We start from the raw sequence: 200136 nt of genomic DNA, 5'->3' as shown, positions 1-200136 counted from the left end.
TTGGTGGCGTAACTGGTGGTGTTGATGGCAACCCACTTGAAGTAATTACTGACATTATTGGCGGTGTAACTGGCGGTGTTGATGGTAATCCACTTGAAGTAATTACTGACATTATTGGTGGCGTAACTGGTGGTGTTGATGGCAACCCACTTGAAGTAATTACTGACATTATTGGCGGTGTAACTGGCGGTATCGGTGGTGGAACTTCTCCAATCTCTCCAGTGATTGATGTCGTTCAAGGCGGTATTGATATTCTACAAGGTGTAGAAAGCTTAAAAACTGAAATCATCAACACTGGCATTGATACAGTTGCAGATACAATTATCAGCATTCTTCCACAAGCAGAACATCCTGTTTCTGAAATTGCAGACCTCGGAACATTAACTTTTGAAACTTCTCGCGACACAGTAAACGGTGCACTTGAAGTTGTTTCTGATTTAGTCGGTGGTGATATCCAAGGTGCTACTGAATCGGCTACTGGTATCCTTGATACGCTGATTACAAATGGCACAACTGCTACTGGCCTAGTAACAGAAATCGTTGGTGGATTGACAGGAACTATTGGTGGTGTAACTGGTGGAGATAGCTCACTAGACTTAGTCACTGATTTACTTGGCGGTTTAACTGGTGGCGTTACTGGCGGTACAGACAACCCTATTGGCATCGTAACAGATATCGTGGGTAGCTTAACAGGCGGTGTGTCTGGTGAAGGCGGATTAGATGTTATTTCTAATTTACTAGGTGGATTAACTGGTGGTAGCTTACTCGGTGGTGTAACGTCTACAGTATCTAGCGTAACCAATACAACGCATACTATCGTACCTACATCATTGCTTACCGATAACTTCTTAGAAAACTCTTTCAATACTGTTTAATAAGTCATTAAAAGAAAGCCACTTATTACAAGTGGCTTTCTTTATTAATATATCTTTAAATATTAATTCATTTCTTCCCATCTATAATATTTCTTATGCGCCAGCTCTAACATTGCATAATCATTAGGTGTATCACCATAAGCATAAATTGTAGAATACTGCGTTAAATCATATTTGTTTTTTATTCTATTTACTTTTTCTAAATAACCACAATCACCATTAATAAAATCACCTGTCAAAATACCATCACGTATTTCAAGTTGATTACATATAACGTCTAAATCTAAAGATTGGCACCAGCTTTCTAAATAAACACCTAATGATGCAGATACAACAACAACCTGATCACCTTGTTGTTTATGCCAAAGAATACGCTCCAAAGCATTTTGACGCACACAGGTAGGAAGGACATTTTTAGCAAACTCTTGCCCCATATATTTTAGGGAATCCGCATCATAGCCCACGTATCCCACTTGGCAGAGTTTAGTTCGAATGGTTTTATCGGTTACCCATCCAAGCTTATAACCCGCTATATAAGGTGCAAGTCGAATACCACCCAGTATTTGAGTTTTTTTATTTAAAGAAAATTTAAGGAATAGACTAAATGTATCGCTGTGCGTGATCGTACCATCAAAGTCAAATAAAGCTAAGTTCATTTATGATTATCTCTAATATAATTAAAAAGTTATAAATTTAAATTTTTTAAAATTACTAAAAAACAGGCACAAAAAAACCGCTATAAAAGCGGTTAATTCTTCAAGTTGGTGCGCTCAGAGAGATTCGAACTCCCGACCCCTTAGTTCGTAGCCAAGTGCTCTATCCAGCTGAGCTATGAGCGCATTAAGTAAATGGCGGTGAGAGAGGGATTCGAACCCTCGATACCAGTAATAGGTATGCTTCCTTAGCAGGGAAGTGATTTCAGCCACTCATCCACCTCACCGGAACGAGCCGCCATAATACAAACTAAAACCCTATTGTTCAAGTCATCATAGTGAAATTTTCTTGTTTTTTAGTTCAATGAATTATTTTTTAAGCAATTTTCTCATTATTTTCGTCTTTTTAGATCAAACGCTTGTTAAGATAGATATTATTTCTTCATCAAAATACTGTAGTGCATAACACATTATTGCAAACCTAAACGTGCAGTTCGGGTCTGCATGACTTATGCTAAACTTATCTGCCAAGCGTGAAACCAAACGACATGACAAAAAACTGGGCTGACCCCGAAGCGAAAGCTGAAGCTGAACGTTATGACAATCCTATTCCGAGCCGTACTCTTATTTTAGATACATTGGAACAATTGCAGACACCGCAATCTCATGCAGAACTTGTAGATCATTTTAATATTCATGACCAAAAAAGTATTGAAGCTCTAAGTCACCGCTTAAGTGCCATGGTTCGTGATGGTCAAATCATGAAAGACGGGTTTAAATTTCAGTTGGTGGCAGATCAACCAACCTATGAAGCAACTGTTTATATCAATAGTAAAGGTTTAGGTACGGCACATATTGATGGTCAAACTGATCTTTTACTTCCTGAACGTGAATTACGTTTAGTATTTAATGGTGACCGAGTTAGAGTACGTCAGACTTCGGTTGACCGTAAAGGTAAACCTTGGGGCTTTATCACAGAAGTTTTACAACATCGTGTTAAACAATTAATTGGTAAATTGTCGGTTCACGATGGCGAATATTTTATTCAACCCAACAATCCAAATCAGCACCAACCTATTCCTTTAGAAAAAGAACTCGTAACACACGCTAAAGCAAATGTTGGCGATATGCTACGTGTCGCAATAGACAGCTATCCAACTCGTGAAGAGTTTGCAACGGCGCATATTATTCAATCTATGGCCGACAAAGCCGATACAGAAATTATCATTCCACAAACCATTCTTGAATTTGGTTTGCCATATGAGTTTCCAGATCAGGTCTTAAAAGAAGCTGAAAGTTTTAAAGAACCATCCGCTCAAGATCGTGAAGGCCGCATTGATTTACGAGATTTAGCATTAGTTACGATCGATGGTGAAGATGCTCGAGATTTTGACGATGCTGTTTATGCAGAAAAACGTCCAGGGGGCGGTTATCGTGTAGTTGTCGCAATTGCTGATGTTAGCCATTATGTACGCTTAGACTCAGCCCTCAATGAAGAAGCTGAGGAACGTGGTACTTCGGTATACTTCCCGCACTTTGTATTACCAATGCTACCAGAGGCTTTGTCAAACGGCTTGTGTTCTCTGAACCCTCATGTAGACCGCTTATGTATGGTCTGCGACTTGAAACTCTCTCGTACGGGCCGTGTAACTGGTTACGATTTTTATCCGTCGGTTATGCATTCAAAAGCACGTTTGACCTATACACAGGTAGCACAATATTTTGACGGCGCAACAGATGCGATTCCAAAAGACCGTGATGTTCATAAATCTTTAAATACGCTTTTCCAGCTTTATCAGATTTTGAAAAATTTACGTGCCGACCGTCATGCAATGGAATTTGAAACCATTGAAACCTACATGACTTTTGATGAGCTAGGCGGGATTAAAGAAATTTTGCCACGTACACGTAATGAAGCCCATAAGCTCATTGAAGAATGCATGTTACTTGCTAACGTTGCTGCGGCTGAATATGCATTAGAACATGATGTTCCAATGTTATATCGCGTGCATGAAGCTCCTGAATTCTCACGTATTCAAAAAGTAAAAGACTTTGTGAAATTACTGGGTCTACCCTTCCCCGACCAACCAACTCAAGCAGACTATCAAAGAGTAATTGAAGCAACTAAAGATCGTATTGATGCACCAAGCATTCATGCCGTCTTATTACGCTCAATGATGCAAGCTTATTATGGTGCAAAAAATGCAGGGCACTATGGTTTGGCCTATGAAGCTTATACGCATTTCACTTCACCAATCCGTCGTTACCCAGACTTATTGTTACACCGCGCCATTAAAGCACATTTGAAACAAAAGCCTTATCCACTCTCTGGTGCGGCACTAGATGATGCAGGTGAACATTTCTCTCAAACCGAGCGCCGTGCTGATGAAGCATCTCGCAGCGTAACGACTTGGTTGAAATGTCACTACATGCAACAGCATCTAGGTGATGAATTTATTGGTATTGTAAGTGCGGTGACCGAATTTGGTTTATTCGTGACACTGAAAGATCTATATGTCGATGGCATGATTCATATTAGCCAACTCGGGGATGACTTCTTTATTTATGACCAAGCGAGCCAAAATCTAGTAGGTCAAAATCGTGGTCAAGTCTTTGGTTTGGGCGATGAAGTTAAAATTCAGGTTGCTGGCGTCAATCTGGAAGAACGTAAAATTGACTTCCAGCTCATTAAGCAAGTTACCCATGCAGGCCGAGTAGTTCGTAGCCGTGCGCCGCGTACGACTAAAACTACTACGCAGGCGACTGAAGAAGTTTTCAGTAAACCAACTGTCAGTAGTGATGGTGAGCGACCTGTTCACAAAAAGAAAGAAAAAAGTAAGCCAAGTTCTTACACCAAAAAATCCGGTAAGAAAACCTCAGCAAAAGCCGAGACTAAATCAGAAAAGGTGAAGAAAAAATCTAAGCCTAAAAAGAAAAAGTCGAATGCAAAATCAAAGGCTGAATAATGAGTAAATAATTATCACAATTAAGAAATAAGTCTCCAATAGGAGGCTTATTTCTTTTTAAAAGGGTTATTTTACACATTAAGCTTGATTTCCGACTTGAGAGGACCTACATCTAATACCATGTTTAAAAAATAATGTGGCTATTAGCAATGACTTTACAGCAAGCGACTTTACCAACTCCGCGTTTTGAGCAAATTGAATTAGAAAATTTAAAACAAGACATCCAGCAAGCGATCCAAGCAGGCCAGGAATTTTTAAATACTCTTACGGCTGCACCTACAGATGCAGCTCAGCAACTTGCCGTACTTGAGCAAGTCGATACGCTTGAAAATAATCTAAGTGAATCATGGGGCGTTTTATCGCATTTAAACGCGGTAATGAGCAATGCAGAAACGAGAGAAGTCTATCAATCTTTATTACCAGTATTAAGTGAATATTACACTCAGCTTGGTCAACACACGGCGCTTTATCAAACTTATCAACACATCCATGATAGTCAAAGTTATACGTCTCTTAGCCCAGCTCAACAAAGTGCTATTCGTCTAGCTTTGCGTGACTTTAAACTTTCTGGCGTCGCTTTAGAAGGCGAAGAGAAAAAACGTTATGCAGAGATTTCTGCGCGTCTTTCACAGCTTTCTTCTGATTTTTCAAACCACGTTCTTGATGCAACACAAGCTTACTTTAAGCCACTTACCGAAGATCAGTTAAAAGGTCTTCCAGAAAGTAATATTGAGTTATTAAAACAGTATGGTAAACAACGCGAACTTGACCAAGCTGTCGCAACTCTAGATTTCCCAGCATATTTTGCAATCATGACTTATGCAGATGACCGTGAATTGCGTGAAGAGCTTTATAGAGCTTATGTAACTCGTGCATCTGATCAGTCTGAACAAACTGAGTTTGATAACAGCAAAATTATGGAAGAAATTTTGAGCCTTCGTCAGGAAATGGCAAAACTACTTGGTTTCAATAACTATGCTGAATATTCTCTTGCAAGCAAAATGGCACCAGACGTAAAAACAGTACATGAGTTTTTGGTTGACCTAGCAGAGCATGCGCGTGCTCCTGCGCTTCAAGAAGTTGCAGAACTTCAAGAAATTGCCAAACAAGATGGTGTTGATGATCTTAAACCTTGGGATACAACTTACTATTCTGAAAAGCTGAAACAGCAACAATTTAATTTATCTCAAGAAGCATTAAAGCCTTATTTCCCTGCTCCTAAAGTTATTCAGGGATTATTCCAGATTGTGCAGCGCCTATATGGCATTAACATTATTGAAAGACAAGCACCTGTCTGGCATCCAGATGCACGTTATTTTGAATTAGAAGACCAAGGCCAAGTGATTGGTGGCTTCTTCTTTGACATCTATGCACGTACAGGTAAACGTGGTGGCGCATGGATGAACGGCTTCCGCTCGCGCATGCAGACTCTTCATGGTTTACAAAAACCAATTTGCTATATGGTGTGTAATTTTACTCCTCCTGTAGGTGACCAACCTGCTTTATTGACTCATGACGAAGTGATTACTTTGTTCCATGAATTCGGACATGGTTTACATCATATGTTGACCGAAGTAGATAATATTTCGGTTGCAGGAACGCATGGGGTTGCTTGGGATGCAGTAGAACTACCGAGCCAATTTATGGAATTCTGGTCATGGGATAAAGAAAGTCTAGATGTATTAAGTGAACACATCGATAGTAAACAGACTTTGCCACAAGAATTACTAGATGCTTTATTAAATGCTCGATTCTTCCAATCTGGTATGCAAACTTTACGTCAGCTTGAATTTGCATTGTTTGACTTAACCATTCACACCAAAACGCCTGCCCTGAACAGTGAGCAAATTCAGCAAACGTTAAACGACATTCGTAAGCAGTATGCAGTCGTTCCTACTGTCGACTACAACCGTTTCCAACATAGTTTTAGTCATATTTTTGCTGGTGGTTATGCTGCAGGTTATTACTCTTACAAATGGGCAGAAGTCTTAGCAAGTGATGCATTTGATCGTTTTGAAAATGAAGGTATTTTTAATACTCAAACGGGTAAAGAATTCCGTCAGGCAATTCTAGCTGTGGGAGGAAAAGACACTGCACTTGAGGCATTTGTTAATTTCCGTGGACGCGAGCCTAAAATTGACGCGTTGTTACGTCATCAAGGTTGGACGAATGACAACAAAACCGCTTAAACTATGGGCCTAAATTGATCGTGTGGTTAGGGTGATAAAGATGAAAAAACGTTTCATTGCTGGGGCAAAATGTCCAAAATGTGAAGCCATGGATCGAATTGTCATGCTAACCACCGCAGAAGACGAATGGATTGAATGTATCGAATGTGGTTATAGCGAAAATCGTCCGACTCATGTTGATGAGCCTGAAACGCCTGCTGAACCAGATGAAATTGGGGTAATACAGTTCAAGCCACGTCGTCCCGACTAAAGGTCTTAAACATGCCACTACAAAGAAAACAAAACTCAAAATTATTATGGATTTTAATTGGGGGCTTAAGCATTCTCGTAGTGCTTTTTTTTGCAGCGCAATGGTTTTTTAAAAAAACCGAGTCGTCAGCACCACTGGTTGATCCACAACCTGTCTCGACATCCGCTCCTGCTAAACCAGTTGACCCATTACCAAGTTCTGAACCCTTAGCTGAAAATGCAAGCTCTCAGCAACTTGTCAGTGAAAATGTGCTTAAAGAGCCTGTCCCTGCACAAGAGTCTTTAGCAAAAGAAGAAGTATCTAAACTTGAAGATATTCATCGCCAGCTAAAAGATCAGGAAGCAACCTTAAAAGCTCAGCATTCAGATGCTGATCAATTAACTAAACTCAAAGAAGAACAAGTTAAATTGCTGGAAGCTCAGCTTAAACAGCAATAGTTTTTCAATAGAATCTAAAAAAGCTAAAGCTATCAATCTTTAGCTTTTTTGTTAGGATTTAAATAATTCTAATCATCTTGTTTTAAATTTAATTAATCCTTTTATTTAAAAAGCCCTCCATTTTGGAAGGCTTTTTTGTATAACCAATACTTTGATTTAAGTTATTTATACCAATCGAATAACTTAAATACGTATGGCACATAAGTCACTAATACCAATGATGAGAATAAGACAATAATTGGTAGCAACCAGCGCTCATAACGGAAGTAGAAGCTTGTATATTTCTCTTTCGCTTCTGCATCCGCAGCATTCACCTCATCATCTCCGACAGATAATCTTGTTAAGAGATGGTTCAAGGCAACTGGCGGTGTCACATAGCCAAACTCGAATGCAACCAATACAATCATCCAGAAGTGAATTGGATGAATACCATTTTCGTATGCCACAGGTGCAATGGTTGCAGCAACTAAAATTACAGCACCAAATGGATCTGTACACATACCAATAATGGCAAGTAATAGCGCAATACATGCAAGTGATATATAAATACTGCCCAAATGAGTCGGTAATAATTCAACCACTTCAGAGCGTTCAATTAAACCGCCTACACTTGCAGACAATGCCATCAAGATAATTAGAGCACCAATATGACCTACAGTTTCTGAGGTCGCAAAACGAAGTGCTCCACCAAAACCAAGACGGTATTGAGAGCTATGCGGATCATGTGCACGAAGAAATGGTGATTTTTGTTCGTGTTCGCGAACAATCGCTTCATGAATATTGATTGCAGGCGCTTCTTTGGTCGCAACCAATTTGTCATACAAGATCATTGCAATCAGGACTAATGGCAAAATTACTGGTGCAGTAAATTCGTTCATTCCTGTATCTAGTGCATATTTATAGATCGCAAGAACAACAGCAGTGATCAGAATATATGGAATTACAGGCACAAAGGCACGCATCATGCCTGGAATCGCAACTTTTGGTGAATTCACACGGAATTTTTCTTCAGCTAAGAGTAGTGAAACACCCAAGAAAATAAATGCAGTTAACCAAAATACATAAATACCATGCCCAAATAGCTCATCAGACGTTACATGACGACTATCAAGCATCGCAATTAAAACGACCAGTAGACATGGGCGTACAACTACCCCTAAAGAACCTGACATGGCAGACACAGCCAAAGCATATTGACGGCGAGCACCCGCATTCCAGACTTCTTTATAAATAATTGCACCTGCTGCGATAACGAAGATACCAGATGCACCTGTATAGGCTGTTGGTACAGCAGCAGCAATTAGAATTAACCAAGTTAAGGTTTCTGGCGCCAAGTTCCATGGACGAAGCACATTAAGGAACAAGTCCATAACGCGTGTTTGAGTTAAAAGCATACCTGCCCAAATGAACAAGGCAAGGTTTAAGAAGATGCCTGAGAATTCAACCAGTAAACCAAGGTAAATACCTTGCCCCATTGGGTAATCCATAAAGAACGTAAATACGATGCCTGTAATTAACGCCATATAAGCATATAAAGGCACCGATAATAAGGCTAAGCCTATATTTCCGCCTTCACGCTTTGGTGGAGGTGAAACAAATAATTGATACAAACTAATTAAAGTCAGAACAACAAATAGAATCATCCACATCCAGTAAATCGTTACTGTTTCATAGGTAAGTGTTACCCCAGAATTTATGACTGAACGATACTGACTAATGACAGAGGTACTAAGTAGTGCATTACCAATCAACATAAACAGGGAATACACTTTGTAATCTATTTTTGTTGCCGGATTACGCAAACCAATATGGTGATATTTCAACGATGCAGTAATCGCAGAAATCAAAACCATAAAGACCAGTAAAATGGCACGGTTCTCTGTACCAAATTTAAAAATACCGAAGAAACCGGTCTCGATAGCACGGTAAGTACGTACCCCTGGGTTAGCTTCGATATATTTGATAGTTTTATCATACGCCTGATATTTTTCATCACATTGTTGCTTTGCTGCGAGTAGTGATGCACGGACATCACTTTCAGATGCCGCACCAAAGAAACTCGCGAAATCATCAGACGCGTTCGCTTTCATTTGTTCTTTTACTTGAGCCTCGATATTTGGATGTCGATCACAAGTTGGCTTTTCAGGCTCAGCACGCAAAAAAGAATATTGCATACCTGTAGCAGGGTCGCCATAAAGACGTTCCCCGATACGTAATAATTGTCCGTGGATCATTTCCCCGGTACCAATAATTAGCGTCATTAATAGCAAAATGAGGATGACGAATGTTGAGATCCATTCGTTCCAGATATAACCCAGCAGACCTAATCCAGATCTTTTTTCTTGATGTTCTTGCATAAATATTCCAATTTTGTTCTCTCAAATCCCTAAAAAATAAGGACTTGAGTCATGCAATTTTTCTTGGTCAGGGGTTAAATCCATCCCCCTTCTACCAATCCCTTTATTCAATGATCAAATTTGCATCAAACTTTGTTAATAAAGAATGACTAAAATCTCTTTTTTAACAGTTTGTATTGTCAATGTTTCTTTTTTAATCTCTGGAAAATCCAATAACATCCTCCAAAGATTGCTCCGCCAATTGCCCCATATAGATGAGCTTCAGTTAAAACTGGACTCCCTATTAGTTGAGCAGTTCCTGTTTGCCCAAAAGTGTTTTCCCATATGAGTTTGGCAATAATTAACCCTAAAACCAGCAAAGCAAAATTTCGCTCTTTACGATATTGCAGATAGACCAAAGCAACCGCTGTATATAGTCCATGTAAGACACCAGACAGACCTGCGTAAGCTTCGATATAAGGTAAATAAAAGTAGAACACCAAACTAATAAAGGGTGGCAACAGCAAAAGTAGACTTAGAAGATGCCATGCTTTTGTATGTGGAAAAATAAAGGGTAAACAAGCGAATGCCATCATATTTAAAAGGAAATGAACCCATCCAACGTGTACCCAATGTGCAGTCCACAAACGCCAGAATTCGCCAAGTAAACTTTCGCGCCAATAAATAAAAGTATCAGGAAACACCTGTAGACATGCAGATATGGAAATGCACACTGCGACCAAAAGCACTTTACTATTCAGTACATGATCCTTCATGGCACACTCCTTGAAATTAAACTTCTTACAATTATTGTAGAACTTAACAATAGACTCGCAAGAAGTTAGTCTTTCAAATATTCGTTACTGCGCTGCTGGTGGAGCAGATGAATCCGTAGGAACCTCAGAAGCGGCTCCCCCATCAAACAACTCATCTAGCTCTGCTGCACCTTCATTTTTATCATCCCAGAAATGAGACATACCATCATCTCCGGTACGTACACCAGTATGCTCAGTCCAGTAACGGTCAGAGATACCACGTACAATAAGACCAGCCATACTATCGATTAACTTAAAGTTCGGATTGACAGGTTTGTCATCAGCTTGAGATGCTGCATAGGTTCTTAATGCATCACGGATTTTTGCATCATCACCGCTTGCTTGAGCAGCTACAGCATATAAGGCATGAGATAGGCGAACACCTTTTTTCTCACCAATCTGAATTGACTGTTTTAAAGTTTGGTACGGATCAGGTTTCCCTTCATCAGCACCTGGCAATAAAGTCCAGATAACAGCACGCGTTGCGTTAGGTGCGCCCCAGAATTTTTCATTATCTAGACAAACCATGCCACGCTCTACAATAGCAGCGATATCTTTAGGAACATTGACTGCACCGCCTGAGTTAATATCGTTGGTCACAGCCTGAAGACCACTGATCATGCCAAGTAAATAAACAGTTTGATCAGTATCATTACGCATCGTTGGGCAAGAATCACCTAAGTGATATTTATATTTAGATTCCCAACGATCAGCAAATAACTTATAACCCGTATATTGACGTTCAGCAGCAATTGCTGCCCAACGCTTTTGTGCAATACGTGCATCTTGGGCTTCTGTCACTTGACCAGCTTTTGATGCGCGCAAATAACGTAATTCTGCTTCTAAAGCCTGATTTTCCGCACATACACCTGATGCTGCATACATTAATACAGCAACACGTGTCGGATCTGCACCCATCCCTTTAGTAGACATGATTGCAGGTGTTAAAGCACTACCGGTATTACATACCATTTCAGCATCTTGCATTGCCAAAATAGGTGGAACGACGTGCTTTTCCGTAAAACCTAGAGCAACATTTGCTCCGGTTTTCACAACGTATGAACAACCTGATAAAACTGAAGCTGCAAGAAAACTCACCGCCAAACCTTGGCTTATTTTTTGGACTTTAGACATCTTCCTGTCCTCTATGTAATTTGTTTTTTCCTTTTCAGATGTACATTAGCAGATGCATATCTTGAATAAAAGAGTAATTACTCTAATTGTAGCGCTTATACTTTGACACACTTCACAGCAGATAAAATTGACAGTTTTTCGAGGAAACAGAAATTTTAGGCAAAAAAAAGTAGCATTGCGACGGTTCAGCACATGCTACTTATTAACTGGAATAAGCTTTTAACGGCTTATATTATTTTTGTTCTATATAATCCTTAAGTAAAGTTCCTGCTCTTCCTACTACTACAGCCATAACGACTGCAATTAACAGAAACATCCACATTGAAATCTCCATGAGAGACCTCCTTACTACAATCGCACCCAGTTATAAACTGGACACTTGATGAAATTAATCGATTAACCAATTTTAATAATTGACTGATCGACGACCTTGCATCCTCTGTCTCTTAACCTTGTTAAAATTAACTTTGTTAAGATGTTCCCTGAGTAAAGTTCCTGCTCTTCCTATCACCACTGCCAGAATTATGGCAATGACCAAGAACGACCATGTTGGCATCTCCATTTTGAGACCTCCGACACACTTTACGTTGGTGTTTGTACTTTAACCGATCAAATAGTTACCCATAGGTAAAATTGTCAGACAATTGTCTTTCCTTGGCTTTTTTCTATATTTTAATTAGACAATTCGAAGTTTAATGAAGAAAATAATTATTAAGCTTTTGTTTTTTATAATTTTTAAATAAATATACAATTGTAGAATTGTCTAACAATTAATAGAGTTTTTCTAGAACTTTTAATCTTTTCCACTGCTGAATGGGAAGCTGATCGAACCATACAATAGCTATATTCTTAGGAGTCTCTTCAAGATAAATAACTACAAATAACTGATAATCAATTATTTTAATAATTTCTGCACGGTAAATTTCTTTTTTTGAGAAATATGCAACCGACCATAATTTTTGATCTAAATATTCAATTTGAGATATTTGTGCTTGCTTTAAAAAGAAAATAAAACCAATAAATAGAAGAATAACAGCACATAGCCACCATATCGGTGTTAATAATTGATAAAGCAGGATTGCTAAACCTAAACCAACAAAAAGCTGAAATATTACCGAGACACGGCTATATTTCAGCTCAAAATTTAATTCTTTTATCAAAACAGTTTAGCCATGTACATACTGTTTTAGTTTATAAATAAATTCACGTAACTCAGTACGTGGAGGTTCAGAAACTTCCATGAACCAATCTAATAAATCCGGATCTTCTTGATCGACTAACTCTGCAAATAATGCTTTTTCTGCTGGATCAGCTTTTAAATAATAGTTTTTTACATACGGGTCAAAATAGACGTCAATTTCTTTTAAGCCGCGGCGTGCTCGATAAATTACTTTACGTTCTTCCAAGGTCATTTCGTCAGACATTTACGTCCCCATCTGTGTTGATAGTGCGCCTAGTTTACCTGATCACATCCTAAAGATCGCTAAAAATATCAAATTGACCAAATTTATCATCTTATCCGCATAATTGAGCATTCATCACATTGTTAGGCATGAAATGCTTACGTATGTTTAGGGCATAACATCACACCTGAACCAAGGAAGAAATACAAATGCAATCTGGTGCCATCCGTCCTATTCCAAATATGTTACCAAGACAATTATTCAATGAAGAACACGAAGCCTTCCGTGAGACAGTGCGTAAATTCTATGAAAAGGAAGTCGTTCCCAATATAGAAAAATATGAAAAACAGCAACATGTTGACCGAGATCTTTGGAATAAAGCTGGAGAACTAGGTCTTCTTTGTACCACAATGCCAGAGGAATATGGTGGCTCTGGGGTAGATCGCCTATACAGTATGATTCTTATTGAAGAACAAGCGTATGCGATGGACTCAAGTACTGGCTTCTCTCTACATTCCGATATTGTTGCTAATTACGTTAATAATTTTGGTAATGAAGAGCAAAAACAAAAATGGTTACCCAAAATGGCAACTGGAGAAGTTGTTACTGCTATTGCAATGACGGAACCAGGCACTGGTTCAGATTTACAAGCGGTAAGAACCACCGCCGTACTTGAGGGTGATGAATATGTCATTAATGGTTCTAAAATTTTTATTACAAATGGCTACTTATGCGACATGGCCGTAGTTGTTTGTAAGACTGGTAATAGTGAGAAAGGTTCGGCGAACTTATCCTTAATTATTGTAGAAGCAGACAGAGCTGGTTTTAGTAAAGGTAAACCACTAAACAAAATTGGTATGAAAGGCCAAGATACCTGCGAATTATTCTTTGATAACGTTCGCGTTCCTAAAGAAAACCTTTTAGGCATGGAAGGTATGGGCTTTATCATGCTCATGAAAGAATTAGCATGGGAACGAATGTTAGTTGCTATTATTTGTCAGGCAGGTGCTGAAGCAGCATTTGCACATACCGTCCAATATACAAAAGATCGTAAGGCATTTGGTAAACCTATTGGTGCATTTCAAAATACGCGCTTTAAACTTGCTGAACTCAGAACTGAAATCGATTTCTGTCGTACTTATTTAGATCGTTGTATGGAATTACAACTTGAAGAAAAATTGAGTGTCGAAGCTGCAGCTGCTGCTAAATATAAAATTTCTGATATGTTCTCAAAGATTGTAGATGAATGTCTTCAGTTACATGGTGGTTATGGCTATATGCTTGAATATCCAATTGCACGTGCATACATTGATCATCGAGCAAATCGAATTTATGCAGGTACAAATGAAATCATGAAAGAATTAATTTCAAGAACACTTTAATACCTTCACAAGAAAAGGGGCATTACGCCCCTTTTTTTATTTAACAGGACTTAAGATACTAATTTTGGTTTACGCTCATTCGCTTCAGAACGCTTATGAAAATGAAGAATGCCATCTTCAAATTTTGCATTTTTCAAAGACTTTCTATCTTCTAAATAGTTATTAGTCACCTGCCATGGAGCACGCTTACCTTGTTTAGGAAGTTCATGTGCTGCACGATTAATATAACCTGATGATAGTTTACCCATTACAGTATCTTCTTCCATCACAGTCTTATCACCCGATGGAATCACTTCATCATAACTATTTTTGTCCATATAGTTTAATAAGCGACAAATATATTCGGCAGCGATATCTACTTTGAGTGTCCATGAGGCATTTACATAGCCAATAATCATAGCCATATTCGGTACATCACTTAGCATTATGCCGTTATAAAGCATATGTTCAGATGAGTTGATTGGTTTCCCATCAAGAGTCGCCTGAACTCCGCCCATAATCTGAACTTGTAATCCTGTTGCAGAAACAACGATATCAGCATCAAGATGTTTGCCAGATTTAAGTAAAATACCTTTTTCAGTAAATTTCTCGATTTGATCAGTTTCTACGCTCGCTTTGCCTTCACGTAAAATCTTAAACAAGTCCCCATCTGGCACTACACATAAACGCTGATCCCAAGGATTGTATGAAGGTGTAAAATGCTTCATATCAACCTTACCTTTAAGCTGCACTTCAATTGCTTTTAAAAGTAAACGACGTACAGTTTTAGGATGTTTCTGAGACAGCGCATAAATAGCGCGCTGCATACCAATGTTGCGAGCTCGAGTAAATTTATAAGCTGCCTCTTCAGACATAAATTTACGCGTTTTTTCATAGATAAAATCGATAGAAGGAACGCTAGCAATATATGTTGGTGAACGCTGCAACATGGTCACATGACCTGCCCCACCTTTAGCCATTGCTGGTACTAAAGTAATCGCTGTTGCACCACTACCAATAATAACCACCTTTTTACCTGTGTAATCTAAGTTTTCAGGCCAATGCTGTGGGTGAATGAGTTGCCCTTTAAATGCTTCTTGATTTGGGAAAGAAGGCGCATAACCCTGATCATAATTATAGTAACCTGTACAACCGACCACAAAGTTAGCAATCCAAGTCTGCTGTTTTTTATTGCTATCTTCGACTACAACCTGCCATTTTTTTGAAGCCGAATCATAATTAGCAGAAAGTACGCGATGACCAAAATGAATTTTTTCTTTTAATTTAAATTCATTAATTACTTCACCTAAATATCCTTTAATAGAAGCACCATCAGCTAATACATTCGCTTTACACCATGGTTTAAAGTTAAAACCAAAGGTAGACATATCTGAATCTGAACGGATACCAGGATAACGGAAAAGATCCCATGTTCCACCAAAAGACTCACGACGTTCTAAAATCTCGAATTGTCGTTGTGGTGAATTTTTTGACAAATGGGCAGCAATTCCGATTCCTGAAATACCTGCGCCAATGATTAAAATATCAACTTGCTTTTCCATTTTATTTTTATACCCATTGTTGAGAATATAAGTTTATTAAAACACAATTTTGACAATACACAATGTCAAGTTTGACCGTTTATCTACTTTTTTATATCACTTGAGGACATTTTTATAATTTATTTTGTGAGTAGAAATAAAAAAGACCGGCATAAAACCGGTCTTTTTTGAATAAAATCAATTATTCAGCTGAAGTGTTTACTTCACGATCTACAAGCTCAACGTAAGCCATCGGTGCTGCATCACCAGCACGGAAGCCCGCTTTAAGAACACGTAGATAACCGCCGTTACGTTCTTTGTAACGAGGGCCGAGTACGGTAAATAATTTACCAACAGTTGCAGCATTACGAGTACGAGCAAATGCTAAACGACGATTTGCTACAGTATCGTTTTTTGCTAGAGTGATTAAAGGCTCAGCAACACGACGTAATTCTTTAGCTTTAGGCACAGTTGTTTTGATCAACTCGTGTTCAAATAAAGAATTAGCCAAGTTTTGGAACATCGCTTTACGATGGCTGCTTGTACGGCCTAATTTCACACCACTATTACGATGACGCATGGTGATAGTCCTACTTAATTAACGGCTACGATAGGCAAAACGGTCGTCCATACGAAGACTAGCTGGTGGCCAGTTTTCAAGACGCATACCGAGTTGTAAGCCTTTCGATGCCAAAACATCTTTGATCTCTGTTAACGATTTTTTACCAAGGTTAGGAGTTTTTAACAACTCAACTTCAGTACGTTGAACAAGATCACCAATGTAGTAAATATTTTCTGCTTTCAAACAGTTAGCAGAACGAACAGTAAGCTCTAGATCATCTACTGGGCGAAGCAAGATTGGGTCAACTTCTTCACGAGGCTCTTGAGCAACTGGAGTTTGGTCTTTCTGAAGATCAACAAAAATTGCAATTTGTTGTTGCAAGATTGTTGCCGCTTTACGGATTGCTTCTTCAGGATCAACCGTTCCATTTGTTTCGAGGTCGATTACCAGTTTATCTAAATCGGTACGTTGTTCTACACGCGCATTTTCAACGGTGTAAGAAACACGTTTAATCGGGCTATAAGAAGCATCTAATTGCAAACGACCAACAGGACGTGTTTCGCCTTCAGGGAAACGAGAATCAGATGTTTCATAACCACGACCTTGAGCAACTTTCAAGCGCATTTTTAATGAGCCTGAAGCACTTAAAGTACCGATTAAATGTTCTGGGTTAACCACTTCAACATTATGAGGTAAACGAAGGTCAGCAGCAGTAATATCGCCAGGACCTTGTTTCTCTAATGTTAAATATGCTTCATTTTGATCGAACAGCTTAATAGACAATCCTTTTAGGTTCAGCAAGAGCTCGACGATGTCCTGCTGCAAGCCTTCTAAAGTACTGTACTCGTGCTCGACACCTTCTATCTCAACTTCAACCACAGCAGCGCCAGGTAAAGAAGACAATAGAATGCGACGTAAAGCATTACCTAGAGTGTGGCCAAAACCACGCTCTAAAGGTTCTAGAATCACTTTTGCCGAGGTCCCGCTTACCGCTTCGACCTTGATCGCTTGCGGAGTTAGAAACTCGTTTGCAGTACGCGTCATTATTGCTACCTCAAGGATTATTTAGAATACAATTCTACAATCAAGCTTTCGTTGATTTCAGCAGGTAAATCAGAACGATCTGGTGCAGCTTTAAACGTACCTTCAAGCTTAGAATGATCAACTTCGATCCAAGCTGGAATACCACGTTGTGCAGCTAACTCAATCGCGTTTTTAATACGCAATTGTTGTTTAGCACCTTCGTGAACCGCAATTACATCACCAGCTTTAACTTGAATAGATGCGATGTTTACACGACGACCATTCAAAGTAATGCTACGGTGACTTACTAACTGACGAGCTTCTGCACGTGTAGAACCAAAACCCATGCGATAAACAACGTTATCAAGACGGCTTTCAAGCAATTTCAACAAGTTCTCACCTGTTGCGCCTTTAACACGAGCTGCTTCTTTATAGTAGTTACTAAATTGACGTTCTAACACACCGTAAATACGACGGACTTTTTGTTTTTCACGTAATTGTAGTGAATACTCAGATTGCTTACCACCGCGTGCCTGACCATGTTGACCAGGTGCTTTGTTAGCTTTTTTAGTTTTGACGTCAAATGGTTTAACGCCAGATTTAAGTTGCAGGTCTGTCCCTTCGCGGCGAGAGAGTTTGCATTTTGGACCAATATAACGAGCCATGAATGTTTCTCCTTACACGCGACGTTTTTTAGGTGGACGGCAACCGTTGTGAGGAATTGGAGTCACATCGGTAATGCTGTTAATCTTATAACCCACTGCGCCTAATGCACGAACCGCAGACTCACGACCTGGACCAGGACCTTTTACAAGGACATCCAGATTTTTCAAACCGTAATCTAAAGCTGCTTTACCAGCAACTTCAGCAGCTACCTGAGCAGCAAACGGAGTTGATTTACGTGAACCACGGAAGCCTTGTCCACCTGAGGTGGCCCAAGCCAATGCATTACCTTGACGATCAGTAATCGTAACAATGGTGTTATTAAAAGACGCGTGAATGTGTGCAACACCTTCAGAGACGGTACGAGTGACCTTCTTGCGTGTGCGAGTATCTTTAGCCATCTTTTAGCTTCCAGAAATCTTACTTTTTAATCGGTTTGCGCGGACCTTTACGGGTACGTGCGTTAGTTTTGGTGCGTTGACCACGGACAGGCAAGCTGCGACGATGGCGAAGGCCGCGGTAGCAACCCAAATCCATTAAACGTTTAATGTTCATGGAAATTTCGCGACGTAAGTCACCTTCGGTAGGAACCTTAGCAACTTCTGCACGAATCGCATCAAGCTGAGCATCGTCCAACTCACGGATCTTAGTAGTTTCAGTAATACCAACTGTAGCTAAGATATTCTTAGCAGTGTGGCGACCGATACCAAAGATGTAAGTGAGGGAGATAACAGCATGCTTGTTATCCGGAATGTTTACACCGGCAATACGAGCCATTCACTTTCTCCAAAAAGGCAGTAGAGATAATCAACCGCCCCACAAAAATCTTGAGGGGCGGATATTAACCCAATTCGCCTACTGAAATCAACAGGTCTTGATTAGATTAACCTTGACGCTGCTTATGACGAGGTTCTGCGCTACAAATTACGCGAATAACCCCATTACGACGGATAACTTTACAGCTACCACAAATTTTCTTTACAGAAGCTTGTACTTTCATGATGAAACCTCTAAGTGCGCTTATCCCTTAGGATGAGCAGTCGTTTTTCTCATTAATGTTTGATTATCATATTGATGAGATGTTAAATGCGCTTGTAGCTGAGCCATAAAGTCCATAACCACGACAACTACGATCAATAGTGAGGTACCACCCAAATAGAATGGAATCCCAAAAGAACTTTGTAGAATCATTGGCATTAAACAAATGACCGTAATATAAATCGCACCAATAAACGTCAAACGATTAAGAATATGATCTAAGTAACGAGCAGTTTGCTCACCTGGGCGAATACCAGGCACATAAGCTCCGCTGCGTTTTAGATTTTCTGATACTTCCTTAGGGCTAAATACTAAAGCCGTATAAAAGTAACAGAAAAAGATAATTAACGCACCAAAGAGCACCAAATACAAAGGCTGTCCAGGCGACAATACTAAAGCTAAATCTTGTAAGCTGCTTTTAATAAAACCAGCATTTGGATCTGCACTTCCCACCCATTGACCAAGACTTGCTGGGAACAAGAGTAGAGAACTTGCAAAAATCGCAGGAATAACACCAGCCATATTAATTTTTAATGGCAAATGCGTCTGCTGTGCTGTAAATATACGACGCCCTTGTTGCTTTTGCGCATAGTTTACTGGAATGCGACGTTGTGCTTTTTCAATAAACACAATAGCTGCCAATACACCTAGAGACAAAAGACCAAAGATTACAAGACCAATCAAACTTGTCTGACCATTATCTACAGAAGAGATAGATTGCATAATTAAATTAGGCAAACCAGCAACAATACCTGCAAAAATAATCATTGAGATACCATTACCGATACCTCTTTCTGTGATCTGTTCACCTAGCCACATTAGGAACATTGTTCCCGCAACTAAAGAAGTAACAGCAGGTACGTAAAATGCAAGGCCATTTGTCAAAGTAATACCTTGACCAATTAAGCCAGCACACATACCAACAGCCTGAACCACAGCAAGTAGTAATGTACCCTGACGCGTATATTGATTAATTTTACGCTTACCTTGCTCACCTTCCTTTTTCAAGGCTTCAAGTGATGGAATTACAGTAGACATTAACTGCACAATAATTGATGCAGAAATGTAAGGCATAATTCCTAAAGCAAGAATAGACATTCGCTCTAAAGCACCGCCAGAAAACATATTGAATAGCCCAAGAATAGTTCCTTGGTTCGCATGAAATAAATTTTCTAACGCAGCATTATTAATGCCTGGTACTGGAATATGCGCTCCTAGTCGAAAGACCAGCAATGCACCGATTAGAAAACTCATCCGGCGAATAATTTCACGGTATTTCACATGAAATGGCTGACCTTTCATCATGTTGACATGACCTGAAGAACTAGGAGACATAGACACTCGAGATTACTCCTCGACTTTACCGCCAGCTGCTTCAATCGCAGCTTTAGCGCCTTTAGTCAATGCAACACCTTGAACAGTGAATGCACGAGTGATTTCACCAGAAAGTACGATACGAGCACGAATTTGGTCACGACGAACAACATTCGCAGCTTTCAAAGTTTCTAGGCTAACGATGTCGCCTTCAACTTTGCTTAACTCAGATAAACGTACTTCAGCAGTTTTTAAAGCGATTTGGCTAGTGAAACCGAATTTAGGTAAACGACGATAAATCGCTGTTTGACCGCCTTCAAAGCCTGGACGAACGCCACCACTTTTACGTGATTTTTGACCTTTGACACCACGGCCACCAGTCTTACCAACGCCAGAACCGATACCACGGCCTAAACGACGGTGTTCACGTTTTGCACCTTCTGCAGGCGCAAGTTCATTTAAACGCAGAGTCATGGCTTATTCCTCTACACTAACCATATAGTAGACTTTGTTGATCATACCGCGGTTAGAAGGCGTATCTTGCACTTCTACAGTATGACCAATACGACGCAGACCTAAACCTTGTAAGCAAAGCTTGTGATTTTTCAAGCGATGTGAAGAAGATTTAGTCTGGGTAACTTTAATCGTTTTCATGATTGATTACCCTTGAATTTCTTCTACTGATTTACCACGTTTCGCAGCGACTTTCTCAGGAGAAGTCATATCACGCAAACCTTTGAAAGTTGCGTTTACTACGTTTGCAGCATTAGTAGAACCATAACATTTAGCAAGTACGTTATGTACACCTGCAGCTTCTAGAACGGCACGCATAGCGCCACCAGCGATTACGCCAGTACCTTCAGAAGCAGGTTGCATATATACACGGCTTGCACCATGACGAGCATTCACAGGGTGTTGTAAAGTAGTACCTGCAAGGTCTACAGTAATCATGTTGCGACGTGCAGCTTCAAGTGCTTTAGAAATAGCAGCTGGAACTTCACGAGCTTTACCACGACCAAAACCAACACGACCATTACCATCACCCACAACAGTTAATGCTGTGAAAGAGAAGATACGACCACCCTTAACAACTTTGGCTACACGATCAACGGCAACCAGCTTTTCAACAAGACCTTCGTTTTGTTCAACTTTAGCCATGATTAGAACTCCAAGCCGTTTTCACGAGCAGCATCAGCCAAGGCTTTGATACGACCATGATATTTAAAACCAGAACGGTCAAATGCAACTTTAGTTACACCAGCTGCTTTCGCACGCTCTGCGATTAAAGCGCCTACTTTAGTAGCCGCATCTACATTACCTGTAGTACCGCTACGTAAAGATGCATCCAAAGTTGAAGCTTGTGCTAAAACTTTGCCACCATCTGCTGAAATAACTTGAGCATAGATGTGACGCGGAGTGCGGTTTACACACAAACGAGTCGCACCCAATGCACGAATGTGCAAGCGTGTGCTTTTCGCACGACGCAAACGGGATTGTTTCTTTTCGTTCATAAGAACCTCGCGCCTTATTTCTTCTTAGCTTCTTTACGAAGAATGACTTCATCCGAATAACGAACACCTTTACCTTTATATGGTTCAGGAGAACGATATGCACGGATTTCTGCCGCTACTTGACCTAACAACTGCTTGTTTGCTGATTTCAAAATGATTTCAGTAGCAGTTGGAGTTTCCGCTGTTACACCTTCAGGTAAAGCGTAGTCAATTGGGTGTGAAAAACCAAGGTTAAGGTTTACAACAGTACCTTTAACCGCAGCTTTATAACCAACACCAACTAGCTGCAACTTACGTTCGAAGCCTTCACTAACCCCTTTAACAAGGTTATTCAATACAGCGCGAGCAGTACCAGCTTGCATCCAAGCATCTTTCGATTCTTTAACTGGAGCAAGTTGAAGTTTACCTTCTTCCTGTTTTAGCTCGACCAGCGCATGCAGGTTGAAAGACAATGTACCTTTGCTGCCTTTCACTTCGACCTGCCGGCCGTTCTGAGTAACTGCTACACCATTAGGTACAGTTACTGGGGCTTTAGCCACACGAGACATGAGGAATCACCTATTAAGAAACAAAAGCAATAACTTCACCACCAACGCCCGCAGCACGTGCAGCGCGATCAGTCATGATGCCTTTGCTTGTAGAAACAATTGCAATACCTAAACCTTGCTTAACGCTTGGAAGTTTATCTTTACCACGGTATTGGCGAAGACCTGGACGGCTTACGCGTTTAACCATTTCGATAACTGGTTTGCCTTCGAAATATTTTAAAGTAATTGTCAAAGTAGATTTTGTCTCTTCTTGAGCAACTTCTACATTTGAAATATAACCTTCTTGTTGAAGTACGTTTGCAATTGCAACTTTCAACTTAGAAGAAGGCATAGAAACAGTTTGTTTCTTAGCCATTTGTGCGTTACGAACACGTGTTAGCATGTCGGCAACGGTATCTTGCATACTCATTTAGTCGCTCCTTACCAGCTTGCCTTAACAACGCCTGGTACATCACCCTGCATTACTGTGTCACGTAATTTGTTACGGCTTAAACCGAACTTACGGAAGTAACCATGAGGACGACCAGTTAAACCACAACGGTTACGAAGACGTACCGGAGATGCATTACGTGGCAATGCTTGTAACTTTAACATCGCTTCGAAACGCTCTTCTTCACTTGCATTTACGTTTGCAATCGTAGCTTTTAATTCAGCACGTTTTGCAGCGTATTTAGCAACTGTTTTTTCGCGTTTCAATTCGCGATTAATCATACCTTTCTTAGCCATATCGACCTCTTATTTGAACGGGAAGCCGAATGCACGCATAAGCGCACGGCCTTCGTCATCGGTGCGAGCAGTCGTAGTAATAGTAATATCCATACCACGAATACGATCAATCTTATCGAAATCGATTTCAGGGAAAACGATTTGCTCTTTCAAACCCATTGAGTAGTTACCACGACCATCAAATGATTTCGAAGAGAAACCACGGAAGTCACGGATACGAGGGATTGCGATTGAGATCAAACGGTCCAAGAATTCGTACATTTGGTCGCCACGTAAAGTAACTTTACAACCAATCGGCCAACCATCACGGATTTTGAAACCAGCGATAGATTTACGAGCAAGTGTAATTACTGGTTTTTGACCAGCAATTAATTGCATGTCGACTACAGCGCCATCTAATAATTTCTTATCAGTTGCAGCTGCGCCTACACCCATGTTTAGGGTAATTTTTGTGATGCGTGGAATTTCCATCACGTTCTTAATGCTAAGTTCTTCTTGTAACTTTGCTTTAAGTTCATCATTGTAACGCGCTTTAAGTCTGGCCATTGCCTTTTCAACCTATTACTTCGCTACCGCCACTGATTCACCATTTGATTTATAAACGCGAGTTTTCACGCCATCAATCACTTGGTAACCAACACGGTCAGCCTTCTGGGTTGTAGCATTTAAAATTGCCACGTTTGAAATATGAAGCGAAGCTTCTTGAGTAACGATACCGCCTTCAGCGCCAGTTACACGATTCGGCTTTTGATGCTTCTTCACTAAGTTAAGGCCTTCAACCTTAACGCGGTCTTCAGAAACAGACAATACAGTACCCTGTTTGCCTTTTTCTTTACCTGCGATCACGATAACTTGATCGCCTTTTTTAATCTTAGCCATGATTGCCTCTTATAGAACTTCAGGAGCCAATGAAATGATTTTCATGAACTGTTCAGTACGAAGTTCACGAGTCACTGGTCCGAAGATACGAGTAGCAATCGGAGCTTTGTTGTTGTTCAGGATAACTGCAGCATTATCATCAAAACGGATCACAGAACCATCTGGACGACGAATGCCGAATTTAGTACGAACTACAACCGCATTCATCACGTCACCTTTTTTAACACGTGCGCGTGGGATTGCTTCTTTTACAGTAACTTTAATAATGTCGCCAACAGAAGCATAACGACGATGTGAACCACCAAGTACTTTAATACATTGTACGCGGCGAGCACCACTGTTGTCTGCTACGTCGAGCATAGTTTCGGTTTGAATCATTGCCCTACTCCAAAACCGAGCATCACCGGTCACAATTTCGAAAGGCTCAAAGAGTACTCGAAATTGACCGATGATGCAACAAGAACGTCGAATTACTCAGCAGCTGCTTCAACTACTTCCACTAAAGTCCAAGCTTTAGTTTTAGAAATTGGGCGGCTTTCTTTAATGGTCACAACATCGCCAAGCTTAGCAACATTGTTTTCATCATGAGCGTGTAACTTAGTTGAACGGCGAATTGACTTGCCATACAACGGGTGTTGAACGCGGCGTTCGATAAGAACAACAATAGACTTGTCCATTTTGTCGCTTACTACTTTGCCGGTTAACGTGCGGACTGTTTTTTCACTCATTGTCCGTTCCCCTGTTTTTCGGTAAGGAGTGTCTTAATACGAGCAATTGTCTTACGAGCAACTTGCACTTCATGCGATTTACCCAACTGACCAGTTGCTTTCGCCATACGAAGACGGAATTGGTTAAGCTGTTGCTCATCAAGCAAAGCTTTCAACTCTTCTACCGATTTTTCACGTAGATCTTTAGTTTTCATTACATTACCGTCCGAGTCACGATAGTGGTTTTAAACGGAAGTTTAGCAGCAGCTAAAGCAAATGCTTCACGCGCTAACTCTTCGTTCACACCTTCAATTTCGTACAGGATCTTACCTGGTTGGATCTGGCAAACCCAGTACTCCACGCTACCCTTACCTTTACCCATACGCACTTCAAGAGGCTTTTGAGTGATTGGCTTATCCGGGAATACGCGAATAAAGATTTTACCACCACGCTTAATACGGCGGCTAATAGTACGACGTGCAGCTTCAATCTGACGAGCAGTCATACGACCACGTTCAGTTGCTTTAATTGCAATCGAACCAAATGATACTGTACTACCACGATGCGCTAGACCAGTATTACGGCCTTTGTGCACCTTACGGAATTTGGTACGTTTAGGTTGCAACATGGATTATTCTCCCTTGTCAGCAGCACGGTCACCGCGACGACCACGACGCTCTTGACCTTCACCACGACCACGACCACGTTTAGCTGGACGATCTTCAGCAGGAGCAGGGTTCATGACTTGTTTCATGCCACCTAAAATCTCGCCACGGAAAATCCAAACTTTAACACCAATCGTACCGTAAGTTGTTTCTGCACGCATAGTTGCATAGTCAATGTCTGCACGCAATGTATGCAAAGGTACACGACCTTCACGATACCATTCTGTACGAGCAATCTCTGCACCACCTAAACGGCCAGACACTTCAACTTTGATACCTTTAGCACCAGCACGCATAGTGTTTTGAACCGCACGCTTCATAGCACGACGGAACATTACACGCTTTTCTAATTGAGAAGCGATTGCTTCAGCAACTAAACGCGCATCTAAGTCTGGGCGATCAATTTCGTTGATACTTACTTGCGCTGGAACACCCATAATGCTGGTAAGTTCGCGCTGTAATTTTTCAATATCTTCGCCTTTTTTACCGATTACGATACCAGGACGAGCTGTGCTAATAGTTACTTTAGCAGCGCCTGATGGACGTTCGATAAGAATGTTGCTTACCATCGCATTCTTAAGTTTTTTAGTTAAAAACTCACGAACTTGAAGATCTTTAAGCAAGTATTCAGCGTATTGTTTCGGATTCGCATACCAGTTAGCGTTATGACGTTTCACAACACCTAGGCGGATACCGATTGGATGAACCTTCTGACCCATATCAAACCCCTACCTTAACGGTGATGTGACAAGTACGCTTAGTAATACGATCTGCACGGCCTTTAGCACGTGGCATAATACGTTTAAGGCTCATGCCTTCGTCAACGTAAATCGTAGAAACTTTAAGATCGTCAACATCTAAACTGTTATTGTGTTCAGCGTTTGCAATCGCAGATTCCAATGCTTTTTTTACTAAAACAGCAGCTTTTTTATTGCTGAAGTTTAAGATATTTAAAGCATGCGCAACAGATTTGCCGCGAATAAGATCTGCAACCAAACGTGCTTTCTGTGCCGAGATAGCGGCACCGCGTAATTTAGCAGTTACTTCCATCATGACACCTATTAACGTTTAGATTTCTTGTCAACACCGTGACCACGATAGGTACGAGTTGGCGCGAATTCACCGAGTTTATGACCAACCATATGCTCAGTAACAATTACTGGAACGTGGTTACGACCATTATGAACAGAAATTGTTAAACCAACAAAATCCGGAAGGATCATCGAACGACGAGACCAAGTTTTAATCGGCTTGCGAGAGTTACTAGCAACAGCCGCTTCAACCTTAGCGAACAAGTGCGCATCGACGAATGGGCCTTTTTTCAGAGAACGAGGCATTAGTCAGATTCCTTTACTTGACGCGACGGTCGCGAATAATCATCTTAGTCGTACGCTTATTGGTACGTGTCTTGTACCCTTTAGCTTTTTGACCCCATGGGCTTACAGGTTGAATACCTTTGTTACGCCCTTCACCACCACCGTGCGGGTGATCAATCGGGTTCATCGCCATACCACGTACGGTAGGACGAACACCACGCCAGCGCGAAGCACCAGCTTTACCCAATGAACGAAGGTTGTTTTCTTGGTTAGAAACTTCACCAATTACAGCGCGGCATTCAACATGTACTTTACGCATTTCGCCTGAACGAAGACGAATGATTGCGTAAGAACCATCACGACCCAACAACTGAACAGATGCACCAGCAGAACGTGCTAATTGCGCGCCCTTACCAATTTTAAGTTCAACGTTATGAAGTGTAGAACCAATCGGCATATTACGAAGTGGCAAGCAGTTACCTGGACGAATTGGAGCATCGTTACCAGATTGTACTTTATCGCCAGCACGTAAGCCTTTAGGTGCGATGATATAACGACGCTCACCATCAGCATATTTCAACAAAGCAATATGTGCTGTACGGTTTGGATCGTATTCAATACGCTCTACAACAGCTGGGATGCTGTCTTTGTTACGTTTGAAGTCAACGATACGGTAGTGTTGTTTATGACCACCACCAACGTGACGAGTAGTAATGTGACCGTTGTTATTACGACCACCAGTACGTTTTTTAGCTTCAACCAACGGTGCGTAAGGAGCGCCTTTGTGAAGATGGTCATGAACCACTTTCTCTACAAAGCGACGTCCTGGAGACGTTGGCTTACATTTTTGAATCGGCATAATTTTCGTCCTTATTCCGCTGCGCTTTCAGCGGTATCGCCCAAGTCAGCCATTTCAACATCTTGGCCAGCTTTCAGGGTGACGTATGCTTTTTTAACATCAGAACGGCGTCCCAATGTACGACCAAAGCGCTTAGTCTTACCTTTAGTAATAGTTGTGTTAACTTTAACAACTTCTACACCAAAAAGTTTTTCAACTGCTTTTTTGATTTCAAGCTTAGTAGCATTGATGTCTACTTTAAATACTTGAACACCAACAGTATCACCTAATACTTGTGCCTTTTCTGAGAAGACTGGTCCTTTTAGGACTTGATAGATACGTTCGTTGTTCATCCGAGTTCTACCTCAATTTTCTTAGCAGCAGCTACAGACATCACAACTTTATCAAACGCGATCAAGCTTACAGGATCGATTGCAGTTGCATCTACCACATCTACATGCGGAAGGTTGCGTGCTGCAAGATATAAGTTCTCATCTACAGCGTCAGTAACGATTAATGCACGAGCAGCATTTAAGTCGTTAAGCTTTGCAAGCAATTCTTTAGTTTTTGGAGCTGCAACAGCAAACTCTTCAACTAATACAAGACGATCTTGGCGAACAAGTTCAGCTAAGATACATTGCATTGCACCGCGGTACATCTTACGGTTTACTTTTTGAGACCAATCTTGTGGACGAGCAGCAAAAGTTTTACCACCGCCAACCCAGATAGGGCTACGAATAGAACCCGCACGAGCACGACCAGTACCTTTTTGACGGAATGGCTTTTTACCACCGCCAGAAACGTCTGCACGTGATTTCTGAGCACGAGTACCTTGACGACCACCTGCTAAGTAAGCAGTAACAACTTGGTGTACAAGAGCTTCGTTAAATTCACGTCCGAAAGCAACTTCAGACAATTCAACAGCAGAGCCGGAAACAGTTTTCAAATTCACGGTATTTCCCCTCAGGCCTTGATGGTAGGACGTACAATCACGTCGCCGCCAGTTGCACCAGGAATTGCACCTTTAACAACTAAAACAGAACGTTCAGCGTCAATAGATACGATTTCAAGACCTTGTACTGTTACGCGTTCATCACCTAAGTGACCAGCCATTTTTTTGCCTTTGAACACGCGTCCAGGAGTCTGGTTTTGACCTGTAGAACCTAATACACGGTGAGAAACTGAGTTACCGTGAGTAGCGTCTTGGGTACGGAAGTTCCAACGTTTAACACCACCTTGGAAACCTTTACCTTTTGATTGACCAGTTACGTCAACTACTTGACCAACTGTGAACAAATCAACGCCAATAGTACCGCCAACTTCACGGCCTTCAAGCTCAGCTTCAGTAACACGGAACTCTTTAACCAAACGACCAGCAGCAACACCAGCTTTCGCGAAGTGACCTTTCTGAGCGTTAGTTACGCGAGATTCGCGACGTTCACCAGTAGTTACTTGAACAGCTTGATAACCATCAGTTTCAAGTGTTTTGATTTGCGTAATGCGGTTTGGATCGACTTCGATGACTGTAACAGGTACAGAAACACCTGCATCTGTAAAGATGCGAGTCATACCACATTTGCGACCGACTAAACCAATAGCCATGTGCATAAACCTCTAAAAAAGCGGCCTAATTAACTTAGAAGTTAATCAACCGAAAGCCTTAACCCAAAGCGATCTGAACATCAACACCAGCCGCAAGATCTAATTTCATCAATGCATCAACAGTTTTATCTGTAGGTTGAACGATATCGATCAAACGTTTATAGGTGCGGATTTCGTACTGGTCACGCGCATCTTTGTTAACGTGCGGTGAAGTAAGAACGTTGAAGCGTTCGATGCGAGTAGGCATCGGAATTGGACCACAAACTTGTGCGCCAGTACGCTTAGCGGTTTCTACGATCTCTTGAGCAGATTGATCAATCAGACGATGATCAAAAGACTTCAAACGGATACGAATTCTCTGGTTAGACATACCAGTAAACTCCAAGCCAAACATATAAAGAATCACCCTTGACGCATCTCACCCATTGGTAAGTGTCAAAGGCAGTGAAAATCACTAAGGTCATGATCGATGCCACGACTGTAATGCACATTTACTACTTTCTTCGCAGTAAATGCCCCTCCTTTTGAGGGTCGCCCATTATAACGATTGTTTAAGTCTTATGCAATTCTCTTTTTCTATTTTTTGTTCAAAACACACTTTAACCTAGTATTCTCAACTCACTCTAGGCGTTTATGACAAATTCAATCGCTTTATTTAAGAGTTGATTACCTTGTTCAAATTTTTGTGCTTCTGAATATTGTAGTTCACTCACAGGCTGCACATATTCTCCATTAAAAATAGATAGCTCTTCTTCATTTTCAAGTAAGAGTTCTAAAGCTGCCGGTGTCATTTCTGGATGAAATTGAAAACCCAGCACATTTTTTCCAATTTGATACATCTGATTACGACAAGCTATATTCTCGGCTAAGTGTATGGCACCCTTGGGTATTTCAAATGTTTCGCTATGCCACTGCATCACCTTTATCTTTTCAGGCAATGGAAAACTGTCTTGAGGTAAATTTGCCACCCTCTGAACTGTTGACCAGCCAAGTTCCTGATAGCGGTTTCGACTGACTGCGGCGCCTAGTGCATTAGCAATTAGCTGCCCACCCAAACAGAGACCTATAGCAGGCTTTCCTGCTGCTAAATAACGACGCAACCATCTTTTCTCTATCTTAAGCCATGGATAATTCGCTTCATCATTTACACTCATGGTGCCACCCATGACTAATAATAAGTCAACCTCATCAATTTGTGGTAAAGCTTCTATTTCAAGTGACCGATCAACCGGAAGTGCAAAAAACTCCGTAGAACTAATAGTCGCGTGGTGAGCTTTTAAAAATGAATAACAACTCCCAAAACCCTCACCCGCGATATGTTGAAAATAATGAACTCTTAAATGCGACTTCATGCGCTTAAACCTATTGTTGTTAGAATGTTGTAGTGGTCTTTGCAAAAATAAAGCCAAGTTTTTGTTTTATAGGTCTACTGTAACGAAACCTCTTACAAAACTTTATAAATCTAGCGAAGAATCTAAATTTCTCTTAATCTAACTTTATTATTTGAAATGCAAAGCACTATGAAAAAGCATAACGACTTCCAGACTCGCCTCATTCATGCACAAAGAAAGGCCCCGCAATTTATTGAAACAATACAACCACCCTTATTTCGTGCATCTACTATTATTTTTAAATCAACTTCGCACCTTTTTGATCGCCACTGGACGGATGATTACGATTATAGCTATGGGACACACGGCACCCCCACTACCTTCACCTTAGGCGACAATATTGCGCAAATTGAAGGTGGATTGCATTGTTTGCTTGCACCAAGTGGCTTATCAGCAATTAATGTTGTGAACTCAGCATTTTTAAGTACTCATGATGAAGTATGGGTACCAGACAACATTTATGGACCAAACCTTGAGCATTTAAATCATCTGCAAAATCAATATGGCGTTATTGTCAAAGTGTACAACCCTATTGATGCCTCAAGCTTTCAACCAACTGAAAGAAGCAAACTGTTGTGGTTAGAGGCAGCAGGCTCAGTTACTCTAGAATTTCCTGATCTTAAGAATCTAGTCAAAAAAGCCAAAAAACACGGTGTATTAACAGCCCTAGATAACACTTGGGGAGCTGGGCTTGCGTTTAATGCTTTTAATTTTTCTGATGAACATCTATCAGTCGATTTAACAGTGCATGCACTCACCAAATATCCGAGTGGCGGCGGTGACATCTTAATGGGCAGCATTGTAACTCGTGATGAGAAACTTCATCACCGCCTATTCCGTACGCATGCCATTTTAGGTATTGCAGTTTCAGGAGATGATGCGGCTCAAGTTCAGCGCAGTCTTGCTCATATGTCTTTGAGATATCAAAAACAATCAGCCAATGCTCAAACTTTACTTAAGTGGTTAAAGGACCAATGCCAATTTGCACAAGTTCTACACCCAAGTGATGAATCCTCACCAGGCCATCAATACTGGCAAGAAATATGCACAACTGGTCAAAGTGCAGGCTTAGTGAGTGTTATTTTTAAACCTGAATATGACATTACAGCAGTACGTCGTTTCTGCGATGCATTAGAGTTATTTAAGCTCGGCTTTAGCTGGGGTGGCCCCGTTAGCCTGATTATGCTTTATGATTTAAAAATGATGAGAAAACTTGAGAATACACATTTACAACAAGGATTATTAGTTCGATTCTGTATAGGACTAGAAGATCCGCAAGATTTGATACAAGATATCGAAAATGCACTGAAACAAATGTAAAACGACAACATTATAGTGACTCAAACCATAGGATAAAAATATATGGGTACACCGATTGTTATTGCTAAAAATATTAATGACACATCAAAAGAAATTGTTTTACTTCCCCAGTTTGCTAACCGTCATGGACTTATTGCAGGCGCCACAGGTACAGGTAAAACAGTTACGTTAAAAGTTCTAGCAGAGAGTTTCTCTCGAATCGGTGTGCCGGTATTTCTTGCCGATGCTAAAGGCGATGTTTCGAGTCTCGCAAAAGCTGGTGAAGCTTCCGATAAATTTAATGAACGCTTAAAACTTTTACAAATTGATAGTATTCCATTCGCAGCTAACCCAGTTGTTTTTTGGGATTTATTTGGTCAGCAAGGTCATCCTATCCGAACCACCATTTCAGAAATAGGGCCAATTTTATTAGCACGCATACTCAACTTAAATGATACCCAAGAAGGTGTTTTATCCGCTGTATTCCGTATTGCAGATGACCAAGGGTTACTTTTAGTCGACTTTAAAGATTTAAAAGCCATGATCACTTTTGTGAGTGAACATGCAGCTGAGTTTAAAGCCGAGTATGGCAATTTATCTCCAGCCAGCCTAGGTGCCATTCAGCGCAACTTACTCGCTCTTGCCGACCAAGGTGGAGAACAGTTCTTTGGGGAACCAGCTTTAAATATTCTGGATTTTATCCAAACCGATGCAAACGGACACGGCTATATCAATATTCTTGCTGCCGACAAGCTCATGAATACGCCCAAGTTATACGCCACTTTCCTCTTATGGATGCTTTCAGAGCTATTTGAACAGCTACCAGAAGTCGGTGATATGGATAAGCCTAAACTCGTATTTTTCTTTGATGAAGCTCACTTGTTATTTGATAATGCTAGCCAAGCACTCCAAGACAAGATTGAACAAGTGGTACGTTTAATTCGTTCTAAAGGGGTGGGTATCTACTTTATTACTCAAAACCCACTCGACTTACCCGAAAGCGTTCTTGGTCAACTTGGTAATCGCGTTCAACATGCATTACGTGCATTCACCCCTAAAGATCAAAAAGCTGTAAAAACCGCAGCAGACACTTTCCGTGCTAATCCAGATTTTAAAGTTGATGAAGCTATTACCCAACTTGGTGTTGGTGAGGCATTAATTAGCTGTCTAGATGAACAAGGAACCCCACAGATTGTAGAACGTGGCTGGGTCATGCCGCCCTACTCTTCATTTACACCGATCACTCCCGAAGAGCGTCAGACTTTAATCTCGCAAAGTATTATTGCTGGCGTTTATGAACAAGCTGTAGATCGTGATAGTGCCTATGAAATGCTACAGAATAAAGTTGCTGAACGAGAACAGCAGCAGCAAGACGCCGAACTTGCAAAACAACAAGCTAAAGAACAAGAAACTTTAGCAAAACAGCAAGCTAAAGAGCAGGAACGTTTGGCACGTGAGCAATTAAAAGAGGAAGAAAGAGCAGCCCGTGAACGAGCTAAACTCACACAAGACATTGTTGGAACTTTTGCCAAAAGTGCTGCACGCAGCTTAGGAGGAAGTACGGGACAAAAACTCGTAAGAGGCTTGCTCGGCTCTTTATTTGGTAAATAAAAATATTAAAAAATTGTGTTAATTTTAGGGGATTTTATATCCCCTATTTTTTTTATGGTTTTTTTATAAAGAAAGTTATTGCCATTAATTTTTTAAAGATGTATTTTAAATACATCTTATATAGCCAGATAAATAAGGTCTAGTCATGACTCCACAACAAATTGAACTTGTTAAATCTACTGTACCAGTTTTACGTGAACACGGCGTTACGCTGACTACATACTTTTATAAGCGCATGCTTAATAACAATCCCGAATTAAAAAATGTTTTTAATTTAGATGACCAAACCAGCTTACGTCAGCCACGTGCTCTTGCAGCTGCTGTGCTTGCTTATGCAGAAAATATTGAGAACCCTACTGTTTTAGCTAAAGCTGTTGAACGTATCACCACTAAACACGTGAGCTTAGATATCCAACCAGATCAATATGCAATTGTTGGAGACAACTTGCTTCATTCAATTAGTGAAGTACTCAACGTGCCATTCGAATCAGAGCTTATCGAAGCTTGGAAGCAAGCATACTTACAGTTGGCTGATATCTTGATTGGTGTTGAAAAACAAAAATATGAGCAACTTGAAAGCTTAAAAGGTGGATGGGCTGGCTGGCGTTCATTTGAAATTACTCAAATTGATCCTCTGGGATCTGGCAAACGCTTCACTTTAAAAGCAACTGACCATGAAGACGTACTGACTAGCCCAGCAAATGCCTTTATTTCAGTTAAAGTACAAGTTCCCGAACAACAACTTGAACAACCGAAAGCGTTTAAATTTACTGAAGCTCAAGAAGATAACTCGTATCACTTTGAAGTGCAGCCTGAAGAAAATCATACTGAGTTTTCGGTTGCTAATATTTTACTTGAGCATTATAGAGTGGGTGATCAAGTACAGGTTTCAGCCCCTTTAACGCTGTAATGTAAAAACCTCTTGCCTGAAAGTTTTCTTATTTAGACTTTCAGGCTAAGATGATCATCCTTTTAATCTCTTCCATTTTTGGTGATCATGCAGCTTAATAAATTTACCGATTATGCATTACGAATCTTAATGTATGTTGCACGCCCAAGTGATGCACCTTACACGATTGCAGAAATCGCGAAAGATTTGCATGTTTCACAAAACCATCTAGTTAAAGTTGTTCACTTCATGGGCAAGCAAGAATGGATTATTACCATTCGAGGAAAAGGCGGAGGAATTCGCTTAAATCCAAATGCACTTAACTCAAATTTAGGTTCAATCGTTCGAATATTACAGGGCGACAATCAAATCGTTGAATGTAATACGCCACCTTGCGTATTACGCAGTCACTGTGGTTTAAAAGGTATTTTAGATCAGGCTTTAGAGAGTTTTTATCAAAGCCTAGATCAATACACACTCGGAGAAGTTTTGCAGCAATCAAAATCCGCTCCTGCCAACTCCCCTATTGCATTTTTACAAATCTAACCTCTATTACTTTTAATAACTAGATTTATTGAAAATTAGCAAGAATACCCAAGCTCCTTTATACTAGGCGCGAGCCCTCTCATTTAAAAAGTTATTTTTTATGCGTCGTAGTGAAAAATCGAAAGACACCAAAGCCAGACTCGCACCCAAGCAAAAGATCAGCTATGAAAAGAAACCAGATCCAGCGATCACAGCATATGCTGTGCAATCACTCAACTGGTTACGCCAAGCTGAGTTTCTAATGAGTGCACCTAAATTGGCACTTTGTGTTGAAGATAGTGGCTACGAGATCGCTTTTGCAGGACGCTCAAATGCCGGTAAGTCTAGTGCTATCAATGCACTAACCAACAAAAAACAGTTAGCGCGCGCCTCTAAAAAACCTGGCCGTACTCAAATGATTAACTTCTTTAGTCTAGGCAACCCCGATCAACGTTTAGTCGATCTTCCTGGCTATGGCTATGCAGCCGTACCTGAAGATATGAAACGAGTATGGCAAAAAGAATTAGAGAACTATTTAATCCATCGTAAAAGCTTACAAGGCTTAGTATTACTTATGGATATTCGCCATCCTCTACAGCATTTCGACATGATGATGCTAGAGTGGGCTTATTCACGTCATCTCTTTGTTCATATTCTCTTAACGAAAGCAGATAAACTTAATCGTGGTCCTGCAAATAAAGTGCTATTAGAAGTTAAGCAACAACTGAAAAAAATGAAGCTTGATTTCTCGATTCAACTTTTCTCATCACTTAACAAATTAGGTTTAGAAGAGCTAGCAAGCGTTATGGCTGGACGCCTGCATTTTACACTTGATCAAGAACCAGAATTTGACGTTGACGCGATCCCTGAAGCAAGCGATGAGGATGCTGAAGAGTAAATCGTCAAAACAGATACAATTTCTTTATTAAATTTATTTTCAAATTGGCCCCTATTGCTAAACACAAATGTAGGGGCTTTTTTTATACTCGTTATAACTTCATCGAGTTAAAAATCAGGACTAAATGATGAAATTGTTATCTTTTTTGAAGAACAAAGCTTTAGGTTCTTCTATTGACTATAAAATTCTTCCACGTAAAGTAAAATTTGACTGGAAAGATACCCCTGTTGACTGGATTCCAAATCAGCCTTTCGCAAGTTATTTTATTAATGAAATTAATAATATCTTGCCTGCCGGAGAATTCTGGTTCTGCCGTTTGTACAATAAGGTTTTACCTCAAATTAAAGACGAAAAACTTAAACAGGATGTCCAAGCATTTATCCGTCAGGAAGCTATGCACGCCAATGCGCATACGTCAGCTAATAAAGAATATTTAAGTGCACGTAATATTGATATCCAGCGAAATCTGGACATTATGAATTATCTATTTACTACTGCCTTAGCAGATAAACCTTTCGACAAAGAAGTTCCTCAATTTCTACAAGAGCAATGGGATCTTTTCCGTTTAGGCGTTATTGCAACTGTTGAACATATGACCTGTGTGTTGGGTAAATATGCACTCTATAACAAGCGCTGGGAAGAATTAGGTGCCGACCCTGAAATGGTTGACTTGGTAAAATGGCATGGTTCAGAGGAAATTGAACACCGTACAGTTGCTTTTGATTTATACCGCCATTTGGGTGGTGGTTATATTCCACGCTACTATTTAAGCCTCGCAGTAATTGTACTAGTGCTTGGATTATGGGTAGATGGCGCTGCACATATTATGAAACAAGATCCACGTTTTGCAGATGCGGCTAAATCTAGATTTTTCCCAGTATGGGTTGCAGTAGAATGGTATAAAATTAGCCGAAAAGATAATCAGGTTTTACCAAATCCAATCTGGCTTATTGCCCAACAAATTGATTACCTCATGCCTTGGTATGATCCAGTAAAAGAAGGTAGCACTGAAGATGCGGTAAATTATTTATCACAATCTCCAGCAGCAAAAAGAGCTGAATTACAAGCGGCTTAAAAATAAAAAAGCAGGATTTAAAATCCTGCTTTTTTATTTAGGAGATTAGACACTGATATCTTTATCTTTTGTATAACGGTCAACAACCACGCTAATCATCATATCACCCTGCACATTTACCACTGTTCTTACTGTATCCAATAGGCGGTCAATCGGAAGTAAAATTGCAATTGCTTCAGCCGGTAAACCTACAGACTGTAAAACCATAATCATGGTAACCATACCAGCACTGGGAATTCCAGGTGCTCCTAGTGATGCAATCATTGCTGTTAAGCACACAATAATTTGTTGTGTCAGATTTAAGTCTAGCCCCACCAAATTTGCGACAAACAATGCAGCGGCTGCTTCATATAAAGCCGTACCATCCATATTAAGCTGTGTGCCTAAAGGAATCACAAAACCAGCTGTTTGCGGACGAACACCTAAGTTTTCCTGTGCGCATTTCATACTAAGTGGCATCGTGGCAGAACTAGAGCTGGTTGCGAATGCTGTAATTAGCGCTGTACGTGTTCCTTTGAAAAAAGTCCAAGGACTCATGCGGCCAAAAATCCAAAGTAGTAATGGTAAAACAACAGCACCATGAAAAATGGTAGTCCCTGTCACTACAACAGCAAACTCAGCCAAACGACTTAGTACCGAAATATCTTCCGTTGCCATTAACTTTGCTAATAAAGCAAAAATACCCAAAGGTGCTAGCTTCATTACCCAGCCGACTAGCATCATCATCATTTCAAAAAATTGATGACTCAATACGCGAATACTTTTAAAACGCTCACCGCCATGGACTAAAGCAACACCAACAAATAGTGCAAACACCACAACAGCTAAAACATTACCATCGCTAAATGCTTTAAATGGGTTAATTAATGTATTTTGAATAAAATTAGTGAAAAAACTTGCAGGATTTAAACTATCTGGTGCCTGATAGTTTTGCATAGACGTTTGGAAAATAGAGATATCTATACCACGCCCTACTTCAAATAGATGAGCACAACTTATACCTAAAATTAAAGCCAATGTTGTTGTGGTCAAACAACATAAAAAGGTAATTTTCCAGACTGGACCTAACTGCCCTCCCGCCTGCAAATTAGAGACCCCCACAACAATCGAGCTAAAAATTAAAGGCACCAACAACATTTTAAGCAGCCCAATAAAGACACTACTTAATATGCCTAACCCATATAAACTATGTTTTACAAACGCAGTATCGGGATACAACGTTAATATAAAACCAAAGGCTAAGCCTAAAATGGCCGCAATAAGAATTTGTGTGTTTAAGTTCATATCAGCATTATTTTTTTCAGTTGGCAATCCTTTTGCAAATATGACATGAGCTCGCTATTCATACGAGCAATTTTTTGTCACATCGTTTCAATTAAAAATAAAAAAGCCATCTGATGAGATGGCTTTATAAATAAGTTTATTGCGTTTCAATTTCCCGCAAACGAATTAAACCCTCTTGTACGGTACTGCATACCAACTGACCATTTTGCCACATACGTCCAAAGTTTAAACCGCGAGAAGCTGCGCTGACTGTTGCTTCCATATCGTAAAGCATCCATTCGTCAGCACGCAGCGGGCGATGGAAATAAATTGCATGATCAATACTTGCACACTGCAAACTTGGAGAAATATAGCTTAAACCATGCGGTCTTAAAGCGGTTGTCATTAAGGTAAAGTCTGAATAAAACGCAACAATCGCTTGATGTAGAGCAATATCATCTAATTGTTTTGGAATACGGTCATGTGTGCGGATATAGTGCGCATTATACGGCGCTTCAGGTTGAGGCTGAAACGGATTTACTGGATCAATTGGGCGGATTTCTACATGGCGCTCACGCATGAAACTAGCACGAACATTTTCAGGTACGAAGTTTAAAATACCTTCTTTGAGCTCATTTTCAGATTTAAGAGTCTCTGGTGCTGGATATTCTGGTTCTTGATGTTGATAGTTCAAGCCTTCTTCGGGGTTAGCAAAAGAAACCATCGCCGAAAAGATAACTCGTCCATGCTGAATTGCACGAACCTGACGACTTACGAAACTCTTCCCATCACGTAAACGGTCTACTTCATAAATAATTGGGGCATTAATATCGCCGCCATATAAAAAATATGCATGCAAAGAATGCGCTGGACGATCGGTTGTATAAGATGCCGCACGTAAAGCCTGACCCAAAACCTGCCCACCAAAGACACGTTTACCGACAAGATTACGACTTATGCCACGGTAAATATTTTCTTCCAACTTTTCTAAAGTAAGAAGATCTACTAGTTCTTGGGTTAACGCATTCATGAGAGATACCTTCATATTTCAGGTAAAAAATCGTATTAAAGTACAGATGTGTAGAATCTATTGTGCCATAAAAAACTATTTGAACATGGAACAATCAGTCAACTTCTGATGAAGATTGCTCATATAACAGCTAAAAATACGATTTTTAACGATAAAATATGCCAAAAGCATTATAATTTATAAGAAAGTAGCATATTGTTTTTTTTAATAAATGCCGCAAAATAATTACCCTCTGCATTTGGTGCTGGGATTTGTCTTTAAGAAGTAGGAGTTCTTATGTCCAAGAGTGGGTTTGGTCAAATGTATCGTCGGCTTTCGAGTAAACTACTTGACCTCGTGGTAACACCACATGTTCTTGGGGAAGTTCCTACTGAACCAGTATCAGAAACAACAGAAACAGAAGCAAAAACTGACCGCCAAAAAGTGGTTTGTTACGTCTTACAAAACCACTCTCGAAGCAATGCTCTGGTGGTTGACGGAGAAACGCGTCGTTTAAATTTAAAACCTGCGTTAGACCCACTCATTGTGGGTACTCATCAGGAAAAAGCATCAGTTTTATTTTTACAGCACAATGATGAAAATAATTTACTGAATCCGCCTCCTCATGCTTTTCCACCGCGTTTAATAAAACTGATTGAAGTTTTACAAGAAAATCCTGAACTTGATATAGAGCTTGTTCCAGTTACAGTTTTATGGGGCCGTTCGCCAGATAAAGAAGATTCTTGGTTTAAATTATTATTTTCAGACACATGGGCAACGCCAAGCACAGTTAAGCAGTTGGTAAATATTGGTTTGCATGGTCGTCAGTCTTATTTAGAGTTTCATGAACCGCAATCGCTACGTGAATTGGTTGAATATGCACAGCAGCATTATCCAAATCTTTCACCAGCAACTTATATTGTAAGTACGTTAAATGATTATTTAGACCGTCAGCGTGAAGTCGTGTTAGGCCCCGATTTGTCGGATCGCCGCAATGTCATGCAATCGGTTGTTAAATCTCGTGATGTGCAAGAAGCAATCCGCCGTGAAAGTATTCGCGGAAAAGTGAGCATGCTTGAAGCTGAACGCCGTGCGATTGGCTATGTGAATGAAATCGTATCGGATTATTCACACTCAGCAGTGCGCTTTGCCGATCTTGCCTTAACACGCCTATGGACCCAGCTTTATGACGGCGTAGAAGTGCATAACTTTAGTACCGTTCGTGAACTGGCTAAAGACTATGAAGTTGTCTATACGCCTTGTCATCGCAGTCATATTGACTATTTACTATTGTCATATGTGATCTATAAGCGTGGCTTAATGGTTCCGTATATTGCTGCGGGTGACAACTTAAACTTACCTTTTGTTGGACAGCTTCTACGTGGTGGCGGTGCATTCTTCATTCGCCGCTCTTTCCGTGGAAATGGTCTATACACCACTGTATTTAAAGAATATCTATATAGTATTTTGTCACGCAACACGCCACTTGAATACTTTATTGAAGGTGGACGCTCACGTACTGGACGCTTATTACCGCCTAAAACCGGTATGCTTGCCATGACAGTTCACAGCCATTTACGTGGCCGTGCTAAACCGATCGTTTTCTTACCAACTTATATTGGTTATGAACGACTCATGGAAGGCTCAACTTACGTAGGCGAAATGCAAGGCAAGCCAAAAGAAGCCGAATCTATTTTTGGTATTGTGAAAACCTTACGAAAAATTGAACGTATTTTTGGTAAAGTCCACGTGAACTTTGGTGAACCTGTTTTCCTTGATGATCTGCTTAAGCAACATAATGCAGAAAATGTTTACATCGAGAAAAATGACGACCCAATTCCTCAAGCTGTTTCAGATGCAGTAAATAGCTCTGCACATGCAATTTTAGAAAATATTAACCGAGCTGTGGTGATTAACCCTGTTTCTTTACTTTCTATTATTTTGCTTGCAACTCCAAAGCATACGCTTGATGAAGAAATTTGTATTAAGCAGCTAGAAGCTTATCGTAACTTGGCATCGAACTTCCCATATGACCAACGTATGGAAGTAACGCCACTTTCTGGTAAAGAAATTATTGCGTATGGTTTAAAGCTTAAACTCATTAAACGCGTTCAGCATGCGCTTGGCGATATTATTGCGATTGAAGATAACCAAGCTGTTCTTCTGACTTACTTCCGTAATAACATCTTGCACGCCTTTGTTTTACCTTCTCTAGTAGCATCGCTTGTTGAGCATAATGGAAAAATCAGTCGTTCAGATTTAACTAATGTCATCTATACGCTCTATCCATTCTTGAAAGCTGAGTTATTCCTTAAATGGAAGAGCAGCGAGCTTAAAGCACAAGTTGAGCAATATGCAGATGCTCTAGTTCAATCTAACCTTATTCAACAAGACGATGAAGGTAACTTGATTAGCTCTGCGCCAAATACAGAAGAGCATAATCAGCTTGTTGTTTTAGCAACGCCAGTTAAGCAAAGTCTTGAGCGTTACTACATGACACTTGCGCTCATTACTCAACGTGGTTCAGGTAATATCTCTGCTAAACAAGTTGAAGAATTAAGTCATTTATTAGGACAACGTTTATCAGTTCTATATGAATTTAATTCGCCAGAGTTCTTCGATAAAGCTTTATTCCAAAGCTTCTTAAAAGTACTTACGCAGCAAAATTACATTCGCACTAACGATCAAGGCCAAATTGAGTTTGATGATAACTTCCGTCAAATGGCTGCTGGCGCACAGTTGGTGCTTGATGAAGTAACCTTGCAAATGTTGCAGCACATCACCACCTTTACTGACGAAGAGTTGAAAGATGCTCTTGAAGCAATGGCATCTCAACAAGCTAAACGCCGTTTAAAACGCAAAAAAGCTTAAAGTCTTTAGTCAAAATAAAAGGCAACTTCGGTTGCCTTTTATTTTATTAGCGAATTGGACATTCAAAATAACGTGGATCATCCATACAACGTAAGCGCTTCATGAGTTGAACAAAATAAGCATCATAGTATCCCGAAAGAACATACTGATTACGTATTTTGGCAACCATCACGTCATAACTTTGCTTTTCATAAAAAGAGACATCTACCCAATAATAAGCAGGTAAATGATTTTCCCATTGTGTCGCACGGTTCGTCAGCAATTGGCTATTTTGGACAAACCATCCTCGTATTTTTCGGCCAAAATTAGCAGGATAAGCTTGCGGCTTAATAATTAAATTGACACCGAAATATGCCAAAGGAAAATTGATGACTTGAGTATCCGGCCCAAATTCTTTTTGTAAGTTATACGGCAATAATCCATATACTGGGGCAGCAATAATATCGATTTTATTTTGCTTAAACTGCGCAAGCGCGTTAGATAAATCAACATAGACTGGCTGAGCACCCACACTTCGTACCAGTGCTTGTTGTGGTGGATTGTTGGGTAGCACCCCAATACGCTGATTTCTTAATTGAGCCACTCTAGAAAGGTTCTTATTTTTTAGAACCATGTAAGCAGTTCCAATTGGAATCATTCCTATAGCTTCATAATTCTTAGAAACTAACCTTTTCTCGATTGTAGGATGATTTAAAAGCTGCAAAAAGCTTTTTGCCGTACGGTTATTAGGAATAAGCCCTATACCCGCGGTACTTCCCATAAATTGGTTATAACGATAAGTATTGAAATTGGATGCAGCTAAACCTGAACATTTTCCATCATCAAAAGCTTGTATGGCCTGCTGTTCTTTTTGATAGGTAACCACTTTAAATTTGACTTGATATTGCTGGGCATAAAGCCGAATGTCATTTAAACGGCGAGTAATATCCCCTTGGGACCCGATAGGATCATAGGCACACCACACCTGATCCTCAGCCCAACTCGCAACAGCTGTTACGCTCAAGATAAGAGCTAAACAAATTTTTTTCACTTTCAACCTTTTTATCTTTATCGGCAATTTGACTGCCTCATCAGGTATTTATGTTCTTATTTAAAGTTTAATCAAAATTTCATTTAGTGCTATGAACATTTAAACATAATAAATAGTCATTAAAGCAAATTGGATGCTCTAATTGAAAACCCGTTGCTGGCAAATGTTTTGCATAAATTCTTTTACCTGAAATTTGGTTTGATTCTAAAGTTAACTCTGGTAAACCCAATTGTTTTTGAAACCACACAATAACTTCATGCAAAGGTAATGGTTGATTATTAGTCACAATATAGCTTGCTTGATGACTTTCGTAATCAGCCATAAAAGCCAAAAATCTCGCTAAATCATCAATATGTATTCGATTGCTATAATGTATATTTGGATAAATTTGATTATTTTCAGCCATTTTCTTTAAGCGGGCAATGGAAGTTCCATAAATACCTGTAGGACGAACAATTACAGATTGAGTTGGATAATATTTTTGCCAGAGTAACTCCATATTACGCAATATATAGCCTTGTGCATCATTTGGATGAATTTCACTAAAATCATCAATGATCTCCCCTGCATTTTCACCATACACCCGCGTAGAAGAGACAACAATTATTTTTTTTACTGGATGTATTTTTAATGCTTCTCGAATCGGTTCAATACTATCTACATAAGTATGTTGATAGCCCTCAACCGTACTCTCATTTGGAGAAAGTAAAATATATACGACATCCACAGGTTCAATTTTACTTAAATCAAGTTTAAAGATATCTTGAACAAGATGTGTTGCGTAACTATCCGTTTTTACACTACGGCTGATTGTGGTAATTTGATGTTCTTTCTCAAATAGTTGTTTAGCAACACGCTGAGATGTTTTACCATAACCGATAAATAATATATGCATAGAAAACTCGTTGAGGGGACATGACTTCAGTCCATCAGTTACAAGGCGTTGGATCGGCTTCAGCAGCCCTACTCGAAAAACTAAATATTTTTACCACAGATGATTTATTGTTTCATCTGCCACGTGATTATGAAGACCGCAGTACGATTATTCCAATGAATCAACTTGTGGTTGGGCGGAGCTATTTACTCGAAGGTGAAGTCAAATCAATTGATTTCCCTCCGGGAAAACGAAAATCTATGGCAGCCTTGGTGCAAGATGAATTCGGTAAAGTCACCTTACGCTTTTATCATATTTATAAAAACCTGACTGATAAAATAAAACCCGGTCATCGCTTACGTATTTTTGGTGAAGTCCGTGTAGGTGCTCGCGGCCTTGAGATGTATCATCCTGAAATTCAACTCATTCATGAACATACACCTCTACCAAAAACTCAGCTGACAGCAATTTATCCAAGTACCGATGGGTTAACTCAACCCAAATTACGCGAATATGTAAAACAAGCTTTAAAGCATCATAGTGATGCCTTACCAGAGCTACTCCCAAAGCAATATACCAATGGCTATGCGCTTAAAGAGGCTTTGTATTACATTCATGAGCCTCCCGTGGATGCCAACATGCTGCAATTGGCTCAAGGCTCGCACCCCGCACAGCAAAGGCTTATTTTTGAAGAGCTAGTTGCACACCAAATTAGTTTACTTAATCGACGTGCTTATATTCGTCAAATTGCGTCACCTGCATTTTCAAGCAGTAAAGTATTAGCTAAAAAACTATTAGAAGCTTTACCATTTCAAATGACCAATGCACAAAAACGTGTATCTAAAGAAATTTTAAATGACTTAAAACAACACCAACCTATGCTACGCCTAGTACAAGGTGACGTTGGTGCTGGAAAGACCTTGGTTGCCGCTGTAGCCGCTTGCCATGCTTTAGAAGCAGATTGGCAGGTTGCATTAATGGCTCCGACTGAAATTCTTGCAGAACAGCATTATTTAAACTTTAAACGTTGGTTTGAACCATTAGGTGTAACCGTGGCATGGTTATCTGGCAAACAAAAAGGTAAAGCGCGTGCTCAAGCAGAGCAGCAAATTAAAGAAGGCCATGCAGAACTTATTGTTGGTACACATGCCCTATTTCAAGATAACGTCGGGTTTGCCAAATTAGGATTAGTGATTATTGATGAACAACATCGTTTTGGTGTAGATCAACGTTTAGCTTTACGTAATAAAGGTGCTGAGCAATTCACCCCACATCAACTCGTGATGACAGCTACTCCGATTCCGAGAACACTGGCAATGAGTGCGTATGGTGATTTAGACACATCCATAATTGATGAGTTACCACCGGGCCGTACACCTATTCAAACCGTTACGATTCCACTTGATCGTCGTGAGGAAGTACTGCAACGAATTGCTTCGAATTGTAGAGATGGGAAACAGGCCTATTGGGTATGCACATTAGTTGAACAGTCTGAGACTTTAGATGCTCAAGCAGCAGAAGCAACTTACCAAGAGATGAAAGAACGTTTTCCTGAACTCAATATTGGTTTGGTGCATGGCAAAATGAAAGCCGATGAAAAGCAAGCCGTCATGCAAGCACTTAAAAATAATGAATTACAGCTTCTTATCGCAACAACAGTGATTGAAGTTGGAGTAGACGTTCCTAACTCTTCCATTATGGTGATTGAAAATGCCGAGCGTTTAGGGCTTTCTCAACTACACCAATTACGTGGCCGCGTAGGTCGAGGTGCTCAAGCCAGTTTTTGCGTACTTTTATATAAAACGCCTCTCTCTCAAAATGGACAAGAAAGACTTTCTATTTTAAGAGAAAGTAATGATGGCTTTGTGATTGCCGAAAAAGATCTGGAATTACGTGGACCGGGTGAATTACTAGGAACTAAACAAACTGGGGATATGGGATTTAGGGTGGCCCGATTAGAACGAGATGATCACTTACTGAGTCAGGCTCACTATGTAGCACAGCAAGTTTTAAAAGATTATCCAGAACAGGCAGATGCTCTATTAAAACGTTGGCTTCCTGAGGCACCTCGCTACGCGTATGTTTAATTTTTTAAACTTCCAACCTCTTATTCAGTTATTTTCACCTTGCTCATTGTGCGAGTTAGGCACGCGAGAAAAATCCTCGCTCTGTAAAGACTGTTGGGAACAGCTACCTTGGCTTAAACAAACCATTCAACGTAATAATCAATCTGTTCTTGTGGCCTGTAATTATGCTTATCCGGTTAACCGGATCATTCAGCAGTTTAAATATGAACAAAAGTTACATTATCAGATCTTATTAGGTGAAATTTTAAAACAATTAAAATTTCCCAAGGTACAAGCGATCGTACCCATGCCTATTTCCAATCAACGTTTAATTGAGCGTGGTTTCAATCAGTCTTTGCTACTTGCCAATATCTTAAGCAAACACTTAAAAATACCTGTTTGGCAACCAATTCAACGCTTAAATGAACACGCTCAAAAAGGACTTTCTCGACTAGAACGCTTTGAAAATATCGAACAACAATTTTTACCCCATCATCAAGAGAAACGACGTTATCGCCGTGTTCTCATTATTGATGACGTGATAACCACGGGAAGCTCTGTAAATGCGCTCAGTCAAGCACTTAAACAATTAGGCTGCACATCCATTCATACGGCGTGCCTAGCAGCAACGCCGAAGAGTTAAGCTATTGCAGTGTAGATAAATACTCTTCACACCAAGGAATGACAATTTCTCGGGTCAATGGTGCAAGTTGAGTTTCAGAATCATTTAAATCTATCCACTTCATTTCTGCAATTTCGGCTGCAATTTTAGGAGCCTGATCGAGCTGAACAAGATATAAATGACTCATCAAAATATGATCTGGCTCATTGGCAGCGGCTGTTTCGAAATGACCAATAAATTGCTCAATCACACAAGAGCTACCGACTTCTTCCAAAATTTCTCGCTGCATGGTGATCTCTGGTGCCTCATTAGGTTCAAGCTTGCCACCCACTTGCATAAAAGCATGTGTATTATGTTTTCTTACAAGCAACAACTGATTTTGCTCATTTAAGATCACTGCGGCAGCGACCGTAATTGTTTTCACCTATTTAACCTCGTTTATGGTTGAACATCTGCATTTGTCCATTTTGGAGCAGGAGCCTGATATTGCTCAAACTGTCGAAGAATATCTTCAATTTTGTCTGAGGCGATCAATTTATCAACGAACCGTGCTTGGCTGAATCCATTATCCACTGTTCCTTGAATCATTTTAAGTAAATCTTCATAAAAGCCCGCTACATTTAAGAAAGCACATGGCTTTTGATGAATACCTAATTGCGCCCAGGTCCATTGTTCAAAGATTTCTTCCAATGTACCAGCGCCACCCGGCAAAGCAATAAAGCCATCTGAAAGATCCGCCATCTTGGTTTTACGCTCATGCATATTTTCAACCACATATAATCTGGTTAAACCCGGATGAGCTAACTCACGATCAACTAAAGCACGAGGGATCACACCAATGACTTGTCCACCTGCTTGTAAGGCGCTATCGGCAACTACACCCATTAGGCCTGAGCGACTACCACCATAAACTAAGGTTTTACCTTGTTTTGCAATAGCCTCGCCTGTAGCTTGGGCAATTTTTTGGAAAATTGGGTCTGAACCAAGAGATGAACCACAGAAAATACAAATTGATTTCATAGTGTAAAAAACCGTTTTATTGAACTGTCATGCTGACAAACTAAACTATCGATAGAGTTTTTTTTTGCAAAATAGCGTATTGGCAAGTGTTTTTCGGCAAATCCTTGTCTAAAATACACCCATCCATTTCCATCAGACTGCGTGAGGAAAAAAGACACATGCTTGAAGCCTTTTATGCCACAGAACGCGGAAGTCTGGAAGATGCCACCATCAATGGTGGATTTGATCTACATCCCGAATTAGTCTGGGTTGATCTTATTGCACCCTCGCAAGAAGAGCAACAATGGGTATTAGATGCCTATGACCAAAATTTACCAACACTAAAGTCGCTTGAAGACATTTCATCTTCTGCACGATTTTACCGTGATGATGACGGTATTTTGCACATCAGTACTTATTTTTTAACGAAAAATAAAAATTATCAGGTGGACGGTGACGCAGAAGACTCATCACATATTTTAGCAATGGTGCAAACGGTCGCTTTCATTTTGCATAAAGACCGCCTCTTTACGATGCGCGGAGAAAAATTAGTTGCGTTTCGCGCCTTTCGGGCACGCGCTCGTCGAAATGACTATGACATGGACTATAAAGATCCAACGTGGATTTTATTAGGTCTTCTTGAAGCAAAACTCGATGAGCTTGCGGATATCTTAGAAGATATCCACAAAGATTTAGAAAAATACTCCACAGAGGTTCTTAATAACCACCAACGTGAAAAAATTCTAGATCTCGATGACATGATTACGCGCCTAGCTCAACAAGAAGATATGCTAGGAAAAGCACAGCTTTGTCTGATTGATTTACGACGAGTACTTACTTTTTTATCGCGTCCGCGAGCATTAGGCAGTCATATCTATGATGCTGACATTCGAGAGCTCAGTGAAGATGTGCGTTCACTGGTAGAACATGATGCGTTCTTATTCCAAAAAGTACGATTCTTACTTGATACGACGTCCGGATTCATTAACACCGAACAGAATGACACGATTCGTCGATTCTCGATCTTACCAAGCATGTTAGCTCCTCCGATGCTTATCGCCAGTATTTACGGCATGAACACTGATGTATTACCTTTTGCACATGGTACGACCAGTTTCTTCGTTGTTTTACTCATTATTATGGGTTTCTTTATTGGGCCGATCATTTATTTCCGCTGGAAAAAATGGATCTAAGCTTTGTAATAAAATGCTAATTTCGAGCATAAAAAAGCACCTAAATATAGGTGCTTTTTTACATCTAAAACATCAGATCATTTGCAGGTCGTCCTGCAAATGACAGGCTTGAATGATCTTCAGCATTTTTTCAGGGACATTTTTAAAATGCAAACCAGTATTTTTGGGAGTCTCTCGTAACCATTGAACTAAAACAGCCAAGGCCAAGGTACTACCATGCTCAAGCTCAGTTAAATCCACCACAAGTGGGAAGCTTTGCTGCTTCTTTATGATAGCCAAACCTGCTTGATACTGTTGTTCCGCATTTTCAAAATCAATTTTTCCCGAAACAACCAATTGTTGGTTGAGATACTGAACCACACGTCACCTACTTATTTCTTTTTGTTTTGATTAACAGCCGCGTCTGCATCAGGTTGGAAAGTTGCAATTGCTTTATTTAAATCACCGCCATTGCGTTTCACTGTTGCAGCAAACTGATTACGGAACTGTAATCCTAGATCAATACCAGAGACATTGATATTACGGATTTTCCATTGAGTACCTTTGTCAGCTAACTGGAAAGAAACAGGAATTTTTTCACCATTGTGATTAAAGTCCAATGTCACTACAGGGTTCTTACCCGCAGTTGCCTTGTAAGGACGCATGGTATAGCTTTGATTTGTATATTTAGCAAATGCGCTACCGTAATTTTCAATTAATGTATTACGGAAGTTTGTTTCAAACTGAGCACGCTGTGCAGCTGTACTATACTGATTCGTCGCATAAGTACCCATCACAATACGAGTGAACGCTTGTGAATCAACATACGGGTCTAAGTTCTGACGTACAATTGATTTTACTAAAGCAGGATTGTTCTGCAACTTAGCATGATCTGCTTTTAAACGAGCGATCAAGCCATCAGCAACACGCTTGATAAAATCAGGTGGTGCTTCCGAAGGTGCAGCAAAAGCTGTACCTGCAATCATAGTAGACAAAAGACTTGCTGTCAGGGTTTGTTTAAACAACGTATTCACCTGGAACCACTCCTTCAAATAAACTCTTACTCAACAAATGACGGCTGTGCACTGCTGTCGGTACTTGCAGGAGCTTTTTCTTCTGCTGAGGATGAACCAGCGGCAACTTTACCTGCGCCACCACCAGTAATAAATTTACTAATTAAATCTTCTAAATCCATGGTTCCCTGGGTATTTGAAATTGTATCGCCACGTTTAAGATAGTTTAAACCACCACCTGGAACGACTTTCAAATATTTCTCACCCAATAAACCATTGGTTGCAACCATTATATAAGCATCCTCATCAATACTGGTGATGGAGGACATGTTACTGATCAGTTGCTGTTCCATTGCTTTTTGTTGCTCTGGGGAAGCCTGCGTATAATCAGAACTATAACGTAGTTCATCTAAAGCATTTTTTTGAACTTCTTTTAGCTGCTCAGCATTAAAACTTGTCAATTTTCCATCTAAACCAAACGTTACGGTAGCCAAACGCGTAACTGGATCAAGGGTAATTGAATCAACACGACCAATTGTGACACCGCTCATCGTTACTTTAGCACGAGGCTTTAAACCATTGACGTTATCAAACTGAGCCTTCATGGTATAACTATCATTTAAGTTAGTACCAACAAGGCCACTAACTTTCATGGCTAAAAAGAACAAGGCAATACCGAAGATAATAACAAAGATACCTACGGCCAGCTCACTACTACGTGATTTCATTAAATCCCTCCGAACATGACCGCAGTCAACACGAAATCAAAACCTAAAACACATAATGAAGAATATACAACTGTTCTCGTCATTGCAGTTGCGATTCCTTCTGGAGTTGGATCACACGCATATCCTTGATATACCGCAATCCATGTACACAACAAAGCAAACACAATACTTTTGATAATGCCATTTACGACATCATGCCCAAATTGCACATTGTTTTGCATTCCGCTCCAGAATGAGCCTTCATCGACGCCAAGAAAATCGACACCTACCATTTTACCGCCCACAATACCAATCGCAGCAAAAATGACAGTTAGCATCGGTAAACTGACCACTCCCGCCCAAAGACGCGGTGATACGATTTGTTTTAATGGGTCAACCCCGATCATTTCCATGCTGGCAAGTTGTTCACTTTGCTTCATTGAACCAATTTCTGCTGTTAATGCAGAACCTGCTCGGCCAGCAAATAATAAAGCAGCAACCACAGGTGCCAATTCACGCAGCAATGTTAAAGACACCATTGTGCCTAGCATTGATTCACTGCCGACGTTCACTAAAATTGAGTATCCTTGTAAACCCAGTACCAAACCAATAAATAGGCCCGACACAGTGATAATTAACAAAGACATCACTCCTACCCGATGCATTTGGTAAATAAATCGTCCAAAACCACCAGATGAAGGAAAAGAAAAAACAATTTGTAAGAGCATTAGTGCCGCAACACCAATCCCTCGAATCCGCTCAATAACGAGTCTACCTAACCAGGCAATCGTATTCATGGACGAACCTCGTTATCTAAATAGGCTTGATGACTAAATTGGTATTCAACTGGTCCTTCTGCCGAACCTGTTAAGAATTGGCGCACAAATGGAGAAGCATATGCCTGTAATTCTTCTGGTGTTCCTTCCCCCTGAATTTTTCCTTCTGCTACAACATAAATGTAGTCAGCAATAGAAAGGGTTTCGGGAACGTCATGCGAAACAATAATTGTGGTTAAATCTAAAGCTTCTCGCAATGAACGGATTAAACGTGTCAAAACACCTTTTACAATAGGGTCTTGCCCTGCAAACGGTTCATCGTACATGATTAAATCGGGGTCAAGCGCGATCGCACGTGCCAAAGCGACACGACGGTTCATACCACCTGAGAGTTCTGTAGGCATTAATTGTTCAGAACCACGTAAGCCTACTGATTCAAGTTTTAATGCAACCAGTTCAGCAATTAGATTTTCAGGAAGCTTGGTATGTGCTCGAATTGGGAATGCTACATTTTCATAGACAGACATATCCGTAAATAAAGCACCGCTCTGAAATAACATTCCCATACGTGCACGGGCTGAAAAAAGTTCCTGACGAGACATTTTTGCAATATCTTTACCGTCGAGCAAAACTTCACCCTGATCAGGAACTAACTGTCCACCGATCAGACGTAATAATGTTGTTTTACCTGTACCAGAAGGTCCCATAATAGCCGTAATCTGGCCACGACGTATATTTAAACTAATATTGTCATAAATGACGCGTTCCCCTCGATTAAAACTCAAATTTTTCACTTCAATAAGTGGTTGAGTCGAGAGAGGAGTTTTATTATTCATAATGGCAATCGTTCCTGCACTTTTATGCACGCATACTATAACACTGAAAATTGGCAAACTTGTTGTTATTTTGACAAAAGCAAAGCTAACTTAGTTGGTAGAAATAGAAGAGGTATGTTCGTAAAAAGAGGTTAATTCAGAAATTTGAAACTGCTCAATAGAACTTCCAGTTATAAAAGCATAGGCAAAATAAACCCCATTACACAAAACAAGTGCAATAAAAAGATAAGGCAAGCCATGCTGAACTAATAAGTTCTTCAACTGTGCCATTATTGTTTCTTTTCGTTTACTTTTACTCATTATTTAATAAAAAATTGAACCAATTCACACTTTGTTATTTTATAACAAAACTGAAAAATAAGAAAGGCCAGTATTTCTACTGGCCTTTCTTTAAACAAACTATTGATTAACGGTCGAATTTACGACGCGGTTTATCATCAAAACTACGACGTGGACGATCTTCACCACCGAAGCTACGTTTTGGGCGATCTTCGCCACCAAACGCTGGACGCTCACCACGTGGTTTATCATCAAAGCTACGACGCGGTTTATCGTTAAAGCCACCTTCGCGGCGTGGACGATCTGAGTTGAACTCACGACGTGGACGATCTTCGCCACCAAATGATGGACGTTCACCACGTGGTTTGTCATCAAAGCTACGACGCGGACGATCTTCACCACCGAAAGTACGTTTTGGACGGTCACCAAAACCATTTTCACGACGTGGTTTGTAATCTACACGGTTACCACGGTTGTCATCATTTGAGTCAAAACGCGGTTTATCGTTGAAGCCACCTTCGCGACGCGGACGATCTGAGTTGAACTCACGACGTGGACGATCTTCAAAACCACCTTCACGGCGTGGGCGATCTGAATTGAACTCGCGACGTGGACGATCTTCGCCACCAAATGATGGACGTTCACCACGTGGTTTGTCATCAAAGCTACGACGTGGACGGTCATCACGACCACCTTCACGGCGTTTGAAGTTGCTTTCGCCTTCAAAACGACGACCACCGCCAAAACCGCCACCACGACGACCATCACGACCACCGTTGCCGCCACGACCACGACCACCGCCATCACGACCTGAACGAGCAGGAGGTGGAGATGGCTCTAAGCCTTCAATTTCAGAAACACTTAAACGTGCATCTAAATAGTCTTCAAGCGCACGGATTTTACCGCGTTCACGATAAGTCGCTAAAGTAATTGCTTGACCTGTACGACCAGCACGACCTGTACGACCAATACGGTGTACATAGTCTTCATGTTTCATTGGTAAACCGAAGTTAATTACGTGAGAAATTGTCGGTACATCAAGACCACGTGCAGCAACATCTGTCGCTACCAAGATTTTTGCACGGCCTTCACGAATACTACGTAAACGACGGTTACGAACTGTTTGTGGCATTGCACCGTGAAGTGCAACTACAGAATGACCTGCTTCTGCAAGTTCTTCAGCCAACATATCTGTATCTTCTTGAGTGCTCGCGAATACAACCGCTTGATCAAGAGTTTCATCAGCCAACCAGTGAGTCAGAAGTTTCTTCTTGTGTTCGAAACCATCTGTCCAGTGTAAAGTTTGGGTGATGTCAGTGTTTGTACTGTGACCTGTTTCAATAGCAATACGCTCAGGTTCATTCATCATGCGCTCAGCAAGACGAATAATACGGTCAGCGAAAGTTGCAGAGAACATTAATGTTTGACGACGGTTACCAGCTAAATCGCTGATTGCTTCTAAATCTTCAGAGAAGCCGAGGTCTAACATACGGTCAGCTTCGTCAACGATTAAAGCTTCAACTTTATCTAACTTTAATTGACGACGGTTTACTAAATCTAATAAACGACCTGGAGTCGCAACAATAACTTGCGCGCCTTTAAGTTGTTGGATTTGCTTACCAAAAGGCATACCACCCATGATTGCAGCAATACGAACACCTTTCATGTGACGTACGAAAGCAATCGCATCTTGGCTAACTTGTTGAGCCAATTCACGTGTTGGGCATAAAACTAAAATATTAGGTTGGGTCACAGCTTTCATACGTTCTTTGAACGGAACAAAAGTTTCTTGACCAGCTAAATTATGTAATGTCGGTAATAAAAATGCCGCAGTTTTACCAGAACCAGTCTGGCTAGATACTAGAAGGTCTTTTCCTTCTAAAGCTGCAGGAATAGATTGTTCTTGCACAGGAGTCGGGGTAGTAAAACCTAAACCTTCAAGCGCTTGTTGTAAGGTTTCATGCAAAGAAAATTCGGCAAAAGTTTTGCTCATAGAGAGTTTCACCCTAGTGGGTGCTCCATTTTTAATAAATACAAAATAGACATCGGCACAAAGCGGCAAAGCAAAGTTAGCTGAAACGTTTTTTCAGCAGCAATCCGAGTAACGACGATGTGGACTAAACGCACGCTTGATTACGGCCGAACCTGAAGAATCGCTGAGCGATCGGGGCGCAAGAAATGGTCCTCTCTATGGACAGCGTGCGCTTACAATGAATAGAACAGAATGTTCAGGTAATGAACGGAAATTTAAGTGCGTGGGCGGATTATAGCAGAAAGAAATTAAAAGTCATGTGTTTTAATCAACTTTCTTCATATTTATTGAACTCAGTAACATTTACCCATGGCTAAAAAAATAAAACCCTCTGATAATAGAGGGTTTTATTTATAAATAATTAAATTATTTTGCGGCTTGAGCCCAAGCTGGAACTACAGTTTGCATTAAAGGTTTTAGCATTTTTAGTGAACTTGCAAGCACTTGACCATTTTCAAGAGATTCATTACCACCGCGTGCATCAACCACTACACCGCCTGCTTCTTTAATAATAAGCTCACCAGCAGCGATATCCCATGGTTTTAAACCAAGCTCAAAGAAACCATCAAAACGACCAGCAGCAACATATGCTAAATCTAGGGCAGCTGAACCACCACGACGAATTTGTGCGCCTGCTTGAGTAACCGCTAATAATGAAGCAAAGTGTTGTTCTGCATAAGATACGATCTCACCAGCACGTTTAGCACGGTAAGGATGGCCCACTGCCAAGAATGTATTTTCTAAAGTATCTTTTACATTTACACGAATACGGCGTTGGTTCATAACCGCACCGCGACCGCGACTTGCAGAGAATAATTCGTCACGTACTGGGTCGTAGATTACGCCGTGCTGAGTAACGCCTTTATGCTGAACTGCAATAGAGATACAGAAATGAGGGAAACCATTAATAAAGTTTTGCGTGCCATCAAGTGGGTCGATTACCCAGCACCAGTCTGCATCGTGGCCTTTGCCTTCTTGCAAACCAAACTCTTCACCTAAGAAGCTATGGTTTTTATAACTTTTACGTAATGTATCAATCGTCAATTGTTCCAAATAACGATCTACACGTGTTACTGGGCCATCAATGCCTTTCTCTTCAACTTGCAAATCGAGTTTATGACGATTTTGATGCGCTTTTAAAAGCTCTTGACCAACTGTTTGAGCCGCACGCGCAGCCATAACCACCATAGGTTCCATTGAACACCCACTACAATACAAATTTGAAGATTTTGACAAAGAATAATGCATAAAAGCGCATACATTTTAGCAAATGAATGCGCTTTAGGGGAAAAAATGTTTCAAAAATTTTATTAAAGGCTTAAACCACCTGATTTAGCTTAAGCCAAGCTCGTTCAATTGAGTTCAAAATACCTTTAGCATCTAGGCCACAATCTTGTAGCATTTGGCCATGTGACGCTTGCTGCAAGAACAAATCTGGCAGACCTAAATTAATGATAGGTTTAACAATTTGTTCTTGTGCCATGAACTCATTTACTGCACTGCCTGCACCACCCATAATCGCGTGTTCTTCAACAGTTACAAATAATTGTGTATGTTCAGCCAAATCACGAATAATTTTTTCATCAAGTGGTTTCACAAAACGCATATTTACAACACGCACACCAACATCATGTTTTTGTGAAAATTGCTCAGCAGCTTCTATGGCAACCATAACGCGACTACCAAACGCTAAAATCGTAATCTGCTCATCACAAGCAGGTTTAATTTCAGCAATGACTTCTGCCTTGCCTAATTCAATAGCAGTTAGCTCTTGCTGAATTTCAACACCTACCCCAGCACCACGAGGGTAACGTACTGCTGCTGGCCCATTATAAGCATAGGCAGTATGCAACATCTGGCGGCATTCATTTTCATCTTTTGGTGCCATGATGACCATGTTCGGAACTGTACGCATATATGCATAGTCATATGCACCAGCATGAGTTGGACCATCTTCACCAACCAAACCAGCACGGTCAATACCGAAAGTTACATCAAGATTTTGTAATGCAACATCATGAATAAGTTGGTCGTAACCACGTTGCAAGAATGTTGAATAGATTGCAACAACAGGTTTTAACCCTTCACACGCCATTCCTGCTGCAAGTGTTAATGCATGCTGTTCAGCAATTGCAACATCGAAGAAACGTTTTGGAAATTCTTTAGCAAACTTAACCATGCCCGAGCCTTCACACATGGCTGGAGTAATCGCTAATAAACGTTCATCCTGTGCAGCTTCATCACACAACCATTGACCAAATACATCAGAATATTTTGGTGGCGTTTTACCTGCTGAAGTCGCATTAATTTTGCCAATTGCATGATAGGTAATTGGGTCAGCTTCTGCCGGAGTAAAGCCTTTACCTTTTTTAGTATAGACGTGGACTAAGCGTGGACCTTTACGCTTTTTCAATGCATTAAATACTTGAACGAGTTGATTTACATCATGTCCATCAAAAGGACCGAAGTAGTCAAAACCAATTGCTTTAAATAAATTATCGGCCGCATCTGTTGCCGATTGATGTAAACGAGAGTTGTACGTCCATTTCGGATGCGGCTGTACATAAGCCTCACCATGTTCATCGACATTAACTAAATGACCTTTTTCCCAAATTGCAGCTAAATGCTTAGCAAAACCACCTGTACTGCAAGAAATCGACATGTCATTGTCATTAAGTACAACAATTAAATCAGCATCGTGTGCCACAGCATCGTTCATGGCTTCAAATGCCATACCTGCTGTCATTGCGCCATCACCCACAATACAAACAACTTCACATGGGTCATTTTGATATCGACGTGCTAAAGACATTCCCAAACCTGCCGAAATTGCAGTTGATGAATGCCCTACTCCAAAAGTATCAAAAACTGATTCTTCTCTAGCTGGAAATGCTGCTAAACCATTCTTAGCACGGATTGTTGTCATTTGCTCACGGCGACCAGTCAAGACTTTATGGGGGTACGCCTGATGACCTACATCCCAAACTAATCGGTCATTTGGAGTATTAAAGCAATAATGCAGCGCAACCGTCAGCTCAACCACGCCGAGGTTAGCACCGAAATGGCCACCACTCTGGCCTGCTGCATATAAAATATATTGACGCAACTCATCAGCCACTTGAACCAATTGGCTATGCTCGAGCTGACGTAATTGTTGAGGATGATCAATTGCATCTAACAATGGCGTAACAGGGCGTTGAGTTGGAATTTCGGTATACAACATATGTGGCAAAGCCTTTATAAGCCTGGCAAATCCTAAGCTGGGTCAAAATGGGTCGATCATACAATCGAATGAAGTCACCTTCAATCAGCCACATTTGCGAACGAGGTCATGCAAAGCAGTCTCTCATACAGTATGGGTATGGTTGGCAGATTATCCTGAATAATCTGACTATTTATCAACTATTATCGTCTTCTTTATACAAAAAAGAAAACCTTAGTGCTCAAAATGATTATGACAATTCGACCAATCTCCCAGCATTACGCTATACTTTAAACCGTTTTCGGTTAAAAGATGAGTTAATCTGTGCCTATAGAGTTCATTGCAACATCAAAACTCCCGACTGCTTTTGGTGAATTCAATATTTCTGTGTTTCAAGATCCAGTATCAGGTGAAGAACATGTGGCACTGTCTAAAGGGTTAGAAAATCCACCCACAGGCCCTGTTTTAGTACGTGTTCATTCAGAATGCTTAACAGGTGATGCTTTTGCGTCATTAAAATGTGACTGCGGCCCTCAATTACAGGCAACTCAAAAGCTCATTAACGAAGCAGGTCAAGGCGTTATTTTATATTTACGCCAAGAAGGCCGTGGTATTGGGCTTACGAATAAAATTCGTGCGTATGCCTTACAAGATCAAGGTCATGACACGGTAGATGCAAATTTACTTTTAAATTTGCCAGCTGATGCGCGCCGTTATGACATGTGTAGCATTATGCTCGATCACTTAAAAGTAAAAGAAGTTAAGTTAATTACTAACAATCCTTTGAAAATTCAGGCACTCAAGGATCAAGGTATTAATGTGGTTGGTCGTGTTCCTTTAACGGTTGGACGTAATCCTTTTAATGAACAATATTTAAAAACTAAACGTGAACGCATGGATCACCTTTATCAAAAAGATGATTTCTAAAACAAAATTATAAACTTAAAAATAATTGGAAGGGATTTTTAAGACATTTCTTAAAAATCCCTTACTTTTTTTATGGTTTTGTGTTTTGATGTATCTATCTCCTATCTCAATCATCTTTGAGGGTCACTATGCAACATCCGACTTCAACAGATATTCAACGTGTCCGCGAATTTCTCCTCGATTTACAAGCCCGTATTTGTGCTGGTTTAGAACAACAAGAAAAAGCTGGCGGTGGTACGGGTGAATTCATTATTGATGATTGGGAACGTCCAGAAGGTGGTGGTGGTCGTTCACGAGTTTTACAAAATGGCACCGTGATTGAAAAAGGTGGTGTGATGTTTTCTCACATCAACATTAGTAAACTGCCCACTTCTGCTACAGAAAGACATCCTCAAATTGCTGGTGCTAAAGCACAAGCGCTTGGTGTGTCATTAGTCATTCACCCTAAAAACCCGAATATTCCAACCTCCCATGCCAATGTACGTTTATTCGTTGCAGAGCCTGAAGGACAAGATCCAATTTGGTGGTTTGGCGGTGGTTTTGACTTAACACCGTTCTATCCAGATGAACAGGATGTTATCGACTGGCATCAAGCCGCATATGACCTATGCCAGCCTTTTGGTGACAATGTCTACGCTGAACATAAAAAATGGTGTGATGACTATTTCTATCTAAAACATCGAGATGAACAGCGTGGTGTCGGTGGTTTATTCTTTGATGATTTAAATTGCTGGGATTTCGAAACCTGCTTTAAATATATCCAAGCTGTAGGCAATGGTTATTTAAATGCCATTCTGCCAATTTTTGAAAAACATCGTGAACAGCCTTATACCGAAGCTCAACGAGAGTTCCAGCTTTACCGTCGTGGTCGTTATGTCGAATATAATTTAGTCTATGACCGCGGAACATTGTTTGGCTTACAAACAGGTGGACGTATTGAGTCTATTTTAGTCAGCCTGCCTAATCTTGCAGCTTGGTCATATCGTCCACAATGGGATGAAGACTCACCAGAGAAATGTTTAACCGACTATTACTTAAAACCACGTGATTGGTTAAACCTAAAAGAAAAAGTTGCTTAATTTTTTGCTTTTCGGAGATTCTTTGGCTTCCACCCTAAAGAATCTCCTTTTTTATTTCCAATTTTCCAAAACTCATTCAAATATTTTTTCTTATTAAAATTTGGCTTATAGTGAGGCCTGCTGAAAATTCAGTACAGACTTTATCTGCCTCATGCCATTTTAAAATTTTGGATATAAGAATGACCAAACAGTTTGCAGTAATTGGCAACCCCATCGAACAATCACGCTCTCCTGAATTGCATCATGCTTTCGCTCAAAAAACAGGTGTTGACCTAGACTACCAAAAACGTCTCGCACCTCTTGATGGTTTTGAGCCGAGTATGCGTAGTTTCTTTGAAAATGGCGGGAGTGGCATGAACGTTACCGTACCGTTCAAAGAACAGGCGTTTGCTTTGTGTGATGTGCTGACTGAACGTGCTCAAATTGCCAAAGCTGTAAATACACTTTGGATGGAAAATGGCAAATTGCATGGTGACAATACAGATGGCCAAGGCTTAGTTGCCGCAATTCAAGCTTTAGATTGGAACCTAGAAAATACAACTATTTTAATTTTAGGTGCTGGTGGTGCAACTCGTGGTGTTATTTACCCGCTTGTGCAGGCTGGCGCTAAAAAGATTGTGATTGCAAACCGGACTATTGCTCGTGCTGATCAACTTGTAGATGACTTAAAAGCAGCAGTCCCACAAGCTCAATTACAAGCAATTTCTCTAAATGAGCTAGAAGGGAAATTTGATATTGTAATTAATGCAACTTCTGCAAGCCTATCTGGTGATGCATTACAACTACCAGAAAGTCTAGAGTTCAAATATGCCTATGAGATGGCCTATGGCAAGTCATCTAGCTTCCTTGATCAAGCAAAACAACGCAATGTGCCTTATGCAGAAGGTTTTGGCATGCTCGTTGGTCAAGCGATTGAAGCCTTCTATATCTGGAATGGCGTAAAGCCAGAATTAAAAGATTTTCTATAAGTCAAAAAAAGAACCTACTTAAGTAGGTTCTTTTTATCTCAGCTATTATTTTTTAGCTGCAACCATCTGCTTATAAACATCTCGGAAAATCTCATAATCAATAAATTCATTATGTTCAGGTTTTAAATTCTGAATTGTTTTTTCCGTAAGTTGCTGTTTGCGAGCAGCGATATAAACTTTACCTAAAATATCAGCTGTTTCTGACAACAAGTGTTTTTCTTCGTCAGAACTACCATTTTGTTTTTCAAACTCTAATTGATACTGTTTTGAGAAAAGCTCTGCAGGTTGCTTATATTGTTTCTGTAGTTTTTGCCATACTTCACGCCCAGCTTCACCTTGTATTGTTGTGATCACAATATGGTCCACAGCTCGGCCTAAGTCATTATCAAATTGGTCTTCTTGCTCAAGATGATGCTTTTTCTGCAACGCCTCAATACGTTCTAAAGCTTTACCTTGTGGGTTATAGGTTTCCTCTTCAGAGAACCAGTAAGCATAAACCTCGGCAATTTCTTGCAACTGTTGAACTGAATAATAATGAATATATGACGGTTTTTCGGCAGTTAATTTTGCAATAAACACAGCCTTATAAGTTTTGTCATAAGTATGCGTTGCATCATAAGTTTTATCTGCAAGCACAGCCAGATTTGCATCTAAATCTTGCACATCGCTATGGATGCCCACAGGATGCTCTAAAACATCACTTTGCCCAAGCTTTTCGCCAAAACCTTTAATAAAGTTTTCAAGCATAGAACCTTTACTTGCTTCAGCTACAGACTTAGCTTGTTTAAGCTGCTGCTGATCAATTGAAGTCGCTTTCCCATAATTGAGAATTTGCATATCTGCTTTAATATTAAAGCGGTGCTTAAACTCAGCTGGCGTATAATCGACATCGTAGTCCATATTAACTGCACGGCCTTTGTCATCTAAAGCTACATCAATTGTGATAGGGTTTCTTTGCTTCGGTAAAGCTTGTTCAATTTCGTCCTTATGTTTTAACCAAAGAGTTTTAAATGCTTCATCATTAATAAACTGGTTTTGGTTATAAGCTTCAAAAGTTTGCTTTAAAGCGTCCTGACGAGACTTGATTTGCGCTTTTTGGATACTTGTATCGCTCTGATCTAGCACATCAACACCGTAGATCTGACAATAATTAATATCACCTAAAGCGACTGGTCTTTTAAGTGATTTTAATTCAATACATTGATCTTCAGTCAGTGCAACTACTTCTTCATTTTCTGAAGTTTGTTCAGCCTCTGCTACAGCCACATCACCCGCCTCTTCACTAGAAGCAGATTCTACTTCTTCATCTTCAGAAGTAGAGGTATTACCTAAATGAGCATTAACAAGTGAGTACAACTGTTGACTAACAGCAGCGGCATCATCAGAAGAAACTTTTTGTTCTTCTTTACCAGCAATGCCTTTTTTCGCATCAGAAGACGCAATCTCTGCGGCAAGCGTTTCAGCAAGTTTTTCGTCATCAACACCTAAAACACTTTTTTGAAGATATTTTTCATTGACTTGCCCGTACAAATCTACTTCTAAAAGCAATTGCTCAACCGTCGTTTTTAAACGAATTTTTTCAACCGCACCCGCTTTACGATCAGCCTCAGTCAACGATACACGTTGTAAGTTTTGCGGTTCAGCTAATCGGTATGAAACAGCACTTGAAGCTTTAAGATATTCAATAAACTTTTTCATATCGACATTTTTAAAGAAGGCTTTATATTTTGAGAAATCAATATAGGCCAAATTATTTTGATTATCTTTATTGACCAGATATGGCATCAAACCAAAATAATTTATGTAAAACTTATAATTCTCAAGGTCAAGCACCATTGGCAATTTTGCCTGAACTAAAAGTGTCGGTTTTTCATATTTGGCAGTTAAATTAAATGAACCCATTTTTTGACGATAATGTATTGAGCCGTCATAACTAAACTGCAAATCATTTAACAAATTAAATAATACGGCATTAATTTTTTCAGAACGTGCTGATGAAGTCAGTCCCAAATCACCTTGTTCATTTGCAATCGCTGCATATAAGGTTTGTTTCTGTGCCCGACTTAAGGCAACTTTTTGCTCACGTAAATATTGATCAACTTTCTTTTGTAATTCAGCATCTAACTTAGAAGTATTCTCAGCTTTTACATTTTGTTTTATTTGTGAGGGATCAACGGTAATTTTAAAGTTTCCGCGATAATCATAACTCGGGTATTCATACATCGCATTAACACTTTGAATAGCTTTTTGCTCTAAACTCGCAGATGCCACCTGTGGACGCACGGTGTGTTGTGTACATGCGGTCAAGCCCAAACTAAATAAACATAAACTGAGATATTTTAAATGCATAACCTTTTTTAAAACCTTATCGCTTTATCTTTTTAACAAAACTTGCTAAAAATAAGAAAATTAGTTGTTTTTTCACATAAAAGTATAAGTCCCGACTTTAGCAGAAATTATAATTTCAGGTGTATTTATTTTCGACAAAATTCGCTTTTCTGACATTTCTTTCGGGTGCGATTAACATTGTATTTTTATCATGCGAGTGAATAATCAAATCATCGATTCAGATAATCCCACAATGATTCAAAATTAGGATTAAAGCCATGCCAGCATATAAAGCTCCGCTACACGATATCCGCTTCTTAATGAATGAAGTACTAGACTATCCTGCCCACTACAAAACTTTATCGAACGGTGAAAATGCAGATCCTGATACAGTAGATATGATTCTTGAAGGTGCGGCAGATTATTGTGAAAACGTATTGTCGCCACTTAACCAATCTGGTGATGAAGAAGGTTGCCATTTTGACAACGGCGAAGTAACTACTCCCAAAGGCTTTAAAGAAGCTTATGACCAATTCGTAATGGGCGGTTGGCAAGGTCTTTCTTACCCAGAAGAATTTGGTGGTCAAGGCCTTCCAATGTCTTTAAATCTGATTAAATCAGAGATGATGGGTACTGCAAACTGGTCATTTACCATGTACCCAGGTTTAAGCTCTGGTTGTATGAATACTATTTTGCAATTCGGTACTGATGAGCAAAAACAAACTTATATGCCTAAGCTTGTTGAAGGTACTTGGAGCGGCACAATGTGCTTAACCGAACCTCAATGTGGTACAGACTTAGGACAGGTAAAAACTAAAGCTGAACCTCAAGCAGATGGTACTTATAAAATCACTGGTACAAAAATCTTCATTTCTGCTGGTGAACATGATTTAACTGAAAACATCATTCATATCGTACTCGCACGTCTTCCAGATGCACCTGCTGGTACTCGTGGTATCTCATTATTCATCGTACCAAAATTCATGCCTACAGCTGATGGTGGTGTTGGTGAGCGTAATACAGTCGCTTGTGGTTCAATCGAACACAAAATGGGAATCCGTGCATCTGCAACTGCGGTACTCAACTTTGATAATGCAACTGGTTATTTAATCGGCGAAGTGAACAAAGGCCTACATGCAATGTTTACCTTCATGAATACAGCACGTATTGGTACTGCTGTTCAAGGTATTGCACACGCTGAGTTATCGTTCCAAGGCGCATTACCATATGCCAAAGATCGTATGTCAATGCGTGCGCTTTCTGGTAAAAAAGATCCAGATAAAGTTGCTGATGCAATTATTCACCACGCAGACGTACGTCGTATGCTGTTAACTCAAAAAGCAATCGCTGAAGGCGGTCGCTCAATGATTTACTACGCTGCTCAAATCGCTGACAAAATGACAGACGCTTTAGCACGTGGTGATCAAGCTGCTTTTGAAGACTACGATGATAAACTTGGTTTCTATACACCAATTTTAAAAGGTTTCTTAACTGAACTTGGTTTAGAAGCTGCTAACCACGGTATGCAAGTTTACGGTGGCCATGGCTACATTAAAGAATGGGGTATGGAGCAAATCGCACGTGATGCACGTATTGCAACGTTGTATGAAGGAACAACTGGTGTTCAAGCACTCGACTTAATTGGTCGTAAAGTGTTGTTAAGTTCAAAAGGTAAAGTAGTTCGTGAATACACTGCTGAAATCTTAAAATTCTGTGCTGCACATGCACGTAATAAATATTTACGTCGTTTTGCTTGGGACTTAACTAAACTTTGTGCTCAGTGGAACACTTTAACAGTTCGTATCATGCTTGCTGCACGTAAAGACCGTGACATCGTATCTTCTGCTTCTGTAGATTTCTTGATGTTCTCAGGCTACGTGATGATGGCTTATTTCTGGGCTCAACAAGCTGTGGTTGCTTCTGAGAAATTAGAAGCAGGTAACGGCCAAGAAACTGCTGAATTCTATAAAGCAAAAATCAAAGTTGCTGATTTCTACTTCGACCGTTTATTACCGCGTGCTCAAGGTCATGCAGAATCAATGGTGACTACATCTCGCACATTAACATCATTACCAGTGGAACACTTTAGCTTCGATTACTAATCATTGTTAAATAGTGAAACGAAAAAGAGCGCAATATAAATTGCGCTCTTTTCATATAAAGAGGTATCTATTCTTTAGTTAAAACATAAGCCTGATTTGGAACAAAATAGTTTTGCTCTAAAAATTCACGATTTTTTCCATAGTCGCTATAAAGTAATTTTTCTAAATTCGTGACCAATTTTTTATTTGAATCAAGATTAAAATAAAAATTAACTTTAGATAATGGACATTGAATTGTTAGCTCGCGCTCTTTTTCATCTACTTTCCAATTTAGAGTAGGACATAACTGATTTACAGCGGCACTTTTAGCACCGTCCTTACTTCCCACACGACCAAAATGGACAACATTCCAATAAGCTGACCCATTTGGTAATAAATTTAAAATGTATTCTGCTTCGCCTGATTCACAATCAGCAAAAGCATCCTCGCATGAAATACGAGTGTGATATCGTCCTACATATTGCAATGAAGCTGCATTTAATTTTTGGGTTTGATCTGAGGTATCTTCAGGTAAAAAAGTTCGTCCAGCGACATAATCCAATGTTTTTATAGACGTACTACTTTTTATTAAGTTTTCTTCATGATTAGAACTAGAACTTGTAGTTGAGTGATCTTTTGAATTGGTATGGTTTATATCGCAAGCACTGAGTGTCATGCACATCGCAGCCACTACAACCACATGCTTAACTGAAAAACGAGACCACTTCAAAGACATATACATTATTCACAGATAACAGCAACAGCTACATTTACGATTCAAATCAAGTATTAGCTGATTGCCGCTTTAAACTCTTAAGCCCTGAAAGGGTGCATTTTAGTAGATGTTAGTTTCGTTCATTTCAATCCTTTACATATTTTAACTATTTTACTTTTTAAAGGACTTTAAACCCGTTATTTTGTCTCCATATTTTTATTAAGCAAGAGCAATAGCTTCTTGTAACTTTTATCTTTAAGGAGAATTAGATGGCCAGTTCTGGTTTATATCGCTCGAACCGACACAGCATGATCGCCGGTGTAATGGGTGGTATTGCTGAACGTTTTGGTTGGAACGTAACTTTACTACGTGTCATTTTTGTTTTGATCTCAATTATGAGTGCTGCCTTTCCAGGAATTTTAGTTTATCTGGTTTTATGGTTAGTGATTCCTAAAAAACAGCCAGAACATATTGAAGGCTATCGACAATCCGTCCGAACAGTAAATGAAGAACAAGTACGTTAATTAATAACTTTGGTCGCTACGGTTGCATCCCCTAATCAACCGTAGCTTTTTTTATGTTTAAAATTACAATTTACGATTTAACTGCTGTTGTAAAGCCGCAATCATATCTGCACGGCTAATGATTCCAATCAGTTTTCGTTCCTCAACCACCGGAATATAGTTAAAAGACTTCTCAACAAAGTAAGGTACAAGGTCTTGAATCGGCTGAGTTGGCAGTACAGTAACTACTCGACGACTCATAATTTGTCTTACGTAATGCTGCCATGAGTTTCTTGGATCTGTTGCCCCTTTAAACCATTCCACAACTTCATATAGCGCCAAAGTACCCACTAAATGGTTGTCTGCATTAACTACAGGCAAACTCATGAGATTTTCTTGTTTAAATTTATCTAATGCCTGATGAATATCATCATTTTCATGCAATTTAATCACATCACGGCTCATAATATCCTGACAGGTATATTGGTTCACCATGCGTTCATTGGCATGTTCTTGCGCTTCTAAAATGATTTTTTCTAAGTCGTACTGGCTGATATCTAACAATTCAGTATGATGTTCTAATGCGTACTCAATATCTTTTGGCTGAATTGATACTTTTTGAGTAGGTGTTGGATCTTTGCTTCGCTCATTTAAATGTGCAGTAACCGGATAATGTCGCCCAATCAATCGATTAAAAAATACAGCAAAACCGAGTAGAAGTAATGAGTTGAGCAGAACCGGATAAAAAACGAAATAAAAGCCTAATTTATGAATGGCAGCACCGCCCAACACAGCCGTAATCGCAACCGCTCCACTCGGCGGGTGCAAAGAGTCGGTGGTCATCATTAAAAATATAGCAAAACCCACAGCCACACTAAAAGCCGTGGTTAAATCCGGAATCCACTGTGCACAGGCAACGCCAATTATGCCGGCTAAGGTATTACCAACAATTACATTCCATGGTTGAGCTAAGGGACTAGTCGGCACAGCAAAAAGAAGAACAGATGAGGCACCCATTGGGGCGATATACCATGCATTAATTCCACCGAGAACATACCAGCTAATTAAGGAGGAAATTGCTAAACCACACAACGCTCCAATACCGCAAAGTAACCGTTCTTTTAAGGGTAAAACTTTAAAATTTGGCTTTAAAATCTGTAACCATTCTCGCTGTATAACACTCACAGTACACCTTTGGGGATATGCCGTTATTTATAACGGGCAAAAGTATACGCCCAAAGCCACTTAAAGTGCATTTAAATTATACCTTTTAACTATCAGAAAACTTATTAAACCTATTCTTACTATTCTAATACTTTAATATTCCATCAATTTTTCATTTAAATAACGCCAATAACGCTTCGGCAAATATTGCACATGAAGTTTTATATTTTGCCGTTCAGTAATATTTACGCTCTTAAAATAATCCTTCCAAAGCTGATCATATAAAACTTCCTGCTCATCAAGCTCAAGCTGAAAGCTTTGGCTCATTCCATTTTTTAAATTACGATCAACATCCGAGGCTTCTAATGAAACTTCATGTATTTCACGTAAATCATAATAGATTCCAAACTTGCGTTGTTCGTCATAAATAAGCCAACGTTGATCTTGATAACGCCGTTTAAAATGAGGCTGAATAAGCGGTAAAACATTAAAATCGGGACGTACTAAACTTAAAAAAAGCTCATCTTTAGTTTTCTTAAACCGAATAAAAGCTTCCATCCGATGTTTCTCTCGCCCGACTTTTTTCGTCCACTGCGCAATCGCTAAAACACTAGGATTTGAATAATCTTTTTCAATGGAAACATGGCTAGTAAACACATAGATACAATAATCAAATAAGTGCTGATAGGCGTCTAAAGATTCAGATAAAGAGGCAAAATAAAATTGTTTTAACGAAGAAGATGAAAGCTTTTTTTGTAGCGCTGACCAAACACGTTCAGCATGCCATTCGTTATTTTCAACCTCAATTTTATCGGCAAATAAGCCATGTTGAGCTACATTATTCAAACAGAGCCTGACCTGTAATTCTTTAAATTGAAATGCACGAAAAACACAGCTCAGCAGCCCAACCATCGAACCATCAAAATAGTAAGCCACTTCATCATTAAACATTGCTAAAACCCAAGGCTTAATTGTGGCGAGAGTTGCTGCACATATTTCGAAGATCCCTGCGTTAAAATCTGCTGCCGAATAAAACTTGATGATAGTTCTTTTTGGAATTTTGGACTGTCTTCGCAGCGAATAAAGAATTTTGCACGCTGATAGGCTACGCCGAGTTTTTTTAATAAATCGATATGGATTTTTCCAAAACGACGAGCCTGTACAATTTTCTTGGCCGATTTCACCCCAATGCCCGGCACACGCAAAATCATTTGATAATCGGCACGATTTAAATCTACTGGAAACTTTTCAGGATGCCTTAAAGCCCAGCTTAATTTCGGGTCTACATCAAGGTCTAAGTTTGGGTGTTTTTCATTGACAATTTCATTAACTTCAAAACCGTAAAAACGCATTAGCCAATCGCTTTGATAGAGTCGGTTTTCCCGTAGTAATGGCGGTGCAGAACCCACTGCTGGCAAGTAATTATTTTCGGTATTAATTGGGATATAACCAGAAAAATAGACGCGTTTGAGTTTAAATTCTTTGTAATGCTTGTCTGCCATAAACAAGACATCTTGGTCTGACTCTTGATGGGCCCCCACTACCATTTGTGTGGTCTGCCCTGCTGGTACATATTTCGGCACATGCTTAATGATTTGTCGCTCATCTTTAAGCTGAATGAGCCTGTCACGGACCAAACCTAAATCTTTTTGCACTTCCTGATGTGATTTTTCGGGTGCAAAAGTTTTTAGCCCAACCTCGGTCGGCATCTCTAAATTAATACTCATCCGGTCAGCATATAAACCTGCTTCATGAATCAGTTCAGGCGATGCTCCCGGAATCGTTTTTAGATGAATATAACCATTAAAGTTTTCTTCAAGGCGCAACTTCTTTACGACTTGAAGCATACGCTCCATCGTATGATCTGCCGATTTAAAAATGCCAGAGCTTAAAAATAAGCCTTCGATATAATTACGACGGTAAAAATTAATGGTTAAGTCTACAACCTCTTGCACCGTAAATGCTGCACGCTGGACATCATTAGAACGGCGTGAAACACAGTAGGCGCAGTCAAAAATACATACATTACTAAATAGAATTTTTAAGAGAGATACACAGCGGCCATCTTCGGTATAGCTATGGCAAATTCCTGAATGGCTGGCATCTCCTAAACCTTTATCTTTATTTTTACGGTCACTGCCACTTGATGAACAAGACACATCATATTTAGCAGCATCAGCAAGAATCTGTAGTTTTTCCCGAATGCGATCAGACATATCAAACGACTCATTTATGGCATCGTTTAAAAAATATCATTTTGCATTCTTAAATTTAATCCAGTGAAGTATGCTAAGCGTCATGAGGTGACGTTTAAAATAATTCGTCTTAATTAATGTATTCTTCAAGCTGTTTTACACGCGCTGCATACTCTTGCATTGGGCAATACGAATACATCGGTGAGCCAATGTATGAGCCTGCATTACTACATTCCTGATCTACATAAGCTTTCCAAAGTCGCTGAGATTTTAAAATATCTTGATAACGCTCTGGCTGTTTATATTCTTCGCTTTGTGTGCGAATTTGATCAATGAGAGCAACAATTTTTTCTTCATAAGTCTTTTTAGCTTGTTCAGAACAGCTATGCACGACCATGTTGTTAATACTCTCAAGCTGTATTTCTTTAATGGTCTGTTCTACACATTGGTTGTATTCATCTTGCTCATCAGTTTCCGTCTGCGCGTAAAGCCATGGACTACAAAAAAGGCTGGATAAAACAATGAGTTTTCAGCAAAATTTCAGCAAAATTTATTCTCGATTCTATAATTTTTAATATGCATCAATATAACAAAAAAATGATTATTCGCGCACTTGCGCTAGCTCCCATACCTTTTTTGAGTATATCTGCCTTAGGAATAATCATCTTCAATGCGGAATTTAATCTTTATTCGGTTGCAGTTATTTTTCTAGCCCATTTCTTATTTTATTTACTTTTTTATGGCCTTCTAGTTATTCCTTTCGCATATATCACTTCATATTTTCTCGTGCGTAAAAATCGTTTAAATCTGATGAGTATTTTTATCTGCGCAACTGTCATCTGGATTTTGATTAGCCCTATTACACGCTTAATTTTTGTCGGTTCATTCCCTTCTCCTTGGTGGCATATTTATAAGATCTATAGTTTTTATCTTATGATTTTATTTACTAGCTTTTGCTACTGGCTAGGCTTGGAATGGCTGAGGCGAAAACAAATAGGCTAAACACATATTCCTGTGATTAAGCCTTTGCCACTCCCCCACAAAATCCTTATACTTAGGGGCAATTTTTCTCATAAATTCGTGGATGCTACATGAGTCGCGCCATCTCGCACATTGATACATTTCAGGGCTTAATTCTTGCCCTACAAAACTATTGGGCCGAACAAGGCTGCGTCGTATTACAACCTTACGACATGGAAATGGGCGCTGGAACATTCCACACCGCAACATTCTTACGTGCTTTAGGGCCTGAAACTTGGAATGCTGCATATGTTCAACCTTCACGTCGTCCAAAAGATGGCCGCTATGGTGAAAACCCGAACCGTTTGCAACACTACTACCAGTTCCAAGTGGTACTTAAGCCAAACCCAGACAACATTCAACAGCTTTATCTTGATTCTTTAAAAGCAATCGGGATTGATACGCTTACTCACGACATCCGTTTCGTAGAAGACAACTGGGAATCTCCAACGCTAGGTGCTTGGGGCTTAGGCTGGGAAGTTTGGCTTAACGGTATGGAAGTAACTCAGTTCACTTACTTCCAACAAGTTGGTGGTGTTGAATGTTACCCAGTAACAGGCGAAATCACTTACGGTTTAGAACGTCTTGCAATGTACCTTCAAGGTGTTGACTCGGTTTATGACCTTGTTTGGACCAAAGGCCAATTTGGTACTGTGACTTACGGCGACGTATTCCATCAAAATGAAGTTGAGCAATCGACTTATAACTTTGAATACGCTCCAGTTGAGAAACTATTTGAACTGTTTGATTTTTACGAATCAGAAGCAAACCGTTTAATTGAAGCAAAACTTTCTCTTCCTGCTTATGAGCAAGTTGTTAAAGCATCTCATACCTTTAACTTGCTAGATGCACGTGGCGCAATTTCTGTGACTGAGCGTCAACGTTACATTTTACGTGTACGTACTTTAGCGCGTGCTATTGCACAAAGTTATGTACAAGCACGTGCAGAGCTTGGCTTCCCAATGGCAGAACCACACTTGCGTGATGAAGTATTGGCACAGCTAAAAGCACAAGCTGAAAGTGAAGCAGCAAAGGCGGAGAAAAACTAATGAGCAAACATACTGTTTTATTCGAACTTGGCTGTGAAGAACTTCCACCAAAAAGCTTAAAAACTTTACGTGATGCATTACAGGCAGAAACGGTAAAAGGCTTAAAAGATGCGGGCTTAAACTTCGCCTCAATCGAAGCTTATGCAGCTCCACGTCGTTTAGCGCTTAAAATTGTTGATATCGATGCTGCTCAAGCGGACACTCAAAAACGTTTTGACGGCCCTGCTGTTCAAGCGGCTTACGATGCAGAAGGTAAACCGACTAAAGCACTTGAAGGCTTTATGCGTGGTCAAGGCATTACAGTTGATCAGCTTTCTACTTTCCAAGCAGGTAAAGTTGAAAAAGTTTGCTATTTAAAAGATGTGAAAGGTCAAAGCCTTGATGCTTTACTTCCACAGATTTTACAAACTGCATTAGACAATTTACCAATTGCTAAGCGTATGCGTTCTGCTGCAAGCCGTACCGAATTTGTACGTCCAGTGAAATGGGTTCTCTTACTTAAAGATGACCAAATTGTTGACGCCACTATTCAAGATCACAAAGCTGGCAATGTGACTTATGGTCACCGTTTCCATGCACCTGAAGCTGTGACTTTAGCGCATGCAAATGACTATTTAGCTGCTTTAGAGAAAGCTTACGTTGTTGCGAACTTTGAAAAACGTCAAGCAACCATTCAAGAACAAGTTAAAAAGTTAGCTGATGAAGTTAACGCAACCGCTATTGTTCCAAGTGACTTACTTGATGAAGTCACAAGTTTGGTTGAATGGCCTGTGGCTTTACGTGCAACTTTTGAAGAACGCTACTTAGCTGTTCCTCAAGAAGCTCTTATTACGACAATGCAAGACAACCAGAAGTATTTCTGTTTGATCAATAGCGAAGGTAAATTACAGCCTTACTTCATTACTGTTTCAAATATTGAGTCTAAAGATCCGACTCAAATTATTGAAGGTAACGAAAAAGTTGTTCGTCCTCGTTTGTCTGATGCTGAATTCTTCTTCTTACAAGATCAAAAGCAACCGCTTGCATCTCGTAAAGAAAAATTAGCAAACATGGTATTCCAAGCACAGCTTGGTACGCTTTGGGACAAATCAACACGTATTGCAAAACTTGCAGTTGCATTATCTTCAATCACTGGTGCAAACCCAGCAGATGCTGAAAAAGCTGCATTACTTGCTAAATGCGACTTAACCTCCGAGCTTGTTGGTGAATTCCCAGAACTTCAAGGTATTGCGGGTACTTACTACGCACGTATTGAAGGTGAAAACACTGAAGTTTCAGAAGCTTTAGGTGAGCAATATTTACCAAAATTTGCGGGTGATGTTTTACCTAAAACTAAAACAGGTACAACGATTGCTCTTGCTGACCGTTTAGATACACTTGTTGGTATTTTTGGTATTGGACAAGCACCTACAGGTTCTAAAGACCCGTTTGCTCTTCGCCGTTCAGCAATTGGTATCTTACGTTTAATCATTGAAAATGAATTAGATGTAACGATTGAAGAATTAGTTAATCTTGCCCTGCAAGGTTATGGCGATATCGTTAAAGACCACGACAAAACCCGTGCTGATGCTGTTACGTTCTTGGAAGGTCGTTACCGTGCTAAGTACGAAGACCAAGGCGTTGCTGTTGACGTACTTCAAGCCGTTCAAGCACTCGCACCGAAATCTCCACTTGATTTTGATAAGCGTGTAAATGCTGTTAACCACTTCCGCACATTACCTGAAGCTGCTGCGCTTGCTGCTGCAAACAAACGTGTTGCGAACATTCTTGCCAAAGAAGCAACACCTGAAGGTTCTGTAGTTGAAGCAAACTTGGTTGAAGCTGCTGAAAAAGCATTATTTGCTGAGCTTCAAGCAGTGACACCTGTGGTTGAGCCATTACTTGCAGCAAAAGATTACACTGCTGCCCTTTCTAAGCTTGCAGCACTTCGCGCGCCAATTGATGCATTCTTTGATGGCGTAATGGTAATGGCAGATGATGCTGACCTAAAAGCAAACCGTTTACGTTTATTAGCTCAGTTGCGTAACTTGTTTACTGCTGTAGCTGATGTGAGTGTCTTGCAGGGTTAAAATTATATAAAAATTAATTTTTGTATAATTAGACTTTAATAAAAACCATGTTTTCACTCTAGTTGGAAACATGGTTTTTTATTGAAGAATTTCATTCAATATAATTATAAATGATTATTTTACATTCAATTAATAAATAAGAATTATTTACTTCCTTCACTTTTTATCCACAATTCAATAAACTAAAACAAATAATTACCAAACTTAACAAAGTATCATTGCAATGAAAAACTTAAATTTATTACTCATATCAACATTACTATTTACTGGATGTGCAACGACCAAATCGATTCAATATCCAGCAGCGGGAAAACAAACCTCTCTTTCTGTTTCTTCAGAACAACTTTCTTCAATGACTGAATCAGGTGCAGGTGATTACTTTGTAAAGGAAAGCCAAATATTAGTTGGTGATGCAAGTAGTGCTTCAGCCAGTCCAGTTTCTGGAATGTTTGGCCTTATCGGAGTAGGTGTTGCAATGGCAATTGATAAAAATGCAAATAGTTCAGCCATTGAAAAAAGCTCTCTCAATCAACCTATTAAATTTGACCAGTTAATACATCAAAAAATTACTGACTCTCTCACCCAAAATAAAACAGATCCTACTCTCAAACTTCTAAGTTTAAATCAGGCATCTGAAATTAAAATTGTGCCTTATTCACGTCTCTCTTTCCGTGAAAAACCAATTGTAAAAGTAAATTTTGGATTAAAAACACAATTTAAAAATGCAGCGGACAATAATGCAGATACAAAACGCTTATATCACTATGTAAGTAAGGATCGTATTTCTTTATCTGAATGGGAAGCTCAAAATAATTTATTATTTATGAAAAAAGCAGATCAAGCATTTAGCGCTCTTAGCCAAGTATTCACTTTAGATTTACAACATCAATTAAATTTAAAAGCATTTGATGAGAATAAGCAAAAAAACTGTAAAACTAATGCAGATACATCCTTAGTTTCTTTTATCCAAACTTCTGACAATTTATGTGTTGGTGTAGTTAAAACAAGTAAAGGAGATGTATTCGAAAATAGTATTTATATTGTTGAGCAATAATAAATATTAACCAAAAAGATTAGAGAACTACTTAAATTTAAGTAGTTCTCTAATGTAATCAAACAAAATCTTTAATTTCTTCTAAACTTTTCGATGGCTCAAACCACATAAAGTCATAATCAGCCACATCATGAATATAAAATGGATCATTTTTCATGATTTCTTCAGCTTCTTGAATCGAAGAGCTTAGAACTAAAATTACCCCACCTACTCTATTTTCTCGGCGCCCCGATGCCAGAAATTTCTTTTGCTCATAGTAATGATCTAAAAATGCAATATGTTCTTTCAATACAGCATCAACTTCGGCTAACGGTTTTTTATAGGTCAAGGTAACAACAATCATTTCATTCTCTTAAAGCAAGTAGCGCATGACATAGCTTATTCGATAGTACGCCTATTCCCCCAATTCATCCATACCAAACTCCCCACAATAATCACCCCACCTAACAGCACCATTATTGACGGTTTTTCATTTAAGAAAAGCACAGCCAAACTCATTGCGACAATAGGCGAGCAATACAAAAAATTCGATGCAATCGTTAACGGCATATTTTTAAGTACATATCCCCAAAGTACATAAGCCATCGCACTTGGGAAAATACCCAATAAGACAACCGACATATTGGCTTGCCAAGTGGCATGTAAAATCTCATCAGGCAAATGAGCACTATAAAAAAGTAAAGGAATGGTTCCGAACCAAATGATGTAGCACATCATGCTCAAGGCATCATAATTTAAAGCAAATTTCTTATATAAATTAAAGTACAGCCCCCATGCAATTGCAGCTAAAACAATTAATAAACTATAAGGGCTCGGTACACCAAAACCATGATCTCCACTAACCACCAACACGGCGCCGCAAAGCCCCAATAAAATACATAGCCACTGTTTGAACCGAATTTGCTCTTTAAAAACTAAAGCTGAAATAATAAAGGTAAATAACGGAATAGACTGACTTAAAATGCTGGAGGCAACCGCAGTCACATATTGTTGCCCTGTATTTATCAGCAAATGATGCAGTGTTACAGAGAAAAATCCTAACACCCCAAGCGCAGGAGCATCTTTCCACTTTAAAGGCTGAATGCCTCTTTTTATAACCAAAAGCAGCAAAAAAAATGATGCAATCAAAAAGCGAAGTAAGGCAATGTGCTGCGGGGTATATGAATGCAAAGCGCTATGCACACCAATAGGTGAATAGCCCCAGCAAAAGACGGTCACAGCAATACACAAATAGAGCTTAAATGCGGGAGGCTGGGTTTCGGCAGCAAGAGAAATCGCCATGTTAAATCTGCACTAATGAAATGGAACTCTTTCATCATATGCGCATGGATAGTTGAATAAAATTAACTTATATTGAGTTAACTATTCATTAAAAGTGAATGATAAAACATGGATATCGCTCAGTTAAAAATGTTCCAAACCGTGGTTGAGTGCGGAACAATGGCTAAGGCATCAATGCAACTGCATTGCGTACCATCCAACATTACAACACGAATCAAACAACTCGAAGAAGAGCTTGGTGCACCTTTGTTTTATCGGGAAGGAAAAAGTTTAAAACTCACTCCATCAGGAGAAATCTTTCTCGATTATTGTCATAAAATTTTAGCGTTATGCGATGAGGCAAAACGAAGTATTCATCCAGATGCACCACCTTCTGGCCCATTAAAAATTGGAGCAATTGAATCTTCTGCCACAACACGTTTACCCAATTTACTTGCGAAATATCATCAACGTTTTCCAGAAGTTTCCATTCAAATTATTACCGGCACATGGAAACAGCTATTAGTCGATATTTCTCAGCACAAACTTGATGGGGCAATTGTCGCAGGTAATATTGAGTTTCCGATGCTCAATAAGCTCAATATTTACCAAGAAGACATGGTCTTAATTGCATCTGAATCTTTGGGAGAAATTCATTGCCAAGAAGATTTGATTGGCAAAGAAATTTTTATGTGGACTGAAGGCTGTCCTTACCGCGCAGCTCTCGAAGAATGGCTTAAGCTTAAAAACATCTCTCTTCCCATCACCAGCATTACCAGCTATGCCACGATTATTGGCTGTGTCAGTGCAGGCTCAGGGGTAGCTTTAGTGCCTAAAAGTATTTATGAGCAATATAAGAATTTGGCTCATATCCAAAGTTATAAATTTGAATATCTTGCTTTTATGCAAAATCACTTTTTCTGGCACAAAAATGTGAGCAACCATAAAGCCAGAGACATGTTTATAGAATTGATTAAGACTGAATTTAGTTTATGAATTATTGCAATGATTGGTTTAGCGCTATTAAATGATGATTTATCGTAATCAAATCGTATGGGTTTTATCTCATTGCAGTACAAGCTTTATTTTTAACAGTAAGATCACCACTTCATCTTTTGATTCTGGTTGGGGAGATTGATCCATATGAAAACCTTACAAGTGTTATGCGTTGCAAGTTCTATATTGGCTTCATCAACCTTATTTGCAGAAACAACACAGCCACAACAAGTTGTTGAAACGACATCTCAAACACAACCTTATGGTGACAATCCTAGCTTAGGGCGCGTACTGTTGTATAAAACAGGTAAAGGCATACAAAATTTAGGCAACTCTATTCAAGGTGCTTCTGAAAAAACATCGAATAAAATTAGTGAGAAATGGCAAAATACCAAAGAATTCACTGCTGAAAAAGCAGAAGTGGTTCAACAAAAAGCAGATACCGCCAAAGTATTTACCGAACAGAAAATAGAGCAAGCCAAACAAAATATTACCAGTAGCCGAAATGGTGAAAATATTCCGATCGAGCAAGGTGAATTAAGTAAATCGAGCACAACAGCTAACTAATTTTTTGGATAGCGCGATAACTTCGCGCTCTTATAAACACAGATATTCATCTAGAAATAATGTCATTAACTATAAGAAAGCTAGGAATCTGCCTTATGAATAGTCAAAAACTCCTCTTTACAACACTATGCTGCTTAGCATTAACTGCATGTGCGACCTCTACACCTCCTTCTTCATCTTATTCTCAGGCACAAGTTTTAGAACAAGATACAAATATCGAGGCTTATCCCTCTACCACAGGTAATGTAGCCAAACTCATTAAACAAGATAAACAGGCTTGTATGATTGAATTTACTGGCTATTTAGGGGGCGGACATGTAACTGAGCACTGGACTTTTAATAATAATGGTCTGATTTCAGCGACCTCATCGACTATGCAGTATCCTGATGAATCAGGCATATTAAATCAGGCAACCAACTCTACAACCAAAAGTTCAACGACATTTAATATTCAAGATCCAGAAATTCAGAATAATTTCAAGAAACTCCAAAACAACTTTAGTCCAGCAAATCTAGCAAAGTGTAATTAATACTTTTACATAAAAAGCCCGTTGCAGAAGTTACCCTTTGCAACGGGTTATAGCCATTTATAGATTTCTTGGACCTAATTTAAAAAATTATAAATAAGCTATTTAATTAATAGTCAAACCATTTGTTGCTGCCAGTAAATCAATACGAGGGAAAACCAATCCCGTTCTTGGGTCAGTAATTGGTTTACCTGTCGTTTTTAAACGACTAATCGTTTGATCAATACTTTCTGTCGGACTCACACTATTCGCTCGTAATAAAGCAATCGCGCCAGCTACATGCGGTGTCGCTTGAGATGTACCACCCATGGTGTAACCACCCGCCGTGATCATTGCTCCCGGTGCCAATAAGGTCACAAGACTACCACCATTACTAAAGCACGCTACCTTATCTGCCGCTGTGGTTGGGTCCGAACATTTCACAGGGTTCCCCCATGACACACCACCAATATTACTATCATAAACAGCACCTACTCTTACTGCACCAGCTACACAAGCAGGAGATGAGATGCCATCTGAAAATGCATCATTACCTGAAGCGACTACAGGCACCACACCAGCAGCTCGTGCATTGGCAAATGCCGTTCCATAACTGCTATCACTACACTCAGAGGTATATTTAACACCCGGTACGCCAAGGCTCAAGTTAACTGCTTTAATATTATAGGTTTGTGCATTATTTACAGCCCAGTTAATCCCTGCGAGGATATCACTATCATAAGCTGTGCTTACCCATTTACCTTGGGATCTCACTTTTCTAAAGACATCAATGCCTATAATTTTGGTCTTGGTAGCAACCTTAGATACGATCCCTGAAACATTACTACCATGCCCATCATCATCTAAAGCGCCATCATCTGGTGCACTATCAAATGAATAAACCACTCGACATGTGTTTGATGGTGTATTTACTGCCGTACAGCCAAAATCAGAGTGAAGATAATTCACACCTGTATCAATCACCGCCACACTAGAGCCTTCGCCCGTAAAACCATTGGTATTGGCTTGTGGTTGATTAATTAAAGGTAAACTTTCATTGGTCGTAGTCTGGTTAATACGGTTCGGATAAACCGCTTTAACATTTGGATCATTTAATAAAGTCACCAAAGCTTCGCGATTACTAATTCGATAGAAAGCTAAAGGCAAATTATTGTAGTCCCGAAGTACTTGTACACCACCAGCACGGTTAAACCTTGCCTGTATATTCTTTTTATTTGTTGCAATATAACTCCGCCGTTCTAAACCGGAAGGCACACTCACCGAAGGAATATTGTATTCGACGATTAAATCATTCGAATCATTATTAACCAAGGCATCCAAATCGATTTTGCCCTGAAATACTTTTTGTTTTGCTGCTTGATTTAACCGCTGTTTAGCACCTTTAGAATCCAAAGGAAGAGCGGATGCAGTTGTACTTAATATTGTACATAGACCTAATAGAAATAACGTTTTACTTTGCATTATTTTTCTCCGTAGTTTTTCAACTAACAATTTGCTTATTTCGCTTTTATTTCATTTGCTGGATCTTTTTCCGGATCAATCGGTTGAATAGAAAGATCACTTTTTGTGTCATAAAAAGGGACGGTATCAGCTGATACCGATTGAGGATGAGTTGAATGTTGAGATAGATTTTTAGGTTGAGTAGGCTCCTTAAGTTTAGAAAGAAAGGACGAGGTGTCTGGTTGTGGCGAATTCGACTCATGTAAAGCGGAATTGAACACATCAGATGCACCACTTGTTGGCTTAAGATAGAGAACAACGGCGACCAAGCCGACCAATACAAGAAGGGAAGCAATAATTTTCATCTGTCATATCTCTGTTTTTTTGTTTATAGATATCTATTTTTATTTTTGATTATTCGAAATAAAGTGCCATTTCTTTCAATACATTTCATGTGAAATTTCTATTTCATGAAATATACAAACCTGAGAAAAGCCAAAGTACCTTTTCCCGAATAAACAAAAATACAGTTCTGCCCTGTACATTTATATTTCTGGCAGAAGATGGTTCAAAAAAGTGCTAAAAAAGCACTCCATTCTCATAATAAGCAATAATTATGCCGTTTCCTCTAATAAATAATTAGATTCACATCACATTTAAAGATATAAAGAACAAGTCAGGAAAAAACGAAAGAGAAAAAATTAAAGGATATTTTTAAAAAAGGAAAGATAAGCGAGCTTAATTAGAATATCTAACAAATAAATGTTCTTTTTCACTTTATTATTAATTTTTATTAATCTTCACAATTTATCCCTAGTCTGTTTACTCAACGTAACACTGTTGTAACATTTTGATGAAGACAGTTCACAAGACTATATTCCCTTGGCTATGATTCGTTTGCGTTTATGAAATACCTCACTAAAAGGGTATATTCTTTGAAGGATATCGCAATGAAAATGATGAAAACAGCTATCGTTACTGCAAGTGTTCTTGCTTCTGCCTCTATTTTTGCACAAAGTGCGGGTGTTAATGCAGGTGCTTCTGCTCAAGTAAATGTACAACCGGGTGGTCTTGTTAGTGGCGTAGCCAACACAGTCAAAAATACTGCTCATAATGTAGGTAGCTCAGCGAAGCATGCTGGTCATGTAGCGGCTGACACTACAGTTAAAGCAACAAAAAAAACAACAGGAAAAGTGACTGAACTTTCTTCTAAAGCTGCAAATGGTACAAAACATTTTGCTGCCGAAGCTGCGACAGGTACTAAAAATGTAGCAACTAAAGCCGCAACTGGTACAAAACATTTTGCTACCGAAGCAGTAACAGGAACTAAAAATGTAGCGACTAAAGCTGCAAACGGCACTAAAAACCTAGCAGTTGAAGCGAAAGCTGATACAAAAGCAGGTGTTGATGCTGTAAAAGCTAAAGTTGCAGAAAAACAAGCAGATCAAAAAGAATTTACTGCTGAAAAACAAGCTAATGCTCAAGCGCATGTAGATGCTGTAAAAACTCGTGTAGCTCAAAACCAAGCTGAGCAAAAAGAGTTTGTAGCTGACACAAAAGCAGATGCTCAAGCAAAGTTAAATGCAGCTCAACCAGTACATGCAATTAATGCTCAAACTGGTGTAAATGTTGGTGTTAATGTTGGTCCTGTTGGAGTTAACACAAACGCAAATGTAAATGCTGGCGCTCAAGCGTCTACACAAAAAGCTGAAAAGAAATCTTTTATTAAAGGTCTTTTCGGTAATAACTAATCCGTTATAAATAAAAAAGGGCAATTAATTGCCCTTTTTTATTTCTCAAAATCAAGTATTCAACTCGTTTCAGTTAAAACTAAGCCTGCACGCAAACCAAGCTTCACATTTGGGTTTGGAAATAAAATCCAGACCTGATCTTGCTCAACCACATAATTACCAGAAGGTTGAGTTGCAATGATTTCACCTTTGGTAAAAGTCGAAAAATTCGGAGCTTCAGCAGATAAATTCATCTGGAAGTCTTCATCTTTTTTAATTAAAGAATCAGACACTTTAAAGACTCGAATTTTTGTTTTATTGCGTAGCGGTAAGGCTTGCTCAGAAACTACATTACGAATAACTTCATCAATTGCAGCAAATTGGCTCAAGTCATTTTGTCCAAATGGCAAGGCTTTGCCTAACTCTAAAGTTGCGCTCGCCGCTTTAAAATTCTCACTCGTAAAATGTGTAAACGTTTTACCTACCGCATTGTGATAAACCAAAGCATCTAAATCGGCTGCTTCAAGACTTGCTGTTAAATCAGCATCATAGCCATGCGTTTGATATGGAAATAAAGCAAACGTTGGTAACAATGAAGCACGAATTGCTGTGTGTAAATCATAGTGATAGCGTTTAGCATCACTTGCACTTTCTTGAAAGAAATTTGTGACAACTTGCTCTAAAACTTCAGCACGCTTTGATTCTTCAGACACGCCTAGAGTTTTATATCCACCACAAAACATTCGATTTACATCGTCATGCACATAGCGTTTGCCTTGACGCATTGCATAAGGGTTACCCAATACAAGCAGCAACCTCACAGCAAGGTTTAAACGCCCTGCAAATAAATCCGTGCAAAGATGAGATAATAATTCAATTGGTGCTGTTTCATTACCATGCACTCCAGCTGACAGTACGACAGCTTTGTCGTACTGTGCGTTTGGCGTACATTCAAGAAGTCCTTCACCCAACCAGCGCCAAGAAAAATTATTTTGTTTTCCTTCGCGAGTTGTAGGCTGCTCACCTTGTAAGGTTAGTGCTAGAAAATCTTGCATGTCACCTCCTCATTATTTTTGGAAAGGATAAACTGAACCTAAACCTAAAATTTTGGTCAGTTCGTCAAGTGCCATACGGCTTTCCATTAACAAATGCGGATCAGCCAAATCTTCTTGTGCTAAACGATCACGATAATGTTTATCAACCCATTGATTGAGTGTGCCAAACAACTGATCATTCATCAGAACTTTTGGATTTACGGCATTTAACTCAGTTTCGTTTAAAGCTACACGTAAACGTAGACAAGCTGGACCACCACCGTTACGCATACTTTCACGTAAGTCATATACCTGAATAGCATCAATTGGTGTGCCCATTTGAATCATGTCATTTAAATAGCCCCACACTGCTGTATTTTGACGAGACTCTTCTGGTACAACAATAGTCATTCCACCATCTGGACGAGTCAAAATTTGGCTATTAAATAAATAGGTTGCTACGGCATCGTCAACGGTAACACGGTTTTCAGGGACTTCAATTGAAATAAAGTCTTCACCGATGCTTGCCATTTTTTGACGAATTTCAGCAAAAGCCTGATCCTGATTTAAAAAGGCATGTTGATGATGGAATAAAACCTGTTGGTTACTTACCGCGATCACATCATTATGGAAAACGCCCTGATCAATTACATCCGGATTTTGCTGAACAAAAACGGTATGTGCATCATCTAAACGGTGCAAACGTGCAATTGCTTCACTTGCCTCACGCGTTTGACGAGCTGGATAGCGTTTTGGTCCCGGTAAGCCATTATTTAAATGTTGTTGACCATAAACAAAAACCTGAATACCGCGCTTAGCATAATCACCACCTAAACGATTGTGATTGGCTGCACCTTCGTCACCAAACAACGCCACTTGTGGTAAAGCTTCGTGGTGTACAAAGTGGCGTTCATTTTTAAAGATTGCTTGTAAAACTTGGCTTGTAGTTTCAGCTTCAATTGAACGGTGAAACTTATTGTTCAAGTTCGCTGCTGTGAAATGCACACGCTCATCTTGACTATCTGCCGAAGGTGAAACGGTAGCCGCATTGGCAGTCCACATTGGAGAAGCTGAACTTAAAGATGATAATAGTTCAGGTGAATGACGCATTGCTTGAGCAACAACGCTAATGTCATCACCTGTAAAACCTAAACGGCGTAACATTGGAACATGTGGACGCTCATGCGGAGCAAGTACACCTTGTTTCATTCCCATGTCAGCCAAAGCTTTCATCTTTAGCAAACCTTGTTTAGCTGCTAATTTTGGATTCGAGGTATTATTACGGTTTTTTGTCGATGCTTCATTACCAAACGACAAACCCGCGTAGTGATGTGTTGGTCCCACTAAACCATCGAAATTTACTTCATATCCTTTCATTTTTTTCTTTCCCTAGTGTTTAAGGCAACACAATCCCTGGAGATAATTTTTCTGGTAAGGTTAAGCTGCCACTTTCAAGTGATGCCATTGGCCAAGCACAATAGTCGGCAGCGTAAAAAGCACTCGCGCGGTGATTACCTGATGCCCCTACACCACCAAACGGTGCGGCACTTGAAGCACCAGTTAATGGCTTATTCCAATTCACAATACCTGCACGTGCTTCAATGAGTAAGTCATCAAACAGTTCACGTTTTGGTGAAACCAAACCAACTGACAAGCCAAAACGAGTTGCGTTAGCAATTTTTAATGCTTCATCAAAACTGTCATAACGTTGAATGGTGGTAAGTGGACCGAAATATTCTTCATCTGGAATATCTTTCACGCCTGTGACATCAACAATACCCGGAGTAAGTAATGAGCTGTCTTCTTGAGGACGTGTCATGGCTAATAAACTTTTTGCACCCAACTCAAGTAATTTTTGCTGAGCATGCATCATGTTTGTTGCAGCAACCGACGAGATAACGCCACCCATAAATGGTTGTTGTTCATCATTCCAACGACCAACTTTTAGGTTTTTAGCAACTTCAACAAAACGTTGAATAAATGCATCACCTTCAGCACCATTTTTTACCAAGATGCGGCGCGCACATGTACAACGCTGACCTGCCGAAACAAAAGCAGATTGAATAGCAAGATTAACTACTGCATCGACATCAACAATTTCATCAATAATCAATGCATTATTGCCACCCATTTCAAGCGCAAGAATTTTTTCAGGTGCACCCGCCATTTGCTTATGCAAGTGATAACCAGTGTTTGCACTTCCGGTAAACAATAAACCATCAATTTCATGTGAAGCAGCTAGCGCTTCACCCGTGGTACGACCACCTTGCACCAAGTTCATCACACCATTTGGCAGACCAGCTTGCTGCCAAAGTTTTACAGTTTCTTCAGCAGTCCAAGGCGTTAATTCACTTGGTTTAAATACAACTGTGTTGCCAGCAAGCAATGCAGGAACAATATGCCCATTTGGTAGATGGCCCGGGAAGTTATATGGACCGAAAACTGCAAGCACACCATGCGGACGATGACGTAAAGATGCTACACCATCGGCCATTTCAGTTGAGCTTTCGCCTGTACGCTGGTGGTAAGCGCGAATCGAAATCGCAACTTTGCCAATCATTGATTGAACTTCAGTTAACGTTTCCCAAAATGGCTTACTGGTTTCTTGGCTAATGACTTCTGCTAAATACTTTTTATTTTCTTCAAGCAAAGCGGCAAATTTTTCAACAATCGCTACACGCTCTGCAAGTGGTAACCGCGCCCAAGCTGGAAATGCAGTACGCGCTGCCTGACAAGCTTGCTCTACATCAGTAGCAGTAGCCTCGGCACCTGACCATACAGTTTGGTTATCAACCGGATTTGTTTTCTCAAATGTTGCGCCGCTGCCTTGTAACCAGACACCGTTTATAAATAAAGAGTTTGACATCAGGATACTTCCATTGGATTTAGTGATAACACACGAACAACGTGACCTTCTTGTACACCGAGTTTTTCAGCTTGTTCATGTGTTAAATTTATTGTGTTATCAATAAGATCAAGCTTTAACAGCATTGCCTTATAGTCATGATAATTATCATTGGCAATGAGATATTGGGTCTTACCGACCGCAGCTTCACTTGTAATTTTGACGTTTAGTAACTGACTTTCTTTTACTGCTCGCAATTCATCAATATTGGCTTCAATGGTTGGGCCAGCATCAAAAATATCGACATATCCTTGATAGCGTAAGCCTTCCGACTCAAGCACATGATAAGCAGGTAAAGTTTGTGGATGCATTTTTCCAATTACCTCTTGCGCATCTTTTGGCAAGAGATCTACATAGACTGGGAAACGTGGCATAAGCTCTGCAATAAACACTTTTTGCCCAATTCCACTTAAATAGTCTGCTGTTGAAAAATCCATATTAAAGAAATGGTGACCAATCGCATCCCAAAATGGAGAACATCCATTTTCATCTGAGAAACCACGCATTTCAGCAATTAACTTTTTCTCGAAATATTGCTTAAAGGCAGCGATAAACATAAAACGGATTTTCGATAAGAATTTACCGTTTTGGTTTTCACGACGCTCTGGATCTAAAAATAGTGTACAGAGTTCGCTACTACCTGTTCTGTCATTACTTAAAAATAAAGTAGGTAATGACTTATAGACATTTAATGCTTTTGAAGCGTGTACTTGAGTACCAACATGAAAGTTGTACCAAGGTTCAATGAGCCCTACAGCAACTTCAATTGCACTTAACCCAATAACACGTTGAGCTTCTGTATCTTCAAGAACAAATAAATAGCCTTGTTCACTTTTATGGACATTGCCATTTAAAGTATTGCGAGTACGTGAAATTCGAGCCGAAAGTGTATCCATATTTTGTGGCAAGGAAGTCAGGCCTACACCCGACTTACCAGCTAATTTATAAATATCTTCAAGGTCTCGAAACTCGGCATGACGGACGATCATCATGGCTAGCTTTCCTTTTTTTTATTTAGCCAACTTTGCCAATGCGCGTTTTAAACGAGCAATTCCTTCATCAATATCTTGTTCAGGAATAATCAGAGACGGTGTAAAACGAACCACGTTTGGCCCCGCGATTAAAGCAAGCAAACCTTCTTCGCCCGCCCAAGTCGTAATGTCTTTCGCTTTCCCTGCATACTCAGCTTTTAATACACAACCAATGAGTAAGCCTTGACCACGAATTTCTTCAAAAATCGGGTACTCAGTATTTAATTTATTTAATGCGTCTAGGAAATATTGATGACGATGTTTTACACCTTCAAGTACTTCAGGCGTATTAATAAACTCAAATACGGCCCCTGCTACCGCACTCGCTAACGGGTTACCACCATAAGTCGTACCATGTGTACCCACTGAAAAATGCGGAGCAAACTTATCGGTTGTTAGCATTGCGCCAACTGGGAAACCACCACCTAGTGCTTTTGCAGTCGTTAACACATCTGGAATAACGCCAGAGTTCATGTAAGCATACAGTGCACCTGTACGACCAACACCAGTTTGTACTTCATCAAAAATCAGTAAGGCACCGAACTCATCACACAGTGCACGTAATCCCTTTAAAAATTCGATGTCAGCAGGAATAACGCCGCCTTCACCTTGGATTGGCTCAACAATCACGGCACAAGTTTGCTCATTAATGACCGCTTTTGCAGCTTCTAAATCATTAAAGGCAACATGGTTGATACCATTTGGAAGAGGTGCAAAGTCTTGTGAATATTTAGGTTGACCACCCGCTGAAACGGTAAATAAGGTACGGCCGTGGAACGCATTGTTAAATGCCACAATGCCACTTTTGCCAGCAACGCCGCTGTCGAGTCCAACTTTACGCGCCAGTTTTAATGCCGCTTCATTCGCTTCTGCACCTGAGTTACAGAAGAAAACCTTGTCTGCAAATGTATTTTCGGTGAGTTGTTTTGCAAGGCGCAGAACGGGTTCATTTGTATAACCGTTGCCTACATGCCAAAGTTTTGTTGCTTGTTCTGTTAAAGCATTCACTGCCACTGGATGCGCATGACCTAATGCGTTTACTGCAATCCCGCCTGCAAAATCGATATATTCTTTATTTTCTTGATCCCAAATACGTGAACCTTCGCCACGTACCGGAATGAAATTTGCCGGTGCAAAAACTGGAACCATCCAGTCGTTAAAGTTGCTTCGAGTTACAGAAATTGGCTGTTCCATGCTTACCTCAGTATTTATTTAATATATTCGATAACACTTAAATTTGAATAATTCAGAAAAAAGGAATGAGCAAATAAACCCTATAACATCCTTTATATTTGCTCAATCCACTTTTTCTAAAGTAATTTCCGCAGATTAGCCTGGGAAAATACCGCGTTCTTTACGAGCTTTTAAGATACGCTCACATGCCAAGATGTAAGCTGCTGTACGTAAAGTACAAGCGTTGCTGTTCGCTGTATTCCAAACGTCATCCATAGCTTGAACCATCAACTTGTCTAACCGCTCGTTGATTTCTTCTTCGCTCCAGAAGTAGCTCGCCATGTCTTGAACCCATTCGAAGTAACTTACAGTTACACCGCCGGCGTTACATACCACGTCAGGAACTACAACAATGCCTCGCTCAACTAATACGTCTTCAGCTTTAGGATATGTCGGGCCGTTTGCGCCCTCTAAAATCAACTTAGCTTTAAGTTTTTGAGCACGTTCAACAGTGATTTGGCCTTCTAGTGCAGCTGGAACAATAATGTCAACTTCAGCTGTCCAGAAATCTTCGTCAGCAATTGATTGGGCGCCAGCAAAGCCACCAACACCTTGGTTTGCATTTACGTGATCACGTAATGCTTCAAGATCAATACCATCAGCATTGAAAATTGTGCCAGTGTGGTCTTGAACGTGTGTAACTTTCGCTTTTGATTCAACAAATAAGAAAGCTGCTTCACTACCTACGTTACCAAAACCTTGAATAGCAACTTTCGCGCCTTCAATTGGTAAATTAATTTTTGCTGCTACTTCACGACCTGTAACGAATACGCCACGACCAGTTGCTTTCACACGACCTAAAGAACCGCCTAAGTGAACTGGTTTACCAGTTACAACACCAGTTACAGTGTGACCTTGGCTAGTAGAATAAGTATCCATCATCCAACCCATGATATTGGCATTAGTACCAACGTCTGGAGCAGGGATATCTTTTTGAGGCCCAATAATATGACCAATTTCAGTCGTATAACGACGAGTCAAACGCTCTAATTCACGAGTTGATAATTTACGTGGATCAACACGGATACCACCTTTTGCACCGCCAAATGGCAAGTTCAAAACAGCAGTTTTAATTGTCATCCATGCAGACAACGCCATTACTTCATTCAAATCAACATTTGGATGGTAACGAACACCGCCTTTACCCGGACCACGAGACAAGTTGTGTTGTACACGGTAGCCTTCAAAGTGCTGGATCGAACCATCATCCATCACGATTGGCACGTCAACAATAAGCGCACGCTTAGGACGTTTTAAAGTATCAATATAATCAGCTAAGTGTTCTAAATATGGCGCTACACGGTCAATTTGTGCCAAGTAAGTTTGCCATGCATCGCTATGTTCGTTTACGTATGAAAGATCTGACATCTTTTTTCCTATATACCTTCATAGACTCAGATTTGATAAATCCGTAGTCTTTATTATTCAGCAACCAAAACCTTGCAATAACAAAGTCTTAGTTTATTTACTAAACCTTCTGCTCTTCTAAAGCATTAGATTTTTTAAATTCCATTTGTTGATACTAAAAGTATGATCTACTTTTATATATCGATATCTTTTACAAGCCTTCTTTCATGTAACTTACTGTTTATAAAGCTATCTTTATAAAAGCAAAGTTTAACCACAACCCACTTAATCCAGTCGGCTGAAATATAAATACAAAAGAAATGGCATAACCGTTTGGGAGTTAAAAAGAACGATGATTTATAAAAAAATCATATGTCCATAAAAATTATTTTGACTAATCGATAGATCCCTCCATTAGTCTTTTTAAAAATAAACATTGTTCAATAATGCTACAGATTAATTATCTCTACACATACCGCTTAAAATTAAGCCGGAACATAGCTATAAAATCTTCCAATAAATATAGCATAGAGCACACTCATTTAGAACATTTTAAAATAAATAAGCAGAGAAAAAATAATCAAATCGTACTAATCCTTATAATAAAAAAACAACAAATATTAAAAAAAGCTTAACTTTAATAAAAAAAATTTATAGAAAACATAAAATCATAATTTTAAAAAATACACCAAATTTAAACCATAAATAACAATAACTTAAAAATTAATTATCTTCATAAAATTGTCAAAAAATTATACCTTCTCTACATTAAATCTATAATAAGTCCATTTCTAATTCATATTTCATAAAATCCCAAAAACCTCTTTATCAAATAACCAAGCTAAACATAGACTTAATCAAATATTAATAATAAATAAATATTAATAAGAATCCGATAAATGGTAATTTTACAAAACAATATTTGTTTTCATGATTAAAAATAAAACATCATTTTTAAAAAAAATATATAAATTCCTTCTTTTTTAGCTTCCAGTAAGACACAAAAAAGGCCCCTTACGGGACCTTTAAAAAGACATTCTTTAGACTCTAGAAAGCTCAGCTCTGCACCAGATCTTTCTTTCGATAAAAAATGAAATAGCTTGCATAGCATAGAAGTATAAAAACAATACAACAGATAAAACCAACTTGCATGGATGGGTCAAAGACCATACTGATGCAGGTAACGAGACAGAACAACCCACCCACAATTGGGGTAAGAGGGAAAAGAGGTGCCGCGAAACGCAAATCTTTTGCTGTTTTTCCTGACTTATACCACTGTCTACGGAAGTTAAACTGCGAAATACAAATCGCAATCCAAACCACAACCATCGTAAAAGCTGCAACCCCCAATAGATTCTTAAAAATTGTTTCTGGTGCGAATTGTTCTGAAAGCAATCCAGGAATTGCACCAAACATAGTTACAGTAATGGCAACAATCGGTGTTCCAGAAGGAGTTAATTTAGAAAATATTTTTGGTAACTGATTTTTCGCCGAAAGCGACCACATCATACGTGAAGCAGCAAACAAACCAGAATTTGCAGCAGAAAGTAAAGCCGTAATAATTACAAAGCGGATAATATCTTCTGCATATGGAATACCAATATAGTTAAATACCGTCACAAAAGGACTATTACTTACTTCATTTGCACTAAGACCTGCAAGTTGGAACGGCAGTAATGAACTAATCACCACAATTGTACCAACAAAGAAAATTAGTAACCGCCAAATAGCCGCATTGATTGCTTTAGGAACTGTCTGTGCTGGATTCTCAGCTTCCCCCGCCGCTACCCCAATTAATTCTGTGCCCGAAAAAGCAAAGTTAACGATAAGCATAGTGGCAAAAATTGGGAAGAGACCGTTTGGGAACCAACCGTGGGCAGTCAGGTTACTAAATAATGGCGCTGTTTCATGTCCGTGGTAAGGAATAAAACCAAAAATTGCCAGTAGACCCAAACCAATAAAACAGATGATTGTAATAACTTTAACGAGTGCCAACCAGAATTCAGATTCAGCAAATAATCGAGTTGAACTGATATTAAGGAAAAAAACTAAGGCACCAAAAAAAAGAGTCCAAGCCCATACCGAGGTAGATGGAAACCACTCCTGCACCAATAAAGCCGCTGCAGTAAACTCAGTCCCTAAAGTTGCAGTCCAAGTTAACCAATAAAGCCAAGTAATCATATAGCCCGTACCCGGACCAATATAACGACGTGCGTATTCACCAAAAGAACCTGATTCCGGCACATGAACCGCAAGTTCACCAAGGCATAACATCACGGTATAGGCAATTAAACCGCCCAAAAAATAAGAAATAATTGCGCCAATTGGGCCTGCTTGGGAAATTACATCACCAGACCCTAAAAAAAGACCTGTACCTATGGCACCGCCAAGGGAGATCATCACCAAATGTCGAGTACTCATTGCTCGTTTCAAAGGTGCAGAACTTCCATGTTGCGATGCATCATTATTCCGATAATTTAATGATTGCATATAAAAAACTGTAACGACAATTTAGTAAAAAATCATTTTAGGAGAAAAAAATAAATATGCAATTATCTTTGAATAGTGAACTTATTTTAACCAAGCTCTTTATGTAAAAATAAAATATATAGAAAAAACATTTATTTATATTTTTTTATAGCTATATCTGTATTTTAATTAATCTTATATTATTTCTATAATTTATGTAGTAGAAAAACCCATTTATCTTTAAATATAGTATTTATATATATTACTGGTTATGCCTACTTTAAATACAGCAGATCACTATATAATAAACCTACTATTTATTTAAATAATGAGCTTTAAAATAATATACAAATAAGTTTATAAAAAAATATTTTTTAAGCAAAAAATAAAGCCCAAACCTAAAGGTCTGAGCTTTATTTAGACACTATAAAGTTTTAATAGCTGATGGTGCTCAACTGTTCGGTAGATTGAATTGAACCTTCCGTAAACTCACACAGCCCTTGTTCATCACAAGATAAATTTAATTGCTTATAGCTAATCGCTAAAGAATCCGAATATTTTTTGATTACAAACGGACTCATATCCGATGTTAAGGGCTCTTCACGCTTGAACAATTTAATAATCTTACGATCATTCATCGCTAACAAATAAATTTCATTATTTAATTCAATGTGCACTACACCAGTTTGCTCAGCCACAATTGGAACCAAATAAGATTTATTCGCCAGTAGAGTATCTACTGTATAACTTTCAAACTTTGAATTGATGAGGTTAAATACCAAAATTAAACCAAAGCTAGTCTGCAAGCCTTCTTTATAATTTGCATCTTCTTGAATTCGCTGTACTTTAATACCGAGCTTTTGAAAGTCCAACTCAGTTGCTTGATTTGTTTTTATCAGACTATGTGTAATAGCCTGTTTAAGTGGGTTATCAAAATAACGTTCATCTAACTGAAAATCATTTTGACGCAATATTTTTAACAACATTTCATCATGTTGAGTAAGAACATGCGCAAGTACATTACGGAAGTAAAACTTACTTTGTTTTTTGACCTTACGAACTTGCTGATAAAAATAGATTTCATCGAAATCATGTTCAATAAAATCATGTAATAAACTTGAACTAGCCAATACAGACAATGCTTCATGACCAGTAAATGGCAAATGAATCGTATGTAAGCTTGGTAACAGCTCTTTTATTTTTAAGTAATGTTCACGGTCAATTGAAAAGTAAGGGTCATAAACAATAATGTATTCACGCGCTGCATCGACATCTTGCGGCTGAATCTGCATGTCTTTATTTGCTATAGCATCAAAAAACTCAGCGTAGCGTCGGTCTTCAACATGCTCTGGATCAATTGAATATTGAGGCACAAATGCAATCACACGGTTCATATTCAATAAATTAGAATACTTGATTGCGGCATAGCCGCCCATTGAACCGCCATAACCCACAATATTTTTAAAGCCTTCTAGAATAGGCGAAATTGCTTGTGCCAGCTCAATCATGCTTGCTTGAGGAAACCATGATTTTTGTTTTGGCATAACCCCAATAACATTATATTGGTATTTAATTAGAGACTTTTCAGCATTGATAGATAAGCCACTCGCTCGGGTAATCAAATCGCCAAAAGAGAGAACTAATGTATTAGAATCGCCTGGTAAAAAAATGGCTCTAATGTGTTCGTCTTCAAAAATAATTTGCTTATCCATGCTCACACCGAAAGAAAATTTACTCCCACATACAACGTCAAAAATGAAACAAAATAGGTGTTTTGCCAATTTATGATTGCGGAGTATCTTATTTTATAGATGCCAGTCAGATTAAAAAGCGCAAAATATGACACAATCCTTACATCCTGCCGCTCAAAAAGGCTTCAGTTCAGCTGCTGAACTATATCAGCAAGTTAGACCCAATTATCCCGCAGAAATAGTAAGTTGGCTGCAAAATTGCCTACAAATACAGGAAAACTCTACTGTTATTGATCTTGGATCGGGTACTGGCAAATTCTTACCCTACTTAAAACAAACGCATGCAGATGTTATTGCAGTTGAGCCAATTGGCGAGATGTTACAGCAGCTTCAACAAGTTTATCCTGATATCAAAACATTACAGGCTTTTAGCCATTCAATTCCTGTAGAAGATCATAAAATTGATGCCATTATTTGTGCGCAATCTTTTCACTGGTTTGACAACCTTGATACCCTAACAGAAATGCATAGAGTATTAAAACCACAAGGACATTTAGGGCTAGTTTGGAATCAACGAGACGAACGTACAGATTGGGTCAAGGCTTTAGCTGACTTCCTACTTCCACTTGAAGGTGACACACCTCGTTATCATAGTGAAAAGTGGAAACGCGTATTTGAACAACAAGATTTATTCGTATTTGATAGCCTACAAACATTCACGCAGTCACAACACGGTTCTGTCGAACAAGTCGTAAGTAAACGTTTACTCTCTACGAGCTTTATTGCTGCAATGACTGAAAAAGATCAATTACAACTCAAAGCACAGTTTGAAAAAATTGTTTATGATTTTACAGGATTAGGTCCTCAAGATCAGATTGATTTTCCATATTTCACATATGCATATCACTTTCAGAAAAGTACGTTACCCGTTAAATAATTAGTGAATAGGTTTGGTTGAAAGTTATGAAGAAAACACCTCAAATCATATTAATGTCTTTGCTTTGCTCTAGCCTATTTCTGACTGCTTGTAAAAAAGCGGATGAGCCTGCTAAGACGGAGCAACCTTCTGCCACCTCATCTACCGATCAGGTTTTAGAAAAACTAAATGAAAGACCTGTTAAGACCTTCCCAGTCACTGCTGATGATGCACACGATATTGCGCTCTTAGAGGATTATGACCGCCGCTTTACAGAAATGAGTGACGAGATGGAAAGTGAATTAGCAAAAATGCATGAAGCTGGAACCCTCACTACAGAGTTTGAGCAACAGCGTACTCTCGATAACGTGCGTTCTTCTCTGACAATGTTAAAAGATTTAGATTTAAAAACTGAGCAAGGTCGGTACATTCAGGGTCTACTTTATCAATATTGGGAAAACCAAGAAAAACACTTGAGTGATAAGCAAGCCACTAAAGATGAACAGATCAATGATCTTGCCGACTATTTACAAGCGCAAAATCAATTAAAATATTGGAAAGCATCGCAACAGAAATAAGCAATGTCTTGGTTATAAAAAAGCCTTCGAACTTATGAAGGCTTTTTTTTAAATTATATATTTTGCTTTTCAACCCAATGAATTGCCTGAACGCGGAATAACTCACATGCACCATCACCCGTATCAGTCGGCGTAAGTGAGGATTTCCAAACTAAGTTTTTGTCCTTAATCTCGACAAGATCACCTTTTAGATAAACTAAATCACCACGTTTAACCTGTTTAATCTGCTGAGCAATTTCAGGATTTGCAGGAATGATGTGCATGTTAGATACCATTTGCATCGCTTGCTCTGCTGGAACAGGTAATTTAGGAATTTTCCAGTTTAAATAACGGTCATATTGTTTCACTGAAATATGACGTGCGATTTCAGGCTGTGCAAACAATCCCCAACTTACTGCATAGTCGATAGGAGAAAACTTAGCTTGTTCATCATTTTGATAAACTTTTGAACCCAAGATTCTGAAATTTCCTTGAAAAGGTTGCAATACAGAAATAGATTGATCTTTTTCTATCGGGCTCAAACCATTGGCAATATTATATTCACTTGAGGTCGATGCAAATGTTGAACTCATGCCAATCACGGCGAGTAAGCCCATCATCAAACTTTGTTTTTTCATCGTGTTACACCTCAAATATTGCTAGATCAAAGTGAATAGATCTTCAATTTATAATAGCTTTAAGCGATGAAAAAAATATCGAAATTTAGTAACAATACAGATCAATTTCGTCTATTTTTGTGCTGAATTAAACAGCTTGTTAATCTTCGAAATCTATTCTCAACGTTTCGAAACGAACCTTACCTTGTTGAACAGCTTGGGCAATTGCTTGTTGACCTTTCGTAAGTCTAGCTCCACCACTTTTTACATCAAGCAAAATAATATTGATGTCTTCTGCCGTACCATCGCCATCGCGGAAATCGGTATATCCATCAAAAATAATATAGTCCACCGGATCGCCCATGAATTTTGCATCACTTGGTAAATACTGAAATTCAGGTAAAACGGGAGCAAATTGTTCTGCCATTTTTCCTTTCAACACCGCACGACTTGTATTTACACTTCTCTTTTGTGCTTGAGTAAGCGCCTGTTGATGCTCTAGTTCAAGTTCAGCAATATATTGCTCATATTCAGCCTTAATTCGTCCATTACGTGTATTTGATAAAATAATAGTAGTGATGATAATACCAATGCCAGCACCAATAAGCATGGCAAGCCATACAGACATAAATTTTCCTTAAAAAGCGCGAATTAAGATTACAGCTCTAATCATATCTAAAATAACGAAACAGCTTAAACTTTTGTCAAATGCAGTCATCTACTTCTCACAAAAAGATGCTAAGGTATAAAACATAAACAAATGTGCTGCTGAAAATAATTGGATTTATGAAAACGATACTTATTGCAAATCAAAAGGGCGGATGCGGAAAAACCATGACAGCCATTACGTTAGCAACGGCATTGGCACAAAAAGGATATAAAGTAGCATTAGCAGATTCGGACAATCAAAAATCGGCTTTACAATGGTTAAAACAGCGCCCTGATACTGTTGCAACGATTCAAAGCCTAGACTGGCGTCATGAAAAATCAATTGGTGATGCACCCAAAAATCTGGACTATTTAATTATTGATGCGCCTGGTGCTCTGTCAGGTGAGCATGCTGAACAGCTTATTAGTGAAGCGCATGCCATTATTACTCCACTTCAACCTTCATTTTTTGATATAGACAGTACTCGTCGTTTTTTAAAGCATTTACAAGACATTAAACGTATTCGTAAAGGTAAAGTTCAGATTTTACTTCTTGCAAATCGTGTAAAACCAAACAGTGCAAGTTCAAAAGATATCCAACAGTTCTTTGAAAAAATTGAACAGGAACCTGTTGCATGGATTGCTGAACGCACTGCGTATGGCAGCTTAGCAATGCAGGGTTTAAGCATTTTTGATAAACCGCAAAAGAACTTTATTAGTATCCAAAATCAATGGCAACCTGTTCTAAACAAGTTAATTGAAGATAAAGCTGAATGGTTTTAAAGGAATTTTAGCCTCTAAAAAGAGTTGTATAAGGTTTTTTACATTGTGACCTTAAAATTTGCCTCAGGTTATTTTTCAGTTAATATGACTTTATTCTACGTAGAAAATTAGAGAAATATTGTTCGTGCATCCATACGCTCCTAATTTACAGCGCGTTTTATTGTTTGGGCTGTTTTTTATTTTGATTTTTTTAGGATTTAATATCCTGAAATACTTTATTGTTCCTGTACTTTGGGCTGCCATCATTGCATATATGACTTGGCCTATTTATTTAAGAATTCAGCGCTTTTTTGGAGAAACCCGTAATACTTTAAATGCAACTCTAATGATTAGTCTGGTCATTTTGGTTGTTGGTGTACCGTTTACATGTGCTATTTTCATTTTGCAGCATGAAGGACGCAACTTATATTTTGACTTACAACGTCAGGTTTTTTCGGGCCATTTAAGCGTTCCAGATTTTATACGCGAGCTTCCTTTTGTAGGAAAAGAGATTTCTCGTACACTCAATGAGTTAAACAACGATCCTAATAGCACCATTCAAAATATCGCAGCTTGGGTACAAAGTCATTTAAGTTATGGCCGTGTACTGCTCGGTGAGATTAGCAAAAATATTGTCAAACTTGGCTTTGCCGTATTTAGCCTATTTTTCTTCTACCGTGATGGTCAAATGATTTTGTCTCAAGTGAGTAAAGCTTTAGAAATGGTCATTGGCCCTCGTATTCATCACTATCTTGATACGATTTCCGAGACAACTCGTGCAGTAGTCTATGGCGTAGGTTTAACTGCAATTGCTCAAGCCGTTTTAGCTGGATTAAGTTACTTCGTAGCAGGTGTACCAAACCCTATGGTACTCACTATTGCTACGTTCTTATTGGCTTTAATTCCATTTGGTACCCCAATTTCCTATTTAGGCGTAGGTTTATGGTTGTTCTCTCAGGGACAAACCATGGAAGCTATTGGCGTTGTCGTTTGGGGCGTGGTGATTGTCAGTAGCTCAGATAATGTGATTAGACCACTCGTCATTTCTGGCGCCACCAAAATTCCGTTCTTATTAATTATGTTTGGTGTATTAGGCGGTATTGCGAGTTTCGGCTTGGTCGGTTTATTTATTGGTCCTGTAATTTTGGCTATTTTACTGGCAATTTGGCGTGAATGGTTACATGAAACGATTGAACCCGAACCTATGCCAAAAACGACCATGATTTATGATTCTGAGAGTGAATCGTCTAGTGATGAAAAGTGACATAGCGATTTAATTTAAAAATGTTTCTAGATACAAATTAACTATTTAAATTAACTTGTAGGTCAGACCTCTGTTTGTTTGAATCAAACAATTATATATATTTATAAGGACATCCAATCATGCAGATGTTTAATAAAATTGGCGCAGTCTGTGCGCTTACAGCCCTTTTTACCGTTGGCTGTAGTTCGGTAACTAAAACTGTATCTGACACAGCCCAAGCATTAACCTCAATGCATACAAAAAAAGTGGTCGATGTAAATGAAGTGACAGCTAACGGTATTGGCAAAAAAATAGGTACGATTAGCTTTCAAGATAGTGACAAAGGTTTAATTATTACCCCTGCTCTTGCTGATTTACCAAGTGGTACTCGTGGTTTCCATATTCATGAAAACGCTTCTTGTGCACCTGCTGTAAAAGATGGAAAACCTGGCGCTGCTTTAGCTGCGGGTAGCCACTATAACCCGAACCAAGCCCCTCATCACGGTACTCCAACGACTGGCCATTTAGGCGATCTACCTGTTTTAGTTGTCGATAATACAGGTGTTGCAACAACTGCCGTAATCGCACCTCGATTAAAACTTGCTGATATTCAGGGTCGAGCGATTATGATCCATGCGGGTGGTGACAATTATTCAGACTCACCTCAACCTCTTGGCGGTGGCGGAGCACGAATTGCATGTGGTGTGATTAAATAATTTATATATTTTTCAAATTGTGGGTATCTAAAAAGATATCCACAATTTTGTTAATTTATTGATCGTTACAACTTGGTTTAAGTCTAATAAAATCTTAAAAAATGACTGACTTTTGTAGATAAAAAGAATAATATTTTTGAAGTAATAAAAATTTAAAGTTACATACTGCTTTCTCACGTATTCTCTAATTTAGAACAAAAGCCGTGAATTATCTGACCCAAATATTTAATAGCTTTAAGACAAACTCTATTTTAATTTATTGCCTGCAAATTCTGATTGTACTGACTGGCACAACTTTAGGTTTGCTGTGGCTGGGCTATAATCAACTTATTGTTCCCGTAACCTTAGGCGCAATTGCAGCAGCATTAACAGACTTTGATGATCGCTTAAGTATTCGATTACGCAATTTGGTCTATGTCTGCCTGCTGTTTTTTACAGTCAGTAGTATTCTTGGCTTTTTAGCTCCTTACAAAATTTTCTTTATTTTATATCTCTCTATCTCAAGCGCTTTTTTCATATTACTAGGCGCCTTAGGGCAACGTTATGCCACGATTTCTTTTGGTACTATTTTGCTCTCTATTTATAGTATGTTCGGTTTAGGCGAATATGCACATTGGTATCAACAACCTACTTATTTTGTTTATGGCGCTCTCTGGTACGGTTTAACTTCTATTTTATTTTTTATTATTAAACCGACACTTCCCTTACAAGATAAGCTCTCGCAAATTTTTAAAGAAATTTCTGTTCTACTACAAGCAAAAGCTCGTTTGTTTGATCCTGACAATAAAGAGAATGTTGAACAGCTTTTATATGAATTATCTCTACAAAATACGCAAGTTGCCCAAAGCCTCAATCAAATACGCAGCTCCCTACTTACTCGATTGAAAGCTTCCAGAGTCAGTAATAAAAGTATCTATTGGCTAAACCTATATTTTTTCGCACGAGATATTCACGAGCAAGCCACTTCAAATTATTTACATTACGAACATATTCAACAGAATTTTAGCCGTAGTGATCTTATTTTCCGTTTCCAAAAAAACCTGCGTCTACAAGCACAAGCATGCCAAGACTTAGCTCAATGTATTTTATATAACCAACCATATCAGCCTTCGCAAGAAAGTCAGAAAGTACTAGGACATTTGGAAAGTTCTTTAAAAGACTGGATACAACAACATCCGCAAAATTTTGAAGTTAAAAATTTAAAACTCATTTTTGATAATTTAAAAGGAATGCATGAACAGTTTGAACAACTGCAATATGCCCAACCTGCTCCTGAAAATAGCACTCAAACAAGACAAGAACACTTAAATTTACTTGATGATGATATTCAAGGATTTTCAGATCTTATCTTAAAACTTCGGCAACAACTTACGCCACAGTCAGCGCTGTTTAGGCATGCCATACGAATTGCTGTGGTTTTCGCCGCAGGTTATGCAATTTCACTGTTACCCTTTGCGCAGCATGGTTACTGGATTTTACTCACCAGTTTGTTTGTCTGTCAGATTACTTATTTTGCGACTAAAAGCCGTCTTAAATTAAGAACGATTGGTACCTTACTCGGTGTTTTATTAGGAATACCTATTTTATATTTTGTACCGAGTATTGAAGGCCAGCTCATCATTACAATTATTTGTGGAGTCTGCTTTTTTTACTTACGTCAAAAAAAATATGCTTTGGCTACGCTCATGGCTACCCTTATGGTGCTATTAATTTTCAACTTAAAAGGCGCTGGCTACAGTATTATTTTGCCTCGACTGATAGATACTTTATTAGGCTGCTTTATTGCATGGCTTGCCGTAAACTTTATTTGGCCCGACTGGAACTTTCGAAACATCCCCAACAATATTAATAAAAGCAGCAAAGCGACCTTAGATTATTTCAATGTGATTGTTGAGCAATATCAATATGGCAAAAATCAGGATATAGAGTACCGCCGAATTCGTCGTGCTGCGCATAACGCTCAAATTGAGCTATCCAACATGATTTCGAGCCTAAGCGCTGAACCCAACCCGAACCCTCAACTCATCCATTATGCTTTCCGTTATTTGGTTTATAGTCACAGTCAACTGAGTTACGTAGCAGCGTTAGGAAGTCAACGACAGAAAATTGATGATCAACAAGTATTACAACTCTTACTGGATTGTCAGCAAATTCTTAAACAGAGCTTATTTGATCCGGCTTATATTGATTTCAATTTCCTTGAGCAGACTTTAGCGCAAATTCAAAGCCTAACTACTCATGAGCACTTTTCAGAGAATTACACACTCGTGTTAAAACAAATCAGTTTATTGCTAGAAACCTTGCCAGAACTATTAACACTTAAAGACAAACTTTTAGAACAAGAGATTAAGTAGAATAAAAAAATACCGGAATCTCACTTCCGGTATTTTTTATTTAATTGTTGCCTTGTTGCAGTCTTTCTTGCATTTCCTGCTTCAAAGCACTTCGCGGTTGGCTAAACCAAAGAGCAATAAAGGTAAATGCAGACAATGCAAAAGCCCATAAATGAAATTGTGTATAGAGATAACGTACAAGCTCAATCATTGCAAAGAAGCTCATCATCAGTAACATTGAAACTGCTGCTGCAACAGTTCCTTTTGAGACCTCAGATGACATGAGTGCAAAACGATACAAGACCGAGAAACTAATCCCCTCACCAAAACAAATCAATGTCATGCCTGTAAGCAAACAAGGTATGAGATAGGTTTGCCACACCACACCTAATATTAAAATAAGTGTACCAGTGAGCATAATCGGTAAACCCATCATGACGGTTTTACCTAAGGACAAACGATCAATAATTTTGATTAAGACAATGTTGCCTAAAATCAAACCCAAAAACACAGGGAATTGAGCTAAGCCATATTGCACACTAGTGAGCTTTAACTCATCTACTAAAATGATTGGAGACAAAGCAATCCATAGCATTAAAGGCATACCCACTAAAGGTAATGCAAGGCTTAAACCTAAAAAACGGCGGTTGGTAAACACCTTTTTAAAATCATCAAAAAGATAACTAAAAGGTTGCTTGGTTATACTGACTTGCTGGCTCGGCATCTGTTTTTTCAACCCGATCCAACTGAGTAATGCCAATACAGCGATAGCGACAAAGCCCCAGTGCCATGACACATAATCAATTAAGAAAGCGCCAAGTACAGGTCCTAGCAAGGGTGCAAGTAATGAGATATTGGCCATGAGTGCCATGACTTTAATCGCATCACGTTCAGCAAAACTTTCTTGTATAGCCGCATATCCAACTGCTGAAATTACGGTTAAGCCAATTCCCTGCAAAAATCTTAAAGCTAGAAATTGCTCGATTTGCGTTGTAAGTAAAATTAAAAAACAGCATAGAGCAAAGAATAAAACTCCTGCTAATAGTACTTTTTTACGTCCGAGACGGTCCGACAAAGGACCAAGTAACCATGCGACAGATGCGCCACCTAACAAATAAAATGACATCGAAGACGGTGCCCAAGTTGCACTTACACCAAAGTCCTCAGTAATTGCCAACATGGCGGGCTGAATCAGGTCATTACCAATATAAACCGCAAATTCAAATAGCACTAAGGCCAAAGGAAACATCAACGTTGTACGGTTCAACGTTGTCGTTTGAATATTTTTCATGAGTTGTACACTTCAAAATAGCGGCCATATGTCTGTACGACTATCTATAAAATAAGATGTAGTCATGACGATGACATGTATGGTCAATCAATCTTTAGTTAAGTTGTTATATGCCGTGAGAGTGCATGTTTAGAGTGTGAAACACCGTATTCACAAGGTGTCTAAAACGAGAAAAAATATATGACGTGAGATTCGGTAATTTTTACCAATTGGCACAATTGCCGAGCGCAACAATAGCACTTTTTAAATTGATCAGCAATCATGCAATTTCAAGAAGCTTAAATTTCAGATTTTTACACAAAAAGGCATGCAAATTATAGTTGTGTACAAACTCAAAGTTATCCACATATTCGATAAAAAATTAAGCATCATGGGCAAGGATTAACTTGAAAATCTGTAGTTTCCTCTCCTTTTGTACATTGATAGCTTTGCTTTTTATTCACAATTTTCCAAATTTGCTGATCCCGTTTTAATAAATATTCAGTACGAGTCTTCGACACCGCATCTGGACTAGGTTCTGTTTGCAAAATAGTAACTTGAGCATTGGAAGGATCATCCGAAGCATTCATTTGCTGTGAAATATCTAAATTGCTTGCATTATTTAAAAGATCAGGTTGATCGAGCAATACAGCCTGTATAGGACTATCAGCGAGTTGAGCAGAAGAATTTTGAGGTGGAGCACAAGCTGTTAATATGCTTAAGCTGAAAATAATCAACAAACCTTTCTTTTTCATCACTCTTCCCCCTCTATTTACTCAAAATTAATGCTAAAGATAATAGGCCACTTTTTCCTTTTGAGCTTTGTAAATAGGCATAAATTTATTGATATTAATGAGATAGATTAATTTTAAATAGAAATCCAATAATAATTATTGATTTTTTATCAACAATATTTTTCCTATTCATGCATTTTTCTACAACAGTAAATCTCATAGAGTATGCGTCAAATACAGGAATTTAATGAGAGCAACCTCCATGAGTAAGATTTTAGTGATTAATGGTGCGAAACAATTTGCCCACTCAAACGGTGAATTAAATGACACATTAACCACCCTAGCAACCACACACCTCACGGAACTCGGCCATGAAGTCCAAGTGACCCGTGCAGACAGCAATTATGATGCTGAAAGTGAAGTTGAAAAATACTTATGGGCAGATGTTGTTATCTATCAAATGCCAGGCTGGTGGATGGGCGCACCTTGGACAGTCAAAAAATACATTGATGATGTCTTTACCACTGGTCATGGTTCACTTTATGCAAGTGATGGCCGTAGCCGTTCTGATGCCTCAAAAAAATATGGTTCAGGTGGTTTAATTCATGACAAAAAATATATGCTGTCTTTGACTTGGAATGCTCCAATGGAAGCATTTGAAGATGCAGATCAATTCTTCCACGGCGTAGGTGTAGATGGCGTTTATTTACCATTTCATAAAGCCAATCAGTTCTTAGGCATGAGCACCCTTCCGACATTTATTGTAAATGACGTGATTAAAATGCCTGACGTTGATAGTTATGTTGAAGAATATAAAGCACACTTAAATACTGTATTTGCAGCAGCCTAATAAGGAGAAATCCATGCTAACCATTATTGCGGAAATTCGTACTAAATCGAGTGGACAGCATCGCCAGAACGTATTGGATGCCTTTCAAAAAATCATTCCAACTGTTTTAGCAGAAGATGGTTGTCATGGTTATGAACCTTTAGTTGACCACATCTCAAATGCAAGCTTCCAAAACAAAGACCCAGACATTATTGTGATGTTGGAAAAATGGGAAAGTGTTGCCCATCTTGAAGCGCATTTAGCGACGCCTCATATGCAAGCGCATCATGAAGCAGTCAAAGATGATGTCGTTGACGTCAAAATTAAAATTTTAGAAAGCGGCGTATAATTTAGACTATAAAAAAAGACGATATATTTATCGTCTTTTTTATTTTTAAGAGCAAAGCTGGGTTTGAAAACCTCTAGACCCTTTCCCTCTCGCGCATTGATAGCTCTTTTGCTTATTTTGCAATTGCCACTTTTCATCAACTAGCTTAAATGAATATTCTGTTCGGATTGCAGAAACAGAATCATCCATTAAACCTGTTTGGATAACGGTAATACGGGAAACTGTTGGAGATTCTACTCGGTTAAATACTTGCTGAACTGAGGTATTATTGTGCTCTTTTACAATCTCAGGCTGGGCTTTAAGTACTTGTTGCATCGGGGTTTCAGAACCCACAAAAGGGATTAATTTACTGGTCGTCGCACACCCAGTGAAAAGTCCAGCACAGAGCGCTGAAATTAAAAATAAACGTTGCATTTTTATCACCAAAAACAAAAGCCATAGCTTTATGATGCTATGACTTTGTCGGTTACTCTGTAGAAACTATGTAGTCCTAAGGATGGCTACTCTTTTACAGACTAAATAATTATCTATTTAGGCTATTTGACTATATAACTTTTTTCTCTTAGTCTTTTACCGTTGATTTATCATATTTTGATGGGTTGGAATGCTTATAAAAATCCATAGTCACTTCCTAGATAGAAGGTGGTTATTTCATTCTCTTTAATTTTTTTCTAGTCTTTTTATTATTTCTAATTCTAAGTCTCTATATGACAAAATATTCAGCGGCATTCTTAAAGTTGCAGTTTTTGAATCCCATTCCATCACTTTACCACTACCATTTTTTCTTTTGATTTTTCTACCTATACCTAAAGTCATTGAAAATAAGTTTACAAAACTACGAGCACCTACTCCGACAAATGGCTCAAATACAAGTTTTTTATTATATTCATTTTCATGTCCTTCCCATTTTTTTGCTATTGAATCACTATGCAAATGCAGTGCCTTACTTTTAGGGTAGGGTTCAACAAAGATTACTTTTTCTATACCCGCAGCAATTATATGCTTTGCACAGTTATGACAAGGAAAAGTAGTAACAAATAATGAAGCACCTACAGTAGAAATATTACTTCTACTACAAGTTAACAATGCATCCATTTCTGCATGCACGGCTCTGCTATATTCAGTAATATCTTTTATTTTACTCTCTTGAAGAATATTTTTAATTTCTTGCTTTATATTTTTTGTTCTATCCTGATCAATAGATCTATCAATTACTACCTCAAGTTTATTAAACAAATCTGTGATTATCTCATTTTTCTCAATAGCATTCGCATCTTCTTGGCATGTAAAATCTCGCCCATTTTCGTAATCTTTAATTTCACCTGTAGTTTCATCAAAATATGGCCAATAAGTTCCTCCTTTAAATTTAGGAACATCATTTGAACCTAAAGCTAAAATTGTCTGTTCCCTTGTGATTACTGCACCAACTTGGCGAGATAAATCTGCAGAACGAAGACTCGCTGTAAATGACATATATGTTGCGAACTCATTAAATGTTGGAGTTACATAAGGGTGTGCAAAAACTATTTTTAAAAATCGAAAGCATGATTCTCTTAACTCATTATGACTCTTGTCGAATTTTAAAAAATAGTCCGCCAAATGAAATGCTTCACTTGTATGTTGCCCATATGAATTATTTTCTCCCTCATCTCTTTCTATTAACTTATTAGCACTTTCTTCACTAATCCCATATTCATGAACTAATGCATTCGTTCTAGCAGTCTTCGACTCATATAAAGAGAGTTGGAAAAAACTATTAGAGTAGATTTGTCTTAATGCATGAATTTCAGCTTCATGCTTCAATGAATTAATAATATATGCAACTCTGCGTTTAGAACTATCAGCTCCGTGATTATTTTGGCACCATTGTTTTCTTTTATTTGCTATAAGTTTAGCTACTTCTAAAGCTAAATAATCACTTCCATGTTGCTGGCGAAGATAGTTACCTTTATCCATATAATCACTAATACGATTAAAAGTATTACTGGCCTCATAATCGGAAGAAAAATATTTTGTTAAAATATCCTTTGAAACTTTTATTATTTCAACTTCATATGCAAATTTTTCTTCTAATAAATTTTTAGTAATATTTGTTAAAGAAGCCAAACTACAACCAACAGCACCCACAAGACCGATAACTAACTCATTACTCGTTATTTGTATTTCTTCTAACAACATTATATATGTAACCTTTAGAACGTATATTTATTATACGTTCTAAAGGATTATCTTTTACTTTACAAGTATTAAAGATCAAATAATTTACCTGGGTTCATTAAACCGTTTGGATCAAATACTTTCTTCAAAGCTTTCATATATTCAATTTCTTCAGGCGAACGTGAATACTCCAAATATGGCTTTTTCGTCATACCTACGCCATGTTCAGCAGAGATTGAACCGTCGTATTTTTTAACAGTATCAAACACATATTTATTAACCACCTGACATTTCGCAAAGAACTCATCTTTGGTTAAGTTTTCAGGTTTTAAAATATTTAAGTGCAAGTTACCGTCACCAATATGGCCGAACCAGCAAATTTCAAAATCTGGATAGTTTTCTTGAACAATCGCATCAATTTCACGAATAAATGCAGGTACGTGAGTAATTAATACTGAGATATCATTTTTATATGGAATAAACGGCGCGATTGATTCAGAAATATCTTCGCGTAAACGCCATAAGCTTTCTACTTGGTCAAGGCTCTGGCTCATTACACCATCAAGTACCCAACCCTGCTCCATACAATGCTCGAAAATTTCCATTGCTTTATCGAGAATCGGCTCATATGGTGCTTCAAACTCAAGTAATACATAGAACGGGCATTGTGTTTCAAATGGGCGTTGTACATGTCCATGATCTAAAACTTTTTGCATTGCAAGTTCACCAAAGAACTCAAATGCAGTTAAGTCGATGTCTTTTTGGAATGCATGTAATACAGGCATTACCGCATCAAAATCAGGAACACCTAAAACTAAAACTTGTAAGTTTTGTGGTTGACGCTCAAGTTTAATTTCAGCTTCGGTCACTAAACCTAATGTACCCTCACCACCAATAAACAAATGCTGTAATGCATAACCAGTTGCATTTTTAACCATGCCTTTGTTTAAACGCAGGATGTCACCTTTACCAGTCACTACGGTTAAGCCAAGTACCCAGTTACGTGTCATGCCATATTTAATGACTTTAATACCGCCGGCATTTGTTCCGATATTACCGCCAATCTGACTAGAACCCGCTGATGCAAAGTCCACCGGATAATACATGCCTTGTTCTTCTGCATAATTCTGCAATTGCTCAGTCACAACACCAGCTTGCACTCGAACCATGCGGTCTGCTGGGAAGAACTCAAGAATTTGGTTCATTTTGTCCATGCTAATGACAATTTCACCATTGGTTGCTACCGCACCAGCAGAGAGACCAGTACGACCACCTGACGGTGTAATCGCAACATTAAACTGGTTCGCAAGCTTAACAACCGCCTGAACTTGTTCAGTCGTTGAAGGAAAAACGATGACCGATGGGTTCGGATTAAAATGCTTGGTATGATCTTTACCCCAGTTTTCGAGACTATCAGCATCAGTTTTAATACGGTTTTCACCGACAATTGCTGTTAATTGGGTGAGTAACTCAGGTGTTAAAGCGACTGGAGCATTCATCGTTTGCAGACCTAGCAAGAAGTAAACTGTGGTGGGACTATGACCTTATAATTCTCAAGATTCTCACCTGAGCAAAGCCATAATGTTCAAGGAACTCCTATATTCTACATGTATCCGCGCAAGCGATAAAGTTCAGAATAGAGATACTGTCACTACAAAACATGTTTAACGTAAATAAATGCTTTCTATGGGGCTTTCAGAGAAAAATCACATTTATCCCCCCCTACCAAGCATATTTTAAAATGCTCGACAAGCCATAAACAGAAGTGATTAGACATAGATAAAATTGCCATAAGGCGATGGTATAAACGAAATATCTATAGCGCTGCCCAGTATGTTATTATACCGCCACCAAATTTGGCCTTTGTAGCGGAGCCGTAATGAGCCAACATCTTTCACTACCTAAAGATAAAATCCGTTTCCTTTTGTTAGAAGGCGTTCACCAAAACGCAGTCGATACTTTAAACGCTGCGGGTTACACCAATATTGACTATCGTAAAACTGCTCTTGAAGGCGAAGCGCTTAAAGAAGCAATTAAAGATGCTCACTTTATTGGTATTCGTTCGCGTACCCAATTGACTGAAGAAGTTTTCGAAGCTGCAAACAAATTGATCGCAGTAGGTTGTTTCTGTATCGGAACAAACCAAGTTGATCTTAAAGCAGCAATGGCACGTGGTATTCCTGTATTCAACGCACCGTATTCAAATACACGTTCGGTTGCAGAGCTTGTACTTGCTGAAACGATTCTTCTTCTTCGCCGTGTTCCTGAAAAGTCAGCGGCTTGTCATCGTGGTGGTTGGGACAAGTCTGCTGTCGGTTCTTTTGAAACTCGTGGCAAAACTTTAGGTATTGTGGGTTACGGTTCCATCGGTTCTCAACTTTCAGTTCTTGCTGAAAGCATGGGCATGCATGTTATTTATTATGATGCAGTAACCAAATTACCAATGGGTAATGCTCGCCAAGTTGGTTCTCTAGATGAACTTTTAGCAACTGCTGATGTTGTAACGTTGCATGTGCCAGATGTTCCCTCTACACGCAACTTCTTCACTAAAGAACAATTTGCGAAAATGAAAGAAGGCGCGATCTTCTTAAATGCTGCACGTGGTACATGTGTAGTGATTGAAGATTTAGCTGATGCAATCAAGTCTGGTCATATTGCTGGTGCAGCGGTTGACGTATTCCCGAAAGAACCAAAAGCAAATGGTGAAGAATTCCAGTCTCCACTTCGCGGCTTAGACAACGTGATTTTAACTCCTCACGTTGGTGGTTCAACCATGGAAGCGCAAGCAAACATTGGTTTAGAAGTTGCAGAGAAATTTGTTGCTTACTCTGACAAAGGTATGACACTTTCTGCGGTGAACTTCCCGGAAATCGCATTACCATTGACAGCTGGTCAACACCGTTTATTGCACATCCACAAAAACGTGCCAGGTGTATTGTCTAAAATCAACAACTTGTTTGCTGAACAAGGCATCAACATTTCTGGTCAGTCACTTATGACTAAAGGTGACATCGGTTACCTCGTCATGGATGTTGACGCTTCTGCTTCTCAAGAAGCTTTAGATATGTTACATGAAGTTGAAGGTACAATTCGCGTGCGCGTATTATTCTAATACGAACTGTAAATTCAAAAGCCACAGCATTGTCTGTGGCTTTTTTATGGGCATTTACATTATCATGTGAAAAGTATACCAATTGATCAAATAATAAAATGTCCACTTTAAACCAGAAATCTCAGCTACATGCTTTGGGTTTTCTTATTCTTGCTATGTTAAGCGTTCAAAGTAGCGCATCTTTAGCTAAAATTTTATTTCAGAACTTTCCTGTACTCACTGTTTCTGCAATGCGGCTATGTTTAGGTGCAATTATTCTTGCCATTATTTTTCAAATTTGGCGAATTAATTTTAGTCAGGTCCGCTGGAAAGCAATTTTAGCTTATGGATTTGCGCTTGCAGGCATGAACGCTTTATTTTATCTGTCGATCGAACGCTTACCGATTGGGATCGCGGTTGCTTTTGAATTTATTGGCCCTTTAAGTGTAGCGTTATACCACGCACGCCAAAAATATGATTTTGTTTGGGTGAGCTTCGCAATTATTGGGCTGATTTTACTTTTCCCTTTCAATCAGGCTCATAGCCTAGATTGGATCGGCGTTTTATTTGCAATTAGTGCAGGATCTTGTTGGGCACTTTACATTATTGCCGGGCAGAAACCTTCTGGTATTTCTGGTAATCATACGGTGTGTTTAGGAATGAGTGTAGGTGCATGCATCTTATTACCCATTACCTTTTTTTCAGGCTCAATTGCACAAGTTATAGAACTTCCCTATCTTTTTTATTTTATTGGTTTGGCCATTTTAGCCAGTGCTCTTCCATTCTCTTTAGAAATGTTAGCACTGCGCAATTTGACACCTCTAAGCTTTGGAACATTGATGAGCCTAGAGCCCGCAGTTGCAGCACTATCTGGGTTTATCTTCTTGGGTGAATATCTTTTATGGAATCAATGGCTAGCACTTGCAACCATTATCACTGCCTCTGTTGGTTGTACCGTAACCACCCAAAAAGCTCGCCAAGAACGTGAAAAAGCCGCAAGTTAATTTAATGAAATCTGCCAGCTAAAACATAGTATTCGTTATAATTGTCCACCATTATTTTTAGACATCAGATGAAGCGCTAGAGTATTTTCCATGCAAAATCTTCCAATTATTGCTGTGCTGTATATGATTTTGTCGATGGTCTCATATCAAATCAGCGCTTCATTTGCCAAACAGCTCATTGCAACATTAGACCCTCTCACCGTTACAGTTTTAAGGCTGAGTTTTGCAACGGTTATTGTCGCAATTATGTTCCGATCTTGGAAAATCTGGTCACGCTTACCCTATTTAAAATGGCTTGATTTATTGATGTACTGCGCTTCTTTAGGCTTAATGAATATCCTATTTTATACCTCACTTGGAAAACTACCCCAAGGTATTGCTGTTGGATTAGAGTTTATTGGTCCATTGGGTCTTGCGCTTCTTTCTATTAAACAAAAGAGCGACTACATTTGGGTAGCACTGGCCATGTTAGGCATTGCACTCATGGTACCTTGGCAAAACCCTATTCAACACCATTTCTCGTATGTAGGTGCAGCATGTGCGCTAGGTGCTGGTCTTTGCTGGGCTTTCTATATCTATTTCGGTCATAAAGTTGTGACCCAAAATATCGGGATGCATGCATTAACGATTGGGATCAGTGTATCTGCACTTGCCTTATTGCCAATTGGAATCTGGCACAATGCTCCTGCATTACTTGAAACACAGTACTGGGGCAAAGCCTTACTTATTGCGGTGTTAGCGACTGCAATTCCATATGCACTCGATTTAATGGCTCTCAAACAACTCAATAAATTAACTTACGGGACTCTAACGAGTTTAGCACCAGCATTGGCAGCATTAACGGGTTTCTTATTGCTTCACGAAGAAATCAGCATGCTGCAATGGGTGGCTTTGGCTTGCGTAATGCTGGCCTCTATTGGTGTTACTTTAAGAAGTACTAAAAAAGCTGCGTAGGTTTAATCTACTGCTGCTTTTTATACTTTTTATATTCCTTTAAATATTTATTACCCAGCGTTTCTTTTTCGCTGTCTTTAAGAATTTTTCCAGCTTGCTGGAAAAATTTATGTTCTTCTTCTTTTAAATGATGATGGACTTTTTCACTCAACTGTTTGGCAGTTGCTAACCAGCTTGGGCTACTCATATCGGTTTTTTCGAGCTGCTCAACCAACTCATCCATTTCGTGATGCTCAGATAAAGCATGTCTCGTAATATCTAAACCGACATCGTCAAACATTAAAGGAATATATAAATAACGATCTTCGGCAACTGAATGGGCATAAAGTTCATTTTTTAATGCATCAAATAGTTCTTTTCTTTCTTCAGTTAAACCATGTGTCTGAATAAGTTGTTCAGAAAGGTTACGTTGATTTTCATGGCTTTCTCTTAATGCTTCGAAAATATTCATTCTCTTCCTCATTTTTTAGCTAAAAAATCTTTTTTATTTCAAGGTTTATCATACGTTGAAATTTATAAAGTTTAAGTAGCTTAAAATGAGACTATTTTTTACACAGTTTTCTTTCTAGTAAATTTCTGTAATGATTTTTATATTTCTAGCTTTAAATGATACATAAAAGTATGAACTGCATTTTAGGGACAGCTCATACTTTCAATCTTATTTAACCCGTAACAAACATTTGATAGCCCAAACGGCAAATCAGAATACTCACCAAGATTAAAAAGATAATACGCACAAAACCACTACCGTACTTAAGCGCGGTACGTACCCCAACAATAGAACCAAGTACGTTAGCCGCTGCCATCATTAAACCAATATGTAAAATAGCGTGACCAGTTGGGATGAGAAAACTCAGCGCAGCTAAGTTAGTCATAAAATTACCGATTTTTGACAAAGCTGAAGCATGCAAGAAATCAACTTGTAAAAAACGGATAAAGAAGAAAATAAAGAAACTGCCAGTACCCGGCCCAAAAATACCGTCGTAAAAACCAATCGCCAAACTACCGATACCAGCTAAAATTAACATTTTCGTGGTAATTTTTTGCTCGGTATGAACTTGACCGAAGTTCTTTTTAACTAGGGTATAAATCGCAATCACAATCAACATTACGAAAACGAAAGGACGCAATACCGATTGAGGAATAAGTGATAAGCATGCCGCGCCGGCAAAAGAACTAATCAAGGCACAAATGGCAATAACTGCTAGAAGCTTCCATTGCAACTTTACTTTTTTAGCAAATGTATAAGCCGCCGATGCAGTACCAAAAATGGATGAGACTTTATTGGTACCAATCACCGTAGCAGTCGACATGTTAGGAAAAGTGCTCATGATCCCAGGAATCTGGATGAGTCCACCGCCGCCTACAGCAGCATCAATTGCTCCTGCAGTAAACGCAAAAAAGATCAAACTAAGGATAACATCCCATTCCATGCCCATGCTCTATACTCTACATCTACTACAAATTTAAGATACGCTTAGGTACCAACCGTTTTTTATCGGTAATCTCGGCCAAACCTAAACAGCGCTCACCCGAAAACACCAAAACTTCTGCTTCTGCAGAATGCTCAATATTGCTTTCTAAACCGTTGCAAAAATATTTTTCACGCCCTTCCGGAACTTGAATTTTTAGGAAATGGTCAACTGGTGCATAAACTGGAAGTAGCAAAGCTTCTCTTTGCTCTTCTGTTAAACTTTCCAGATATTCAACGGTATAACTCGGTATAAGCTCAAAATGTCCTGTTTGAGTCCGGTTTAGCATCGTTAAATGCCCACCACAACCAAGTGCTTCACCAATATCTTCACCTAATACACGGATGTATGTACCTTTAGAGCAGGTTACATCCAGAGTGATAGTATTTTCGGTAAATTCAATAAGCTCTAAAGCATAAATCGTGACTGGACGCGCTTCACGCTCAATCTCTATACCTTTTCTCGCCAACTCATATAACGGCTTACCTTCTTTTTTCAAAGCCGAATACATGGGTGGAACTTGTTGAATATCTCCTCTAAATTTCTCTAAGGTTTGTTCAATAAGTTCTTGGCTAAGCACCGGAATAGGACGCTCTTGTAAAATCTCCCCTTCCACATCACCTGTTGTAGTGGTCTGTCCCAATCGAACAGTGGTTTGATAACGCTTTGTTGAGTCCAGCAAATAATGTGAGAACTTGGTTGCTTCTCCCAAACAAATCGGGAGCAAACCTGTCGCCAAGGGATCTAACGCTCCAGTATGGCCCGCTTTTTGGGCGCGATATAACCAACGCACTTTTTGCAAAGCCGCATTTGAACTTAAGCCTAATGGTTTATTTAATAGAAATACACCACTAATATGGCGACGAGAAATTTTTTGATTTTTTGTCGTCATTTTTACTGGAACACAAAGCTAGAAAAAAGTGCCGACATGTTAGCAAATTCGGCAAGATATTTTCACAATATTTAGGTGCCTTTTCACTTATTTTATGGCACATTAATGATCGAGTAAAAAAACAACAAATTAAAACTTAAGGAAGATATCTTTATGCAAGGGATGCAGAAGAAGGTATTGTGGTGCGTGCTCGGATTTTTTATTTTGAGCCTCATTGCATGTGTATATTGGCTAAGCCCAGAATCAAAAAATACATCGACTCAACTAAATCAGAACGAAGCTAAAAGCTTAGCATCTATTCCACCTACAAATCATTCATCGCTAAATGCAGATGCTTACCATAGTAAAAGTCAGCAAGATACTGAAGTTAACTGTCAGTTAAAAATTGATAGTTCCCAACATTTGGTTGTTAACAGTCAAACTCGTGACTGCTTTGAATATTTTATTACCCAATATGGAGAAAATGATTTAGAGCAAATTAAAAATCACTTTGGACAATTTATTCAGGGAAAATATTTAGAGCCAGCTCGCTCACAGATTCTGGATTTATGGGGTCGCTACTTAAAATATCGTGAACAGCTTGCTCAAATCCAAACGCCCTCGTCAAAACAACAAGATAAAAATTACTTTCAAAAAATCTTTAATTCAATTCAAGATCTAAGAAAACGTTTCTTTTCGGCCGCTGAAATTGAAGGACTCTTCTCAAATGAAGATATCTATCAGAACTACACGCTAGATCGTATGCAAATACTTGAGGACTCTTCTTCAAGCGAAATTGAAAAGGCTCAAAAGCTTAAAGAACGCTTTGAACAGCTACCAGAAGACTGGCAACAAAACCTACAAGAACTTTCTAAACTCGATGACTTACATACACTGACCAAACAAATTAAAGCTCGTCATGGTTCAGCAGAAGAGCTTAGACAAATGCGTACAGCACTCGTCGGAGCTGAAGCAACTCAAAGGCTAGAAACTTTAGATACGCAGCGTAGTGCTTGGCAGCAGAGGGTCACAAGCTACCTAAGTGGACGAGATGAAATTATTAAAAGCAATATGAGTGATAGTGCTAAAAATCAAGCCATACAACAATTACGGCAACAACAATTTAATTCAGCACAAGAACAATTAAGACTTCGAACTTTTGAAACGGTCTATGATCAGGGAGGTGAACTGCCATTTAATTATTAAGTCTTTCCTATTAGGGACTGGCTAAACAAGCACTAGCAGTAAGAAGCTGCTTTTCATACAAAATAAAAATAGTGAGTAAAAAATGAAAAGGAAGTTAACGTTTTTTTGCGCTGCAATGCTCTCAGGATTGAGTATTTCAGCGGCCCATGCCACCAATGCTGAACAAGTTAAAAACTCGTTCGTCTATTCATCTTACGCACAAACCAAATATCCACTGGTTTTTAACCACGGTATGGCAGGTTTTAACCGAGTTGGGACAGATACACTTGGTCTCGATTACTGGTACCAAATTCTTCCGGATCTTGCTCGTAATGGAGGAAATGTCTGGGCAACCAGAGTGTCACCTTTTAACTCAACAGAAGTGCGTGGTGAACAACTTGCCCAGCAAGTAGAAGAGATCATTGCTATTACCGGTAAGCCTAAAGTCAACTTGATCGGTCATAGCCATGGGGGCCCGACAATTCGTTATGTGGCCGGCATCATGCCAGAGAAAGTTGCCTCACTCACCACGATAGGTGCACCTCATAAGGGATCACCAATGGCAGATGTTATACTGAAAGTTGAGGGTACTCCTCTGTCTGGAATAGCAACGTTAGTAAACTGGTTTTCAGCAGCAATTACTTGGGCAGGAGGACTAGACCCAACAAGCTATCCTCACGACTCTTTAGCAGGTGCTCATAGCTTATCAACTCAAGGTTCAGCTCAATTTAATGCTCAGTTCCCTATGGGTGTACCAACTACTTCTTGTGGTGAAGGGACATATCAAGAGAAAGGCATTTATATGTATTCTTTCTCGGGGAATAAAGCGCTGACCAATCCATTAGATCCATTTGATATTGCTCTTACAGGCAGTAGTTTAGTAGTCGATCCATTTGGTGATAATGATGGACTTGTTTCCCGATGCAGTGCCAAATTTGGTAAAACAATTCGTGATGATTACAACTGGAATCATTTAGATGAAGTGAACCAAGTACTTGGTATACGTTCTATTTTTGCTTCCGATCCTGTCTCGGTTTATCGTCAACATGCAAATCGTCTGAAACTTCAAGGACTATAGTTTTTAAACAAAAAATGCGCCAAAAGGCGCATTTTTTTACTCGCTATAAGCTTACGCTTTACGAGCTGGTAATTTTTCACGAATACGTGCAGCTTTACCAGACAAGTCACGAAGGTAGTAAAGTTTAGCACGACGAACGTCACCACGACGTTTCACTTCGATTTTAGCAACAACTGGCGAGTGAGTTTGGAATACACGCTCTACACCAACACCGCTAGAAATTTTACGTACTGTGAACGCAGAGTTCAAACCACGGTTTTTCTTAGCGATTACAACACCTTCAAATGCTTGAAGACGTTCACGATCACCCTCTTTTACTTTTACTTGAACGATGACAGTATCACCAGGAGCAAAAGCAGGGATATCAGATTTTAACTGTGCATTTTCAACAGCTTGAACTAAAGGATGTTTACCACTCATTGTGGGAATCTCCAATATGTGCGGAGTCAGAAGAGGTCTGAATTTCCGCTGGGGATAGAGGCTAAAGCGCATATCAACCCGTTTATCTTTCCCTTTACGACAATATGTCTATAAAGAGCCTTTAAATTTACATAAAACTATTCATTAAATAGAATTATGCTTTAACTCGAAGCATTGCTTCTCGTCTTGTTGCAGAACTTTCGTTCTTGAGAATAACGATTAAGAGTTACCGTTATTCACTTGCGTATCTTTTAGCCATTTTTTTTGCTGCTTAGTCAACTCTACGTTTTCAACCAACTCTGGTCGGCGCTCTAGAGTTCTTTGATATCGCTGCAAAAAACGCCATTTTTCAATATTGCCATGATGTCCAGATTTTAATACCTCTGGCACATCCAGCCCTTCAAAATGGTCAGGCTTTGTATATTGCGGACAATCTAAAAGACCGTCAACAAAAGAATCTTGTACTGCTGATTGTTCATCTGACATTACATTCGGCAAACGGCGAATAATACTGTCAAGTAACACCATAGCGGGCAGTTCACCACCAGATAAAACATAATCACCAATTGACCATTCTTGGTCAACATAATGCTGGATCAAACGTTCATCTACTCCCTCATAACGTCCACACAGTACGATTAAGCCGTCATAATCGACAAACTGCTTTACTGCCTGTTCATTTAAGGTTTTGCCTTGTGGGGACATATACACCACAGGGACATTAACATGTCCTGCTTGTGAGGCAAGCTGTTTGGCATATGAAATTGCTTTCGCCAAAGGCTCAGCCATCATCACCATACCGGGGCCACCACCAAATGGACGTTCATCCACTCTTCTGTAGTTTCCCTCAGCAAAATCACGAGGATTAATACAAGTGACTTGTACAATATCTCGTTTTGCCGCACGTCCGCTGATGCCGTAGGCTGTAATCGCTTCAAACATTTCAGGAAAAAGCGTAATGACTGCAAAAAACATTACAGACTCCTCTATTTTCCTGCTGTATTAATCCTAAAGGGATTAATAATCTACGCCCCAATTGACGTAAATACGACCAGCTTCAAGATCAACACGTTGTACTACATCTTTATGCCAAGGAATCATGCGCTCTTCTGAATCAATGCTGTCAGGGGTAGCATGCACCACCATCACATCATTAGCTCCAGTTTCAAACAACTCATGAATTTTCCCTAAGTTGACTTCCTGTTCTTCTTCATCAAGACCTAACACGGTTAAGCCTTTTAAATCTGACCAGTAGTACTCATCTACATCTGCTTTTGGCAGTTGAGACTTAGCAATCCAGATATTAGCGCCAACCAAGCTTTCCGCTCCAGTGCGATCACTCACACCTTTCAACGCAACAACTAGGCCTTTGCCATGTGGTTTCCAACGTTTTACATCTATTGTTTGCCAACCGGCCTTGGTCTCAATGTACCAAGGCAGGTAGTCAAACATGTTGCTCATAGGTTCTGTATTTGAATACACCCAGAGCCACCCATTCAATCCATAAGCTGAACGTAACTGTCCAATCTGAATACGATCTTCGGGAACATTCTGTGTTGATGTCATGGGCTACCTACTACAAAAATTATGCAGTAGCTTTTTTAGCTTGAGCAGCTAAAGAAGCAACACGTTCAGAAGGTTGAGCACCTTGAGAAACCCAGTGAGCAAAACGGTCTGCATCTAAACGAAGTTTTTCTGCTTGACCTTGTGCAGTCGGGTTAAAGAAACCGATACGCTCGATGAAACGACCATCACGTGCATTGCGGCTGTCAGTCACAACGATTTGATAGAATGGACGTTTTTTTGCGCCGCCACGTGCTAAACGAATAACAACCATGATAAAAGCCTTATAATTCTTACGGATTATCCCTGCGCCGACCATCGGCAACACTTCAAACCCCTTTCATAGAGGGCGACATTCTACGTGATTTTCGCCCTGAAAGAAAGATTATTTTTTGAGTTATCCGCAGTTTTGAATTTAAAATTACTGTAGCCAATTTGATGCGGCAGATAACGCACAATTCGTTGCACCTTTTGCCCAAAATTTTTGCCCTTGATCATTAAGACAAATGATCCCATCACCAGCTTGAGAACTAGTAGCAATAGGTGTAGCAGTTAACACCCAGCTTGAATCAGTTATGCTAGCAAAAGCTAAGTTATATAAGGCTTGGCCTTGTTGAGGGCTGACACTAGACCCATAAATCAAAGTAATCGTCGCATTCGACGGATAACGATTGTGAACTACTTTTTCTGATTCTAATGTTTGGGCAATATTCATCATTTCAGATTGAACAGCTGTACGATGTCCTTTGCGTAAATACTGCAAATACGAAGGTGTCGCTATAGCTGCTAAAATTGCAATTATTGCTACTACAATCATGAGTTCTATTAAGGTAAAACCATTTTTCATTGCCAATTCTCACTATTTGTTTCACATACATTGCAAGTGACTGTTCCACCACAGTCATTATCAACAGCCGTAGGTGTTAAACTTTGGCAACGCAAACCTGAATTCTTAGCAATAAAATTAAAGTTTCTTGAATCTGTAGTTGTCGCTTTAATGACCCATGTTTGCCCATTTGCAGCAGCATTCGTCAATAAATTTCCTGTCGTCGTATCATCACTAATTTCAATTGTATAACCACCCCGTGGTAACGTTACAGATGTGGTCGTAAATCCTCTATAGGTAAAGTTCTTGGATTTATGTCGTTCCAACTGTTCTGCCAATTTTAGAATTTCACCTTTAGCAGCAGAGGCAGTCGCTCTGCGGCTATAACTTTGATATGAAGGGATAGCAATCGAAGCAAAAATAGCGACAATCATGATGACAACCATGAGTTCAATCAAGGTAACACCCTGATTAAACCGCTGGATATAGTATTTATTCATAAATAATCCCTTAGCGATAACGCTCATACCAACGCGTAGGAACTAAATGACTTGTACACTGCCACTCGCCTGTCCCACTCTCGTTTCCAGCCAGTTGTAATTTTCCACAACTATTAGTCACTGGAGGTTCATCTCTTTTTGGCACAAATGCTACGCCACGGATACCTGAGCCAATAACGTTTTTATTACATTCAGAAACTCCTGCTGGGCAGTTACTACCCGTTTGTGTTTGAAACCCGCTATCCTCTTCTTTATCACGATTAATCGTTCCATCAGAATTAAGACAGGCACCAAATGGTAAACAGTAAGTCTGTTGATCGGTTTCACCTACTACACGCGGTAAACATGGGTCTGCCGCTACAATACCTGTTCCCTGCGGGTCATAAACAGGCACAATTAAAGTCCCTGTAATTGCCATAGGCTCTTCAAAAGCTTTTAGCCCACCTTTAATACGGAAACTATTATTAGCTTTCTCTGTACCATCGCTCATACTAGAAAGTGAGCGATACCAACCATTTTGTCCCGCCCCAGTGTTGGGAAAGAAAATCTGTGCTACTCGTGTTTCTCCAGATCGTAAAATTTGTGGATTTTTTCGAAGCGTCGATCGAGTAATATCTTTTGTTTCAAGTTGGCTATCAGTCAAAGACATTAAATTCTTTTTAATAAAGTCTTTATCGATAATTCCATAAACGTTGTTTACAGGTCTTCCGCTTAATGCCGTGCTCGGTGACATCCCCTCACGACCTGTAAGAGGATAAACATCTAAAGGTGTACTACGGTCACCTGAAGCAATACCTACAGTAATAAAAGTGCGGATTCCGTAATCGTGAATTGTCACTGTTGGCGGTTCATAAAAACGCGGCGCATGCCCAGCGGTATAGTCGTTCGAAGCATCGTAAGTTGAATCATTCGTTGCCAAATTAGCTAATCGAACAACTCGAATACCGAAACTGCTATAAGTTGAATTTGTTTTTGTCTGGTTATTATTAAGATCGATACGGAAAATTTGCCCACCTAAATCGCCAAAATATAAATGATCTACCAAACCATCAGCATCTCGATCTAAGGTACTAATGCGACTAACAATACTGTGCTTCATATTAGAGTTATCTATATTAGAGCCTGTATCACTAGTCCACCATAAGCGCTGCCCAGTTTTAGCATCAATAATATAAACAGCGTTTCCTTTTGCTTTTCCATTCGTAAAGCAAGAGTTACTCAAAGTAATATTCGGGTTTTCATAACATTGGTCGTAGCCACCAGCAACAATCATAACCCGTTTAATAACCCCGTTATAACGTATATTTGCAAGTACAGGTTTAGACCAACTCTGCCCCATACGACTATAATCAGTTTGATCTGCTCCTACTCTAAACAGGAGCTTAGGTGAAGCAGGATTTAAGACATTTAAGCCATAATAGCTGCTGCCCCCCATTCGCATACCACCATAAATATTCATTTGCTTTGCAGTTACTTTTGATACTGCTGAGCTACCGCTTCCCGTTGTAGTAATACTATATGCAGGGTCAGATACCCAAGCCCCATCCATACCGTGAGCAGGAGCTGAGGCATCACTTTGGCCAACCACTAAAGCTTTTGATGCAACTGGATCATTTAATATATCAGCGGGAACGAAAGCCATTTGTTCTACGCCAGTTGAGGCATCCACAATATGCAGACCACCTTCCATCGTTCCATAGAGAATGGATTGTTCACGCGCAGATGTTAAATTCCCATTTTCATCTAATGTTCCATTATAGGTAAGCTGTACCGGTAAAGAGTGAATACTACCGCCCATCGATAAATATGGTTCATTCGATGTAACTAATGACGAAGGTAAAGTCGTAGCGCTAATATCAGTTGAGTAACCTAGATAATTTAATATTTTTAATTTCAAGCTAATCGGGAAAGCTTTTAAAATATCTTGTCCCGTTGATGCATTAAATTTTCCTAAAACATAACTTGCTGTATTAGCCACACTATCAAAAGGATTAGTTCCTTCTGGTGGAGTAGCTGGAATTTTTAGCAAATTAGTTCCAGAAGTTGATAGCTTCGTTAAGCTACCATCTGATGCGACGGCGGAAACATCAGTAAATAAGTTGCGGATTTTAGTTTGTACTGCGTAATAATATTTTGTGATATTTCCTTCTTCATCACGTGTTTCATTTTGTCCCGCAATTGGTAAAGGAACTTTTGCATATGAACCACCAAAAAAGACTTTACCTCCATCATTATAAGTAGAGCTATTCCAATAATCTTTTGTACCCGTTCTAAATGCCCCAGTTGCGTTGTAAACCAACCCACCAGTATTAGCTTCAAAAGCGCCAGCATTTGTTCCCGATAAAACAACATGATATTTCTTTAAATTTCCTCGCCATGTTAAGTAGGTGTTAGCCGGGTTTGGCTCAAAAGCACGTAAGTAACCATATTCCTGTAAATTTTTAGGATTTAGTGCATCATAAGGAACAGAGATAGCACCTGTGGTTAAGGGTTCTAAAGGAACTTTATCTAAGTTATTAATAAATGCGATAACACTATCTGTTACACCTTGCGCACTTTGGGTAGGGAAAAATCCTCCATTTCCATAACCAGGTGCAGCGACCGCATTTGTGGTCTGATTCGGCGAACAATTATCATCACTTTTACGATCAGATTGGGTTCTCGAACTTAAACGACAGGCATTTTTTACATCAGAAGAACTTAAACTAGAAAAGTCACTACCAAAACCGACAAATGCTGTTTGAATAGAAACTCCAGCTGGATTTTTTGTTTTATCAAATAATCTTTTTGCAAATTCCCCCATACAGGCCCAACCAGAGTCTGCTGTCGTGTTAGATAAACCTCCAGAACAAGTAAAATTTGCTCCCAAAGTGCTGCCTAGGGCTGTCGACATGACAGTTGCCGAACGTGTATTTGTTGTATTGTTCGGTTCCCCATCTGATAAAAAGTAAATGCCCTGCCCATCACAACTCTGGCGATTGGCCACCGCAGGCAAAGGAGATTGGTAAATAGCATTTAAATTAGAAGCATTTCTATCTACAACAATATTCGGATTGCTGGCTGTATCGTTTGATTTTGATTTTGGGATACCACTATCTGCATTTGCTACAGCATAATTAAAAGTGGTGTAGTAATAAGTATAAGAATAGGTCCAATCCGACGAAGTATCATAAGCAGTTGCCGTATCCACACCCGGATTAGAAGTTGACCAGTTACTCCAATAGTTATTAGAACGACAAGGTTGCCATAGATTTGTAGTATCGATTTGTGAATCGCGATAATTCGTACAATATGAGTATTCCGTTCTATTATCAGATTTTCGCACACGCTTTATATAGCTATCTTTTCGAATAGCATAATTTGCCTCTGAATAGGTCGTTGTACCCATCAAATAAGCAGCAGCTTCCGCATAAGCATGTGCTGAAGGCGTTGACCCGCCAGCAGTTAAATTTGCAACAGCCTGTTTTAATTTATAACGTTGAGAACCCACTGTATTTAAAGTACTCGCATCACCTAAAGGAGCGGCAGCCACTAGAACCTGCCCACTTCGGCTATCACCATTTGCAGAGAAATTTCCCAACCCCACACGAGTGTCATTTAAAACAGGATTATTACTTGCTAAAAAAGCATTCATACCATTTTTAAGCATAGCCAGACGGTTTTCGCCATAACTATTGTTGGTCATACTTCCTGATGTATCCAACATCATCACAATGGTTTTTTTACCCGCTGTAGGTGAAGCATAAATTTGTAAATCACTCGCCTGCACAACGGAGCTTGTCATTAGCCATGTAAAAGCAACCGAACTCGAACAGATGGCATACCATAAATTATTTGGCTTAAAATTCTTCAATTTTAGTTTCACGATATTCCCCATTATGAACCTGGTGCCGTAATTTGAGTGAGTTTATTGGTATAGTTAAATTCTTGAACTTGAGTACTAAAAGGCACGTTATGATTTGCCAAACATTCCGCCAATGTTTGTTTAGCCGTTAATGCGGTATCAAAATTGTCGCTAATTTTTGCCGAACTCGTGCTTAAGCAATCTCTTTGTAAAGTTTCAATAGAGGTAGAAGCATAGGCTGGCAAAAACGCAGTTGTGATCACTCGAATACGTTGCGTAGACAACATGCTTTTAGGAAGTTGCGTACCTTCCGAGGTGTTTGTTCCTCGTGGTAAATTTGAACCTGGGATATCGCTAGCAGCATCTGTTGGAACACTTACAGCAACTTGGGTAACCACTGCTTGACGATTACTTCCATAGTCAGTTGTTAAATTGCAGAAACCCGCCACTCCGCCATCTTCGACAACCGCATTATTGGCACTTCCTGCTCGAAGTAAACTTGCACCTCTGGTTTGAGCAAAATTTGTTGCTGTAGAAACAGGCTTATAACAAAAGTTGTATTCTGCGCCTGGGTTACTTTCATGCTCTTTGAGCGCGGCGCCAATCACATTGGTAATATTAGTTAGGGTGGTAGGATTCATCTGCACAATGAGTTCTAAAGGTGTGTCAGATGACTGAAAATTTAATTGGCTCACTTGGCTATTGGTAGCAACTTTTAAAGAAACAATAGCCACTCTTATTGCTAAAACACCTACAGAAATAACAATTAATAAAATAATAAGTACAACAATAAGGGTTGCCCCTTTTTCTTTAGATCGACTTTTATGAATTAAATGGGTCATAGACTTTCCCCCATCGCGTTGCGTAGAGCAATTGTTAAGTTATAAGTGCGGCGTAAGAATCGAGTTGTATTATCAGAAGCATGCACGGTTTGATCTAACATAAAAAAAGATTGCTCAGGATCTATTGCTTTGCTTTGGGCATTATTAGTAGAGCGCGCTAATACAGATATTTGTATTGAAAGAATTCGTGGCGGCATCACAGATGGTGTAGCATCTCGAGCAGCCTGTGCAGCAGCGCGATATTGGGGAATGGTATAATAAGCAAAATTGCCAGCCGCATTTTTTGCACCAAACAGCACATGGAAATGATCAATACGCGGCAATACAATTTGACCAGCGTCGCCCAACCCAGCAATAGTAGTCGGTTGAGCTGTGGCTACAGCTGAGGGAGTATTTGCATCACATGCAAGAGCATAATCTTGCTGGGAACTACCATTACTATCCAGACGTAAAAAATAACGCTCTACAATTAAATCACCTGCAAGTACATTCACACCTTCACAATTGGTCATATTCGTAGGCGCAATAAATTGGATAGTCAATTGATCACTTTGCACAACTGCATTTGAACTATTCTGTATATTTGAAAGACCTTTCCAATGATTACTCACGGTACTCACCGTATCGCCGGCACCACGACTGAGTAATGTGTCAGCAATATAGGTATTTGTTCCAACGTTAGGGACAAAATTAACATTGTTATTATTGGTTGCAGTTGAGCCAGTTAATACAACACCACCCCAAGGGGTTGTATCAGTTAATATTGGATTGGTTACATTCCCATAATTTAGAAGGCGTATATCTCGGGCAATATATTCCAATCCAAAAATACCGCTATCTTGTATTTCAGCATTTGCTTTTTGTAGACGACTTGATAGAAGTCCACCAATAAATAATTGAGTCGCCGCGGCCACCAAAATTAGACCTAAAGCCAATGCCACCATCAGCTCAATTAATGTAAAGCCTCGTTGTTTCCACGATACAAATGAGTGAGCCATTAATATGCCTCCATCATTAAACAGTTCGAATTATTGACATAAACGCCATTTGTACTCATACAACTCGACACATCCGCGCTAGTGACTCCCTCATTTGTTGTAATTACTGGAGCGGTTTTTCCCCAAAAAACAAACAAACATTGCCTCTGCTGGGCCATTGTGCTTGTAACCCCTGGGCAATTCGTCATTGTGATTTTCATGCCAAGTTGATCAGCATTTCTTGCTGCTTGATATGCATCAAATTGGGCAAGCTGAGAAGGTGTACAAGCTGCATTGAAACACAAAGTAGGAGCAGTGGTGGCAGATGAATAGTTGCTATAACTACGGACAAATGCAGGATACTGACTAGCTTGAGAACTATTTACGCGAATGTTTTCTGCTAATCCTCTCATGATCATAATCGCTTGAGATTTACTTAATGCCTCTGAAGAAGCATCCATAGCCCGGACTTGCAAGGCAATATATCCTAAAACCCCTATCGCAATTAAAATTAGGGCAACCAACACTTCTAATAAACCCACCCCAACTTGAGCTTTTTGTTTAGAGCCCTGCATTAACATGTCTCCTCAGCTTTAAAAATTAATGTGCCAAGCTTTGTTAGAATAAGAATTTTCTTTTTATTTATTTTTGAATTACAGATAGATAAAAGTGTGTCTTGGGCGATATTGGTTATCACCCCATTCGCATTAAAAGTTAAAGTCGTCGCTGTTAACGAACTCTGCGTACCATCAGCAGCGATATTTTTAAGCTCAAGACTGTTATTGGAATCAGCTTTCCAATTCAAGGAAGTGGGAGTATTTAAAGCTGTTGAATTCAGATTAATAGAAACGTCTTGTCGACCAAGTATGGCTTGGCTCTTTGCTTCCGATAAAGTATTGATTAGATCTCGTTGGTTTCCATCTAGTCGTTTGCTTTCTAATAAATTCGACATAGATGGTGCAGCCATCATCGCGATAATAGCCATGACCGCAATCGTCACCATAAGCTCAACCAAGGTGAACCCGTCTTGTGGAATAATTCCCCTCATCCCCACACCCCAAATAAACTTTAAAATTTTTTATTTATTAATTAAATTTTACGTCTTATGTTTACAAAACAAATACAAAGCAGATAAAGGGTATAAAAAAACAGATAACTGTCATATCAACAATTACCTGTTTAACTTTTTAAAATCAGTATATTAAATACATCACACTTTACGCTTGAGTCACATGAATACGTAATTCCTTAGGAAGACTAAAGGTTATGTTCTCTTCACGCCCATCTAATTCTTTCGGTGCTTGAGCACCCCAATCTTGTAAACGTTGAATCACTTGTTTAATCAAAATTTCTGGCGCAGAAGCACCAGCGGTAACACCAATTTTGCAAGTTTCATTGAACCATGATTGCTCTAACTGATCAGCATTATCTACAAGGTAAGCGGCTTTACCCATACGCTCTGCAAGCTCACGTAATCGATTTGAGTTTGATGAGTTAGGTGAACCTACAACTAAAACCACATCACACTTTTCAGCTAAATCACGCACAGCATCTTGTCTGTTTTGAGTTGCGTAGCAAATGTCATCTTTACGTGGGCCCTGAATATGCGGAAATTTTGCACGCAAAGCATCAATAACCTTAGCTGTATCATCAATAGAAAGCGTTGTTTGAGTTACAAATGCAAGTTTCTCAGGATGTCGTACGGTAAGTGCAGCAACATCTTCTTCATCTTCAACCAGATAAATATCACCGCCTTTTAATTTGTCATATTGCCCCATTGTACCTTCGACTTCCGGGTGCCCCTCATGACCAATTAAAATAGCTTCAGTACCTTCACGCGCATATTTAGTCACTTCAATATGAACTTTGGTCACTAAAGGACAAGTCGCATCGAAAACTTTTAAACCTCGGCGTTCAGCTTCTTGTTGAACTGCTTTTGAAACACCATGCGCACTAAAAATTACAATTGAGTCATCCGGAACCTGATCTAGTTCATCAACAAAAACGGCCCCTCTTTGACGCAAGTCATCTACCACAAATTTATTGTGTACAACTTCATGACGTACATAAATAGGAGGATTGAAACATTCTAAAGCCCGATTGACGATTGCTATGGCTCGATCAACACCGGCACAAAAACCACGCGGATTAGCTAACACAATTTCCATAACAGCCTCAAAATTAATAAAACAGGGGAATTTCTCTTGAATATTTGCAATTAAAACTATTCAGTTTAAACGCACGGTACACTACAATAGCGAAGATATTTTATCATATCAGGAAAAATATCATGTCGGGTCTATTGTTTGTCGTTTCTGCTGCATCAGGAACGGGCAAAACATCTTTGGTAAAAGCCCTGCTTGACCGTGTGAGCAATTTACATGTTTCAGTCTCGCATACAACCCGAGGTCAGCGTCCCGGTGAGTTAGATGGTGTTCACTATCACTTCACTACAAAAGATGAATTTCTAGACCAAGTCAACCATGATGGATTTATCGAATACGCTGAAGTATTTGGTAACTACTATGGCACTTCTCAAGCTACGGTAAAACAACAGCTAGCTCAAGGACACGATGTCTTACTTGAAATTGATTGGCAAGGTGCAGAACAAGTACGCAAACTTTTTCCTGAATCCAAGCAAATATTCATTTTACCCCCAACTCAATTTGATTTACGTCAGCGTTTATCTAATCGTGGCACTGACTCAGTTGAAGTCATTGAGCATCGTTTAAGCTGTGCAGTAGAAGATATGCAGCACTACACGAACTTTGATTACATCATTATCAATGATGATTTTAATAAAGCCTTACATGAGCTTGAAGCTGTAATTACAGCGAACCGTTTGGTGCTATCTCAGCAAGCAAAACGTCATCAAGCTTTAATTCAGGACTTGATTACTCCTCAACCAAAACAGGAATAACTTGAGTCTAGATCGAAAGCCTTTTATACTATTTAGTCTGTTCAAATTTACCATTCCAGAACGAGAACTTTTATGGCACGCGTCACCGTTGAAGATTGTTTAGATCATGTAGACAACCGTTTTGAGCTTGTGCTCGTTGCAAGTAAACGTGCTCGTCAATTGGCACGTCAAGGCATGGAGCCAACTGTAGAATGGGATAACGACAAACCGACTGTAGTTTCTTTGCGCGAAATCGCGGCAGGGCACGTTACGAAAGAAATTCTTAAACAACGTGAGCAAGATTACCAAACTTCTAGTCTTGATCTTGCCCTTTCTACAAACAGCTTGAATTTAGAAGGTTTTTCTTTCTAATTCACTCTGTTTCATAAAAAAACCATCGTTTTTCTGCGATGGTTTTTTATTTGGCTTTGCGCCATATTTAAAGATATTGAGAAAAGCAATTATTTTCATTGAAAAAAAAATACACTTTTTCAAATGAAAAAATTGACAAGTTCCGCAATATGCTTTTCATTAAGAAGCAGATAGATTTAGTTTTTCAGTAATAGGAAAAAGGGTGATTTATGCCAGGCGAAGAGGTCAGCCAAGCCAAGCAACAGCTCAAATTAATTATCGACCCTTACTTATCGGTAAGCGAAGTCGAAAAAGTGCTTGCTGCCTGCGATTTTGCCGATCTAGCGCATACTGGCATTACACGTAAAAGTGGTGAGCCCTATATTCTGCACCCTATCGCTGTAAGTTGCATTCTTGCAAACATGCGTTTAGATGCTGAAACTTTAATGGCAGCACTTTTGCATGATGTTATTGAAGATACTCAATATACAAAAGAAGATATTATTGACAAGTTTGGCCTAACCGTTGCAGAGCTAGTCGATGGTGTAACCAAACTTAGCCAATCAAGCGATAAAGAATATAATAAAGCAGCTTCATTCCGAAAAATTCTGCAAGCGACCTTACAAGATCCACGTGTCATCATTATTAAATTAGCAGATCGCTATCACAATATGACAACTCTAGGTGCTTTACGCCCAGATAAACGAGCCCGTATCGCTCAAGAAACTTTTGATATATTTGTACCGATGGCAAGATTAGTCGGCATGAATGAAATGGGCGATAATCTAGAGAATCTCTGCTATCAAAACCTTGACCTTGATATGTTTGATAACGTTCAGAATGCTCTGCTACAGACAAAGCCAGAACGCTGTAAATATCAAAGTATTTGGGAACAAAACCTCGCTGAACTTCTGCATAATTATCATATTCAAGGCCGTATTAAAAAGAAAAATAATAATATCGAATTATTACGCCATTTCGTTAAAAACGAGATGGATCTCCAAGAGCTTACCCATAGTCATGCTTTTGAAATTGTTCTGCAAAGCATTGCCGACTGTGACCGCTTAGAAGAAGCATTAAGAGAAAACTTTCAGGTTATCCAGTACCAAGACCACATTCGTCGACCATTACCCGGCGGTAATCAGTCTTTATTGATTAAACTTAAAGGCGAAAAAACAACACTATCTCTTACCATTCAAACTGAGCTCATGCGTAAAGCTGCCCGTTTTGGGGTAGTGTTAGGTGAAAATGCGCCGCAAACTTGTCGCTCTGCCATTCAGGCTTCAATGCAGAACTTAAATACATTGATTGACGGTGAATGTGCTAAAACAACTTTTAATGATTTGCTTGATTATCTGCACCAAGAAAAAATCTGGGTATATACGCCCCATGGCCAACTGCATGAGCTACCGCAAGGCGCTACCGTAGTTGATTTTGCTTATTCAGCAAGTTTATTTTTAGGTAACCATGCAGTTGGTGCAAAAGTCGATGGAGAGATTAAACCACTCTCTACCCCACTAGTTAGTGGTCAGGTTATCGAGATTATTACTGATGTTTTAGCAACACCAAACCCAGACTGGCTAAGCTTTATTAATACGCAAAAAGCGCGTCGTGCATTACAGCATGTGCTTAAAGATCAAGATATCGAAGAACAACGTCTTGTTGGTGCACAAGCGCTTTCTCGAGCACTAAAACTTTTTAATCGTTCAATCAATGATCTTTCTGAAGCTGACTGGCTAGATCTATTGCAATGGCGCCATATCGATAACAAAAATACATTGTTTGAACAAATTGCGGTTGGCGATTTACTACCTCAACTTGTAGCAAATCACTTGTTTGCTCATGATAAACATCCGCAAGTAGAAAATTCAGATCGACTTATTCAAAGTACTGAAGGGGTCGACGTTAAATATGCACACTGTTGCAATCCAATTTTAGGCGATCCAATCCAAGGACATTTAACACGTCGCGGGTTAATTGTGCATCGTATTCGCTGTCATAACTTGCTGCATGAACAGCATCTACATCCTGAAAATATCATGCCGCTTCAATGGAAAGCAGATGATGTAGATGATGTCCGGTTTACGGCGTACCTTGCTATTTATATGGCGATGAATGATGAACAAGTATCAGACCTGATCTATCAATGTCGTAAAAATAACGCTGGGGTAGAGATGGTTCACTCAAATGAGCAAAGAACTTTTGTGAATATTGTAGTGAATAACCGTAAGCATATTGCAAAAGTCATTCGTGATTTACGCATGCACTATGGTTTCCCGCGCATTGAACGTTTAGATGCTCCTGCTCCGCAAATGGAAATTTCAAAAGTAAGCTAAATTTCTATAGAGACTATTGACTAGATTTATGTTTCCTTAACAAAATCAAACTTTCCAAATTCACTTAATCAATTAAATCGATGATACTTTTGTCCAAAGCTATCATCGATTATGATGGAAATAGATTTAATCAAGGAGAACCAAATGTCCCGCCAAGTCATTCATACTGAAAATGCCCCTGCTGCTATCGGCACATACTCTCAAGCTATTTTAGTAGACAATACGCTATATCTTTCAGGGCAAATTGGTTTAGACCCATACAGTATGGAACTTGTAGAAGGTATCGAAGCTCAAATTCGCCGTGTATTTGATAATTTAAAAGCAGTTTGTGAAGCTGCTGGTGGTTCACTTGCAGATATTGCTAAGCTCAATATTTTTTTAACTGATCTATCAAATTTCCAACTCGTAAACCAAATTATGGGTGAATATTTTGCTCAGCCCTACCCTGCACGTGCAGCTCTTGGTGTAGCAAGCTTGCCAAAAGGTGCATTAGTGGAAATGGACGGAATTGTAATTATTAATCAATAAGATATAAAAATCAGAATATCTAAATTTCACTATTTAGTTTTTAAAACATGAACCACTTTTGCATAAAAATCTAAATTCTTCTTGGATTTCCGCTTAGGTGGTCTTTTTTTATTCAAAATCCCAATAATGATAAATGAGATTTTAAATGAATTTCATTGACAAACGATAATAATTATCAATAATATCAATTATCGCATTTATATTTGGGGATCACTCCCATGTACGTTTGCTTGTGTCGTGGCATTACCGATCAGGATATTAAAGACGCTATTGAAAATGGCGCTGAAAGCTATCGTGAAATTCGCGATTTGCTTGATCTTGGTACATGCTGTGGACGCTGTGCACCAGAAGCTCGCGCTATCATTAGCGAAGAATTAGCAGAAATCGCTGCTCGCATTTCTGTAGCTGCATAATAAAAATTAATATTTAACAAAATTTATTGACTCCTCCACCGCTTTTTTTTGCGGAACATTCATAGTTCCTCATTCAAGCGGTTTTTTTTGGCATGAAAACACCCTTTCTAATATTGTGTTGTTTTTGATTGCGATTTTCATTTGCTGTTCCATAAATTACTCGCCATCTCCATGATTGTTCACTAAAATGGATTCATAGATTGCCTTAATTAAGTTTGAGGCAGAAATTGTTTTGGAGTAGCTACAATGAAAGGCAATCGTGATGTCATTAATCAGCTCAATCAAGTGCTGTATCACCATTTAACTGCAATTAATCAATACTTTTTACATTCGCGCATGTTTAATGACTGGGGAATTGAGCAGCTTGGCTCTGCTGAATATAAAGAATCAATTCGTCAAATGAAACATGCCGATAAAATCATTGAACGTATTTTATTTTTAGAAGGACTACCTAACCTTCAACATTTAGGCAAGCTTTATATTGGTCAACACACAGAAGAAGTTCTGCACTGTGACATTCGTAAAGTAAAAGAAAATATAGAAGCAATTCAAAAAGCAGTTGCTTTAGCTGAAACAGAGCAAGACTATGTCACTCGTGACCTTGTTCAAGAAATTCTAGAAAAAGAAGAAGAATACTGGGACTGGCTAGATACTCAAATTGATCTTATTGGCAACGTAGGTATTGAAAATTATATCCAGAGCCAAATGTAATTTCTCATAAAAAAATCCCCTTATACTTAAGGGGATTTTTTTATTACTTCTCTTTTAGTAATTCCGATAGTGTTATTTTCTGTCTATAGAGATGCTGTAAAATTAATATCTGTTGCTGTGCTTGCTCCACTTTGCCATTGTAAGCCAACAATTTTGCGTATTTACGCAAGTTGTATGGAGTTGCTTTATTCTTTACTAAATTTCCCCATTCCACTAAATCATTTTCGGACAAGGTAGTTTTAGGATTAAGCTCAATCCAACGCAAACGCTGCTCAAACTGAGTTAAAACAAAAATTTTATCACTTCCCATAAATTCTGCATTTGGCTTTTTATTCTTAAAAAGCAAATTACTATTCATAACATAGACATTGTAATCACGTAAAATCGCAACAATAACCAACAAACTTATAGCCCATGTTAAGCGAAGAAGATTTTTATTTAGAACAATTCCTTTCAGAACAGGAGTCTGGGCTTGCACAATACCAAGTAGGAACCCGCAAGTAAGCAAGAAATAAGCATAACGTTGTGGAAACTCTAACATGGCATGAATAAGTACTGTACATACCATCATAATCGCTATAATCGAGATGGCATTTTTAGCCTGTTGATTTAACCAAATAAACCAGCAAGCAAAGTAGGTAATGATTACAGCACCCAGTGGAATACCATTCCAGATAATTAGATCAAGCAGTACATTATGAGCACTGGTGGTCCACTCTCCTGTTGGGAAAGCAGGATAAACCGTCATTTGTGCGACACTGGTTTGATTCCAACCATAACCCAACCAAGGGTGCTGCTGTACGGCAAGCAACATTTGTGACCAGATATTAAAGCGCAAATACCCAGAGCTTGCTCTTTCAACCAAACTACTTGCCTGGGTTACATCAGTACTTGCCCATGCTTCAATTAAACTAGTAGCAAACGGCAATACTATGCCTGCCATTACAAAAAAACCAACACACCACAAAAAACCTTGAATAAATCCAAATCTTTTTTGTTTTCCAATTTGTTTAACTATCCAGTAGATGAATAAGAATGGAAAAACAATCCATGATGTTCGTGATTGACTTAAAGCAATTGTGAACAAAATAATCAGCGCTGAAGGCAATAATAACCAAAGTGTTACTTTATTTTTTTCATATAAATACAAACATCCTAATAATCCAATAATTAAGAATGTCGCCATGTTGTTGGGTTGACCAAAATTTCCGTAAGGACGATTACCAATTAGATGAAGTGTATAAATTAAATGTGATTCAATATTCAGCCACTGGAAAATTGCTATAAGACTGGTTAATAGCGATGTAATAATTACTAATAAGCTAAAACCTGAAAAAATTTGATCTCTCATTTTTTGATCTAAAGATAGATTGTAGCCAGTCACGACCATAAACCAAAAACCTAATAAGTAAAATGAACTTAATAAGGCCGTACTTAAATCAAAAACTAAACCAAAGCCCCACTGCACAATAGGAATTAAAGTAAATGGGAGCAACAATATCTGTGCTCTAGGAATTTTAATATTTTGTTGAATTAGAGCAGCTAATACGCATAACCCAGCCCCAAAAGTACTGACTTCACTTGAGAACATGACCCAAGGGCTGTAGTGAAATGGAGACAACCATGCGAAGCCCAACAGGATTGCAGCGAGGAATAGGAAGAATACTTGCATAGTGAGAGGTTAGAGACCAAAACTTGTGGGAATTATACATGGAAGTCTAAAAAAGAATGTATGAACTCTCTGTGAAAAGATCTTGATAAAATTTACTTCAAAAAATTAAGGGATTTTTGAAGCTGGTACCAAGTGCTCAGCAGCACCATAAAACCAGAAATTTGGTGCCATTCTTCCATCATAGCTACCACAACCCCAGCACATTAAATCTTGTCCTAGATACATAATCGTAATGTACAAAAATAAAGCTCCCCATAAACCAATTAATAGTTTCGTCAGTCTATAAGGATATTTCAAATATTCTTTAGACTGCTCCAGCTGGGAAAAAGCAAATGCTAAAAATAATATACAGGCCATTTGTGAAGCGGGATAAACCATACTTCCTGAGAACATCGCATCAACTAAAATTGCAATTAAGCCAGCTTTCGCAATAGGTAAAACATTCTTATTTCGAAACAACTTAAGAACTTGATATATCATCCAAACTAAAAAAATACACCCAACGACTCCCCATTCAAAAATTAACCTTAAATATAAGTTATGTATGTGATGTCCATATTTATATTGAATTTCTGAGAGATACCCTCCCCCCACTCCAGTCCATGGCTTTTCTTTCCATTGCTCAAAAACGAAACTCCACATCTCTGCACGCATGGATGTTCCCACTCTCATTACGGTCATAGTATTTTTATCAGCGAAATAAATAGTAGTTTTATAAACTAAAAAAGCTAAAAAAATGTAAATACAGCTTTGCAAAATGAGCTTTCGATTTTCTCGAGAGTATATAAAGAAAATCAACAATCCTGTCATTACAGCAAGTAAGGCGGATCTAGCTCCGTCAAAAAACCACGCTAGAGCAAAAAAGAAAATAGCAAAGGGATAAAAATAATAAAAATAAGGGAAATTTTTATTTTTCAAAAAAATTAGAAAAAAGAATATAGGTACAATAACACTGTCATAAATTCGAATCGTGCCAGAGTTAAATTGCCAGTCAAACCATTGTTTGTAAAAAAGAAAATTAGCGATAGAAATGCAAATAAATAAACAGGGAATACATGCTGAAACGACTATAAATACTAAGCCATGTGCTATATTTTTTATATTCTTTAACTCATATGTTAAAACAGAAAATATAAATAATAATGCTATCGCAGACCAAAGTTCTTGAAACTGAAAAATGCTATAAGTTGTTATCGGTATAACAGTTAATACACCAATCAGAAAAAAAGTAATTTGAGTGGAAATTGAATATTCTATTTTTTTTGTAAAAATCAAAATTAACAAAGCACATAGTGCCAATGGAAACTGTAATAAACGAAGCTCATCATATTGGAAAACCGACCAGCCAATTTGATAACCCAATAAAGCAATAATAAGATAAATTATTATTAGAAGAAATAGAACATTTTTTTTTAACATATTTATTTTCTTCAGTAAAAAAGAGAGGCTAAAACCTCTCTTTAAATGACTACTCTTATGAAGAAGCACATGATTTAGGCAAGTACTTTTGTGCAATTTTGTTAGTACCAGTTGAAGTACATGTCCATACATTTGATCCTTTATCAGCATTACTAAGCGTTAAAATAAGCTCACCATTCTGAATACCTTTTGAAACCCCAGAAGAACGCATTTTCGCAGTAATCGTACAACCACCTGAAGCGGCAGCAGTGCCTGCAGTTGTCACTGAGGCAACATATTTACCATTAATATCAGTTGCAGTAGCAATTCCGTTAGTACCATTTGTTGGACAGGTAGCATCTTGACTAAAAGTCTCCGCAACAGCTCCTTTCAATCCACTTGCTAATTCCATGGCTTCACTAACTTGAGAACGAGCGATATAATCCTGATAAGCAGGAATCGCAATCGCAGCCAAAATACCAATAATGGCAACCACGATCATAAGTTCAATTAATGTAAAACCTTTTTGTGCATTCATAGCCTTTTCCCCAAAGATTGTATGTATGTTTTTATATAAGCTTTTTCAGCTATCAACTATAATGCAGCATCCATGCCAACTTTAATTTTAATTTAAAAACAAATACTTATACCAGAATTAACTATTATTAAATATTAAATGGGTGTAAGTAATTGACAAAAAATGTCATATAAATTTTTATAAAAACACTTCACACATTAAAAAAAATAAATTACACAATTCAAAGTTCATATTTATTTATGTGAACAAAATCTCTTTAAAAATAAATAAGTAGGTGACATTTTTTGTCAGTCACCTTTAAAAGTAAAATTATGAAAAATTAGCTAATATAAGAATATTACAAGGCGAGTTAATTAAGAATAATTGGAGTATTCCCCAATTCATTGGATTGATCAGGCATGTTTTCGTCATAAAACTTTGACAGCACCTCTCCAATTTGTTGTACGCCAATCACTACAGCTTGTTGATATTCTTTTTGTTTAAGCTTTTGTACTATTGCTTCACAAATCTGTTGCCAGACTTGCTCGTTAGTCGCATTTCGAATGCCACGGTCAAATATAATTTCTACTGTTCGTTCACATAAATTTAAGTATAACAATACGCCACTATTTAAGGCGGTATCCCAAACACCTAATTCCGCAAATAATTGCTGTGCTCTTAAACGAGTATTTTGTCTGTAGGCTTGTGAGCATGGAATATGACCTTCAATTACAACCTGTATTTCGCCAACATGCCCATGTTCTGCTTGCTGTACAGCATCTGCAATAGCTTGCTTATCTTGTTTTGAAAAATAACGGCTACTGGCAGGTAAATAGCATAGATGTTTAAACCAACGTTTTATGCTTGGCTCTACAGATTCCTCAATTTTTGGTTGAGTAATAATTTGTGTTGTTTCTGATGTTGTTACCATGAGCCTGAAGCACCTCCACCGCCAAAACGACCTCCGCCACCACCATAGCCTCCGCCACCTCCGCCGAAGCCTCCTCCGCGTCCGCCACCGCCAGAACCACTTAAAATGGCCTGTAAAATAAGTTGGGCAATTGATGTAATGAGTAAAAAGAAAATACCAAAACCAAGTAGTAAGCTAGTGACCAACCCTGCCCCATTTACGAATCCTGCTACCGCAGCAGCCACACCTGCTGTAGATGCACTAAGCGGACGACCAACAATAAACGAACCCACGATTCCAGCAACAAGGATAAATAAAGCCATTGTCAGCGTTGTCTGCTTGGCTTGCTGTTCTTCTGCAGCTTGATGCTGACGTTCTTTTAAATCTTGGGCAGCTTGCTGTGCTACTTCAGGATCAAGGTTTAAAATTCTTCCGATTTCATCAATACCTGCACTCAAACCTTGTGCATATTGGGCTTGTTTAAAATAAGGTGTAATTTGGTTTCGAATAATCCGACTTGCCACAATATCCGGCAATACTCCCTCTAAACCATAGCCAGTTAGTATTTGTATACGGCGGTCATTTACAGCGACTGCAATGAGTAATCCATTGTCACGTTTAGATGATCCTAATTGCCACTTTTCACCAACACGTAATGCATAATCAAAGATATCTTCTTGGCCAGTGGTCGGAACAATAACAATACCAATCTGCGCTTTGCCTTGTTGGTATAAACTTAGAATTTTTTGATCAAGTTGCTGCTTCTCAGCCTCGCTTAAAATATTGGCTTGATCAATAATAGGCTGGTTTAAAGTTGGCAAATAACGAATTGATTCGCCATCAGCCATATCATTCGCAACTTGGACTTGAGGAGCAGAACTTGAAGCAGCTTGCCCTTCTAGTTTAGTTGCAGCAGCTTGAGTTTGTTGCTTTTGAATAATTTTGCCAGCAACTATTGCGTCTGCCTCATCGGTAGCAGTTGCAATATTACTTTCACTCCATGCCGTATTCTGAAAAAGAACACCACAACAGAGCAAAATTAAGGTCGAAATAAAGACCTTAATTTGCTTTGATTGAAGCAATAGAGTATTTCTCATACGGCACTCCTTTGATTTATAAAATTAATCAAAAGAAACTTTTGGAGCCTGTTGTGCGGATGCTTCTGCAGAGAAATTGGCTTTTGGATGCATACCAATTACTTTTGCTGTTACTGCCTGCGGGAACTGACGCACATATGAGTTATAGTCTTGTACTGTTGTAATATAACGATTACGTGCCACAGCAATACGGTTTTCCGTACCTTCAAGCTGAACTTGTAATTCTTGGAATTGAGTATTGGCCTTCAAATCCGGGTAATTTTCCGAAACAGCAATGAGTCGAGATAATGCCCCTGTTAATTGACTTTGAGCCTGTTGATATTTTTCAAGTAAAGCAGGATCTTCTAAAACTTCTTTATCAACTTTTAAACCTGCAACATTAGAACGTGCCTGAGTTACTTCGGTTAATACTTGCTCTTCATGCTTAGCATAGCCTTTAACGACGTTTACAAGGTTTGGTACCAAATCTGAACGACGTTGATATTGGTTCTGTACTTCAGACCACGCTGCTGTTACAGCCTCATCTTTTACTTGTAGAGTGTTATAGCCACATCCCGAAAACAGTAAGGTACTGGCAAGTGTTGTTGCGATCGCAAATTGTTTCAACGTTTTCATCGTCACATTATCCTCAAGTTTTTCTTTATATTTTTAACCTCTTTACCTGATTGTATGATGAATTAGACATTATTGTGTTGCTTTTATTTTATTGATTTTAAAAAACCGGACTTTTAAATCCGGTTATCTATTAGATTAATCGCTGATCTTTTTCTTATTCAAAACTTGCCATTTGATATTCTTCTGCTAAAGAGCTTTTCCAATAATTAACCATCCTGCCATAATCTTTTTGACTCGGATGAAAGTCTTTTTTGTAATATGCGAAGTATTCAGGCATTAACTGAATAAGCATCTTCATCAGCAAATATAATCCAAATAAATTACCCCCGATTTTAGGTAAGCTATTCCATTTGTCTTGCCAAAATAAACGAGTTGTCCCATAAAAAGCGAGACTCGCAAATCCTGTAGTGACGCTGCGCATGAGTAAACGACGGATACGATCATCACCATATACATGTTGATAGACATCAAATGCAACTGAACGGTGTTCAATTTCTTCAATCGCATGCCATACCCAAAGTTTTAGCGCATCTTCATCTAGGGTTTTTAATAACTCTGGATGTTGTAAGACATATCCCCCAAGTAAAGCAGTGAAATGTTCAAATGCACAGGTCAACGCCAATTGCAGCTTAGGTGGAATTGTTCTTAAATATTTATCGCGTTCATTTAGCCAATTTTGAAAACTGTCCAGATTATAATCATCATGTCGCCAAGCTTCATTAAACTCACTATGGGCTTTGGAATGCATGGCCTCTTGTCCAATGAAAGCCGCAATTTGTGCTTGTAGCTGAGGATCTGAGACTTTATCACGCACATTACGTACGCTATTTACAAAAAATTGCTCACCTACTGGAAACGTTGATGAGAGTGCAGTTAAAAAATGTGACATGAGGGGTGAATTTGCAAAATAGTGCCGCTTGATCGCCTTTGGATTAAATTCAAGACGACGCACTGTAATACCCAACGCTTTTCGACGATTTAAATATGATTTTTCTGCCGTCATACCTGCGATGTTCATATTCAACACCTACTGTATTGAAGAAGGAAGTTTCGAGTATGTCGCGAGCTTAAAAAGCTAAAAAGGGCAAAAAAGCTTATTATATTTGCCAAAAACATCAAAGTGACTAATGGTAGACAATAAAAAAGCCTACTTGAAGTAGGCTTTTTTCAGTTATTTAACAAATTAATTTATTAAACACCAAGGTAGTCTAAAATGCCTTCAGCAGCTTGACGACCTTCCCAAATCGCAGTCACAACAAGGTCTGAGCCACGCACCATATCACCGCCAGCAAAGATTTTCGGGTTTGATGTCTGGAATTTGAATTCTTGCTTTTCAGCTGCGACAACACGGCCTGAACCATCAAGATTGATATTTACATTACCAAACCAGTCTGCTGGGCTTGGGCGAAAACCGAAAGCAAGTAAAACTGCATCAGCTGGTAATACTTCTTCAGAACCCGGAATTGGCTCAGGGCTACGACGGCCACGACTATCTGGTTCACCCATTTGTGTCGTTACCACTTTTACGCCTGTCACCTTGCCATTTTCACCAACAATTTCGACTGGTTGACGATTGAATAGGAATTTAACACCCTCTTCGTAGGCATTTTTTACTTCTCGCGCAGAGCCTGGCATGTTGCTTTCATCACGGCGGTATGCACAAGTTACATCGTGAGCACCTTGGCGTAAAGAAGTACGGTTACAGTCCATAGCGGTATCACCACCACCTAGAACAATAACTTTTTTACCATCTAAGCTGATGTATTCACTTGGATCTTTTTCCCAACCTTGGCAACGGTTCACGTTAGAGATTAAGAAATCAAGCGCATCATAAACACCATCAAGATCTTCACCCGGGAAACCACCTTTCATGTAGGTATAAGTACCCATACCCATGAATACAGCATCATATTCTGCAAGTAATTCATCAATCGTGATGTCTTTACCAATTTCAGTATTTAAACGGAATTCGATGCCCATACCCGTGAAGATTTCACGGCGGCGTTTCATCACATCCTTTTCCATTTTAAATTCTGGAATACCAAATGTAAGTAAGCCACCAATTTCAGGACGCTTATCAAATACAACTGGTTTAACACCACCGCGAGCTAGAATATCCGCACAGCCTAAACCTGCTGGACCGGCACCAATAATTGCAACTTTTTTGTCAGTCCATTTTACACCTGACATATCTGGACGCCAGCCTAAAGCAAAAGCTGTGTCGTTGATATATTTTTCAGCATTACCAATGGTTACTGCACCAAAACCATCATTTAAGGTACAAGCACCTTCACACAAACGGTCTTGTGGGCATACGCGACCACATACCTCAGGTAGTGTGTTCGTTTGGTGACAAAGCTCAGCAGCTTGGAAAATTTGGCCTTCAGCAATCAGTTTTAACCAGTTTGGAATGTAGTTATGTACAGGACATTTCCATTCACAATATGGGTTACCACAGCCTAAACAACGGTGAGTCTGATTAGTGACAGTTTCCGATGTAAAAGGTTTATAAATTTCCACAAATTCTGCTTTGCGGACAGTAATATCTTTTTTCTCTGGATCTTGGCGTGGTACATCCAGAAATTGAAAGTCATTATTTAGGCGTTCTGCCATGTCTCTCTCCGTGGGTAGGCGCGGATTTCCTTGTTGCCCGCACCTGCCTATGTCTTTGCAGTCGTGGAATTATTGTGGGTCAGCTTGTGTTGTTTTCAAAAGCGTTTGCAAATTAGCAGCTTTTGGTTTCACAAGCCAGAATTTACGGCTGTAGAAATCGAACTCATTGCGGATTTTATAAGCCCAAGCACTACCTGTTTCTTTGATATGCTCATCGATAATACGCAACAAGAACTCTTTATGATCTTCCATAGATTCTGTTGAGATACGATTTAAATCAATTAACTCGTGGTTGTAGTAATCTACGAAGTCATTATCGAGGTCAAGTACATAAGCAAAACCACCAGTCATGCCCGCACCAAAGTTATGGCCTACTTTACCAAGTACAGTCACAACACCACCTGTCATATATTCACAGCAGTGATCACCCGCACCTTCGATTACTGCAAACGCACCAGAGTTACGAACTGCAAAACGCTCACCCGCTGTACCTGCTGCAAAAAGCTTACCGCCAGTCGCGCCATACAAACAGGTATTACCAATAATTGCTGTATTTTGTGTTTGGAAAGGTGAACCTTGTGGTGGGAAAATCGAAATACGACCACCCGCCATACCTTTACCTACATAGTCGTTTGCATCACCTTCAAGACGGATGTGTAAACCACCAGCATTCCAAACACCAAGAGACTGACCAGCTGTACCGGTTAAGTTCATTACAACTGGATGAGCTTCCATACCCAAGTTGCCGTAGCGACGAGCAATTTCACCCGAAACACGAGCACCGATTGAGCGGTCACAGTTCACGACGTTGAAGTTGAACTGACCACCAGCGCTTGACTCAATTGCAGGAAGCATTTCAGCGACCATTCTCTCAGCCAATACACCTTTATCAAATGGTGCATTACCTTCCACTTGACAGTATTGTGCTTTACCTTCGGCAGAAGGATGCGAAGTTAATAGAGCACTTAAATCAAGGTGAGCATGTTTTTCAGTTTCACCTGGTAATACTTCAAGCAAATCAACACGACCAATTAAGTCTTTCAATGAAGAAACACCTAATGCAGCCAACCATTCACGAGTTTCTTCCGCGATAAAGTGGAAGAAGTTGATGAGCATTTCTGGCTCGCCAATGTAGTGTTCTTGACGCAAATGATCTTGTTGAGTTGCAACACCGGTTGCACAGTTATTTAAGTGACAAATACGGAGGTATTTACAACCTAAAGCGATCATTGGTGTTGAACCAAAGCCGAAACTTTCAGCACCTAAAATTGCTGCCTTGATCACATCAAGACCAGTTTTTAAACCACCATCAGTTTGTACACGTACTTTTCCACGCAAGTCATTTACACGAAGTGCTTGGTGCGCCTCACTCAAACCTAATTCCCACGGAGAACCCGCGTGGTGAATTGAAGAAAGTGGAGATGCAGCCGTACCGCCGTCATAACCTGAAATGGTAATGAAGTCTGCATAAGCTTTTGCAACACCAGCAGCAATCGTACCTACACCCGGCTCAGATACCAATTTCACCGATACCATTGCTTTCGGGTTAACTTGTTTCAAGTCAAAAATTAACTGAGACAAATCTTCAATTGAGTAAATGTCGTGATGTGGAGGAGGTGAAATTAGCGTTACACCCGGTACTGAGTAACGTAAACGTGCGATTAAACCATTTACTTTACCACCCGGTAACTGACCACCCTCACCCGGTTTTGCACCTTGAGCAACTTTAATTTGCAATACTTCAGCAGAAGTTAGGTAGGCAGGAGTTACACCAAAACGACCAGATGCGATCTGTTTGATTTTCGAGTTACGAATTGTGCCGTAACGAACAGGATCTTCACCGCCTTCACCAGAGTTAGAACGACCACCAATCGTGTTCATCGCGATTGCAATTGCTTCATGTGCTTCTGGAGAAAGAGCGCCTAAAGACATCCCTGCCGAGTCAAAACGAGGCAAGATATCTCCAACTGATTCAACTTGTTCAACTGGAATTGAGTTCGTTGTTTTTAACTTAAATAAGTCACGAATAGTCGCTACTGGACGATTATTCACCAGCTCAGCATATTCTTTAAAGTCTTCGTATTTACCAGAGCGAACGGCTTTGTGTAATGCGTTAATCACATCTGGGTTGAACGCATGGTACTCTTTATCAAATACAAATTTAAGTAAACCACCTTGATCAATTGGCTTACGATTTGACCAAGCTGTCGCTGCTAATTTTTTCTGGTCTTTTTCAAGGTCAGCAAATGTTGCACCCTGAATACGGCTTGGAACACCTAAGAAGCACTGATCTACCACTTCTGATGATAAACCTACTGCTTCAAATAGCTGACCGCCACGATAAGAAGCAACTGTAGAGATACCCATTTTTGAAAGAACTTTTAATAAGCCTTTCTCAATACCTTTACGGAAGTTTGCTTGCGCATGAATTGGGTCACCTAAAAGCTCACCTTTAGCAATCAAGTCATTGATCACATCATATGCAAGGTATGGGTAAACAGCGGTTGCACCAAAACCAAGTAATACCGCAAATTGATGCGGATCACGTGCAAAACCAGTTTCAACCATGATGTTTGCATCAGTACGCAAGCCAGTTTTGATGAGGTAATGATGTACCGCACCTGTTGCAAGTGCTGCGTTTGCTGGCAGTAAACCTTGATGGATATTTTTGTCTGTTAAAACAATTAAAGTTTTGCCATCACGAACCGCTTGCGCTGCTTCTTCACAGATACGCGTGATCGCAGCTTGCAAGCCTTCTTCTTCGGCATAGTTTAAATTGATATCAACTGCTTCATAACCCGGACGCTCGATGCTACGGATTTGCTGCATTTTTGAATTTGACAATACAGGGCTAGAGATGATGATACGGTCAGCATGCTCAGGGCCTTGCTCAAATACATTCTGCTCACGACCTAAACAGGTTTCAAGCGACATTACAATTGACTCACGTAGCGGGTCAATCGGCGGGTTTGTCACTTGAGCAAACTGTTGACGGAAGTAATCTGTCACGTGGCGTACTTGACGAGACAATACAGCCATTGGCGTATCATCACCCATAGAACCTACAGCTTCTTGTCCACTTTCAGCAATTGGACGTAACAACTGGTCGCGCTCTTCAAATGTCACCATAAACATTTTTTGAGCCGTTTTTAAAGCATCGCCAGTTAAGCCTTTATCTACTAATTGTTCTTCAAGTTCTGGGTTTGCATTTAAACGAATCGCATGATCACGTAACCACTCACGGTACGGACGCATATTTTTCAAATGTGTACTAACATCTTTAGTATCAAGTACTTTACCTGTTAAGGTATCAACTACCAAAATTTGGCCAGGACCTACACGACCTTTAGAAACTACGTCTTCAGGCTCATAACCCCAAACACCGATTTCAGATGCCAAGGTAATGTAATCATTTTTGGTAATTACCCAACGCGCAGGACGCAAGCCGTTACGGTCAAGCATACAGATCGCATGACGGCCATCTTGAATAACAAGACCAGCTGGGCCATCCCAAGCTTCCATATGTTTAGAGTTGAACTCATAGAATGCGCGTAAGTCTGCATCTAAAGTTTCTACGTTTTGCCAAGCTGGTGGTACGAGCATACGCAATGCACGGAATAAATCCATACCACCACCGACTAAGATCTCAAGCATGTTATCTAAGCTTGAAGAATCCGAACCTGTACGGTTAACGATTGGGTTAAGCTCGGTAAGACCTGGTAATAATGGGTTCTCAAATTTAGGAGTACGCGCCAACGCCCAGTTACGGTTTGCTGTAATTGTGTTGATTTCACCATTATGAGCAAGGTAACGGAACGGCTGAGCCAACGGCCAACGCGGTAATGTATTAGTAGAGAAGCGTTGGTGGAATACCACGATATGTGATTTTAAGCGCTCATCTGCTAAGTCTGTATAGAACTCAGCAATTGCAGCCGGCATCATCAAGCCTTTATAGCTGATTACTGTCGAACAAAGTGTAGTCACATAGAATGAAGGATCATTTTGTAATTGTTGTTCTGCACGACGACGTGCCAAGAATAATTTACGGTTAAATTCGACTTCAGTCACACCCATTGGACAGTTCACAATGACCTGTTCAAAAGCTGGTAAAGATTGAAGCGCAATTTCACCTAGTGCATCGTTATTTGTAGGGACAACACGCCAAGCCAGTACACGTAAGCCATCTGACTCGATTTCTTTCGTTAAAATATTTTTAGAATGTTGCGCTAATGCCGGATCAGTATTTAAAAATACAGTACCCACAGCAAAAATTTCACTCAGTGTAATATCACTCAGTTTTTTTGCTTCATCACGGAAAAATTGCTTTGGCATCGCCAATAATAAGCCGCAACCATCTCCCGTCTTGCCATCTGCGGCAATACCACCACGGTGCGTCATGCAACTTAAACTGTGAATCGCGGTTTCAACTAGATGATGACTTGATTCACCCTTCATATGGGCAATCAGTCCAAAACCACAGTTATCCTTAAACTCATCAGGCTGATATAAACCTTGAGCGGGAGCTACAGTATTAGGCGATGGCATGTGCATAGCGTACCCTTCTTTCAATAAGGCTCTTTCGAGCGTCAAACAAACAACTTCTTTTTGCGATAGTGCCTACGGACGACAGTTAGCTCAATGTTTCACAAAAAAAATTTTTGGGCTGATAAGCCAATATACGCTGTTCCATTTTTACGTACACTGGTTTTTGCTAGAAAAATGTTTTGACTTATTTCGCACTCTTTTAAAGCAGTTCGACCCCTCGACTCTGCATAGAATTTACTCTTTAGAGCGCTAAAATAGTTTACAGCACATTAATAAGCACAAGAATAAAGCAAAAACTATGCCAACGTTATTTTTTACACCTAAGTATTTATAATTGTTAAAGATAGATAGGTTTTATTCGCGCTATCATTTTAATAAATGACTAAATATGCACCACAGGTGATCAAAAAATATATATAATTATTATTGTTGCACCATATTTGTGCAACAAATCCTTATAATTAATTGCCTCGCGTGCCCTCATTTGTTGCATTTTTTACTGTAGGCTCTGTTATACGATTCTGTTGAGCCTTTTTAGGCACATCAACTGCCGAATTAGACTGATGTACATCCACAACATTTCCCTCAGCATCTCGACGAATAATTGTTGTTCGAGTTGTAGAGTTTGTTGCAGGAGCAGCCACTTTAGGTTGTGTATTCGCAGCTCCACTTACGCCAGTCCCTATGAGTAAAGACTCATCAATTTTAGGCAAGGCAGCTGGACGTAAACGCACTTCATAAGTTTGACTCATTCCACCTTTCATTTCATCCGCACCTAAATCATTGACTAATGGTGCATAAGTTGAAAATTGTTGTGGTTGAGGTTTGATTGACTCAGGTAAATCAAGATTCAGTTGAGTTAATTGCTGAATTGCATCTTCAGAACGTTTAAATACACCATAAGTCAAAACATATTGTTCAGATTGCTTATCTCCACTTAAACGGAAGTAGATAAATTTATTTCGCTCTGGACGATTTTTTAAAAAGTTTTTAATAATATCTTCATCAGACGCACGAAAAAGCTCAAGCGTCCATTGTTTCTTGTTTTCATTGATAAACTTTGTACCGCGAAACTCTGCCTCATGCTGACCAGACGCAACCGTACGGGTTGTTAAATCAAGAGGCCTCACTTCATCAGCTAGTGCCCCTAAATTTGCAGTTGTTGCTACCTTCTCTGGCTGGATTTGTACTGGGGCATCTGAATCAGCTGCTTTTTCAACTTCGACAAGCTTTTTACTATCAGTCATTACCCAGAAAATAAAAGCCAGAAACAAGCAGACAATACCACCCACCAACCAGATATATTGTTGAACATTCTGCCAAAGTGTACGTGATACAGTCATGTGTTACCTTAATTTATTATCCGTGTTGATTCGCCAAAATAGCTTGTTTCATGAGTTCAACATCAAAGTCCTTAGTAATTACTGCTTGACCAAGTTGTTTTAACAACACCAAACGTAATTGACCATTGAGAACTTTTTTATCATGCGCCATATATCCAAGGAATTCATCCAATGGAATTTTTGGACATGATATCGGCAAATTAGCGCGTTGAATAATTTTTTTTGTACGCTCTACATCATCGCTTGAAATCCAACCTAAACGTTGTGATAAATCAGCCGCCATCACCATGCCTGTCGCTACTGCTTCACCGTGCAACCAAGTGCCATAGCCAAGGTAGGATTCAATCGCATGACCGAAAGTATGGCCCAAGTTGAGTAAAGCTCGTTCGCCTTGTTCTTTTTCATCGTTAGCAACAATACGTGCTTTATGGGCACATGAACGATAAACAGCTTCCGCTAAAAGGCTAGCATCTCGTTCAATTAAACCATCCATATTCTGTTCTAACCAAACGAGAAAATCAGCATCTCCCAACAAAGCATATTTAATAACTTCTGATAATCCAGCAGATAACTCTCGATCAGGTAAAGTATTGAGTTGAGCCATATCAGCCAAAACAACTTGAGGTTGCTGAAATGCGCCCAGCATATTTTTACCGAGTGGATGATTAATACCGGTTTTACCACCCACACTTGAATCTACTTGTGAAAGGAGCGTAGTTGGAACCTGAACAAAATAAACACCGCGCTGGAAACATGCCGATGCAAAGCCAGCCATATCACCAATAACACCACCACCTAAAGCTAAAACCGTACAATCACGATTAAAACCAGCTTCAAGTAAAGCATCAAAAATCAAATTTAGATGTTGAATATCTTTATATTTCTCACCATCCGGCAAAATACAAGTCGCTACAGTTTTACCCAAACTTTTTAAAGCATCTTGATAATGAGATAAATATAAAGGTCCGACCGTTTCATTACTCACGATCATGACCTGTTGACCATGGAGATAAGGCTCAAGCAACTGTTTCGGATCAAGTTGACTGCCAATAAAAATAGGATAACGGCGTTCGCCTAATTCAACATGTAAAGTTTGCATGAGTTTATAAAACCACAAGTAAGTTTGGCTATTTTAGCGGGTTGGACAAAATAAGTTGCAAAATCTTTTGAGCAAGATCACGAGCAGCACCCTGATTGGTTTCAATCGTGTAATGAGCAACTTCACGATATAAAGGGTCACGTATTTTTAACAAATCTCGTAATTTTTGTTCAGGGTTTTCAACTTGTAATAAAGGTCTGTTTTTATCGCGGTAGGTCCGCTGTAATTGTAATTCTACAGGAGTGTAAAGATAAACAACGATACCACGTTGCTTTAGAAATTCGCGATTAGGTGCTTGAGTAATCGCACCTCCCCCTGTCGCCAACACCAAGGCCTTACGGGAAGTCAACTCATTTAACACTACAGTTTCACGAGTACGAAAACCTAACTCCCCTTCTTTCTCAAAAATCCAAGGAATAGTGGCGCCTGTTTTGCGTTCAATTTCATGATCACTATCTAAAAAATCACGCCCTAATATTTCGGCTAAATGACGTCCAACGGTTGTTTTTCCTGCCCCCATGGGCCCTACCAAATAAATATTTGGCAGGGTTTCAAACGCTTTGCTTGGCAAGGCGCCACCTATTTCAATTGCTTTCATTGAAAAATATATTAATGATTTCTCACCAAAGTGTCATTAACAATTCGTGGCGTAACGAAAATCAATAACTCTTGCTTATCATCAGATTTCACATCTTTTCTAAATAAACGTCCAACTACAGGCAGATCTCCAAAGAAAGGAACTTTGGTTTGTGAGTTAGAAGTTACCTGTTCAAATACTCCACCTAAAATAACGGTTTCCCCATTATTGACGAGCACATTAGTGTTAATCTGATTTTTATTCAAAATTAATTCGCCATTAGGAGCCTTATCAGCAACTGAATCTTTCGAAATATCCAATTTCATTTGAATTTTGCCATCAGGTGTAATGCTCGGAGTAACATCCAAACTTAAAAGCGCATCTTTAAAAGAGGTACTTGCTGTGGCACCCGCGGCAGAATTAGTCGTAGTTTGATATGGAACTTGCTGACCAGTTGCAACTTTAGCTCGTTGTTTATCTGCAGTCATAACTTTTGGCGTTGAAATAACCTCACCATAACCATCTGCCTGCAATGCTGACAACTCTAAATCTAACATAAAATCAGACATACTGATTAAACTAAAAGCTATGCTACTAGCTCCAGCCGATGTAACACCTAAATCAACGTTTAAATTATCTGGCCGCTCAATCGTGTATTTCCCGTCGTCATCCGGTTCTCTTAAATTCCAAAGCGTTGTATCACTACCACCCACCAGCAAATTATTATTACTGTTTACCCCTTGGGATAGTATTCCCCATTTAACGCCGAGCTCTTTAGTAAAAGAAGTAGATGCTCTTACAATTCGCGCCTCAACCATAACCTGTTTAACTTGCACATCCAGCAGATCAATCATTTTACGAATTTGATCAATCGACTGTGCTGTATCATTAATAATTAAGGTATTCGTACGGTCATCTTGAGTAATCGTCCCACGTGGACTTAATAAACTTCCTACGTTATTACCCAAACTATCAACACCAGTATTTAAATTAGTAGATGTAGAATTTCCACCATCAGATGTGCGCTGCATACCATTACCATTATTTGAACCTTGAGTAATTAAACTCATAATGTCCTGAGCCTGCGCATATTTAAGTTGAATGTATTCAGTTTGCAATGGCGCCAGCTTGACACTCTGCGCGACAGCTTTTGCTTCTTCTTCTTCAGCCTTAATTAATTCTGCAACTGGCGCAATCCAAATTACATTCCCATTTCTGCGTTTATCTAGATTTTTGGTCTTTAAAATAATATCAAGTGCCTGATCCCAAGGTACATCTTTTAGACGTAAAGTGATGTTACCTTGTACGCTATCAGCCGCAACCATATTAATGCCAGTAAAATCAGCGAGCAGTTGTAAAACGCGGCGGACTTCAATATCTTGAAAATCAAGAGAAAGTTTATTACCAGAATAATGAGGTGTCTTGTATAAAGAGGTTACATTTTTATCCTGAGGACGCTTTAGGCTAATAGTTAATTTATTTTCTGCCTGATAAGCCATATATTCATAGCTACCAGTAGATTGAATCGTAATAACACCATTGCCTTTATCATTATAAGATTCAATGGTCGAAACAGGCGTTGCAAAATCATTTACATTTAAGCGCTTAGCTAAATGCGTGGGAATTTTAGAACCTAATGTTTTTACTACAACTTTGCTACCTTGTTGTTGCACATCAACAGGAGTATTACTTCCCAACAGGTCAATAACGATGAGGCCTTCCCCTTGACTACCACGTTGGAAGCCAATATTTGAAACACCTTGGGATTGCATCGTACTTGTTGATACAGGTTTAACTGTGGCTTGTGTAGAATTAATCTTTAAAATAAAAGTGTTACCTTCAATACGAGTTGTAAAAGCACCAGCTTCTTTCAAATTTACAGTTAAGCGTGAACGCTGATCATCAGAGCTTACATCGACCGAACTTGCTTCATTCGTACCAATCGCTACTTTTGACTGTGTGAGATTCTGCTGCGCTTTATTAAAATCCAAAATCAAACGTGAAGGATTCTCAAGCTGATATGCCTGTGGTTGCGGCGGCAAACCATTAAACATAATCCTAATTTCTGTACCCTGTCCCGCTATTTGTGTCGGTACAATATTGGTCATGCTGACCTGTGCAGATGCAACCTGCATAACTGCAATCGCTACAGCCCCCATCGAAAACTGACGGAATACGTGATTCATTGTCTAACCATCCCCAATAAATAATCTTTAAAAATAATTTTTTCTTTGTTATTCCCTAAAATTCTAGGGCGCAGGTCCAATTAACACTAAGGTTCTTGGTCTCTCCACATAACCTTCTCGCCCATCAGGAACAATTTCTACCAGATCAATCTGAGTCGGCCCAATATGGGTAATACGACCTTGATTCATCCCAATATAGTTCCCTACCTGCACTCGCTCAATTTGGTGATCAGGCGTTTGGATCAGAGCCATGACTTGTCCACGACTGTTACGCATGCTTCCTTTCATATTTAAGGACTCTAATGCATAGCTTTCGAGTGGCTGTGGTGCTCGTGAGAAATTCGGATATACTCGTTTCCCCGCCATAATTTTGAGCTCAGCAGCAAGTGAGCTTGGTAAAAATGGGCTCTTTAACTGATGGGCTGCATAATTAAACTGTGGCACAGGAGTAAAAACAGGTGCTGGTTCTATGGCTTGTGGTGGTTGATTACGTATATCGGCCATTTGTTGATTTACAGCGTCGATTCTCGACTCACATCCAGCTAAAGCCAAGCCAACCCCTAGAGAAAGTAAAATTTTCTTTAGTTTCATTAGTTATCCTCCTACTTTCGCTTTGACTTCTTTATAGAAGGAATATGTACATTACGGCTATCGGAGGCATTTATCTGACTTTCACCATTTATCACTTGAGGATCACTATTATTTTGGTTTTCAACCGCGCCCATATAGCGATAAGTTTTTGCTTTGATAGAATAATTAAGTACAGGAATATCTGATTTACCATCCTTAACAGGAGCAGCTTCAACAACAAAATCATGCATCGTCACAATACGTGGTAATGCCGCAATACTGCTAACAAAAGCACCGAAAGCGTGATAATCCCCAGTTGCTTCAATAGTAATAGGCTGTTCAATAAAAATTTCCTGCTTCACTTCATCTTCTAAGCGGATATTTTTAAACTTCAGACCAGAATTCACCCCCGTTAAGTTAATATCTTCAACTAAACTTGGAATTTCGGTTTCTTTTGGCAATTGTTCTAACTGCTGATTGAAGTTGGCTTGCATCTCTTGAAGTTGAAGCTGATATTGTTGCAAGTTGCGTAATTTTGAGTCTTTTTCTCGAAACTCATTTAATAAATTACTTTCTTGTGCTTGGGCATTATCAATTGCTTGTAACTTTGGTTGAATAGCAACAAAATACCCCAAAGCCAATACAGCAAAGAAAATAAAAATCCAACACGTAATTTTCACAGATAATGGCCAGCTGCCATAACTGTTCATATCGAGCGTGTTAAATTGCTGAAGAAATTTTTCTAAGGTGATCTTTTTTTTCTTAGATGGAGCTTGTTCTAAAGACAGTTCATGAAGTTCATCAGGACTCATTTTGCCACCTCCTTATCCGTACCTACAGACGTATTGGCGGTATCATCTGTTGTAGTCACCCCCATTTCCCCCACATCAACAGTAACAACAAAACTGCCATAGCTATCTTCAACTCTAGGAAGCAAAGAACTCACAGCCTTATCTTTTTTCTCTTCGGTCGCCAAAAAAGAATTCATAAAAGCGTTGCGATACCATGGTGATGCCTCGAGATTACGTAATAACTCTGCAACAGTATTTGGACTTTCCGCTTTACCTTCGATGGTGAATTTATCTCCAGTTCGACTAAATTTAGTCAAATACATGGCTGCAGGAGTCACACGAACCAATTCATCCACTAAACGTACAACAACTGGACGCTGGCTTTGCAATCCTTGGATGAGCTTCATACGCTCAATAATTGCGTCACGCTGTTCTTGCAAGCCATTTAAGGTTTTAAGTTGTTGATCTAGATTCTGGTTTGTACTGATGATGAGCTGATTTGCTTGTTCTTGATCATTTAATTTTTGATTCAAATAAAACCACCCTGAAAATACAGTGGTTATCCCCAAAAAAACGACCCCAAGACATAAAATAATAAATTGTTTTTTACGCTGCTCCCTAAGACCATCTCGCCAAGGGAGTAAATTAATTGTTGCCATTAATCAAAACTCCTTAAAGCCAAGCCACATGCCACCATTAATGAAGAAGCATCATTTTCAATTTTTTGAATGTCGACTTGAGGAGAGAAACCCATTTGTAAAAACGGGTTGGCAATAGTGACTCGGTAACCAAGTTTTTGCTGCAACAATTTAGCAAGCCCTGGAATGTTGGCATTACCACCCGCTAGCAAAATATGGTCAATTTCATTGAATTGGGATGAAGAGAAGAAAAATTGTAGAGATCTAGCCGCTTGCTGAACTACAGCATCTAAAAATGGTTCTAAGATTTCGATGTCATAATCATCTGGCAAAGAACGTTCTTTTTTAGCACGCCCCGCTTCTTCTAATGACAAACCATAACGACTTTGAATTTCCAAAGTAAGCTGTTTACCACCAAAGACTTGTTCTCGGGTATAAATGATTTTGCCATTTTGCATAACCGATAATGTGGTCATGGTATGACCAATATCTAAAATACCAATGGTATTTGCACCCATGGGCAAGCTATCAGCAAATACACTAAAAGCTCGCTCGACAGCATAACTTTCAACATCAGCAAGCTTAGGCGTTAAATCAACCAGTTCCAGTACTTCTACGCGTGTTTCAACATTTTCTGTTCGTGTTGCAACTAAAAGTACATTCACACGATTTGGATTCGGCAGTCGATCTGGTAAAACCTCAAAATCAAGGCTCACCTCATCCAAAGGGAACGGTATATATTGCTCCGCATCTAATCGAATCTGAACTTCACGTTCATCATCGTTCATATCTGCATCCATTTCGATGGTTTTATGGATAACCGTCGATGTTGGAACAGCAATTGCAGCGTTAGTGGTGTGGGGATTTGCTAAATTCATCGCCCGTTCTAAAGCTTCTGCAACTGCTTCTGGATTCAAGATATTTTTTTCAACTACACTGTTCTCAGGTAAAGGCGTCAAAGCATAGCTTTCTACCCAATATTTACCGTTCTTAACAGAGAGCTCTAACAACTTAACAGAAGTCGAACTAATATCGACGCCCATTAACCCCTTATTCGGTTTACGATATAACCTGAGCACACTATTGTCCTATTATTTTTTTATCCCCAAAAAAAATTACAAACCAATAATCTCGGTCTTTATTTTTACACGGATACAATATCTCATCTAACAATCCGCATGTCTAAAGGCTATACTGACCACAATTAGTTTGTATTCGATCTTATTAAAGCTTACTTATCATGAAAAAGCTATCCAGTTTGGGCTTCGTACGTCCAATTTTTTTGATCATTATTATTATCTTAGTCTCACTTCCGATGGGCTTTTATGGCATGTATCTCTATATCGCCCCATCGCTTCCAGAAATGAGTTCACTAAAAAAAGCTCCCCTTTTAAAACCATTACAGGTCTACACTTCAGACAATCAACTGATTGCCGAGTACGGTGGTAAGCTTTCTATTCCTGTTGAATACAAACAAATCCCTCCTGCTTTTATTCATGCATTTTTAGCAGCAGAAGACTCTTCTTTCTTTGAACATAGCGGGATCAGTTTTAAGGGTTTAGGTCGTGCTTTGAGCGAAAGTGTGACGGGTTCAGATGTGCAAACTGGTGGTTCAACAATCACTATGCAAGTTGCAAAGAACTATTATTTGAGTCCAGAAAGAACCCTAAAACGTAAAATAACCGAAATCTTTTTGGCTCGAAAAATTGAGCAAAATTTATCTAAAGAAGAAATTCTCAGCCTCTATGTGAATAAAATCTTCTTAGGGAAAAATGCGTATGGTATCGCGGCAGCAGCCAAAATTTATTACAACAAAAGCATTAATGAGCTCAGCATTGCTCAAATGGCGATGATCGCTGGTTTGCCCAAAGCACCATCTAAATATAACCCTGTAGTTAATCCAGAACGCGCTCTCGAACGACGCAACTGGATTTTAGGCCGTATGTTACAGCTAGGTTATATTTCTCAAGCAGAATATCAAAAAGGTGTAGCAGAACCGATTAACCTAAACATGCCCAATCGGGATTTAAACAATATTCATCCCTATGCTGGTGAAATGGTTCGTTCAGAACTTGTAAAGCATTTTGGTGAACAAGCCATTGATTCTGGCTATAAAGTCTACACAACAATTAATGCTAAACGCCAAGCGATTGCAGAAAAAGCTGTGCAAGATGGCCTTGAAGCTTATGACCGTCGTCATGGCTGGCGTGGTGCAGAAGCACATGACAAACCATTAAGTGAATTTAGAGCATATGCCAACACTTATCCTGCACAAGTTACTAAGGTAAATAGCAGCTCTTTTGAAGCATTAATGCAAGATGGTTCAACTGTTACTGTTCAGTGGTCAGGCATGTCATGGGCACGCCCCTATCGCAATGCAAATAGCGTAGGTGGCGCTCCTTCACGTGCATCTCAAATTGTTAAAGTTAAAGATATTGTTCGTTTACGCCCAAATGACAATAAAACAGCTTGGTCTTTAGTTCAGGTTCCAAAAGTTCAAGGTCAACTCATTGCAATTAACCCGAATGATGGGTCAATTGAAGCAATTGTAGGTGGCTATAACTTCTACCAATCAAAATTTAACCGTGCCTTACAAGGCTGGCGTCAACCGGGTTCTACAATCAAGCCTTTCCTCTATGCTTTAGCATTAGAAAGAGGCATGACACCGTATAGCATGGTGAATGATAGCCCTATTACGATTGGCAAATGGACACCGCGAAACTCTGATGGCCGTTACTTAGGCATGATCCCATTACGTCGTGCTTTGTATTTGTCTCGTAATACCGTATCAGTAAGACTTCTACAAACAGTGGGTATTGAACGTACTCGTCAGTTATTCATGGATTTTGGTTTACAGGAAGACCAAATTCCACGTAACTACACCATTGCCTTAGGTACTCCTCAAGTACTACCAATTCAGATGGCAACTGGTTATGCAACGTTTGCAAATGGCGGTTACCGTGTTCAACCTCATTTCATTCAACGTATTGAAGATGCTTATGGCAAAGTAATTTATGAAGCTAAACCAGAATACGCATGTATTCCATGTATTAACGCGCCTGACACAACAGATAATGAGCAAAAGGCTAAAACAACCGATGATGAAGTCATCGAAGTTACAAATAAAGACGTAGAGCAGAACGAAAAGGCCGCTAAGCAGCTTAATCTTAAACAGACTGATAAAAACAACAGTCAATATCGCCAAGCTCAACGTATTTTAAAATCAAGCTCTGCTTACGATATGGCGAACATCTTACGTGATGTAATTGAGCATGGTACAGGTCGTGCTGCGCTTAAAATTGGCCGTAGTGATTTAGGTGGTAAAACAGGTACTACGAATGATGCAAAAGATGCATGGTTTGCAGGTTTCAACGGCAAGTTAGTGACTGTAGCATGGGTTGGATTTGACCAACCGACCACGCTTGGTCGCCGTGAATATGGTGGTATTGCTGCATTACCAATCTGGATTAACTTTATGGGGCAAGCATTGCAAGGTACGCCAGCAGCTTGGGTTCGCTTAGATAAAGATGCTCAAGGCCCTATTTCCCGTGACAAACAACAAACCGTTACTGAAGTAGGCGATAAGAAAACTTATCGTGCGGCTCCACCACTGGCACGTCCGCTCTATCGTCCAGCACCGCCTCAACCAAAACTGAGCAATGACAATGACTTTTCCGATTTACCAGGTGAAGAAATTGTTATTCCATCTAAAGCTGCACCTCCTGCTATGAAACCTTCACAGGAGCCTGTGCCTAAGCGTGAAAAAGATGAACTAGAAAATCTGATTAATCAGATTGAATAGCAAAAAAGAAGCCATCATCAGATGGCTTCTTTTTTGCGCTCTTAAAATAGATCATTAGATGGCTTTTTTATTGCGTTTCTGAAAAACATAAATTTGAAAAGACGCCGTTACTTCTAATTGCGATTGTTGCTCTAACTGCAAGCGACGCTCGGGAGAAGCCTTATAGGCATAAGGCGTCATAGCAATCAGATTTTTTAAGGCCTGTTGATCAAGCACAAAAGGCGCATCAACAATTTGCTCTTGCTTTAGCTCAAACAAATCTTGCAGCTGCTCTACGAACTTTTTTGGTGTATGTGGGTTCACTTGCTCAAATAAAGCTTCACGCATGGCATACAAATGTTCAGAAGCAGGCGTAACAACAATTAAATAGCCATCATCTTTTAAAACACGCGCAATTTCTGCTTGCGGAATTGGGCTAAATAAACTGGTACAAGCATCCATACTCTGATCTAGCACAGGTAAAGTTGCTCCTGTTCCCACCACCCAAGTTACTTCAGTGTTGAGTTTTGCCGCACGTTGTACCGCGTTTTTTGCAATATCAACTCCAACACACTGCTCAACAACTTGCTGCATAGCACTTGTATAGTAGCCCTCACCACATCCGATATCGAGTATTGCTTTTACATCTAGTTGCTTTAATAAAGCGACTACAGCCTGTTGTAAAGGCTGATAATAACCACTTTGCAGAAAAGCTCGTCGCGCATCTACTGACTCGGGTGTATCCCCTGGGTTTTTACTATGTTTATGTTGCACCACATGTAAATTGACATAGCCTTGTTTAGCTACATCATAACTATGTCCTTGCTCACATCGCCAAGTTCGTTCAGTTAAATTCAGGGACTGACGACACACAGGACACATTAAAACTTGCTTAGCCACTTTTAATTATTCTCTTGTTCTTTTTGTTGTAAATAAGTCTTTGCGTGTAGTCCCACAAAGGTGCGACCTGCATTTGTTCCATTAATCCATTCATCGACCTGAAACAAATCAAACAGACCTACTTTAACTAAAGTTGGAATTGCGATCTTTAACTCTTCCTCAATTTGCCCTCTTTGTCCTGCATTATATAATTCAATATTGTGCAGCATTGTCGCTACAGTTCCTGTTTGAACCTGACTTCCATCTTTAAGTACAACTTGAGGTAATACTTCGCCCTCTCCAACTACTTTTTGATTAATCACAGATAATTGGTCTAGACCAGCAACTTTTGTCATTCACCTCTCCAATAAAAAAAGCCAGTAGAACTGGCTTTATATTGACACTAAAATAAGATCTATCGCAATTTTAAAGTCATTAGACCTAAAACTACTAATATAATTGTAATAATCCAAAAACGGATCACAACTTGCGTTTCTTTCCAGCCCTGCTTTTCATAGTGATGATGTAGCGGTGCCATTAAGAACACACGTTTATTACGCATACGCAAAGAGCCAATTTGTAAGAATACAGATACCGCCTCCATTACAAATACACCGCCCATAATTGCAAATACGATTTCTTGACGAACCATAACTGCAATTGTTCCAAGCATCGCACCTAAAGCTAAAGCACCGACATCACCCATAAATACTTGAGCAGGGTGCGCGTTATACCAAAGGAATGCTAAACCTGCACCAATCATGGCAGAACAGATTACTACGAGTTCAGATGTATATTTCACATATGGAATATGTAAATAGTTAGCGAAACGGATGTCACCAGATAAGTAAGCAAATACGCCTAAGCCCGTAGCTACCATGACAACCGGCATGATTGCCAAGCCATCTAAACCATCTGTTAAGTTAACAGCGTTAGAAGCACCATTAATCACCAGATAGGTAAATACAATAAATGCCAAACCTAAAGGAACAATTGAGAGTGGAATTGAAAGATTCTTAAAGAATGGAATCAATAAATCCAGCATGTTTGCGGTATGTTCTGCATTGGACTGTTGAGTTGCGATTAAATATAACGCAATACCAGCACCCAGCGATGCAACAGAAGTCCAGAAAAACTTCTTACGTGCAGGTAATCCCGCATTGTCTTTATAGCGAATTTTAATCCAGTCATCTGCCCAGCCTACGGCACCGAACACAACCATTACACCAAGCACAATCCAGACATAAGGGTTAGACAAATCAGCCCACAGCAAAGTACTAATACCAATTGAGAGCAGAATTAAAATCCCACCCATCGTTGGTGTACCCATTTTTTTAGCATGATTTTCAGGAGCAAACGAACTTACTGCCTGACCGTATTTTAACGCTTGTAATTTACGAATCATGATCGGTCCAAGGACCAGACCAATGGTCAGTGAAGTTAATACACTGAGTAAAGAACGTAATGTTAAATAACGAACGACCTGAAACGAGCTGTGATAGCCCGCAAGTTGTTCAAACAACCATAACAGCATTTAAAGTTTCTCCATCAAATCAGCCATCAACGTTTCCATATGAGTAAAGCGAGAACCTTTAAACAGGAAACTCATGGACTGTGGTTGATGTGTTTGGATTAGATTGATTAAAAATGGAAGCGCCTCAGCTTGTGTCTGAAATGCTTCCACTTTATTAGAATGAGAGTCTGCACCCTCGAGAGCCGCTGAAGCAAATTGCCCAACCGCAATAATATGATCTAAAGGAAGCTCGGCAAGATCACGACCTAAATCATGATGCTCTTGCCAACTACTATCACCTAACTCACCAATATCCCCCATGACCATCACTTTTACGCCTTGTTGCTGTAACAATACTTGTGCAGCAGCGCGCATAGAAGTCGGATTGGCATTGTAGGTATCATCAATAAATAAGTAAGGTGACTTTTGAATAAAGTTAAGACGACCTTTGGCTCCCTGAGCTTGCTCTAAACCTTGGACAATATCTTCTAGCCCAATACCAATCGCTAAAGCAAAAGCTACAGCTGCGGTCGCATTTTGAACATTATGCTCACCCGCAAAAGGAAGTTTAACTGCACTACTACCTTGCGGTGTATGAAGGTTAAAATTCGTTGATTGAGGCAATAATTCCACATCTGTTGCATAGACATCACCACCTACACCAAATGTAGAAATACGATGAGCTTTTGCAGCATCAAGAATTTCAGCAGTGAAGTCATCTTGTTTTGGCACGATTGCAACGCCATTTGGTAAAATATGACGATAAATTTCCGATTTAGCGCGGCAAATACCTTCACGGCCACCAAATTCGCCTAAATGAGCTGTACCAATATTTAATATGCCCGCAACATGAGGCTGAACGAGTTGTGATGTGTAATCAATCTCGCCTTGATGGCTTGCGCCCAACTCCATCACCGCATATTGATGTTCCTTGCGAAGCTCGAGCAACATCATTGGTACACCAAGGTCATTGTTTAAATTGCCTCGGGTGATTAGTGTCGGTGCTAAACGCGACAATATACTTCCCAGCATTTCTTTGGTTGTAGTTTTACCGCTACTCCCCGTTAAGGCAATTACCTTTAATTGTGAGTTTTGCTCACGGCGATACGCTCCTAATTGCCCTAAAGCCAATCGGGTATCTGCAACAACGAGTTGTGCAATATCTACATCTAGCGGACGTTCAACGATAGCTATTTGACAACCATTTGCAGCAACTTGTGTAACGAAATCATGCGCATCGAAACGCTCACCTTTTAGTGCTAAAAAGGCATCCCCAGTTTCCGCATGACGCGAGTCCGTCAAAATACGTTTAATTTCAGTTTGAGGGATCTGATCTTTATGCCAGTAGCCCTGTGTTGCCTGTTGTAATTGTTGAGCTGTCCACGGTTCCAAAGGTACGGTACTGGTGGTTGAAGTATGCATAATTTGTCCTATTGTGCAGGGTAAGCAGCGTCTACAGTGTGATGTTGTGCATCTATCGCAGAACGCACTTCAACAACATCATCAAACCAGTGACGTACGCCATTAATTTCTTGATAATTTTCATGTCCTTTACCAGCAATTACAACAATATCACCAGCCTGGGCCTGCTGTGTAACAAATTTAATCGCTTCACGGCGGTCATGAATTTCATGCATACGGTGACCTGAAAAATCGATTCCTTGCTTCATATCAGCAAAAATTTGTTCAGGGTCTTCTGTTCTTGGATTATCCGAAGTCAAAATAACTGGATTTGCGCCATCCAGAGCTGCTTGAGTCATGAGTGGACGCTTACCGCGATCACGGTCCCCACCACACCCAAATACGGCCCAAAGTTGATTAGAAACATGACGCTTTAATGTTTTAAGCACTTGAATTAATGCATCTGGTGTATGTGCATAATCAACAACAAATAAACGCTCACCATCACGAATAACTTGCATTCGGCCAGGTGCACCAATCAGTTTAGGAACAAAAGTAGCTAATGCTTTTAAATCAAAGCCTGCTTGCTCAGCAGCAATAAGTGCTGCAATCAAGTTTTCGACATTAAAATGCCCTAACAATGGACTTTGCACAGCAAAAGAACCTTGCGGGCTCACTAAATTAAATGTCGCCCCTGCTAAACTGTAACTCAGGTCAGTAATATAATAATCAGCAGTATTTTGAGTAAGTGAATACGTTAAAATTTTCGGTTGAGCAGGATTTTGCTTTGCTGCATTGATCATGAGAGCAGCATGCTCATCATCTAAATTAATAACGGCTACTTTTAAAGAATTAAAACGGAATAAAAGAGCCTTCGCTTCTGCATAAGCCTCTAAAGTACCATGGTAATCCAGATGGTCACGACTCAAATTGCTATAAACAGCAATCTCAATCGCACAACCATTTAAACGACCTTGTTCCAAACCATGTGAGCTTGCTTCTAAAGAAGCAAAAGTCGCACCTTGTTTTGCATAATCATGTAATACATTTTGCAGTTGTAAAGCATCAAGCGTAGTGTGAGTTGATGGTGTTAAGTCTGGTAAAATACCATTGCCTGTAGTGCCCATCACAGCACAGCGCTGTTGTTGTGAACTAATTAATTCAGCCACTAGACGCGAAATTGTGGTTTTACCATTTGTACCAGTCACAGCAATAATACGCACTGGTGCTACGGGATCTATACGCTGTAAATAACGTTCTTGCCACTCACCCATACGTTGACGCACATCAGAACATACCCACTCATTCGCTACGCCCAACTTAGTCTCACTAATAATGGCAAGAGCACCATTAGCTAAAGCTGACTCAGCAAAAGCACGTGTTTTTTCAGGTTGGCTATAACTGGTCAAAGCGATAAAGATCTGGCCCGACACAACATTACGGCTGTCTAAACTAAAGCCTTGAAAAGGCTGTTTAGACCACTGTGCATCGATCTCGACTGGATTAATTTCTTGGAAAGAAACAGACATAGCTTACCTGCGAATAGGATTTTCTGGAGTATCAAGGGGCTTATCAAGCGGCACATTCATTAAGCGCAATGATTCTTGCATAATGCGTGCAAAAACAGGGGCCGCAACCAAACCACCGTAATAACGGCCTTGTGGATTTTCAACAACTACAATAACCGCTAAACGAGGATCACTAATCGGAGCTACACCTGCAAATAAAGCACGATATTCATTATTAGAATAACCTTTACGGTCTGCACGAAGTTTATGAGCCGTACCTGTTTTACCACCAACGCGATAACCTGGAATATTAGCTTGCTTTGCAGTACCGCCTGGCATCGTCACTTGCTCAAGCATAAGCAAAACCTGATCAGCAATTTTTGGAGCAAGAACTTGCTCACCTTTAGGAGCTTGATCGAGCTTATGCAAGCTTAGAGGCATTTTTACCCCATGGTTTGCAAGCATTGCATAACCTTGCGCCAACTGAAGAATAGTTGCATTTAGACCATAACCATAAGCCATGGTACCAATTTGGGAAGAGTTTAATTTGCTTACAGGAAGTACTAAACCAGAGCTTTCACCGGGGAACTTCACAGCAGAACGTTTACCAAAGCCAGCACGGTTAAAGAAGCTTGGTAATGTTTCCTTAGGAAGTGACAACGCAATTTTTGCTGAACCCACGTTTGATGACTTAATAATTACGCCACTGACAGTCAAAGCACCATAATTATGCGTATCACGAATAGTATGCCAGCCTAAACGCATTGAACCTGGCGAAGTGTTGACAATCGTATTTGGTGTATATTGTCCAGTTTCGAGTGCAGCAGAAACTGTAAAAGGCTTCATGGTAGAACCCGGCTCGAACATATCAATCGCACCGCGGTTACGCATGGCATCTTTATTAGATAAACCATTTTTATCATTCGGGTTATAAGATGGCCAACTGGTCATAGCCAGAATTTCACCTGTTTTAACATCTACAGCAATTGCTGTCGCCGAACGAGCGTTATTTGCGACACCAGCAGCCGTCAACTCACGATACATAATATATTGCAAACGAGAGTCGATACTTAAAGTGATGTTTTCGCCTGGTTCACCCTCACGAATAACCTCTGAAACCTTTAAGCGGTTACCACGCTTATCACGAATAATTTTTTGTTCGCCATCTACCCCAGAGAGTTGTTTATTCAACTGCATTTCCAAGCCTTCAATCCCTTGGCCTTCACTATTGGTTAAACCAATAATCTGAGCATTTGGCTGCGGTTGAGGATAATAACGTTTATATGTTTTCTCGGCATAAACGCCTTGGAAGTTACCCTTTGTAATAAGATCTGCCTGTTGCGGCGGAACTTCTTTTTTCAAAACCAAATAACGAGAACGTGGACGTGCATTCATCTGTTTTTTTAGATCTGCACGATCTAAACCAACCACATCCGCCAACTCATCAAGGTTTAGGTTTTTATCTGGTAATTGTCGTTTTAACTTACGATTATTTGGATCTTTTTTTAATTCGGCTGTAATTTCGTCATATAAATGCTTGGTATCAAAGTAATCACGTGGATCAATGACAATTTTCATAATAGGCGTACTAATGGCCAAAGGTACGCCATGACGGTCACTAATAACCCCACGCATTGCCTCAATACGTTCAGTACGCAAAATATTGGCATTGGCCTTGTTTTGCAAAAAGTCTTTATTAATCACTTGCACATAAAATGCACGTGCAATTAAAACAACAAAACAGAGCAGTACTGTTGCCCAGAGCAGATAAAACCGCCACATATCGAAGGCAAGAGTTGGCTTTTCCGAAATAGACTGCTGTTTTTTCCGTGTTTGCTTTGTTCGCTTATCTACCATACAGCAAGGCCTTACTTATTTTGCTCTGAGGTCATCGGTAAAGAAATTACCACCGTTTCTGCAGCAGGTGGCGAAAACATGCGTAGCTGGGTTACAGCACGCGTACCAATCTGTGCTGTTGCACCGAAGGTTTGTTGCTCAATAAGCAAACGTCCCCATTCAGCATTGAGATCATCACGTTCACGCATATAAGAGCTAAGCTCTCTATAATCATGACGATATTCAAACACTTGAAATACCACCATCATGGCACTGATAAAAACAAGCGCCACTAATACGGTGTATGCCACAACTTTTTTCACCACTTTATTTTCAGTGGTTTCAATTTCATCACTGCTTTTCATTACGCGCCTTTTTGTTCCAAGCGTTCAGCAACCCGAAGCCATGCACTACGTGAACGTGGGTTCGCTTTTACTTCTTCTTCACTCGCACGAACCCGTGAAATTTTCTTTAACCTTCTTGTATCTACCTGTTGCTGTGGCATTCCCCAGCCAATATCTTCTGCCAAAGTCGATTCTTTTTGAATAAATTGTTTGATCAAGCGATCTTCAAGAGAATGAAAGCTAATCACAGACAAACGCCCTTTTGGTTTTAGTAAGTCTACAGCTTGTGGTAAAAATACTTCAATATCATCTAGTTCTTTATTAATAGCAATACGAATTGCCTGAAATGTACGTGTTGCTGGATGCTTATGCTTTTCCCATTTTGGATGAGCTGTTTTAACAAGTTCTGCCAATTGGGCTGTTGTATCTAGTTTTCCAGCTTGTTTAATCGCTTTTGCAATACGTCGACTATAACGTTCTTCGCCATATTGATAAATAATATTTGCTAATTGCTCTTCTTCAATTTCAAGCAACCACTCAGCTGCGGTTAACCCCTTAGAATTATCCATTCGCATGTCTAGAGGACCATCTTGCATAAAACTGAAACCACGTTCAGCTTGGTCGAGTTGAGGAGATGACACTCCTAGGTCAGCCATAATGCCATCAACACTCATCACACCAATTTCCTGCATTTTTCCTTTAATATCAGCAAAACTGGCATGAATAATGGTAAATCTTGGGTCTTCTTGTGCCAAAGCAGCCGCAACTTCCAAAGCTTGAGGGTCTTTATCAAATGCATATACTCGTGCATTTTCATCAAGTTTCGAGAGCAATAAACGTGTATGCCCACCTCGTCCGAAGGTTGCATCGATATACACCCCTGTTGTGCGATCTGCCAATAAGCTCTCAACGGTCTCAAAAAGTAAGACAGAAATATGCGACATAGGTGTTAAATCATTGCGTAAAAATGTAACTGCACATTATCACCTTGTTTATGACCAACGCCAAACGGCTTTTTGTAGGAAAATATTAATTTTTCATAGATAAAACCGTTTTGTTAGCATTTTTTAAGCAAAATAAGAAAGTAAGAATAATTTTCTAGTGTTAAATACGAATTAATAAAACTTTTTATTAAATTTTTTATTTCAAAAATTCTCATTTCCTTTACGCTTATTTTATCAGAAACACTCGCGGATTTATCTTAGGACGAGATGAACCGGCAATCTTTTTCGGCATATTTAGCGATTTGATTTAACCATTTTTGCCGTTGATCTGAACTTGCACCCCGCACTGTTCCAACATAATTAACTTTGACTTTACTAACACCACAAAATTGCAAAGTCGCTTTTTTAAGTTGTCGAGTACTTGGCTCACCATAGTACCAACGATAAAACCAACCTGGCTGATCTAAAGTCGTAATCAGTCGTGCTGTTTTTGACTGTAAGTGACCAATAACACGATTGCTGTTTTCTCGGTAACTAAATACAAGATTCGGTAAAAAGAGTCGGTCAATAAAACCTTTAGCGATAGCCGGAAGCCCTCCCCACCACACTGGAAAGAACCATACCAAATGATCAGCAGCCTGAATTTTTTCCAGTGCATTCATTAAATCAGGTTCCAATTCCATTCGTTTCTCATAGCCATATTTTAAATTAGGCTCGAAATCCAACTTTGCAATCTCGATGAGATCTACCTGAACACCTAATGTTTTTGCCTGCTCCACATAGTTATGAGCTAATGCATGATTAAAACTAGTATCGGATGGATGACCATTGATAACTACAATACGTTTAGAGACTTGAGACATATATCGCCTTTATTGCCGCCCATTCAGATATCAATTGATATCTGAAATAAATAAGTAGCGAAAATATCTTATAAAAAATAAGATATCAAGTGATATATCAACTATTCTTTTAGCTGACTCTTATGACTCTTTCTCGCAATGAAAAACAGATACAAACTCGACAGCATCTCATTGATGCTGGGTTTGCACTCATTTCTGAATATGGTTATAACGCGGTATCAATCAGGAATCTTTCTAAACAGGCAGGATATACTCAAGGTGCTTTCTACTCGAATTTCAGCGGTAAAGAAGAGTTTTTACTTGAGCTGATGCAACTTCAATTCGCTAAAGAAAATTTACAGCTACAAGAAATCTTTACCAGTGCTCCTTCAAATACGGAGCAATTAATCGATTCATTGCGCAAATGGCTAACGGTTTTTTTTACAGACGATGAATGGCTTAAAATATCAATAGAACTACAACTATTTGCTGCACGTGATATTACCTTCGCCGAAGAATATCAAAAGGTTTGGAAAACTCATCAGCAAGAAGTAACGAAGATAATGAAGCAATTTTTTTCTTTAGTACCCATGGTCGAGCCTGATGACTATGATTCTATTGTCACAGAGCTTGTATCATTAAGTTATGGGCTAGCTTTACAATATATGATTTTCAAAGATGACATAGATCACTACATTAATATCTTTATCAATACTTTAGTAAAAAGATTAGGTAATTTTTAAATTAATCAAAAAATGAGATCTAAAAAATACAAAGAGCCGCTCAATTATTAAATAAGCGGCTCTAAACAAAAACTTAATTAATTATTGCTTCCCATCATAAATTTGATCAAAAATAGCCCCATTAGCAAAATGTGTTTTTTGGGCTTTAACCCAGCCACCAAAAACATCATTAATGGTAAATAATTTAATTTTTGGGAATTGCGCTGCATATTTCGCAGCCACTTGAGCATTCCGCGGACGGAAATAATGTTTAGCAGCCAATTCTTGGCCTAAAGGTGAATATAAAAAGTTCAGATAACCTTTTGCCAAGGTTCGGTTTCCATCTTTATCTACGGTTTTATCTACAATCGCTACAGATGGTTCTGCCAAAATTGAAATTGATGGATAAACAATTTGATATTTATCTTTATCAGGTCCTTTAGTCGCCAACAAAGCTTCATTTTCCCAAGACAACAAAACATCACCAATGCCACGTTCAGCAAATGTCGTAAGTGAACCACGAGCTCCCGAATCTAGAACTTTTACATTGTGATAAAGCTTTTTCACCAACTCTCGAGCTTTAGCATCATTTCCACCCGGCTGTTTTAAAGCATATCCCCAAGCAGAAAGATAAATCCAACGCGGTGCGCCACCTGTTTTAGGGTTAGGAGTGATAATTTCCACGCCTGGTTTTGTTAAATCATTCCAATCGCGTATATTTTTCGGATTACCTTTTCGTACTAGAAACACGACAGTTGACGTATAAGGGGCAGAATTATTTGGAAATTCTTTTTGCCAGTTCGGCTGAATAAACCCAGCTTTCACAATCTCATCAATATCATTCGCTAACGCTAGCGTTACTACATCAGCTTCAAGTCCAGTGGCTACCGCGCGGGCTTGTTTACCAGATCCACCATGTGACTGTTTAAATTCAACATCTTGCCCTGTTCGCTGTTTCCAAAATTTACCAAATGCTTGGTTATATTCTTGATAAAACTCTCGAGTCGGATCATAAGAAACATTTAAAAAAGAGGTAGCTGCTTGAGCCGCTGTTGCCGCCATTCCCACATATAAAGCGACCGCTATTATTGATATTTTTTTCATTTACAAAATCCATCATTCATTTTAGTTTAACTATATTTTTAATTTTATTTTTTACAATCAATTACTTATATTTATATCTTTTTTATTAATCTTTTTTAGATATATAGCTTAGAATGTCTAAATTATTTCATTTTTGAAAAATTTTGTAATTTTTCTTACAACTTATTTAGGACCTTCACTTTATCTACACATTAATTTGTTAAATAATGAAGCGTAAAGGATACATATGGTCTACATTTGAGTCGACCAGTTTAAAATATAGGTAAAATTTGTAAAAAGTGTGACACAGTTCCACTTTTTTATTAATATTTATGTTTAAATCGTAGCATTACCGTAATTTTACATTTTGTTAAACTCAAAAAATAGATGAAATGTAATGAACAGAGGGGATGATTAACAATGAAAATTCATTATGGAAAAGCTTTAAGCTTAAGTTTGGTGCTGGGTTTAGCATCACAGTTTTCTGCAGCAGCAGTACTTAAAGACACTCCAAACAAAACAGGTTCAGATAAGCAAACTTCGCTTATTGAAAAAGCTTTAGATCAGCAGAAACGTAACCCTATCGTTTTACCTTCTACAAATGATGAGCTTAAGGTTCTTAATACTATTCGCGTTACTCCAACCCAAAATTTTCTTGCTGCACAACACGAACGTTTTTCACGTTTTGTTCAGGCAATCTTTCAGCCGCATGCTTCTTAAAATCTGAAACATCCCCTCTTCGTTTCAGTCTTAGCCCAGACTGACGTTAAATAAAACGTCAGAATACTGGGCTTTTTCGTTATAATAGTTTCAATTTTTATTCTGACCCATTATTTATGAAAGTTCGTACTCGTATTGCACCTTCCCCTACCGGTTTTCCTCATGTTGGCACGGCCTACATTGCTTTATTTAACATGTGTTTTGCGAAGCAACATGGCGGAGAATTTATTTTAAGGATTGAAGATACAGACCAACTTCGTTCTACACCAGAATCTGAAAAAATGATTTTGGATTCATTACGTTGGTTAGGTTTAAATTGGTCTGAAGGTCCAGATGTAGGTGGCCCGCATGCACCATATCGCCAATCTGAACGTATGGGAATTTATAAGCAATACGCATTAGAACTTGTTGAAAAAGGTCATGCTTTTTACTGTTTCGCAACAGCAGAAGAACTTGACCAAATGCGTGCTGAACAACAAGCACGTGGCGAAACACCAAAATATGACGGCCGTGGTTTAAAACTTTCTCAAGAAGAAGTGACTCGACGTCTTGAAGCAGGTGAACCTCATGTTATTCGTATGAAAGTGCCTGAAGAAGGTGTTTGTAAATTTAACGACTTGCTACGTGGAGAGGTTGAAATTCCTTGGGCTCAAGTCGATATGCAAGTCCTTCTAAAAACAGATGGTTTACCAACTTACCACTTGGCTAACGTTGTTGATGACCATTTAATGGAAATCACTCATGTATTGCGTGGTGAGGAATGGCTTCCATCTGCACCGAAGCATCAGTTGCTTTACCAATATTTTGGTTGGGAAATGCCAACTCTTTGCCACATGCCATTGTTGCGCAACCCAGATAAATCAAAATTGTCTAAACGTAAAAACCCGACATCAATTAACTACTACCGCGATATCGGTGTATTACCAGAAGCCTTGTTAAATTATTTAGGCCGCATGGGTTGGTCAATGCCGGATGAAAGAGAAGTTTTCACATTACAAGACATGATGGACAACTTTGATATTCAGCGTGTATCACTAGGTGGACCAATTTTTGATGTTGAAAAACTGAATTGGTTAAATGGTCAATGGATCAAAGGTTTAACACCTGGCCAATTATTAGACCGTTTATTAACATGGAAGAGTGATCGCAACACTTTAGAAGATATTGCTGCCGCTATTCAACCACGTATTAATTTACTTTCAGAAGCTGTAAATTGGGCTGGTTTCTATTTTAACCATATGCCACAAATTACTGCTGAAATGTTTGAAAGTAAAAAATTGACTCAAGAGCAAGTTCGTCAAAGTTTACAATTTGCAATTTGGCGTCTTGAAGGTCAGTTTACTTGGAATAATGACACCGTTAGCCAAACCCTAATGGATCTTGCGAATCAGATGGGCATTAAATTACGTGATTTCATGCCAACGTTCTTTATTGCAATCGCCGGTTCAACGAGTTCGACCCCAGTTATGCAATCAATGGTTACGCTTGGACCTGATTTAACTTTCGCTCGCTTACGTCATGCCCTAGAAATTGTAGGCGGACCAAGCAAGAAAGAAGTTAAAAATTGGGAAAAACTCAATGAGAGTTTAAAATTGCCGAAAAATGACGCAACTAGCGAAGTTTAATTCATTTTTTTGTTGACGTGTGAGCGCATTCACCCTAAGATTGCGCTCACACAAACTGGGGTCATAGCTCAGTTGGTAGAGCGCTACAATGGCATTGTAGAGGTCAGCGGTTCGATCCCGCTTGACTCCACCACGCTCCTTTGTGTTTGCCTCATCAAGTCCCTATCGTCTAGAGGCCTAGGACATCGCCCTTTCACGGCGGTAACCGGGGTTCGAATCCCCGTAGGGACGCCATATTCTGCTTTAAAAATTATTAAAAGACTCTATCGTCACCTTACTGTTTATTCTTTATCTCTTTCTAGATTGCACATTTGTCTATTTTATCTAAAATAGCGTCTTTCTTAATTCTCTCAATGTGTAATATGCAGCCATCTGACAAACAACTAGATGCTCATCAGCATCAGAACAGTACTGCACCTTTAAAAAGAGCCATGAGTACTCGCCACCTTGTGATGTTATCACTGGGCGGAGCGATCGGAACTGGTCTATTTTTAGGTTCAGGGGAAGTCATTTCACAAACTGGAGCTATTGGCGCAATTATTGCCTATATTCTTGGTGGCGCGATCGCTTACATGGTCATGCTCTGCCTAGGAGAACTCGCTGTACACATGCCTGTTTCAGGTTCTTTTGGTGCCTATGCCAAAAAATACATTAGTCCAAGTACAGGCTATATGATTTCTTGGATGTACTGGTTAACTTGGACTGCAACGCTTGGAACAGAATTCACAGCCGCAGCATTGCTCATGCAAGAATGGTTCCCTCAAATTTCAATGTGGATTTGGACAATTATTTTTGCAGTTACTATTTTTGGCTTAAATATTAGTTCAACGCGTATTTTTGCTGAGTCTGAGTTTTGGCTAGCCCTTGTTAAAGTCGTCACGGTCATTGCTTTTATTGTTCTTGGCTTATTAGCAATTTTTGGTTTAATTCCATTCCATGGTGCCCAGACTGCTCCACTATTTAGCAATCTTACAGCTCAAGGCTGGTTCCCTCATGGTTTAATTCCTATTTTTACGACCATGCTAATTGTTAACTTTGCTTTCTCAGGAACCGAATTAATTGGTGTAGCAGCTGGCGAAACAAAAGATCCAGCTCAAAATGTACCAAAAGCGATTAATGCCGCGATCTGGCGCCTACTTATTTTCTTTGTAGGTACCATCATTGTTATTAGCGCCTTACTCCCATTCCAACTCGCAGGTCTAGGCGGTGATGGTGTAAGTAGCAGTCCTTTCGTGACCGTATTCAATTATATTGGCATTCCATATGCGGATGACATTATTAGGTTTGTAATTATTACTGCTCTACTTTCAGCAGCAAATTCTGGCTTATATGCAGCTTCACGTATGATGTGGTCTCTGTCAGAACAAAAATTACTACCTAGTGTGTTTGCGACTTTATCAAAAAGTGGAACACCAATCGTTGCTCTAGTTGTAACCATGTTTGGAGCAATTCCAGGTTTGCTATCAGAGCAATTTGCACCAGAGACTATTTTTAAGAATCTGCTTGGCGTAGCGGCTTTTACCATGGTGATTGTATGGATGAGCATTTGTTTAAGCCAGTTCAATTTCCGCCGCCAATGGTATAAATCAGGCCATACTGTTAAAGACTTACAATATGCTGCGCCTTTATTTCCTATTGTGCCAATTTTAGGTTTTATTTTCTGTTTTATTACTTGTTTAAGTATGGCAGCAGACCCTGAAATGCGTGCTGGTTTTGTAGGCTGTCTCATTTTCACAGCTTTATGCTATGCCAGTTATTTCATTTTTTATCGTAATAAAGACTAAGACTGTCGTTATTCAATTAAAGTGTAGCAAAAAGCTACACTTTTTTTTGCCTACATACTGGTTTTATATATCAGACCACGGTAGATTAAAATTTATATTAAAAACAATTCTTTGTATAGAATGAAAATTATATTTATCCACGGGATGAATCAACAAAACTACACAGCACATCGCTTGAAAGAGCATTGGTTAAAAGTGTTTAAGCTCGGCCTAAAACAAATGCCTTGCAGAGTTAATATCCGTGATCTTCATATTCACATGCCATTTTATGGCGACTTAATGACCAAATACCAATTAAGTAATCAATTAGACCTTAACACGTTGTTACCTAAATCATTTTTTAATAATTATTTCCCTATTAACGTACACCCAAGTAATCCCCCACCTAAAGAGCACACTCCATTTGTTCCGTTGTTACGTCCCTCAACCGATCAAGCTGAGCAAAGCTTCTCAGAACGACTTTATCTCACTTCTCAATTAGTTAAAGATCGCGTACTGAAAGAACTAGTTGTTTTATTAAATAACTTTCCTAAACTGCATGAAAGTTTGATTCAACAATTCCTTATCGAAACCTATATGTATTTATCTAATCCAGAGTTCATGCAGGAAGTACATCAAAGAATTTTAAAGAAAATGCGAGAAGAAGAAGATTATATTGTGGTGGGACACTCTCTTGGTTCAGTTATCGCTTTCCAATTATTATCAGATCCATCTTATCAATTCTCAGTTAAGCGTTTTATTACCCTAGCTTCGCCTTTAGCTTTTCGCGTGATTCAAAGTAAGCTCCCGAATCCAATTTCCAGACCGCCATGTATTTACGGTGATTGGTTTAATTTTTACTCTCAGGACGATTTTTTGACCGCTTTTCCCTTATGCGAGGCCCCATTTAATTTTGATCCTGCCATTATCAATCAGAAAATTTATACTTTTGCCAACCAACCGCATGAAATTTTAGGATATTTACAACATCCGTCGGTCATAAAGGCAATTATTGAACCTTTTCAGAAAAATGAGGGCTAAATGTATATATTTTCTACAATTTGAGTTATTTTTAATCGCTTGATTGTTTTTTTTAATATTTCTTCAGAAAACTATTTGACACTTTTATTAAATCGACCTAATATACGCCCACCTCTGAAACGTCCCTATCGTCTAGAGGCCTAGGACATCGCCCTTTCACGGCGGTAACCGGGGTTCGAATCCCCGTAGGGACGCCAATATTTTTCAGATGTATGCCTCATATAAGTCCCTATCGTCTAGAGGCCTAGGACATCGCCCTTTCACGGCGGTAACCGGGGTTCGAATCCCCGTAGGGACGCCAAATTCTAAAAAGCCACTGCATAACGTCAGTGGCTTTTTTCTTGCCTAAAAAATAAAAAGCCAATCAATGATTAACTTTTTATATGCTCTATCAACCCGCAATTCCTACTTGTACTTCAAGACGACCTGACTGCACTCGCAGTCCTCTAATTTCAAACTGATCTACGAGCTGCTGCACAAGCTCGCGACTTTCTCTCAAAATATTCAAGCCTGGTAAAATACTAAAATCAGTCAAACTTAAAAGCTTTTCAACCATCCATGAACGGTTGTTAATAAAGTCAATAAATCCTGCTTGCTCTAGGTCAATAAACCACATGCGATGCCCATCGCGTTGGATTCCGGGAATATCGCCAATCAAGTGATTAATGAGTGATGGAATAGGCAACATATTTACGACTTCGAAACCAACTCGACCAATACGGCGCACAGCCCAATTTGACAAGGTGCCGCCATGTCGAATCTGAACATCAAGACTTTCATCCATTTGTCGCAAGCGTAAGAATTTTTCCTGCCCAATACGACATTCCAATACTTTAAAATCTAAACTCAAACGATACATGAAGCGATGATAATGCCCATCGATCTCGACTTGGAAACTGTCATTGCCGCACTTGATTTTAATATCATCAATTTCTGAGCGATCAATGCGCTTACGAATTTGATTATTTAATAACATTTCGGGTAAGTACAACGTTAAGGTACTTTTGCCCAAAAAAGTTCGCGCCATAATCAACGCGACTTGGCGTGCTGTTTCACTGGTTTCAGACACCATATCTCTTACCGTGCCTGCTGCCAGATTTGTCATTCCGACAACTCCACGTCGTGTATGCGTAGTTACTTGATCGAGCGCGTCCAAAGCAGCATCAGCAACCTCTGCAATATTACGTGTCGTGTCGCTAGCAAACCCAACTGCATCTTGGGCATGTTGCAATGTCTTATGCAGTAATCGACGAGATAATGACGGTTTAGCGGTATCTGGGGTAGCTAAAACCGGTGCTGTCGTTGTAGGCTGCGACTTATTGTCATCTTGTTGACCCAAGTCCCTCTCTCCTTTTTATATTTATCCCACATCCTATTCGAGTATTTAAGCTCATTTATTGTGCTAATCACACTTCATTTTTCTGTAGATTAGCATGCTCTACAATATTATTTTATTTTTTATGTGTACGGATAAATCATCCGTTTTTTATATTTCTTTGTTTATCCATAAGTAATTTTTCTGCTAACTCAATGCATTTCATCGATATATTACAAATTTTTTTCTTTCTGCACATTTCCGTTAGAATAGATTCAAACTAAATGTGGAGTTCCCATGCAATATCGTTGCCCTAAATGTCAAAGTGTTAAAATTATGCCTGTGAGCCAAGGCGTTAACAGCGCAAAACCTGTCGTTCCTAAAAGTCTGGTTATCTTGATTCCTGCAATTTTTGTGCTTTTACTGTTAGTAGTCATTAGCATCTTTATGTGGATTTTTGGCAATGGTGCAGGTAGTTCTCTTCAAATCGCGACAGTAGTTGCATTTGTGGTTACTGTAGGGGCAGGTTTTATGTTCTGGCGTGATTTGCCTGATTTCAAATTGTCTATGCAAGCATTTATGCAGTCACAAAAACACTGGAAATGCCGTGACTGCAATAACGAATGGGAAATTTAAAAAAAACTGTTCACATCAGCTCAATGCTGATGTGAATGTGCATTATCTGCATCATCATGTTTATGCGAAGCATGTTGAGCAATATGCTGACAATTGATCTCAGCATCGTCCTCAATTTGCAATGTCACTTCACCAATACCATGTTCATGGGAAAGCATTTCAACAGCATCTTGATACAACTTGGTACGATCAGCTTCAGGCGCAAATAAGTGCACTGTTAAATGGATGTTTTTAGAAGTGATCGCCCATACTTTGAGTTGATGAATACTTTCCACACCCTTTAAAGAAAGTAAATCTGCACGTAGCTTCTCAATATCGACCTCTTCTGGCACACCTTCGAGCAAAATGTTGATACTTTGCTTAAGTAAAACCCATGTTCTTGGTAATACCCAAAATCCAATCAGTACTGCAATAAGCGTGTCAATCCAGTACCAATTAGTGAAGTAAATAATAATTGCACCAATAATAACGCCTACTGAACCTAGTGCATCACTCAATACTTCTAGATAAGCACCTTTCACATTTAGGCTGTTATTGGCACTCGACATCAGGATTTTCATTGAGATGAGGTTAATCAACAAACCAATGGTTGCCACGATCAACATGCCCACACTTTGAATTTCGGGTGGCTTAGAGAAACGGATATAGGCTTCATATAAAATATAAATTGCCACAACGAACAGCATGAGTGCATTAAATAAAGCGGCCAGAATTTCAAAGCGCTGATAACCAAAAGTACGTTTATTATCAGCGGGACGTTTTGAAATCTGAATTGCGACCAGAGCAATTGCCAAAGCAGCTGCATCTGTAAACATATGCGCAGCGTCAGAGAGCAATGCCAGACTTTGTGTGATTAAACCTGCAATGACCTCAACAATTAAAAATGTCGTAGTAAGCGCCAAGGCAATCGTTAGTTTCTTGGCATTACCTTCAGTCACTACAGCATGACTATGGTCATGATCATGTTGTCCACCCATTTTGCGGACTCCTTATTATTTATCTTTATGGTGAGGTAAAAGTAACCATGAATTCATGTTTACCTTTACCTGTTTCAAATACTTTTCTGACTCAAACTTTTTCATCAAAAAAGATATCTCAAATCGATGACATTATGAATGCCCAACTTTATTCGTCTTGCTTTCATTCATCCATCGATAAATGACTGGCAATAAAACCAGCGTTAGTATCGTAGATGAAATAATGCCACCGATTACTACCGTTGCCAAAGGTCGTTGTACCTCTGCACCCGTTCCAGTTGCCAAAGCCATTGGAATAAAACCGAGGGAAGCAACGAATGCCGTCATTAATACAGGGCGTAATCGCAGTACAGCACCTTTCCAAGTTGCAGCATGAACATCTAGAGTTGCTCTTAGCTCTTTAATGAATGTGAGCATTACCAGACCATTCAATACCGCAACACCTGATAGAGCGATAAACCCGACTCCAGCAGACATAGAAAGCGGAATATCTCTCAGCCATAAAGCCACTAATCCACCAGATAAAGCGAAAGGAACCCCGCTAAATACAAGTAAACTATCTTTAAAGTTACTAAATACCGCCATCAACAACACAAAGATCATGATGAGCGCCATCGGTACGACGATTTGCATTCTTGCAGTGGCAGAAGCAAGATTCTCAAATTGCCCTCCATAACCCAACCAATAACCGCTAGGTAGCTTTTGCTGCGCCAGTTTGCTTTGCATCTCTTGTACAAAAGACCCAAGGTCACGATCACGCACATTTGCTGTCACAATCACTCGGCGCTTACCATTTTCACGGCTCACTTGAGCAAGGCCCAGAATATTCTCAACTTTGGCAACGTCTTGTAACTGGATCAGACCTCCATTTGGTAAGCGAATCGGTAATTGTGCTAGCTGCTGAGGCGTACGCATGTTTTCCTGTAAACGAATCACAAAATCGAAACGTCTATCACCCTGTAAGATTTGCCCTACACTCTGTCCTCCAATACTCGCAGCGACAATATCCTGAATAGACTTGACTGATAATCCATATTGGGCAGCTAGTGCATGATTAACATCTACATTAAGTAATGGCAAACCATCAGTCTGTTCAACTTTGACTTCACTGGCACCTGGGATGCTACGTAGCTGTTGGGCTATTTTTTCCGCTTCCTGATTGAGGATTTGCATATCATCCCCAAAAACTTTCACCCCAATATCACTACGGACACCTGAAATGAGTTCATTAAAACGTAGTTCGATGGGTTGCGAGAATTCACTGTTATTACCAGGAATCTGATTCACGAATTGCAGCATTCTGGTACGCAATTCATCTATCGTTTCTTTAGGGTTTGGCCATTGATCGTGTGGCTTTAATAGAACAATACCATCGGAAATATTAGGAGGCATGACATCGGTAGCAACCTCGGCTGTTCCTGTTCTTGCAAAAATAGCTTTAATTTCGGGGAAGGCTTTGAGTAACTGCTTTTCGACGTTCTCCTGAATTTTAAGCGACTCTTCTATGCCTGTGCTTGGAGCACGCATGAGTTGCAACGCAAAATCACCTTCACTTAACTGAGGCGCGAACTCACTCCCCACTCTTGTTGCAATAGCACTTGTCAAAATTAAAATGCTGATAGCCGCTGTGACAACAACATATCGAAAGGCATAAGCTTTATCGAGTAAGCCTGCATAGGCTTTTTTCAAGGTCATCATCCAGCGACTTTCTTTTTCCTTCACTTCACCCGTAACAAACAGAGCTACTGCTGCCGGAACAAAGGTCACAGATAAAATAATTGCTCCCAATAATGCTAGGACAACGGTCATTGCCATAGGATGAAACATCTTTGCTTCAACGCCTGCTAAAGCAAAAATTGGTAGGTACACGACCATAATGATGATCTGACCAAAGATTAATGGGCGTCGTGCCTGTTTAGCTGCGAGAAAAACCTCAGTGAAACGTTCTGAACGTGTTAATAAGCGGCCTTTTAAATGCTGCGCTTCAGCTAAACGCCGAATACAGTTTTCAACAATAACAACTGCTCCATCAACAATGATCCCGAAGTCCAAAGCTCCTAGACTCATCAGGTTGGCACTGATTTTCTGTTCTGCCATACCTGTTAAGGTAAAAAGCATTGCCAACGGGATAATACAAGCAGTGATTAAAGCAGCACGAAAGTTTCCTAAAAAAATGAAAAGAATAACGATGACTAAAATCGCCCCTTCAATCAAATTTTTAGCTACTGTTTTAATCGCTTTATCTACGAGGCTACTACGATCATAGACTGTTTCAATCACCACGCCCTGAGGGAGTGATCTTTGAATTTCCTGAACTTTATCGTCAATCGCCTTAGCAATAGTTTTACTGTTTTCACCCATCATCATCATGGCGATACCTAAAACAGTTTCCTGTCCATTATAGGTAGCACCACCTGTACGCAAATCATGACCAATCGATACTGACGCTACATCGGCAACCCGTATAGGTAAACCGTTTTTAGTGGCGACCGTAACGTTCTGAATGTCTTGTATCGATGTCAGCATGCCCGGAACACGAACTGTGAGTTGCTGACCATTCTCTTCAATAAATCCAGCACCACGGTTTTCATTATTATTTTGAAGCGCATCTTGTAAATCAGTGAGTGGAATTTGCAACTGTTGTAAGCGTGTCAGATCTGGAGAGACCACATAGGTCTTGTTATATCCACCAATGCTATTAACTTCTGCCACCCCTTGTACGCGTTGTAACTGGGGCCGAATAATCCAGTCCTGAATTTCGCGCAAGTCCATCGCGCTATAGGCTGAACCATCTGCTTTTTTAGCATTTGGCTCTGCTTTTACCACCCATTGATAAATCTCGCCGAGTCCAGTCGAAATTGGAGACATTTGCGGATCAATGCTATCTGGTAAAGCACTCTTAGCTTCTTGTAAACGTTGGTTAATCAGCTGTCTTGCCCAATAAATGTCAGTACCATCTTTAAAGATAATCGTGACCTGAGAAAGACCATATCTGGAAATTGAACGAGTCTGTTCCAGATTTGGAATACCAGACATGGCATTTTCAATTGGATAAGTAATCCTTTGCTCAACTTCCGGCGCAGTAAAGCCATTAGCCTGACTATTGATTTGTACCTGTACATTGGTGATATCAGGCACGGCATCAATTGAAAGTTTTTGGTAGCTATAAATTCCGACACCAATCCAAGCAATGACAAACATCATGACCCAAATGGCGTTGTTAATTGAAAACTGAATAATTCGATCAAACAAACCTTCAGCCTTTGGCAAATCAGGTTTATTAATGTCCATGCTCAGCCTCCCCTTTTTCAAGTTCGGACTTGAGCAAGAAACTACCTTGAGTCACATATTGCTGCTTTTCAGTAATTCCAGATTTAACCTCTACCCAGTGTGCATCTGAAGAATAATTGCCTAACTCTACGGCAACAGGAGCAAAATGAATTTTGTCCTTCTCTTGTTTTGCAATAAAGACGACATTCTTGCCATCAATCTGTTGTATCGCTGTCTTGTTAACCCGTAATACAGTCGCTGCATTATTTTGTTTCAGTAACACATTGACCATTAAGTTAGGACGTAATTCTTTTGAAGGTGTGAGTACCTTGGCACGAACCTGTAGACGACCAGTTTGAGTATCCGCTTCTGAAGTTAAACTTTGTACCTGTGCTTTAAAAATGTTGTTAGTTTGCAGTGATTTAAATTCAATTTCCTGATTAGGCTGAATATTGGTATTTGCACTTGGTAGCACAAATTCGACCCATAACTGATCTAGGCGATCAATAACAAATAATTGTTTTTCAGGACCAATTTGCTCACCAATGACAATATCTTTATTACTGATTACACCGCTTAAAGGCGCAGTTAAAACATATCGGCCTTTACTTGAGCGATTCGCTCCCAAGGCAGATAAACGGCTATTTGCAGCTTGTACCTGAATTTGTGCCTGACGATAAGCATTGTAAGCACGCTGATAATCTTGACGTGCTGAAACACCTTGTTCCCACAATTGCTTTTCACGCTGATAATCTTGCTGCGCTAATGTCAACGCTTCTTGTGCCATGCTTAAGTTAGCTTGTTGATCGACTAAATCCGGTACAAATAAAGTTGCAAGCGCTTGACCCTTTTCAACTTGTTGTCCCAACGCAACATTTACGCTATCTACACGCGCAGAAAACGTTGAAGAGACATGTGCTTGCTGGTCTGTATTTACAACCAGTTTGGCAGGATAAGAGAGGCTCTGTTCAACTTCTCCACGTCCTACTTGCTCTAACTTCACTCCATATTCAACCAGTTGCTTAGACGTGAGGTTTAAACTGCCTTCCTCTTTTTCAGATTCTTCATGACCAGCTTCACCCTCTGCATGCTCTTCTTCACCTTCAGTATTAGGCTGTTTTTTTCCAGAGAAAAATAACCAAGCACTTAAAGCAAGGCAGACAATCAGTAGCAAAATAGCAATAAACCATTGGTTTTTCATTTTCTTAACTGACATTACTCTGCCCCTACAACTGTCGGCAACTTATAGGTGTCTTGCCATAAATTTTGATTAATTTGATTTAATGCATCTCCAGACATCACCATATTTGGATCGATCCCGAGAGCTAAACTTTCTGCCTCAATTGCTTTTTGCCAAGCAGATTTAAGCAGTTGAACTTTTTTCAAGCGTTGTTCTTGTAATTGCAAGGTAGATTGCTGGACATCAGTAATTGCAAATTTACCGACTTTAAAGCCAAGCAACATTTTCTCTTGTACTGTCTCTGATAAAGGGATTTGCTGCTCATTCATTAAATTATATTGCTGCTTTAAACCCGCTAACTCGTACTGTAGAGTACGGATGGAATTCTGGCTTTGCTTTTTATAAAAGCTTTTCTGCTGGTCAATTAAATCGAGTTTGCTTTGAGCAACTTTGAGCGCATATTGCTGGCGATTAAAAATGTTTAAAGGAACTGCTATACCTACTCGAATCTGATTTTCGGTACTGCTCGTTTCTGCGGTTTTACTACGAACCACGCCCATATTTACAGTAGGCGTAGGCCGATTTTTTGCCTTTAAATAATTAATTTCAGAATTTTGTTGTATTGCTTGAAGCTGTAGGGACTGTTCTAACAAATTCTGTTTTAGATATTGGTCGATATCACTTTCATTTTTTAAAGGCCACGCACTTTTTATATCCGGGCGTAAGGTGAAGTTATCTTCTGTCTCACCCCATAAGTTAGCCAATTTTCTTTTAGCACTACTCAGTGATAATTCAACTTCCTGATATAAACGCTGATTTTCAACATGCGTCATAAGAGTTCGATCTAAATCAACCTGAGCAATACTGCCGGCCTGAAAGCGTAAGCGGGTAGCATCAAGAAGATTTTTACTCGTTCTTAACTGGGCTTTAGCAACTTCATGTTCAAGTTCTAAAATAGATACTTGTGACCATAAATATTTTACCGCCAGCTTCAGTTGAGCCTCATATAAAACCTGATTTAACTCAACTTGATTTTGCTGAACACTTGCTAGTTTTTTTGCTGCGGAACGTACACCAAAAATATCTAGTTTTTGCGAGATTCCGAGTTCTAATTCCTGATCTTTTCCAGATTTAAAACCCGTTTGCTGTACAGAAACCGTCGGGTTTTCCCATAGCTGGCTCTGTTTGATATTGCTCTCGGCAATATCTTGTTGAGTTTGCCAAATTCCTGTTTGAGTCTGAAATTGCTTAACCTGATCAAGCACCTGCTCAAACGTTAAAACATTCTGTACCTGCTGCGATTGAGTATTCTCAGCAAGATTCTGATTTGAATTAGCAGCAGTTGTTACAACGCTAGTTGAAAGCGCAACTGCAACAACTAATGATTTAAGTACCCAAGACGTACTCAGACTAACGAAACGCTTTTCGTATAAAAAAATAGACATAAAATAACCCTATGAAATAAATAATATTTCTGGTGGGCTAATTTTCGGCTACCCCACCTATAGCAGGGTTAAAACAGGAGGCGGGTCTTGTTTAGAGATATGAGGGGACTTATAAGAATTGGACCAATAATATTGTTGTTTTGGCTCAGATGACTGTATTAACGGTGAAACAAGCTTTTCTTGTGCTTCTACAATCACAACATGAAAACATGAAGGTAAATGGTCATGATGATCAGACAAGGTTAAAGGAGCTTTATGAGTAGTTCCTACGATATCTGTCTTTTCCGTATGGCTATGCTGTGAAGCTTCATAGCTCAACGCTGCATGATGACCAAAATGATGTAATGCCTTTTCCTGATTTTCATGGGCGCAAAATGCTGCTGCCACATTCCATAAACTTTGGAATATAAGCAAACAGAATAAGACGGACATGAAAAGTGCAGAACGTGGCAACAGCACACCATTAAACTAAGAAGTTGAACAAAGCCACTATAGCAGGCTATCGGCATGTAATAAAATTACATCTATAAATAGCAGTATAGAAGCGATCCTAATCTCGCCTGAGTAAAGATAAGAATAAATCATTAAGAATTTTTATCTTTACTCATAGGAAACTAATTATTAAGCAATTAGTTTCCTAAAAAATAAAAATTATTTACGCTTACAAGTTAAATGAGGATTCTTACTTTTTTCAGCTTTAGCTTTTGTTTCTTGCTGAGACTTAATATTCTTTTCGAGGAATATTAACCCTCCATCAGCATGAGCCAAACTTGTTGAAAGAAGTAAAACCATCAAAACTGATTTTTTATTTAGTTTAATAGACATAATAATCACCTGATCTAAATATTTCGAATTTATTTAAGGATTTAACCCAGAAATAAAATTAATTTTTCGCATGCCTTAGTTAATCAACTCAGAACAAAACTTCTGAGTCTCTAAGAAGCATGCGGATATACTTTCATTTCATTTTTAGAACCAACTAAACAATGAAGGGAGAACACCGTGTAGTCGCAACTCATCAAAAAGTTGGACTAACGCCGCAACCCAGATAAACCACACCACCTGCGTTAAAAAAATACGGAAATGCTTCGGTGAAACCTGATAGAACTCAGGCTCTTTAAAATTTTTGAAACTTGGTAAAAAGCGTGGAATTGTCTTTATATAATCTGAATATGCAGTTCCATATTTTTCACTCAGGAATGCTTCTTCTTGACGTATAACAAAATGGTAGTAACAGAGAAAATAAAGTGTGAATAATATTGGGAAGATAAACGTCTCTGTAATCAACATAATCCCGACTCCACCCAGATAACTAAACAGATAGAGTGGATTTCTACATAAAGAATAGGGACCGTCTGTCACCAACCTGGCATTCTTAAATCCAGAAATGTAAAGACTGCACCATATTCTTCCCATTACTCCTATGCCCACAAAAAACCATCCAAAGAACCATAAAATATGTTCTATAAATGCCTCCTGGAAATGCCATTTACTAAAACTTAAAGCAAGAATAATAGCTAAAATCAGCCCAATCACTCGGGAGCTCACAGTTCTAACACGGGGGGTAAATAAAATATTCATTTCCATAAACCTCCATCACTGTGAATCATCAGAGATGAGATAACCGATTCATTAAAATGATATTTTTGTTTCCCGGAAAGATTTGACAGAACCTTATATCCCGCCTTGTCATTAACATAAAGACGTGAATGTTTAAGTGAGTAATCTACATAGAAGATTGCTGCGCTTTGTTTGCACATATAATTAAGCATAAAATAACCCTTTGAAATAAATAAATTTCTGGTGGGTTATTTTTCGGCTACCCCACCTATAGCAGGGTTAAGACAGGAGGGGGATTTAAAGAGCCAAGATGCGGAGACTGATAAGAATTAGACCAGTAATAGATTTGTGAAAGCTCATGTACACGTACAATAGGTTCTTGAGCTTGTTTCGCGTTTTCAGTCATCACTACATGAAAACACGAAGGTAAATGATCATGGTGATCTTGCCAGCTTAATGGAGCATTATCAGAATTTTCTACAATACCAACATGTTCAGTGTGCATATGGTCTGAAGATTGATACACATTTAAATCTGCATGATGACCGAAATGTTGTAATGCCGCTCCCCTATTTTCATGCACGCAAAATGCCGCTGCCACATTCCATAAGCTTTGAAATATGAGCAAGCTAAACAAGACGGACATAAAAATTGTAGAACGTGGCAACCGTACACCGTGATAATTAGAAATTGCACAAAGTCACTATAGCAAGCGATACCAATGTAATAAAATTACAAAATAATTTTTGGTCAATTTATCGCTGTTTTAAAAAAGTTTTTTCTTTAGAAAAATTATTTTCCTATTTGAGTTCCTGCAATGTATAAACTATTTTCCACCCTAATCGTTATCGTCTGTTTAAATTTGAGTGCTTGTGCCACGACATTGCTTTCAGAAGCCCTTCCTAATGAAACCACAAGAATCGAGAAGATCATTTTAGCAAAAGATCAAATCATTGCTTTAGGGCAAGCTGTTCAAAACCAGCAAGAACAAGGGATCGTATTTGTAGGCCAAGATTTCAGCTATTTAATGACCGAGGGAAGCGCTGAGCTATCAAAACTTCTTCATGCAATCCCGGCAGACCAACGGAGTCTGACCAGTCCATCCCCACTAGTACTGACCATGGATGACCCCAATCATTTTCATGGTGTTTTACAAATACGCTATAACACGCGTATGGTTGATTTAAATGACTCGCAAAAAAATTTATTAAAGTCTCTCGGCTTTAGACAAAATTTCAATATCATTCAAAATCAACAAACGGCACCTTATCCTTATATCAATATTTTCTTTAAAGGCCAGCTTTATCAATCACAAGAAGCTAAAAAGGTCCAAAAAACCTTAGCGCAACCCTATCCCATTATCCTGCAACAGGAAAATAAAATTACCAAAAAACATCCTTTGAAAAAGGCGACCCGTATGGTGCTCTATCCATTTGCCATGACCTTCGATGTGATTACGGTCGTTCCATCACTGATGTGGGCTGATTTACGAGGCGAATTTAATAATTAATATTTCCAAATCCTTAAATTAAAAAACCAGCCCTTAGGCTGGTTTTGTTTAAAAATTTGTCTTTTGTTTGTTATTTATAATTTTTACTCATGCTTTTTTGATCAAAGAAAATAGATACATTATCAAAAAATGATTATTTTCTAGCTATCAAAACACCGCTATAGATAAAGTATATAGAGAAGAGCTAGATTAATTTCACTTAGCATAAAAACACGTGTAACTTTTATGTAAGCCAAAACTTCACTATTTTTCATCCAAATACGCTATATCACATTTACAAAAAAAAACATAATATTTCAATATAAGAGACTAGCTTAAAAGTGTGAGTCAATTCAATCAAATTGAGGAACAAGGGAGACTATCATGAATATGAAATCAATCAAGCATGGACTTAATCACTTGTTTGCTTTTGAAAACTTACCTTCTGATATGCATTCGCAAGCAGTTGATGAAATTGAACAGGGTTTACGCTTTGAAGAGTTAGCTGAGCAAGATCATGAACGTATGCAAAACTGGTTAGATGTAACTGCTAATGACCGAAATGCTATGTGGTGCTACTTACGAGCAGCTTTACGAGGTAGTCCCGATGCATCTTTTAAACTTGGTATTGGTTATCTCAATGGTCAATTTGGATTAGATAAAAACTATAACGAAGCTGAAAAATGGCTTAGAAAAGCAGCAAGTCAGGGACATCCCGATGCCGAGCATTGCTTACAAGAAGCTTTTAGTAAACTCGCATTTTCATAAAAAAAACCAGCCCTTAGGCTGGTTTTTTAAATTAACAGAGATTATCCGCTAATTTTTTTGTATTTAGTACGTTTTTGAACAGCGTCTTCACCTAAACGTGACTGACGGTATGCTTCATATTCTGCATAGTTACCTGTGTAGAATTCTGGCTGTTCATTTTCAAATGACAAGATGTGTGTCGCGATACGGTCAAGGAACCAACGGTCATGCGATACCACCATTACCGTACCTGGGAATACAAGAATTGCATCCTCAAGCGCACGTAAAGTTTCAATATCCAAGTCGTTTGATGGCTCATCCAGTAAGATAACATTTGCACCTTGCTGTAAAATTTTCGCAAGTTGTAAACGGTTACGCTCACCACCAGACAATTCGCCTACGCGTTTTTGCTGGTCTTGGCCTTTAAAGTTAAAGCGGCCGATATAAGCACGTGAAGCAATTTCATAATCGCCCACTTTCAAGATATCTAAACCACCAGACACTTCTTCCCAAACAGTTTTGTTATTGTCTAGAGTGTCACGAATCTGACCTACGTAAGCCACTTTAACTGACTCACCTAAAGTCACAGTACCTGTATCAGGTTGCTGTTCACCGGTCATCATACGGAATAAAGTCGTTTTACCCGCACCATTTGGACCAACGATACCCACAATTGCTGTTGGAGGCACGGTAAACGTTAAGTTTTCGTACAATAAGCGGCCGTCAAATGATTTACTGATACCTTCCACTTCCACAACTTTATTACCCAAACGAGGGCCAGGTGGAATGTAGATTTCAGACGTTTCATTACGTTGCTGGAATTCTTTAGAGTTAAGCTCTTCAAAACGTTCCATACGCGCTTTGTTTTTCTTTTGCTGACCTTTCGCATTTGAACGAACCCATTCAAGTTCTTTTTTCAAAGCTTTAGCAAAAGATTCTTCTTGTTTCTGCTCTTGTTCTAAACGAGCATTTTTTTGCTCTAACCAAGAAGAATAGTTACCTTGGTAAGGAATACCATGTCCACGGTCAAGCTCCAAGATCCACTCGGCAACGTTATCTAAGAAATAACGGTCATGCGTAATCGCAACGATTGTGCCAGGGAAATCTTTCAAGAAGCGCTCTAACCAAGAAACAGATTCTGCATCCAAATGGTTCGTCGGTTCGTCAAGAAGCAACATGTCTGGCTTCGAAAGCAATAAACGACAAAGCGCTACACGACGGCGTTCACCACCTGAAAGCTTAGTTACGTCCGCATCCCAAGCTGGAAGGTTCAAGGCATCTGCCGCGATTTCAAGCTGGTTATTTAAGTTATGTGCATCCCAAGCATGGATAATTGATTCTAATTTTTCCTGCTCTTTTGCAAGTGCATCAAAATCTGCATCCGGATCTGCATATTCTGCAAAAACCTGATCAAGGCGCTCTAATGCATCTAAAGCTTCACGTACGCCATCTTCAACGTTACCACGAACGTCTTTAGTCGGATCAAGAGGTGGTTCTTGCTCTAAATAGCCGATTTTAATTCCAGGTTGTGCACGAGCTTCACCAGAGAAATCTTTATCTACGCCAGCCATAATACGAAGCAAGGTAGATTTACCTGCACCGTTCAAACCGAGTACACCAATTTTGGCACCCGGGAAAAATGATAAAGAGATGTCTTTTAAGATTTCGCGCTTTGGCGGAACCATCTTAGACACTCGGTTCATCGTATAAATATATTGGGCCACGCAGGACTCCTCAATTGAAAAACCAATACATCGCATAAGCGATAAATAATCGCGCGTATTATACGCTGAAAACCTCGATGACTTGAAGTTATGATTTCCATCGTACGGATTTATCAAACAATTTTCTTTTTCAATAAGTTGCAAAATGTTTATGGATAAGATTTGTACAGCGTTTCAGCGTATATTTTTCTATCTTTATTCCTAAAATTAGAAAACAAACCAGAATTTGTGCAATTTTCTATTTAACTTTTAAGCTAGACTCGCTCAATATTTAACTCACGAAGATGAAGTAATCATGACTTATAAAGATGAAACCTTAGCAATTCATGCTGGCTACTCACCCGAAGCAACAACAAAAGCGGTTGCGGTCCCTATTTATCAAACCACTTCATATGCATTTGATAATACACAACACGGCGCCGATCTTTTCGATTTAAAAGTTCAGGGCAATATTTATACTCGCATTATGAACCCGACCACTGCTGTGCTTGAGCAACGCCTTGCTGCACTCGAAGGAGGAATTGGTGCTTTAGCCTTGGCTTCTGGAATGGCAGCGATTACCTATGCTGTCCAAACGATTACAGAAGCGGGAGACAACATTGCCTCCGTCTCAACTTTATATGGCGGAACTTATAATTTATTTGCCCACACCTTACCAAAACAAGGTATTGAAGTTCGCTTTTTTGATTATCAACAGCCTGAAAGCTTACGTAACTTAATTGATGATAAGACTAAACTTGTTTTTGTTGAATCAATTGGGAATCCACTCGGAAATATTATCGATTTAGAAGCAATTTCAAAAATTGCACATGAATATGGCGTACCTGTCATCGTCGATAATACGGTTGCCACCCCTGCCTTATTAAAACCGTTTCAATATGGCGCCGATATCGTTATTCATTCTCTTACCAAATATATTGGTGGACACGGTAATAGCATTGGTGGCGCGATTATCGATAGCGGCAAATTCCCTTGGGGTAAATATCCAGAGCGCTTTAAAGTTTTGAATACACCTGACCCAAGTTATCACGGGGTTAATTATGTCGAAGTTTTAGGTGAAGCAGCCTATATTGCACGAGCTCGTGTAGTGCCATTACGTAATACAGGCGCGGCAATTAGCCCGCTCAGTGTCTTCTTGATTTTACAAGGTCTCGAAACTCTAAATCTCCGCATGGAGCGTCATACTGAAAATGCGCAAAAAATTGCAGAGTATTTACAGACCCATCCAAAAGTAAAATGGGTGAATTACGCAGGTTTAAAAGATCATCCGCAGTACCAGCTTGCTCAAAAATATGTAAAAGGTAAACCTTCTGCAATTTTATCTTTCGGTGTACAAGATGGGCGTGAAGGCGGTACTCGATTCATCGATGCACTTCAGCTATTTACTCGTCTGGTGAATATTGGTGATGCTAAAAGTTTGGCTTGCCACCCTGCAACTACGACTCACCGTCAGCTCAATGAACAAGAGCTTAAATCTGCTGGTGTAAGTGAAGATATGGTTCGTCTTTCCATTGGAATTGAGCATATTGATGACTTAATTGCCGATTTAGAACAAGCACTTTCAGCTGTATAACCTTTAAACTATTTATCAAGCCTCTGGAAATAGAGGCTTTTTTCATTTTTCTGTTCACTATATAACTAAAATAATTAATGGATTAAGATACTATTTTAGAGTTTTTACTCTAAATAAATTGTTAAATTTCATATATTTACGGACTAGACAATTTTTAAACATCTATTAAGATAAAGACAATATTTATGAGTTCATTTGGATGAACCTACGGTTGTAAAAAATAAAAATTACATACCGGAATAAATAGTCCCTGCCCCTACTTAGGTAAAATGCTGTGAATAAAAAATTAGAAGCTCTGTTCCAGGAAAAGGTACAAGATAAAGTCATTTTAGTGACAGGCGCCTCGAGTGGAATCGGATTAACGATTTCAAACAAACTTGCTGATGCTGGTGCCCATGTTTTACTGGTTGCCCGTACTCAAGAAACTTTGGAAGAAGTAAAAGCAGATATCGAAAAACGTGGCGGTAAGGCATCAATTTTCCCATGTGATCTTAACGATATGGAAATGATTGACCAAGTATCTAAAGAAATTTTAGCGACTGTTGATCACATTGATATTTTAATTAATAACGCAGGTCGCTCTATTCGCCGTGCTGTACATGAGTCTTATGATCGTTTTCATGACTTTGAACGCACGATGCAATTAAATTATTTTGGCGCGGTTCGCCTAGTTCTCAATATCTTGCCGCATATGATTCAGCGTAAAGATGGACAAATCATTAACATTAGCTCGATTGGTGTTTTAGCAAACGCTACTCGCTTCTCTGCATATGTCGCGTCTAAAGCAGCGCTTGATGCATTTAGCCGCTGTCTATCTGCCGAAGTTCATGCACACAAAATCGCAATTACTTCAATTTATATGCCATTGGTTCGTACCCCAATGATTGCACCAACTAAAATTTATAAATATGTTCCAACCCTTTCACCTGAGCAGGCTGCTGACTTAATTGCTTATGCAATTGTGAAACGCCCGAAACGTATGGCAACCAACTTAGGTCGCTTAGCTTCAATGACTTATTCTGTAGCGCCAGGCATCAATAATATGTTTATGTCGATTGGTTTCCGTTTATTCCCAAGTTCAGATGCAGCGAAGGGACAAAAAACCGAGAAATTAAACTGGGCACAAAAAGCTTATGCACGCATTTTCCCAGGTGAACACTGGTAATTTTGAGTTAATCGCATAACAAATAAAAAAGCGCCTTAACTAAGGCGCTTTTTTTAACTAAAGGACTGATCAATCAAGAAACTGAACGTGCCCTGTTTTTACATCGTAAATTGCCCCCACAACTACGATCTCACCTCGATCCACCATATCTTTAAGCACGCTGCTATTATTAATAATGTACTGGATGTTGTAATGAACATTCATTGCTGTGACTTGACTAATAAAAGCATTACCTAATTCACGTGGCTGCATAATGTCATATACGCTATCAACCGAGTGCATTAATGGTCCAAGTACATATTGAATGTGTGGCATTTCCTTCACATCAGATACTTGCTTTTGCTCTAAACGCAATTGACATGCACTCGTCACCGCACCGCAATCGGTATGTCCTAAAACAACGATGACTTTAGAACCTTTGGCCTGACATGCAAACTCAAGTGAACCCAATACTTTTTGCCCAGCAATATTACCTGCAATTCGTAAGCTGAACAGATCACCAATACCCACATCAAAAATCATTTCGGTGGGTGCACGTGAGTCCATACACCCAAGAACGGCTGCGATCGGATGTTGGCCTTCATCTGCAGTCACACGAATTTGTCGATAAATATCTCGTTGTAAACGTTCATTTTTTACAAAACGTTCGTTCCCCTCTTTAAGTAGGTTAACGACCTGTTGTGGACTCAACTTTTGTTGCAAATCATGTGTACTAATATCAATATCAAGTACCGCATCATCAACATCTTGATAGTGCTGTTTGAACCCGACCAATTTAAGGTTTACCTGACGTTTAATAGCCGTTTCACTTTGATAATCTTGAATAACTTGATAAATATCAGGATCGATCGAATCACACTGAGTTGCATCAATAATGAGTTGTTGATGCTTATGCACATGTTCCAATGCCGAAATAAGCGCAGAACGATTAAGAAAGGTGACTTGTGATGGAAGTTCAATACGCGTGACTACGCCATGCAAACGTTTCTCTCTATAAACACGAATACCTTTATTAAAATTGCCATAGAGAATAAAAGCACTACTGGTGAACAGACCAATTAAAATTCCCATTAAAAGATCGGTCAGTAAAATTGCAACTAAGGTAATAATAAAAGGTAAAAACTGTTTCCATCCTTTTTGATAAAGCTGTTTGAATAGTTTTGGATGAGTAAGCTTAAAGCCTGTCACAATAAGGATTGCAGCCAATGCAGACAGAGGAATCATGTTCATTAATGGCACGAAGAATAAAACCGCTAACAGCAACAATACCCCATGAATAATGGTAGAGCACTTACTACGCGCGCCTGTATTCGCATTCACCGAACTTCGCACAATCACTGAAGTCACGGGCATGCCACCTATTAAGCCCGAAACGATATTCCCTGTACCTTGTGCCCAGAGTTCACGATTCGGCGGAGAAGAGCGTTTTTGAGGATCGATTTTATCTGCTGCCTCTAAATTCAATAAGGTTTCTAAAGAGGCCACAACAGCCAGAGTAATTGCCCCTGTGTAAATCATAGGTTCCGCTAAATAGCTAAAATCAGGGAAAATTAATACTTCTTCGGGAGCTTTTAATATATTCGGCAATTGAATGAGGTTATCAATTTGCACTGCCCATGCAGAGCCGATACTCACTAAAACAAAATTTAAAACTGCTGCTAGCACAACTGCAATCAAAGCCGAAGGTAAAGCTAGTTTTTTAAGCGGACTGCTATCCCACGCTAAAATTAAGAATAGACTGAGCAAACCAATAAGCGCAGCGCCTCCATCAAAATGTTGAAGGAATGCATCTGGTGTTGAAGTCCAAACCTGTTTCCATGAAAAATCAGAAAGTCCAAACAGATAAGGTAATTGCGTAGCAATCAGGATGACACCAATAGCAGCTAATAACCCTAAAATGACATTATTTGGAATAAAGTTCGCAAAAAAACCTAACTTAAATAATCCAAATAGAATTTGTAGGACACCGGCAAAAATAATACATAATAAAAAGGCGGCATAATTGCCGCCTAATTGTTCTAACTGTACAAGGATGACAGCAGTCAGCCCTGCCGCTGGGCCTGCAACGCTAATGTGAGAACCACTCAGTAAACCCACAATAATGCCGCCCACAATACCTGCAATAATACCAGAGATGATGGGAGCACCTGAGGCTAAAGCAATACCCAAACACAGCGGTAATGCCACGAGGAATACGACAACTCCGGACAAGAGGTCTTTCAAATGAAATCTATTTTTCAGGTTTAAAACCGACATAAAACAACCATTTATAATATAAAGAAATAAGCAAAGTTGTACTATTACAGCCTGAAAGTGAGTAAATGCTTCAAGGCTGGGTTGATAATGTCGAACAACTGAATATCATTAAAGTTTAGTTATGCTATAACGTTGTGTATTTAATTGTGTATTTAACAACGATTTGTTGATCTTAAGATTCACCTCATCTTTACGACTGTTTTTTTCTTATTTCGCTTTTATATAATTATTAAAAAAGTAATATTTTAACCCATAAAAAAAGCCTCCAATTGGAGGCCTTTTTATCAATTAAAGACTCTTATTTAGAACCTTTAATTCCTGCTTGTAATAACAATGCACCTAAACCACCAATCTTTTGTTCTTGTGGTTTCTCTTGCTTGCTACGCTGAGGGCGTTCAGCTTGATCTTTACGCGGTTGAGGACGTTTACCTTGAGGCTTACGCTCAAAACGCTGTTCTGTATTTTGTTCACGGCGTGGTGGACGCTGTGCTTTTACAGGTGCAGAACCTTCAGCACGCATACTTAAGTTCACGCGGTTACGTTCAACATCAACCTGCATAACACGCACTTGTACGATCTGACCCGGTTTTACAACCTTATGCGGGTCAGAAACGAACTCATTCGCTAACTCAGAAATATGAACTAAACCATCCTGATGTACACCAATATCAACGAAAGCACCAAAGTTTGTGACATTAGTGATCACACCCTCAAGTTGCATACCTTCAGTTAATTGGCCCACTTCAGTAATATCTTCGCGGAATTTAGCAGTACGGAACTCTGGACGTGGGTCACGACCCGGTTTTTCAAGTTCAGCTAATACGTCTTGTACTGTTGGCAAACCAAATTTGTCATCAACAAATTCATCAGCTTTTACTTGGCGAATGATTTCGGTATTACCAATGATGTCTTTCACAGTTGTCGCTTTTGCTGCAACAATTTTCTCAACAAGACCATAACTCTCAGGGTGAACAGCAGAAGCATCTAAAGGTTCAGAACCATTTTGGATACGTAAGAAACCAGCTGCTTGCTCAAAAGTACGCTCGCCTAAACGTGGTACGCTTTTCAAAGCTTGACGGTTATCAAAACGACCATGCTCTTTGCGATATTCAACAATTTGCTGAGCAATTGCTTTGTTTAAACCTGCAATATAAGCCAAGATTGCTGGTGACGCCGTATTTACATCAACACCAACAGCGTTCACACAGTCTTCAACTACCGCGTCAAGAGTTTTTGCTAAACCAGTTTGATTTACGTCGTGTTGATATTGACCTACACCAATTGATTTCGGATCAATCTTAACAAGTTCAGCAAGTGGATCTTGTAAACGGCGAGCAATCGACACTGCACCACGAATTGAAACATCAAGCTCTGGAAGTTCTGCAGCAGCAAGCTCACTTGCAGAGTAAACAGATGCACCCGCTTCACTTACAGTCACGCGTGTTAATTTGAGGTCTGTATTAGCAGCCATCATTTCAGCCACTACAGCTTCTGTTTCACGGCTAGCTGTACCATTACCAATAGCAATAAGCTCTACATTATATTCACGGCATAGACGCGCAAGTTCAGCAATAGAACCTTCTTTATCTTCTTTAGGCGCGAATGGATAAATCGTGCTATGAGCAAGTACATCACCTGCATCGCTTACTACTGCAAGTTTCACACCAGTACGAATACCAGGGTCAACACCTAAAGTAGTTCGACCACCTGCTGGCGCTGATAATAATAAATGACGAAGATTTTCAGCGAATACCTGCATTGCTTCTGCTTCGGCAGTAAGTCGTTTCTCTGTTAGCAATGAATGCTCGATTTGAGGACGAACTTTACCCAACCAGAATAATTTTGCAGTTTGTTTTAAGAAATCTTGACGTGCTTGAGGTTGAATTTGCTCAAGGTTGTATTCAGTTTCAATACGCGCTAATGGTGCATCATCTTCACCATCAACTTTTAAACCTAATACGTTTTCTTGACGCCCACGTAACATCGCCAATAGACGGTGTGAAGGTAATTTGTTTAAACCTTCAGAAAATTCAAAGTAATCACGGAATTTTTTACCGACTTCTTTCTTTTCTTCAGAAGCAACAGTACTTTTTAAAACCGCAGTTTTTGCAAAAGTTGCTTTTAATTCTGTAGTAAGTGCAATATTTTGTGCCCAGTCATCAATCAGAATATGCTGGATCGCATCTAACTGACTTTCAACATCTGGATAGTCTTCATGACTAAAACCAGCCAATGCTTCTGTCGGGTCAACTTGTTCTGCAATAATTTTTTCAGCAATCGGTCCTAAACCTGCTTCTTTTGCTTTAAAAGACTTACTTGTACGCTTAGGACGATACGGTGCATAAATTTCTTCTAAAGCATTTTTTGTTTCGGCTGCATTCACCCGCGCCAACAAGTCATCATTCAACTTATTCTGTTCTTGCAATGACTGAATGACCTTTTCACGGCGCTCATATAAATCACGTAAATACGCTAAACGAGTATCTAATTGGCGTAACTGCGTATCATCTAAACCTTGTGTTACTTCTTTACGGTAACGGGCAATGAATGGAACACTGGCACCTTCGTCAATTAAGCGGATGGCAGCTTCTACTTGGTTTGGACGTACGGCAAGCTCACTTGCCAACTGCTGAACTAAGTCAGTCATCGTGTTTGATCCCACAAGGATAAAGTTTAAAAGCACTGATTATAAAGACCAAGCCCATAAAATCCACACTTGTTTGCGTATTCAAAACGTTTTTTTGTATTGACTCTGAATATTTATACTTTTTACGACTACTAGAGCACGCAAAAACAGTGATTTAAGTATAAAAAAGTTAAGACTGAACCCTACCTTTTAATCTTTAAAAAATATAAACGTATGACTTATGTCATGAACATGACAAAAAATTAATATAATTTATGAGAAAATGATCATATTGATACATAGCCCAAAAGATAAAAACATTGAGGTTGAGCACTACTTTATTCTTCTAATTTCTTATCTACTCAGTTTTTTTATCTTATTCAGCAATCAAAAGTCTATTATATTTATTTCAAATAACTGATTTGAAACAATTAGTTATTACCATTGAGTTATTCGAAAATTATTGAAAATTTAACTATTTGTTGTTTTAGGGCGGTCTTTGCTAAATTGTGGGCTTAAGATGTTGTTTTTTGGTTTCAAACCACCTTGAAAATTGTAATTTTGAGCAAATTGATACATAGTCTAAACAAGAACATCGGCATTATACTGAGGGCTTGTTGGCAATAAGCCTATCCGACCCAATAATATATAAATTATGACTTTAAAAGGGAGTACATCATGAGTTTAGTTGTACCTGCTGAACATCCTGAAACCGTACACAACGAAACGGATCGTGTCGAACGTATTTTAGTGGTCGATGACGATGTGCGTTTACGTACCCTCTTGCAACGTTTTTTGGAAGATAAAGGCTTTGTTGTAAAAACTGCCCACGATGCTTCGCAAATGGACCGTTTATTACAACGTGAGTTATTTTCACTTATCGTACTCGACTTTATGTTACCGGTTGAAGATGGTTTAAGTATTTGCCGTCGTTTGCGCCAATCAAATATTGATACGCCAATCATCATGTTAACAGCACGCGGTAGCGATTCAGACCGTATTGCAGGTCTTGAAGCTGGTGCAGATGACTACTTGCCAAAACCATTTAACCCAAATGAACTTTTAGCACGTATCCGTGCAGTATTACGTCGCCAAGTTCGTGAAGTTCCGGGCGCACCAAGCCAACAAGTTGAAGTTGTAAGTTTTGGTCCATGGTCTCTAGACTTGTCTACTCGTACACTGACACGTGAAGGACAAATCGTTACCTTAACAACTGGCGAATTTGCAGTATTAAAAGCATTAGTACAACACCCACGTGAACCATTAACGCGCGATAAACTGATGAACTTAGCGCGTGGCCGTGAATGGGGTGCAATGGAACGTTCAATTGACGTTCAAGTTTCTCGTTTACGTCGTTTAATTGAAGATAACCCTGCACGTGCACGTTACATCCAAACTGTATGGGGTGTAGGCTATGTATTCGTTCCAGACGGTGCTGAATAAGCTTGAGATAAAATAGAGTGAGTTTAGAACCAATCGCCCCACAGAACTTTACCGATTACGTTGCCTATTCAGAACGTAAACGGACTCGGTGGGAACGTTTTCTCGACAAAATAAAGCCACGTTCTGCTGCCATGCGTACCACTATTCTGGTACTGCTGGTGGTGTTCTTTAGCTTATTTATGTCGTTATGGTTCTTTTGGCGCACTCTTTATTTACCTGAAATTCAACAGCACGCCCGTTATCTTGCGGTTGAGCTTGAGCTCGTCAATAATCCTGATATACGAATTTTTCATCGTGAAAATGAAGTAGATATTGATGCGTGGTTGCGTAATCGAGTCGGTATTGAATACGTTACCAACCCCAAAGAATATCCAAGTGTCCGAGAAAAGGTCATTGCCGAGTTTTTTACCAATCACGTTGAAAATAAGCTGGCAAATGAGATTGGGACTAAAGACGTTACCGTTTACTTCCAGTTTAAACCGAGCCCACGCATTTGGATTCAAACACCTGAAATGCATGGGAACTGGGTTCGAGAGCCTTTAAAAACCTATGCCAACTATAGTCCTGAACTTTTAGTGGGTTGGGTCGTGGGTGTTCCATTACTGTCGGCTATCATTATTTTAATTTTGGTTCGACAGATGAACCGCCCTCTGCGTCGTTTGCAAAATGCAGCCAATGAATACAGTAAATCAGGAACAGCGCCGTACCTTGATACCAATCACGGTCCACTAGAAATTCGTCAAGTAAACCAAGCGTTTAATCGTATGGTCTACACACTCGATCAGACTGAGCGTGAGCGACGTATTATGTTGGCAGGTATTTCACATGATTTACGTACTCCACTTACACGCATACGTTTAACAGCAGAGATGCTGCCTGATGAGTTTTTACGTGAAGGCTTGGTCTACGATGTAGATGATATGGATGCAATTCTTAATCAGTTCATTTCCTACATGCGCGATGGCTCAGATGAGGAGTTGAAAGACACCAATATCAACATGCTTTTGCAAGAACTTGTTGTGCAATTTAAACCTCTCGATATTCAATTCGAGATGCAGGATGTACCCATTATTCCGGCACGTAGTCTTTCTTTAAAAAGATTGATTGCCAACTTGATTAATAATGCGAAACGCTATGGTGCTGAACCGATAGAGCTCAGTGCAAAAGTAGAAAATGAATCTATTTTAATTACTGTTGCCGATCATGGTGAAGGCATTCCGGCAGATCAAATTGAAGAGTTAATGCAACCTTTTGTTCGCGGAGACTCAGCAAGAACCATTCAAGGTAGTGGTCTTGGGCTGGCTATTGTTAAACGTATTGTCGATATTCATCATGGCGAGATTCAAATTCATAACCGTGAACAAGGTGGTTTAGAGGTTATTATTTCTTTACCAATCCCAAAACCGAGTACCGAAGAAAATACCTCAACCAATCCATTGGAAAAAATAAAACAAACTTTAAGTGAGCGCTTTTAATTTGATCAATCAGCAATTAAAAGCCTTGTTTTAATGATAAATAAAAGCAATAAAAATCAATTAAATAAAAACTATAAATATAATTTATACCGCCATTTATTTACAAAATTAGACCTTAGCCTAACACCTATGCACTTTTCAATTTTTCATAGCTAAAATCCCGTATGTTTTGACAATATTGAGGATGTCCAATGTCTTTAAGTCGTATTCGCCTAGCTTCTCTTCATGACAAGGTCATCAGTGCTGAACAAGCTGCGCAATTCATCGAAAATGGAATGACCGTTGGTATGAGTGGTTTTACTCGTGCCGGTGAAGCTAAAGCTGTTCCACAAGCACTTGTAGAGCATGCAAAGAAAAATCCGTTAAAAATCACGTTAATTACGGGTGCTAGCTTAGGTAATGACTTAGACAAACAACTCACGGAAGCAGGTGTTTTATCTCGTCGTATGCCATTTCAGGTAGACAACACTTTACGTCGTGCGATTAACAACGGCGAAGTTATGTTTATTGATCAACATTTATCAGAAACTGTTGAGCAAATGCGTAACCAACAACTTAAACGTCCAGACGTTGCGGTAATTGAAGCAATTGCGATTACTGAAGATGGCGGCATTATTCCAACAACTTCTGTAGGTAACTCTGCAAGCTTTGCTATTTTTGCCGAAAAAGTTATTGTTGAAATCAACACATCTTTAAGCGAAAGCTTTGAAGGTTTACACGACATCTATATTCCGACTTACCGTCCAACACGTACTCCAATTCCATTAACAAAAGTGGATGAGCGTATTGGTACAACGGCAATCCAAATCGATCCTGCAAAAATTGTAGGTATTGTATTTAACGATACACATGACTCACCATCAACAGTAACTCCTCCAGATGATGAGACTCAAGGCATTGCAAACCACTTAATTGCTTTCTTTAATAAAGAAGTTGCAGAAGGTCGTTTACCGAAAAACCTTGGTCCATTACAAGCAGGAATTGGCTCTATTGCCAACGCTGTACTAACAGGTTTAAAAGATTCTGATTTTGAAGACCTCATCATGTACTCAGAAGTACTACAAGACTGTACTTTTGAACTCATTGATGCAGGCAAAATGAAATTTGCTTCTGGTAGCTCAATTACCCTTTCTGCAAAATGTGGCGAAAAAGTTTTTGGTAATATCGAAGCTTACAAAGATAAATTAGTGCTCCGTCCACAAGAAATTTCTAACCATCCTGAATTGGTTCGTCGTTTAGGTATTATCGGCATTAACACTGCGCTTGAGTTTGATATTTACGGTAACGTGAACTCAACTCACGTATGCGGTACTAAAATGATGAACGGTATTGGTGGTTCAGGTGATTTCGCTCGTAACGCCCACTTGGCGATCTTTGTAACCAAATCAATTGCTAAAGGCGGCGATATCTCTTCTATCGTGCCTATGGTGAGCCACGTTGATCACAGTGAACACGACGTTGATATTTTAGTGACAGAGCAAGGTTTAGCTGACTTACGCGGTTTAGCGCCTCGTGAACGCGCTCGTGCAATTATCGATAACTGTGTACACCCACTTTATCGTGATGCATTAAATGACTACTTTGACCGTGCATGTGCTAAAGGTGGACATACCCCTCACTTACTTCGTGAAGCATTGTCTTGGCATGCGAACTTCGAAGAAACAGGTCAAATGCTTCAAGCAGCACCAGTTGCAAAATCAGCTTAAACCACTGGTTGAATTCAAGCACTCCTTCGGGGGTGCTTTTTTATTTGTTTAAATTATTAATAAAAAACTGCTCAAGCCCGAATTTTTATTTTATCTTTTGAGCACATCAAAACAAAAAGTAGAAATCCATATGTTTATTATTCGTCAATTTACAAATGCAGATCTGGATGATGTCGTTATTTTATGGGAAAGCTGTGGACTGACCCGCCCTTGGAATAATCCAGAAACCGATATTTTCAGGAAAGTCTCACAACAGGATGATTTGTTTTTAGTTGCTATTAAAGATGAGCAACTGATTGGTACGCTTATGGGCGGCTACGACGGTCATAGAGGCTGGATCAACTATTTGGCTGTTCACCCCCACCAACAACGCTTAGGAATCGCTACAGCGCTCGTTCAGCAGCTTGAGAAGCGCCTCATCGCTCGGGGTTGCCCAAAGCTTCAATTATTAGTCCGTAAAGACAATTTGAATGTATTGAATTTTTACGAACAACTTGGCTATGACGAGGTAGAAGCCGTGTGTTTAGGAAAACGACTTATTCGTGATAGTTCTCACGATTAGAGACAAGTTTTCAGTTGAGCCATTTTTAGAAAGTTAAGGCAATATTGGGGATAACCCTCTTTGCTTGTGGATAAAATGAGATTTATACACAGGTAAGGTCTTAATATTTTTATTAAATAAACAGGCATGAAAAAAGCCCCATACATTATGTATGGGGCTTTTTCGAATATGGTGGCGAGACCCAGGATCGAACTGGGGACACACGGATTTTCAATCCGTTGCTCTACCTACTGAGCTATCACGCC

Annotated in this window: 193 protein-coding genes, 7 tRNA genes and 5 pseudogenes; 70 read left to right on the top strand and 135 right to left on the bottom strand. The window is 39.3% G+C overall.

Going from position 1 to position 200136, the window contains the following annotated elements; translation table 11 throughout:
- Positions 1–875 (top strand): annotated as a pseudogene (locus tag KTJ10_RS12735) (hypothetical protein); the annotation flags it as partial.
- A gap of 62 nt (positions 876–937) precedes the next feature.
- Here KTJ10_RS12735 and KTJ10_RS12730 read toward each other — a convergent pair.
- From KTJ10_RS12730 to KTJ10_RS12720, 3 genes are all read right to left on the bottom strand, one after another.
- Positions 938–1531: an HAD-IB family hydrolase gene (locus KTJ10_RS12730; RefSeq protein ID WP_199978372.1), complete on the bottom strand. Its 594-nt coding sequence runs from the start codon at positions 1529–1531 to the stop codon at positions 938–940.
- Positions 1532–1637: 106 nt separating this feature from the next.
- Positions 1638–1714, bottom strand: a tRNA-Arg gene (locus KTJ10_RS12725).
- Positions 1715–1724: 10 nt separating this feature from the next.
- A tRNA-Ser gene (locus KTJ10_RS12720) sits at positions 1725–1815 on the bottom strand.
- Between the two features lie 261 nt (positions 1816–2076).
- On the opposite strand from KTJ10_RS12720, the gene rnr reads away from it, so the two are divergent.
- The 4 genes from rnr to KTJ10_RS12700 all read left to right on the top strand — a co-directional run bounded on the left by rnr (position 2077) and on the right by KTJ10_RS12700 (position 7370).
- Complete coding sequence (gene rnr / locus KTJ10_RS12715) at positions 2077–4494, top strand: ribonuclease R (protein WP_199992155.1); 2418 nt, start codon at positions 2077–2079, stop codon at positions 4492–4494.
- 134 nt (positions 4495–4628) lie between these two features.
- Positions 4629–6683 (top strand): M3 family metallopeptidase, encoded by a 2055-nt coding sequence (locus tag KTJ10_RS12710; protein ID WP_262442136.1) that lies wholly within the window; start codon positions 4629–4631, stop codon positions 6681–6683.
- Between the two features lie 40 nt (positions 6684–6723).
- Positions 6724–6933 carry a YheV family putative zinc ribbon protein gene (locus KTJ10_RS12705; RefSeq protein WP_032004797.1) on the top strand — a complete coding sequence of 70 codons (210 nt, stop codon included), beginning with the start codon at positions 6724–6726 and terminating at the stop codon, positions 6931–6933.
- An 11-nt stretch (positions 6934–6944) separates the two neighbouring features.
- On the top strand, positions 6945–7370 hold the full coding sequence (locus tag KTJ10_RS12700; RefSeq protein ID WP_199992157.1) for a hypothetical protein: 426 nt from the start codon (positions 6945–6947) through the stop codon (positions 7368–7370).
- A 161-nt stretch (positions 7371–7531) separates the two neighbouring features.
- Here KTJ10_RS12700 and KTJ10_RS12695 read toward each other — a convergent pair whose 3' ends face one another.
- The 5 genes from KTJ10_RS12695 to KTJ10_RS12675 all read right to left on the bottom strand — a co-directional run bounded on the left by KTJ10_RS12695 (position 7532) and on the right by KTJ10_RS12675 (position 13079).
- Entirely contained in the window at positions 7532–9727 is a 2196-nt protein-coding gene (locus tag KTJ10_RS12695; RefSeq protein WP_262442135.1) for a TRAP transporter large permease subunit, read from the bottom strand.
- A 179-nt stretch (positions 9728–9906) separates the two neighbouring features.
- Complete coding sequence (gene rrtA / locus KTJ10_RS12690; RefSeq protein WP_005067290.1) at positions 9907–10482, bottom strand: rhombosortase; 576 nt, start codon at positions 10480–10482, stop codon at positions 9907–9909.
- An 84-nt stretch (positions 10483–10566) separates the two neighbouring features.
- Positions 10567–11655 (bottom strand): hypothetical protein, encoded by a 1089-nt coding sequence (locus KTJ10_RS12685; protein ID WP_202744799.1) that lies wholly within the window; start codon positions 11653–11655, stop codon positions 10567–10569.
- A gap of 770 nt (positions 11656–12425) precedes the next feature.
- Entirely contained in the window at positions 12426–12815 is a 390-nt protein-coding gene (locus tag KTJ10_RS12680) for a hypothetical protein (protein ID WP_069119505.1), read from the bottom strand.
- 6 nt (positions 12816–12821) lie between these two features.
- Positions 12822–13079 carry a succinate dehydrogenase assembly factor 2 gene (locus KTJ10_RS12675; protein WP_002117064.1) on the bottom strand — a complete coding sequence of 86 codons (258 nt, stop codon included), beginning with the start codon at positions 13077–13079 and terminating at the stop codon, positions 12822–12824.
- 188 nt (positions 13080–13267) lie between these two features.
- Here KTJ10_RS12675 and KTJ10_RS12670 point away from each other — a divergent pair, with 188 nt between their 5' ends.
- Positions 13268–14440 carry an acyl-CoA dehydrogenase family protein gene (locus tag KTJ10_RS12670; RefSeq protein WP_002116790.1) on the top strand — a complete coding sequence of 391 codons (1173 nt, stop codon included), beginning with the start codon at positions 13268–13270 and terminating at the stop codon, positions 14438–14440.
- A 50-nt stretch (positions 14441–14490) separates the two neighbouring features.
- Here KTJ10_RS12670 and KTJ10_RS12665 read toward each other — a convergent pair whose 3' ends face one another.
- The 30 genes and pseudogenes from KTJ10_RS12665 to KTJ10_RS12520 form a co-directional block, all read right to left on the bottom strand.
- On the bottom strand, positions 14491–15981 hold the full coding sequence (locus KTJ10_RS12665; RefSeq protein WP_002116796.1) for a flavin-containing monooxygenase: 1491 nt from the start codon (positions 15979–15981) through the stop codon (positions 14491–14493).
- Between the two features lie 181 nt (positions 15982–16162).
- The gene (rplQ, locus tag KTJ10_RS12660) at positions 16163–16540 is read right to left on the bottom strand and encodes a 50S ribosomal protein L17 (RefSeq protein ID WP_002049717.1); all 378 of its coding nucleotides are present in this window, start codon (positions 16538–16540) and stop codon (positions 16163–16165) included.
- Positions 16541–16558: 18 nt separating this feature from the next.
- On the bottom strand, positions 16559–17566 hold the full coding sequence (locus KTJ10_RS12655; RefSeq protein WP_002116730.1) for a DNA-directed RNA polymerase subunit alpha: 1008 nt from the start codon (positions 17564–17566) through the stop codon (positions 16559–16561).
- Between the two features lie 17 nt (positions 17567–17583).
- Positions 17584–18210: a 30S ribosomal protein S4 gene (rpsD, locus tag KTJ10_RS12650; protein WP_000135204.1), complete on the bottom strand. Its 627-nt coding sequence runs from the start codon at positions 18208–18210 to the stop codon at positions 17584–17586.
- A 12-nt stretch (positions 18211–18222) separates the two neighbouring features.
- Positions 18223–18609: a 30S ribosomal protein S11 gene (rpsK, locus tag KTJ10_RS12645; protein WP_001040166.1), complete on the bottom strand. Its 387-nt coding sequence runs from the start codon at positions 18607–18609 to the stop codon at positions 18223–18225.
- Positions 18610–18628: 19 nt separating this feature from the next.
- On the bottom strand, positions 18629–18985 hold the full coding sequence (rpsM, locus tag KTJ10_RS12640) for a 30S ribosomal protein S13 (RefSeq protein ID WP_000090816.1): 357 nt from the start codon (positions 18983–18985) through the stop codon (positions 18629–18631).
- A gap of 106 nt (positions 18986–19091) precedes the next feature.
- Positions 19092–19208, bottom strand: coding sequence for a 50S ribosomal protein L36 (gene rpmJ / locus KTJ10_RS12635; protein WP_000867907.1), 117 nt, complete (start codon positions 19206–19208; stop codon positions 19092–19094).
- A 20-nt stretch (positions 19209–19228) separates the two neighbouring features.
- Entirely contained in the window at positions 19229–20548 is a 1320-nt protein-coding gene (gene secY / locus KTJ10_RS12630) for a preprotein translocase subunit SecY (RefSeq protein ID WP_170249219.1), read from the bottom strand.
- 45 nt (positions 20549–20593) lie between these two features.
- Complete coding sequence (gene rplO / locus KTJ10_RS12625; RefSeq protein WP_002116985.1) at positions 20594–21034, bottom strand: 50S ribosomal protein L15; 441 nt, start codon at positions 21032–21034, stop codon at positions 20594–20596.
- Positions 21035–21037: 3 nt separating this feature from the next.
- The gene (gene rpmD / locus KTJ10_RS12620; protein ID WP_000849088.1) at positions 21038–21214 is read right to left on the bottom strand and encodes a 50S ribosomal protein L30; all 177 of its coding nucleotides are present in this window, start codon (positions 21212–21214) and stop codon (positions 21038–21040) included.
- A 6-nt stretch (positions 21215–21220) separates the two neighbouring features.
- The gene (gene rpsE, locus KTJ10_RS12615; RefSeq protein WP_001141025.1) at positions 21221–21718 is read right to left on the bottom strand and encodes a 30S ribosomal protein S5; all 498 of its coding nucleotides are present in this window, start codon (positions 21716–21718) and stop codon (positions 21221–21223) included.
- 2 nt (positions 21719–21720) lie between these two features.
- The gene (gene rplR, locus KTJ10_RS12610) at positions 21721–22071 is read right to left on the bottom strand and encodes a 50S ribosomal protein L18 (RefSeq protein WP_002049741.1); all 351 of its coding nucleotides are present in this window, start codon (positions 22069–22071) and stop codon (positions 21721–21723) included.
- 14 nt (positions 22072–22085) lie between these two features.
- Positions 22086–22619 carry a 50S ribosomal protein L6 gene (rplF, locus tag KTJ10_RS12605; protein ID WP_002116801.1) on the bottom strand — a complete coding sequence of 178 codons (534 nt, stop codon included), beginning with the start codon at positions 22617–22619 and terminating at the stop codon, positions 22086–22088.
- Between the two features lie 13 nt (positions 22620–22632).
- Entirely contained in the window at positions 22633–23028 is a 396-nt protein-coding gene (gene rpsH / locus KTJ10_RS12600; RefSeq protein ID WP_002049732.1) for a 30S ribosomal protein S8, read from the bottom strand.
- 11 nt (positions 23029–23039) lie between these two features.
- Entirely contained in the window at positions 23040–23345 is a 306-nt protein-coding gene (rpsN, locus tag KTJ10_RS12595) for a 30S ribosomal protein S14 (protein ID WP_002049689.1), read from the bottom strand.
- Positions 23346–23354: 9 nt separating this feature from the next.
- Entirely contained in the window at positions 23355–23891 is a 537-nt protein-coding gene (gene rplE, locus KTJ10_RS12590; RefSeq protein ID WP_044119300.1) for a 50S ribosomal protein L5, read from the bottom strand.
- A 15-nt stretch (positions 23892–23906) separates the two neighbouring features.
- Complete coding sequence (gene rplX, locus KTJ10_RS12585; RefSeq protein ID WP_002116820.1) at positions 23907–24224, bottom strand: 50S ribosomal protein L24; 318 nt, start codon at positions 24222–24224, stop codon at positions 23907–23909.
- A 9-nt stretch (positions 24225–24233) separates the two neighbouring features.
- Positions 24234–24602, bottom strand: coding sequence for a 50S ribosomal protein L14 (gene rplN / locus KTJ10_RS12580; RefSeq protein ID WP_001982634.1), 369 nt, complete (start codon positions 24600–24602; stop codon positions 24234–24236).
- Between the two features lie 92 nt (positions 24603–24694).
- Positions 24695–24952, bottom strand: coding sequence for a 30S ribosomal protein S17 (gene rpsQ, locus KTJ10_RS12575; RefSeq protein ID WP_002116661.1), 258 nt, complete (start codon positions 24950–24952; stop codon positions 24695–24697).
- Positions 24949–25146 carry a 50S ribosomal protein L29 gene (gene rpmC, locus KTJ10_RS12570; RefSeq protein WP_000849928.1) on the bottom strand — a complete coding sequence of 66 codons (198 nt, stop codon included), beginning with the start codon at positions 25144–25146 and terminating at the stop codon, positions 24949–24951. Before rpmC ends, rpsQ begins: the two co-directional genes overlap by 4 nt.
- Positions 25146–25559: a 50S ribosomal protein L16 gene (gene rplP, locus KTJ10_RS12565; RefSeq protein WP_002049688.1), complete on the bottom strand. Its 414-nt coding sequence runs from the start codon at positions 25557–25559 to the stop codon at positions 25146–25148. Before rplP ends, rpmC begins: the two co-directional genes overlap by 1 nt.
- Positions 25499–26315, bottom strand: a pseudogene (gene rpsC / locus KTJ10_RS12560) (30S ribosomal protein S3). The gene rplP and the pseudogene rpsC overlap by 61 nt, the downstream one beginning before the upstream one ends.
- 1 nt (position 26316) lies before the next feature.
- On the bottom strand, positions 26317–26646 hold the full coding sequence (gene rplV / locus KTJ10_RS12555; RefSeq protein ID WP_001982638.1) for a 50S ribosomal protein L22: 330 nt from the start codon (positions 26644–26646) through the stop codon (positions 26317–26319).
- Positions 26647–26657: 11 nt separating this feature from the next.
- Positions 26658–26933 (bottom strand): 30S ribosomal protein S19, encoded by a 276-nt coding sequence (gene rpsS, locus KTJ10_RS12550; protein ID WP_001138119.1) that lies wholly within the window; start codon positions 26931–26933, stop codon positions 26658–26660.
- A gap of 13 nt (positions 26934–26946) precedes the next feature.
- Positions 26947–27771 carry a 50S ribosomal protein L2 gene (rplB, locus tag KTJ10_RS12545; protein ID WP_002049686.1) on the bottom strand — a complete coding sequence of 275 codons (825 nt, stop codon included), beginning with the start codon at positions 27769–27771 and terminating at the stop codon, positions 26947–26949.
- An 11-nt stretch (positions 27772–27782) separates the two neighbouring features.
- Positions 27783–28103 (bottom strand): 50S ribosomal protein L23, encoded by a 321-nt coding sequence (gene rplW / locus KTJ10_RS12540; RefSeq protein WP_002049693.1) that lies wholly within the window; start codon positions 28101–28103, stop codon positions 27783–27785.
- Positions 28100–28702 carry a 50S ribosomal protein L4 gene (rplD, locus tag KTJ10_RS12535; protein WP_002049755.1) on the bottom strand — a complete coding sequence of 201 codons (603 nt, stop codon included), beginning with the start codon at positions 28700–28702 and terminating at the stop codon, positions 28100–28102. The genes rplW and rplD overlap by 4 nt, the downstream gene beginning before the upstream one ends.
- Positions 28703–28713: 11 nt before the next feature.
- Complete coding sequence (rplC, locus tag KTJ10_RS12530) at positions 28714–29352, bottom strand: 50S ribosomal protein L3 (RefSeq protein WP_002117051.1); 639 nt, start codon at positions 29350–29352, stop codon at positions 28714–28716.
- 58 nt (positions 29353–29410) lie between these two features.
- On the bottom strand, positions 29411–29722 hold the full coding sequence (gene rpsJ, locus KTJ10_RS12525) for a 30S ribosomal protein S10 (protein WP_000070912.1): 312 nt from the start codon (positions 29720–29722) through the stop codon (positions 29411–29413).
- Between the two features lie 253 nt (positions 29723–29975).
- Positions 29976–30704, bottom strand: coding sequence for a type 1 glutamine amidotransferase (locus KTJ10_RS12520; protein ID WP_044099980.1), 729 nt, complete (start codon positions 30702–30704; stop codon positions 29976–29978).
- Positions 30705–30872: 168 nt separating this feature from the next.
- Between KTJ10_RS12520 and KTJ10_RS12515 the strand changes: the two genes are divergently transcribed.
- From KTJ10_RS12515 to KTJ10_RS12485, 7 genes and pseudogenes are all read left to right on the top strand, one after another.
- Positions 30873–32063: a PLP-dependent transferase gene (locus tag KTJ10_RS12515; RefSeq protein WP_262442134.1), complete on the top strand. Its 1191-nt coding sequence runs from the start codon at positions 30873–30875 to the stop codon at positions 32061–32063.
- Between the two features lie 42 nt (positions 32064–32105).
- The gene (locus KTJ10_RS12510) at positions 32106–33653 is read left to right on the top strand and encodes a DUF853 domain-containing protein (protein ID WP_262442133.1); all 1548 of its coding nucleotides are present in this window, start codon (positions 32106–32108) and stop codon (positions 33651–33653) included.
- A pseudogene (locus tag KTJ10_RS12505) lies at positions 33643–33796 on the top strand (hypothetical protein). The gene KTJ10_RS12510 and the pseudogene KTJ10_RS12505 overlap by 11 nt, the downstream one beginning before the upstream one ends.
- Before the next feature lie 2 nt (positions 33797–33798).
- Positions 33799–34563 (top strand): globin domain-containing protein, encoded by a 765-nt coding sequence (locus KTJ10_RS12500; protein WP_262442132.1) that lies wholly within the window; start codon positions 33799–33801, stop codon positions 34561–34563.
- An 87-nt stretch (positions 34564–34650) separates the two neighbouring features.
- Positions 34651–35088, top strand: coding sequence for an RrF2 family transcriptional regulator (locus KTJ10_RS12495; protein WP_262442131.1), 438 nt, complete (start codon positions 34651–34653; stop codon positions 35086–35088).
- Between the two features lie 100 nt (positions 35089–35188).
- Positions 35189–35965, top strand: coding sequence for a ribosome biogenesis GTP-binding protein YihA/YsxC (gene yihA, locus KTJ10_RS12490; RefSeq protein ID WP_005067265.1), 777 nt, complete (start codon positions 35189–35191; stop codon positions 35963–35965).
- Positions 35966–36089: 124 nt separating this feature from the next.
- Positions 36090–37040, top strand: a complete 951-nt coding sequence (locus KTJ10_RS12485) for a metal-dependent hydrolase (protein ID WP_130119849.1) — start codon at positions 36090–36092, stop codon at positions 37038–37040.
- 45 nt (positions 37041–37085) lie between these two features.
- On the opposite strand, the gene KTJ10_RS12480 is transcribed toward KTJ10_RS12485, so the two are convergent.
- Both KTJ10_RS12480 and KTJ10_RS12475 read right to left on the bottom strand, forming a co-directional pair.
- The gene (locus tag KTJ10_RS12480; protein WP_031945274.1) at positions 37086–38351 is read right to left on the bottom strand and encodes a dicarboxylate/amino acid:cation symporter; all 1266 of its coding nucleotides are present in this window, start codon (positions 38349–38351) and stop codon (positions 37086–37088) included.
- Positions 38352–38460: 109 nt separating this feature from the next.
- Positions 38461–39333, bottom strand: a complete 873-nt coding sequence (locus tag KTJ10_RS12475; RefSeq protein ID WP_002116924.1) for an acyl-CoA thioesterase — start codon at positions 39331–39333, stop codon at positions 38461–38463.
- Positions 39334–39609: 276 nt separating this feature from the next.
- Here KTJ10_RS12475 and plsB point away from each other — a divergent pair, with 276 nt between their 5' ends.
- Complete coding sequence (gene plsB, locus KTJ10_RS12470; protein ID WP_005067259.1) at positions 39610–42183, top strand: glycerol-3-phosphate 1-O-acyltransferase PlsB; 2574 nt, start codon at positions 39610–39612, stop codon at positions 42181–42183.
- 46 nt (positions 42184–42229) lie between these two features.
- Here the strand turns inward: plsB and KTJ10_RS12465 are convergent, their stop codons facing one another.
- Both KTJ10_RS12465 and KTJ10_RS12460 read right to left on the bottom strand, forming a co-directional pair.
- Positions 42230–43213 carry a putative solute-binding protein gene (locus KTJ10_RS12465; protein ID WP_262440277.1) on the bottom strand — a complete coding sequence of 328 codons (984 nt, stop codon included), beginning with the start codon at positions 43211–43213 and terminating at the stop codon, positions 42230–42232.
- A gap of 79 nt (positions 43214–43292) precedes the next feature.
- Positions 43293–44108, bottom strand: a complete 816-nt coding sequence (locus tag KTJ10_RS12460; RefSeq protein WP_262442130.1) for an NAD-dependent epimerase/dehydratase family protein — start codon at positions 44106–44108, stop codon at positions 43293–43295.
- A gap of 20 nt (positions 44109–44128) precedes the next feature.
- On the opposite strand from KTJ10_RS12460, the gene recG reads away from it, so the two are divergent.
- Positions 44129–46174 carry an ATP-dependent DNA helicase RecG gene (gene recG, locus KTJ10_RS12455; RefSeq protein WP_262442129.1) on the top strand — a complete coding sequence of 682 codons (2046 nt, stop codon included), beginning with the start codon at positions 44129–44131 and terminating at the stop codon, positions 46172–46174.
- Entirely contained in the window at positions 46167–46796 is a 630-nt protein-coding gene (locus KTJ10_RS12450; protein ID WP_262442128.1) for a ComF family protein, read from the top strand. Before recG ends, KTJ10_RS12450 begins: the two co-directional genes overlap by 8 nt.
- A gap of 1 nt (position 46797) precedes the next feature.
- Here the strand turns inward: KTJ10_RS12450 and KTJ10_RS12445 are convergent, their stop codons facing one another.
- Together KTJ10_RS12445 and KTJ10_RS12440 are read right to left on the bottom strand one after the other, a co-directional pair.
- Positions 46798–47199 carry an NUDIX hydrolase gene (locus KTJ10_RS12445; RefSeq protein ID WP_068563866.1) on the bottom strand — a complete coding sequence of 134 codons (402 nt, stop codon included), beginning with the start codon at positions 47197–47199 and terminating at the stop codon, positions 46798–46800.
- 14 nt (positions 47200–47213) lie between these two features.
- Complete coding sequence (locus KTJ10_RS12440; RefSeq protein ID WP_262442127.1) at positions 47214–47795, bottom strand: TIGR00730 family Rossman fold protein; 582 nt, start codon at positions 47793–47795, stop codon at positions 47214–47216.
- 158 nt (positions 47796–47953) lie between these two features.
- Here KTJ10_RS12440 and KTJ10_RS12435 point away from each other — a divergent pair, with 158 nt between their 5' ends.
- A complete protein-coding gene (locus KTJ10_RS12435; RefSeq protein ID WP_068563869.1) occupies positions 47954–48967 on the top strand; it encodes a magnesium and cobalt transport protein CorA in 1014 nt (337 codons plus the stop codon).
- A 72-nt stretch (positions 48968–49039) separates the two neighbouring features.
- Here KTJ10_RS12435 and KTJ10_RS12430 read toward each other — a convergent pair whose 3' ends face one another.
- The 9 genes from KTJ10_RS12430 to dxs all read right to left on the bottom strand — a co-directional run bounded on the left by KTJ10_RS12430 (position 49040) and on the right by dxs (position 57812).
- A complete protein-coding gene (locus KTJ10_RS12430) occupies positions 49040–49327 on the bottom strand; it encodes a lipid asymmetry maintenance protein MlaB (protein WP_005078357.1) in 288 nt (95 codons plus the stop codon).
- Between the two features lie 11 nt (positions 49328–49338).
- A complete protein-coding gene (locus KTJ10_RS12425) occupies positions 49339–49980 on the bottom strand; it encodes a phospholipid-binding protein MlaC (protein WP_002116826.1) in 642 nt (213 codons plus the stop codon).
- A gap of 26 nt (positions 49981–50006) precedes the next feature.
- The gene (locus KTJ10_RS12420) at positions 50007–50687 is read right to left on the bottom strand and encodes an outer membrane lipid asymmetry maintenance protein MlaD (RefSeq protein WP_005067241.1); all 681 of its coding nucleotides are present in this window, start codon (positions 50685–50687) and stop codon (positions 50007–50009) included.
- Complete coding sequence (gene mlaE / locus KTJ10_RS12415) at positions 50687–51463, bottom strand: lipid asymmetry maintenance ABC transporter permease subunit MlaE (RefSeq protein WP_002117010.1); 777 nt, start codon at positions 51461–51463, stop codon at positions 50687–50689. The genes KTJ10_RS12420 and mlaE overlap by 1 nt, the downstream gene beginning before the upstream one ends.
- Positions 51460–52278 (bottom strand): ABC transporter ATP-binding protein, encoded by an 819-nt coding sequence (locus tag KTJ10_RS12410; protein WP_002116999.1) that lies wholly within the window; start codon positions 52276–52278, stop codon positions 51460–51462. The genes mlaE and KTJ10_RS12410 overlap by 4 nt, the downstream gene beginning before the upstream one ends.
- 90 nt (positions 52279–52368) lie before the next feature.
- Positions 52369–52578 (bottom strand): hypothetical protein, encoded by a 210-nt coding sequence (locus KTJ10_RS12405; protein WP_005067237.1) that lies wholly within the window; start codon positions 52576–52578, stop codon positions 52369–52371.
- A 106-nt stretch (positions 52579–52684) separates the two neighbouring features.
- Positions 52685–54550 carry a DEAD/DEAH box helicase gene (locus KTJ10_RS12400; RefSeq protein WP_199978359.1) on the bottom strand — a complete coding sequence of 622 codons (1866 nt, stop codon included), beginning with the start codon at positions 54548–54550 and terminating at the stop codon, positions 52685–52687.
- A 405-nt stretch (positions 54551–54955) separates the two neighbouring features.
- Positions 54956–55786 (bottom strand): inositol monophosphatase family protein, encoded by an 831-nt coding sequence (locus tag KTJ10_RS12395; protein WP_005078362.1) that lies wholly within the window; start codon positions 55784–55786, stop codon positions 54956–54958.
- 121 nt (positions 55787–55907) lie between these two features.
- The gene (dxs, locus tag KTJ10_RS12390) at positions 55908–57812 is read right to left on the bottom strand and encodes a 1-deoxy-D-xylulose-5-phosphate synthase (protein ID WP_262442126.1); all 1905 of its coding nucleotides are present in this window, start codon (positions 57810–57812) and stop codon (positions 55908–55910) included.
- A 303-nt stretch (positions 57813–58115) separates the two neighbouring features.
- Here dxs and ribA point away from each other — a divergent pair, with 303 nt between their 5' ends.
- From ribA to aroE, 3 genes are all read left to right on the top strand, one after another.
- Positions 58116–58718, top strand: a complete 603-nt coding sequence (ribA, locus tag KTJ10_RS12385; protein ID WP_002116908.1) for a GTP cyclohydrolase II — start codon at positions 58116–58118, stop codon at positions 58716–58718.
- 128 nt (positions 58719–58846) lie between these two features.
- Positions 58847–59797, top strand: a complete 951-nt coding sequence (gene hemF / locus KTJ10_RS12380; RefSeq protein ID WP_213385300.1) for an oxygen-dependent coproporphyrinogen oxidase — start codon at positions 58847–58849, stop codon at positions 59795–59797.
- Between the two features lie 179 nt (positions 59798–59976).
- Complete coding sequence (gene aroE / locus KTJ10_RS12375) at positions 59977–60765, top strand: shikimate dehydrogenase (protein ID WP_199992165.1); 789 nt, start codon at positions 59977–59979, stop codon at positions 60763–60765.
- A gap of 45 nt (positions 60766–60810) precedes the next feature.
- On the opposite strand, the gene KTJ10_RS12370 is transcribed toward aroE, so the two are convergent.
- The gene (locus KTJ10_RS12370) at positions 60811–63114 is read right to left on the bottom strand and encodes a hypothetical protein (RefSeq protein WP_213385299.1); all 2304 of its coding nucleotides are present in this window, start codon (positions 63112–63114) and stop codon (positions 60811–60813) included.
- A 257-nt stretch (positions 63115–63371) separates the two neighbouring features.
- Here KTJ10_RS12370 and KTJ10_RS12365 point away from each other — a divergent pair, with 257 nt between their 5' ends.
- The gene (locus tag KTJ10_RS12365) at positions 63372–65195 is read left to right on the top strand and encodes an acyl-CoA dehydrogenase C-terminal domain-containing protein (RefSeq protein WP_064786488.1); all 1824 of its coding nucleotides are present in this window, start codon (positions 63372–63374) and stop codon (positions 65193–65195) included.
- A 67-nt stretch (positions 65196–65262) separates the two neighbouring features.
- Here the strand turns inward: KTJ10_RS12365 and KTJ10_RS12360 are convergent, their stop codons facing one another.
- On the bottom strand, positions 65263–65910 hold the full coding sequence (locus KTJ10_RS12360; RefSeq protein ID WP_213689241.1) for a hypothetical protein: 648 nt from the start codon (positions 65908–65910) through the stop codon (positions 65263–65265).
- A gap of 248 nt (positions 65911–66158) precedes the next feature.
- Between KTJ10_RS12360 and KTJ10_RS12355 the strand changes: the two genes are divergently transcribed.
- Complete coding sequence (locus KTJ10_RS12355) at positions 66159–66413, top strand: PspC domain-containing protein (protein WP_002116779.1); 255 nt, start codon at positions 66159–66161, stop codon at positions 66411–66413.
- A 63-nt stretch (positions 66414–66476) separates the two neighbouring features.
- Here KTJ10_RS12355 and KTJ10_RS12350 read toward each other — a convergent pair whose 3' ends face one another.
- The 4 genes from KTJ10_RS12350 to KTJ10_RS12335 form a co-directional block, all read right to left on the bottom strand.
- The gene (locus KTJ10_RS12350; RefSeq protein ID WP_262442125.1) at positions 66477–67577 is read right to left on the bottom strand and encodes an HPP family protein; all 1101 of its coding nucleotides are present in this window, start codon (positions 67575–67577) and stop codon (positions 66477–66479) included.
- A 132-nt stretch (positions 67578–67709) separates the two neighbouring features.
- Positions 67710–68507: a TIGR03915 family putative DNA repair protein gene (locus KTJ10_RS12345; protein ID WP_032006471.1), complete on the bottom strand. Its 798-nt coding sequence runs from the start codon at positions 68505–68507 to the stop codon at positions 67710–67712.
- 2 nt (positions 68508–68509) lie between these two features.
- Positions 68510–69772, bottom strand: coding sequence for a putative DNA modification/repair radical SAM protein (locus tag KTJ10_RS12340; RefSeq protein WP_032006470.1), 1263 nt, complete (start codon positions 69770–69772; stop codon positions 68510–68512).
- 109 nt (positions 69773–69881) lie between these two features.
- Complete coding sequence (locus KTJ10_RS12335) at positions 69882–70274, bottom strand: lysozyme inhibitor LprI family protein (RefSeq protein WP_049069374.1); 393 nt, start codon at positions 70272–70274, stop codon at positions 69882–69884.
- A 53-nt stretch (positions 70275–70327) separates the two neighbouring features.
- Here KTJ10_RS12335 and KTJ10_RS12330 point away from each other — a divergent pair, with 53 nt between their 5' ends.
- From KTJ10_RS12330 to KTJ10_RS12315, 4 genes are all read left to right on the top strand, one after another.
- Entirely contained in the window at positions 70328–70753 is a 426-nt protein-coding gene (locus KTJ10_RS12330; RefSeq protein WP_262442124.1) for a hypothetical protein, read from the top strand.
- A gap of 89 nt (positions 70754–70842) precedes the next feature.
- Positions 70843–71820: a glycine--tRNA ligase subunit alpha gene (glyQ, locus tag KTJ10_RS12325; protein WP_002044989.1), complete on the top strand. Its 978-nt coding sequence runs from the start codon at positions 70843–70845 to the stop codon at positions 71818–71820.
- Complete coding sequence (gene glyS, locus KTJ10_RS12320) at positions 71820–73889, top strand: glycine--tRNA ligase subunit beta (protein ID WP_017481687.1); 2070 nt, start codon at positions 71820–71822, stop codon at positions 73887–73889. Before glyQ ends, glyS begins: the two co-directional genes overlap by 1 nt.
- A gap of 223 nt (positions 73890–74112) precedes the next feature.
- The gene (locus KTJ10_RS12315; protein ID WP_032006469.1) at positions 74113–74943 is read left to right on the top strand and encodes a hypothetical protein; all 831 of its coding nucleotides are present in this window, start codon (positions 74113–74115) and stop codon (positions 74941–74943) included.
- Between the two features lie 58 nt (positions 74944–75001).
- On the opposite strand, the gene KTJ10_RS12310 is transcribed toward KTJ10_RS12315, so the two are convergent.
- Positions 75002–75286, bottom strand: a complete 285-nt coding sequence (locus KTJ10_RS12310; protein WP_002116836.1) for a YciI family protein — start codon at positions 75284–75286, stop codon at positions 75002–75004.
- Positions 75287–75321: 35 nt separating this feature from the next.
- Positions 75322–76224, bottom strand: a complete 903-nt coding sequence (locus tag KTJ10_RS12305) for a DMT family transporter (RefSeq protein WP_262442123.1) — start codon at positions 76222–76224, stop codon at positions 75322–75324.
- Positions 76225–76332: 108 nt separating this feature from the next.
- Between KTJ10_RS12305 and KTJ10_RS12300 the strand changes: the two genes are divergently transcribed.
- From KTJ10_RS12300 to KTJ10_RS12290, 3 genes are all read left to right on the top strand, one after another.
- The gene (locus KTJ10_RS12300) at positions 76333–77199 is read left to right on the top strand and encodes a LysR family transcriptional regulator (RefSeq protein WP_262442122.1); all 867 of its coding nucleotides are present in this window, start codon (positions 76333–76335) and stop codon (positions 77197–77199) included.
- Between the two features lie 147 nt (positions 77200–77346).
- Positions 77347–77766, top strand: coding sequence for a hypothetical protein (locus KTJ10_RS12295; protein ID WP_262442121.1), 420 nt, complete (start codon positions 77347–77349; stop codon positions 77764–77766).
- A gap of 95 nt (positions 77767–77861) precedes the next feature.
- Complete coding sequence (locus KTJ10_RS12290; protein ID WP_262442120.1) at positions 77862–78296, top strand: hypothetical protein; 435 nt, start codon at positions 77862–77864, stop codon at positions 78294–78296.
- Positions 78297–78398: 102 nt separating this feature from the next.
- On the opposite strand, the gene KTJ10_RS12285 is transcribed toward KTJ10_RS12290, so the two are convergent.
- Both KTJ10_RS12285 and KTJ10_RS12280 read right to left on the bottom strand, forming a co-directional pair.
- Positions 78399–79754 (bottom strand): S8 family peptidase, encoded by a 1356-nt coding sequence (locus KTJ10_RS12285; protein WP_086265753.1) that lies wholly within the window; start codon positions 79752–79754, stop codon positions 78399–78401.
- Between the two features lie 35 nt (positions 79755–79789).
- Positions 79790–80098 (bottom strand): hypothetical protein, encoded by a 309-nt coding sequence (locus tag KTJ10_RS12280; RefSeq protein WP_005078399.1) that lies wholly within the window; start codon positions 80096–80098, stop codon positions 79790–79792.
- A 585-nt stretch (positions 80099–80683) separates the two neighbouring features.
- Between KTJ10_RS12280 and KTJ10_RS12275 the strand changes: the two genes are divergently transcribed.
- Positions 80684–81484, top strand: coding sequence for a hypothetical protein (locus KTJ10_RS12275; protein WP_017481694.1), 801 nt, complete (start codon positions 80684–80686; stop codon positions 81482–81484).
- Positions 81485–81543: 59 nt separating this feature from the next.
- On the opposite strand, the gene astE is transcribed toward KTJ10_RS12275, so the two are convergent.
- The 8 genes from astE to KTJ10_RS12235 all read right to left on the bottom strand — a co-directional run bounded on the left by astE (position 81544) and on the right by KTJ10_RS12235 (position 93194).
- Entirely contained in the window at positions 81544–82518 is a 975-nt protein-coding gene (gene astE, locus KTJ10_RS12270; protein ID WP_087400178.1) for a succinylglutamate desuccinylase, read from the bottom strand.
- 12 nt (positions 82519–82530) lie between these two features.
- Positions 82531–83874, bottom strand: coding sequence for an N-succinylarginine dihydrolase (astB, locus tag KTJ10_RS12265; protein ID WP_057086064.1), 1344 nt, complete (start codon positions 83872–83874; stop codon positions 82531–82533).
- Positions 83875–83893: 19 nt separating this feature from the next.
- Entirely contained in the window at positions 83894–85363 is a 1470-nt protein-coding gene (astD, locus tag KTJ10_RS12260; protein ID WP_130173012.1) for a succinylglutamate-semialdehyde dehydrogenase, read from the bottom strand.
- Positions 85363–86394, bottom strand: a complete 1032-nt coding sequence (gene astA, locus KTJ10_RS12255; RefSeq protein WP_130173013.1) for an arginine N-succinyltransferase — start codon at positions 86392–86394, stop codon at positions 85363–85365. The genes astD and astA overlap by 1 nt, the downstream gene beginning before the upstream one ends.
- 18 nt (positions 86395–86412) lie before the next feature.
- Positions 86413–87627, bottom strand: coding sequence for an aspartate aminotransferase family protein (locus KTJ10_RS12250; RefSeq protein WP_005078409.1), 1215 nt, complete (start codon positions 87625–87627; stop codon positions 86413–86415).
- Between the two features lie 135 nt (positions 87628–87762).
- Positions 87763–89034 carry a Glu/Leu/Phe/Val family dehydrogenase gene (locus tag KTJ10_RS12245; RefSeq protein ID WP_017481698.1) on the bottom strand — a complete coding sequence of 424 codons (1272 nt, stop codon included), beginning with the start codon at positions 89032–89034 and terminating at the stop codon, positions 87763–87765.
- A 1035-nt stretch (positions 89035–90069) separates the two neighbouring features.
- A complete protein-coding gene (locus KTJ10_RS12240) occupies positions 90070–91503 on the bottom strand; it encodes an amino acid permease (RefSeq protein ID WP_017481699.1) in 1434 nt (477 codons plus the stop codon).
- A gap of 413 nt (positions 91504–91916) precedes the next feature.
- Positions 91917–93194: a hypothetical protein gene (locus KTJ10_RS12235; RefSeq protein ID WP_262442119.1), complete on the bottom strand. Its 1278-nt coding sequence runs from the start codon at positions 93192–93194 to the stop codon at positions 91917–91919.
- A gap of 127 nt (positions 93195–93321) precedes the next feature.
- Here KTJ10_RS12235 and KTJ10_RS12230 point away from each other — a divergent pair, with 127 nt between their 5' ends.
- Positions 93322–94110, top strand: coding sequence for a class I SAM-dependent methyltransferase (locus KTJ10_RS12230; RefSeq protein WP_262442118.1), 789 nt, complete (start codon positions 93322–93324; stop codon positions 94108–94110).
- Between the two features lie 26 nt (positions 94111–94136).
- Positions 94137–94667 (top strand): hypothetical protein, encoded by a 531-nt coding sequence (locus tag KTJ10_RS12225; RefSeq protein WP_081320252.1) that lies wholly within the window; start codon positions 94137–94139, stop codon positions 94665–94667.
- Positions 94668–94720: 53 nt separating this feature from the next.
- Here the strand turns inward: KTJ10_RS12225 and KTJ10_RS12220 are convergent, their stop codons facing one another.
- Together KTJ10_RS12220 and KTJ10_RS12215 are read right to left on the bottom strand one after the other, a co-directional pair.
- Complete coding sequence (locus KTJ10_RS12220; protein ID WP_069141244.1) at positions 94721–95284, bottom strand: hypothetical protein; 564 nt, start codon at positions 95282–95284, stop codon at positions 94721–94723.
- A 139-nt stretch (positions 95285–95423) separates the two neighbouring features.
- Entirely contained in the window at positions 95424–95891 is a 468-nt protein-coding gene (locus KTJ10_RS12215) for a Holliday junction resolvase-like protein (protein ID WP_046811866.1), read from the bottom strand.
- Positions 95892–96049: 158 nt separating this feature from the next.
- Here KTJ10_RS12215 and KTJ10_RS12210 point away from each other — a divergent pair, with 158 nt between their 5' ends.
- From KTJ10_RS12210 to yccS, 4 genes are all read left to right on the top strand, one after another.
- The gene (locus KTJ10_RS12210) at positions 96050–96694 is read left to right on the top strand and encodes a ParA family protein (RefSeq protein WP_005804567.1); all 645 of its coding nucleotides are present in this window, start codon (positions 96050–96052) and stop codon (positions 96692–96694) included.
- 124 nt (positions 96695–96818) lie between these two features.
- Positions 96819–97937 (top strand): AI-2E family transporter, encoded by a 1119-nt coding sequence (locus tag KTJ10_RS12205; RefSeq protein WP_069141245.1) that lies wholly within the window; start codon positions 96819–96821, stop codon positions 97935–97937.
- 125 nt (positions 97938–98062) lie between these two features.
- Positions 98063–98632 carry a superoxide dismutase family protein gene (gene sodC / locus KTJ10_RS12200; RefSeq protein ID WP_075383285.1) on the top strand — a complete coding sequence of 190 codons (570 nt, stop codon included), beginning with the start codon at positions 98063–98065 and terminating at the stop codon, positions 98630–98632.
- A 203-nt stretch (positions 98633–98835) separates the two neighbouring features.
- Complete coding sequence (yccS, locus tag KTJ10_RS12195) at positions 98836–100986, top strand: YccS family putative transporter (RefSeq protein WP_227062621.1); 2151 nt, start codon at positions 98836–98838, stop codon at positions 100984–100986.
- A gap of 40 nt (positions 100987–101026) precedes the next feature.
- Here yccS and KTJ10_RS12190 read toward each other — a convergent pair whose 3' ends face one another.
- Together KTJ10_RS12190 and KTJ10_RS12185 are read right to left on the bottom strand one after the other, a co-directional pair.
- Positions 101027–102256, bottom strand: a complete 1230-nt coding sequence (locus KTJ10_RS12190) for an MFS transporter (protein WP_262442117.1) — start codon at positions 102254–102256, stop codon at positions 101027–101029.
- Between the two features lie 368 nt (positions 102257–102624).
- A complete protein-coding gene (locus KTJ10_RS12185; protein ID WP_262442116.1) occupies positions 102625–102993 on the bottom strand; it encodes a hypothetical protein in 369 nt (122 codons plus the stop codon).
- 238 nt (positions 102994–103231) lie between these two features.
- On the opposite strand from KTJ10_RS12185, the gene KTJ10_RS12180 reads away from it, so the two are divergent.
- The gene (locus KTJ10_RS12180) at positions 103232–103819 is read left to right on the top strand and encodes an NAD(P)H-dependent oxidoreductase (protein ID WP_014207799.1); all 588 of its coding nucleotides are present in this window, start codon (positions 103232–103234) and stop codon (positions 103817–103819) included.
- A gap of 13 nt (positions 103820–103832) precedes the next feature.
- Complete coding sequence (locus KTJ10_RS12175) at positions 103833–104147, top strand: putative quinol monooxygenase (protein ID WP_151282603.1); 315 nt, start codon at positions 103833–103835, stop codon at positions 104145–104147.
- 45 nt (positions 104148–104192) lie between these two features.
- Here KTJ10_RS12175 and KTJ10_RS12170 read toward each other — a convergent pair whose 3' ends face one another.
- The 3 genes from KTJ10_RS12170 to KTJ10_RS12160 all read right to left on the bottom strand — a co-directional run bounded on the left by KTJ10_RS12170 (position 104193) and on the right by KTJ10_RS12160 (position 107803).
- Positions 104193–104561 (bottom strand): hypothetical protein, encoded by a 369-nt coding sequence (locus KTJ10_RS12170; RefSeq protein ID WP_017400479.1) that lies wholly within the window; start codon positions 104559–104561, stop codon positions 104193–104195.
- Between the two features lie 246 nt (positions 104562–104807).
- The gene (locus KTJ10_RS12165; RefSeq protein ID WP_262442115.1) at positions 104808–106325 is read right to left on the bottom strand and encodes an anti-phage dCTP deaminase; all 1518 of its coding nucleotides are present in this window, start codon (positions 106323–106325) and stop codon (positions 104808–104810) included.
- A 68-nt stretch (positions 106326–106393) separates the two neighbouring features.
- Positions 106394–107803, bottom strand: coding sequence for an FAD-binding oxidoreductase (locus KTJ10_RS12160; protein WP_002116692.1), 1410 nt, complete (start codon positions 107801–107803; stop codon positions 106394–106396).
- Between the two features lie 380 nt (positions 107804–108183).
- Here KTJ10_RS12160 and serA point away from each other — a divergent pair, with 380 nt between their 5' ends.
- The 3 genes from serA (at position 108184) to KTJ10_RS12145 (ending at position 111353) form a co-directional block, all read left to right on the top strand.
- Positions 108184–109416, top strand: coding sequence for a phosphoglycerate dehydrogenase (serA, locus tag KTJ10_RS12155; protein WP_002116919.1), 1233 nt, complete (start codon positions 108184–108186; stop codon positions 109414–109416).
- Between the two features lie 98 nt (positions 109417–109514).
- Positions 109515–110399, top strand: coding sequence for an EamA family transporter (locus KTJ10_RS12150; protein ID WP_014207804.1), 885 nt, complete (start codon positions 109515–109517; stop codon positions 110397–110399).
- A gap of 90 nt (positions 110400–110489) precedes the next feature.
- On the top strand, positions 110490–111353 hold the full coding sequence (locus KTJ10_RS12145; protein ID WP_262442114.1) for an EamA family transporter: 864 nt from the start codon (positions 110490–110492) through the stop codon (positions 111351–111353).
- 7 nt (positions 111354–111360) lie between these two features.
- On the opposite strand, the gene KTJ10_RS12140 is transcribed toward KTJ10_RS12145, so the two are convergent.
- From KTJ10_RS12140 to truB, 3 genes are all read right to left on the bottom strand, one after another.
- Positions 111361–111804 (bottom strand): hemerythrin domain-containing protein, encoded by a 444-nt coding sequence (locus KTJ10_RS12140; protein WP_001019905.1) that lies wholly within the window; start codon positions 111802–111804, stop codon positions 111361–111363.
- Positions 111805–112015: 211 nt separating this feature from the next.
- Positions 112016–112792 carry a sulfite exporter TauE/SafE family protein gene (locus KTJ10_RS12135; protein WP_000525218.1) on the bottom strand — a complete coding sequence of 259 codons (777 nt, stop codon included), beginning with the start codon at positions 112790–112792 and terminating at the stop codon, positions 112016–112018.
- Between the two features lie 19 nt (positions 112793–112811).
- Positions 112812–113717 carry a tRNA pseudouridine(55) synthase TruB gene (truB, locus tag KTJ10_RS12130; RefSeq protein WP_262442113.1) on the bottom strand — a complete coding sequence of 302 codons (906 nt, stop codon included), beginning with the start codon at positions 113715–113717 and terminating at the stop codon, positions 112812–112814.
- Positions 113718–113870: 153 nt separating this feature from the next.
- Between truB and KTJ10_RS12125 the strand changes: the two genes are divergently transcribed.
- The gene (locus KTJ10_RS12125) at positions 113871–114902 is read left to right on the top strand and encodes a lipase secretion chaperone (protein WP_262442112.1); all 1032 of its coding nucleotides are present in this window, start codon (positions 113871–113873) and stop codon (positions 114900–114902) included.
- 115 nt (positions 114903–115017) lie between these two features.
- Entirely contained in the window at positions 115018–115959 is a 942-nt protein-coding gene (locus tag KTJ10_RS12120) for a lipase family alpha/beta hydrolase (RefSeq protein WP_081325856.1), read from the top strand.
- Positions 115960–116010: 51 nt separating this feature from the next.
- On the opposite strand, the gene rplS is transcribed toward KTJ10_RS12120, so the two are convergent.
- The 12 genes from rplS to ispH form a co-directional block, all read right to left on the bottom strand.
- Entirely contained in the window at positions 116011–116379 is a 369-nt protein-coding gene (rplS, locus tag KTJ10_RS12115; protein WP_002116654.1) for a 50S ribosomal protein L19, read from the bottom strand.
- Positions 116380–116598: 219 nt separating this feature from the next.
- Complete coding sequence (trmD, locus tag KTJ10_RS12110; RefSeq protein ID WP_086265002.1) at positions 116599–117354, bottom strand: tRNA (guanosine(37)-N1)-methyltransferase TrmD; 756 nt, start codon at positions 117352–117354, stop codon at positions 116599–116601.
- A 42-nt stretch (positions 117355–117396) separates the two neighbouring features.
- Entirely contained in the window at positions 117397–117945 is a 549-nt protein-coding gene (gene rimM, locus KTJ10_RS12105) for a ribosome maturation factor RimM (RefSeq protein ID WP_002116736.1), read from the bottom strand.
- A gap of 19 nt (positions 117946–117964) precedes the next feature.
- A complete protein-coding gene (rpsP, locus tag KTJ10_RS12100; RefSeq protein ID WP_000260334.1) occupies positions 117965–118216 on the bottom strand; it encodes a 30S ribosomal protein S16 in 252 nt (83 codons plus the stop codon).
- Positions 118217–118363: 147 nt separating this feature from the next.
- A complete protein-coding gene (locus tag KTJ10_RS12095) occupies positions 118364–118789 on the bottom strand; it encodes a type IV pilin protein (RefSeq protein WP_262442111.1) in 426 nt (141 codons plus the stop codon).
- Positions 118786–119268 carry a type IV pilin protein gene (locus tag KTJ10_RS12090; protein ID WP_262442110.1) on the bottom strand — a complete coding sequence of 161 codons (483 nt, stop codon included), beginning with the start codon at positions 119266–119268 and terminating at the stop codon, positions 118786–118788. Before KTJ10_RS12090 ends, KTJ10_RS12095 begins: the two co-directional genes overlap by 4 nt.
- 10 nt (positions 119269–119278) lie before the next feature.
- On the bottom strand, positions 119279–123133 hold the full coding sequence (locus KTJ10_RS12085) for a PilC/PilY family type IV pilus protein (protein WP_262442109.1): 3855 nt from the start codon (positions 123131–123133) through the stop codon (positions 119279–119281).
- An 11-nt stretch (positions 123134–123144) separates the two neighbouring features.
- The gene (locus KTJ10_RS12080; RefSeq protein WP_005067126.1) at positions 123145–123954 is read right to left on the bottom strand and encodes a PilX N-terminal domain-containing pilus assembly protein; all 810 of its coding nucleotides are present in this window, start codon (positions 123952–123954) and stop codon (positions 123145–123147) included.
- Complete coding sequence (locus tag KTJ10_RS12075; RefSeq protein ID WP_032057268.1) at positions 123951–124952, bottom strand: PilW family protein; 1002 nt, start codon at positions 124950–124952, stop codon at positions 123951–123953. Before KTJ10_RS12075 ends, KTJ10_RS12080 begins: the two co-directional genes overlap by 4 nt.
- On the bottom strand, positions 124952–125512 hold the full coding sequence (gene pilV, locus KTJ10_RS12070; protein WP_080777128.1) for a type IV pilus modification protein PilV: 561 nt from the start codon (positions 125510–125512) through the stop codon (positions 124952–124954). The genes KTJ10_RS12075 and pilV overlap by 1 nt, the downstream gene beginning before the upstream one ends.
- The gene (locus KTJ10_RS12065) at positions 125506–125979 is read right to left on the bottom strand and encodes a Tfp pilus assembly protein FimT/FimU (RefSeq protein ID WP_032057265.1); all 474 of its coding nucleotides are present in this window, start codon (positions 125977–125979) and stop codon (positions 125506–125508) included. Before KTJ10_RS12065 ends, pilV begins: the two co-directional genes overlap by 7 nt.
- A gap of 169 nt (positions 125980–126148) precedes the next feature.
- Positions 126149–127099 (bottom strand): 4-hydroxy-3-methylbut-2-enyl diphosphate reductase, encoded by a 951-nt coding sequence (gene ispH, locus KTJ10_RS12060; protein WP_002116992.1) that lies wholly within the window; start codon positions 127097–127099, stop codon positions 126149–126151.
- Between the two features lie 122 nt (positions 127100–127221).
- Here ispH and gmk point away from each other — a divergent pair, with 122 nt between their 5' ends.
- The 5 genes and pseudogenes from gmk (at position 127222) to KTJ10_RS12035 (ending at position 131045) form a co-directional block, all read left to right on the top strand.
- A complete protein-coding gene (gmk, locus tag KTJ10_RS12055; protein ID WP_005804544.1) occupies positions 127222–127851 on the top strand; it encodes a guanylate kinase in 630 nt (209 codons plus the stop codon).
- A gap of 72 nt (positions 127852–127923) precedes the next feature.
- On the top strand, positions 127924–128202 hold the full coding sequence (rpoZ, locus tag KTJ10_RS12050; protein ID WP_002116990.1) for a DNA-directed RNA polymerase subunit omega: 279 nt from the start codon (positions 127924–127926) through the stop codon (positions 128200–128202).
- Between the two features lie 38 nt (positions 128203–128240).
- Positions 128241–128393: pseudogene (locus KTJ10_RS12045) on the top strand (hypothetical protein).
- A gap of 18 nt (positions 128394–128411) precedes the next feature.
- The gene (locus KTJ10_RS12040; RefSeq protein ID WP_086355290.1) at positions 128412–130517 is read left to right on the top strand and encodes a RelA/SpoT family protein; all 2106 of its coding nucleotides are present in this window, start codon (positions 128412–128414) and stop codon (positions 130515–130517) included.
- Between the two features lie 144 nt (positions 130518–130661).
- The gene (locus KTJ10_RS12035) at positions 130662–131045 is read left to right on the top strand and encodes a RidA family protein (protein ID WP_002116996.1); all 384 of its coding nucleotides are present in this window, start codon (positions 130662–130664) and stop codon (positions 131043–131045) included.
- 32 nt (positions 131046–131077) lie between these two features.
- Here KTJ10_RS12035 and KTJ10_RS18005 read toward each other — a convergent pair.
- A pseudogene (locus tag KTJ10_RS18005) lies at positions 131078–131161 on the bottom strand (hypothetical protein); the annotation flags it as partial.
- 102 nt (positions 131162–131263) lie between these two features.
- On the opposite strand from KTJ10_RS18005, the gene KTJ10_RS12030 reads away from it, so the two are divergent.
- Positions 131264–131458: a bacterioferritin-associated ferredoxin gene (locus tag KTJ10_RS12030; protein ID WP_000289091.1), complete on the top strand. Its 195-nt coding sequence runs from the start codon at positions 131264–131266 to the stop codon at positions 131456–131458.
- A 246-nt stretch (positions 131459–131704) separates the two neighbouring features.
- A complete protein-coding gene (gene bfr / locus KTJ10_RS12025; RefSeq protein WP_005067113.1) occupies positions 131705–132169 on the top strand; it encodes a bacterioferritin in 465 nt (154 codons plus the stop codon).
- 43 nt (positions 132170–132212) lie between these two features.
- Here the strand turns inward: bfr and KTJ10_RS12020 are convergent, their stop codons facing one another.
- The 17 genes from KTJ10_RS12020 to KTJ10_RS11940 all read right to left on the bottom strand — a co-directional run bounded on the left by KTJ10_RS12020 (position 132213) and on the right by KTJ10_RS11940 (position 153819).
- Positions 132213–133841 (bottom strand): PglL family O-oligosaccharyltransferase, encoded by a 1629-nt coding sequence (locus KTJ10_RS12020; RefSeq protein WP_262442108.1) that lies wholly within the window; start codon positions 133839–133841, stop codon positions 132213–132215.
- Between the two features lie 105 nt (positions 133842–133946).
- Positions 133947–135260 (bottom strand): O-antigen ligase family protein, encoded by a 1314-nt coding sequence (locus tag KTJ10_RS12015; protein ID WP_262442107.1) that lies wholly within the window; start codon positions 135258–135260, stop codon positions 133947–133949.
- Between the two features lie 55 nt (positions 135261–135315).
- Positions 135316–135777: a pilin gene (locus tag KTJ10_RS12010; RefSeq protein ID WP_262442106.1), complete on the bottom strand. Its 462-nt coding sequence runs from the start codon at positions 135775–135777 to the stop codon at positions 135316–135318.
- Positions 135778–136126: 349 nt separating this feature from the next.
- The gene (locus KTJ10_RS12005; RefSeq protein ID WP_262442105.1) at positions 136127–136687 is read right to left on the bottom strand and encodes a TPM domain-containing protein; all 561 of its coding nucleotides are present in this window, start codon (positions 136685–136687) and stop codon (positions 136127–136129) included.
- A complete protein-coding gene (locus tag KTJ10_RS12000) occupies positions 136681–137763 on the bottom strand; it encodes a TPM domain-containing protein (protein ID WP_262442104.1) in 1083 nt (360 codons plus the stop codon). The genes KTJ10_RS12005 and KTJ10_RS12000 overlap by 7 nt, the downstream gene beginning before the upstream one ends.
- A gap of 24 nt (positions 137764–137787) precedes the next feature.
- Positions 137788–138378 (bottom strand): LemA family protein, encoded by a 591-nt coding sequence (locus tag KTJ10_RS11995; protein ID WP_002117090.1) that lies wholly within the window; start codon positions 138376–138378, stop codon positions 137788–137790.
- Positions 138379–138532: 154 nt separating this feature from the next.
- The gene (locus KTJ10_RS11990; protein ID WP_126645966.1) at positions 138533–139396 is read right to left on the bottom strand and encodes a metal-dependent hydrolase; all 864 of its coding nucleotides are present in this window, start codon (positions 139394–139396) and stop codon (positions 138533–138535) included.
- Positions 139397–139569: 173 nt separating this feature from the next.
- Positions 139570–140991 carry a glutamate synthase subunit beta gene (locus KTJ10_RS11985; protein WP_002117101.1) on the bottom strand — a complete coding sequence of 474 codons (1422 nt, stop codon included), beginning with the start codon at positions 140989–140991 and terminating at the stop codon, positions 139570–139572.
- Positions 140992–141060: 69 nt separating this feature from the next.
- Positions 141061–145536: a glutamate synthase large subunit gene (gene gltB / locus KTJ10_RS11980; protein WP_262442137.1), complete on the bottom strand. Its 4476-nt coding sequence runs from the start codon at positions 145534–145536 to the stop codon at positions 141061–141063.
- A gap of 461 nt (positions 145537–145997) precedes the next feature.
- Positions 145998–146879 carry a hypothetical protein gene (locus KTJ10_RS11975; RefSeq protein WP_262442103.1) on the bottom strand — a complete coding sequence of 294 codons (882 nt, stop codon included), beginning with the start codon at positions 146877–146879 and terminating at the stop codon, positions 145998–146000.
- Positions 146880–146895: 16 nt separating this feature from the next.
- Positions 146896–147978 carry a 3-dehydroquinate synthase gene (aroB, locus tag KTJ10_RS11970; protein WP_262442102.1) on the bottom strand — a complete coding sequence of 361 codons (1083 nt, stop codon included), beginning with the start codon at positions 147976–147978 and terminating at the stop codon, positions 146896–146898.
- A gap of 28 nt (positions 147979–148006) precedes the next feature.
- Positions 148007–148576 carry a shikimate kinase AroK gene (aroK, locus tag KTJ10_RS11965; RefSeq protein ID WP_086264798.1) on the bottom strand — a complete coding sequence of 190 codons (570 nt, stop codon included), beginning with the start codon at positions 148574–148576 and terminating at the stop codon, positions 148007–148009.
- 11 nt (positions 148577–148587) lie between these two features.
- On the bottom strand, positions 148588–150741 hold the full coding sequence (gene pilQ, locus KTJ10_RS11960) for a type IV pilus secretin PilQ (RefSeq protein ID WP_262442101.1): 2154 nt from the start codon (positions 150739–150741) through the stop codon (positions 148588–148590).
- 63 nt (positions 150742–150804) lie between these two features.
- Positions 150805–151332, bottom strand: a complete 528-nt coding sequence (locus tag KTJ10_RS11955; protein ID WP_262442100.1) for a pilus assembly protein PilP — start codon at positions 151330–151332, stop codon at positions 150805–150807.
- A gap of 11 nt (positions 151333–151343) precedes the next feature.
- The gene (locus KTJ10_RS11950; RefSeq protein WP_032036611.1) at positions 151344–152123 is read right to left on the bottom strand and encodes a type 4a pilus biogenesis protein PilO; all 780 of its coding nucleotides are present in this window, start codon (positions 152121–152123) and stop codon (positions 151344–151346) included.
- Positions 152120–152761: a PilN domain-containing protein gene (locus tag KTJ10_RS11945; RefSeq protein ID WP_262442099.1), complete on the bottom strand. Its 642-nt coding sequence runs from the start codon at positions 152759–152761 to the stop codon at positions 152120–152122. Before KTJ10_RS11945 ends, KTJ10_RS11950 begins: the two co-directional genes overlap by 4 nt.
- On the bottom strand, positions 152761–153819 hold the full coding sequence (locus KTJ10_RS11940; RefSeq protein WP_199964076.1) for a pilus assembly protein PilM: 1059 nt from the start codon (positions 153817–153819) through the stop codon (positions 152761–152763). Before KTJ10_RS11940 ends, KTJ10_RS11945 begins: the two co-directional genes overlap by 1 nt.
- 161 nt (positions 153820–153980) lie before the next feature.
- Between KTJ10_RS11940 and ponA the strand changes: the two genes are divergently transcribed.
- The gene (gene ponA, locus KTJ10_RS11935) at positions 153981–156542 is read left to right on the top strand and encodes a penicillin-binding protein PBP1a (RefSeq protein ID WP_199977019.1); all 2562 of its coding nucleotides are present in this window, start codon (positions 153981–153983) and stop codon (positions 156540–156542) included.
- A 54-nt stretch (positions 156543–156596) separates the two neighbouring features.
- Here ponA and KTJ10_RS11930 read toward each other — a convergent pair whose 3' ends face one another.
- From KTJ10_RS11930 to KTJ10_RS11890, 9 genes are all read right to left on the bottom strand, one after another.
- A complete protein-coding gene (locus KTJ10_RS11930; protein ID WP_262442098.1) occupies positions 156597–157421 on the bottom strand; it encodes a putative RNA methyltransferase in 825 nt (274 codons plus the stop codon).
- Between the two features lie 2 nt (positions 157422–157423).
- Positions 157424–157756 carry a hypothetical protein gene (locus tag KTJ10_RS11925; protein ID WP_002116981.1) on the bottom strand — a complete coding sequence of 111 codons (333 nt, stop codon included), beginning with the start codon at positions 157754–157756 and terminating at the stop codon, positions 157424–157426.
- A gap of 59 nt (positions 157757–157815) precedes the next feature.
- Complete coding sequence (gene mraY, locus KTJ10_RS11920; protein WP_002116751.1) at positions 157816–158934, bottom strand: phospho-N-acetylmuramoyl-pentapeptide-transferase; 1119 nt, start codon at positions 158932–158934, stop codon at positions 157816–157818.
- Positions 158935–160335, bottom strand: a complete 1401-nt coding sequence (locus KTJ10_RS11915) for a UDP-N-acetylmuramoyl-tripeptide--D-alanyl-D-alanine ligase (RefSeq protein WP_262442097.1) — start codon at positions 160333–160335, stop codon at positions 158935–158937.
- Positions 160336–160343: 8 nt separating this feature from the next.
- Complete coding sequence (locus KTJ10_RS11910) at positions 160344–161843, bottom strand: UDP-N-acetylmuramoyl-L-alanyl-D-glutamate--2,6-diaminopimelate ligase (protein WP_262442096.1); 1500 nt, start codon at positions 161841–161843, stop codon at positions 160344–160346.
- Between the two features lie 3 nt (positions 161844–161846).
- On the bottom strand, positions 161847–163679 hold the full coding sequence (ftsI, locus tag KTJ10_RS11905) for a penicillin-binding protein PBP3 (protein WP_002117016.1): 1833 nt from the start codon (positions 163677–163679) through the stop codon (positions 161847–161849).
- 11 nt (positions 163680–163690) lie between these two features.
- Positions 163691–164023 carry a cell division protein FtsL gene (gene ftsL / locus KTJ10_RS11900; protein WP_002116847.1) on the bottom strand — a complete coding sequence of 111 codons (333 nt, stop codon included), beginning with the start codon at positions 164021–164023 and terminating at the stop codon, positions 163691–163693.
- Complete coding sequence (rsmH, locus tag KTJ10_RS11895; protein WP_262442095.1) at positions 164023–164946, bottom strand: 16S rRNA (cytosine(1402)-N(4))-methyltransferase RsmH; 924 nt, start codon at positions 164944–164946, stop codon at positions 164023–164025. The genes ftsL and rsmH overlap by 1 nt, the downstream gene beginning before the upstream one ends.
- 257 nt (positions 164947–165203) lie before the next feature.
- Complete coding sequence (locus KTJ10_RS11890) at positions 165204–165809, bottom strand: NAD(P)H-dependent oxidoreductase (protein WP_262442094.1); 606 nt, start codon at positions 165807–165809, stop codon at positions 165204–165206.
- A 122-nt stretch (positions 165810–165931) separates the two neighbouring features.
- On the opposite strand from KTJ10_RS11890, the gene KTJ10_RS11885 reads away from it, so the two are divergent.
- The gene (locus KTJ10_RS11885; RefSeq protein ID WP_262442093.1) at positions 165932–166531 is read left to right on the top strand and encodes a TetR/AcrR family transcriptional regulator; all 600 of its coding nucleotides are present in this window, start codon (positions 165932–165934) and stop codon (positions 166529–166531) included.
- 81 nt (positions 166532–166612) lie between these two features.
- Here the strand turns inward: KTJ10_RS11885 and KTJ10_RS11880 are convergent, their stop codons facing one another.
- Positions 166613–167614 carry a sulfate ABC transporter substrate-binding protein gene (locus KTJ10_RS11880; protein ID WP_262442092.1) on the bottom strand — a complete coding sequence of 334 codons (1002 nt, stop codon included), beginning with the start codon at positions 167612–167614 and terminating at the stop codon, positions 166613–166615.
- Between the two features lie 399 nt (positions 167615–168013).
- On the opposite strand from KTJ10_RS11880, the gene KTJ10_RS11875 reads away from it, so the two are divergent.
- From KTJ10_RS11875 to KTJ10_RS11840, 8 genes are all read left to right on the top strand, one after another.
- Positions 168014–168313: a hypothetical protein gene (locus KTJ10_RS11875; RefSeq protein ID WP_016142869.1), complete on the top strand. Its 300-nt coding sequence runs from the start codon at positions 168014–168016 to the stop codon at positions 168311–168313.
- Between the two features lie 116 nt (positions 168314–168429).
- On the top strand, positions 168430–169938 hold the full coding sequence (gene gltX, locus KTJ10_RS11870) for a glutamate--tRNA ligase (RefSeq protein WP_086264787.1): 1509 nt from the start codon (positions 168430–168432) through the stop codon (positions 169936–169938).
- Between the two features lie 57 nt (positions 169939–169995).
- Positions 169996–170071: transfer RNA gene (locus KTJ10_RS11865), tRNA-Ala, on the top strand.
- A 25-nt stretch (positions 170072–170096) separates the two neighbouring features.
- Positions 170097–170172, top strand: a tRNA-Glu gene (locus tag KTJ10_RS11860).
- A gap of 128 nt (positions 170173–170300) precedes the next feature.
- The gene (locus tag KTJ10_RS11855) at positions 170301–171722 is read left to right on the top strand and encodes an amino acid permease (protein ID WP_086264786.1); all 1422 of its coding nucleotides are present in this window, start codon (positions 170301–170303) and stop codon (positions 171720–171722) included.
- Positions 171723–171842: 120 nt separating this feature from the next.
- Positions 171843–172742, top strand: coding sequence for a hypothetical protein (locus tag KTJ10_RS11850; RefSeq protein ID WP_202732999.1), 900 nt, complete (start codon positions 171843–171845; stop codon positions 172740–172742).
- 121 nt (positions 172743–172863) lie between these two features.
- Positions 172864–172939: transfer RNA gene (locus KTJ10_RS11845), tRNA-Glu, on the top strand.
- A gap of 28 nt (positions 172940–172967) precedes the next feature.
- A tRNA-Glu gene (locus KTJ10_RS11840) sits at positions 172968–173043 on the top strand.
- Between the two features lie 90 nt (positions 173044–173133).
- Here the strand turns inward: KTJ10_RS11840 and KTJ10_RS11835 are convergent.
- The gene (locus KTJ10_RS11835; RefSeq protein ID WP_199977039.1) at positions 173134–174081 is read right to left on the bottom strand and encodes a hypothetical protein; all 948 of its coding nucleotides are present in this window, start codon (positions 174079–174081) and stop codon (positions 173134–173136) included.
- Between the two features lie 273 nt (positions 174082–174354).
- Here KTJ10_RS11835 and KTJ10_RS11830 point away from each other — a divergent pair, with 273 nt between their 5' ends.
- On the top strand, positions 174355–174693 hold the full coding sequence (locus KTJ10_RS11830) for a hypothetical protein (RefSeq protein WP_002117013.1): 339 nt from the start codon (positions 174355–174357) through the stop codon (positions 174691–174693).
- A gap of 20 nt (positions 174694–174713) precedes the next feature.
- On the opposite strand, the gene KTJ10_RS11825 is transcribed toward KTJ10_RS11830, so the two are convergent.
- From KTJ10_RS11825 to KTJ10_RS11785, 9 genes are all read right to left on the bottom strand, one after another.
- Positions 174714–175670 carry a cation diffusion facilitator family transporter gene (locus KTJ10_RS11825; protein ID WP_262442091.1) on the bottom strand — a complete coding sequence of 319 codons (957 nt, stop codon included), beginning with the start codon at positions 175668–175670 and terminating at the stop codon, positions 174714–174716.
- Between the two features lie 132 nt (positions 175671–175802).
- The gene (locus KTJ10_RS11820) at positions 175803–178961 is read right to left on the bottom strand and encodes an efflux RND transporter permease subunit (RefSeq protein WP_262442090.1); all 3159 of its coding nucleotides are present in this window, start codon (positions 178959–178961) and stop codon (positions 175803–175805) included.
- Positions 178951–180156 carry an efflux RND transporter periplasmic adaptor subunit gene (locus KTJ10_RS11815; RefSeq protein ID WP_262442089.1) on the bottom strand — a complete coding sequence of 402 codons (1206 nt, stop codon included), beginning with the start codon at positions 180154–180156 and terminating at the stop codon, positions 178951–178953. Before KTJ10_RS11815 ends, KTJ10_RS11820 begins: the two co-directional genes overlap by 11 nt.
- Positions 180156–181565 (bottom strand): TolC family protein, encoded by a 1410-nt coding sequence (locus KTJ10_RS11810; RefSeq protein WP_262442087.1) that lies wholly within the window; start codon positions 181563–181565, stop codon positions 180156–180158. Before KTJ10_RS11810 ends, KTJ10_RS11815 begins: the two co-directional genes overlap by 1 nt.
- Before the next feature lie 57 nt (positions 181566–181622).
- Positions 181623–182018, bottom strand: a complete 396-nt coding sequence (locus KTJ10_RS11805; protein WP_346524984.1) for a cation efflux protein, CzcI-like — start codon at positions 182016–182018, stop codon at positions 181623–181625.
- Between the two features lie 198 nt (positions 182019–182216).
- On the bottom strand, positions 182217–182390 hold the full coding sequence (locus KTJ10_RS11800; protein WP_199977048.1) for a hypothetical protein: 174 nt from the start codon (positions 182388–182390) through the stop codon (positions 182217–182219).
- A gap of 144 nt (positions 182391–182534) precedes the next feature.
- A complete protein-coding gene (locus KTJ10_RS11795) occupies positions 182535–183152 on the bottom strand; it encodes a methyltransferase family protein (RefSeq protein ID WP_262442086.1) in 618 nt (205 codons plus the stop codon).
- Entirely contained in the window at positions 183143–183337 is a 195-nt protein-coding gene (locus KTJ10_RS11790; protein ID WP_005067033.1) for a hypothetical protein, read from the bottom strand. Before KTJ10_RS11790 ends, KTJ10_RS11795 begins: the two co-directional genes overlap by 10 nt.
- Before the next feature lie 56 nt (positions 183338–183393).
- Complete coding sequence (locus tag KTJ10_RS11785; RefSeq protein WP_262442085.1) at positions 183394–183792, bottom strand: cation efflux protein, CzcI-like; 399 nt, start codon at positions 183790–183792, stop codon at positions 183394–183396.
- A 150-nt stretch (positions 183793–183942) separates the two neighbouring features.
- On the opposite strand from KTJ10_RS11785, the gene KTJ10_RS11780 reads away from it, so the two are divergent.
- Both KTJ10_RS11780 and KTJ10_RS11775 read left to right on the top strand, forming a co-directional pair.
- Complete coding sequence (locus KTJ10_RS11780; RefSeq protein ID WP_262442084.1) at positions 183943–184635, top strand: hypothetical protein; 693 nt, start codon at positions 183943–183945, stop codon at positions 184633–184635.
- A gap of 363 nt (positions 184636–184998) precedes the next feature.
- Positions 184999–185382, top strand: coding sequence for a tetratricopeptide repeat protein (locus KTJ10_RS11775; RefSeq protein WP_199964073.1), 384 nt, complete (start codon positions 184999–185001; stop codon positions 185380–185382).
- Between the two features lie 41 nt (positions 185383–185423).
- On the opposite strand, the gene ettA is transcribed toward KTJ10_RS11775, so the two are convergent.
- Positions 185424–187085: an energy-dependent translational throttle protein EttA gene (gene ettA, locus KTJ10_RS11770; RefSeq protein WP_086264776.1), complete on the bottom strand. Its 1662-nt coding sequence runs from the start codon at positions 187083–187085 to the stop codon at positions 185424–185426.
- A gap of 295 nt (positions 187086–187380) precedes the next feature.
- On the opposite strand from ettA, the gene KTJ10_RS11765 reads away from it, so the two are divergent.
- Positions 187381–188658 (top strand): O-acetylhomoserine aminocarboxypropyltransferase/cysteine synthase family protein, encoded by a 1278-nt coding sequence (locus KTJ10_RS11765; RefSeq protein ID WP_262442083.1) that lies wholly within the window; start codon positions 187381–187383, stop codon positions 188656–188658.
- A gap of 274 nt (positions 188659–188932) precedes the next feature.
- The gene (locus tag KTJ10_RS11760; protein ID WP_002116932.1) at positions 188933–189823 is read left to right on the top strand and encodes an SDR family NAD(P)-dependent oxidoreductase; all 891 of its coding nucleotides are present in this window, start codon (positions 188933–188935) and stop codon (positions 189821–189823) included.
- Positions 189824–189892: 69 nt separating this feature from the next.
- Here the strand turns inward: KTJ10_RS11760 and KTJ10_RS11755 are convergent, their stop codons facing one another.
- Both KTJ10_RS11755 and KTJ10_RS11750 read right to left on the bottom strand, forming a co-directional pair.
- The gene (locus KTJ10_RS11755; protein ID WP_233733993.1) at positions 189893–192079 is read right to left on the bottom strand and encodes a SulP family inorganic anion transporter; all 2187 of its coding nucleotides are present in this window, start codon (positions 192077–192079) and stop codon (positions 189893–189895) included.
- 298 nt (positions 192080–192377) lie between these two features.
- A complete protein-coding gene (locus KTJ10_RS11750) occupies positions 192378–194726 on the bottom strand; it encodes a Tex family protein (protein WP_002116875.1) in 2349 nt (782 codons plus the stop codon).
- Between the two features lie 657 nt (positions 194727–195383).
- Between KTJ10_RS11750 and ompR the strand changes: the two genes are divergently transcribed.
- From ompR to KTJ10_RS11725, 5 genes are all read left to right on the top strand, one after another.
- Complete coding sequence (gene ompR / locus KTJ10_RS11745; protein WP_000060753.1) at positions 195384–196148, top strand: two-component system response regulator OmpR; 765 nt, start codon at positions 195384–195386, stop codon at positions 196146–196148.
- A 17-nt stretch (positions 196149–196165) separates the two neighbouring features.
- On the top strand, positions 196166–197623 hold the full coding sequence (locus tag KTJ10_RS11740) for an ATP-binding protein (protein WP_086264773.1): 1458 nt from the start codon (positions 196166–196168) through the stop codon (positions 197621–197623).
- 33 nt (positions 197624–197656) lie between these two features.
- A complete protein-coding gene (locus tag KTJ10_RS11735; RefSeq protein ID WP_081410534.1) occupies positions 197657–197779 on the top strand; it encodes a hypothetical protein in 123 nt (40 codons plus the stop codon).
- Between the two features lie 35 nt (positions 197780–197814).
- Positions 197815–199329, top strand: coding sequence for an acetyl-CoA hydrolase/transferase family protein (locus KTJ10_RS11730; protein WP_002116671.1), 1515 nt, complete (start codon positions 197815–197817; stop codon positions 199327–199329).
- 130 nt (positions 199330–199459) lie between these two features.
- Positions 199460–199891 (top strand): GNAT family acetyltransferase, encoded by a 432-nt coding sequence (locus KTJ10_RS11725; protein ID WP_002116887.1) that lies wholly within the window; start codon positions 199460–199462, stop codon positions 199889–199891.
- Between the two features lie 169 nt (positions 199892–200060).
- Here KTJ10_RS11725 and KTJ10_RS11720 read toward each other — a convergent pair.
- Positions 200061–200136: transfer RNA gene (locus KTJ10_RS11720), tRNA-Phe, on the bottom strand.

Source organism: Acinetobacter sp. WU_MDCI_Abxc222, assembly GCF_025514755.1.
Lineage (GTDB): Bacteria > Pseudomonadota > Gammaproteobacteria > Pseudomonadales > Moraxellaceae > Acinetobacter > Acinetobacter geminorum.
Note: the sequence above shows the minus strand (reverse complement) of the source record. Positions and strands in the feature narration are given on the sequence as shown.

Coding starts and splice junctions, on each gene's coding strand:
- KTJ10_RS12355 (WP_002116779.1), top strand. CDS start 66,159: ATGGCCAGTTCTGGTTTATATCGCTCGAACCGACACAGCATGATCGCC.
- KTJ10_RS12225 (WP_081320252.1), top strand. CDS start 94,137: ATGAAGAAAACACCTCAAATCATATTAATGTCTTTGCTTTGCTCTAGC.
- mraY (WP_002116751.1), bottom strand. CDS start 158,934: ATGCTGTTATGGTTGTTTGAACAACTTGCGGGCTATCACAGCTCGTTT.
- ompR (WP_000060753.1), top strand. CDS start 195,384: ATGAGTTTAGTTGTACCTGCTGAACATCCTGAAACCGTACACAACGAA.
- rplQ (WP_002049717.1), bottom strand. CDS start 16,540: ATGCGTCATCGTAATAGTGGTGTGAAATTAGGCCGTACAAGCAGCCAT.
- astA (WP_130173013.1), bottom strand. CDS start 86,394: ATGATGATCGTCCGTCATGCCGAGTTTCGAGACCTTGAAGATATTTAT.
- astE (WP_087400178.1), bottom strand. CDS start 82,518: ATGCAAGATTTTCTAGCACTAACCTTACAAGGTGAGCAGCCTACAACT.
- yihA (WP_005067265.1), top strand. CDS start 35,189: ATGCGTCGTAGTGAAAAATCGAAAGACACCAAAGCCAGACTCGCACCC.
- KTJ10_RS11880 (WP_262442092.1), bottom strand. CDS start 167,614: ATGAAAAAAATATCAATAATAGCGGTCGCTTTATATGTGGGAATGGCG.
- KTJ10_RS12160 (WP_002116692.1), bottom strand. CDS start 107,803: ATGAATGCTCCAGTCGCTTTAACACCTGAGTTACTCACCCAATTAACA.
- KTJ10_RS11790 (WP_005067033.1), bottom strand. CDS start 183,337: ATGCTTAATTATATGTGCAAACAAAGCGCAGCAATCTTCTATGTAGAT.
- rrtA (WP_005067290.1), bottom strand. CDS start 10,482: ATGAAGGATCATGTACTGAATAGTAAAGTGCTTTTGGTCGCAGTGTGC.
- dxs (WP_262442126.1), bottom strand. CDS start 57,812: ATGTTGTATACCGAAATTCCAACTCAACGCCCTGTTACGCCATTGTTA.
- KTJ10_RS11985 (WP_002117101.1), bottom strand. CDS start 140,991: ATGGCAGAACGCCTAAATAATGACTTTCAATTTCTGGATGTACCACGC.
- KTJ10_RS12360 (WP_213689241.1), bottom strand. CDS start 65,910: ATGTCTTTGAAGTGGTCTCGTTTTTCAGTTAAGCATGTGGTTGTAGTG.
- KTJ10_RS11810 (WP_262442087.1), bottom strand. CDS start 181,565: ATGTCTATTTTTTTATACGAAAAGCGTTTCGTTAGTCTGAGTACGTCT.
- KTJ10_RS12500 (WP_262442132.1), top strand. CDS start 33,799: ATGACTCCACAACAAATTGAACTTGTTAAATCTACTGTACCAGTTTTA.
- KTJ10_RS11830 (WP_002117013.1), top strand. CDS start 174,355: ATGCAATATCGTTGCCCTAAATGTCAAAGTGTTAAAATTATGCCTGTG.
- KTJ10_RS11975 (WP_262442103.1), bottom strand. CDS start 146,879: ATGACTGTATCACGTACACTTTGGCAGAATGTTCAACAATATATCTGG.
- ftsI (WP_002117016.1), bottom strand. CDS start 163,679: ATGGTAGATAAGCGAACAAAGCAAACACGGAAAAAACAGCAGTCTATT.
- rsmH (WP_262442095.1), bottom strand. CDS start 164,946: ATGTCGCATATTTCTGTCTTACTTTTTGAGACCGTTGAGAGCTTATTG.
- rpoZ (WP_002116990.1), top strand. CDS start 127,924: ATGGCACGCGTCACCGTTGAAGATTGTTTAGATCATGTAGACAACCGT.
- KTJ10_RS12180 (WP_014207799.1), top strand. CDS start 103,232: ATGAGTAAGATTTTAGTGATTAATGGTGCGAAACAATTTGCCCACTCA.
- KTJ10_RS11995 (WP_002117090.1), bottom strand. CDS start 138,378: ATGAAAACGTTGAAACAATTTGCGATCGCAACAACACTTGCCAGTACC.
- KTJ10_RS11755 (WP_233733993.1), bottom strand. CDS start 192,079: ATGTCGGTTTTAAACCTGAAAAATAGATTTCATTTGAAAGACCTCTTG.
- KTJ10_RS12170 (WP_017400479.1), bottom strand. CDS start 104,561: ATGCAACGTTTATTTTTAATTTCAGCGCTCTGTGCTGGACTTTTCACT.
- rpmD (WP_000849088.1), bottom strand. CDS start 21,214: ATGAAAACGATTAAAGTTACCCAGACTAAATCTTCTTCACATCGCTTG.
- KTJ10_RS11775 (WP_199964073.1), top strand. CDS start 184,999: ATGAATATGAAATCAATCAAGCATGGACTTAATCACTTGTTTGCTTTT.
- rpmJ (WP_000867907.1), bottom strand. CDS start 19,208: ATGAAAGTACAAGCTTCTGTAAAGAAAATTTGTGGTAGCTGTAAAGTT.
- KTJ10_RS12695 (WP_262442135.1), bottom strand. CDS start 9,727: ATGCAAGAACATCAAGAAAAAAGATCTGGATTAGGTCTGCTGGGTTAT.
- KTJ10_RS12310 (WP_002116836.1), bottom strand. CDS start 75,286: ATGATTGTTGTTACCTTGACCTATAAAAAACCGTTAGCCGAAGTTGAT.
- KTJ10_RS12405 (WP_005067237.1), bottom strand. CDS start 52,578: ATGAGTAAAAGTAAACGAAAAGAAACAATAATGGCACAGTTGAAGAAC.
- KTJ10_RS12015 (WP_262442107.1), bottom strand. CDS start 135,260: ATGTTAAAAAAAAATGTTCTATTTCTTCTAATAATAATTTATCTTATT.
- KTJ10_RS11765 (WP_262442083.1), top strand. CDS start 187,381: ATGACTTATAAAGATGAAACCTTAGCAATTCATGCTGGCTACTCACCC.
- KTJ10_RS12665 (WP_002116796.1), bottom strand. CDS start 15,981: ATGGAAAAGCAAGTTGATATTTTAATCATTGGCGCAGGTATTTCAGGA.
- KTJ10_RS12520 (WP_044099980.1), bottom strand. CDS start 30,704: ATGAAGTCGCATTTAAGAGTTCATTATTTTCAACATATCGCGGGTGAG.
- rpsQ (WP_002116661.1), bottom strand. CDS start 24,952: ATGAGTGAAAAAACAGTCCGCACGTTAACCGGCAAAGTAGTAAGCGAC.
- KTJ10_RS12400 (WP_199978359.1), bottom strand. CDS start 54,550: ATGAGCAAAACTTTTGCCGAATTTTCTTTGCATGAAACCTTACAACAA.
- KTJ10_RS12420 (WP_005067241.1), bottom strand. CDS start 50,687: ATGAAATCACGTAGTAGTGAGCTGGCCGTAGGTATCTTTGTTATTATC.
- glyS (WP_017481687.1), top strand. CDS start 71,820: ATGAGCAAACATACTGTTTTATTCGAACTTGGCTGTGAAGAACTTCCA.
- rplR (WP_002049741.1), bottom strand. CDS start 22,071: ATGAACGAAAAGAAACAATCCCGTTTGCGTCGTGCGAAAAGCACACGC.
- KTJ10_RS12240 (WP_017481699.1), bottom strand. CDS start 91,503: ATGCAATCATTAAATTATCGGAATAATGATGCATCGCAACATGGAAGT.
- KTJ10_RS12435 (WP_068563869.1), top strand. CDS start 47,954: ATGCTTGAAGCCTTTTATGCCACAGAACGCGGAAGTCTGGAAGATGCC.
- KTJ10_RS12075 (WP_032057268.1), bottom strand. CDS start 124,952: ATGGCTCACTCATTTGTATCGTGGAAACAACGAGGCTTTACATTAATT.
- rplC (WP_002117051.1), bottom strand. CDS start 29,352: ATGGCTATTGGTTTAGTCGGTCGCAAATGTGGTATGACTCGCATCTTT.
- KTJ10_RS12030 (WP_000289091.1), top strand. CDS start 131,264: ATGTACGTTTGCTTGTGTCGTGGCATTACCGATCAGGATATTAAAGAC.
- KTJ10_RS11750 (WP_002116875.1), bottom strand. CDS start 194,726: ATGACTGACTTAGTTCAGCAGTTGGCAAGTGAGCTTGCCGTACGTCCA.
- KTJ10_RS12215 (WP_046811866.1), bottom strand. CDS start 95,891: ATGTCTGTATGGCTTGCCATGCTTATTGGTGCTGGCATTGGTATTATC.
- rpsM (WP_000090816.1), bottom strand. CDS start 18,985: ATGGCTCGTATTGCCGGTGTAAACATTCCGGATAACAAGCATGCTGTT.
- gltB (WP_262442137.1), bottom strand. CDS start 145,536: ATGCCATCGCCTAATACTGTAGCTCCCGCTCAAGGTTTATATCAGCCT.
- rpsH (WP_002049732.1), bottom strand. CDS start 23,028: ATGAGTATGCAAGATACCGTTGCCGACATGCTAACACGTGTTCGTAAC.
- KTJ10_RS12705 (WP_032004797.1), top strand. CDS start 6,724: ATGAAAAAACGTTTCATTGCTGGGGCAAAATGTCCAAAATGTGAAGCC.
- KTJ10_RS12330 (WP_262442124.1), top strand. CDS start 70,328: ATGCATCAATATAACAAAAAAATGATTATTCGCGCACTTGCGCTAGCT.
- KTJ10_RS12250 (WP_005078409.1), bottom strand. CDS start 87,627: ATGGAACAGCCAATTTCTGTAACTCGAAGCAACTTTAACGACTGGATG.
- rimM (WP_002116736.1), bottom strand. CDS start 117,945: ATGACATCAACACAGAATGTTCCCGAAGATCGTATTCAGATTGGACAG.
- recG (WP_262442129.1), top strand. CDS start 44,129: ATGACTTCAGTCCATCAGTTACAAGGCGTTGGATCGGCTTCAGCAGCC.
- KTJ10_RS12450 (WP_262442128.1), top strand. CDS start 46,167: ATGTTTAATTTTTTAAACTTCCAACCTCTTATTCAGTTATTTTCACCT.
- KTJ10_RS12120 (WP_081325856.1), top strand. CDS start 115,018: ATGCTCTCAGGATTGAGTATTTCAGCGGCCCATGCCACCAATGCTGAA.
- KTJ10_RS11855 (WP_086264786.1), top strand. CDS start 170,301: ATGCAGCCATCTGACAAACAACTAGATGCTCATCAGCATCAGAACAGT.
- KTJ10_RS12315 (WP_032006469.1), top strand. CDS start 74,113: ATGAAAAACTTAAATTTATTACTCATATCAACATTACTATTTACTGGA.
- glyQ (WP_002044989.1), top strand. CDS start 70,843: ATGAGTCGCGCCATCTCGCACATTGATACATTTCAGGGCTTAATTCTT.
- astB (WP_057086064.1), bottom strand. CDS start 83,874: ATGAAAGGATATGAAGTAAATTTCGATGGTTTAGTGGGACCAACACAT.
- KTJ10_RS12280 (WP_005078399.1), bottom strand. CDS start 80,098: ATGAAAATTATTGCTTCCCTTCTTGTATTGGTCGGCTTGGTCGCCGTT.
- serA (WP_002116919.1), top strand. CDS start 108,184: ATGAGCCAACATCTTTCACTACCTAAAGATAAAATCCGTTTCCTTTTG.
- KTJ10_RS11875 (WP_016142869.1), top strand. CDS start 168,014: ATGAAAATTCATTATGGAAAAGCTTTAAGCTTAAGTTTGGTGCTGGGT.
- rplX (WP_002116820.1), bottom strand. CDS start 24,224: ATGGCTAAGATTAAAAAAGGCGATCAAGTTATCGTGATCGCAGGTAAA.
- KTJ10_RS11990 (WP_126645966.1), bottom strand. CDS start 139,396: ATGAACATCGCAGGTATGACGGCAGAAAAATCATATTTAAATCGTCGA.
- KTJ10_RS12475 (WP_002116924.1), bottom strand. CDS start 39,333: ATGAATGCGTTAACCCAAGAACTAGTAGATCTTCTTACTTTAGAAAAG.
- secY (WP_170249219.1), bottom strand. CDS start 20,548: ATGAAAGGTCAGCCATTTCATGTGAAATACCGTGAAATTATTCGCCGG.
- KTJ10_RS12005 (WP_262442105.1), bottom strand. CDS start 136,687: ATGGTAACAACATCAGAAACAACACAAATTATTACTCAACCAAAAATT.
- KTJ10_RS12035 (WP_002116996.1), top strand. CDS start 130,662: ATGTCCCGCCAAGTCATTCATACTGAAAATGCCCCTGCTGCTATCGGC.
- ftsL (WP_002116847.1), bottom strand. CDS start 164,023: ATGAAAAGCAGTGATGAAATTGAAACCACTGAAAATAAAGTGGTGAAA.
- astD (WP_130173012.1), bottom strand. CDS start 85,363: ATGTCAAACTCTTTATTTATAAACGGTGTCTGGTTACAAGGCAGCGGC.
- KTJ10_RS11725 (WP_002116887.1), top strand. CDS start 199,460: ATGTTTATTATTCGTCAATTTACAAATGCAGATCTGGATGATGTCGTT.
- KTJ10_RS11795 (WP_262442086.1), bottom strand. CDS start 183,152: ATGGAAATGAATATTTTATTTACCCCCCGTGTTAGAACTGTGAGCTCC.
- KTJ10_RS12090 (WP_262442110.1), bottom strand. CDS start 119,268: ATGAATAAATACTATATCCAGCGGTTTAATCAGGGTGTTACCTTGATT.
- KTJ10_RS12370 (WP_213385299.1), bottom strand. CDS start 63,114: ATGCATTTAAAATATCTCAGTTTATGTTTATTTAGTTTGGGCTTGACC.
- KTJ10_RS12040 (WP_086355290.1), top strand. CDS start 128,412: ATGCCAGGCGAAGAGGTCAGCCAAGCCAAGCAACAGCTCAAATTAATT.
- KTJ10_RS11825 (WP_262442091.1), bottom strand. CDS start 175,670: ATGGGTGGACAACATGATCATGACCATAGTCATGCTGTAGTGACTGAA.
- rpsE (WP_001141025.1), bottom strand. CDS start 21,718: ATGGCTAAAGTTGAACAAAACGAAGGTCTTGTTGAAAAGCTGGTTGCC.
- rplW (WP_002049693.1), bottom strand. CDS start 28,103: ATGAACAACGAACGTATCTATCAAGTCCTAAAAGGACCAGTCTTCTCA.
- KTJ10_RS11925 (WP_002116981.1), bottom strand. CDS start 157,756: ATGACAAAAGTTGCTGGTCTAGACCAATTATCTGTGATTAATCAAAAA.
- rpsN (WP_002049689.1), bottom strand. CDS start 23,345: ATGGCTAAGAAAGGTATGATTAATCGCGAATTGAAACGCGAAAAAACA.
- KTJ10_RS12165 (WP_262442115.1), bottom strand. CDS start 106,325: ATGTTGTTAGAAGAAATACAAATAACGAGTAATGAGTTAGTTATCGGT.
- aroE (WP_199992165.1), top strand. CDS start 59,977: ATGACCAAACAGTTTGCAGTAATTGGCAACCCCATCGAACAATCACGC.
- rpsK (WP_001040166.1), bottom strand. CDS start 18,609: ATGGCTAAAGATACTCGCACACGCAAGAAGGTCACTCGTACCGTCTCT.
- KTJ10_RS12150 (WP_014207804.1), top strand. CDS start 109,515: ATGTCCACTTTAAACCAGAAATCTCAGCTACATGCTTTGGGTTTTCTT.
- KTJ10_RS12515 (WP_262442134.1), top strand. CDS start 30,873: ATGAAAAAGCATAACGACTTCCAGACTCGCCTCATTCATGCACAAAGA.
- pilQ (WP_262442101.1), bottom strand. CDS start 150,741: ATGAATCACGTATTCCGTCAGTTTTCGATGGGGGCTGTAGCGATTGCA.
- KTJ10_RS12275 (WP_017481694.1), top strand. CDS start 80,684: ATGAAAATGATGAAAACAGCTATCGTTACTGCAAGTGTTCTTGCTTCT.
- hemF (WP_213385300.1), top strand. CDS start 58,847: ATGCAACATCCGACTTCAACAGATATTCAACGTGTCCGCGAATTTCTC.
- KTJ10_RS12365 (WP_064786488.1), top strand. CDS start 63,372: ATGCCAGCATATAAAGCTCCGCTACACGATATCCGCTTCTTAATGAAT.
- rpsD (WP_000135204.1), bottom strand. CDS start 18,210: ATGGCTCGTTATATTGGTCCAAAATGCAAACTCTCTCGCCGCGAAGGG.
- KTJ10_RS12190 (WP_262442117.1), bottom strand. CDS start 102,256: ATGAAAAATATTCAAACGACAACGTTGAACCGTACAACGTTGATGTTT.
- KTJ10_RS11730 (WP_002116671.1), top strand. CDS start 197,815: ATGTCTTTAAGTCGTATTCGCCTAGCTTCTCTTCATGACAAGGTCATC.
- KTJ10_RS12220 (WP_069141244.1), bottom strand. CDS start 95,284: ATGAAAAAACAAAGTTTGATGATGGGCTTACTCGCCGTGATTGGCATG.
- KTJ10_RS12095 (WP_262442111.1), bottom strand. CDS start 118,789: ATGAAAAATGGTTTTACCTTAATAGAACTCATGATTGTAGTAGCAATA.
- KTJ10_RS12295 (WP_262442121.1), top strand. CDS start 77,347: ATGAAAACCTTACAAGTGTTATGCGTTGCAAGTTCTATATTGGCTTCA.
- KTJ10_RS12020 (WP_262442108.1), bottom strand. CDS start 133,841: ATGCAAGTATTCTTCCTATTCCTCGCTGCAATCCTGTTGGGCTTCGCA.
- KTJ10_RS12245 (WP_017481698.1), bottom strand. CDS start 89,034: ATGTCAGATCTTTCATACGTAAACGAACATAGCGATGCATGGCAAACT.
- rplS (WP_002116654.1), bottom strand. CDS start 116,379: ATGAGTGGTAAACATCCTTTAGTTCAAGCTGTTGAAAATGCACAGTTA.
- gmk (WP_005804544.1), top strand. CDS start 127,222: ATGTCGGGTCTATTGTTTGTCGTTTCTGCTGCATCAGGAACGGGCAAA.
- KTJ10_RS11850 (WP_202732999.1), top strand. CDS start 171,843: ATGAAAATTATATTTATCCACGGGATGAATCAACAAAACTACACAGCA.
- KTJ10_RS12305 (WP_262442123.1), bottom strand. CDS start 76,224: ATGGCGATTTCTCTTGCTGCCGAAACCCAGCCTCCCGCATTTAAGCTC.
- KTJ10_RS12670 (WP_002116790.1), top strand. CDS start 13,268: ATGCAATCTGGTGCCATCCGTCCTATTCCAAATATGTTACCAAGACAA.
- KTJ10_RS12345 (WP_032006471.1), bottom strand. CDS start 68,507: ATGTTTAATGATGAAGTGGCTTACTATTTTGATGGTTCGATGGTTGGG.
- KTJ10_RS12230 (WP_262442118.1), top strand. CDS start 93,322: ATGACACAATCCTTACATCCTGCCGCTCAAAAAGGCTTCAGTTCAGCT.
- KTJ10_RS12685 (WP_202744799.1), bottom strand. CDS start 11,655: ATGTCTAAAGTCCAAAAAATAAGCCAAGGTTTGGCGGTGAGTTTTCTT.
- trmD (WP_086265002.1), bottom strand. CDS start 117,354: ATGTTTTTTGCAGTCATTACGCTTTTTCCTGAAATGTTTGAAGCGATT.
- KTJ10_RS12460 (WP_262442130.1), bottom strand. CDS start 44,108: ATGCATATATTATTTATCGGTTATGGTAAAACATCTCAGCGTGTTGCT.
- KTJ10_RS11780 (WP_262442084.1), top strand. CDS start 183,943: ATGTATAAACTATTTTCCACCCTAATCGTTATCGTCTGTTTAAATTTG.
- KTJ10_RS11890 (WP_262442094.1), bottom strand. CDS start 165,809: ATGTCTCAAGTCTCTAAACGTATTGTAGTTATCAATGGTCATCCATCC.
- mlaE (WP_002117010.1), bottom strand. CDS start 51,463: ATGAATACGATTGCCTGGTTAGGTAGACTCGTTATTGAGCGGATTCGA.
- rplV (WP_001982638.1), bottom strand. CDS start 26,646: ATGGAAGTAACTGCTAAATTACGCGGTGCCGCTATCTCGGCACAGAAA.
- KTJ10_RS12000 (WP_262442104.1), bottom strand. CDS start 137,763: ATGAGAAATACTCTATTGCTTCAATCAAAGCAAATTAAGGTCTTTATT.
- KTJ10_RS12485 (WP_130119849.1), top strand. CDS start 36,090: ATGATGAAATTGTTATCTTTTTTGAAGAACAAAGCTTTAGGTTCTTCT.
- KTJ10_RS11955 (WP_262442100.1), bottom strand. CDS start 151,332: ATGAAACTAAAGAAAATTTTACTTTCTCTAGGGGTTGGCTTGGCTTTA.
- rpsJ (WP_000070912.1), bottom strand. CDS start 29,722: ATGTCTAACCAGAGAATTCGTATCCGTTTGAAGTCTTTTGATCATCGT.
- KTJ10_RS11735 (WP_081410534.1), top strand. CDS start 197,657: ATGATAAATAAAAGCAATAAAAATCAATTAAATAAAAACTATAAATAT.
- KTJ10_RS12210 (WP_005804567.1), top strand. CDS start 96,050: ATGAAAACGATACTTATTGCAAATCAAAAGGGCGGATGCGGAAAAACC.
- rplO (WP_002116985.1), bottom strand. CDS start 21,034: ATGACTCTGCGTTTAAATGAACTTGCGCCTGCAGAAGGTGCAAAACGT.
- KTJ10_RS12285 (WP_086265753.1), bottom strand. CDS start 79,754: ATGCAAAGTAAAACGTTATTTCTATTAGGTCTATGTACAATATTAAGT.
- KTJ10_RS12440 (WP_262442127.1), bottom strand. CDS start 47,795: ATGAAATCAATTTGTATTTTCTGTGGTTCATCTCTTGGTTCAGACCCA.
- KTJ10_RS11950 (WP_032036611.1), bottom strand. CDS start 152,123: ATGAGTCCTGATGAACTTCATGAACTGTCTTTAGAACAAGCTCCATCT.
- sodC (WP_075383285.1), top strand. CDS start 98,063: ATGTTTAATAAAATTGGCGCAGTCTGTGCGCTTACAGCCCTTTTTACC.
- KTJ10_RS12655 (WP_002116730.1), bottom strand. CDS start 17,566: ATGACGCGTACTGCAAACGAGTTTCTAACTCCGCAAGCGATCAAGGTC.
- KTJ10_RS12340 (WP_032006470.1), bottom strand. CDS start 69,772: ATGTCTGATCGCATTCGGGAAAAACTACAGATTCTTGCTGATGCTGCT.
- KTJ10_RS12410 (WP_002116999.1), bottom strand. CDS start 52,278: ATGAATAATAAAACTCCTCTCTCGACTCAACCACTTATTGAAGTGAAA.
- plsB (WP_005067259.1), top strand. CDS start 39,610: ATGTCCAAGAGTGGGTTTGGTCAAATGTATCGTCGGCTTTCGAGTAAA.
- truB (WP_262442113.1), bottom strand. CDS start 113,717: ATGACGACAAAAAATCAAAAAATTTCTCGTCGCCATATTAGTGGTGTA.
- gltX (WP_086264787.1), top strand. CDS start 168,430: ATGAAAGTTCGTACTCGTATTGCACCTTCCCCTACCGGTTTTCCTCAT.
- KTJ10_RS12730 (WP_199978372.1), bottom strand. CDS start 1,531: ATGAACTTAGCTTTATTTGACTTTGATGGTACGATCACGCACAGCGAT.
- KTJ10_RS12710 (WP_262442136.1), top strand. CDS start 4,629: ATGTGGCTATTAGCAATGACTTTACAGCAAGCGACTTTACCAACTCCG.
- KTJ10_RS11815 (WP_262442089.1), bottom strand. CDS start 180,156: ATGTCAGTTAAGAAAATGAAAAACCAATGGTTTATTGCTATTTTGCTA.
- aroB (WP_262442102.1), bottom strand. CDS start 147,978: ATGCAAACTTTACATGTTGAATTAGGCGAACGCCGTTATCCTATTTTT.
- rpsS (WP_001138119.1), bottom strand. CDS start 26,933: ATGCCTCGTTCTCTGAAAAAAGGCCCATTCGTCGATGCGCACTTGTTC.
- rplP (WP_002049688.1), bottom strand. CDS start 25,559: ATGTTGCAACCTAAACGTACCAAATTCCGTAAGGTGCACAAAGGCCGT.
- KTJ10_RS12510 (WP_262442133.1), top strand. CDS start 32,106: ATGGGTACACCGATTGTTATTGCTAAAAATATTAATGACACATCAAAA.
- KTJ10_RS11885 (WP_262442093.1), top strand. CDS start 165,932: ATGACTCTTTCTCGCAATGAAAAACAGATACAAACTCGACAGCATCTC.
- KTJ10_RS12395 (WP_005078362.1), bottom strand. CDS start 55,786: ATGGAACCTATGGTGGTTATGGCTGCGCGTGCGGCTCAAACAGTTGGT.
- rplE (WP_044119300.1), bottom strand. CDS start 23,891: ATGGCCAGACTTAAAGCGCGTTACAATGATGAACTTAAAGCAAAGTTA.
- KTJ10_RS12675 (WP_002117064.1), bottom strand. CDS start 13,079: ATGTCTGACGAAATGACCTTGGAAGAACGTAAAGTAATTTATCGAGCA.
- KTJ10_RS12175 (WP_151282603.1), top strand. CDS start 103,833: ATGCTAACCATTATTGCGGAAATTCGTACTAAATCGAGTGGACAGCAT.
- KTJ10_RS12300 (WP_262442122.1), top strand. CDS start 76,333: ATGGATATCGCTCAGTTAAAAATGTTCCAAACCGTGGTTGAGTGCGGA.
- rplF (WP_002116801.1), bottom strand. CDS start 22,619: ATGTCTCGTGTGGCTAAAGCCCCAGTAACTGTACCTAATGGTGTAGCA.
- aroK (WP_086264798.1), bottom strand. CDS start 148,576: ATGAAAGCAATTGAAATAGGTGGCGCCTTGCCAAGCAAAGCGTTTGAA.
- KTJ10_RS12065 (WP_032057265.1), bottom strand. CDS start 125,979: ATGAGGGGAATTATTCCACAAGACGGGTTCACCTTGGTTGAGCTTATG.
- rpmC (WP_000849928.1), bottom strand. CDS start 25,146: ATGAAAACTAAAGATCTACGTGAAAAATCGGTAGAAGAGTTGAAAGCT.
- rplN (WP_001982634.1), bottom strand. CDS start 24,602: ATGATTCAAACCGAAACTATGCTCGACGTAGCAGACAACAGTGGTGCT.
- KTJ10_RS12010 (WP_262442106.1), bottom strand. CDS start 135,777: ATGAATGCACAAAAAGGTTTTACATTAATTGAACTTATGATCGTGGTT.
- rpsP (WP_000260334.1), bottom strand. CDS start 118,216: ATGGTTGTTATTCGTTTAGCACGTGGCGGCGCAAAAAAACGTCCATTC.
- bfr (WP_005067113.1), top strand. CDS start 131,705: ATGAAAGGCAATCGTGATGTCATTAATCAGCTCAATCAAGTGCTGTAT.
- KTJ10_RS12145 (WP_262442114.1), top strand. CDS start 110,490: ATGCAAAATCTTCCAATTATTGCTGTGCTGTATATGATTTTGTCGATG.
- KTJ10_RS12140 (WP_001019905.1), bottom strand. CDS start 111,804: ATGAATATTTTCGAAGCATTAAGAGAAAGCCATGAAAATCAACGTAAC.
- KTJ10_RS12700 (WP_199992157.1), top strand. CDS start 6,945: ATGCCACTACAAAGAAAACAAAACTCAAAATTATTATGGATTTTAATT.
- ispH (WP_002116992.1), bottom strand. CDS start 127,099: ATGGAAATTGTGTTAGCTAATCCGCGTGGTTTTTGTGCCGGTGTTGAT.
- KTJ10_RS11800 (WP_199977048.1), bottom strand. CDS start 182,390: ATGTCTATTAAACTAAATAAAAAATCAGTTTTGATGGTTTTACTTCTT.
- rnr (WP_199992155.1), top strand. CDS start 2,077: ATGACAAAAAACTGGGCTGACCCCGAAGCGAAAGCTGAAGCTGAACGT.
- KTJ10_RS11820 (WP_262442090.1), bottom strand. CDS start 178,961: ATGGACATTAATAAACCTGATTTGCCAAAGGCTGAAGGTTTGTTTGAT.
- KTJ10_RS12290 (WP_262442120.1), top strand. CDS start 77,862: ATGAATAGTCAAAAACTCCTCTTTACAACACTATGCTGCTTAGCATTA.
- KTJ10_RS12135 (WP_000525218.1), bottom strand. CDS start 112,792: ATGGGCATGGAATGGGATGTTATCCTTAGTTTGATCTTTTTTGCGTTT.
- KTJ10_RS12495 (WP_262442131.1), top strand. CDS start 34,651: ATGCAGCTTAATAAATTTACCGATTATGCATTACGAATCTTAATGTAT.
- KTJ10_RS12235 (WP_262442119.1), bottom strand. CDS start 93,194: ATGGATAAGCAAATTATTTTTGAAGACGAACACATTAGAGCCATTTTT.
- rplB (WP_002049686.1), bottom strand. CDS start 27,771: ATGCCGATTCAAAAATGTAAGCCAACGTCTCCAGGACGTCGCTTTGTA.
- KTJ10_RS11915 (WP_262442097.1), bottom strand. CDS start 160,335: ATGCATACTTCAACCACCAGTACCGTACCTTTGGAACCGTGGACAGCT.
- ponA (WP_199977019.1), top strand. CDS start 153,981: ATGAAAAAGCTATCCAGTTTGGGCTTCGTACGTCCAATTTTTTTGATC.
- KTJ10_RS12080 (WP_005067126.1), bottom strand. CDS start 123,954: ATGACCCATTTAATTCATAAAAGTCGATCTAAAGAAAAAGGGGCAACC.
- KTJ10_RS11945 (WP_262442099.1), bottom strand. CDS start 152,761: ATGGCAACAATTAATTTACTCCCTTGGCGAGATGGTCTTAGGGAGCAG.
- KTJ10_RS11910 (WP_262442096.1), bottom strand. CDS start 161,843: ATGTCTGTTTCTTTCCAAGAAATTAATCCAGTCGAGATCGATGCACAG.
- KTJ10_RS12125 (WP_262442112.1), top strand. CDS start 113,871: ATGCAAGGGATGCAGAAGAAGGTATTGTGGTGCGTGCTCGGATTTTTT.
- pilV (WP_080777128.1), bottom strand. CDS start 125,512: ATGTTAATGCAGGGCTCTAAACAAAAAGCTCAAGTTGGGGTGGGTTTA.